The 230686-nt window shown below is 54.8% G+C and carries 210 protein-coding genes (1 of these 210 cut by a window edge); 133 read left to right on the top strand and 77 right to left on the bottom strand.

What is annotated here, in order from left to right; all coding sequences use genetic code 11:
* From GQE98_RS15045 to GQE98_RS15025, 5 genes are all read right to left on the bottom strand, one after another.
* Positions 1-279, bottom strand: partial view of a YHYH protein gene (locus tag GQE98_RS15045; RefSeq protein ID WP_161316535.1) — the 5' portion only. The gene continues 906 nt to the left of window position 1, outside the view; only the first 279 of its 1185 coding nucleotides appear in the window; its start codon is at positions 277-279; its stop codon lies off the left edge, out of view.
* Between the two features lie 114 nt (positions 280-393).
* Positions 394-1677 carry a chromate efflux transporter gene (gene chrA, locus GQE98_RS15040; RefSeq protein ID WP_161316534.1) on the bottom strand — a complete coding sequence of 428 codons (1284 nt, stop codon included), beginning with the start codon at positions 1675-1677 and terminating at the stop codon, positions 394-396.
* Positions 1678-1757: 80 nt separating this feature from the next.
* Positions 1758-2216, bottom strand: a complete 459-nt coding sequence (locus GQE98_RS15035; RefSeq protein WP_161316533.1) for an SRPBCC family protein — start codon at positions 2214-2216, stop codon at positions 1758-1760.
* A 14-nt stretch (positions 2217-2230) separates the two neighbouring features.
* Positions 2231-3385 carry an acyl-CoA dehydrogenase family protein gene (locus tag GQE98_RS15030; protein ID WP_161316532.1) on the bottom strand — a complete coding sequence of 385 codons (1155 nt, stop codon included), beginning with the start codon at positions 3383-3385 and terminating at the stop codon, positions 2231-2233.
* A 54-nt stretch (positions 3386-3439) separates the two neighbouring features.
* Positions 3440-3913: a GNAT family N-acetyltransferase gene (locus tag GQE98_RS15025; protein WP_161316531.1), complete on the bottom strand. Its 474-nt coding sequence runs from the start codon at positions 3911-3913 to the stop codon at positions 3440-3442.
* A 193-nt stretch (positions 3914-4106) separates the two neighbouring features.
* Between GQE98_RS15025 and GQE98_RS15020 the strand changes: the two genes are divergently transcribed.
* The 4 genes from GQE98_RS15020 (at position 4107) to GQE98_RS15005 (ending at position 9710) form a co-directional block, all read left to right on the top strand.
* Positions 4107-5111, top strand: a complete 1005-nt coding sequence (locus tag GQE98_RS15020; RefSeq protein ID WP_202526333.1) for a TRAP transporter substrate-binding protein — start codon at positions 4107-4109, stop codon at positions 5109-5111.
* Positions 5112-5185: 74 nt separating this feature from the next.
* Positions 5186-5866, top strand: a complete 681-nt coding sequence (locus tag GQE98_RS15015; protein ID WP_161316530.1) for a TRAP transporter small permease — start codon at positions 5186-5188, stop codon at positions 5864-5866.
* 3 nt (positions 5867-5869) lie between these two features.
* A complete protein-coding gene (locus GQE98_RS15010; RefSeq protein WP_161316529.1) occupies positions 5870-7243 on the top strand; it encodes a TRAP transporter large permease in 1374 nt (457 codons plus the stop codon).
* A gap of 202 nt (positions 7244-7445) precedes the next feature.
* Positions 7446-9710, top strand: coding sequence for an EAL domain-containing protein (locus tag GQE98_RS15005; RefSeq protein ID WP_161316528.1), 2265 nt, complete (start codon positions 7446-7448; stop codon positions 9708-9710).
* Here GQE98_RS15005 and GQE98_RS15000 read toward each other — a convergent pair.
* Together GQE98_RS15000 and GQE98_RS14995 are read right to left on the bottom strand one after the other, a co-directional pair.
* Positions 9702-11105, bottom strand: coding sequence for an FAD-binding oxidoreductase (locus GQE98_RS15000; RefSeq protein WP_161316527.1), 1404 nt, complete (start codon positions 11103-11105; stop codon positions 9702-9704). The two genes, GQE98_RS15005 and GQE98_RS15000, sit on opposite strands and share 9 nt — an antisense overlap.
* Positions 11102-12070, bottom strand: a complete 969-nt coding sequence (locus tag GQE98_RS14995) for an L-threonylcarbamoyladenylate synthase (RefSeq protein ID WP_161316526.1) — start codon at positions 12068-12070, stop codon at positions 11102-11104. Before GQE98_RS14995 ends, GQE98_RS15000 begins: the two co-directional genes overlap by 4 nt.
* 153 nt (positions 12071-12223) lie before the next feature.
* On the opposite strand from GQE98_RS14995, the gene GQE98_RS14990 reads away from it, so the two are divergent.
* The 4 genes from GQE98_RS14990 (at position 12224) to GQE98_RS14975 (ending at position 16886) form a co-directional block, all read left to right on the top strand.
* The gene (locus GQE98_RS14990; RefSeq protein WP_161316525.1) at positions 12224-14023 is read left to right on the top strand and encodes an acyl-CoA dehydrogenase; all 1800 of its coding nucleotides are present in this window, start codon (positions 12224-12226) and stop codon (positions 14021-14023) included.
* 97 nt (positions 14024-14120) lie between these two features.
* On the top strand, positions 14121-15179 hold the full coding sequence (locus GQE98_RS14985) for an MBL fold metallo-hydrolase (RefSeq protein ID WP_161316524.1): 1059 nt from the start codon (positions 14121-14123) through the stop codon (positions 15177-15179).
* A gap of 48 nt (positions 15180-15227) precedes the next feature.
* Positions 15228-16025 (top strand): enoyl-CoA hydratase/isomerase family protein, encoded by a 798-nt coding sequence (locus tag GQE98_RS14980; protein WP_161316523.1) that lies wholly within the window; start codon positions 15228-15230, stop codon positions 16023-16025.
* A 36-nt stretch (positions 16026-16061) separates the two neighbouring features.
* Complete coding sequence (locus tag GQE98_RS14975; protein WP_161316522.1) at positions 16062-16886, top strand: SDR family oxidoreductase; 825 nt, start codon at positions 16062-16064, stop codon at positions 16884-16886.
* Here GQE98_RS14975 and hemA read toward each other — a convergent pair whose 3' ends face one another.
* The 4 genes from hemA to pdxH all read right to left on the bottom strand — a co-directional run bounded on the left by hemA (position 16887) and on the right by pdxH (position 20800).
* Positions 16887-18101: a 5-aminolevulinate synthase gene (hemA, locus tag GQE98_RS14970; protein WP_161316521.1), complete on the bottom strand. Its 1215-nt coding sequence runs from the start codon at positions 18099-18101 to the stop codon at positions 16887-16889.
* A 155-nt stretch (positions 18102-18256) separates the two neighbouring features.
* Positions 18257-19141 (bottom strand): universal stress protein, encoded by an 885-nt coding sequence (locus GQE98_RS14965; protein WP_161316520.1) that lies wholly within the window; start codon positions 19139-19141, stop codon positions 18257-18259.
* An 80-nt stretch (positions 19142-19221) separates the two neighbouring features.
* Complete coding sequence (locus GQE98_RS14960; protein WP_202526332.1) at positions 19222-20154, bottom strand: cation diffusion facilitator family transporter; 933 nt, start codon at positions 20152-20154, stop codon at positions 19222-19224.
* 55 nt (positions 20155-20209) lie between these two features.
* Entirely contained in the window at positions 20210-20800 is a 591-nt protein-coding gene (gene pdxH / locus GQE98_RS14955; RefSeq protein WP_161316519.1) for a pyridoxamine 5'-phosphate oxidase, read from the bottom strand.
* Between the two features lie 244 nt (positions 20801-21044).
* Here pdxH and GQE98_RS14950 point away from each other — a divergent pair, with 244 nt between their 5' ends.
* The 6 genes from GQE98_RS14950 (at position 21045) to GQE98_RS14925 (ending at position 26646) form a co-directional block, all read left to right on the top strand.
* Positions 21045-21521: an RT0821/Lpp0805 family surface protein gene (locus GQE98_RS14950; protein WP_161316518.1), complete on the top strand. Its 477-nt coding sequence runs from the start codon at positions 21045-21047 to the stop codon at positions 21519-21521.
* Positions 21522-21584: 63 nt separating this feature from the next.
* Positions 21585-23030: a tetratricopeptide repeat protein gene (locus GQE98_RS14945; protein WP_161316517.1), complete on the top strand. Its 1446-nt coding sequence runs from the start codon at positions 21585-21587 to the stop codon at positions 23028-23030.
* 87 nt (positions 23031-23117) lie between these two features.
* Positions 23118-24014 carry a DnaJ C-terminal domain-containing protein gene (locus tag GQE98_RS14940; RefSeq protein ID WP_161316516.1) on the top strand — a complete coding sequence of 299 codons (897 nt, stop codon included), beginning with the start codon at positions 23118-23120 and terminating at the stop codon, positions 24012-24014.
* 103 nt (positions 24015-24117) lie between these two features.
* On the top strand, positions 24118-24927 hold the full coding sequence (fabI, locus tag GQE98_RS14935) for an enoyl-ACP reductase FabI (protein ID WP_161316515.1): 810 nt from the start codon (positions 24118-24120) through the stop codon (positions 24925-24927).
* A 25-nt stretch (positions 24928-24952) separates the two neighbouring features.
* Positions 24953-26026, top strand: a complete 1074-nt coding sequence (aroC, locus tag GQE98_RS14930) for a chorismate synthase (RefSeq protein WP_161316514.1) — start codon at positions 24953-24955, stop codon at positions 26024-26026.
* A 38-nt stretch (positions 26027-26064) separates the two neighbouring features.
* The gene (locus GQE98_RS14925; protein ID WP_161316513.1) at positions 26065-26646 is read left to right on the top strand and encodes a peroxidase-related enzyme; all 582 of its coding nucleotides are present in this window, start codon (positions 26065-26067) and stop codon (positions 26644-26646) included.
* On the opposite strand, the gene GQE98_RS14920 is transcribed toward GQE98_RS14925, so the two are convergent.
* Positions 26643-27536 carry a LysR family transcriptional regulator gene (locus tag GQE98_RS14920; RefSeq protein WP_161316512.1) on the bottom strand — a complete coding sequence of 298 codons (894 nt, stop codon included), beginning with the start codon at positions 27534-27536 and terminating at the stop codon, positions 26643-26645. The genes GQE98_RS14925 and GQE98_RS14920 overlap by 4 nt on opposite strands.
* Positions 27537-27639: 103 nt before the next feature.
* Between GQE98_RS14920 and GQE98_RS14915 the strand changes: the two genes are divergently transcribed.
* Positions 27640-28032 carry a DoxX family protein gene (locus tag GQE98_RS14915; protein ID WP_161316511.1) on the top strand — a complete coding sequence of 131 codons (393 nt, stop codon included), beginning with the start codon at positions 27640-27642 and terminating at the stop codon, positions 28030-28032.
* A gap of 4 nt (positions 28033-28036) precedes the next feature.
* Here GQE98_RS14915 and GQE98_RS14910 read toward each other — a convergent pair whose 3' ends face one another.
* The 3 genes from GQE98_RS14910 to GQE98_RS14900 all read right to left on the bottom strand — a co-directional run bounded on the left by GQE98_RS14910 (position 28037) and on the right by GQE98_RS14900 (position 31011).
* On the bottom strand, positions 28037-28801 hold the full coding sequence (locus tag GQE98_RS14910; RefSeq protein WP_202526331.1) for a thermonuclease family protein: 765 nt from the start codon (positions 28799-28801) through the stop codon (positions 28037-28039).
* A gap of 108 nt (positions 28802-28909) precedes the next feature.
* Positions 28910-29896 carry a tRNA dihydrouridine(20/20a) synthase DusA gene (gene dusA / locus GQE98_RS14905; RefSeq protein WP_161316510.1) on the bottom strand — a complete coding sequence of 329 codons (987 nt, stop codon included), beginning with the start codon at positions 29894-29896 and terminating at the stop codon, positions 28910-28912.
* Positions 29897-29991: 95 nt separating this feature from the next.
* On the bottom strand, positions 29992-31011 hold the full coding sequence (locus GQE98_RS14900; protein WP_161316509.1) for a methyltransferase: 1020 nt from the start codon (positions 31009-31011) through the stop codon (positions 29992-29994).
* 528 nt (positions 31012-31539) lie between these two features.
* Here GQE98_RS14900 and GQE98_RS14895 point away from each other — a divergent pair.
* Positions 31540-32430 carry a TauD/TfdA dioxygenase family protein gene (locus GQE98_RS14895; protein ID WP_161316508.1) on the top strand — a complete coding sequence of 297 codons (891 nt, stop codon included), beginning with the start codon at positions 31540-31542 and terminating at the stop codon, positions 32428-32430.
* Between the two features lie 56 nt (positions 32431-32486).
* On the opposite strand, the gene GQE98_RS14890 is transcribed toward GQE98_RS14895, so the two are convergent.
* A complete protein-coding gene (locus tag GQE98_RS14890; protein WP_161316507.1) occupies positions 32487-33338 on the bottom strand; it encodes a c-type cytochrome in 852 nt (283 codons plus the stop codon).
* A gap of 257 nt (positions 33339-33595) precedes the next feature.
* On the opposite strand from GQE98_RS14890, the gene GQE98_RS14885 reads away from it, so the two are divergent.
* The 3 genes from GQE98_RS14885 to GQE98_RS14875 all read left to right on the top strand — a co-directional run bounded on the left by GQE98_RS14885 (position 33596) and on the right by GQE98_RS14875 (position 34803).
* The gene (locus tag GQE98_RS14885; protein WP_161316506.1) at positions 33596-33937 is read left to right on the top strand and encodes a phasin family protein; all 342 of its coding nucleotides are present in this window, start codon (positions 33596-33598) and stop codon (positions 33935-33937) included.
* Positions 33938-34005: 68 nt separating this feature from the next.
* Positions 34006-34458: a host attachment protein gene (locus tag GQE98_RS14880; protein WP_161316505.1), complete on the top strand. Its 453-nt coding sequence runs from the start codon at positions 34006-34008 to the stop codon at positions 34456-34458.
* A 27-nt stretch (positions 34459-34485) separates the two neighbouring features.
* Positions 34486-34803 (top strand): hypothetical protein, encoded by a 318-nt coding sequence (locus GQE98_RS14875; protein WP_161316504.1) that lies wholly within the window; start codon positions 34486-34488, stop codon positions 34801-34803.
* A gap of 12 nt (positions 34804-34815) precedes the next feature.
* Here the strand turns inward: GQE98_RS14875 and GQE98_RS14870 are convergent, their stop codons facing one another.
* Complete coding sequence (locus GQE98_RS14870) at positions 34816-35691, bottom strand: L,D-transpeptidase family protein (RefSeq protein ID WP_161316503.1); 876 nt, start codon at positions 35689-35691, stop codon at positions 34816-34818.
* 254 nt (positions 35692-35945) lie between these two features.
* Here GQE98_RS14870 and metG point away from each other — a divergent pair, with 254 nt between their 5' ends.
* The 3 genes from metG to GQE98_RS14855 all read left to right on the top strand — a co-directional run bounded on the left by metG (position 35946) and on the right by GQE98_RS14855 (position 39042).
* A complete protein-coding gene (gene metG, locus GQE98_RS14865) occupies positions 35946-37637 on the top strand; it encodes a methionine--tRNA ligase (protein ID WP_161316502.1) in 1692 nt (563 codons plus the stop codon).
* Between the two features lie 124 nt (positions 37638-37761).
* The gene (locus GQE98_RS14860; protein ID WP_161316501.1) at positions 37762-38379 is read left to right on the top strand and encodes a TadE/TadG family type IV pilus assembly protein; all 618 of its coding nucleotides are present in this window, start codon (positions 37762-37764) and stop codon (positions 38377-38379) included.
* A gap of 33 nt (positions 38380-38412) precedes the next feature.
* Positions 38413-39042, top strand: coding sequence for a TadE/TadG family type IV pilus assembly protein (locus tag GQE98_RS14855; RefSeq protein WP_161316500.1), 630 nt, complete (start codon positions 38413-38415; stop codon positions 39040-39042).
* Positions 39043-39403: 361 nt separating this feature from the next.
* Here the strand turns inward: GQE98_RS14855 and GQE98_RS14850 are convergent, their stop codons facing one another.
* The gene (locus GQE98_RS14850) at positions 39404-41047 is read right to left on the bottom strand and encodes a TadE/TadG family type IV pilus assembly protein (protein ID WP_161316499.1); all 1644 of its coding nucleotides are present in this window, start codon (positions 41045-41047) and stop codon (positions 39404-39406) included.
* 496 nt (positions 41048-41543) lie between these two features.
* Between GQE98_RS14850 and GQE98_RS14845 the strand changes: the two genes are divergently transcribed.
* The 9 genes from GQE98_RS14845 (at position 41544) to GQE98_RS14805 (ending at position 50541) form a co-directional block, all read left to right on the top strand.
* Entirely contained in the window at positions 41544-41792 is a 249-nt protein-coding gene (locus GQE98_RS14845) for a Flp family type IVb pilin (RefSeq protein ID WP_161316498.1), read from the top strand.
* Positions 41793-41908: 116 nt separating this feature from the next.
* On the top strand, positions 41909-42127 hold the full coding sequence (locus GQE98_RS14840; RefSeq protein ID WP_161316497.1) for a Flp family type IVb pilin: 219 nt from the start codon (positions 41909-41911) through the stop codon (positions 42125-42127).
* 243 nt (positions 42128-42370) lie between these two features.
* The gene (gene cpaB / locus GQE98_RS14835; RefSeq protein ID WP_161316496.1) at positions 42371-43264 is read left to right on the top strand and encodes a Flp pilus assembly protein CpaB; all 894 of its coding nucleotides are present in this window, start codon (positions 42371-42373) and stop codon (positions 43262-43264) included.
* A 12-nt stretch (positions 43265-43276) separates the two neighbouring features.
* The gene (locus GQE98_RS14830; protein WP_161316495.1) at positions 43277-44701 is read left to right on the top strand and encodes a type II and III secretion system protein family protein; all 1425 of its coding nucleotides are present in this window, start codon (positions 43277-43279) and stop codon (positions 44699-44701) included.
* 5 nt (positions 44702-44706) lie between these two features.
* Positions 44707-45384: a CpaD family pilus assembly lipoprotein gene (locus GQE98_RS14825; RefSeq protein ID WP_161316494.1), complete on the top strand. Its 678-nt coding sequence runs from the start codon at positions 44707-44709 to the stop codon at positions 45382-45384.
* Positions 45385-45398: 14 nt separating this feature from the next.
* On the top strand, positions 45399-46640 hold the full coding sequence (locus GQE98_RS14820; protein ID WP_161316493.1) for a CpaE/TadZ family protein: 1242 nt from the start codon (positions 45399-45401) through the stop codon (positions 46638-46640).
* Positions 46637-48541: an ATPase, T2SS/T4P/T4SS family gene (locus GQE98_RS18480; protein ID WP_202526329.1), complete on the top strand. Its 1905-nt coding sequence runs from the start codon at positions 46637-46639 to the stop codon at positions 48539-48541. Before GQE98_RS14820 ends, GQE98_RS18480 begins: the two co-directional genes overlap by 4 nt.
* Entirely contained in the window at positions 48541-49548 is a 1008-nt protein-coding gene (locus GQE98_RS14810) for a type II secretion system F family protein (RefSeq protein WP_161316492.1), read from the top strand. The genes GQE98_RS18480 and GQE98_RS14810 overlap by 1 nt, the downstream gene beginning before the upstream one ends.
* A gap of 9 nt (positions 49549-49557) precedes the next feature.
* Complete coding sequence (locus tag GQE98_RS14805; RefSeq protein ID WP_161316491.1) at positions 49558-50541, top strand: type II secretion system F family protein; 984 nt, start codon at positions 49558-49560, stop codon at positions 50539-50541.
* 165 nt (positions 50542-50706) lie between these two features.
* Here GQE98_RS14805 and GQE98_RS14800 read toward each other — a convergent pair whose 3' ends face one another.
* Entirely contained in the window at positions 50707-52629 is a 1923-nt protein-coding gene (locus GQE98_RS14800; protein ID WP_161316490.1) for a tetratricopeptide repeat protein, read from the bottom strand.
* A gap of 147 nt (positions 52630-52776) precedes the next feature.
* Positions 52777-53151 carry a hypothetical protein gene (locus GQE98_RS14795; RefSeq protein ID WP_161316489.1) on the bottom strand — a complete coding sequence of 125 codons (375 nt, stop codon included), beginning with the start codon at positions 53149-53151 and terminating at the stop codon, positions 52777-52779.
* A gap of 195 nt (positions 53152-53346) precedes the next feature.
* Here GQE98_RS14795 and GQE98_RS14790 point away from each other — a divergent pair, with 195 nt between their 5' ends.
* The 8 genes from GQE98_RS14790 (at position 53347) to phoB (ending at position 61602) form a co-directional block, all read left to right on the top strand.
* Positions 53347-54093 (top strand): SIR2 family NAD-dependent protein deacylase, encoded by a 747-nt coding sequence (locus tag GQE98_RS14790; RefSeq protein ID WP_161316488.1) that lies wholly within the window; start codon positions 53347-53349, stop codon positions 54091-54093.
* A 68-nt stretch (positions 54094-54161) separates the two neighbouring features.
* On the top strand, positions 54162-55538 hold the full coding sequence (locus tag GQE98_RS14785) for an ATP-binding protein (RefSeq protein ID WP_161316487.1): 1377 nt from the start codon (positions 54162-54164) through the stop codon (positions 55536-55538).
* Positions 55539-55670: 132 nt separating this feature from the next.
* The gene (locus GQE98_RS14780) at positions 55671-56711 is read left to right on the top strand and encodes a substrate-binding domain-containing protein (protein ID WP_202526328.1); all 1041 of its coding nucleotides are present in this window, start codon (positions 55671-55673) and stop codon (positions 56709-56711) included.
* 85 nt (positions 56712-56796) lie between these two features.
* Positions 56797-58038: a phosphate ABC transporter permease subunit PstC gene (pstC, locus tag GQE98_RS14775; protein WP_161316486.1), complete on the top strand. Its 1242-nt coding sequence runs from the start codon at positions 56797-56799 to the stop codon at positions 58036-58038.
* Positions 58031-59338 carry a phosphate ABC transporter permease PstA gene (gene pstA, locus GQE98_RS14770; protein ID WP_161316485.1) on the top strand — a complete coding sequence of 436 codons (1308 nt, stop codon included), beginning with the start codon at positions 58031-58033 and terminating at the stop codon, positions 59336-59338. Before pstC ends, pstA begins: the two co-directional genes overlap by 8 nt.
* Before the next feature lie 6 nt (positions 59339-59344).
* On the top strand, positions 59345-60157 hold the full coding sequence (gene pstB / locus GQE98_RS14765) for a phosphate ABC transporter ATP-binding protein PstB (protein WP_161316484.1): 813 nt from the start codon (positions 59345-59347) through the stop codon (positions 60155-60157).
* A gap of 30 nt (positions 60158-60187) precedes the next feature.
* Positions 60188-60904 carry a phosphate signaling complex protein PhoU gene (gene phoU / locus GQE98_RS14760; protein ID WP_161316483.1) on the top strand — a complete coding sequence of 239 codons (717 nt, stop codon included), beginning with the start codon at positions 60188-60190 and terminating at the stop codon, positions 60902-60904.
* Positions 60905-60921: 17 nt separating this feature from the next.
* Positions 60922-61602: a phosphate regulon transcriptional regulator PhoB gene (phoB, locus tag GQE98_RS14755; RefSeq protein WP_161316482.1), complete on the top strand. Its 681-nt coding sequence runs from the start codon at positions 60922-60924 to the stop codon at positions 61600-61602.
* A gap of 50 nt (positions 61603-61652) precedes the next feature.
* On the opposite strand, the gene GQE98_RS14750 is transcribed toward phoB, so the two are convergent.
* Together GQE98_RS14750 and GQE98_RS14745 are read right to left on the bottom strand one after the other, a co-directional pair.
* On the bottom strand, positions 61653-62285 hold the full coding sequence (locus tag GQE98_RS14750) for an MlaC/ttg2D family ABC transporter substrate-binding protein (RefSeq protein ID WP_161316481.1): 633 nt from the start codon (positions 62283-62285) through the stop codon (positions 61653-61655).
* A 70-nt stretch (positions 62286-62355) separates the two neighbouring features.
* Complete coding sequence (locus GQE98_RS14745) at positions 62356-63153, bottom strand: MlaA family lipoprotein (RefSeq protein ID WP_161316480.1); 798 nt, start codon at positions 63151-63153, stop codon at positions 62356-62358.
* 316 nt (positions 63154-63469) lie between these two features.
* Between GQE98_RS14745 and GQE98_RS14740 the strand changes: the two genes are divergently transcribed.
* The 4 genes from GQE98_RS14740 to GQE98_RS14725 all read left to right on the top strand — a co-directional run bounded on the left by GQE98_RS14740 (position 63470) and on the right by GQE98_RS14725 (position 69631).
* Positions 63470-64429: a metalloregulator ArsR/SmtB family transcription factor gene (locus GQE98_RS14740; protein WP_161316479.1), complete on the top strand. Its 960-nt coding sequence runs from the start codon at positions 63470-63472 to the stop codon at positions 64427-64429.
* Positions 64426-65355, top strand: a complete 930-nt coding sequence (metF, locus tag GQE98_RS14735) for a methylenetetrahydrofolate reductase [NAD(P)H] (protein WP_161316478.1) — start codon at positions 64426-64428, stop codon at positions 65353-65355. The genes GQE98_RS14740 and metF overlap by 4 nt, the downstream gene beginning before the upstream one ends.
* Positions 65356-65382: 27 nt before the next feature.
* A complete protein-coding gene (gene metH, locus GQE98_RS14730) occupies positions 65383-69090 on the top strand; it encodes a methionine synthase (protein ID WP_161316477.1) in 3708 nt (1235 codons plus the stop codon).
* An 85-nt stretch (positions 69091-69175) separates the two neighbouring features.
* Positions 69176-69631, top strand: coding sequence for a YHS domain-containing (seleno)protein (locus GQE98_RS14725; RefSeq protein ID WP_161316476.1), 456 nt, complete (start codon positions 69176-69178; stop codon positions 69629-69631).
* Here GQE98_RS14725 and GQE98_RS14720 read toward each other — a convergent pair whose 3' ends face one another.
* A complete protein-coding gene (locus GQE98_RS14720; protein WP_202526327.1) occupies positions 69632-73246 on the bottom strand; it encodes a hydantoinase B/oxoprolinase family protein in 3615 nt (1204 codons plus the stop codon).
* A 174-nt stretch (positions 73247-73420) separates the two neighbouring features.
* On the opposite strand from GQE98_RS14720, the gene GQE98_RS14715 reads away from it, so the two are divergent.
* Together GQE98_RS14715 and rfbA are read left to right on the top strand one after the other, a co-directional pair.
* Positions 73421-75001 (top strand): tetratricopeptide repeat protein, encoded by a 1581-nt coding sequence (locus GQE98_RS14715; protein ID WP_161316475.1) that lies wholly within the window; start codon positions 73421-73423, stop codon positions 74999-75001.
* Positions 75002-75115: 114 nt separating this feature from the next.
* The gene (rfbA, locus tag GQE98_RS14710) at positions 75116-75985 is read left to right on the top strand and encodes a glucose-1-phosphate thymidylyltransferase RfbA (RefSeq protein ID WP_161316474.1); all 870 of its coding nucleotides are present in this window, start codon (positions 75116-75118) and stop codon (positions 75983-75985) included.
* A 3-nt stretch (positions 75986-75988) separates the two neighbouring features.
* On the opposite strand, the gene cysN is transcribed toward rfbA, so the two are convergent.
* Positions 75989-77887 carry a sulfate adenylyltransferase subunit CysN gene (cysN, locus tag GQE98_RS14705; protein ID WP_161316473.1) on the bottom strand — a complete coding sequence of 633 codons (1899 nt, stop codon included), beginning with the start codon at positions 77885-77887 and terminating at the stop codon, positions 75989-75991.
* On the bottom strand, positions 77887-78795 hold the full coding sequence (gene cysD / locus GQE98_RS14700) for a sulfate adenylyltransferase subunit CysD (RefSeq protein WP_161316472.1): 909 nt from the start codon (positions 78793-78795) through the stop codon (positions 77887-77889). Before cysD ends, cysN begins: the two co-directional genes overlap by 1 nt.
* 311 nt (positions 78796-79106) lie before the next feature.
* Here cysD and GQE98_RS14695 point away from each other — a divergent pair, with 311 nt between their 5' ends.
* From GQE98_RS14695 to GQE98_RS14655, 9 genes are all read left to right on the top strand, one after another.
* The gene (locus tag GQE98_RS14695) at positions 79107-79739 is read left to right on the top strand and encodes a paraquat-inducible protein A (protein ID WP_161316471.1); all 633 of its coding nucleotides are present in this window, start codon (positions 79107-79109) and stop codon (positions 79737-79739) included.
* Positions 79736-80371: a paraquat-inducible protein A gene (locus GQE98_RS14690; RefSeq protein WP_161316470.1), complete on the top strand. Its 636-nt coding sequence runs from the start codon at positions 79736-79738 to the stop codon at positions 80369-80371. The genes GQE98_RS14695 and GQE98_RS14690 overlap by 4 nt, the downstream gene beginning before the upstream one ends.
* A complete protein-coding gene (locus GQE98_RS14685; RefSeq protein ID WP_161316469.1) occupies positions 80361-82070 on the top strand; it encodes a PqiB family protein in 1710 nt (569 codons plus the stop codon). The genes GQE98_RS14690 and GQE98_RS14685 overlap by 11 nt, the downstream gene beginning before the upstream one ends.
* 4 nt (positions 82071-82074) lie before the next feature.
* Positions 82075-82713, top strand: a complete 639-nt coding sequence (locus GQE98_RS14680) for a PqiC family protein (protein WP_161316468.1) — start codon at positions 82075-82077, stop codon at positions 82711-82713.
* Positions 82710-84254, top strand: a complete 1545-nt coding sequence (locus GQE98_RS14675) for an alkaline phosphatase family protein (RefSeq protein WP_161316467.1) — start codon at positions 82710-82712, stop codon at positions 84252-84254. Before GQE98_RS14680 ends, GQE98_RS14675 begins: the two co-directional genes overlap by 4 nt.
* A 12-nt stretch (positions 84255-84266) precedes the next feature.
* Positions 84267-84917: a class II aldolase/adducin family protein gene (locus tag GQE98_RS14670; RefSeq protein WP_161316466.1), complete on the top strand. Its 651-nt coding sequence runs from the start codon at positions 84267-84269 to the stop codon at positions 84915-84917.
* Between the two features lies 1 nt (position 84918).
* A complete protein-coding gene (locus GQE98_RS14665) occupies positions 84919-85212 on the top strand; it encodes a putative quinol monooxygenase (RefSeq protein ID WP_161316465.1) in 294 nt (97 codons plus the stop codon).
* Positions 85213-85299: 87 nt separating this feature from the next.
* Positions 85300-85767, top strand: a complete 468-nt coding sequence (locus tag GQE98_RS14660) for a MaoC family dehydratase (RefSeq protein WP_161316464.1) — start codon at positions 85300-85302, stop codon at positions 85765-85767.
* 36 nt (positions 85768-85803) lie between these two features.
* Positions 85804-86721 carry an SDR family NAD(P)-dependent oxidoreductase gene (locus tag GQE98_RS14655; protein ID WP_161316463.1) on the top strand — a complete coding sequence of 306 codons (918 nt, stop codon included), beginning with the start codon at positions 85804-85806 and terminating at the stop codon, positions 86719-86721.
* Positions 86722-86730: 9 nt separating this feature from the next.
* On the opposite strand, the gene hutU is transcribed toward GQE98_RS14655, so the two are convergent.
* The 4 genes from hutU to hutI are packed head-to-tail and all read right to left on the bottom strand — an operon-like array spanning position 86731 to position 91984.
* Positions 86731-88404, bottom strand: a complete 1674-nt coding sequence (gene hutU, locus GQE98_RS14650) for a urocanate hydratase (protein ID WP_161316462.1) — start codon at positions 88402-88404, stop codon at positions 86731-86733.
* Between the two features lie 10 nt (positions 88405-88414).
* Entirely contained in the window at positions 88415-89224 is an 810-nt protein-coding gene (hutG, locus tag GQE98_RS14645; RefSeq protein WP_161316461.1) for an N-formylglutamate deformylase, read from the bottom strand.
* 1 nt (position 89225) lies between these two features.
* A complete protein-coding gene (hutH, locus tag GQE98_RS14640; RefSeq protein WP_161316460.1) occupies positions 89226-90773 on the bottom strand; it encodes a histidine ammonia-lyase in 1548 nt (515 codons plus the stop codon).
* Positions 90770-91984, bottom strand: coding sequence for an imidazolonepropionase (gene hutI / locus GQE98_RS14635; RefSeq protein ID WP_161316459.1), 1215 nt, complete (start codon positions 91982-91984; stop codon positions 90770-90772). The genes hutH and hutI overlap by 4 nt, the downstream gene beginning before the upstream one ends.
* Positions 91985-92043: 59 nt before the next feature.
* Here hutI and GQE98_RS14630 point away from each other — a divergent pair, with 59 nt between their 5' ends.
* Together GQE98_RS14630 and hutC are read left to right on the top strand one after the other, a co-directional pair.
* On the top strand, positions 92044-93414 hold the full coding sequence (locus GQE98_RS14630) for a formimidoylglutamate deiminase (protein WP_161316458.1): 1371 nt from the start codon (positions 92044-92046) through the stop codon (positions 93412-93414).
* Positions 93415-93428: 14 nt separating this feature from the next.
* Positions 93429-94163: a histidine utilization transcriptional repressor HutC gene (gene hutC, locus GQE98_RS14625; protein WP_161316457.1), complete on the top strand. Its 735-nt coding sequence runs from the start codon at positions 93429-93431 to the stop codon at positions 94161-94163.
* On the opposite strand, the gene GQE98_RS14620 is transcribed toward hutC, so the two are convergent.
* A complete protein-coding gene (locus GQE98_RS14620) occupies positions 94160-95698 on the bottom strand; it encodes a trimethylamine methyltransferase family protein (RefSeq protein ID WP_161316456.1) in 1539 nt (512 codons plus the stop codon). The genes hutC and GQE98_RS14620 overlap by 4 nt on opposite strands.
* A gap of 278 nt (positions 95699-95976) precedes the next feature.
* Between GQE98_RS14620 and GQE98_RS14615 the strand changes: the two genes are divergently transcribed.
* The 8 genes from GQE98_RS14615 to GQE98_RS14580 all read left to right on the top strand — a co-directional run bounded on the left by GQE98_RS14615 (position 95977) and on the right by GQE98_RS14580 (position 104833).
* Positions 95977-98415: a GcvT family protein gene (locus tag GQE98_RS14615; protein WP_161316455.1), complete on the top strand. Its 2439-nt coding sequence runs from the start codon at positions 95977-95979 to the stop codon at positions 98413-98415.
* A 143-nt stretch (positions 98416-98558) separates the two neighbouring features.
* Positions 98559-99245, top strand: a complete 687-nt coding sequence (locus tag GQE98_RS14610) for a corrinoid protein (RefSeq protein WP_161316454.1) — start codon at positions 98559-98561, stop codon at positions 99243-99245.
* A 23-nt stretch (positions 99246-99268) separates the two neighbouring features.
* The gene (locus tag GQE98_RS14605; RefSeq protein ID WP_161316453.1) at positions 99269-99868 is read left to right on the top strand and encodes a DUF1638 domain-containing protein; all 600 of its coding nucleotides are present in this window, start codon (positions 99269-99271) and stop codon (positions 99866-99868) included.
* 4 nt (positions 99869-99872) lie between these two features.
* Positions 99873-100175 (top strand): virulence factor, encoded by a 303-nt coding sequence (locus GQE98_RS14600; protein WP_161316452.1) that lies wholly within the window; start codon positions 99873-99875, stop codon positions 100173-100175.
* On the top strand, positions 100175-100708 hold the full coding sequence (locus GQE98_RS14595; RefSeq protein ID WP_161316451.1) for a methylenetetrahydrofolate reductase C-terminal domain-containing protein: 534 nt from the start codon (positions 100175-100177) through the stop codon (positions 100706-100708). Before GQE98_RS14600 ends, GQE98_RS14595 begins: the two co-directional genes overlap by 1 nt.
* Position 100709: 1 nt before the next feature.
* Positions 100710-101801 (top strand): methylenetetrahydrofolate reductase, encoded by a 1092-nt coding sequence (locus GQE98_RS14590; RefSeq protein WP_161316450.1) that lies wholly within the window; start codon positions 100710-100712, stop codon positions 101799-101801.
* 91 nt (positions 101802-101892) lie between these two features.
* Positions 101893-102795: a methyltetrahydrofolate cobalamin methyltransferase gene (locus tag GQE98_RS14585; protein ID WP_161316449.1), complete on the top strand. Its 903-nt coding sequence runs from the start codon at positions 101893-101895 to the stop codon at positions 102793-102795.
* Positions 102788-104833: an ASKHA domain-containing protein gene (locus GQE98_RS14580; RefSeq protein ID WP_161316448.1), complete on the top strand. Its 2046-nt coding sequence runs from the start codon at positions 102788-102790 to the stop codon at positions 104831-104833. The genes GQE98_RS14585 and GQE98_RS14580 overlap by 8 nt, the downstream gene beginning before the upstream one ends.
* On the opposite strand, the gene GQE98_RS14575 is transcribed toward GQE98_RS14580, so the two are convergent.
* Positions 104830-105801: a GlxA family transcriptional regulator gene (locus tag GQE98_RS14575; RefSeq protein WP_161316447.1), complete on the bottom strand. Its 972-nt coding sequence runs from the start codon at positions 105799-105801 to the stop codon at positions 104830-104832. The genes GQE98_RS14580 and GQE98_RS14575 overlap by 4 nt on opposite strands.
* A gap of 134 nt (positions 105802-105935) precedes the next feature.
* Positions 105936-107630 (bottom strand): formate--tetrahydrofolate ligase, encoded by a 1695-nt coding sequence (locus tag GQE98_RS14570; RefSeq protein WP_202526326.1) that lies wholly within the window; start codon positions 107628-107630, stop codon positions 105936-105938.
* A 238-nt stretch (positions 107631-107868) separates the two neighbouring features.
* Between GQE98_RS14570 and GQE98_RS14565 the strand changes: the two genes are divergently transcribed.
* From GQE98_RS14565 to GQE98_RS14540, 6 genes are all read left to right on the top strand, one after another.
* The gene (locus GQE98_RS14565; RefSeq protein WP_161316446.1) at positions 107869-109119 is read left to right on the top strand and encodes a sarcosine oxidase subunit beta family protein; all 1251 of its coding nucleotides are present in this window, start codon (positions 107869-107871) and stop codon (positions 109117-109119) included.
* An 11-nt stretch (positions 109120-109130) separates the two neighbouring features.
* On the top strand, positions 109131-109430 hold the full coding sequence (locus GQE98_RS18475) for a sarcosine oxidase subunit delta family protein (RefSeq protein ID WP_161316445.1): 300 nt from the start codon (positions 109131-109133) through the stop codon (positions 109428-109430).
* On the top strand, positions 109427-112444 hold the full coding sequence (locus GQE98_RS14555) for a sarcosine oxidase subunit alpha (RefSeq protein ID WP_161316444.1): 3018 nt from the start codon (positions 109427-109429) through the stop codon (positions 112442-112444). The genes GQE98_RS18475 and GQE98_RS14555 overlap by 4 nt, the downstream gene beginning before the upstream one ends.
* Positions 112437-113006 carry a sarcosine oxidase subunit gamma gene (locus GQE98_RS14550; protein WP_161316443.1) on the top strand — a complete coding sequence of 190 codons (570 nt, stop codon included), beginning with the start codon at positions 112437-112439 and terminating at the stop codon, positions 113004-113006. The genes GQE98_RS14555 and GQE98_RS14550 overlap by 8 nt, the downstream gene beginning before the upstream one ends.
* Positions 113007-113120: 114 nt before the next feature.
* Complete coding sequence (hisN, locus tag GQE98_RS14545) at positions 113121-113927, top strand: histidinol-phosphatase (protein ID WP_214646503.1); 807 nt, start codon at positions 113121-113123, stop codon at positions 113925-113927.
* A 38-nt stretch (positions 113928-113965) separates the two neighbouring features.
* On the top strand, positions 113966-115333 hold the full coding sequence (locus GQE98_RS14540) for a glutamine synthetase family protein (protein WP_161316441.1): 1368 nt from the start codon (positions 113966-113968) through the stop codon (positions 115331-115333).
* Here the strand turns inward: GQE98_RS14540 and GQE98_RS14535 are convergent.
* Positions 115326-115826, bottom strand: coding sequence for a GNAT family N-acetyltransferase (locus tag GQE98_RS14535; protein ID WP_161316440.1), 501 nt, complete (start codon positions 115824-115826; stop codon positions 115326-115328). The genes GQE98_RS14540 and GQE98_RS14535 overlap by 8 nt on opposite strands.
* A gap of 38 nt (positions 115827-115864) precedes the next feature.
* On the opposite strand from GQE98_RS14535, the gene pdxR reads away from it, so the two are divergent.
* The 3 genes from pdxR (at position 115865) to GQE98_RS14520 (ending at position 119164) form a co-directional block, all read left to right on the top strand.
* Positions 115865-117310, top strand: a complete 1446-nt coding sequence (gene pdxR / locus GQE98_RS14530; protein ID WP_202526325.1) for a MocR-like pyridoxine biosynthesis transcription factor PdxR — start codon at positions 115865-115867, stop codon at positions 117308-117310.
* Positions 117311-117431: 121 nt separating this feature from the next.
* Positions 117432-118286 carry a TauD/TfdA dioxygenase family protein gene (locus GQE98_RS14525; protein WP_161316439.1) on the top strand — a complete coding sequence of 285 codons (855 nt, stop codon included), beginning with the start codon at positions 117432-117434 and terminating at the stop codon, positions 118284-118286.
* Between the two features lie 14 nt (positions 118287-118300).
* Complete coding sequence (locus GQE98_RS14520) at positions 118301-119164, top strand: type 1 glutamine amidotransferase (protein ID WP_161316438.1); 864 nt, start codon at positions 118301-118303, stop codon at positions 119162-119164.
* 20 nt (positions 119165-119184) lie between these two features.
* Here the strand turns inward: GQE98_RS14520 and GQE98_RS14515 are convergent, their stop codons facing one another.
* Positions 119185-119937 carry a DeoR/GlpR family DNA-binding transcription regulator gene (locus GQE98_RS14515; protein ID WP_161316437.1) on the bottom strand — a complete coding sequence of 251 codons (753 nt, stop codon included), beginning with the start codon at positions 119935-119937 and terminating at the stop codon, positions 119185-119187.
* Between the two features lie 210 nt (positions 119938-120147).
* Here GQE98_RS14515 and GQE98_RS14510 point away from each other — a divergent pair, with 210 nt between their 5' ends.
* The 3 genes from GQE98_RS14510 to GQE98_RS14500 all read left to right on the top strand — a co-directional run bounded on the left by GQE98_RS14510 (position 120148) and on the right by GQE98_RS14500 (position 124492).
* Positions 120148-121539, top strand: a complete 1392-nt coding sequence (locus GQE98_RS14510; RefSeq protein WP_161316436.1) for an aldehyde dehydrogenase family protein — start codon at positions 120148-120150, stop codon at positions 121537-121539.
* Between the two features lie 10 nt (positions 121540-121549).
* Positions 121550-122731 (top strand): iron-containing alcohol dehydrogenase, encoded by a 1182-nt coding sequence (locus GQE98_RS14505; protein WP_161316435.1) that lies wholly within the window; start codon positions 121550-121552, stop codon positions 122729-122731.
* Positions 122732-122866: 135 nt separating this feature from the next.
* On the top strand, positions 122867-124492 hold the full coding sequence (locus GQE98_RS14500; protein ID WP_161316434.1) for a Na/Pi cotransporter family protein: 1626 nt from the start codon (positions 122867-122869) through the stop codon (positions 124490-124492).
* Positions 124493-124498: 6 nt separating this feature from the next.
* Here the strand turns inward: GQE98_RS14500 and GQE98_RS14495 are convergent, their stop codons facing one another.
* The 6 genes from GQE98_RS14495 to GQE98_RS14470 form a co-directional block, all read right to left on the bottom strand.
* Positions 124499-125254, bottom strand: a complete 756-nt coding sequence (locus GQE98_RS14495) for a glycerophosphoryl diester phosphodiesterase (protein ID WP_161316433.1) — start codon at positions 125252-125254, stop codon at positions 124499-124501.
* Complete coding sequence (ung, locus tag GQE98_RS14490; protein ID WP_161316432.1) at positions 125251-125937, bottom strand: uracil-DNA glycosylase; 687 nt, start codon at positions 125935-125937, stop codon at positions 125251-125253. Before ung ends, GQE98_RS14495 begins: the two co-directional genes overlap by 4 nt.
* 127 nt (positions 125938-126064) lie before the next feature.
* Positions 126065-127039 (bottom strand): ABC transporter permease subunit, encoded by a 975-nt coding sequence (locus GQE98_RS14485; protein ID WP_161316431.1) that lies wholly within the window; start codon positions 127037-127039, stop codon positions 126065-126067.
* Positions 127029-127889 (bottom strand): branched-chain amino acid ABC transporter permease, encoded by an 861-nt coding sequence (locus GQE98_RS14480; RefSeq protein WP_161316430.1) that lies wholly within the window; start codon positions 127887-127889, stop codon positions 127029-127031. Before GQE98_RS14480 ends, GQE98_RS14485 begins: the two co-directional genes overlap by 11 nt.
* 12 nt (positions 127890-127901) lie before the next feature.
* Entirely contained in the window at positions 127902-128603 is a 702-nt protein-coding gene (locus GQE98_RS14475; protein WP_161316429.1) for an ABC transporter ATP-binding protein, read from the bottom strand.
* Positions 128596-129315, bottom strand: a complete 720-nt coding sequence (locus GQE98_RS14470) for an ABC transporter ATP-binding protein (protein ID WP_161316428.1) — start codon at positions 129313-129315, stop codon at positions 128596-128598. Before GQE98_RS14470 ends, GQE98_RS14475 begins: the two co-directional genes overlap by 8 nt.
* Before the next feature lie 248 nt (positions 129316-129563).
* Here GQE98_RS14470 and GQE98_RS14465 point away from each other — a divergent pair, with 248 nt between their 5' ends.
* From GQE98_RS14465 to GQE98_RS14455, 3 genes are read left to right on the top strand one after another with little or no spacing between them, the layout of a single operon-like run.
* Entirely contained in the window at positions 129564-130733 is a 1170-nt protein-coding gene (locus GQE98_RS14465) for a substrate-binding protein (RefSeq protein WP_161317333.1), read from the top strand.
* A 13-nt stretch (positions 130734-130746) separates the two neighbouring features.
* The gene (locus GQE98_RS14460) at positions 130747-131484 is read left to right on the top strand and encodes an isochorismatase family protein (RefSeq protein ID WP_161316427.1); all 738 of its coding nucleotides are present in this window, start codon (positions 130747-130749) and stop codon (positions 131482-131484) included.
* A 36-nt stretch (positions 131485-131520) separates the two neighbouring features.
* The gene (locus GQE98_RS14455; RefSeq protein ID WP_161316426.1) at positions 131521-132309 is read left to right on the top strand and encodes an alpha/beta fold hydrolase; all 789 of its coding nucleotides are present in this window, start codon (positions 131521-131523) and stop codon (positions 132307-132309) included.
* Here the strand turns inward: GQE98_RS14455 and fghA are convergent.
* Together fghA and GQE98_RS14445 are read right to left on the bottom strand one after the other, a co-directional pair.
* The gene (gene fghA, locus GQE98_RS14450) at positions 132306-133145 is read right to left on the bottom strand and encodes an S-formylglutathione hydrolase (protein WP_161316425.1); all 840 of its coding nucleotides are present in this window, start codon (positions 133143-133145) and stop codon (positions 132306-132308) included. The genes GQE98_RS14455 and fghA overlap by 4 nt on opposite strands.
* A gap of 11 nt (positions 133146-133156) precedes the next feature.
* Positions 133157-134266: an S-(hydroxymethyl)glutathione dehydrogenase/class III alcohol dehydrogenase gene (locus GQE98_RS14445; protein WP_161316424.1), complete on the bottom strand. Its 1110-nt coding sequence runs from the start codon at positions 134264-134266 to the stop codon at positions 133157-133159.
* A 113-nt stretch (positions 134267-134379) separates the two neighbouring features.
* On the opposite strand from GQE98_RS14445, the gene mtnA reads away from it, so the two are divergent.
* Positions 134380-135486, top strand: a complete 1107-nt coding sequence (gene mtnA / locus GQE98_RS14440) for an S-methyl-5-thioribose-1-phosphate isomerase (protein ID WP_161316423.1) — start codon at positions 134380-134382, stop codon at positions 135484-135486.
* On the opposite strand, the gene denD is transcribed toward mtnA, so the two are convergent.
* On the bottom strand, positions 135456-136457 hold the full coding sequence (gene denD, locus GQE98_RS14435) for a D-erythronate dehydrogenase (protein ID WP_161316422.1): 1002 nt from the start codon (positions 136455-136457) through the stop codon (positions 135456-135458). The two genes, mtnA and denD, sit on opposite strands and share 31 nt — an antisense overlap.
* Positions 136454-137509, bottom strand: a complete 1056-nt coding sequence (locus GQE98_RS14430) for a hypothetical protein (RefSeq protein WP_161316421.1) — start codon at positions 137507-137509, stop codon at positions 136454-136456. Before GQE98_RS14430 ends, denD begins: the two co-directional genes overlap by 4 nt.
* 168 nt (positions 137510-137677) lie before the next feature.
* Between GQE98_RS14430 and paaA the strand changes: the two genes are divergently transcribed.
* The 5 genes from paaA to paaE are packed head-to-tail and all read left to right on the top strand — an operon-like array spanning position 137678 to position 141277.
* Positions 137678-138640 (top strand): 1,2-phenylacetyl-CoA epoxidase subunit PaaA, encoded by a 963-nt coding sequence (gene paaA, locus GQE98_RS14425; RefSeq protein WP_161316420.1) that lies wholly within the window; start codon positions 137678-137680, stop codon positions 138638-138640.
* 13 nt (positions 138641-138653) lie between these two features.
* Positions 138654-138950, top strand: coding sequence for a 1,2-phenylacetyl-CoA epoxidase subunit PaaB (gene paaB / locus GQE98_RS14420; protein ID WP_161316419.1), 297 nt, complete (start codon positions 138654-138656; stop codon positions 138948-138950).
* 6 nt (positions 138951-138956) lie between these two features.
* Positions 138957-139715, top strand: a complete 759-nt coding sequence (gene paaC / locus GQE98_RS14415) for a 1,2-phenylacetyl-CoA epoxidase subunit PaaC (RefSeq protein WP_161316418.1) — start codon at positions 138957-138959, stop codon at positions 139713-139715.
* Positions 139709-140197 (top strand): 1,2-phenylacetyl-CoA epoxidase subunit PaaD, encoded by a 489-nt coding sequence (paaD, locus tag GQE98_RS14410; protein ID WP_161316417.1) that lies wholly within the window; start codon positions 139709-139711, stop codon positions 140195-140197. The genes paaC and paaD overlap by 7 nt, the downstream gene beginning before the upstream one ends.
* A gap of 9 nt (positions 140198-140206) precedes the next feature.
* Positions 140207-141277 carry a 1,2-phenylacetyl-CoA epoxidase subunit PaaE gene (gene paaE, locus GQE98_RS14405; RefSeq protein ID WP_161316416.1) on the top strand — a complete coding sequence of 357 codons (1071 nt, stop codon included), beginning with the start codon at positions 140207-140209 and terminating at the stop codon, positions 141275-141277.
* 3 nt (positions 141278-141280) lie between these two features.
* Here the strand turns inward: paaE and GQE98_RS14400 are convergent, their stop codons facing one another.
* The 4 genes from GQE98_RS14400 to GQE98_RS14385 all read right to left on the bottom strand — a co-directional run bounded on the left by GQE98_RS14400 (position 141281) and on the right by GQE98_RS14385 (position 147035).
* Positions 141281-141616 (bottom strand): hypothetical protein, encoded by a 336-nt coding sequence (locus tag GQE98_RS14400; protein WP_161316415.1) that lies wholly within the window; start codon positions 141614-141616, stop codon positions 141281-141283.
* 89 nt (positions 141617-141705) lie between these two features.
* Positions 141706-143256, bottom strand: a complete 1551-nt coding sequence (locus GQE98_RS14395; RefSeq protein WP_246157357.1) for a trimethylamine methyltransferase family protein — start codon at positions 143254-143256, stop codon at positions 141706-141708.
* A gap of 26 nt (positions 143257-143282) precedes the next feature.
* Positions 143283-145700: a GcvT family protein gene (locus GQE98_RS14390; RefSeq protein ID WP_161316413.1), complete on the bottom strand. Its 2418-nt coding sequence runs from the start codon at positions 145698-145700 to the stop codon at positions 143283-143285.
* A 30-nt stretch (positions 145701-145730) separates the two neighbouring features.
* Positions 145731-147035, bottom strand: a complete 1305-nt coding sequence (locus tag GQE98_RS14385) for an NAD(P)/FAD-dependent oxidoreductase (protein ID WP_161316412.1) — start codon at positions 147033-147035, stop codon at positions 145731-145733.
* A gap of 315 nt (positions 147036-147350) precedes the next feature.
* On the opposite strand from GQE98_RS14385, the gene GQE98_RS14380 reads away from it, so the two are divergent.
* On the top strand, positions 147351-148265 hold the full coding sequence (locus GQE98_RS14380; protein WP_161316411.1) for a glucosaminidase domain-containing protein: 915 nt from the start codon (positions 147351-147353) through the stop codon (positions 148263-148265).
* Between the two features lie 11 nt (positions 148266-148276).
* On the opposite strand, the gene GQE98_RS14375 is transcribed toward GQE98_RS14380, so the two are convergent.
* A complete protein-coding gene (locus tag GQE98_RS14375; RefSeq protein ID WP_161316410.1) occupies positions 148277-149509 on the bottom strand; it encodes a glycosyltransferase family protein in 1233 nt (410 codons plus the stop codon).
* A gap of 612 nt (positions 149510-150121) precedes the next feature.
* Between GQE98_RS14375 and GQE98_RS14370 the strand changes: the two genes are divergently transcribed.
* The 13 genes from GQE98_RS14370 (at position 150122) to GQE98_RS14310 (ending at position 161510) form a co-directional block, all read left to right on the top strand.
* Positions 150122-150310 (top strand): Flp family type IVb pilin, encoded by a 189-nt coding sequence (locus GQE98_RS14370; protein ID WP_161316409.1) that lies wholly within the window; start codon positions 150122-150124, stop codon positions 150308-150310.
* Positions 150311-150371: 61 nt separating this feature from the next.
* A complete protein-coding gene (locus GQE98_RS14365) occupies positions 150372-150869 on the top strand; it encodes an A24 family peptidase (protein ID WP_202526324.1) in 498 nt (165 codons plus the stop codon).
* 9 nt (positions 150870-150878) lie between these two features.
* Positions 150879-151736, top strand: coding sequence for a Flp pilus assembly protein CpaB (gene cpaB / locus GQE98_RS14360; RefSeq protein WP_161316407.1), 858 nt, complete (start codon positions 150879-150881; stop codon positions 151734-151736).
* Between the two features lie 9 nt (positions 151737-151745).
* Positions 151746-153149 carry a type II and III secretion system protein family protein gene (locus GQE98_RS14355; RefSeq protein ID WP_161316406.1) on the top strand — a complete coding sequence of 468 codons (1404 nt, stop codon included), beginning with the start codon at positions 151746-151748 and terminating at the stop codon, positions 153147-153149.
* Between the two features lie 20 nt (positions 153150-153169).
* On the top strand, positions 153170-153799 hold the full coding sequence (locus GQE98_RS14350) for a CpaD family pilus assembly lipoprotein (RefSeq protein WP_161316405.1): 630 nt from the start codon (positions 153170-153172) through the stop codon (positions 153797-153799).
* A gap of 15 nt (positions 153800-153814) precedes the next feature.
* On the top strand, positions 153815-155032 hold the full coding sequence (locus GQE98_RS14345; RefSeq protein WP_161316404.1) for a CpaE/TadZ family protein: 1218 nt from the start codon (positions 153815-153817) through the stop codon (positions 155030-155032).
* Between the two features lies 1 nt (position 155033).
* Positions 155034-156386, top strand: coding sequence for a TadA family conjugal transfer-associated ATPase (locus tag GQE98_RS14340; protein WP_202526323.1), 1353 nt, complete (start codon positions 155034-155036; stop codon positions 156384-156386).
* Positions 156365-157342, top strand: a complete 978-nt coding sequence (locus tag GQE98_RS14335; protein WP_161316403.1) for a type II secretion system F family protein — start codon at positions 156365-156367, stop codon at positions 157340-157342. The genes GQE98_RS14340 and GQE98_RS14335 overlap by 22 nt, the downstream gene beginning before the upstream one ends.
* Complete coding sequence (locus GQE98_RS14330; RefSeq protein ID WP_161316402.1) at positions 157339-158316, top strand: type II secretion system F family protein; 978 nt, start codon at positions 157339-157341, stop codon at positions 158314-158316. Before GQE98_RS14335 ends, GQE98_RS14330 begins: the two co-directional genes overlap by 4 nt.
* A 4-nt stretch (positions 158317-158320) precedes the next feature.
* The gene (locus GQE98_RS14325; protein ID WP_161316401.1) at positions 158321-159142 is read left to right on the top strand and encodes a tetratricopeptide repeat protein; all 822 of its coding nucleotides are present in this window, start codon (positions 158321-158323) and stop codon (positions 159140-159142) included.
* Positions 159139-159633: a TadE/TadG family type IV pilus assembly protein gene (locus GQE98_RS14320; protein ID WP_161316400.1), complete on the top strand. Its 495-nt coding sequence runs from the start codon at positions 159139-159141 to the stop codon at positions 159631-159633. Before GQE98_RS14325 ends, GQE98_RS14320 begins: the two co-directional genes overlap by 4 nt.
* Positions 159623-160183, top strand: coding sequence for a TadE/TadG family type IV pilus assembly protein (locus GQE98_RS14315; RefSeq protein ID WP_161316399.1), 561 nt, complete (start codon positions 159623-159625; stop codon positions 160181-160183). Before GQE98_RS14320 ends, GQE98_RS14315 begins: the two co-directional genes overlap by 11 nt.
* Before the next feature lie 13 nt (positions 160184-160196).
* The gene (locus tag GQE98_RS14310; RefSeq protein ID WP_161316398.1) at positions 160197-161510 is read left to right on the top strand and encodes a TadE/TadG family type IV pilus assembly protein; all 1314 of its coding nucleotides are present in this window, start codon (positions 160197-160199) and stop codon (positions 161508-161510) included.
* A gap of 23 nt (positions 161511-161533) precedes the next feature.
* Here the strand turns inward: GQE98_RS14310 and GQE98_RS14305 are convergent, their stop codons facing one another.
* From GQE98_RS14305 to GQE98_RS14290, 4 genes are all read right to left on the bottom strand, one after another.
* Positions 161534-162433, bottom strand: coding sequence for a DUF1853 family protein (locus tag GQE98_RS14305; RefSeq protein ID WP_161316397.1), 900 nt, complete (start codon positions 162431-162433; stop codon positions 161534-161536).
* On the bottom strand, positions 162433-163263 hold the full coding sequence (locus tag GQE98_RS14300; RefSeq protein WP_161316396.1) for a sulfite exporter TauE/SafE family protein: 831 nt from the start codon (positions 163261-163263) through the stop codon (positions 162433-162435). Before GQE98_RS14300 ends, GQE98_RS14305 begins: the two co-directional genes overlap by 1 nt.
* A gap of 61 nt (positions 163264-163324) precedes the next feature.
* Positions 163325-164776 (bottom strand): VWA domain-containing protein, encoded by a 1452-nt coding sequence (locus GQE98_RS14295; protein WP_161316395.1) that lies wholly within the window; start codon positions 164774-164776, stop codon positions 163325-163327.
* Positions 164776-165714, bottom strand: a complete 939-nt coding sequence (locus tag GQE98_RS14290) for an AAA family ATPase (protein ID WP_425501140.1) — start codon at positions 165712-165714, stop codon at positions 164776-164778. Before GQE98_RS14290 ends, GQE98_RS14295 begins: the two co-directional genes overlap by 1 nt.
* A gap of 200 nt (positions 165715-165914) precedes the next feature.
* Here GQE98_RS14290 and alaS point away from each other — a divergent pair, with 200 nt between their 5' ends.
* A complete protein-coding gene (alaS, locus tag GQE98_RS14285; protein ID WP_161316393.1) occupies positions 165915-168596 on the top strand; it encodes an alanine--tRNA ligase in 2682 nt (893 codons plus the stop codon).
* Positions 168597-168901: 305 nt separating this feature from the next.
* Complete coding sequence (gene htpX / locus GQE98_RS14280; RefSeq protein ID WP_161316392.1) at positions 168902-169888, top strand: zinc metalloprotease HtpX; 987 nt, start codon at positions 168902-168904, stop codon at positions 169886-169888.
* Here the strand turns inward: htpX and GQE98_RS14275 are convergent, their stop codons facing one another.
* The gene (locus GQE98_RS14275) at positions 169889-170521 is read right to left on the bottom strand and encodes a TetR/AcrR family transcriptional regulator (protein ID WP_161316391.1); all 633 of its coding nucleotides are present in this window, start codon (positions 170519-170521) and stop codon (positions 169889-169891) included.
* A gap of 135 nt (positions 170522-170656) precedes the next feature.
* On the opposite strand from GQE98_RS14275, the gene GQE98_RS14270 reads away from it, so the two are divergent.
* From GQE98_RS14270 to GQE98_RS14260, 3 genes are read left to right on the top strand one after another with little or no spacing between them, the layout of a single operon-like run.
* The gene (locus GQE98_RS14270; protein WP_161316390.1) at positions 170657-172516 is read left to right on the top strand and encodes an AMP-binding protein; all 1860 of its coding nucleotides are present in this window, start codon (positions 170657-170659) and stop codon (positions 172514-172516) included.
* 16 nt (positions 172517-172532) lie between these two features.
* The gene (locus GQE98_RS14265; RefSeq protein WP_161316389.1) at positions 172533-173567 is read left to right on the top strand and encodes an NADP-dependent oxidoreductase; all 1035 of its coding nucleotides are present in this window, start codon (positions 172533-172535) and stop codon (positions 173565-173567) included.
* A gap of 48 nt (positions 173568-173615) precedes the next feature.
* The gene (locus GQE98_RS14260; RefSeq protein WP_161316388.1) at positions 173616-175700 is read left to right on the top strand and encodes a 3-hydroxyacyl-CoA dehydrogenase NAD-binding domain-containing protein; all 2085 of its coding nucleotides are present in this window, start codon (positions 173616-173618) and stop codon (positions 175698-175700) included.
* A 51-nt stretch (positions 175701-175751) separates the two neighbouring features.
* Here GQE98_RS14260 and GQE98_RS14255 read toward each other — a convergent pair whose 3' ends face one another.
* The 14 genes from GQE98_RS14255 to GQE98_RS14190 form a co-directional block, all read right to left on the bottom strand.
* The gene (locus GQE98_RS14255; RefSeq protein WP_161316387.1) at positions 175752-177209 is read right to left on the bottom strand and encodes a DHA2 family efflux MFS transporter permease subunit; all 1458 of its coding nucleotides are present in this window, start codon (positions 177207-177209) and stop codon (positions 175752-175754) included.
* Between the two features lies 1 nt (position 177210).
* A complete protein-coding gene (locus tag GQE98_RS14250; RefSeq protein WP_161316386.1) occupies positions 177211-178335 on the bottom strand; it encodes a CaiB/BaiF CoA transferase family protein in 1125 nt (374 codons plus the stop codon).
* A gap of 83 nt (positions 178336-178418) precedes the next feature.
* A complete protein-coding gene (locus tag GQE98_RS14245; RefSeq protein WP_161316385.1) occupies positions 178419-179087 on the bottom strand; it encodes a DNA-3-methyladenine glycosylase I in 669 nt (222 codons plus the stop codon).
* A gap of 66 nt (positions 179088-179153) precedes the next feature.
* Positions 179154-181421: a xanthine dehydrogenase family protein molybdopterin-binding subunit gene (locus GQE98_RS14240; RefSeq protein ID WP_161316384.1), complete on the bottom strand. Its 2268-nt coding sequence runs from the start codon at positions 181419-181421 to the stop codon at positions 179154-179156.
* A gap of 1 nt (position 181422) precedes the next feature.
* Entirely contained in the window at positions 181423-181881 is a 459-nt protein-coding gene (locus GQE98_RS14235; protein ID WP_161316383.1) for a (2Fe-2S)-binding protein, read from the bottom strand.
* Between the two features lie 133 nt (positions 181882-182014).
* Entirely contained in the window at positions 182015-183820 is a 1806-nt protein-coding gene (gene recQ, locus GQE98_RS14230) for a DNA helicase RecQ (protein WP_161316382.1), read from the bottom strand.
* A gap of 59 nt (positions 183821-183879) precedes the next feature.
* Positions 183880-184170: a transposase gene (locus GQE98_RS14225; RefSeq protein ID WP_161316381.1), complete on the bottom strand. Its 291-nt coding sequence runs from the start codon at positions 184168-184170 to the stop codon at positions 183880-183882.
* Positions 184171-184280: 110 nt separating this feature from the next.
* Positions 184281-184613 (bottom strand): RebB family R body protein, encoded by a 333-nt coding sequence (locus GQE98_RS14220; RefSeq protein ID WP_161316380.1) that lies wholly within the window; start codon positions 184611-184613, stop codon positions 184281-184283.
* A 56-nt stretch (positions 184614-184669) separates the two neighbouring features.
* Positions 184670-185068: a RebB family R body protein gene (locus GQE98_RS14215; protein WP_161316379.1), complete on the bottom strand. Its 399-nt coding sequence runs from the start codon at positions 185066-185068 to the stop codon at positions 184670-184672.
* A 122-nt stretch (positions 185069-185190) separates the two neighbouring features.
* Positions 185191-185547, bottom strand: coding sequence for a RebB family R body protein (locus tag GQE98_RS14210; RefSeq protein ID WP_161316378.1), 357 nt, complete (start codon positions 185545-185547; stop codon positions 185191-185193).
* A 41-nt stretch (positions 185548-185588) separates the two neighbouring features.
* Complete coding sequence (locus tag GQE98_RS14205; protein ID WP_161316377.1) at positions 185589-185909, bottom strand: RebB family R body protein; 321 nt, start codon at positions 185907-185909, stop codon at positions 185589-185591.
* A 49-nt stretch (positions 185910-185958) separates the two neighbouring features.
* On the bottom strand, positions 185959-186312 hold the full coding sequence (locus GQE98_RS14200; RefSeq protein ID WP_161316376.1) for a RebB family R body protein: 354 nt from the start codon (positions 186310-186312) through the stop codon (positions 185959-185961).
* 473 nt (positions 186313-186785) lie between these two features.
* Complete coding sequence (locus GQE98_RS14195; RefSeq protein WP_161316375.1) at positions 186786-187232, bottom strand: RebB family R body protein; 447 nt, start codon at positions 187230-187232, stop codon at positions 186786-186788.
* An 84-nt stretch (positions 187233-187316) separates the two neighbouring features.
* Positions 187317-187757 (bottom strand): RebB family R body protein, encoded by a 441-nt coding sequence (locus GQE98_RS14190; protein WP_161316374.1) that lies wholly within the window; start codon positions 187755-187757, stop codon positions 187317-187319.
* Positions 187758-188048: 291 nt separating this feature from the next.
* Between GQE98_RS14190 and GQE98_RS14185 the strand changes: the two genes are divergently transcribed.
* The 4 genes from GQE98_RS14185 to GQE98_RS14170 all read left to right on the top strand — a co-directional run bounded on the left by GQE98_RS14185 (position 188049) and on the right by GQE98_RS14170 (position 193575).
* The gene (locus GQE98_RS14185; protein ID WP_343044222.1) at positions 188049-188750 is read left to right on the top strand and encodes an RNA polymerase sigma factor; all 702 of its coding nucleotides are present in this window, start codon (positions 188049-188051) and stop codon (positions 188748-188750) included.
* 128 nt (positions 188751-188878) lie between these two features.
* Positions 188879-191872, top strand: a complete 2994-nt coding sequence (locus GQE98_RS14180; protein ID WP_161316372.1) for a molybdopterin oxidoreductase family protein — start codon at positions 188879-188881, stop codon at positions 191870-191872.
* The gene (locus GQE98_RS14175) at positions 191869-192612 is read left to right on the top strand and encodes a 4Fe-4S dicluster domain-containing protein (protein WP_161316371.1); all 744 of its coding nucleotides are present in this window, start codon (positions 191869-191871) and stop codon (positions 192610-192612) included. The genes GQE98_RS14180 and GQE98_RS14175 overlap by 4 nt, the downstream gene beginning before the upstream one ends.
* 12 nt (positions 192613-192624) lie before the next feature.
* Positions 192625-193575: a dimethyl sulfoxide reductase anchor subunit family protein gene (locus GQE98_RS14170; protein WP_161316370.1), complete on the top strand. Its 951-nt coding sequence runs from the start codon at positions 192625-192627 to the stop codon at positions 193573-193575.
* 51 nt (positions 193576-193626) lie between these two features.
* Here GQE98_RS14170 and GQE98_RS14165 read toward each other — a convergent pair whose 3' ends face one another.
* Both GQE98_RS14165 and GQE98_RS14160 read right to left on the bottom strand, forming a co-directional pair.
* A complete protein-coding gene (locus tag GQE98_RS14165; protein ID WP_161316369.1) occupies positions 193627-195006 on the bottom strand; it encodes a DEAD/DEAH box helicase in 1380 nt (459 codons plus the stop codon).
* 13 nt (positions 195007-195019) lie between these two features.
* Complete coding sequence (locus tag GQE98_RS14160; RefSeq protein WP_161316368.1) at positions 195020-195250, bottom strand: hypothetical protein; 231 nt, start codon at positions 195248-195250, stop codon at positions 195020-195022.
* A gap of 174 nt (positions 195251-195424) precedes the next feature.
* Between GQE98_RS14160 and GQE98_RS14155 the strand changes: the two genes are divergently transcribed.
* Positions 195425-196240, top strand: coding sequence for a mechanosensitive ion channel family protein (locus GQE98_RS14155; RefSeq protein ID WP_161316367.1), 816 nt, complete (start codon positions 195425-195427; stop codon positions 196238-196240).
* A gap of 49 nt (positions 196241-196289) precedes the next feature.
* On the opposite strand, the gene GQE98_RS14150 is transcribed toward GQE98_RS14155, so the two are convergent.
* Together GQE98_RS14150 and GQE98_RS14145 are read right to left on the bottom strand one after the other, a co-directional pair.
* Entirely contained in the window at positions 196290-196730 is a 441-nt protein-coding gene (locus GQE98_RS14150; RefSeq protein WP_161316366.1) for a potassium channel family protein, read from the bottom strand.
* Between the two features lie 110 nt (positions 196731-196840).
* Positions 196841-197665: an NAD(P)-dependent oxidoreductase gene (locus tag GQE98_RS14145; protein WP_161316365.1), complete on the bottom strand. Its 825-nt coding sequence runs from the start codon at positions 197663-197665 to the stop codon at positions 196841-196843.
* 192 nt (positions 197666-197857) lie between these two features.
* Here GQE98_RS14145 and GQE98_RS14140 point away from each other — a divergent pair, with 192 nt between their 5' ends.
* From GQE98_RS14140 to GQE98_RS14130, 3 genes are all read left to right on the top strand, one after another.
* On the top strand, positions 197858-199885 hold the full coding sequence (locus GQE98_RS14140) for a molybdopterin-containing oxidoreductase family protein (protein WP_161316364.1): 2028 nt from the start codon (positions 197858-197860) through the stop codon (positions 199883-199885).
* A gap of 17 nt (positions 199886-199902) precedes the next feature.
* Positions 199903-200343, top strand: a complete 441-nt coding sequence (locus GQE98_RS14135) for a GFA family protein (protein ID WP_161316363.1) — start codon at positions 199903-199905, stop codon at positions 200341-200343.
* 65 nt (positions 200344-200408) lie between these two features.
* Positions 200409-201683, top strand: coding sequence for a glycerate kinase type-2 family protein (locus GQE98_RS14130; RefSeq protein ID WP_161316362.1), 1275 nt, complete (start codon positions 200409-200411; stop codon positions 201681-201683).
* Here GQE98_RS14130 and GQE98_RS14125 read toward each other — a convergent pair whose 3' ends face one another.
* The gene (locus GQE98_RS14125; RefSeq protein ID WP_161316361.1) at positions 201684-202259 is read right to left on the bottom strand and encodes a helix-turn-helix domain-containing protein; all 576 of its coding nucleotides are present in this window, start codon (positions 202257-202259) and stop codon (positions 201684-201686) included.
* Between the two features lie 89 nt (positions 202260-202348).
* Here GQE98_RS14125 and tdh point away from each other — a divergent pair, with 89 nt between their 5' ends.
* The 10 genes from tdh (at position 202349) to GQE98_RS18315 (ending at position 215605) form a co-directional block, all read left to right on the top strand.
* Positions 202349-203407: an L-threonine 3-dehydrogenase gene (tdh, locus tag GQE98_RS14120; protein WP_161316360.1), complete on the top strand. Its 1059-nt coding sequence runs from the start codon at positions 202349-202351 to the stop codon at positions 203405-203407.
* Positions 203404-204594, top strand: coding sequence for a glycine C-acetyltransferase (locus tag GQE98_RS14115; RefSeq protein WP_161316359.1), 1191 nt, complete (start codon positions 203404-203406; stop codon positions 204592-204594). Before tdh ends, GQE98_RS14115 begins: the two co-directional genes overlap by 4 nt.
* Before the next feature lie 106 nt (positions 204595-204700).
* Entirely contained in the window at positions 204701-206368 is a 1668-nt protein-coding gene (betA, locus tag GQE98_RS14110) for a choline dehydrogenase (protein ID WP_161316358.1), read from the top strand.
* Between the two features lie 34 nt (positions 206369-206402).
* Entirely contained in the window at positions 206403-207869 is a 1467-nt protein-coding gene (gene betB, locus GQE98_RS14105; protein ID WP_161316357.1) for a betaine-aldehyde dehydrogenase, read from the top strand.
* Between the two features lie 87 nt (positions 207870-207956).
* Complete coding sequence (locus GQE98_RS14100; protein WP_161316356.1) at positions 207957-208859, top strand: DMT family transporter; 903 nt, start codon at positions 207957-207959, stop codon at positions 208857-208859.
* A gap of 114 nt (positions 208860-208973) precedes the next feature.
* The gene (gene argE, locus GQE98_RS14095; protein ID WP_202526321.1) at positions 208974-210134 is read left to right on the top strand and encodes an acetylornithine deacetylase; all 1161 of its coding nucleotides are present in this window, start codon (positions 208974-208976) and stop codon (positions 210132-210134) included.
* 142 nt (positions 210135-210276) lie between these two features.
* Positions 210277-211872, top strand: coding sequence for an ABC transporter substrate-binding protein (locus GQE98_RS14090; RefSeq protein WP_161316355.1), 1596 nt, complete (start codon positions 210277-210279; stop codon positions 211870-211872).
* Between the two features lie 76 nt (positions 211873-211948).
* Entirely contained in the window at positions 211949-212923 is a 975-nt protein-coding gene (locus GQE98_RS14085) for an ABC transporter permease (RefSeq protein ID WP_161316354.1), read from the top strand.
* A gap of 9 nt (positions 212924-212932) precedes the next feature.
* Positions 212933-213868: an ABC transporter permease gene (locus GQE98_RS14080; RefSeq protein WP_161316353.1), complete on the top strand. Its 936-nt coding sequence runs from the start codon at positions 212933-212935 to the stop codon at positions 213866-213868.
* A 9-nt stretch (positions 213869-213877) separates the two neighbouring features.
* Positions 213878-215605, top strand: a complete 1728-nt coding sequence (locus tag GQE98_RS18315; RefSeq protein WP_161316352.1) for a dipeptide ABC transporter ATP-binding protein — start codon at positions 213878-213880, stop codon at positions 215603-215605.
* Positions 215606-215625: 20 nt separating this feature from the next.
* Here GQE98_RS18315 and GQE98_RS14070 read toward each other — a convergent pair whose 3' ends face one another.
* Both GQE98_RS14070 and GQE98_RS14065 read right to left on the bottom strand, forming a co-directional pair.
* Positions 215626-216090, bottom strand: a complete 465-nt coding sequence (locus GQE98_RS14070) for a GNAT family N-acetyltransferase (protein WP_161316351.1) — start codon at positions 216088-216090, stop codon at positions 215626-215628.
* The gene (locus GQE98_RS14065; RefSeq protein WP_161316350.1) at positions 216090-217175 is read right to left on the bottom strand and encodes a M14 family metallopeptidase; all 1086 of its coding nucleotides are present in this window, start codon (positions 217173-217175) and stop codon (positions 216090-216092) included. Before GQE98_RS14065 ends, GQE98_RS14070 begins: the two co-directional genes overlap by 1 nt.
* A 101-nt stretch (positions 217176-217276) precedes the next feature.
* Between GQE98_RS14065 and GQE98_RS14060 the strand changes: the two genes are divergently transcribed.
* A complete protein-coding gene (locus GQE98_RS14060) occupies positions 217277-218287 on the top strand; it encodes a glutathione S-transferase family protein (RefSeq protein ID WP_161316349.1) in 1011 nt (336 codons plus the stop codon).
* A 295-nt stretch (positions 218288-218582) separates the two neighbouring features.
* Positions 218583-219218, top strand: coding sequence for a CGNR zinc finger domain-containing protein (locus tag GQE98_RS18310; RefSeq protein WP_161316348.1), 636 nt, complete (start codon positions 218583-218585; stop codon positions 219216-219218).
* Between the two features lie 12 nt (positions 219219-219230).
* Here GQE98_RS18310 and GQE98_RS14050 read toward each other — a convergent pair whose 3' ends face one another.
* Both GQE98_RS14050 and GQE98_RS14045 read right to left on the bottom strand, forming a co-directional pair.
* Positions 219231-220745: a malonate--CoA ligase gene (locus GQE98_RS14050; protein WP_161316347.1), complete on the bottom strand. Its 1515-nt coding sequence runs from the start codon at positions 220743-220745 to the stop codon at positions 219231-219233.
* Positions 220746-220765: 20 nt separating this feature from the next.
* Entirely contained in the window at positions 220766-221434 is a 669-nt protein-coding gene (locus GQE98_RS14045; RefSeq protein WP_161316346.1) for a GntR family transcriptional regulator, read from the bottom strand.
* A gap of 198 nt (positions 221435-221632) precedes the next feature.
* Here GQE98_RS14045 and dctP point away from each other — a divergent pair, with 198 nt between their 5' ends.
* The 9 genes from dctP to GQE98_RS14000 all read left to right on the top strand — a co-directional run bounded on the left by dctP (position 221633) and on the right by GQE98_RS14000 (position 230490).
* A complete protein-coding gene (dctP, locus tag GQE98_RS14040) occupies positions 221633-222640 on the top strand; it encodes a TRAP transporter substrate-binding protein DctP (RefSeq protein ID WP_161317327.1) in 1008 nt (335 codons plus the stop codon).
* Between the two features lie 70 nt (positions 222641-222710).
* Complete coding sequence (locus GQE98_RS14035) at positions 222711-223235, top strand: TRAP transporter small permease subunit (protein WP_161316345.1); 525 nt, start codon at positions 222711-222713, stop codon at positions 223233-223235.
* A 3-nt stretch (positions 223236-223238) separates the two neighbouring features.
* Positions 223239-224546, top strand: coding sequence for a TRAP transporter large permease (locus GQE98_RS14030; RefSeq protein ID WP_161316344.1), 1308 nt, complete (start codon positions 223239-223241; stop codon positions 224544-224546).
* 9 nt (positions 224547-224555) lie between these two features.
* Positions 224556-225878: a malonyl-CoA decarboxylase gene (locus GQE98_RS14025; protein ID WP_161316343.1), complete on the top strand. Its 1323-nt coding sequence runs from the start codon at positions 224556-224558 to the stop codon at positions 225876-225878.
* A 148-nt stretch (positions 225879-226026) separates the two neighbouring features.
* Positions 226027-226947, top strand: a complete 921-nt coding sequence (locus GQE98_RS14020) for an SDR family oxidoreductase (protein WP_202526319.1) — start codon at positions 226027-226029, stop codon at positions 226945-226947.
* Between the two features lie 11 nt (positions 226948-226958).
* Positions 226959-227816, top strand: coding sequence for a MaoC/PaaZ C-terminal domain-containing protein (locus GQE98_RS14015; protein WP_161316342.1), 858 nt, complete (start codon positions 226959-226961; stop codon positions 227814-227816).
* Positions 227817-227918: 102 nt separating this feature from the next.
* On the top strand, positions 227919-228593 hold the full coding sequence (locus GQE98_RS14010; protein ID WP_161316341.1) for a nitroreductase: 675 nt from the start codon (positions 227919-227921) through the stop codon (positions 228591-228593).
* 56 nt (positions 228594-228649) lie between these two features.
* Positions 228650-229324: a nitroreductase family protein gene (locus GQE98_RS14005; protein ID WP_161316340.1), complete on the top strand. Its 675-nt coding sequence runs from the start codon at positions 228650-228652 to the stop codon at positions 229322-229324.
* Between the two features lie 8 nt (positions 229325-229332).
* The gene (locus GQE98_RS14000; RefSeq protein WP_161316339.1) at positions 229333-230490 is read left to right on the top strand and encodes an acyl-CoA dehydrogenase family protein; all 1158 of its coding nucleotides are present in this window, start codon (positions 229333-229335) and stop codon (positions 230488-230490) included.
* Positions 230491-230686 lie beyond the last annotated feature (196 nt).

The raw sequence follows: 230686 nt of genomic DNA, 5'->3' as shown, positions 1-230686 counted from the left end.
ACCCGCATTTTCGCCCGTCCATTCCCAGATTCCGCCTTCTTCATCGATAGTTGCGGGGCAAAAAGGGCCGATTTCGAGATCGTCCGGCAGATAACTGACAACCAACCTCGTGCATTGGGCAGCGCTGCCATCGGTAAGGGTGCAGTCAACGATCTGTGCCGGTTCGACAAGAGCGGATTTGGTTACACCCTCGGAAAGTCCGTGGGCAAAGGCAATTTGAGGCGCGAAAACAAGTGCGAGTGACCCAAGAGAAAGGGCCTGTCTGATGAATGATTTCATTGGCGAGTTATCCAATCGGATGGGGAATTGTGAATAGATTGTGTGGTAATTTAATTACCTGTCCTACAAACGAACAGGCGGATCAATTCCGTCGCATTCTGTGAAAGAAATATCTCATGCCATATAATCGAGGAGGAAACCGCCGACGGCGCAGACCAGCAGGACCGGGGTGATCGACCAATGGCGGTAGAGCAGCAGCACGGCGGCAATCGCGGCGAGGATCAGCACCTTCCCATCGAACGTCTCAAGGGTCGGCTGCCAGAGCGTGATCGGGCCGAGTTCCTCTTTCGTCACCTCGGTGAAGAAGACATGCAGCGCGAACCAGATGGAGAGGTTGAGGATGACGCCCACGACCGCCGCCGTTATGCCGTTCAGCGCGCGCTCCAACCGCGGCTGATGAGAGATCCAGTCGATGTAGGGCGCGCCGGTAAAGATCCAGAGGAAGCAGGGGACAAAGGTTACCCAGAGGGTGAGCGCCGCACCCGCGAGCCCCAGCAGGAAGCCGCCCTCATAAAAGGCAGCGAGGAAGCCGACGAATTCCGTCACGAGAATAAGCGGGCCGGGCGTCGTTTCCGCAAGGCCGAGGCCGTCCATCATCTCGCCCGCACTCAGCCAGCCGAACTGGTTGACCACATCCTGCGCCATATAGGCGAGCACCGCATAGGCGCCGCCGAAGGTCACCACCGCGAGCTTGGAGAAGAACAGCGCAATCTCGGTCAGGATCGGCACACCCGCAAAGGCGCCGATCAGCAATACCGGTAGCCACCAGACAACCAGCCAGAATCCGATCCAGAGAGAGGTTTTTAACAGGGACCGGCCGGCGGGCAGGGGCATCGCCTCCCGAGGCTGCGTGTCGCCTTTCCGGAAAAAGCCGTAAAGCGCGGAAAGCAGGACAATCAGCGGAAACGGCAGTTCAAGGAAGAATATCCCGATAAAGGCAAGCGCGCCGATGACCCAGGGTGTTACCCCTTTCAACGCTCGTTTCGCAACCTTCAGCAATGCCTCAATCACGATGATGACCACCGCGGCCTTGATCCCGAGGAAGAGGCTGCTGACCAGCGGCACTGATCCATAGAAGGCGTAGATACTGCCAAGGACGAGGATGACGGCAGCGCCCGGCAGGACGAACAGCAAGCCCGCGATCAGCCCGCCGAGGATCCCGTGAAGACGCCATCCGGAATAGGTCGCGAGCTGCATCGCCTCCGGCCCGGGCAGCAACATGCAGAAGCTAAGCGCGTTAAGGAACTGTTTCTCGCTCAACCAGCCTTTTTCCTCAACCAGCACCCGGTGCATCAGGGCAATCTGCGCCGCTGGCCCGCCGAACGACAGGAGGCCAATCCGGCCAAAGGCTGAGAAAAGCTCGTTTCCGTCCGGTTTATGGGTCGCCTTACTATTCATGAAAGAAAAGCCCGGTTGCTGCGCCTATGAAAAGTCATCACAGATAGACGCAACAGCCGGGACGACTGTCAATCGGAAAATTATGAAGCTTTCGCGATGCGGGCCTCGACATTCTTCTTGATATTAGCGAGTGCGATATCGGCTTCCTTGTTCAGCCGGTTGATCTGGTCCTGGGTTGGCGGTTTCGGCCGGGCCGGGTTGATCATGGTACGGGTGAAGCGGACCTGATCCCCTTCCTCCTTAACGTCATAGCGGACAATGATCGTCCCGATAAAGTCTGTCTGGGTTTCCCCGACCCAAAGGTGAGGCGGTTCACACTCGGTCACCACCCAGTTTAGCTGTGCCGGGCCACTTCTCGTGTGCCATTCCTCGACAAAGGTGTCGTCCTTGCGCAAGGGGCGATCAGGACTGTCGATCTTGTGCGAGGCCGCGAGCCATTCGGGCCAGCTGTTGGGGTTGCAGACATAGTCAAGAACGTTCCCCGCAGGAGCGCTGATTAAGATACTATGGCTACGCTTGAAGGAGTGTGTTTCGACCATTGAGAATTTCCTTTTTACTTATTCTTCTTATTTTTACTGAAAAGGGCACGGGCGATCCGTTCATTCTGGATTTCGGTCGTGCCATCGACATAGTTGGCGATGCGCGCGCAGGCAATCTGCCGACCGATCGAATAGGCGCGTTTGAGCCCCGCCGCGCCCATCACCTGCATGCAGCGAGAGAGCTGTTCATCAGCCATTCTGGCAGCATATTTCTTGGCATGGGCGGCGGGTAACTCGGCGTTTGTGCCATTCTCTACCGCGAGAACGGCGCGATAGGCGAGAAGGCGCGCGGCCTCCACCTCCGTCTGGGCATCGGCAAGCCGCCAGCGGAGCCCCTGGAAGTCGGCGATATGGCCCCCAAAGGCGGCCCGCTCGCTCGCATGGCTGGCCGCGAGATCAATTGCCGCCTCGGTCATGCCGCAGCACATGGTGGCGACATAGGTTCGTGCGGCATTAACACTGTTCATTGCTGCCTTGAAGCCATCCCCCGGCGCGCTCATCATCCGGTTATCGGGCACGAAATGATCCTTGAGGGCAAAGCCGCCGGTGCCGATGGTATGGCCGCCCATAATCTCGAATGGCGGCACGCGCGTCACGCCATCCTCCCGCGCGTCGATAAGGAAGCCCGCCACACCGCGCCAGCCCGCCGCCGGATCCGTCTGCGCATAAAGGAACATCAGGTTCGCATGGGCTGCATTGGTGATCCAGGCTTTTTCCCCGTTGATAACCCAGCCGCCCTCGACTTTTTTCGCAACCGTTGTAATCGCGGCAAAATCGCTACCCGCGTCCGGTTCGGACAGCGCCGTGCAGCCGATAGCCTCCCCGGCCAGCATTTCGGGCAGATATTTCTTGGCGATTTCTTCGGGTGCGTCGCGGGCGATTTTGCCGGCCAGTCCCATATGATTGATCAGGGAGAAGGAAAAGGCGAAGCAGTCTCGTGCGACCTCCTCGGCGATCCGGGCTTTCAGGCGAAAGCGGCCGCCAAAGCCACCAAGATGTTCCGGCACCTCTAGCCCTGCGAGCCCGGCAAGGGATGCCGCCTGCAATGTCTCGATCGGCTGGCGGCGCTCATCCTCCCATTTTTGCGCATTTGGCGCGACCTCGCTTTGGGCAAAGTCAACCGCGCGGGCAAGCATGCCTTCTTCGAGGGCTGTGAGAGGTAAATCCATGGTAACTTCCCGTTCTTATTATTGATTTTTCTCACTATAGCGGAGTAAGCGCGATCAGTTAAGCTTCTTTTTCATACGAAAGTTCGTTAAGGGTACGCCATGCCGTACAGGGTGTTGTTCCGCGATGACCTCCCAACCCTGCCGTGCCAAAAAGGGACGGGCGAGGAGGCTGGCATCGCTGTCGAGAGCCGTTATCCCGGAGGTCCGCGCATAGGCTTCCAATACCTCATAGAGCCGCGCGGCGACCCCCTTGCCAATCCAGTCGGGGTGGACAAACGCCAAATCCAGATAGCCGTTCGGGCACAGGCTCATGAAGCCGATTGTCTTTCCTCCGGCTTCCGCAATCCAGGTGGCGGCATCAGCGAGACGCTTCTGCCAGTCCTCGGGAGTCGGGATCTCCGGGGCCCAGGCGTCGCGTTGTTCCTTTGTGTAATGGCTGGCCGCTCCGCGGTGAATACTCTTGAAAAAGAGCTGTGCGGTGGATGCAATATCTTCTGTCGCAAATTTTCGAATGGTTATCTCACTCATTCCGCCTTCCTCGATCTGGCGTTGCCCAGACGCTGGATTGTCGCGTCAGAATGCAAATTAGGTCCGCTAAGTTTCTGTTGCAAATAATAAAAATTAGTGGAAAATACTAGAGAAGGACTATAATGGCCTTCAAGACGCTGTTAAGGCGCAATTAGCTTAATGATATTCATATTTTCGGGAGGAATAGATAATTATGCGTAAAGCATTAATGGTTGCGGCTGCGACAGCCGTGTTGATGGCCTCCGGTTCCGCAGCCTATGCGGCCTGTGAACCGGGTGAAATTGTTATCAAGTTCAGTCATGTGACGAACACTGACAAGCATCCCAAGGGAATTGCCGGTAGCCTTCTTCAACAACGGGTAAATGACGAGATGCAAGGCAAGGCCTGCATGGAAGTTTATCCAAACTCAACCCTTTATAATGACGACAAGGTGTTGGAAGCATTGCTGAACGGCGATGTCCAGCTTGCCGCGCCGTCACTTTCCAAGTTCGAGCAATTCACCAAGCAGTTCCGTATCTTCGACCTGCCGTTCATGTTCAAGGACATTAACGCGGTGGATGCCTTCCAGAATTCTGACACCGGTCAGGCGATGAAGGAAAGCATGACCAAGCGCGGACTTTTGGGCCTTGCCTTCTGGCATAACGGCATGAAGCAGTTCTCGGCCAGCAAGCCGCTGGTGTCGCCAACCGATGCGAAGGGTCTCAAGTTCCGGGTGCAGTCTTCTGACGTGCTGGTCGCGCAGATGGATGCCTTGGGTGCGAACCCCCAGAAAATGGCCTTCTCCGAAGTTTATGGGGCCCTGCAGCAGGGAACCGTGGACGGACAGGAAAACACCTGGTCGAATATCTATGGCCAGAAATTCTTTGAGGTTCAGGATGGTACAACTGAAACCAACCACGGCGTGATCGACTATCTTCTCGTCACCTCTACCGAGTTCTGGGAAGGCCTGCCGGATGATGTCCGCACTCAGCTCAGGACCATCATTGATGAAGTGACAGAGACCCGGAATGCGGAATCCACCAAGGTCAATGAGGAAGCCAAGCAGGCGATCATTACCGCCGGTGGCGTTGTCCGCTCCCTGACACCGGAACAGCGGCAGGAATGGGTTGAAGCGATGAAGCCCGTCTGGAGCCAGTTCGAGGCTGATGTTGGTGCCGACAATATCGCCGAGGCGCAGAAGTTCAATATGACCAACTAGGTTGGTAGTCCGCTGGCGCGGTGTAGGGAGCCGCGCCAGCCTCTATTTACATAGCGGCTAAGGGAAGGGGAGCCATGTCGGGACACACTCCACAGAGAGCGCGAACCGTTGTTGATACGCTCGAAGAGACGTTGCTCGCCATTACGCTGGGTCTGATGACCCTGGTCACTTTCGCCAATGTGGTGGCCCGTTATGTCTTCAATTCCAATATCCTCTGGGGGCTGGAAGTTACCTCAATCCTGTTCGCGTGGCTTGTTCTTCTGGGCATCAGCTATTGCGTCAAGATGACGGCACATCTGGGCGTCGATGCCGTGGTCAATCTTCTCCCGGCGAGAGCGCGAAAGATCTGCACCCTGATCGCTGTCGTGCTTTGTATTACTTACGCCTTCCTCCTGCTGAAGGGGGGATGGGATTTCTGGGCCAACTTCGCTAACCTGCCGGCCACCACCGGGCGCTGGTTCCCGACCGGATTTCAGGAAAAGTTCCTCGCCAAGGGCTGGTATGAAACCAATGATGTCTTCATGCCCGAAATATTTCAGTTCATGGCCGACTGGTTCAATGATGGGGAGCGGTATGAGAAAATTCCCCGCCTGATCCCCTATGTCATGCTGCCCCTTGGCATGGGGCTGCTGCTGTTTCGTTTTTTGCAGGCCGGGTGGGCTGTCTATTCGGGTAAACAGGGCCTGCTGATTGTCAGTCATGAGGCCGAGGACGCAGTCGAGGAAGCCGCTGCCAAAGCGAGCCAGGAGAAATAGTCGATGGAAATAGCCCTGCTTTTCGCCATTATCATTGTTCTTCTGGTTCTTGGCGTTCCCATCGCCATTGCGCTGGGGTTGACCTCAATTGTTTTTCTGTTGTCCGCATCGGACAGTTCGCTTGCCTCCGTCGCCCAGACATTTTATGAGGCCATGGCCGGGCATTACACCCTGCTGGCGATCCCGTTCTTTATTCTCGCCTCCAGCTTTATGTCCACGGGCGGCGTTGCGAAGCGCATTATCCGCTTCTCGATCGCCATTGTCGGACATTTCAGTGGCGGGCTGGCCATTGCCGGAGTGTTCGCCTGCATGATGTTCGCCGCACTCTCGGGTTCCAGCCCCGCGACGGTGGTTGCCATCGGCTCCATCGTGATCGCCGGGATGACGCAGGTTGGCTACAAGAAGGAATTCGCGGCCGGGATTATCTGTAATGCGGGAACACTGGGGATCCTCATCCCGCCCTCCATCGTGATGGTTGTCTATGCCGCGGCGACGGATGTGTCGGTCGGGCGCATGTTCCTTGCTGGTGTGATCCCCGGGCTGCTTGCGGGATTCATGTTGATGGTCGGCATTTATGTTACCGCGAAATACAAGGGGTTACCGAAGGGCGTCTGGCGGGGTTGGAGAGAGGTCTTTTCTGCCGCGCGTGACGCGGGGTGGGGGCTGTTCCTGATCGTGATTATCCTTGGCGGCATCTATGGCGGTGTCTTTACACCAACGGAAGCAGCGGCGGTGGCGTCAGTTTATGCCTTCCTGATCGCCAATTTCATCTATTGTGACATGGGCCCGCTGCATCGGGAGGGGCAGGACTCGATCCCCCTTTGGCGCAAACCCCAGGCGCTGATCACCGTGTTCTTTCACAAGGATACACGCGACACCCTGTTCGAGGCGGGCAAGCTCACCGTTACCCTGATGTTCATCATCGCCAACGCGTTGATCCTGAAGCATGTGCTGACGGACGAGCAGATCCCGCAGCAGATTGCCGGTGCGATGCTGGATGCGGGTTTTAACTGGTGGGTGTTCCTGATCATCGTCAATGTGATCCTGCTGGTTGGTGGCCAGTTCATGGAGCCGTCGGGCCTCATCGTGATTGTTGCGCCGCTGGTCTTCCCGATCGCGATGGAGCTTGGGATCAACCCCATTCATCTCGGGATCATCATGGTGGTGAATATGGAAATCGGGATGATCACCCCGCCGGTCGGGCTGAACCTCTTTGTCACCTCGGGGATTGCGGGGATGCCGATTATGCGGGTCGTCAAGGCGGCCTTGCCCTGGCTCGGAATCCTGTTCGTGTTCCTGATCATGGTGACCTATATCCCGTTCCTCTCTACTTGGTTGCCGACAACCTTCATGGGGCCTGAACTCGTCATAAAATAGGGTTGGCTAACCCCCGATCCGGACTATCTTGCGACCCTGATAAAGGATTTAACGCCCTCTCCGGTTGTGTGGATAACTCCCAAATCCCCCAAGATATAGGAGGTTAGACCGTTTTTTTGCCAAGTTTGTCGAAACTGTTTGCGAATTTTTTCGATTTGACTCACTATGTCCGCCACTGGAGATAGTAAGCGTAAATATCGGTATGATAATTCAATCAGTTGAAAATCCGATGCCGGCGCTGTCGGTAGCAAGAAATGCCCGCCAGATAAACCAGGCGACGGCAAGGAAAGTACTGCTTGTCTCCATAAGCATTCCTAAAAATGATAATTCCTATGGCTCCCTCGATAATTTTGTGTTCGGCCCTGTGCCGGTGGTTTTCCTGATTGCGGAAACGGCGTTAGCGGCAAGAAAGATGTTGGAGGAACATCCCGATATTGCAGTGCTGATTCTTGACGTTTCCGGTGAGAAGGGGGAGAGCGGCCTTGCCCTGGTGCGCCATATGCGCGAAGAGCAGCACAACAAGGCCCTGCGGGTGGTCCTGCTGGGAGAGTCGGTAACGCCGGATGAAACACAGAACCTGTTTCTTGAGTATGACGTCAGCGACTACCGCGATGTTTCCGTAATCAACATGCCCAAGCTGTTCACCAGCCTGACCATTGCCCTGCAATCCTATGAGCGGCTGATCTCTGAAGAGGACAGCAAGAAGTCCCTGCAGACCATTTTGGACATCACCAAAGAGCTGTATGATGTCCGCTCGGTTGAGGATTTCTGCCTGACCATCCTGACACAGCTTCAGGTCATCTGCAAAAATGTGGAAGATTGCTTTTTCGCCATTCCCAACGAACACTCAGGCGAACTTTCCGTTACGGCAGGCAAGGGCCGCTATGTGACGGCAAACAAGCAGCGGGTGTCGGATATCGTCAGCGAAGAATTGTTTGAGATGATCCTTGGCGCCTCTGTTCGCCGGGAAAACATATTTAACCTGAACGAGAGTATTCTCTGTATCTGCCGGGACGACAAGCTGAAGGGGGTTGTTGTGCTGGAAAACAGGATGCCGCTCACTTTCCTGGAAATGCGGCAGATAGAGCTGATTTGCGCCAATATCACGCTCGGCCTTGAAAATGCCGATATGTTTGAGGAGATCAAGCGGCTCGCCTTTAACGACAGCCTGACTGGCCTTGACAGCCGGGCGAAGTTCCGCACCGAAGTGCAGGCCCATATCGAACAGGTCGCCAAGCCGGACAAGCATCGTTTCGTGGTGGTTCAGTTCACGCTGGAGCATCTGCCTGAGCTCAATATAGCGCTTGGTCATGACGCCGGAGACGAGTTGTTGCAGTTTGTTTCCGAACAGTTGGTGGTTATTTTTCCCGGCGCGGTGTCAATTGCGCGGACATCGGGGAACGGATTTGGCCTGTGCCTGCCGTATACGCGCAACACGGACCTGCGGCAGATCCCGAAAACCATTTACAGCCTGTTCGAGTCTGGAACGACAAACCGGGATAATATGCCGCATATCAGCCCGCGGATCGGCCTCGCGCTCTATCCGGGAGATGCCGATAACGCGACATCGCTCTGGCGTAATACGAATATTGCGCTCGCTAATCTCAAGGTGCAGAACGGCTCCTACTTCTGTTTTTATAACAACACCATCGCCAATGATATTAACGCCCGGGTTGAGATGAATAATGCGCTCAAGGCGGGGATTGGCCGTAAGGACCTGTCGCTCAACTATCAACCGCAAATCGACCTGCAGAGTGGTGGGGTCATCGGGGTGGAAGCCCTGATCCGCTGGCAACGGGAAGACGGGCATTTCGTTTCACCGGATGAATTTATTCCCGTCGCGGAAAGTTCCGGCCTGATTGCGCCGATCAGTGAATGGGTTTTGTATGAGGCCTGTCACCAGCGAAAAGCATGGCTGGATCAGGGGCCGGAAGATTTTCGGGTCGCGGTCAACTTGTCCCTCTCGATTTTCAAGAATGATGATTTTGTCGAGCTGATCAAGAAGACGCTGGCGGACACCGGCTGTCGGCCGGGTCTTCTGGAACTTGAGGTCACCGAGGGTGTGATCATGGAAAACCCGGAACAGACCTTGCAGAATTTCCGCGAGCTGCGCGAACTTGGCGTCAGCTTCGCCATTGATGATTTCGGCACAGGTTATTCCAGCTTAAGCTATCTGCGCCAGCTTCCTGTCTCGGCGCTCAAGATCGACAAAGCCTTTATCGATGGCCTTTCGGAAAATGACGATGATGCAGCGATCGCCCGAACGGTTATCTCGCTCGGACGGAGCCTCGGGATGAAGGTGCTGGCGGAAGGGGTTGAGACCATGGCGCAGGTGGAATTTCTCTGGTCCGCCCAATGCCATATGGCGCAGGGCTTCCACTTCTCACGACCGGTTGCGGCGGAAAAGGTATTGCCCTTTATCCGCGATACAGGCCGCTCTGGCTTCGCTCAGACAAGCCTATTTTAACAGTTTTCCGGGGTTCATGATCCCGTCGGGGTCGAACGCCTTCTTGATCCGCCGCATCAGGTCAATCTCGATTGCCGGCTTGTAATGCACAAGGTCGTCCGCCTTGAGCCGCCCTATGCCATGCTCGGCACTGATCGAGCCACGCATGCTGACCGCAATATCATGGACGGCGCGGCTTACCTCCTCCCAGTGGGAGAGATATTCCTCGCGGCCCATATCCTCGGGCTGCATTGGATTGTAATGCACATTGCCATCGCCGATATGCCCGAAGACGACAGTGCGGAACGTCGGGATAATCTTGCCGACGGCGACATCGGCCTCGCGGATGAAATCGGCAAAGCGCGAAACGGGAACGGAGATATCATGCTTGATGCTGCCGCCCTCGGGCTTCTGCGCGGCCGAGATTTCCTCGCGCAGGCGCCACAGATGCTGCTGCTGTGCCTCGCTCGCAGGCACTACCGCATCCAGCACAATTTCTTTCTCGAAGGCCGCCTCGAGAATGCTCTCCATCAGCTCCTTCAGCTCCGGTGTTGCGCTGGAAGAAAGCTCGACCAGAATATGCCAGTCATAGCGCGCGGGCATCGGGTCGGTGAAATCCGGCACATGCCGCATCACCATATCGACGCAGTAGCGGGAGATCAGCTCGATCGCCGTCACCTGATCGCCGCTCATCGCACGGGCAAGGCTCAGGAACTCAATTGCCGCCTCAACAGACGGCACGGCGGCGAGCGCCACCTGCTGATACTTCGGTTTGGGATACATCTTTACAACTGCGCCAGTGACAATCCCGAGGGTACCTTCCGCGCCGATGAAAAGTTGCTTGATGTCGTATCCGGTGTTGTCTTTACGCAGGCCCGTGAGGCCGTCCCAGATCTGGCCATCGGGGAGCACAACCTCAAGGCCGAGCACCTGCTCGCGGGTATTGCCATAATGGAGCACCTGCACGCCGCCCGCGTTGGTGGAGATGTTGCCGCCGATCTGGCAGCTTCCTTCGGATCCGATGCGGAGCGGGAAGATAAAGCCGTTCTCTTCCGCGGTCGTCTGCAGATTAGCGAGAATGCAGCCCGCATCAACGGTAAGCGTGCCGTTCAGCCGGTCAATCTCGCGCACGCTGTTCATCCGCGCGACGGAAAGGATAATCTCGTCCCCGCCGGTGAACGGGATGGAACCACCGACGAGGCTGGTGTTCCCGGCCTGCGGGACCAGCGGGGTTTTTGTCTCGGCGCAGAGTTTCACGACGGCGGCGACTTCCTCCGTTGTCTTCGGTTGCACCACAGCGCGGGCACGGCCAACGAACTTGTCGCGCCACTCGACGACGAAGCCCTGCATATCGGATTCATCGGTGATGACATGTTTTTCGCCGACGATGGCTTTCATTTTTTCTATGATTGTCATGTGCCTACCGCTTCCTTATTTTCTTTTGGGGCTGCTGCACGGCGCAGCCGGTCATTGATGGCGACGCCGAGACCAATCTCCGGGATCGGGCCGACAGCGATCCTCTCAAACTTCATCTCGTCGAGGAAATGCAGTGCCGAGAAGAGAAGCGCCGTTGCCTCGGTCAGGTCGCCGTTTACACTCAAATTCACATCGGCAATGGTATCATAGTCTCGCCCGAAGGCGAGATAGGCTTCGCCGGGTTCTTTCGTTGTCGCATTGAGCCGCACCGTCGCGTTGGGTGCATAGTGGCTGAGCAGCATTCCCGGGCTCGGCGTGGTGCCGTCGGCGTCATGGGTGAGGACCGGACCGACGGCTGATTCCAGTGCTTCGCGGGTGATGCCGCCAGGCCGGAGGAGCACAGGCTTGCCGGCCTCGGAAAAACCCACCACCGTGCTTTCCACTCCAACAGGGCAGGGCCCGCCATCGAGTACGCCTGCGATTTTACCTTCAAGTCCGTCAATGACATGCTGCGCCTTGGTCGGGCTGATCCCGCCGGACGGGTTAGCACTCGGCGCGGCGAGGGGACGGTCGCAGGCATGCAGGAACTCAAGCGCGAGTTTATGCCCCGGCACGCGGATCGCCAATGTTTCTAACCCCGCGCTCGCGAGCCGGGAGACGGGACAGTTTTCCACGCGCGGCAAGACGAGGGTGAGGGCGCCCGGCCAAAAGCTGGCGGCGAGCCGTTCCGCCACGTCGTTAAACGTGACATACTCCTTCGCTTTCGCGAGGGAGGGGACATGGATAATCAGCGGGTTAAAGCTCGGCCGGCCCTTGGCTTCATATATCGAGGCGACCGCGTGATCATTCGTTGCATCCGCCCCCAGGCCATAGACTGTTTCCGTTGCGAAGGCGACAAGGCGGCCCGCGCGGATATTCTCCGCGGCCTCTTGCAAGTCTTCCTTGTCCGTTTTAAATATTCTCATTACTTGTCAGTTTCTGTTTTTTGCTGGCGGGAGTTTACCCGATTGCGTCTCTCCGTCGATAGGCTTTCCCATGCGTGAAAGTCTTTTTTCTCATCGCGGGATATGTCATAACATCCTAAAGGTAAGAATAACCATTTTATAAGAGGTATCTCCATGGCTGAATATAGCGCCCCCCTCAAAGATATGCGCTTTGTTCTGGATAATATTGCCGATCTTGCATCCCTGTCCAAACTGGACGGTTATGAGCATGCGGAATCGGATGTTGTGGATGCGGTTCTGGAAGAGGCTGGAAAGTTTGCTTCCAATGCCCTCTCGCCGCTGAATAAGTCGGGCGATATGCAGGGCTCTCATGTCAAGGATGGGGTGGTGACAACGCCGGATGGCTGGGTTGATGCTTATGCCGGGTTTGTCGAAGGGGGCTGGAACGGGATTTCCGCCCCGGAGGAATATGATGGCGGCGGACTGCCGAGCGCAGTCGCTCTGGCGACGGTTGAAATGTGGAATTCCGCCAACCTCGGCTTTGCGCTTTGCCCGTTGCTCACACAGGGCGCGATCGAGAGCATCATTGCCCATGGCACGAAGGAACAGCAGGATAAATACCTCAAAAAGCTGGTGAGTGGGGAATGGGCGGCGACCATGAACCTGACTGAATCCCAGGCCGGATCGGACGTTGGCGCGCTGCGTAGCAAGGCGGAACCGGCAGAAGACGGTAGCTGGCGGATTTCGGGGCAGAAAATCTTCATCACCTATGGCGACCATGAGATGAGCGAGAATATCATTCATCTGGTGCTGGCCCGGACGCCCGGTGCGCCTGCCGGAACGCGCGGTATCTCGCTCTTTATCGTGCCGAAATATCTCGTCAATGACGATGGCACGCTTGGGGAGCGGAACGACCTTAAATGCGTCTCTCTGGAAGAGAAAATCGGCATTCATGCAAGCCCGACGGCGGTGATGTCCTACGGCGATAACGGTAATTGCGTCGGTTATCTTCTTGGAGCGGAGAACAAGGGCATGGCCTGCATGTTCACGATGATGAACAGTGCCCGCCTCGGTGTGGGAACGCAGGGTCTCGCGATCGCCGAGCGCGCCTATCAGCAGGCGGTTGAGTATGCCCGCGATCGCAAGCAGGGGCAGGCCCCCGGCATGCCAAAAGGCGAAATGACCCCGATTATCCATCATGCGGATGTACGTCGGATGCTGATGACCATGCGCGCGAATATCGAGGCTATGCGCTGCCTGATTTATCTGAACGGTGCCTGTCTTGACCGGGCGCATCATGGCCCGGATGAGGACGCACGGACGAAAGCCATGGGGATGGCCGAACTCTTGACGCCGCTCTCAAAAGGCTGGTGCACCGATCTTGGGGTGGAGATGGCCTCCCTCGCGGTGCAGGTGCATGGCGGCATGGGCTTTATCGAGGAAACCGGTGTCGGGCAATATTATCGCGACGCCCGCATCCTGCCGATTTATGAGGGGACGAACGGCATTCAGGCGCTCGATCTGGTGGGCCGCAAGCTCGGCCTGCAGGGCGGGGAGCCGGTGAAGAACATGTTCGCTGATATGCAGGAGACGGTAAAGGCGCTCGCCGAGGCGGGGGACGAGATGACGGCGATGTCGATGCAGCTCAATCTCGCGGTTACGGCGCTGAAGGAGGCAACTGACTGGCTCTATGGCAATGCACCGAATGATCCGCACGCGGCGCCAGCCGGGGCAACGCCCTATCTTCGTATGTTCGCGACCACCGTTGGGGCGCATCTTCTGGGTCGCTCGGCCTTGAAAGCGCGGGCGATGCTGAATGACGGAGCGACCGATACGGACTTCCTGAAATCGAAGATCGTCACCGCCCGCTTTTTCATGGGCCAGATCCTGCCGACGGCGACCGCGCTGCTTGGGCCGGTCACTGCAGGTGCGGACACCCTGTTTGCGATTGACGAGGAATTGCTCTCGGCTTAAGCGGGTGGGCGATTTGACACTAACGTTTACGTAAACATAAAATAGAATAACAAGAGCGGCAGGCGTCCCGCCCAGCCGCCATTAGAACGAGTACTGTATGACGTATAACGAAATAACCTATCCCTTCGACACTCGCCCCGGTGATGGCGAGGTTCTGGAAGTCAGCGAGGGGATTCTCTGGGTGCGCATGCCGATCCCGATCCCCGGCCTCGATTATATCAACCTCTACCTGATCGAGGATGAGGATGGCTGGACCATGGTGGATTCCGGCCTCAATACCGGCGAGATCCGTGACCATTGGCGTAATATTTATGAGAAATATCTCAAAGGCAAGCCGATCACCCGAATGCTTTGCACCCATTTTCATCCCGATCATATGGGACAGGCGGGCTGGGTCACCTATAAATGGAAGATTCCGCTGACCATGACTTTTGGCGAATGGACCTTTGGCCGCATGCTCTATCTGGAGGCGCAGGAGGAAACGCCGGACTATGTGATCGATTTCTATCGATCTGTGGGATTCAGCGAGGCGATGCTGGAAAAGGTCCGCGATCGCGGCTTTAACAACTTCCGCCAGGCCATGTCACAGGTGCCCATGGGCTTCAACCGGATCGAGGATGGCGACAGTATCACGATTGGCAAGCGCGACTGGCAGGTGATTGTCGGCACGGGTCATTCACCCGAGCATGCCTGCCTCTATTCCGCATCGGATGGAATCCTGATTTCCGGTGACCAGGTGCTGCCGCGGATCACGCCGCATATCGGCGTTTATCCGGCAGAACCGTTCGCCAATCCCTTGAAGAAATTCATGGACTCCATTGAAATATTTAAACAATTGCCGAGAGATACTCTGGTTCTGCCGGCCCATAATGATGTATTTTACGGCCTGCATAACCAGCTTGATTTCTATCAATCACACCATGAAGATAGGCTTAACCGGTTAATTCTGGCTTGCGATACGCCGCAGTCGGCGATGGACCTGTTGCCTGTACTGTTTGACAGGGAGCTGAATGAGAAAGACAAGGGGTTGGGCATTGCCGAAGGGCTGGCCCATTGCCATTATCTTGTCGTTAAAGGCAAGTTGGAGCGTGTGATCGGAGAGGATGGCATCTGGAAGTTCCAGAAAAGCGGCGCGCGCTATAAGGCCGTCGCCTGAAGAATGAAAACTTAGGCAAATAACAAAAACAATAAAGGAAACAAGGATATGACAAAAGATCTTCTGATTGAAATGAAAGACGGTATTGCGACGATTACCCTGAACCGGCCGGAAGCACGCAACGCCCTGTCGATGGAAATGCGTTCAGCTTTGTATGACGCCTTTGTCGATATGGAGAATGATGACAGCGTTCGCTGTATTATCCTGCGCGGCGAAGGGGAGCATTTCCAGGCTGGCGGTGATGTGAAATCCTTCAATGAATATGCGAAGATGGACCCGGAAGAGCGCCGTAAAGTATTTGAAAAGCGTATCCATACCCTGCATCCGACGATTTTCACGATGACACGGATGCCAAAGCCGATTATCGCCAGCGTGCGCGGCGGTGCGGCGGGTTTCGGCCTGTCGCTAATGATGGCCTGCGATATGGTGATTGCCTCGGAAGATGCCTTTGTCACGCTCGCCTATATCGGGATCGGCACAACGCCGGATGGCTCTGGCTCCTACATGCTGCCCCGGATTGTCGGGCTGAAGAAGGCAATGGAAATTGCCATGCTCGGCGACCGGATCAAGGCGGCAGAGGCCAAGGATCTCGGCCTCATCAATTTTGTGGTTCCGACTGAGGAATTAGGAGCGGAAACGGCAAAGCTTGCCAAACGGCTTGCCAATGGCCCGACAGTGGCTCTCGGCCGGACGAAGCAGTTGCTTAATGCCTCACTCGGGAATAGTCTGGAAGAACAGCTCTCGCTCGAGGCGCAAGGCTTTGCCTACTGTGCGTCCAGCAATGATTGGGTCGAGGGCGTAACAGCCTTTAAAGAGAAGCGGAAGCCCGATTATAAAGGCAACTAACGGGCTCCGGTTCTGAAGCAGAACAGGGAGACGGTTATGGCGGATCTGAAGGGAAAAACACTTTTCATCACGGGAGCAAGTCGGGGCATCGGTCTTGCCATCGGCAAGCGTGCCGCCGCCGATGGCGCAAATGTTGTCATCGCCGCCAAAACCGCCGAACCCCATGCAAAGCTGAAAGGCACTATCTTTTCCGCCGCCACCGAGATCGAGGAGGCGGGCGGGAAGGCGCTCCCTCTCGTTGTCGATGTACGCGACGAGGAGGGGGTCGATACAGCGATAAAGAAGGCGGTAGATACCTTCGGCGGGATTGATATTCTCGTCAATAATGCGTCCGCCATCAGCCTGACAGGGACATTGGAAACCCCGATGAAGCGCTATGACCTGATGCATCAGGTTAATATCCGTGGGACTTTCCTCTGTTCCCAGAAGGCGATCCCTCATCTTAAAAGAGCTGAAAACCCGCATGTACTGAACCTGTCCCCGCCGCTTAATTTCGAGGCGCACTGGTTCTCGCCCCATGTTGCCTACAGCATGGCAAAATATGGCATGAGTCTCTGTGTCCTTGGGATGGCGGAAGAGTTCAGGAAGGCGGGCATTGCCTTTAACGCACTTTGGCCCCGCACGGCGGTTGCAACGGCGGCGATGGATTTAATCGGCGGGCCGGATGTGCGCACCAAATGCCGCAAGGATACGATCATGGCCGATGCGGCGCATTTCATCCTGACCAAACCATCCCGCGACTTCACCGGGAATTTCTGTATCGATGATGAGATACTGAAAGAAGCCGGGGTTACGGATTTTGCGCAGTATCGCTTCGAGGGGGTGGAGGAGAAAGACCTTCTCCCCGACTTTTTTGTCTGATCAGGCGGCCTGACGCAAGTCCAGTCGGCTCCAGACGTTCTTTAATGCACTGACAAGCTCGGCCATCATGGCATCGTCATGAAACGGCGACGGTGTGATGCGCAGGCGTTCCTGTCCGCGCGCAACCGTGGGGTAGTTGATCGGCTGGATATAGAGGCCGTAGTCATCGAGCAGCATATCGCTCGCCTGCTTGCACAGCTCCGCATCATAAACCATCAGAGGCACAATATGGGTAACGGAGGGAAGGACAGGCAGGCCCGCCTCGGTCAGCAGGCTTTTCAGGGTGGCCGCACGTTCCTGATGCTGGTCACGCTCGACCTGGCTTGATTTCAGGTGACGGACGCTCGCCAGTGCCCCGGCGGACATCACCGGTGACAGGGTCGTCGTGAAGATGAAGCCCGACGCATAGGAACGGATGGCATCGACAATATTCTTGCTCGCGGTGATAAAGCCGCCAACCACGCCAAAGGCCTTGCCAAGGGTTCCCTCGATAATATCGATGCGATGCATCAACCCCTCGCGCTCCGCGACACCGCCGCCACAGGGGCCATAGAGGCCAACCGCATGCACTTCGTCAAGATAGGTCATGGCGTTGTATTTATCGGCGAGATCACAGAATTCCTTGATCGGGGAGATATCCCCATCCATGGAATAGACCGATTCAAAGGCGATGACCTTCGGACGGCTCGGATCGATGGTCTTCAACTTGTCTTCCAGATCCTGCACATCGTTGTGACGGAATATCCGCTTCTCACAGCCCGAATGACGCACGCCGTCGATCATGGAGGCATGGTTGAGTTCATCGGAGAGGATCACGCATCCGGGCAGCAGCTTGCCGAGGGTGGAGAGGGTCGCATCATTGGAGACAAAGCCGGAGGTGAACACGAGTGCTGACTCTTTCCCGTGCAGGTCGGCCAGCTCCCGTTCCAGCTCGCAGATCAGGCGGGTATTGCCGGAGATATTCCGCGTTCCGCCAGCACCGGCGCCGAATTGGTCCGTTGCGTCCTTGATGGCCTTGAGCACATCCGGATGCTGGCCCATGCCGAGATAATCATTGGAACACCAGATGGTGATATCCTGTGTGGTGCCGTCGTCGAGAAAGCGGGTCGCCCGGGGGAAGTCTCCGGCATGACGGCCGAGTTCGGTAAAGACGCGATAGCGTTTTTCGTTTTTCAGAGCGGCTATTGCCTGCTCGAATATGCTCTCGTAATCCATCTTCCGACCTCAAGCTGTATTGGTACCAATCAAATTGCGAGTTACTAATTACAGTTTTCGACCGTTCCGTGACAAGGGACAAATGGTCGCAATACGACGGTGATCGCGGCCATGTGATCAGTGTTGATCCTGTCTCTCTCTCAACCAATCACTCTCTAGTGGGCCATCAGGACCGGAATGGGGCAGTTATTCAGCACTTCCTCGGTCACGGCGCCAAAGAAAAGGCGGCGCAGGCGGCTGCGGGTATAGGCACCCATCACCAGAAGGTCGGCATTGCATTTACCGGCTGCAGAAAGTATCGATTCGGCCGTTGACTTGCCGTTAGACCCGGTAATCTCGCAGCGGTCCGCATGCACTCCGTACATGGTCAGATAACGTTGCACTGCTTCAGGATGGATATCCTCGTCCAGGTCATCGACGGCGGAAATCAGCATGACTTTTTCAGCAGTCTGTAAAAGTGGCAGGGAGTAGGAGAGGGCGCGGGCCGATTCCACCGATCCGTTCCAGGCAAAGGCAACCCGTTTGCCGACATCCTTCGGCAGGGCCTTGTCCAGCAACAGGACGGGACGCCCCGTTTCGCGCAGCGCCGCATTGATCAGCAGTGAGTTGTTGATCTGTTCCTCACCTTCCTGTTTGCAGATCACAATCAGGTCGAACAAACGGCCGTAACTATGTAATGTATCTTCACTATTTCCCTGTTTTTCGACGAAGCGGGTGGACGCACCATCGCCAGATGGCCGGTCCATGATATCATGTATGACCGGCACTCCCATGCGGCCTGAAATATCCTTGAACAGCTCTCTCGCACGCTGTCGTCGCTCTTCCCCGTCCTTCTCCGCCATCTCGATCACGCTCTCGATCATGGTCGACGTCATCCCTTCGCCAACAAAGGCGGCGGCCGACCGTGGGTCGATCTTGATATGAAGGGTGTTGACGTGGGCACCGAAACGAATGGCGAGATTGAACGCACTTTCGAGCGCCTTGGCATCGCTGTCGTTTTTCGCACCGGAAACTGGGACAAGTATATTTTTAAAATGCATTGAATACCTCAGCCTGTGAAGATTCACTTAAATGTAACACTAAGACCCTAAATCATAAAGGGTTTTGTAGGTAAGGGCCTTTAATTCAACGTCTCCGGGACGTCATTAACACGGATAGGGTCCTGGTGGACAATGGCTTCTGACTCAGGATATTCAGCCATCAGGCGGGCCTCGACGGCGTCCGAAATGGTGTGCGCGTCATGCAGGCTGATGCCGCCATCCATATCAATATGCATCTGTATGAATACCTGCTGACCGGAGCGGCGGGTGCGCAGGTCATGAATGCCAAGCACACCGGGCTGTTGCAGGACGATAGTCTTGATATTTTCCCGCTCCTCATCGCCAAGCTCCTCATCCATCAGGTCGGCAAAGGAGGTGCGAATGATTTTCCAGGCGCTGACCAACAGGATCAGGGCGATCAAGATGCCGAACAGGCCATCGGCAAAACGGAGGTGGAAGAAGGTGTCCAGGATCAGAGCTAAAATCACGCCGCCATTGATCAGTACGTCGCCGACATAATGCAGGGAATCGGCGGAAATTGCCACGGAGTTCGTCTTGCGGATCACATTTCGCTGATAGAGGACGAGAACGAGGGTCAGCACGATGGAGACCACCATGACGATGATTCCGACATCCCCCGCATAAACTGTTTTCGGGTTGATCAGGCGTTCCCCGGCCTGAAACAGGAGGAAGACGGCCGATCCGGTAATGATCGCTGATTGAAAGAGCCCGGCCAGAGCCTCCGCCTTGCCATGGCCGAAACGGTGATCTCGGTCAGCAGGAACAAGAGACTGGCGTACCGCGATAAGATTGATGGCGGAGGCACCGAGATCGAGCATGGAATCGACCAGTGTTGAGAGCATCGCGACCGAATTGGTGGCGAAATAGGCATAGCTCTTGATCGCGATCAGGAGAAGCGCGATACCGACCGCGGCATAGGTTGCCTTTTTCATCAGCCGCCCATTCTCGGCATCACCATTTTGCACGAATACTTTGTCCGAGTCTGCGGTCACAGTGGGTTACGTCCTATGTTTGCCTGTTTGATGCACGAAGCGCCATTCATCGATATTACGGGAAAAGGACACTTTCTGTCCAACCTTCGGGGCCTTTTTCGTAACGCCGCCGTTCATGCAGCCGGAACGGGCGGTCGCGCCAGAATTCGATACGCTCCGGTATTATCCGAAACCCGGACCAGTAATCGGGTCGCGGTATGGCCCCGATGGCATATTTTGCAGCATATTTCGCAACTTCCGCCTCCAGCGTAAAGCGCCCCTCCATCGGGCGGGACTGTTGGCTGGCCCAGGCGCCGATACGGCTATCGCGCGGCCGGCTGTCGAAATAGGCGTCGGCCTCGGCATCTGTCACCTTTTCGACGGTTCCCTGAACACGGATGCTGCGGCGCAGGGATTTCCAGTGAAAACACAGCCCGGCGCGCGGGTTGGCGAGCAATTCTCGGCCCTTCTGGCTGCCGAAATTCGTGTAGAAGACGAATCCGCGATCATCCACCCCCTTGAGGAGGACCATGCGAACCGACGGGTAGCCTTCCGCGTCGGCAGTTGCCAGCGCCATGGCGGTCGGGTCGTTGGGCTCGCTTTTCTCGGCTTCCGCCATCCATTCCTGAAACTCTGTCAGGAGGTCGCTAAAGTTTTTCACAGTCATTTTTGGATGCTCGTTATGTTACTGTATGCCACTGCATTGCCGCAATTTATCGCCAAACTTAATGCGCCGCGACGGAATTGTCGACCGGCGACGTTTAAAGTAAGATAGGTCTATCCGAAAGCATTTGAAATTAATTGTGATGGGCCTATTGGTATAAAAGTGCGTCCTAACCCTATATAGTAGGGAAGGGAATATTCTGACATGTTGTCAGGTGAGAATTTACACGATGACAAGGATTTTAAAAATGCAGAAATCAAAACTACTTTTGGTTACGGCAATGACGGCAGTGCTTACACTGGCGGGCTGCGCGAGCCAGAACGCGCCCAAAACAACAGGTGGCGCTGTTATCGGCGGTATCGGCGGTGCGCTGCTGGGGTCCATGTTTGGTAAAGGCACGGGCCAGCTTGTCGCCGTTGGCGTTGGTACGCTTGCCGGTGCGATGATCGGTAGTGAGGTCGGTAAAACTCTTGACGCCGCGGATCGCGCGCAGATTGACCGGGCCGAGAAGCAGGCGACAACCGCGCCGATGGGCCAGACGATTGCCTGGAATAATCCGCAGAGTGGAAATTCTGGCACAATTACGCCGGTACGCGATGGTAATCATATGGATGGCCGTTATTGCCGGGAATTCCAGCAAACGATTGAAGTTGGCGGGAAGCTTGAAAAAGGTTATGGAACTGCCTGTCGGCAGCCTGATGGTTCCTGGCAGATTATGAAATAAGGGGTGGAAGGCGGCCCGCGTCTTCGCGAAATCAACTTGGACCGGGCCGAACAACGTTATTCAATGAGACGAATTGAGCTATTCACGGTTGCCCTGTCGGCGGCGGTGCTTGTCACACTTTGGACAAGCCCGACTGTCCGGGCGGATTTTAATGACGGCGTCACGGCCTATGAAGCCGGGGACTATACGGCCGCGTTCAATGAATGGCTGCCGCTGGCAAAGAATAATGACCCGGCGGCAATGCGCAACATCGGCCATATGTACCGGCGCGGTCTTGGTGTCGCACAGGATTTCCCCAAGGCAATGACTTGGTACAAACGCGCGGCAACAATCGGTTTCGACCGGGCACAAGCAAATGTCGCGGGGATGTATCTGGCGGGGGAAGGGGTGGAAAAGGACTATGCCCAGGCCGCCAACTGGTTCGCTCGCGCGGCACAGCAGGGCCATGTTGTCTCCCAGTATAATTTGGCCCTTCTGCTGGAAAACGGGCTCGGTGTTGAGAAGAATGAGGAAAGGGCCCTCGGCTGGTTTGCCCTCGCGGCCAAGGCCGGGCATCCCGGGGCGCAGAAAAAAGCGGCGGAACTGGCCCTTATTATCAAAAACCAGCCCGTTGAGACGGCGAGTGAGGATTCTGGCGGACCGCTTCCTCAATCCACTGACGGTGAGAAGGCTGAGGCAGAGGCGAAGACTCAACAGGCCGAACCGGTCGCACTGGCTCAGAGTAGCGTCGTCGCAGCCCCCCAAGACGAGCCGAGCGATACCATAACCGTTGTGCAGGTCCCGAACAAAGCACAAGCTCCAGAGAAAGCAGAGGCGCCAGAGAAAGTAGAGGCAACGCCACCTGCTGGCACGTCATCAAAAACCGTTCAGAAAGCAGGGTTTTATGAGGCTCTTCGCTCCCTGGTCAGGAAACAGCAGGAAGGAGAGACTGCAGCAGCAACGGCGTCAACTGTTACCACCACCGACCCGGCAGTTAAAGAGGCCCTATCCGCACCATTGGTAGCCGAGGTTTCGCCAGCGGCAACAGAAAAAGCACAAGACTCCGCACCGGGTAAAGCACCAAAACCACAGACACAAACAGTCGCTGCGCCAAAGCCGGCCTTGAAGCCTGAAGTGGCGGCCGTGCCGATTGAACCGGTCAAGGTTGCGGCCATACCCGCCCCAACAATACCAAAAGCGGAACCCGTGATCACCGCCGCGGCGCTTGCCGGAACGGGTCTCAGCGCTGCGGAGAAGCTGGAAATGGCGGATCTGGCCTATACACTCAAGCAGTATCAGCAATCGCTCAGTATCTGGGCGCAATTGGCCGCGGAGGGGAATGCAGAGGCCCAGTATCGCCTTGGCTCCCTGTTTAATGCCGGCATGGCCGTTCCGGTGGACCGGGTGCGGGCCTATTATTGGTGGGAAAAGGCCAGAAACAATGGCTCCAGTGAGGCGGCGGTCGCGCTTGCCAGTCTGGAAAATTCCTTGACGCATCTCGAAAAAAGGCAGATTGATCGGGCGAATTAGTTAAATTCTAAGAGAAAAGTTTTATATACTGGTTTCGATGGGATTTATTGAAGTAAGGGACGTTTTGTGCGTCCAGCATGGCAACGGATGAAAAATTTATACAGTATTCTTGGTATCTCAAAAGGTGCAAGCCAGCAGGAAATCAAATCCGCTTATCGCAAGCTGGCCAAGAAACACCACCCGGACGCGAACCCGGGCGACATCAAGGTTGAAGAAAAATTCAAGGAAATTTCCGCCGCCTATCAAATTCTGGGCGATGAAAAATTGCGCGCACGCTATGACCGCGGCGAAATCGATGAATCGGGCCAGGAAAAAATGGCCGGATTCCATGGGCAGCGGGGGTCCTCCTCCGCGGGGTTCGGCGGTGGCGGCGCGGAAGATATTTTCTCCGAGATTTTCGGTAATTTTCGCGGTGGCGGTTTTCGCGGCCGTGTGCCCGAAAAGGGGCGCGACCGGAAATTCGCGATCGAGATCGACTTTATGGAAGCGGCCCTCGGTGGCAAACGGCGCCTGACCATGGGCGACGGCGGCCGGACGCTTGACGTGGCCATTCCTGCCGGGGTGACCGACGGACAGCAGATCCGCCTGCGCGGGCAGGGTGAGCCCGGGACCGCTGGCGGTCCGGCCGGAGACATCATGATCAATGTCACGGTCAAGCCGCACAGCTTCTTTCGCCGTGACGGAATGAATGTCCTGATCGAGCTTCCCATCAGTTTGCCCGAGGCGGTGCTGGGGGCGACGGTCAAGGTGCCGACGGTGGATGGCACGGTTAACCTCAAAGTCCCGCCCGGATCGAATACGGGGACCAAGCTACGCCTGAAAGGCAAGGGCATCGCGGGCCCGAAGGGTGGCGCGCGCGGGGACCAGATGGTCAGTCTGAAAGTCGTTTTGCCTGACGAGCAGGATAAAGAACTTCAGGATTGGGTGACGAAATGGGCAGAAAAGCACGCCTATGACGCTCGCTCCAAATTGAAGTCGAAATAGTCGTATATACCGCGCCGGGGCATAAGTCTTTTGACTGCCTCACACAAGCGCTATAAAAAAGATAGAACAATTAGATTTCGTTTAATGTAGTTAGGGGGCGCGTATGACGCAGCACAAGGGTTTGATGGCTGGTAAGAGGGGCCTCATTATGGGGGTGGCCAATAATCATTCGCTGGCGTGGGGTATTGCTCAAGCGCTGCATGAGCATGGCGCAGAAATCGCGTTCACCTATCAGGGCGAAGCGCTTGGAAAACGTGTGGTTCCACTCGCGGAAAGCGTAGGGTCTGATACGGTGCTCGAATGTGACGTGACCGATGATGCCTCCATGGATGCCGTTTTTGCCGCGCTGAAAGAAAAATGGGGCAAGATTGATTTTTTCGTCCATGCCATTGGTTTTTCCGACAAGACCCAGCTGCGGGGCAATTTTTCCGACACGACGCGCGATAACTTCAACATGACAATGGAGATTTCCTGCTTTTCCTTCATTGCGCTGGCCAAGCGCGCTGCGGAATTGATGACCGATGGCGGCAGCATGGTGACACTGACCTATTACGGGGCGGAGCGGGTGATCCCGCATTATAACGTCATGGGCGTTGCCAAGGCCGGACTTGAGGCGGCAACCCGCTATCTCGCTGTCGAAATGGGCAAGAATAATATCCGCGTAAATGCGCTATCCGCAGGGCCGATCAAGACTCTCGCGGCGAGCGGAATCGGCGATTTCCGCTATATCCTGAAATGGAACGAATATAACTCACCGCTCAAACGCAATGTCACCATCGATGATGTCGGCGGATCTGCACTGTATCTCCTGAGCGATCTTGGCGCAGGTGTTTCCGGGGAAACCCATCATGTGGACGCGGGGTATCATGTTGTCGGCATGAAGGCGGAAGACGCCCCAGACATCACCAAGTAAGCAAGTTTTTCAGGCGGAAGTCCTTATGTCTCACAATAGTTTCGGTCATCTTTTTCGGGTGACAACCTGGGGGGAAAGCCATGGCCCGGCGCTTGGCTGTGTCATTGATGGCTGTCCGCCGTTGATCGAGGTCACGCCCGAGGAATTGCAGGTCTGGATGGACCGGCGCAAGCCCGGCCAGTCGCGCTTCACGACCCAGCGGAAGGAGCCCGACTCGGTAAAAATCCTCTCCGGCGTGTTTGAGGGAAAGACCACCGGCACGCCGATCAGCCTGATGATCGAGAATGTCGATCAGCGCTCCAAGGATTACGGGGATATCAAGGACAAGTTCCGCCCCGGTCATGCGGATTATACCTACCAGACCAAATACGGCATTCGCGATTATCGTGGTGGCGGCCGCTCCAGCGCGCGCGAGACAGCGGCGCGGGTCGCGGCGGGCGGTATTGCGCGGAAAGTCCTCGGCGACTCCGTCAAGATCAAGGGCTATCTCACCCAGATCGGCGACAGGGTGATCGACCGAACTCGCGCGGATTTTTCCGAGATTGACAACAACCCCTTCTGGTCGCCCGATCCTGGCATTGTCGAGGAATGGACGGTCTATCTTGATGCGATCCGCAAGGCCGGATCCTCTGTCGGGGCGGTGATCGAGGTTGTGGCCTCGGGTGTGCCTGCCGGGCTTGGTGCCCCGATCTATGGTAAACTCGATTCCGATCTTGCCATGGCGATGATGACAATCAATGCGGTCAAGGGTGTCGAGATTGGTGACGGATTCTCCGCCGCCGCGCTCACCGGGGAGACCAATGCCGATGAAATGCGCAGCGGTAATGAAGGCTTCCCGCGGTTTTCAAGCAATCACGCGGGCGGTATTCTGGGCGGTATCTCAACGGGACAGGACATTGTTGTGCGTTTCGCGGTGAAGCCGACCTCCTCTATCCTCAAGCCGCGCGATACCATTGATATTAACGGCAACGAGACGGAAATCCAGACCAAGGGCCGTCATGACCCGTGCGTTGGTATTCGCGGTGTGCCGGTTGGGGAGGCGATGATGGCCTGCGTTCTCGCCGATCATCTCTTGCGTCACCGGGGCCAGAACGGCTAAACCCAATATCAACAAGAAAATTTTAAGGAGATTTCCTCATGTCCCAGCCTAAATATGTTCATGCCCTGAAAGATGTTCCGGTTCCGGCCCGTGAGGAACTGGATGAAGGGACGCAAAAATATTTCGCGGTATGCGATGAAAAGCTCGGTATGGTGCCGAATGTGCTCGCGGCTTACAGCTTCGATAACGCAAAACTTCGCGCCTTTTCGGACATGTATGGGGAATTGATGCTGGGTGAGTCCGGCCTGACCAAGCTGGAGCGGGAGATGATTGCGGTCGCGGTTTCCTCGGTCAATCAGTGCTTTTACTGCCTGACCGCTCATGGCGCAGCAGTGCGGGAGCTTTCGGGCGACCCGATCCTCGGTGAGTTGATGGTGATGAACTACCGCGCGGCGGAACTGCCCGCGAAGCAGCGCGCCATGCTTGATTTCGCCTATAAGCTGACCAAGACGCCGAACGAGATGGAGGAAAGCGACCGGCAGGCGCTGCGCGATGCCGGCTGGACCGATCGCGATATCTGGGATATCTCGGCAACGGTGTCCTTCTTCAACATGAGCAACCGCATGGCCATGGCCATCGACATGATGCCGAACGAGGCCTATCACTCACAGGCACGCTAGGGCCTGTTTTCGGCCGGGACCTTTCGGAACAGATCGGCGAGAAGCTTGCCCGCCGGGCCGAGTTTTTCCGGCGCCGGGATAACGAGGCTGAGCGGTATCAGCGCCTCCAGGTTGTCGCGCGTGTTAATGCGGCAGAGTTCACCTCTTTCAATATCCTCAAGCAACAGATGCGCGGGCAACCAGCAAAAGCCGATACCGGAAAGCAGGATGTCCCGCGCCTCGTAAAAGCCGCTGACGGTCCAGCGCTGCTCCGATTTCAACCACCCGATTGTGACCGGTAATTCTGATTTGGTTCCGTCGCTGATGACAATCTGCAAATGTCGCTGCAACTCGCCCGTCTCGATGGGGGTGTTCTGCGTCATCAAGGGATGACCCTGTCCGGCAAAGGGGGTGAGGGGCACACGCATCAACGGGGTGCCAAGGAAGCCTGACGGCACGATCGGGCTGACGACCATGTCTGCCGCTGCATTTCGGATCGCCTCCACCGCGCCGTTGAGAAAGACATTTTCGATCTTGAGGCGAGTCCCGTGACCCTTCGCGTGAAACTGTGAGAGCACTGCCATCAACTGGCTTTTCGGGTAAATGCCTTCAACGGCAACTGTAATTTCAGTTTCCCACCCTTGCTGTGCTGTCTCGGCGAGCCGTTCAAGATTTACGGCATCCTCGATCAGCTGTTGAGACCGCCGCCGCATCACCTCGCCGATGGGGGTAAGCCGGACCTGCTTGCCCTCGACGGTGACAAGCTGGACACCAAGCTGGTCCTGCAGTTTCTGCACAGCGTGATGGAGCGAGGAATGGCTGCGGTTCAGCTTCTCCGCCGCCTGTAGATAGCCTCCATGGTCGATGACGGCGTTAAAAATTTGCCATTGGGTCAGTGTCGTGGTTAACATGTCTATTATTTAGACAGTAAATGCCGAAATTAATCAATTTATATCCTATGAATTGAACATATATTCTGCACATTGTTCCTGATTGATGGTGGAGTTGAAGTCGATGTTAGAGAAACTGAACCCTTTATTTGACCTTGCGGGTCGTATATTTATCGCGATCCTGTTTGTACCGGCAGGTTTCAGCAAGATTACCGGCTATAGCGGCACGGCCGGCTATATGGAATCCATGGGCGTTCCGGGCATTCTGCTCCCGATCGCTATTCTGTTGGAGCTGGGCGGCGGCCTTGCCATTCTCGCCGGGTGGCAGACACGGATCGTGGCCTTTCTGCTTGCGGGTTTCACCTTGGTGTCTGGACTGCTCTTTCATCTCCAGCCGGATGATCAGATGCAGATGATCATGTTCATGAAGAATGTCGCCATCACGGGTGGCCTGCTGTTTCTCGTTGCTAATGGCGCCGGGGCGTTCAGTGTCGATCGCCGGCTAAAGAAGGCGTAAAAACCTAATCATAGCGGGGGCTGCGCCACCCTGCAGCGAGAGCTTCAAGCTCTGTGCAGAACCAGCGCTCCCCCCGATTTTCATTAACCCGCGTTGCGCTGTAGTCGCGGCTGCCCGGCAGGTGATATATCCTGCCGTTCGCGCTGATATTGCCCTTGATGTTGCAGTTTATGTGTTCCGCGGATGCCTGGCGCTGATCCTGCCGCCAGGCCCAGGGCATCCGGAAGTTCCCCTGCCAGAGGCCAAGACGGGCCGATTTGGCTTTCTCTTCATCGGGCATGTATTCCATAGAGTACTGGCGATAGGCGACGGCCCAGCCCGATCGCACCATTTCCGCATTGATATCGCGATCCTGCAGGTAGCAGGTGGCTATCAGGCGGTCATATTTATCCTTATCCTTGCCCTCGCAACGGAGCATTTGCGACCCGACGAGGTTTTTAAGGTAATCTTCGGCTTCAGTGCCGCATGCGTAGGCTTCTGTGTGTCCATCAAGGCAGGTTTGGCCCGACTCCGGTGCATCGATCCCGTTTAACCTGATTTTCTCACCCGCCAACCGGATCGTATCTCCATCAACCACATAGGCGAGGCCGTTCAGCTCTCCGGTATCGGATGAGTTCTTATGAAGGAAGGAGATATCCGGCATTACGCCGATTGCCGTTCCTGCGATCAGGCTGATGACGCCAACCAATGCAAAGGGCACAAGATAGCCTTTCCGCCTGGTGTTGCGCTGCCAGGGCGAGGGACGCTTCATTTTGAGTATGACGGACAAGCCGGGCTCCTTGTGAACGGAATTTTTCCAATTCAATCAATCATGGAGCGTAAAAATTAAGATTTCGTAATCTTCCGCGTTGTGCGGAAGGCCAATAATGGCTTTTTTTTAGCGGGTCTTGGACGCTGCCTCGGTCAGGATGTCGATGTCGGCGCCTTTCTTATGGGCGTTCTCCGAGATATGGCGGCGCCAGGCGCGGGCGCCGGGTCGGCCCTGAAACAGGCCGAGCATATGGCGCGTGATCGAGTTGAGCGGTACACCCGCCGCCATTTCTCGCGCGACATAGGGGAGCATCTGCTCGATTACCTCGCGCCGTTCCGGGCTTTCATCATCGGCGCCGTAATAGCGCCGGTCGATTTCGGCAAGAAAATAGGGGTTCTGGTAGGCTTCGCGCCCGATCATCACGCCATCCACCTGCTGAAGATGGGCCTCAATCTCCTCATGGCTTGAAATCCCGCCATTGATGATGATCTCCAGCTCCGGCATTTCCTGCTTCAGGCGGTAGACGCGCTCATAATCGAGCGGCGGAATAGTGCGGTTCTCCTTGGGGCTTAAGCCCGTAAGCCAGGCTTTTCGCGCATGAATGATAAAGGTAGAGACGCCTGTCTCCGCCACCCGCTCGATAAAGCTTTTGAAGTAATCATAGCTGTCGAGATCGTCGATGCCGATACGCGTCTTGACCGTGACGGGGAGGGAGGTTGCCCCCTGCATCGCCGCGACGCAATCCGCCACCGTCTCCGGCTCTCCCATCAGGCAGGCGCCGAAGCGGCCGTTCTGCACCCGGTCGGACGGACAGCCGACATTGAGATTGATCTCCTGATAGCCATAGCCTTCCGCTATGCCTGCGCAGCGGGCGAGGGCGTCCGGCTCACTCCCGCCGAGCTGGAGCGCAAGCGGCTGCTCCGCCGGATCAAAGCGCAGGAACCGGTCCGCATCCCCATGGATGATCGCCCCCGTCGTCACCATCTCCGTATAGAGAAGGGCGCGGCTAGAAATGAGGCGCAGGAAATACCGGTCATGCCGGTCCGTCCAGTCCATCATCGGGGCGATACTTATGGTGCGGTTCAGTTTTGTCACAGGGGCCTCAGTGTTCATTTCCGGTTTAGATATAGGGATATGAACCTAAAACCAAAGAAAAACTGAATATTCATTCCTGAATTTTCCGAGTGACCGTTCCGCCCGGACGCTCTCTAATCCGGTTTGCGGGCGTGAACCAGGTGTGTCATGCCGGGGATTGTCTGTTCATCCTGGATGTCGACAAAACCAACCTTCTCCATCTCCGCTTTCAACCAACCGGCCGTGACGGAGCGAGCTTCCGGCGTAAAGGCCATATGTTGCAACTGCCACAGTGCGGCCATCACGGGGCCTGTCCGGTCATCCTCGACCATGAAATCATGAACGAGAATTTTTCCGCCCGGCGCCAGGCAATCAAAGGCGTATTTCACGAGCCGCGGGACTTCACTTCCCGGAATGCCGCTAAACAGGTAGGACATCAATATGGCGTCCTGCTCGGTCGGCCATTCAACGGTCAGCGCGTTGGAGGGGATGTAGCGAACGCGGTTGGTCATCTCCGCCTCGGTAATAAACCGCCAGCCAATCTCACTTACATTCGGGAAATCGATAATGGTCGAGTTAAGTTCCGGGTTGGCCTCCAGCAGGCGAATGGTCATGGCACCTGTGCCGCCGCCGACATCAAGCAGAGACTTTGCGCCGGAGAGGTCAACAGTGCGGGCGATTGTCAGCCCCGGGCCAAGGGATCCGGCATGCTGCGCGTTACTGTAGAGGGCGGCCTGTTCAGGGTCTGACATCCAGTGCTGATAGGAGTCAACAGCATCCGAGTTAAGGGAGCCATCCAGAACCTCGTTCAACTGTCCGAGGAACGGATACATCTGCTGATCAATCTGGTAGCGGAGGTAATCCCCGAACTCATATTTCGAGGTGCGGGACAGAAAAGCCTCGGCACCCGCTGAATTCGAATAGAGGTTGTCGTCCTGTTCGACCAGGCCGACCCCGTTCAGCGCGGTCATGAGTGTGACGATGCGGTTGATTGGAACGTCCACTGCCTTGGACAGTTCCTGGCATGTCTTGGGCCCGGAGGCGAGCTGTGTAAAAACATCAAGGTGCAGTCCGGCGAACATCGCCTTCGATGCCATGAACCCAAAGGCGATTGTTGAGACTTCTTCTGCAGTTTCTACTGGTTTTACAGACATCTAGGCTACTTTCTCCTGCTAATCTTTCGTTGCGAACCGACGTATTGACGAAGCTTTCCTATCGTTTCCGAGCTGAACCAACGGGCACACGTGTCCCTTTCCAGAGGCCCGAAGGAATCTGGCGGCATGGATAATTAATTTACCCAAACATTCAGCAAGTTATGTCAAATCAATGACAGCGGGCTTGGGGATTTAGACTCCGGGCCATGCGGCCAGAGACTCGCCCTATGAAGTGTCGAGTGTTAAGTCGACAAGAAATTGAATGTTTTCAAATATCGCCCTTATCCTATAGACACGACCTGATTTGTCAAATGACAGACATATTAAAGATCGGGCATCTGAAGCCCGGCACAAGCAGGCATAGAATACGCCTCATCACATCAAATTATTCATTTTCTATAATGACTTGGGTGATTCACAGATTTGGGCGTGCCCTGTGTTTCCCCGTGCTCCGTTCACAAAGAGGGGTTGCTCGATGGCGTCAACTGAGGCTAGAATTATAAAAACACAATAAGGGGAGAGAATAAGATGGGACAAACCCTTCAATCCGCTACCGGCTTCAGTGTTGAACCTCTGGACAGGTCCTTTGGCGCTCTGGTGCGGGAGATTGATCTTCGGGAACTGGATAGCGCGACATTCGACGATCTGTATCAGACCTGGCTTGCTCACGGCCTCCTTATTTTTCCGGGACAAAACCTCACCAAGCGCGAGCAGGTCACCTTTGCCCGTCGGTTCGGCGATTTAGTGGAAGAACTGAAGGCGGTGGAGATCAGCAACGTCAAGCCGGATGGCAGCCTGCGGGATGCGCCTGACGATGACATGATGAAGATCATCCGCGGCAATATGTACTGGCACCAGGACAGCACCTATATGCCCGTACAGGCGAAAGGCGCCGTGTTCAGCGCTCATGTCGTGCCCAACCGTCAGGGCGATACGGCCTTTGCCGATATGCGCGACGCCTATGATGCGCTGGATGACGCGACGAAGGCGCAGATCAACTCCCTCTCGGCCTATCATTCCCTCGAATACAGCCAGCGGGCTGTGGGGGAGGAGACGAAAAAGGAAGACAGCGAATATTTCGGCTATGGCATGAATGTGGCCGACGTGCCGCTTCGCCCGCTGGTCAAGACGCACCCCGAAACGGGGCGCAAGGCGCTGGCCGTCGGGCGTCATGCCTATGGCATTCCGGGCCTGTCAGAAGCGGAATCGGAGGAGCTGATCGCGCGGCTCAACAATTTTGCCGTGGCCGACGAGCGGCGGATTTATCAGCATCGCTGGACGGCGGGGGACGTCGTTCTGTGGGATAACCGCTGCCTGATGCACAAGGCCTGTGAATGGGACTTTTCGGAGCCTCGCATCATGCTGCATTCGCGCATTGCCGGCGACCCGGCAAGTGAACAGGCGCTCGCGGCACAATAACGCCGCCGCACCTGCCCGGCGGTGATGCCGGGCAGGCTTTTTCCAGTGGCCGCCCGTTATTCCGGGCTCGGTTTTGGCTCCAGCTGCCGGAGGTAGGCGATCAGCGCGGCCATGTCCTCATCGGAGATATTGGCGTAGTAATAGACGCCCATCGGCGGCAGCAGGCGTGAGCCGTCGGGCCGGACGCCGGTGCGGATAACCTTTTCTAGGTCGGCGTCGTTGTAGTGGGCGATGCCATCCTCATGCGGCGTGATGTTGGCGGAAATCGACACGCCCCAGGGTCCGGGGAAGGACATGCCCCCGACGCCAAGCTGGTGTTCGATATCCGGTTTCCCGTTGACCAGCGGGCTGTGGCACTCGATGCAGTGCCCGGCCGGTCCGGCGAGATAGGCGCCATAGGCGACGATGTCATCGCGTGGCACATCTGGCACCTGTGTGACCGGCGGCCCGTAGGAAGGCGGCAGCGGGATCTCGTAGGTCGATTTCTCGACGACATTCTTTATGGGTTTCACCTGCCGGAGATAGGCGACGATCGCCTTGACGTCGGTGTCGGACATATTGCGGTAAAGCTCGATCGGCATGGGCGGGCCGATAATCGTGCCGTCGGGGCGCTTGCCCTCACGAATGGCGGCGATGATCTGCTCATCCGTCCAGTTTCCGATCCCGGTTTCCTTGTCCTGGGTGATGTTGGGCGCGAAGGCCTTGAAGAAACCCGGCTCGTCAACCAGGAACTGGCCGGCCAGTTCCATGCCCGCTGCCGGGCCGGTCGGCGTTTGCGGCGTATGACAGTTGCCACAGGCAACGATACTTTTCATCAAGTAGGTGCCCCGCTCCAGCGGGGTCTCGGCAGACATTGCCTGGGACTGCATGGCTGCAGCCAGGGCAAAGGCAATAACCAGCTTTTTCATGTGCGTATCCTGAAAAGGAGAGTTGACGTATCTTTCCTAACTTTTTAGCCCCGAATCCGCAGATTCTCGCGTGAATTATCTTAGAAATTACTAATATATGCAATGGGATTCATAAGGATGGCGGTGTGAAAGTCGTCACATCTCTGAAATAGACGGCTGCGTGATTGATCTCCCATTCTTTTGACCTAAATCAAAGCAACTGGTCGCGTAGTTATTTATGGTTAATAAACTGAAATGACAGCTTTAGGAGGCAGCTCATGACCGAAAAATCCGAAAAATCCACGAGTTGGGGAGAACTTCAGGCTTTAGGTGTTCCATTCGATGTCGAGGCCATGGCCGGGATGAACCAGAAATTCTACAAGCTGATGATGACCTGCAATGAGGAGCTCATGACCTTTGGCCGCAACCGGCTGAAACAGGACATGGACATGCCGCAGAAACTGGCAAGTTGCAAAACCCCGCAGGAGATGATGGATGTCTGTCTTGCCTTCTACCAGACCGCGTTCAAGCAGTATTCGGATGAGGCTGGGGAGTTAACGAAGATTTGCTCTGACATGTCTGCGGAGGCACAGGAAATCTATAAGCTGCCCGGCGATTAAGCTGTGCTTGAGAGGCTGGCGGGAGGCTGGTGATACGGTTGTGTTAAAATAATCAGGGAGAGGGTAAAATGCCCTTTGGGAAGAATAGGGAATGGATTCTGCTCGCCGATAAAGCCCATGCAAAGATTTACGCGCGCAACGGGATCAATGGTCCGTTGACGCAGGTTCTGGATAAGTCGCATCCTGCCGCCCAGGGCAAGCAGAGCGAAGAAGGCGCATCGCGCCCTGGGCGCGGTCAGAAATCGACGGTTGCCGCGCGCTACGCTTATGAGGATCATGCGGATTTCCCGGAACAGGAAAGCGCCCTGTTTTTGCGGGAAATTGCTGCTGAGGTAAACGAAGCCGTTACTCGTGATATTATAGATAAACTCATTCTGGTGGCCTTGCCCAAGACAATGGCCCGTCTCAAATCGGATATGACCGATGCGGCGCGGGCAAAAATTGAGGAGGAATGGCCCAAGAATCTGATCGGTGTCGCTGAAATCAGTCTGGCGGATCGATTAAGTGCCTTTAAATCATAGAAAAGGAGTGAGATGATGAGACAACTTATGACATCTGTAACCACTGTTCCGTTGCGTGCTATTCTTATTGGCGGCATGTGCCTCGGGATTACCGCCTGCGCTTCGGATATGTCTGCTACCGACAGTATGGGAATTGAAGCCGCCAAGATGGACGCGGCACAGGCCAAGGCGGATGCAGCCAAGTCGCTGATGGTCATGGAAGAGTTGAAAGCCATGAATGCGAAAACCATGCAGGCCAGCAATGAGGCCGCAGCAGCAGCGAGATCTGCGAAAGAATCTGCGGACCGGGCTGCCCGGATCGCGGCAGAACTCGAAGCGATGCATAGCAAGCACCTGCGTAAATAATCGACCGGGATATTACTCGGCGATTTTTTCGGGTAAACCACGCCTTTCCTGAATGATGCGGTCAAATGCGGCCCAGTCAATTCGGGAAAGGCCGTGGGCTTCGGCCTTGGCAACGGCAGTGCGCTGTATCTCGGAGAGGTCGGCCGGGCTGGGGTCGAATTTTCCAGTCAATTCGATCTGGTCGGCTTGCGGGCCGGTTGGATGTGCCTCAAGATAAACCGCCTTGCCGTCCCATCCGACCTTGAGCGGTTCGTCAATCAGGGTGACGGGCATGCCAACCTTGGCAAGATTGAACACTTCCTCGATTGCCTTGTCATAGAGGCGGACACAGCCACTGCTGACCCGGCGTCCAACTCCGGGTTCTTTGTTGGTGCCATGGAGGACATATCCGTCCCAGCCGATGCGCACCGCGTACTTGCCCAGAGGATTATTGGGGCCGGGTGGTACGGCCGCGGGCAGGTCTGGATCAAGTTCGCGCATTCTCCGGGTTGGCCGCCATGTCGGGTTTTCACGCAGTTCCGTTACCGTCATTGCCCCAACGGGCGTGCGACGCCCTTCACGGCCAATCCCGATGGGCCAGGAGCGGATTTCACCTTCCGTCTTTCCCTTGTAGTAGAGCCGCATATCTCCAATATTGACGGTGAAGCCCGGCTGTAGGTTGCGGGGGAGGATATGCCGGTCGGGGATCAGCAGTTTTTCGTTTGGCTTGACATCCCAAGGATCGGTTGCCGGATTAACACTGCGGAGCTCGACATAGCCGATACCAGACGCCACGGCAATGCTGGAGAGGGTGCGCAGCTTCTCCGCGGTATAGATTTTCTCAGTCCCGATTATCTCCTCTGCCTGGGCCGCTGTCCAGGTGAGAAGGGTGACCGCAACCGCCGCCAAGCTGTTCGTCCAACTAATGCTTCCCTTTTTGCGATTGCCGTGTATCACGATGGCCCGTTACCTTTCCGCGATGAAGCGGTTTCAGTCGTAATCCGCCTGATTCAGCGGTCATGGAGCGTCCTCATCTATCAGGATAGGCGCTTTCGGGCCTTTTTCAAACAGATATCAATGTTTACTTTGCTCCGCTATGTAACTTCCTGTAAAAGAGCGCAAGCAAGATCAAGTCCAAGAATAATGAGGAAGTAGCTGCCAAGATGACCCGTCACCTTATTACCTCCGCCTTACCTTATATCAATGGTGTCAAGCATTTGGGAAACCTGATCGGGTCGATGTTGCCCTCAGACCTGTATGCCCGATATTTGCGTGCGCGCGGTGAAGAGGTGCTGTTTATCTGCGCCACAGACGAACATGGCACGCCTGCCGAGTTGGCCGCCCGTGAAAAAGGGCAGGATGTTGCGGAATTCTGCGCTGAACAGCATCAGGTGCAGGCCGATCTCGGCGCCGCCTTCGATCTTTCGTTTGATTATTTCGGCCGGTCTTCCTCACCGCAGAACAAGGAACTGACCCAGCATTTCGGCAAGAAGCTGCTCGAGAATGGCTTTATCGACGAACGGATTACCCGCCAGGTTTACTCCATCGATGACGGTCGTTTCCTGCCGGACCGCTATGTGGAGGGAAACTGTCCCCATTGCGGCTATGACAAGGCGCGCGGCGATCAATGTGAAAACTGTACCCGGTTGCTCGATCCGACAGACCTGTTGGAGCCCCGTTCCGCAGTATCGGGCAGCACAAATCTTGAAGTACGCGAGAGCAAGCATCTCTTTTTGTTACAGTCCAAACTGGCCGATGAAATCCGTGTCTGGGTCAACCGGCATCAGGATTGGCCGGTGCTGGTTTCCTCCATCGCGCTCAAATGGCTGGACGAGGGGCTTCATGACCGCGGCATTACCCGCGACCTGAAATGGGGCGTGCCCGTGGATCGGCCGGGGCTGGAAGACAAGGTCTATTACGTCTGGTTCGATGCGCCGATCGAGTATATCGCGGCGACCAAGGAATGGGCGGATGAGGATCCGGATAACCGCGACTGGAAATCCTGGTGGTATGAGGCCGACGACGTGCGCTATGTGCAGGTGATGGCCAAGGATAATGTGCCGTTCCATACGGTCACTTTCCCGGGAACCATCCTCGGCAGTCGCGAGCCCTGGAAAATGGTTGATTATATCAAGGGATTCAACTGGTTAAATTATTATGGTGGAAAATTCTCGACCAGCCAGAAGCGCGGCATTTTCATGTCTGACGCGGTCGAGCTCCTGCCGTCCGATTACTGGCGTTATTATCTGCTCGCCAATGCACCTGAAACCTCGGATGCCAGCTTCACCTGGGACGGGTTTTCCGGAACGGTGAACAAGGATCTTGCGGATATTCTCGGTAACTTTGTGAACCGGACGCTGAAATTCTGCTCTTCCAAGTTCGGCGATCAATTGCCCGAGGGCGGCGAGCCGGGCGAGGCCGAGGCGGCGCTTGCCAAGGCGCTGACAGAACGGCTGGACGCCTACAATACCCATATGGGGGAGTTGCAGATCCGTAAGGCGATGCAGGAACTGCGTGCGATATGGGCGCTCGGCAATGAGTATCTGACCGAAGTGGCCCCCTGGACGGCCTTCAAGACCGATCCGGAGGCGGCGGCCCAGTCGTTGCGCATTGCCATCAACCTGGTTCGCATTTTTGCCGTTTTAAGTGCACCGGTTATCCCGAATGCCGCCGCGAAAATGGCCAACTGTCTCGGTCTTACCCTTGCGCCCGATGAATGGATTGAGGGGGATATGATGCAGGAATTGCAAACCCTCAAGGCTGGTCATGGCTTCGACATTCCCGAGGTGCTCTTCCGCAAGATTTCCGATGATGAAATCGCGACCTGGGAAGCACGCTTTGGCGGGCAAGAGTAGGGACGTCACCACCCGCCGGCTTTTACCCTTGCGCGAATTATCCCGAATTTAACCCTAGTTCTTAACGGGGCCTTAACGCCTTTTCGATACTCTTTTACTTATTTTGTAAAAGGATCGTTTGGCGATGACGGTAGGCAAACTTCTAAAACGCAGGATCCTGAACGCGTTTGCGCAGGATACCCTCGGCGCGACGGCAGTTGAACTGGCCATGATCGCGCCTGTGCTGATCCTTCTGCTGTTCGGTATTATCGAGCTCAGCATGGCGATGTTCATCAATACGGTGGTTGAAGGCAGTCTTAAGGATGCCTCCCGTCTTGGCTTGACCGGACAGATACAGGACGGGTCCAGCAATACCCAGGCCCTTGTCGATATGCTTAACGAGGCGTCTCTCGGATTGCTCGGTCTCACGACCGACGATGTGACAACGCTTGTTTATGAAAATTTTTCCTATGTCGGGCAGGGCGAGGAATATACGGACCTGAACGATGATGGAACCTGGACGCCAGGGCCTTATACCCATAGTGACGGGACGGTCTATCCCGATGGCGAGCCGTGGGTCGAAGTGAATGGCAACGGCATTTATGACGAGGATTTCGGCGTTGCCGGGCTTGGCGCTCAGGGTGATATCGTTCTTTATACCGTTGAATATAACTGGAATTTCCTCAGTGGTCAGGTCATCCCGGTCCTGAGTGGCCTTATTCCCATGCGTGCGTCTGTCGTGGTTCGTAACGAGCCTTATTAAGGTATTGCCTGTTAAGGGCTGATCGAGGTTGAAATGAGCCGTTTACTTAAATCTATCGGATATCGATTTTGTGGTTTTGTTGGTGGTTTTATCCGCAATCATCGCGGTGTCGCCATGGCGGAATTCGCCCTGATGCTACCGGTTCTGATGCTGCTGGCCGCCGGCAGTTTTGAGGTGGCGCGCTATGCGCTGATGACGCAGAAGCTGGACCGCATTGCCGCGACGCTCTCGGATTTGATCGCCCGTTCCAGTATTGAAAATATTACAGAAACTGAAATCTCCAACATTATCGACTCCGCGCTTTATATGGCGCAGCCCTTCGACATCAGCACCGGTAACATGATCATCCTGACATCGGTTCAGGGCCGGGCAGGGCAAGCGCCGGAAATATTAAGCCAGCGTGTTTCCGGTGCAGTGGATGGGGTTAGCAGTAACATCGGAAATGGGATTGGCGGAGATGCAACGCTTCCTGCGGCTTTCCCGGATGCCGGATCGGGAGAAACCCTCTCGGACGGCGAGACACTCATCATTGCCGAGGTTTATTTCGACTACGAACCTTACCTGACAGGCGATATAGGCTTTTTCGGTGATATGCTGTTGCGCGCACATGCCTATTTCCGCCCACGCTTTACCGACACGATTACCTTCCCTTCGGCGTCCTGAGAGGCGGTTTAACCGCTGCCCCTTACGCACGCGGATCCAGTCACCAGCCAAGGCCATCCCACGGGGTGGCCTTTTTTACATGCAGGTGGTCTGCTTAACGGCAAACAGAGCGATTTGCTGAAGTATGATGGAGTATTAACCTGTCCGCGTGAGCGTGGCAGGAGCATTCCATGTGAGAGAGAAGGCGGCTGGCGATGCTTTCCAGGTCTTTACCGCTTGGGTTTCTGGCCGCATATCCCTTGGGGGCAAGGCTCTTATCCTCCGGGGGAATGAGCAAGCGACTGGAAGGCCTGACAGCAGGAGCACAAAAAAAGAGCGGTAGGATTAACCACCGCTCGTTGTTGTTGGACTGCGCACCGTCTTATTTCGAGATGCGCAGGTTGCTGAGTTCCTCACCGATGGTGTTGAAGTTGTCTGCGAGCTCTTCCGCGGAGGTGGCGACGAAGGCATGTTTGGGTGATGTTGCACAGTCCCGCATCATGCTCGAGTTTCCGTCGACGAGCAGTACGGTATAAACAATGATCCCGGCATTCTTCATGGCCGTACAGTTAGCAAGAACCTTGTCATCGACTATATCAGGGTAGTTTGAATAGCCGCTGCCGCTGAGCGCAGCCTGTCTGAGGAAACCACGATAATCATACTTGTTTGTCGTCGGGTTTGTGTCAAAGAGTTCTGATCTCGCATAGGCATGATAAATATCATAGGCGCTGCTGTTTGTACCGAGGGTGTTGAGGCCATCGGTCATCAGGACAACAACCTTGTCCATAAATTCTTCGCCGTAATCGAGCGGCAGGGCTGAGTATCCGGTCGGCAGATTTAGGGTAGACGATCCTTGCCACTCACCGCGCCATCTTGGAGAGATCACGCGCCAACCCCAAACCATGCCCAGGTTAATGGCCGTACCGCCATCCGCATCCATCGAGTCTATATGAGATTTTATTGTATCTTTTTCAGCGGTCAGTGGCAGAACCATACTCTCAGGGCAGTATCTATTGGGGCCGGTACTGGAAGTAACAGAATAGTAATTACCCTTTTTGGACTGGTATTTTTTCCAGTCATTGTTCGTTTCTGTATCGCCGCCACTGTTGTCGCCATGGAAATCATTGTCCGAATCCCGGAAATAATCATTCCAGAAATAAGGAACAAAATCGTTGTTCGGCGGATTGTCGGAAATGTCTTCAGTGCCTCCAAGGAGGTGATCGCGCATCTCAACACACCCTTCCCACCCATAGACGGTATCATTGACACCATCACCGGTCACATCACGGCCGAGGGACGTATTAGACGAATCCGCGGTGAAGATGCTTGTCGAATTATTGGTCAGGTTCGTCTTATAAGTGTTTTTAAGCCAGTCAATATTCTGCGGTCCGACATTCACGGCCATTGTATAGGGTACGATTCCAACCCAGAGCTTATCTTTCGTCTGGTCGTTGCCGTAGAGAATATCCACGAGATTTTTTGACGCGGATTTAAGTTCATCCAGGCGCGTACTGCTTCCAAGGCTTGAACCCATTGACCCGGTGTTATCCAGAACCAGAACAAGTTCCATGCCGCGGTTGTCGCGTTTGATTTCTGTGACGGCACCGACGGCGAGTGACGGTTGGCCCAGAACATTCATAAAGGTAGTCCCCATGTCCGCCCGGATATTCAGGGAGATATTTTCCCGCGTTGAATCCCAGGTGACTGTTTCTGAATTCATGGTAATCGGGTCGGTACCCATGAAGCCGGAGGGGAAATTGGCATCGAAGTATTTTTGGGCATCGGCATATATCTCTGCGTCTGTTGGGGCAAAGATATTCCGGCCCACCGCAAGCCCGGCCGCATCAAGTGCGGTTGACAGCTTTGATTTAAGAACATAGGCGCGCCCCAGATCAATGGAGAGGCCAATTGCCCCAAAAATGGGAATTGCCAGAAATGCAATGATTACGGCGGATACGCCACGATTATCTCTATTAAATCGTGTGATGATCCGGCGTAGCGAACCGAATGTAAACTTCTTGTTCATGCTGACACCATGCAATCAAAATAAATTTTCCTGCATACAGGATCAGGTAAAAAAATTAAGAATTTATTAATATCAAGAGGTGGATTCAGTAAAATCGTACTAATTATATTAAATAATGACGAATATGTATGTTTTGTTATGTTTATTTTTTTGTTATTGAAATAAAAAGGTAAATTCAAACTAAATAAATGAATAAATTTAAGTAATTTAACAAAATATCTATTATTAGGTAAAATTTTTACCTTTTATTCACTATCTTTACTCCTAAAAAAAGATAACCCTTTAACTATTGATTAATGAATTACGGTTTAAATGGCATCCAAGGCGCGAGGCAAGACGAACTTGGGAAGCGCTTTAACTTTAAGGGGCTTTTCAGGTTGCGGGTTCAACGCGGGCTAAAAAGTCTGGATACCAAAGGGTCTTAAAAACCCGGCGGGACTAAAACCAAGTTTTGTTAAGTGTCAGGACGAAGGTCCTGAATTTTAGGAGACTCAAAATGATTAAAGTAATCCGTTCTTTTGTAACAGACGAGTCTGGTGCTACGGCTATTGAATATGGCCTGATCGCTGCCCTCGTCGCTCTGGTAGGTGTTGTTGCTTTTACAGCACTCGGTGATACGATCGTCGGTGCATTCGACGATATCGCAGAAGCTCTCTGTGAAGGTACTGGTGGTACTTATACTGCTTCTAATACTACAACTGGTGTCGCCGGTTCTTGTGGTGAAGCCGCTTCTGGTGGTAGCTAATATAACTATCTGGTTGAGGACGCTGATTGATCAGCGTCCTCTCCATTTCGGCTCTCATATGTATTACATGCCGTATATCCAGGATTGATATTGCTTATATAGATCTGGAGGTTGCTATGGTTGATTTTATGAAGTCATTTATTGAAGACGAAACCGGTGCAACAGCCATTGAATACGGACTGATTGCCGCCCTCGTTTCGATTGCCGCAGTTGTTGCCTTCGGTTCAACGGGCGAAACTATACTAGAAGCTTTTTCTGGCATTACAGAAGATTTCTGCGTCGCGATTGGCGGAGATTACTCTCTTTCTGAAGATGGAACCGATAGCTGTTCCTGATCCGCTGCGAACTTCTCCCCCGTAGCGAGACCTGCTTTCGCAGCTTAGGTGTCATGATGGCACTTCCCACCCAAATATCTCAAATTTTATACAGTTTTTACGCGCATTTTCGACCAGTTTTAAGGTCGTATTCCGCGACAATATCTTCGAAATTATAGCCCGTAATTCGCCATAAATTTAACCGGAAATTAATGTCTTCATGTGTAGGGTGGTTCATATTTGAAACCTTATGGAATTAACACCATGGCGCGAAAATTAATACTGATCGTTTTTGCATTGCTCATTACCGGATCGACTGTGTGGTTTGTGCGTAGCTGGGCGGACCAGCGAACGCCCGTCACCGAAACGGCCACAGTAGAGGCCCAGCCAGTACAGCATAATATTAGAATTCTCGTTGCGGCGACAGACCTTCCGGCCGGTACTTTGGTGCAGGAACAACATCTGAAATGGCAGGCATGGCCTGAAGACGATGATGTTAAAGATCTTTATGTTGTCGAAAAGGTTGGAGAATTGAGCGATTTTATCGGGACAGTTGTTCGTCAGGGGGTCATTGCCGGTGAACCGATTACCGATTCCCGCATGGTGAAGCCGGGGCAAAGCGGCTTTCTCGCCGCGGTCCTTAATCCCGGCAAGCGCGCTGTTTCTATTCCCGTTGATATGACATCAGGTATTGCCGGTTTCGTCTTTCCGGGTGACCGGGTCGACGTCATTCTCACTCATTCGATTGTCAAGGAATCGGAAATGGAGGGCGAGACGAGCGGTGCCCGACGGGCCAGTGAAACCATCCTGACCGATGTTCGGGTGGTGGCCATGGACCAGTCAACCAATGATCAGAACCAGGAAGCAGCGGTTCGCCGCGTTGCCACATTGGAAGTTTCACCAAAGGGCGCGGAAATTGTTGCCGTCGCCAGGGAGCTGGGGGGGCTGTCCCTGTCTCTTCGCGCTCTCGCACGCGTAGAGGATGAAGCGAAAAGCAAGGATGGTCAGGTCGCCTTCAAGGCCGAACGCGGCCGGGGTCATACCTGGGACAACGAGGCAAGCCGTCTGATAACCGGCGGATCCCCCCGGATGGGTATTCCGACAACAGTCATCAATGTCGTACGCGCTGGCGAAGCCAAGCAGAAATTGTTCGACTAAGGAGTAATTTCGATGCTGACAAGACTATTGCAACCGTTTGCCGCAATTGCGCTGGGATTGGTATTAGCGCTAGGCGCTCCGACGCAGATCCATGCCGCGCAGGTTATTAATTCCAAGGGTGACATTCTTTCCCTGACCTTGAATTCGGGGAAACTTGTTCAACTGGATAAGCCTGCAACCTCGGTATTTGTTGGTAACCCTGAACTTGCTGATGTGCAGGTCCAGTCGCCGACAATTATCTATGTTTTCGGAAAAGGAACGGGCAGCACCAATCTTTTTGCGCTTGATGCTCAGGGTCGGGTATTACTCAATTCGCCAATTTCTATTACTCATGACGTAACGTCATTGAATGATGCGCTTCAGGGTGTGAGCCCCAATGGCGGCCTGGCGGCACGTTCAACTCCCACCGGCATTATGTTGACCGGTCGTGTGAAATCTGCGGCGCAAGCTGAGGATGCCCGGCGATTGGCGGAACTTTATCTTGGTGGAGGTACAGTATTTAACCGGATTGAAGTAGCCGGCGCCATGCAGGTTAACCTGCGGGTGCGGATTGCGGAGGTTTCCCGTTCGATAACGAAGCAATTTGGCGTAAACTGGGAAGTCTTTGGTCGTATCGGTGATGCCTTCCTCGGGTTTGCCACGCCAACCGATATCGTCGGTAGCGGGGCATCGGGAGTCACCCGGCTTGGCTCCGGTACGAACTACGCTTCCGGTTATTCCAGTAAAAATTTCGATATGCTGAATGTGATTGATGCGCTCGATGAAGAAGGGCTGCTCACTATTCTGGCTGAACCGAACTTGACGGCGTTATCCGGTGAAACTGCGAAGTTTCTCGCTGGTGGTGAATTTCCCATCCCGGTTCCCCAGGAAGATGGCGCAGTTACCGTTGAATATAAGCCCTTTGGTGTTTCGCTTGAATTCAAGCCAATTATTGTTGATGACAACCTGATCAATCTACAGGTCAAACCAGAAGTCAGCCAGCTTTCCTCCTCCTCTGCTATTAATGTCGGCGGCTCCTTTATTCAGTCGATTTTGACCCGTCGGGCAGAAACTACCGTAGAACTGTCAAGCGGGCAGAGCTTTGCTATCGGTGGGCTGCTCAGCAGTGACGGGGATAATAATATTTCCAAAACGCCGTTTCTTGGCGACATTCCGATTTTGGGCGCGCTTTTCCGCTCATCTTCCTTCCAGCGGAACGAGACGGAATTGCTGATCATCGTCACGCCGTATCTTGTTAAACCAAGCAATTCGCGGATTGCAGAGCCGACAGACGGTTACATTCCGCCGAATGATAATGATCTTTATGTGGATGGTAAAAACTTCCGGCCGACTCTGGGCGAGAATGCACCAGAAAAGGATGGCCGCGATGCTGCCGCTGCCGCTGCCCCCACAAAAGATATTAAGCTTGCTGGCCCTGCTGGCTTTATCCTGGAGTAGACCTGATGCAACAGAAACTAGTTAGAAAATCGAAGATGCTGGTCGGCCTGGCAGGACTGCTTTTATTAACCGCATCCTGCACATCGCCGGAAGGGTTGGTGGGTGCCAATGGTGAAACGGCCAGCCCGGAAAAAGCAAAGCTGGAAAAGAAAATCACGGTGAGCGAATTAACGCCGACCATCATCGTTGGTTTCGAGGCCGGTCGGTCTGGTCTTGCGGACATTGAAAAAGGCAAGCTGCTCGGTTTTATTGATGCCCAGCAAATTGAATTTGGCGAGACAGTCGAGGTCGAGCTGCCATCTTTCGAAGGTAATAGTGGCCTGAACGAACAGCGCTTTGCCGAAGTTGCCCATTTTCTACAAGTTCAGGGTTTCTCTGTTGCGCCGCGTGCAACCAGGGAAAACGCCGCTAATTCTCTGCGGGTCTATTTTGTAAAGTATGTCGCGACCGTCGATCCGAACTGCCAGAAGGGTTGGTACAAGCCAAAAGGGCTTGGCCATGAGAATCTCCCGCTTCCCTATATGGGATGTGCAAATGCGGAGGCTCTGGCGGGTATGATCGCCAATCCGAAGGACCTTGTGAACCCGGCAACGAACGATTCGGCAATAGGCGAACGGGCCGCGAAAGCAATTGAACAATATCGGAAGGGTTCGGCTGGTTCTGCAAGCGGTTCCAGCCAGTAAGGGAGTCACAGGAAATGGCTAAATCATCATCTTTAAGTACACTTTTCGGCAATTCGGTTTGCGAAGAGTACATGGGCTTTCTTGAGGATGAAAAGTCCCTGGAAGTCAATCGCGAGGTTTGCGCCGCTCTTGAGTATTCGGATGATGCCACCCTCGATGGCGGTATCACGGCGGCGCTGGGCCGGATTGAACCTGGAAATTCCCCGAAAGTAGTGCTGGCAGATATAACCGAGAGTGTTGATCCTGATGGCGATATCACCCGCTTGGTTCGTAAAATGGGGGCGGACAATACGCTGATTGTCCTCGGCACATCCAATGAGGTGAGTGAGTTCCGCAAAATGATAGCGCTGGGCGCGAAGGACTATCTGGTCAAGCCCCTAACCGCGGAAGTTCTGAAGGACGCGATTGAAAATATCGGACGGCAGTCACAGGCGCTCAATGCGGCCCAGAGCGGCAAGCTGACTGTTGTTGTCGGCGTGCGCGGTGGCGTCGGAGCGACAACAATTGCGACTAATCTCGCCTGGATCATGGCGAATGAAGAAAAGCTGCCGACGGCCCTGATGGACCTGGACCTGCATTTCGGCACAACGACGCTCTCTCTTGATATCGAAACGGGTGGCGGTTTTCGGGAAGCACTTGAAAATCCGCACCGTCTCGACAAACTGTTCCTCGACAGCGCCATTGTGAAGGATGGTAATCATCTCGCGGTTCTGGGAACTGAGGAACCGATCGATGAGCTTGTTGATGTCAGCGAGGAATCCATAGATGCGCTGATCGGAGAGATCAGCCAGGATTATAATCAGGTAATCGTCGATCTTCCGAGGCATCTCCTGCCCACACAGGGGGCTCTCCTGGCGTCAGCGGATACTGTCATCCTGGTATCAGATCAGTCGCTTGCGGGTATTCGGGATATCAACCGGATCACCCAGGCCATGACGACGCTGCAGACCAAGGGCCGCATTCTCAAGGTGGTCAGCCGGGTTGGATCTGAACGTTCAGCGCAGGTTTCAAAGGCAGATTTTGAACGCGGTCTGAACGAATCAGTTGATTATGTCATCCCGGAGGATGGGAAAACTTTAACCGTCTGCGCCAATGCGGGAAAGGCCGTCGGTGAGGTGTCGGTGAAGGCCCCAATTGCTAAGGTATTGCAGGAATTGGCGGCGGATGTTTCCGGATATGAAAAGCCGAAAAAGAAGGGGCTGTTTACCTTGGTCCCAGGCGGCAAGAAAAAGAAAGAAGTGGGACCTAAAGCGTGAGTTTATGGCGTTCATCTTCATCGGTCAGTAAAGGCAAGACCAAGTCCGTTGCACCAAGTGTAGCTGGACCGCAGGCGGCTGAGCTCGTGGCGAGGTTTGCGCCGGAGGTCTCTGAAAAGCTGCTGCCTGAAATCGATGTGAATGAAAACCGGTCTGTTGTTGCGCAGATGGTAAAGGCCTATCTGCGTGAAGCCATGAAGAGTGCCAAGGTCGACCTGAACGTTCTTGAACAACGGACCCTTGTTAATGATCTTACTCAGTCCCTGTGGGCTGAGCTTGAAAAGAAAAAGAAATCTGTTCCCGCCGAACCGATTGTGGAACCTGCTACGCCGGTAAGTCATGAGGCTGCCACGGTTGAGGTAAAAGATACCGGTGAAAGCCCGGCCTATACACAAATTGTCGAAGAGGGCGTGACAGTCTTCGGGGCGGACCCGGAAGCTCCGGTCGAGGTAAAAGTCGATTTTGAGCACACGGAGGATATGGGGAGTAAATCGTCCGGCGACCGCCGCGCCGAGGACGAAATAGTCGAACCGGTCGTCCCGCTTGCCAAATCTTTGGCAGAGGAAAGCGAGCCGGATCACAACGACAAGTCGGCCTCCCTCTTTAACGTCGATATGACGCCAGAAACCACGGGCAACAAGATGAACAAACATCTTGAGACCGTGAAGGAAGTGGTCCAGCCACTCTTGATGGAGCGCATCGATATCAGCGCGGCCGTGACCATGGACCGGCTTGACCTGGCGCGGGATATTTCTGACATCATCACCGATATCCTGATCGAGGAGCGCATTCAGCTCAACCAGCGGGAACAACGTGAACTAACCGAAAGCCTGATGCATGACATGCTCGGCCTCGGTCCGCTGGAGCCGCTGCTGGCGGATGAGACGATCACGGATATCATGGTCAACGGTCCCAAGCAGGTCTATATCGAGCAGAAGGGCAAGCTGGTGCTGTCCGATTGCCAGTTCCGTGACAATGCCCATGTCATGCAGGTCGCCGGGCGAATAGTGAGCCATGTCGGCCGCCGGGTTGATGAATCCAATCCACTTGTCGATGCACGCCTTGCAGACGGCAGTCGTGTGAATATCATCATTCCGCCGCTGGCGATTGACGGTCCTTCGATTTCCATTCGTAAATTTGCGAAACAGAAAATCACCCTTGATGTCATGGAACGACAGCAGAATCTTTCGCCCGCAGCAGCAACGGTCTTGCGGGTTGCTGGCCGGTCGCGGCTGAATATCCTGATTTCCGGTGGTACGGGCTCCGGTAAAACGACCATGTTGAACGCGATTTCGCAGCTGATCGATCCGGGTGAACGTATTGTCACTATTGAGGATGCGGCCGAGCTGCAAATGCAGCAGCCGCATGTGGTTCGCCTCGAAACCCGCTCCGCCAACCTTGAAGGGGGCGGCGAAATCTCAATGCGGGACCTTCTTAAAAATGCCCTGCGCATGCGCCCTGACCGGATTATCCTTGGCGAAATCCGCGGCAGTGAGGCCATTGATATGTTGCAGGCCATGAATACGGGCCATGACGGATCCCTCTCAACGATCCATGCCAACCGTCCGCGTGAAGCGCTGACCCGGCTGGAGAATATGGTCGGGATGTCGAGTGTCAATCTACCCGCGAAAGCCGTGCGTACCCAGATTGCGTCCGCCATTGACCTGATTGTCCAGATCAGCCGCATGCGCGACGGTGTCCGGCGCGTGACCTATATTTCCGAAGTGGTTGGCATGGAAGAGGACGTCATCACCATGCAGGACCTCTTCTGGTACGAATTCCACGGTGAAGACAAGGGTGGACGGTTGCTCGGTGAGTTCAAATCGACTGGTCTGCGGCCACATTTCGCACCACGGGCAGCTTATTTTGGCCTGGAGAAAATGCTTTTGGGAGTCATGTAATGTTTGAGTCTGCCGGATCGGGTGATCTGTTGACCATAATGTTTGTTGTTGGCGGGGCGACACTCCTCATTTCCTTGCTGTTGGTGTTCGCCTTCGCCGGCGGTGACAGCCATTCAAGTGAAATTAAGCGCCGCCTGAATGAAATTAGCCAGGGTCAGAAACCAACGGGTAAGGTAAAAGCGCGCAGCACGGCGCGGCGGGCCCAGGATACCAGCGGTATCAAGATCCTTGATAGCCTGATCCAGGCTCTCGTTCCCAAGCCGGAGCAATTGAAAATTCGGCTCGAGAAAACAGGCCTTAAAATTCCGATTTCCAGATATGCGACATTGACCGGTGTGCTGATCCTCGCGATCATTCTCGCGGGTCATTATGTTTATGGCATGTCGATGTTTCTGGCGACCCCCGTAGGTATTGCCAGTGGGCTGTTCCTGCCGCATTTCATTATTGGTTATTTGGGCAAGCGGCGGGTCAATAAATTCATGAAAACCTTTCCTGAAGCAATCGAGCTGCTTTGCCGGGGCTTGCGGGCGGGTCTTCCAATCAGCGAGGCCATTGTCACGGTTGGTAATGACGCGCCTGATCCCGTCGGCAAGGAATTCCGTAGCGTAGCTGATGCGATGCGGGTCGGCCAGAGCCTTGAAAGTGGTCTGTGGGACGTGGCCCGGCGGATCGATCTGCCGGATTTCAAGTTCCTGATTATCGCCATATCCATTCAGCGCGAAACGGGCGGTAACCTTGCCGAAACACTCGGCGGGCTTGCCAATACCCTGCGCAAACGGCGTCAGATCAAGCTGAAAATCAAGGCAATGTCGTCGGAAGCCCGGGCCAGCGCCTGGATTATTGGCTCCTTGCCCTTCATCATGTTTGGCATGTTGTGGCTGGCGAATGAGTCCTATGTGATGACGTTGCTTGAAGATCCGCGCGGGATGTACATGATCGGTGCCGGTCTCGGCATGATCGGATCCGGTGTTGGCGTGATGGCCAAGATGGTCCGCTTCGAGATTTAGGAGAGAGATATGGTCGATATCGTAACGCTGTTTCCTGATTGGCTCCGCTCTGAAAATATGCTGGCGCTGATTGCCGGTGTTGCCTCCTTCGCAGTTGTCCTGATGATGTGGAATGCGTTTCTTGTAAAGGACGCCTTACCGGGGCGGATCAAGAATCTTGATAAACGACGGACGAAACTGAAATCCGATATCGTCAATCATACAAAGCAACGCAGTAAGCTTGTCGTACGCGAAAACATGATGCATCGCGTCGTCAAGAAGCTGCAGCTGATGCGAGGTGAGCGTGCGAAGGTAATGGCCGCCAAGCTTGCGAAAGGCGGCTGGCGGTCGAAGGATGCCCTGGTGGCCTATTTGTTCGCCAAGATTTCCCTGCCACTCCTGTTCGCGGTGCTGACCGCCGCCTATCTACTTGGTACAGATATTGTGGACTGGTCGGTTCCTGTGCGTCTTCTGGCCGCAGGTTTTGCTGGTTTTGTCGGCTATCTTCTGCCCGATACCCTGCTCAAGAACCAGATTGCAAAGCGGTATGAGGCCATCCGTAAGTCGCTCCCTGACGCGCTTGACCTTCTGGTAATTTGTACGGAAGCAGGACTAAACCTCGACAGCGGCCTTGATCGGGTCTGCCGGGAAATTGCTAATTCCGCGCCTGAACTCTCGGATGAGATTGGCCTGACGTCTATTGAAATCGGCTTTCTGCCGGACCGTAAAATGGCGCTTGCAAATCTTTCTGCACGGGTGAATTTCCAGGCCATGAATACGCTGGTGAACACTTTGATCCAGACCGAGAAATACGGTACGCCGCTGGCAGTCGCCCTCAGGGTGCTGGCAGTTGAAATGCGAGATGAACGCCTGATGAAGGCAGAAGAGAAGGCGGCACGACTACCCGCCATTATGACGGTTCCGATGATCGTCTTCATCCTGCCGGCGCTCTTCATCGTCTTGATCGGTCCTGCGGTCCTGAAGGCCATTGATGCTTTCGGCGGCGCGGGCTGATCTCTCTCAGAGTATCGCGGGCCACGACTTGGTTAGATAAATATTCCGCCGGTGTCTGATGAGAATTCAGGCGCCGGCTTTTCTTTGTCCACCCACCGTAAACTGCCCATAAAAAACGGGCCCGTTAGTTAAGACGGGCCCGTTTGTTGTTGTCTGGGGAGGCTATCAGAGAGCGCTAAAGCCTTCTTCAAAGTCCGCCGTCATGTTGTTCGTGTCATCCGATATTACTGGCTTGGTGACGTCGCCGTCCTCCGCAATACGCTGGTTCGGCGCGAGGGTGGGGGCGCTATCTTCCTTCGTTGGGGCCTTCACCTTCGGAGTCATCGGGATAAAACAGTCAAAATTGCGGTCGCGCAGGCTGCCGCAAAGCTGCATCATTCGAACCTTGTCCGAGAACCCCCCAATTTTCAGGCGGTAAAACAGGCCACCCTTTTCCTCGCCGAGATCAATTTCCTGAATAATCGGGTCTATCTCGCCGAGCAGGTCAACATTCTGGGTCTGCACAATCTTCCAGCCTTTATCGGCGTCGGCCTTTTCCTTGTAGGAACCAATCTGGAGGAAGTAGTTACCGCCATCAGGGGTATAGGCCTTTAAATCGCCATTGGTGGACATATTGCCTGGTGTCAGCCCAACCTTCTCGATGGCAGTTACGTCGTCCGCAGAAACCTCCGCGATGACGGAGTCGGAGACTACGGGTTCACTTTTCTTGGAAACCAGCTCCGGCTTCGCATCGAGTGTCCATTCACGGGCCGGAACCTCCGCCTTGGCGACTGTTTCCGGCTTCTCAACGTCAACCGGCGCGATGGCTTCCTTCTTCACGAATGTGACAGGTTTTTCCGTCGGTGCATCCGGTTCCTTCTTAGTTAAGGTAACGGGCTTGTCTTCCGGTTCCACAACCTCTTTCTTGGTAATGACAACAGGCTTTTCTTCCAGTACCGGGGCCGATTTCTTGGTCACAACCACGGGCGTGATGTCCTTTACCGGCGCCGCTTTCTTGGTGGGTGTCTCAGACTGTGCGATCATCATTGGCGCAGTGGGCGCCGGGACGAGGCTTTTCGGATCTGCCTGAGCTGGCACAGGTTTACTGTTTGTCCTGGCGTTCGTACTCAACTGTTCATTTTCGAGACGCGCCACCAGAACATCCGGGTTTTCCGGCATACGGGGCATTGCGGATTCTTCGCGTGCCTCGGTGACTACCTTATCCTGGGAGGCTTTCATCAGCTTGATTTGATCGTCGAGCGAGGCGACCTGTTCGTCAGCCTTACTGTTCAGGGCGTCAAAATAAAGCGCGTTATTGCGAGCGTCTTCTTCTGAAAGATCCATACGTGAATACTTCATGGCCTCAGCGGATTTACCGGCGAGTCCATAGGCAAGCGCCATAGTCTGGCGATGTTTTGCCGTCGCGTTTGGATGTTGGGTGACAACCTTCAAAATAGCAATCGCCTGTTCAGTCTTGCCAGAAAGGGCAAGTGAAAGGGCGAGATTACTCTGGTAATTGAGGTTATCGGGGTCGGCCTTGATGGCCTGCTGATAATAGCTTTGCGCTTTTTCATGATCGCCCGCCTTATCAAGGGCGACAGCAAGACCGCCCAGCGATTTCGCGTTATCGCCATCGATTTCAAGGGATCTCATGAATGACTGGGAGGCCAGATAGGGCTTTTCCATCTGTAGATGGCTGAACCCGATACCGTGATAGGCAGCAATATTGTTGCCGTCAAAGGCAAGCACACGTTGATAAATGGAGATTGCCTCGTCTGCACGCCCTGTTTTTCGGAGGATTTTCCCAATTTCAAGGTACGGCGCAGCTTCTGTTGGCCGTTGCTTGGCAGCGGTTGCAAAAAGCCCGAGTGCCGTGGCAGAATCATTTTTCTGCCAGGCGCGATGGGCAACTCGCAACATCGCTTCATACGTCAGGCCCTCTGAGGAAGAGCTATTGCTCGGAGCCTTTGTCGCGATGATGGGGCGAGCCTCTGCCGGGTCTGCAGTGGCGGATTGATCGGCAATTGTGTTACATCCCGCAGCAACCAGACCGGTTGTGGCGAGAAGAACTGTCCGGAGACGGGCGGCAAATTGTATATTCTGCGGCACAGCTGAGGCCTCTCTTTAAAAGAAATAGAACAAATCCATGCTACAGCTTACGAACATCTTCCTTAAAAACGGTTAATGGTTTGGGAAAATTGTTCTAAAATTCAACAAAAACGAGGTGAAGGGATGTTTTCCGGAATTTTATGCGGCCTAGAGCCGCCGTCGCTTGATGGCGGGAGCCTCTGACGGAGCCGCAGATGGCCGGGATGCCGCCCCAAAACGGTTAACATCCACCGGCTGCTGCTGTGTTACGCTGACAGGGGCGGGGTAGTTGGGCGAGGAGGTCGCCTGCTGCGCTGCGGAAGGGCTCACAAAACGGTCAAACATGCCGGAACGGATTTGTTCTGGCAGGGCATCGAACAGGGCGACCGTGTTGGCGAGTCCAATTCCATTGACGAAATTGGCAATGGCGATGGTCAGCAGGCCTGTACGTACCGTGCTGGCGTCTATGCCCTGCTGGTTGCAACGGGCCAAGGCGTCTGAAAATTCCTTTGCGACAATATTGTTCATGTTTTCCCTACTCATGCTGTACTCCTGATGACGCGCATCCCATGGAAGCGGTGCCGTTTGACATGTACAGATAACGCTCCGCTCCGCGATTTGTGAATGCGTTGCGCTGAATTTCTGAATTTGGGTGATCCGCGCTTTATCCCTATAATGGGAAGATAGTCATGCGGCACCGGGGAAACGGACGCAACACCCTTGTTCAAGGAGAGAGGAATGTCAGCGGATCTCGAGGAATTTGCCGAGTTGATCGATAACAGCCAGTCTATCGTCATTTTTACCGGGGCGGGGATCAGCACCGAATCCGGAATTCCGGATTTTCGCAGCCCTGGCGGGCTTTGGGAGAAGAACCGCCCGATCGATTTTTCCGAGTTCCTGCAATCGGAAGAAGCCCGGCGCGAGAGTTGGCGTCGCAAGTTCGCGATGGAACCGGTTTTATCGAAAGCCAAGCCCAATAAGGGCCATATGGCGATCTCCTCACTCTATGAGAGAGGAAAAATCTCCGCCGTGATCACACAGAATATCGATGGATTGCATCAGGCGTCCGGCATTCGTGACGAGGATGTGATCGAGGTGCATGGCAATACCACCTATGCAAAATGCCTCGACTGCGGGGCACGCATGGAACTCGCGGAGGTGGAGGAAATCTTCTCAAAGGCTGAGACGCTGCCGACCTGCGGCAAATGCGAGGGGATCGTCAAAACAGCAACCATCTCCTTTGGTCAGTCGATGCCGGTGGAGGAAATGCGCCGGGCGTCCACTGCAGCCCGATCTTGCGATCTGTTACTGGCAATCGGGTCCTCTCTGGTTGTTTACCCGGCGGCAGATATTCCGTTAATGGCCAAGCAGGGTGGGGCGGAACTGGTTATTCTCAATCGGGAGGCCACACCGCTGGACGCGTATGCGGACCTGGTGCTTAATCGTGAAATAGGGGAAACACTCGCTTCTGTCACAAAACTGTAAAAGAACGCTTTCATAAGAAGGATAGAGATTTGTCTAATTTCCCGGCGTGACCGCAATGAGAATATAAAATGTATAACAGTAATAATTACTTATGGAAAATGGTGGTGTTCGTTTTCGCTATGGCGGCGCCTGTTTCCATCGTCACATTTTTTTTATATTCAGATGAGAACTTCGTTTTCAAAGAATATTTGTTGATTATTACAGCGGCGGTTCTGCCGGCCCTTATTCTCTATGCCCGGCTGGTGAGGGAGATGCAGGCAGTGGCTTTCAGGATGGAGCGCGCGGCGATTATGTCACCGCTTGAAGAGGACACGCGCGCAGGACTGCGGACCGGCTTGTTGCCCTTGGATAACTTGCTGCTGACTATGCAGCAGTACCGCCGTGTGTTGCAGCATATGCTGGGTGAAGCGCAGATGCGCCAGGATGAGGCGTCCTTATTGTTCGATATGTTGCCTGATCCGGTGCTGGTGCTCGGAAGCCGGCGCCGCATCCGTCGCTCCAACACGGCGGCGAACCGGTTCTTCAATGTGACGGAAATGGAAGGAGACCTGACCCGGTTTCTACGTCATCCGGCTCTGCTGAAGGCCGTTGATGCCGCCTATGAAGGCAAGGATCCGGATAGCCGGATCGAGTTTACCGTCACCGATGTTGTTCCCCGACATGTCGCGGCCTATATTGTTAACCTGAAAGATGAAAGCAGTGAGGGGCTTCGCCTGATTGTCACCTTGCATGACTTGACCGAGTCGCGCCGGATGCAGCAGATGCGGGTTGATTTTGTCGCCAACGCCAGCCATGAGCTCAGAACCCCGCTGGCGATCCTGATTGGGGCTCTGGAAACCCTGATGGGTCCGGCCCGCAACGATCTGGAGGCACATAAGCGGTTTTTCTCCATGATGCAGGCGCAATCCTTAAGAATGTCGCAGCTGATAGACGATCTTCTTTCCCTGTCGCATATCGAGATCAATGAGCACAGCCGCCCCTCCGACCGGGTTGATCTTGGTAAGGTGTTGCAGGGCGTGAACAGCCTGATCAAGGCGAAATCGACTGATATGGGCAAGACAATCGCGGTACAAATGCCGACGGATGAGGTGTTCGTAACCGGTGATTTCGATCAATTGACCCAGGTATTCACCAATTTGGTCGATAACGCCCTGAAATACAGCTTTGAGAAAAGCGAGATTCGGGTGGAGGTCGAGATCGGCGCGCGGGAAGCACGTGTTTCGGTCATTGATGAAGGGGAAGGTATCCCGGAGGAGCACCTCTCCCGCCTGACAGAGAGATTTTACCGGGTGGATAGCGATCGCAGCCGTAAACTCGGGGGGACGGGATTGGGCCTTGCCATCGTGAAACATATTGTGAGTCGCCATCGCGGCCATCTGGAGATCGACTCCGTGGTCGGAAAAGGGTCCACTTTTTCCGTTAGGTTGCCGTCGTCAGGCGCATAAACTGCAGAAATCAGCCACTTTTTCGCTGTAACATTACTGTCATGAAACTGTAGTAATTGTGTCTTCGACAAAGGGCATTGTCCCGCTCAACGACAGATAACGCTGTCGTATGCAATTAACGGAGAATTAAACGTGCTAAATAAAACTTTCGGTCTGGCAATCGCCGCAACGGTCGCCACTGTTGCCTTTTCAGGGCAGGCTATGGCTCGCGATCAGATCAGGATCGTCGGCTCTTCAACTGTTTTCCCGTTCTCAACCGCAGTTGCTGAAGCTTTTGGCAACACCGGTAATTTCAAAACACCGGTTGTTGAAAGCACCGGTTCTGGCGGGGGCTTGAAGCTCTTCTGTACAGGTGTGGATTTGAATACGCCTGACATCACAAACTCTTCACGTCGTATCAAGAGCTCAGAAGTTGAAACCTGTGCGAAAAACGGCGTTACCGATATCACTGAAGTTAAAGTCGGTTATGACGGCATCGTTCTTGCCAACTCCAAGGCTGTTGGTGCATTGAACCTGACCAAGAAGCAGATCTTTGCTGCTCTCGCCAAGCAGGTTCCGATTGACGGCAAGCTGGTTGATAACCCCTATCAGAAATGGAGCGACATTGATCCGTCTCTCCCGGACACAAAAATTGAAGTTCTCGGCCCGCCCCCAACCAGCGGAACGCGCGACGCGTTTGTTGAGCTGGGCATGGAAGGTGGCGCAAAAGGCTACGAAATGCTGAGCGCCCTGAGCAAATCAGACAAGAAGGCATTCCAGGCCGCAGCTCACGCTGTTCGTGAAGACGGTGCCTACATCGAAGCCGGTGAAAACGACAACCTGATCGTTCAGAAGCTTGAAGCAAACAAGGACGCCGTCGGCATCTTCGGTTTCAGCTTCCTCGACCAGAACTCTGACAAGTTGCAAGGTGCAATGGTTGGTGGTGTTGAGCCGACGTTTGAAAATATCGCAGATGGTCAGTATGGTATTTCCCGCTCACTTTTCTTCTATGTGAAAGACGCTCATGTCGGAAAAGTACCGGGCATCAAGGAATTCATTTCTGAATTCACCAGCGAAAAAGCCTTTGGCGAATTCGGTTACCTGACCGAGAAGGGCCTGATCCCGCTTTCCGAGGCTGAACGTGAAAAAGTTCGCACAGATGCTCTGGCTCTGGCGCCTCTGAAACTTATGTAATCTTATCCGAAGGAGGCGGGTGACATGTGTTGCCCGCCTTTTTCACCTTCCAAGCGTCCTTTTTACTAACGAAAAAGAAACCGTTATGAGCTTTTACCCTCTTGTGATCGTTCTTTTGCTGATGTCCGCGGCTGGATATTGGTTTGGCTCGAAAAAGGCGCTCCGTACTGTTCGCAAATCCTCAAATTTCCTGACGCCACGCCCGCATCAGTTTGGGCTTTACGTCGTGATCTGGTCTCTTGTGCCGCCCGTCATCCTCGGGGTGATCTGGGCCGTCCTTCAGACGACGCCACTTGAGACGGACACGGGTGCCATGCGCCAGATCGACCAGGTTGTTTTTCCGGTCATGCTGTTACTGGCCACCGGGGCGGGGCTTTACTTTTCGATTTTAAGAATTAATCCGGACCTTCGGGTGCGCAAGACGATCGAAGGGCTGGTCTATGTACTTCTGATTCTGGCCTCGATCATCTCTATTCTTACGACTCTCGGCATTGTCCTTTCGCTTTTATTCGAGACGATCCAGTTCTTCGGCAAGGTGCCGATGAGCGAGTTCTTCTTCGGGCTTAACTGGAGCCCGCAGACAGCCCTTCGCGCCGACCAGGTCGGATCAAGCGGGGCGTTCGGCTCAATTCCACTGTTCACCGGGACGTTGCTGATTACCTTTATCGCCATGTGCGTTGCCGTCCCCCTCGGCCTATTGAGCGCGGTCTATATGACCGAGTATGCGTCCAACAGGTTCCGCGCTGTCGTCAAGCCGTTGCTTGAAATTCTCGCGGGTATCCCGACGGTGGTCTATGGCTTCTTCGCCGCCCTGACGGTTGGCGTCTTCTTCCGCGATCTTGGGGATTCCCTCGGGATTGATGTCGTGTCCGAAAGTGCGCTTGCCGCCGGTGTGGTCATGGGAATGATGATTATTCCCTTCGTTTCCTCCTTGAGTGACGACATCATCATGGCCGTGCCGCAGAGTTTGCGCGACGGCTCTTATGGCCTCGGCGCGACGAAATCGGAAACGATCCGCAAAGTGATCCTGCCTGCGGCCCTGCCGGGAATTGTCGGCGCGGTTCTGCTGGCTGTCAGCCGGGCAATCGGGGAAACCATGATTGTGGTGATGGCCGCGGGTTTTGCCGCCAACCTGACGGCCAACCCGCTGGAAGCCGTTACAACAGTAACCGTGCAGATTGTCGGCCTGCTGGTGGGCGACCAGGAATTCGACAGTGCCAAGACACTGGCTGCCTTCGCGCTGGCCCTGGTGCTGTTCATCGTCACCTTATGTCTGAACGTCATCGCCCTGATGGTGGTTCGCAAATATCGGGAAGAATATGACTGATCAAGTGCAAGAAGCTGCCGGTAACGGCTGGCAATCAGAAAAGTTCATCAAGAACCTGGCAAAGCGCAAAAGAGCGGAACGCCGGTTCCGCCTGACAGGTCTGTTGGCGATCCTTACCGCCCTGACATTGCTGGGGATCCTGCTGTTCAGCATTGTCAGCAAGGGGCATAGCGCCTTCATACAGACAACGATCACGCTGGACATTACCTTTGCCGAGTCGGTTATCGACCCGAATGGCAACCGGGATGCGGCGGAACTTCGTGGCGCAAACTATGCCAAGCTGGTTCAGGATGCCCTGCGGGAGAAATTCCCCGACGTGAAGGGGCGCCGGGACCTTCGGAAGCTGTTCAGCCTCATCAGCAATGACGCGGATAGTGCGCTTCGTGAAATGGTGGAGAATGATCCCGACCTGATCGGCAAGACCGTTCCTGTTGCCCTTGTTGCGGGCGATGATGTGGATATGCTCAAAAAAGGATATATTGACCGGAGCCTTGCCGAAGACGATCGGCGGGTGAAGGATCAGGAACTGGCCTGGCTGGATGTGCTGGAAGCGGAAGGTGATATCGAGACACGGTTTAATTCCGGCTTCTTCACCAATGGCGACAGCCGGGAGCCAGAAAAGGCGGGTATTGCCGGTGCCATGGTGGGATCTTTTTACACGCTCATCGTGACCATGCTGATATCCTTCCCCATCGGTGTGATGACCGCGATTTACCTGGAGGAGTTTGCCACTAAGAACAAGCTCACCGACCTGATCGAGGTGAATATCAACAATCTGGCGGCGGTACCGTCAATTGTGTTTGGTCTTCTCGGGCTTGCGATTTTCCTGAACTTCGCGCATTTGCCGAGATCCGCCCCAATCGTTGGTGGACTGACGCTGGCCCTGATGACCTTGCCGACGATTATTATTGCTGCCCGCGCTGCCATCCGCGCTGTGCCGGACAGCATCCGTCAGGCCGCACTTGGCCTCGGTGCCTCAAACCAGCAGGCGGCATTCCATCATATCCTGCCGCTGTCCATGCCGGGCATTCTGACGGGAACGATTATTGGCCTGTCGCAGGCACTTGGCGAAACGGCACCGCTGCTGATGATTGGCATGGTCGCCTTTATCGCTGACATCCCGGGCGGTTTCAGCGATCCGGCAACCGTTATGCCGGTGCAGATTTTCCTCTGGGCGGATAGCCCTGAGCGGGCCTTTGTCGAAAAAACATCCGGTGCAATTATGGTATTGCTCGGGTTCCTTATCATTATGAACGCCTTTGCGATCGTTCTTCGCAAGAAGTTCGAACGTCGTTGGTAGAAGGAAATGAACGTGCTAACCCAAGCAGAAGCAAATGTGGAAAACGGGCCTGATACGGGCAACGGAGTGATTATCTCGACGCGGGATGTCAATGTGTATTACGGCGACAATCACGCCCTTCAGGGAGTGTCGCTGGATATCAACAAGCATCAGGTGACCTCCCTCATCGGTCCGTCCGGTTGTGGCAAGTCGACTTATTTACGGTGTCTCAACCGGATGAACGACACGGTGGACAGCTGCCGTGTCACCGGCGAGATCCTGCTCGATGGTGTGGATATCTATGGGCCGTCAGTGGACGAGGTTCTGTTGCGGGCGCGCGTCGGCATGGTGTTCCAGAAGCCGAACCCGTTTCCCAAGTCGATCTATGACAATGTTGCCTATGGCCCGCGGATTCACGGCCTTGCCGATAACAAGGACGATCTTGATGAAATGGTCCTGACCAGCCTGGAGAAAGCGGGCCTGATCAAGGAAGTGCAGGATCGCCTGCATTCCTCTGGCACGGGCCTTTCCGGCGGACAGCAGCAGCGTCTTTGTATTGCCCGTGCGCTGGCCGTACGACCGGATATTATTCTGATGGACGAGCCTTGTTCAGCCCTTGATCCAATTGCCACCGCAAAGGTCGAGGAACTGATTGATGAGCTCAAGGAAAACTATACCATCATTATCGTGACCCATTCGATGCAGCAGGCGGCGCGAATTTCCCAACGGACAGCGTTTTTCCATCTTGGGGAAATCGTCGAGACGGGCGATACCGAGAAATTGTTTACCAGCCCCTCCGATAAACGGACGCAGGGCTATATCACCGGCCGGTTCGGTTGATCACACAGTCAGGAACAGGAGAATTTCAACATGAATAGCGGTCATATCGTTAAGTCATTTGACGAAGAGCTTGAAGAGGTTCGCAACACCATCGTTGAGATGGGCGGACTTGCCGAAACCCAACTAGAAGCCGCTGTCCGCTCCCTAACAGAGCGGAATACGGAGCTCGCCCTCAAGACGATTGAGGGGGATAAGGCCGTTGATGAACTGGAACTTGCAATTGATAACATGTCTATCCGGTTGCTGGCGCTGAGAAACCCGGTTGCAGATGACCTGCGGCTGGTGATTTCCGCGCTTAAGATTGCGTCCCTGTTGGAACGGGTTGCCGATTATGCCGCGAATATCTCGAAGCGTGTGATCGCGCTGAATACGGCGCCCACGATTGCACCGATCTCCTCGATTCCGCGCATGGGCGAGATGGTCCGCCGGATGATCGATGACACCCTGAAAGCCTATACCAATGGCGATTCAGACCTGGCGTATGATGTCTGGAAACGGGATCAGGACGTGGACCAGCTTTACAACAGCATGTTCCGGGAACTGCTGACCTTCATGATGGAGGATCCGCGCAGCATCACAAGCTGTACGCATCTGATCTTCATGGCAAAGAATATAGAACGGATCGGCGATCATATGACCAATATCGCCGAGATCATCATCTATCAGGTGACCGGCGAGATGCCGAAGGAACCGCGCCCAAAGGGCGATAAGACAAGCGTCACAATGATAGACAATGAAACCCCTTGAGGTGTTAGTGTAATTCGATGAAGATACTTGTAGTTGAAGACGAGCCGGCCATGGTCGAGCTCTTGCGGTATAATCTTGAGAGCGAGGGGTTCGATGTTGCGTCTGCTCATGATGGCGATGAAGCGATGCTGGCGATTGAGGAAGAGCAGCCCGATATGCTCCTGCTCGACTGGATGCTGCCCAAGGTATCCGGGATAGAGATTTGTCGTCGTCTGCGCCGGGACCAGAAGCATAGCAACCTGCCGGTTATCATGATTACCGCGCGTGGTGAGGAAGCCGATCGGGTGAGGGGGCTTGATGTGGGGGCCGACGACTATGTGTCGAAACCCTTTTCCCCCGCCGAACTGATGGCCCGTATAAGGGCAGTTTTGCGGCGGCGCAATCCGGACGCGGGAAGCGAGACGCTGAGCGTTTCCGATGTGGTTGTCGATCTGGTTGCCTATAAGGTGAAACGCGGGGATCGCGAAATACGCCTGGGGCCGACGGAATTCAAGCTGCTCCGTTATTTCATGGAGAGGGCAGGGCGGGTCCTGACACGGGAGCAGCTTCTGGACGGTGTCTGGGGGCAGAATGTCTATGTTGAAGACCGAACAGTTGATGTGCATATCCGGCGCTTGCGCAAGGCCCTTAATGAAAAGGGAGAGCCCGACCTGGTCCGGACCGTGCGTGCCGTGGGCTATTGTTTCGAGAAGGCATAAAAATAGCCGCCCGTGTAATGACGGGCGGCTTTTCAATTCAAACGGTTAAATTACTTGTTTGATGCAGTCTTGATCTGCTCTTTCAGCTTGTTGATCAGGCCTTCGATCCCGACGCCGGGCTGACTGATCACGGATGAGAACTCAGAACGGTGGGTTTGCGCCATGCTGATCCCCTCGATAATAACATCGACGATTTTTTCGCCGTCGTTGGTTCTGCGAACACGCCAGTCAAGCTTTATGGGCGGGCCATTCGGCCGAACAATCACGGAATGAACCAGCGATTCCTTATCATTGAGTGAGGTCGCATCCTTGATATCAAGATTCTCACCGGTATAAGAGCCGATTTTCTCAGCGTAGCTGGCGACCATATAGTCCCGGAAAACCACCAGGAATTCGTTTTGCTCGGCTTCAGTGGCGCTGCGCCAATACTGACCGAGGACAAAGCGGCCAATGCGCTGCATGTCAAAGCTTGAATCCAGGAATTTTTCAAACTGATCCTGTTTCTGGCTGTCGCTCAAGGACTCATTTGAAAGTGTTGCAATAGCCTCATCGCCGATTTTCTTGACCATCGACAGGGCAGCCTGTTCCTTTGAGTCTTCGGCAAAGGCCGGCGACTGAAATAATCCGGTCATTGCCGAAACAGCGACCAGCATTCCAAGGAAAACTCTTCTTCTCGTAAACATTTACAATACCCCCGACGGGAATTACTTCCTAAACGGATTATAAAACTAGGAAAGAAAAAATTAAATGCTGCTAATTTCTCTTGACCGGATTGTCATCATCGTCAAAGGACATATCCGGCAATTGTGTCGAATTGCTGGCACCATTGAGAATCATGTTATTGCGGTTTTGCCGGTACAGGCTTCTGATCGCCGCATAGAAATCGATTGAGTTTTTCTCGATTTCATCAAGAGCTTCTATTGCACGAGATCTTTGGTCAATCCCGTTTACCGCCCAGCGAACAGCGCCGAAGTGCTCAATATCATTTTCTTTTGCCGCGTAATTGATCGGGTCCAGATAGTAATCGGCAACGCCACCAACGGCGGCACGGGTTGTTCTCGGTCCGAGGAGGGGAACGACGAGATAAGGTCCTTCCTGAACGCCCCAGACGGCTAATGTCTGGCCCATGTCTTCGGACGGTGTATTCAGCTTGGCGACATCAAACAGGCCGCCAACCCCCAGGAACGTATTGGTGAAAAAGGCGCCCATATTGTCGCCGGCGCCGTTCAGGTCGCCCTGCAGGACATTATTAATCAGGTAAATCGGCTGCGACAGGTTGGTCAGGAAATTGGACACGCTGTCGCGCACAGCCTCTGGCAAAACACCCCGGTACATTTCCGACACCGGTTTGACGAACAGCGCATCGAGTGCATAGTTCACATCAAAGAAGTAACGGTTCATCGGTTCCAGCGGATCATACACCTCGTCATACATTACCGCGACGGCTTTTCCGTCCTTCTGCTGCGGTGTCGCGCAACCAGTGACAGCGACAAGAAGCGCAAGAGCCGTTAATCCGGCTTTAAAGGAGGATGATTTTGAACGCAAACCCATTTTTATCTTTTCCAACTCAGTACCTATGTTCCGGAAACGAGGCCTAATGTATCCAGCAAGAGTTACTAAAGTCTTTAATCTTTTTATCAAATCCTGTTTAGGCGCATATTACGATATAACAAGTGGCTTAGACAGTGGTAAAACCTGCAGTTTTTGGTATCACATGGTTAAAACCTTGGCGAGTCACGGTTTTTTTACGTTAACAGAATCCTTCGATGGTGTGGCGAAAAAGTCGCTCATCGGGCAAATTTTTCCCTGTACAAAGATATAAGGATATGTTTATATCATTTAAATTAATGATTTTGTTGGGATTGATGTGGAAAACTTGCTTCAGGGATTGCGTGCTGCCGGGGAAGAGACCCGGCTCAGGTTGCTGGTTCTCTGCGGCCATTCAGAGTTAACCGTCAGTGAACTGACGCAGATTCTCGGGCAGAGCCAGCCCCGCGTCTCCCGCCATTTAAAACTACTGTGCGACGCCGGCCTCCTTGATCGTTATCAGGAAGGGAGCTGGGTTTATTATCGCCTGTCTGCAAAGAATAGTGCGTCCTTGCTGGCGCGCACCCTTGTTGACCTGGTGCCGGAGGCTGACCCCATCGTTTCCCGTGATCTCGACCGGCTGGAATCGGTCAAGAAGGCACGGACCGTAGCGGCAGAGGAATATTTCCGGGAAAATGCCGCCCACTGGAATGAGATTCGTTCCCTTCATGTGCCAGAGGAGGCCGTGGAAGAGGCCCTGCTGACACTGACGAATGGTCACAAGATAGTTGATTTTCTCGATATTGGCACCGGGACCGGCCGGATGCTGGAGTTGTTCGGGCCCAAGGTTACCCATGCGATTGGCGTCGACACGAGCCGGGAAATGCTCTCCTTCGCCCGCACCGCGATTGAGGATGCGGGTTTGCGTAATTGCCAGGTTCGCCTTGCGGATATGTATAACCTGCCATTCACCAACCAATCACAAGATGCCATTATCATTCATCAGGTGCTGCATTATATTGAGGATCCGGCTGTTGCGATCGGGGAGGCCGCACGTCTCTTGCGCAGCGGCGGCCTTCTGGCAATCGTAGATTTCGCGCCCCACAACCTAGAGAGCCTGCGCACGGAACATGCCCATCGCCATATGGGATTCGATGAGGAAAGTATCCTGAAATACTGTGCCGCGGCGGAGTTAGAGCCCAAAGATTTCAAGGTGCTGAAGGGTGACCCGCTTACCGTAAATATCTGGACGGCCGTTTCGGTAACCGCTGCCCAATCCAAAGGAACCATTGCATTATGATTATGTCAGGAATACCACACAATAGAGAGGTTTCCGGCAAATTGCTGGGCGCAAAAGCGAACAACCGCGTAGAGGTATCTTTCGAGTTTTTCCCGCCAACATCCGATGCGCTTGCGGAGAAACATTGGCAGGCATTGACCCGGCTTGCGCCGCTGAACCCGAAGTTCGTCTCAGTAACATATGGGGCTGGCGGCTCAACGCGGGAGCGGACCCACTCACTTGTCAGCCGTATCCGCCAGGAGACAGCGTTGGAACCGGCGGCACATCTGACCTGTGTTGGTGCGACCCGCGATGAGCTTGAGGAAGTTGCCGAGCAATATTGGTCGAGCGGTATACGACATCTGGTCGCCTTGCGCGGAGATCCGCCAGAAGGTTATGCCAGCTTTACGCCGCATCCAGGCGGATTTGCAGGCTCGGTCGAGTTGATCGAGTTCCTGAGGAAAAAGCATGATTTCGAGGTTTCCGTCGGCTGCTATCCGGAAATACATCCCGACGCCAAGTCCAGCCTTGCTGATATCGATTATCTCAAGCGCAAGATGGACGCGGGCGCGACCCGGGCAATCACGCAGTTCTTTTTTGATCCGGAAGTATATCTGCGATTTGTGGACAGGGCGCGGGCCCACGGTATCACGATACCAATTGTACCGGGCATCCTGCCGGTGACGAACTACTCGAAAATCCGTCAATTCAGCAGTCAGTGTGGCACCCAGGTGCCGGCGTGGCTGACCCATCTGTTCGAGGATCTGGATGAGGACCCGGCGACGCGCAACCTGGTTGCTGCCATGGTCGCGTCCGAGCAGTGCCTGCAACTCCAGAGGGCCGGTGTTACGGATTTCCATTTCTATACGCTGAACCGGGCGGATCTTGTCTATTCTGTCTGTCATACACTTGGGCTTCGGCCTGAACAAAGCACTGTAACTGCTTAAATTAATTTATTGAATAAAGGTCATTCCATGCAGAAGTCACCGGCATTTGCTGAACTAGAGGCTATTCTTGACAAGAGGATTATGGTTCTCGATGGCGCCATGGGCACGATGATCCAGGGATATCGCCTGACGGAGGAGGATTATCGCGGGGAGGCCTATGCGAATGTCAGTAATGACCTTAAAGGCAATAATGACCTTCTGACCCTGACCAAGCCGGAGGTGATCGAGAAGATTCATGATGATTTCCTGGCCGCGGGGTCGGATATTCTCGAGACCAATACCTTCAACTCCACCTCGATTGCGCAGGCGGATTACAAGCTTGAAAAGGCGGTCTATGAGCTGAACAGGCAGGGGGCGGCACTCGCCCGCAAGGTGGCTGACCGCTGGACGGAGAAAACACCCGACAAGCCGCGTTTTGTGGCTGGCGTTCTGGGGCCGACCAACCGGACGGCATCGATCTCGCCGGACGTGAATGATCCGGGCTATCGCAATGTTTCCTTTGATGAATTGGTCGAGGCCTATGATGAGGCGCTGCGCGGGCTGATCGATGGCGGGGCGCAGATCATCCTGATCGAGACCGTGTTTGACAGTCTCAACTGCAAGGCCGCCATTTATGCGGTGCTCAGCTATTTCGAGGAAACCGGCGTTCGCCACCCCGTTATGGTTTCCGGCACCATCACCGATGCGTCGGGACGGACTCTCTCGGGACAGACGGCGGAAGCTTTCTGGGCCTCCATGTCGCATGTGCGGCCAATCAGTATAGGATTCAATTGTGCTTTGGGAGCCAAGGACTTGCGGCCCCATGTTCAATCAGTTTCTCAGGTTGCGACCGCGCGGGTCAGCGTCCATCCGAACGCCGGGCTTCCCAATGAGCTGGGCGACTATGATGATACCCCGGCCTATATGGCCGAACAGCTGGGCGAGTTTGCGAAAAGCGGCCTTGTGAATATCGTTGGCGGGTGCTGCGGGACGCGTCCCGAACATATTGCGGCGATAACCGAGGCGGTTGACGGTGTTGCGCCGCGCAAGATCCCCGAACTGGAGCCCGTCTGCCGCTTGAGCGGGCTGGAACCGCTTTATCTGGACGATGTGGCCGGCTTTATCAATGTCGGGGAACGGACGAATGTCGCGGGTTCCGCCAAGTTCAAGAAGCTGGTGATGGAGGGGGACTACGACACTGCCCTCGATATTGCACGGGAACAGGTGATTAACGGGGCACAGATTGTCGATGTGAACATGGATGACGCCATGCTGGATGCCAAATCCGCCATGACGACCTTCCTCAACCTCATCGCTTCGGAGCCGGATATCAGCCGGGTGCCGATCATGATCGACAGCTCCAAATGGGAGGTGTTGCAGGCCGGGCTGAAAACCGTGCAGGGCAAGGGCGTTGTCAACTCCATCTCCCTGAAGGAGGGCGAGGAGGAGTTTATCGCCCATGCCCGGGAAATCCGCCGGTATGGCGCGGCGGCCGTGGTCATGGCCTTTGATGAGGACGGGCAGGCGGACAGCAAGGAACGGATGATCGAGATCTGCACACGGTCCTATAAGATTTTGACGGAAGTCGTTGATTTTCCTCCCGAAGATATCATTTTCGACCCGAACATCTTTCCCATTGCGACCGGTATTGATGAGCATCGCAATTTCTCCCGCGACTATATTGAGGCCACGCGAGAGCTGAAGGCCACGCTGCCCTATATCCAGATCAGCGGCGGCGTCAGCAACATGTCTTTCTCGCTCCGGGGCAACAACCCCATGCGCGAGGCGATGCATTCCGTCTTCCTCTATTATGCGATCCAGGCGGGGATGGATATGGGCATCGTGAACGCGGGCCAACTTGCCGTCTATTCAGATATCCCCGAAGACCTGCGCGATCGCATCGAGGATGTGGTTTTCAACAAGCGCGACGACGCGACGGAACGCCTGCTTGAGGTTGCGGAACAGGCCATTGGCCAGAAGCGGAGCAATGTCGTTGATCTTTCCTGGCGCGAAGGAACGGTCGGTGAACGGCTCACCCATGCGCTGGTAAAGGGAATCTCCGATTATATCATCGAGGATACGGAAGAGGCCCGCCTTCAGTTCCCGCGGCCCATCCAGGTGATCGAGGGGCCGTTGATGGACGGCATGAATGTGGTCGGTGACCTGTTCGGGTCGGGCAAGATGTTCCTGCCGCAGGTGGTGAAAAGCGCGCGCGTCATGAAGCAGGCGGTGGCCCATTTGTTGCCCTTTATCGAGGCAGAGAAGGACAAGAGCGGGGAATCCCAGACCAAGGGCAAGGTCCTGATGGCGACGGTCAAGGGCGATGTGCATGACATTGGCAAGAACATCGTTGGCGTCGTCCTGCAATGTAACAATTTTGAGGTGATCGACCTCGGCGTGATGGTGCCATACCCGAAAATTCTAGAGACGGCGATTGCGGAAAAGGTCGATATCATTGGTCTTTCCGGGCTGATCACGCCGTCGCTTGAGGAAATGGCGACAGTTGCGGCGGAAATGCAGCGTCAGGGATTTGAACTGCCGCTGCTAATCGGCGGGGCGACCACCTCGAAGGTGCATACGGCCCTCAAGATTGCGCCGCAATATGACGGGACGACAATCTATGTGACGGACGCGTCCCGCGCCGTCGGCATCGCCACCAAGCTGACCAGCAACGAGAATAACCAGGAGCTGCGCGACAGCATCAAGATCGAGTATGAACAGGTGCGGGAGAATTACCTGAAAAAATCCCGCCCCGATCAGCAATTTACGCTGGAGGAAGCACGCGCCAACGCCGTGCCAATCGACTGGTCGGAGTATCAGCCACCAGTGCCACCTTTTCCGGGCCTGAATGAGTTCCAGAACATCAACCTGGCGCGCTTGCGGGAGTATATCGACTGGTCGCCCTTCTTCCGGACGTGGGAGCTTGCGGGGCATTTCCCGAAAATCCTGAAAGATGAGGTTGTCGGGGAAACCGCAACCGAGCTTTATAACGATGCGACGGCCATGCTGGACAAGATCATTGAGGAGAAATGGCTGACCGCGAAGGCGGTTGTCGGGCTGTTCCCGGCGGCACGGGATGGGGATGACGTGATCGTCTATACGGATGACAGTCGGACTGAGGAAAAACATCGCTTCCACTTCCTGCGGCAACAGATGATGCGGAAAAACGGGCGCGCCAACCACAGCCTCGCGGATTATATTGCGCCGGTGGAAAGCGGCCTGAAGGACTATATTGGCGCCTTTGCCGTGACAGCGGGTCTCGGTATTGAAGCAAAACTTGAGGAATTCAAGAGAACCCATGATGATTACAGCAGTATTATGCTGAAGGCACTTGCGGATCGGCTGGCCGAGGCCATGGCAGAATATATCCATCAGCAGACGCGCAAGGAGCTCTGGGCCTATGCCCGTGACGAGCAACTCGGCAACGAAGAACTGATCCGCGAAAGCTATCAGGGCATACGCCCGGCACCCGGCTATCCGGCCTGCCCGGAACATTCGGAAAAGCGCGGGCTGTTCGATCTGCTGGAGGCAGAAAAGCGGGTCGGTATTGAGCTTACCGAGAGTTTCGCCATGATGCCGGCATCGTCGGTGTCGGGGCTGTATTTCTCCCACCCGGAGGCCCGTTATTTCGGGATCGGCAATGTCGGCCGCGATCAGGTGGAGGATTATGCGAAGCGCAAGGATATTTCCCCTGATGCGGCGGAGCGGCTGCTTGCGTCCAATCTCGCCTATGAGCGGGTTCGCCGGGCGAGCTAAGCGCCCTAAGCAGATGACGCAAAATTGATTTTCCGGTGATCGGTGCCGCGGCGATAATGCGGTCGGTCACAGACGGAGGGATATTATGCGTGGGTTTATCGCCGCAATCACACTGCTGCTTGCTCTTACAGGGGCAGGCACGGCCGTTGCCTTTGAGGAAGTGAACAAGAGTTTTCTCGGCGGACTTGCCGTCGATGGCCATGACAGCACGGCCTATTTCACGAAATCGGGCCCCGCGGAAGGGGAGGATGAGTACAGCGTCGACTACAAGGGCGCGACCTGGCGCTTTGTCGACGCGAAAAGCCGTGACCTGTTCGCCGCCGATCCGGAAAGCTATGCCCCGCAGTATGGCGGCTATTGCTCCAACCAGATGAGCCTTGGCAATTTATCGGACGTTGATCCCGGCGTCTGGCTGATCTATGACGGCAAGCTCTATCTCTTCGGGCATGATGCAGGCCGCATCCGCTGGCAAAACACGGGGATTGCCGAGCGGATCAGGGACGCAGATCAAAACTGGCAGAAATATCTCGCCAGTAAATAGTTACTTCCCGTAACCACCCCCGCTTGGCGTCTGGATAACGAAAATATCGTTCGCCGCCATCTCGGTCTTGTCGCGGCCTTCAAGATACTCGATATCGCCGTTTGTGCGGATCACCCACTGGTTACCGACCTCGCCATCTTCGCCGCCTTTCAAGCCAAAGGGCGGGACAACGCGGTGACTGGAGAGAAGCGCCGCCGACATCGGCTCATGAAAGCGGATTTTGCGAAGCGTCCCGTCGCCGCCCTTGAACACACCTTTTCCGCCGGAGCCCCGCCGGATCTCGAAACTCTCCAGCGTAACGGGGAAACGCCATTCCAGAACCTCGGGATCGGTCAGGCGGGAGTTGGTCATATGGGTATGAACGGCACTAGTACCGTCGAACTCAGGGCCCGCGCCTGAGCCGCCGCAGATCGTCTCGTAATACTGGTAGGTCGCGTTGCCGAAGGTGAAGTTGTTCATGGTGCCCTGCGCCGCCGCCATCACACCCAGAGCGCCGAACAGGCAGTCGGTGATGCATTGCGAGGTTTCGACATTGCCCGCGACCACGGCCGCCGGATATTCCGGTGAGAGCATGGATTTTTCCGGCACGATAATTTCCAATGGTTTCAGGCAACCGGCGTTGAGCGGAATGTCACTCTCGACGAGGCAGCGGAACACATAGAGCACCGCCGCCGTGGTCACGGCCCTGGGCGCGTTGTAGTTGGTCGGGTGCTGACCACTGGTACCGGTGAAATCAATTCGGGCTGTGCGGGCCTCCTTATTGATCGAGATTTTAACCTTGATCTCATAGCCATCATCCATCGGGTAGGTGAAGGACCCGTCCTTCAGGACATCCAGCACGCGGCGCACGGATTCCTCGGCATTGTTCTGCACATGTCCCATATAGGCATGGACAACCTCAAGAGAGAAATGATCGACCATCTTGCGCAGTTCCTGAATGCCTTTTTCGCAAGCCGCGATCTGCGCCTTCAAATCGGCCATGTTCTGGTCCGTGTTGCGGGAGGGGTATTTGCCCGATTTCAGGATGTCGACGATTTCCGTCTCACACAGCCGGCCACCATCGACCAGCATGACGTTATCGAGGATGACGCCTTCTTCCTCAACCGTGCGGCTGTCTGGCGGCATGGAGCCCGGCGTAATTCCGCCGATATCCGCATGATGACCCCGGCTCGCGACGTAAAAGAGGACATCAGTCCCCTCAAGATCAAACACCGGCGTGATCACGGTAACATCGGGCAGATGCGTTCCGCCGTTATAGGGGGCGTTCAGGACATAGACATCGCCCGCCTTCATCGTTGCTTTATGCTTGGCAATGACCGCCTTGATACTCTCGGACATGGAGCCCAGATGCACCGGCATATGCGGGGCGTTGGCGATCAGGTCACCGTTAAGGTCAAACACCGCACAAGAGAAATCGAGCCGTTCCTTGATATTCACGGAATAGGCGGTTTTCTCCAGCACCGTGCCCATCTGCTCGGCCACATTCATGAAGAGATTATTGAAAATCTCCAGCATCACCGGATCAACCGCGGTTCCGATTGCCATTTCTCGCTTGAGTTCCTCGGTTCGCGTCAGGACAAGATGGCCATAATCCGTCAACTCTGCCTGCCATCCCGGCTCAATCACATTTGTGCCGGTTTTCTCGACGATAACAGCCGGGCCGTCGATCTTCGCGCCGGAGGGCAAGATGTCGCGATCGTAAAACGGGCAACTCTGCCAGCCATCCCCAATATAGATTTCCTGCCGGGCGAGGGGGGTAATACCCGTCTCTCCGCTAGGGCAAAGCGGATCGTCGATCTTGTCACCGACACCCACCACTTCAACGGCGGCGGCCTCAACGATCATTGCCTTTTCAGGTGTGGTGAAGCCAAATCGCTGCCGATGTGCCGCTTCAAACGCAGCGACAATGGTATCAAGCGGACCGTGATCGACGATCATCGTAGAATCGGAGCCCTGATACTTGATATGGAGTTTGCGTTCAATGACGATCCGTGCCTCTTCAACACCTTGCGCCCGCATTTCCGTATGGCCTTCCGTCGCGAGGGTGTCCAGCGTTGCTGCGATACTGGAAAGCGCGGCTTCCTCCAGCGTCACTTCCATTGCCTTTTCCTTTAAAACGCGAAGATCCGCGAGGCCCATGCCAAAAGCGGACAGAACGCCAGCGTAGGGGTGCAGCATGATCTTCTTCATGCCGAGGCTGTCGGCGACAAGGCAAGCATGCTGCCCGCCTGCGCCACCGAAGGAGGTGAGTACATACTCGGACACATCATAGCCGCGCTGGACGGAGATTTTCTTGATGGCGTTGGCCATATTCTCGACAGCGATGAAAAGGAACCCACGCGCCACTTCTTCCGGGCTGCGGTTGTCGCCGGCGGCAGTGTTGATATCCGCTGCAAGTGCGGCGAATTTTTCGCGGACCGTCTCCACATCGAGGGCTTCATCGGCATTGGGACCGAAAACCTTGGGGAAGAAGTCCGGCGCGAGCTTGCCGAGCATCACGTTACAGTCTGTAACGGTTAGCGGGCCACCCTTGCGGTAACAGGCTGGCCCCGGATTGGCCCCGGCGCTATCCGGTCCCACTTTGTATCGCGCCCCGTCGAAATGCAGGATCGAGCCTCCGCCCGCCGCCACCGTATTGATCAGCATCATTGGCGCCCGCATTCGCACGCCCGCAACCTCGGTCTCGAAGGTGCGCTCATACTCCCCGCCATAATGGGAGACGTCGGTGGAGGTGCCGCCCATATCAAAGCCGATGACCTTGTCAAACCCGGCCATGGCGCTGGTCTGGACCATACCGACCACCCCGCCCGCCGGGCCGGAGAGAATGGCATCCTTGCCTTGAAAGAAATGCGCATCTGTCAGCCCGCCGTTGGACTGCATGAACATCAGGCGCGTATCGCCAAGTTCTGACGCGACCCGATCAACGTAACGGCGCAGGATAGGGGAAAGATAGGCGTCAACAACCGTGGTGTCACCTCTGCTGACCAGTTTCATCAGGGGGCTGGTTTCATGGCTGGTGGAGATTTGAGTGTAGCCGATCTCCTTGGCGATTTTCGCGACCTGTTGTTCATGTTCAGGAAAGCGATAGCCATGCATGAAGACAATGGCGCAGGCCCGAAGTCCAGCATCATAGGCCTCTTGCAGGTTCTTTCGTGCGGTCTCGGTATCGAGAGTGCGGATCACCTTTCCGGTCGCGCCGATCCTCTCCGTCACTTCGATTACGCGCTCATACAGCATTTCCGGCAGTTCAATATGCAACGCAAACAGCCTGGGGCGTGTCTGGTACCCGATACGGAGGCTATCGCGAAACCCCTCTGTGGTGATTAGCACCAGCGGTTCGCCTTTCCGTTCCAGAAGGGCATTGGTGGCCACCGTCGTGCCCATCTTCACGGCCTCTATCTGCGCCGCCGGGATATCATCATCTTTGTCGAGGCCGAGCAGGTCGCGAATGCCCTGAAGTGCCGCGTCCTCATATTGTTCGGGGTTTTCACTGAGGAGCTTATGGGTGACGATACTGCCATCCGGCTTACGCGCAACAAGATCGGTGAAGGTGCCTCCGCGATCAACCCAGAACTGCCATTCCTTCGTCGCCGATTCATCCATTATCTCTGTCATGTTTTCTCTCAACTGAAGCCGTAAAGGTCCTGATTCGCGCCACCGGATACTCCAAATTCTTATCATCTGGCATGGACGCAGGTAAAGCCGTATTGCCGAAAGTTTTCGCCCCTTTCACGAAATCGCGGCGCCAGACGTTTTTGAGCCATCAGAATATCAGGAGAGCGGCTCAAGATGACGGTAGATGAAAATAGTGAAAATTATGTACCCCTGTCTCGATCACCAGTCTGGGACTTGATGCGAAGCTACTATGAAATACTTGGCGTTGAGGCCTGGGCGCCGGGCAGGGTTCCCAACTATGTGACAACAAACCCGTTCATTGGGCGTGCCTATGCCAATGTTCTTCGCGGCTTTCTCGATGATTTTGGTCAGGGTGGCAGGGCCCAGGAGAGGCAGGAGCCTCATTATATTCTGGAACTGGGAGCAGGGCCGGGTTGCTTTTCCTATGGCTTCCTGCGCCATTTCTTCTCACCGGAGGAACAGTCAGTCGCGCGGAAGCGAAATGTCGTCTATGTGATGACCGATGTTTGCGAGATGAATATCGCGTTCTGGCGGCAGCATCCGCAGTTGAAACCGTTTGTCGATCAGGGGGTTCTGGATTTCGCCTATTTTGATGTTCTGAAGGATGACCCGATCCGCCTGTTGGTCTCAAAACGGAAGATTAAGCCAGGATCCCTGTCGAACCCGCTTTCAGTGATTGCGAATTATGTCATCGATAGCTTGCCGCATGATTTCTACGCTGTCCGGGATAACAGGCTCTTCGAGCGGCAGGTCTGTCACCGCATCGAAACAGACAGCGATGAAATCGCAGAAATTATCCAATCCACCCGGTTTGACTATCGCGAACAGCCAACAGAGACGAATATATACGAAAACAAGGACTGGAATAGCATCCTTGAAAAATACCGGCGAATGAAGGGGGAGTGGAACTTCTCCCTTCCTGTCGGCGGCTTCCAGATGATTGATCGACTGGAAAAGCTGACAACAGGTCCGATGTTTCTATTGTCTGGGGATTTCGGGGTGACTGACCTTCTCGCTCTTTCTGAGTTGCCGCCGCGAAAGGTTCCAACAAACGGCACTTTCAACCTGCCTGTCAATTATCACGCGACTTCGCAGTATGTTGAGCGCAAGAAAGGGCAGTTTATAACTTCAGGGCATGCAAAATCTTCGCTGGAAATGGCAGGGATTCTGATGAATAAGGGGCGGAGGAAGGCGAAGCATCTCCAACATCAGTTCAATAGTCATATTCGCACCGCAGGGCCGGACGAATTCTTCATGCTGAAAAAAATTGCCGAAGAGAATTTTGGCAATCACAGCCTGCCGCAAATTCTCGCGCTTCTTCGCTTGAGCTACGGCGATTTCAAGGTTTTTCGTGGCTGCGCAGAGGCCCTTGCAAAGGCACTGCCCATGGCAGGCGCGCATCAGAAACAGTCGGTAGTTGAGGCGTTGAAGTTAGTGGATGAAGCCTATTTCAGGTGCGACTCTATCCCAGAGCCGACGATCCTGATCCTCCGCCTGATGTCGGAGGCAGGCACGGCAGACGACGCGCTGGAAATCATTGAGCGCAACCGGCAGTTTCTTGAGTCGACCCCGGAAGGGCTGCTGCTGGTCGCTGAGGTTTTGTGCCGGGCTGGTCGGGTCAGTGAAGCGCTCGATCCGTTGAAATATCTTTTGCGGCGGGAGCCGGGCAACCGTGAAGCGCAGCTTCTGTTCGAACGGATCGCCGAGGAAGCAGAAAAGAATCTCCGGGTATAAGATATAAGAATATTTAACCTAAACACGAAATCAGGTAAGAAAATTTAAACCCAATGACGTTACTGATATGCTATTGCTACAATAATCAAACTAATGACATTGAGACGGGACCCTATGGCGCATAAAGGTATTATTCTCGCGGGCGGAACAGGCAGCCGGCTGCATCCATTGACACTTGGCGTCAGCAAGCAGCTGATGCCAATCTATGACAAGCCGATGATATACTACCCATTGGCGACCCTGATGCTGGCAGATATTCGGGATATCCTGATTATAACCACGCCGGAGGAACAGGATGTGTTCATACGCGTGTTGGGCGATGGTGCCAGATGGGGCTTGAATATTTCTTATGCGGCGCAGCCGTCGCCGGACGGACTGGCGCAGGCGTTCATCATCGGGGCGGATCATATCGGGGATGATCATTCCGCGCTGATTCTCGGCGATAACATCTTTTACGCCAACCGGTTCAGCCAGCTCTTGCAAAGCGCCAAGGCGCGGGAAACCGGCGCGACCATTTTCGGCTATCATGTTTCCGACCCGACAGCCTATGGCGTCGCTGAATTTGATGAGACAGGTAAAGTCATCGGGGTCGAGGAAAAGCCGAAAAAGCCGAAATCGAATTTTGCGATCACCGGGCTCTATTTCTATGACAATCAGGTGATTGATTTTGCAAAACACCTGAAACCGAGCGCCCGCGGAGAGCTGGAAATTACTGACCTTAACCGGCTTTATCTCGATCAGGACGAACTCAGCATGGAGGTTCTGGGCCGCGGCAGTGCCTGGCTCGATACCGGGACGCACGATAACCTATTGGAAGCGTCTCATTTCGTGCAGACAATCGAGAAGCGGCAGGGACTTAAAATCGCCTGCCCAGAGGAAATCGCTTATCAGAAAAAGTTCATCACCGCAGACGAGCTTGCAACCCTCGCCGAACCGCTCAAGAAGAGTGGCTATGGCGAGTATCTGCTTAATCTTTTGAAATAGGTCTTAAATCAATTTCCGTCGCTCAAGTATTTCGATGATCTGATCGGCGGCGTCTTCCGGACTGATCCGGCCGCCGTCAATGACGATCTCCGCATTTTCCGGGCGTTCATAATCAGATGAGATTCCGGTGAAATTCTTGATTTCCCCGGCGCGTGCCTTCTTGTAGAGGCCCTTGATATCCCGCGCCTCACATATCTCCAGCGGGGTATCGACGAAGACTTCGAGAAACTCTCCGTCCTCCAGCAGGCCGCGCGCCATCTGCCGCTCGCTTCGGAAGGGGGAGATAAAGGAGACAAGGGTGATCAGCCCTGCATCGACCATCAGCTTCGACGTCTCACCGACACGGCGGATATTCTCCACCCGGTCCGCATCGGTGAAGCCGAGATCCTTGTTCAGCCCATGACGCACGTTATCGCCATCGAGCAGATAGGTATGTTTGTTCATCGCATGGAGCTTTTTCTCGACCAAATTGGCAATAGTCGATTTGCCGGAACCGGAAAGCCCGGTAAACCAGAGGACCGAAGCCTTTTGCCCCTTCTGTTCAGCGCGAGCATCTTTATGGATATCCACCGACTGCCAATGGATATTTTCCGCCCGGCGCAGCGCAAAATCGATCATTCCTGCCGCCACTGTCGCATTGGTGAAGCGGTCGATCAGGATGAAGGAACCGGTCGCCGGTATCTCCGAATAGGGATCGAAGGAAATCGCCTTGTCGAGCGCTAGGTTACACACGGCGATATCGTTGAGCTCCAGCTTCTTGGACGCCATATGCTCCATGGTGTTGACATTGACGGTGTATTTCAGGTCGCTGATTCTTGCAGCAGTTGTTCCCGTTCCGAGCTTGAGGAGGTAAGTCCGGCTCGGCAGCATGGGCTCGCTGCTCATCCAGACGATCTTTGCCTCGAACTGGTCAGCAGTTGACGGCCGATCTTTCGTCGCGCAAAGGATATCGCCGCGGCTGATGTCAATCTCGTCCTCAAGGGTGAGGGTGACGGCCTGGCCGGCAATGGCCTCGTCGAGATCACCATCGAATGTCACGATGCGGGCAACCCGGCTGCTCCGGCCTGACGCGGGCTCGACGATTTCATCCCCGACACTGACCGTGCCGCTGGCGATGGTGCCGGAGAAGCCCCTGAAATCGAGGTTTGGTCGATTGACCCATTGCACGGGCATGCGGAACGGGCGGGAGAGATCCTCCGCGCCAATCTCGACATTTTCCAGATAATCGAGCACGCTGGAGCCGTTATGCCAAGGCATGGCCTTGCTCGCACCGATCATGTTGTCGCCTTTCAGCGCAGAGACGGGGATCGGGATGATTTCCTCAAAGTCGAGTTGTTCCGCAAATGTGTGATAGTCGCTGCGGATTTTCTCAAATACGGCCTCGTCATAGTCGACAAGATCCATCTTGTTGACGGCCAGCACGACTTTCTTGATACCCAGCAGGTTAACCAGATAGCTGTGCCGCATGGTCTGGATCAGGACTCCTTTTCGCGCGTCGATCAGGATAACGGCCAGATCTGCGGAGGAGGCGCCAGTCACCATGTTGCGGGTATATTGCTCATGCCCCGGGGTGTCGGCGACAATGAACTTGCGCTTGTCGGTCGCGAAGAAGCGATAGGCGACATCGATGGTGATGCCCTGTTCGCGCTCGGCCTGCAGGCCATCGAGTAGGAGGGCATAGTCAATCTCGCCATTCTGCGTACCGACGCGCTTGCTCTCGGCGGTCAAGGTGGCGAGCTGATCCTCGAACAACAGCTTTGAATCCCAGAGCAGGCGGCCGATAAAGGTGCTCTTGCCGTCATCCACGCTGCCACAGGTGATAAAGCGGAGGAGGTTCTTCTGTTCCTGTGTCTTGAGATAGACGTCGATTTCCGCCGTGACCGTATCGGTTCTCTGGTCCATCAGAAATACCCCTCTTGCTTCTTCTTCTCCATCGATCCGGCCTGATCCTTGTCAATCAGGCGGCCTTGTCGCTCCGATGTGCGGGCGACGAGCATTTCCTGGATAATCTCCGGCAGGGTCGAGGCGGTCGATTCAATCGCGCCGGTCAGCGGATAGCAGCCGAGGGTGCGGAACCGGACAGATTTCATCATCGGCGTTTCGCCGTCATTGAGCGGCATCCGGTCGTCATCGACCATGATCAGCATGCCTTCGCGCTCCACGACCGGGCGCTCCGCCGCATAATAGAGCGGCACGATGGGGATATTCTCCATATAGATATATTGCCAGATATCGAGCTCGGTCCAGTTAGAGAGCGGAAAGGCGCGGATGCTCTCCCCCTTGCGGACCCGTCCGTTATAGAGGTTCCAAAGCTCGGGGCGCTGGTTTTTCGGGTCCCAGCGATGCGCCTCGTTGCGGAAGGAGAAAACCCGCTCTTTCGCGCGACTTGCTTCCTCATCCCGGCGCGCGCCGCCAAAGGCTGCATCGAACTTGTATTGATTGAGCGCCTGTTTCAGAGCCTCCGTCTTCATCACGTCGGTATGCAGGGCCGAGCCATGGGTGAAGGGCCCAACGCCCTGCTTAACGCCATCAGGGTTGATATGCACCAGCAGCTCAAGGCCGTAGTCCTTCACGATGGTATCGCGGAAATGGATCATTTCCCGGAACTTCCAGGTGGTATCCACATGCAGAAGCGGGAAGGGGACAGGAGAGGGATAAAAGGCTTTCCGCGCAAGATGCAGCAGCACGGCTGAATCCTTGCCGATGGAATAAAGCATCACCGGTTTTTCAAATTCCGCGACGACCTCCCGGAAGATATGAATGCTTTCCGCCTCCAACTGGCGTAAATGGGTCAACCGCGATGTGCTCATAAGTCTGTCTCTTGTTCCAGTATCCGGGCGCTCCTGCACCGTTATGCACAAGGGCTTATATAATATCGGTTGTTCTCACAAGAAGAAACAATCCTATTTAACGACAAATAAATGTGAAATAATGCATTTTGCATAAAAATATCGTTTAAATGCCAAGATAGGGAACCACCCCGTCCATTACAATAGGGTTCCGCCCACGCTCATGGTCTTCGGCTGAATACTAATGGGGGAAATTTCACAATGAAAATCAATTGAATGCGGCACCTTTGCGGACTATTGTCTGAGGCGCAATCGACGGATGAAAGTAACGTATGGCCTTTGACAAGGATTTTAATTACACCGAGGACTTCAGAGCTTGCCCGGAATGCGACCTTATTCATTCGGTCCCACGGATCAAGGAGGGGGAACAAGGTCGGTGTATCCGCTGTGGCGCCTTACTTTTTGTTCGTCATAAAAACAGTCTCGATCGATCCCTGGCCTTCGCCCTGACCGGCCTGATGTTCTTTATTCTGGCTAATGTGTTCCCGCTGCTTACCTTTGAGATGGAAGGTCAGGCGGAGTCGAACCGGCTGATCGATGGCGCGATTGCTTTCTGGAAGGCGGGGTATTGGGAGCTCGGGATTGTCGTTTTTATCTCCAGCGTGGTCGCGCCCTCTGCTGTCCTGCTTGTCCTGATTACCCTGCTGCTGCCGATGCGATTGAACCGTTCACCCTATAGCCCGCAGATGCAGATTCGGCTTCTGGCACATCTTAAACCCTGGGCCATGTCAGAGATATTTATTCTCGGTATCATCGTTGCCTTCGTCAAATTGCAGGATTTTGCTGATGTCAGCGTCGGCCTGTCGCTATTTGCCTTTGTCCTGATGGTGGCGGCGACAGTGATGGCCTATATGACACTGGATGAGGAGGCCCTCTGGTCCCGGCTGAAGGAGATCCGCGCATGACCGCGCCCGTCACCGCAAAATCGATCGGTGCTGTCTCCTGCCATGTTTGCGGACTGCTGGTGTCGAACCGTTTTATCGCGGAACATTCGCCCGAATGCCCGCGTTGCGAAGCGGCTCTCCATAGTCGCAAGAGTAACAGCCTGAGCCGAACCTGGGCGCTCCTGATCGCAGCGGGAATCCTCTATGTTCCGGCCAATGTCTATCCGGTACTGACATTGATCTCCTTTGGCAAGTCAACGACCAACACGATCATGGGGGGCGTGCTTGAATTGGCGCAGTCGGGACAGATGGTAATTGCGGTGATTGTTTTTATTGCCAGTGTCTTTGTGCCCATTTTCAAAATCCTTGCTTTACTTTTTCTGGTAGTATCGGTGCAATTGGGCATGAAAGTACGGCGGCGGAAGCGGGCGTTACTGTATCGCTTTACGGAGTTTATTGGCCGCTGGTCGATGATTGATATTTTTATGATTTCAATCCTGATCGCGCTGGTAAAGTTACAGGCGCTGGCGACAGTGACGGCAGGGCCGGGCGCGATTGCCTTCGCCGCCGTCGTGATTATTACGATGTTCGCGGCGATGACCTTTGATCCGCGTTTGATTTGGGATGACGAGAGGGACGATAATGACGGATGATAGCGGTCAGAAACTACCAGATGCGAAGGTGCGCCGTGGCTACGTGAGCATGATGAGCATCTGGATCGTTCCGGCAATCGCGCTTGCCGTGGCCGCCTATCTGATATTTCAGGCGCTCGCGGAACGGGGTTCTGAAATATCCATCAAATTTGACAACGCAGAAGGCATGGTGCCCGGCAAGACACAACTTAAATACAAGGATGTAAGCATAGGGACGCTGAGCCGGATTGACATTCTCGACGATGACGAGGGGGTGTCGATGGTGATCGATGTAAACCGCGAGGCGGAAAAGTACCTGACAGAAAATGCACAATTCTGGATCGTTGCGCCGGCCATCGGGTTTCAGGGAATTACCGGTCTTCAAACCCTTCTTTCCGGCTCTTTTATCGAGATTGATCCGGGTAAGGGCGGTGACCGGCAAACTGAGTTCAATGGCCTGAATACACCGCCTGTGATTACGTCTGATGCCAAGGGAACAGAATATGTCCTTTCGACGGAGAAGCTGAGTAATATCAACCGCGGAACGCCGGTCATTTACAAGGGCCTCCAGGTTGGCAGCGTGCTTGGTTATCGCCTGGCGGAGGATAAGCAAGCCATTGAAGTCTATGCCTTTGTAAAGGCACCCTATGACGAACTGGTGCTGGAGGGGACGAATTTCTGGAACGCTGGCGGTATCAATGTTTCCGTTTCCACCTCTGGCGTTGAAGTGGGAGCGGATTCTGTGCAGGCCCTGATCGCCGGCGCGATTGAATTCGGGACTGACGAGCTTTACCAGGGTACCTTCAAGGCGGAAAGCCGCCACCCGTTCAAGCTCTATGATAATAAACAGGCCAAAAACGATGCTCGCTTTACTGAAAAGGTCGTTTATGTCCTTTATTTCGATGGATCTGTCAGCGGCCTCGCAGTTGGCGCCAGTGTTGAGTTCAAGGGGATCAAGGTTGGCAATGTCCGCGAAATCAGTCTGGAAATCGACGAGGCAAAGCAGAAGTACTACATCCCGGTACTGATCGAAATCGAACCTCAAAGAATCAAGCTGACGGATGATGGCAAGAAAATCCTTTCGGCTCTGGAGAGGCGCGAGTTGCGCCAGAAAATCATCAAGGACCTGATCGCGCGCGGCCTGAAGGCGAAGCTGAAAAATGCAAATTTCCTGACAGGGCAGCTTATCGTCGATCTCGACCTAGTACCAGACCGCGAAGCAGTCTATGTCGCCTCCAACAGGCGCTATCCTGAAATTCCGACAGTCCCGGCGGATCTGGATGAAATTACCAGCTCGGTGACACAGCTGATGTCAAAACTCGGCAAGCTGCCGATTGAGCGCCTCGGCAATAGCCTGACCAATACGGTGGAGGGGTTGGACAAGCTGGTAAATTCGGGTGAATTGCAGCAAACCATCGAAGAATATCGCAAGCTGGCGGTCTCTGTCCGGGTGGTGGCGGAAAATATCGATACCAAGACCCTTCCGAATATCGGCAAGACAATCGACGGTGTAAGGGAGGCTATTACAAAAATCGATGCGACGCTGGCCTCGGCCGAGACCATGTTCACCTCTGTCAATGACCTGATTGCCGATGGCTCGCCCTTCAAATATGATCTGATGAATATGTTGCAGGAACTGGCAGCGGCCAGCCGGGCCGTACGCAGCCTTGCAGATTTCCTGGAACGTAACCCGAGTTCCCTGATCAGTGGAAAGAGATAAGTAAATGTCCCTATTTCGTCTGCGCCCGTTGGGGCGGAACCTCGCTATCCTCTTGCTTGTTGCTCTTCCTGTTGCCGCCTGTGGCGGTTTGCCGGGCTCAGCGCCAACTAATTTTTATATCCTCAAGACGATGGCGGAATTACAGGCGCAGGGCACCCCGGTCGCTGTGGCTGATGGGGTCACCGTGGGCGTTGGTCCGATAAAGATCCCGGGCTATGCGGACCGGCCGCAGATTGTGACGTTCGGTAGTGGGGCCGAAATTAATGTGTCCGACTTCGATCACTGGGCCGAACCTTTGAGCGATGCCATTAAGCGGGTACTGACCAGCAACGTCGCTAACTTGATCGGGGAGGAGAGCGTCTTCTCCTATCCGGCTGATTTTCGCCCTGATAAACAGTCCCTTCAAGTTGCAGTGAATGTCATCGATATCACCGAGACGGGAACGGGTGTCGCCCGCCTTTCCGTGCGCTGGCATGTGAAGGCGCTTTATGACAACAAGGTTCTCTCGCGCCATGCGAAAGTTTATGAAGCACCGGCTGTTGTCGGCGATTACAACAGCTACGCCAAGGCGTTAAGTCTGCTCTTGGCGGAATTCTCGCAAGATATCGCTTCCTCCCTTAACGGAACAAACCTCTCCTCATGACAAAAGCGAACGTTCTTTTCGTCACTCTGGATCAGTGGCGCGCCGATCACCTTGGCGCGACCGGCAATTCGACCATACAGACGCCAAACCTGGATGCGCTGGTGGGCGAGGGCGTTACCTTCCTCAATCACTATACCTGTATTGCGCCCTGCGGCCCGTCGCGGACGACGTTTCTCACCGGCATGTACCCGAGTAATCATCGCTCCATCCGGAATGGCACGCCACTTAATCACAGCCTGACAAACATCGCGCTGGAAGTGCGAAAAGGGGGATACGACCCGACCCTCTGGGGTTATACAGATACGACGCCGGACCCCCGCCTACTGGGGGAGGATCATGAGGCGTTTTTGACCTATGAAGGGGTCATGCCGGGCTTTACGGTAGGCCAGCAGCTGCCTGCCAACAGTATTCCCTGGCTCGAGTATCTGGCGGCGAAGGGCTATGAGATACCGGGGCCGGGTTATGCGATCTATTATCCTGATCCGGCGTATAAACTGCCACCGGGCCGCCATTCCTTATCAGCGCCAAGCCGGTTCAAGGCGGAGGATAGCGAGACACACTGGCTCGCGGACAAACTGATCGACGGGCTGGAGAAAGACCTTGACACGCCCTTTTTTCATCATCTGGCTTTTCTCCGGCCGCATCCGCCCTTTATCTCGCCACCGGAATATCATGATCTCTATGACCCGGCGGAGATGGCGAAGCCGGTTCAGGCGGGAACACGTTACGAGATGCGAAACCTGCATCCCGCCATCGCCCTGATGTATGAGGCAATCCCTCAGGATGCCTTTTTCATGGAGGGGGACGGGCACGCCGTGGATCTCGATGATGCCGCGACGGCGCAGATCCGCGCAACCTATCAGGCCCTCATCACCGAGGCGGATCATAATCTCGGCCGCATTATTGCAACATTGAAGGAGCAGGGGCGCTATGACGAGACGATGATTGTTGTCACTTCCGATCATGGGGAGCAACTCGGCGATCATTATCTATGGGGAAAAATCGGTTTTTATGACGAGAGTTTCCATATCCCGCTGATTATCAAGCCGCCGAAAAGCTGGGATGTTGCCTGCGGGCGGCAGGTAAGCGACTTTACGGAGTCCGTCGACCTGATGCCGACGATTCTGGACGGGCTCGAATTGCCGATCCCGCGCCAGTGCGATGGCCATTCCCTGATGCCGTTCCTACGGGGGGAGACGCCTGCGAACTGGCGCCGGGCCGTCCATTGGCTCTATGATTTCCGCGATCCGGTCAGCGGGATGCCGGAAAAAATGCTCAACCTCACGTCCTCGGAATGCAATCTTCTCGTTCATCGGGATGCGGAGTTCAAGTATGTGCATTTCGCGTCGCTGCCACCGCTGCTGTTCGATATGAAGAACGACCCGGACGAGACCAGGAACCTCGCGGAGGATCCGGACTATCAGGGCGTCGTGCTCGATTGCGTGCAGGAGCTCCTTTCCTGGCGGATGCGCTATGAATATGGGGAGCTGGTGAACCTGAGCGCGTCGGATAACGGCCTCGTTGGTCATCGGCTTTATTGATCGGCGGGCAGTATGGATAACCTTGCGGAGCGGAAAGAACTGATTGCTACGGTGCGGCAGATGAATGCGCTTGGCATCAATCAGGGAACCTCCGGCAATGCCAGCGTCCGCATTGCTGGAGGCTATCTGATCACGCCATCCGGCATGGCCTATGACGATCTGAAGCCCGACGATATCGTCGAGATGTCCTTTGACGGTAAGGCAAGTGGGTCCCGCAAGCCGTCGAGTGAATGGCGCTTTCATCAGGACCTCCTGAAAGCCCGGTCGGACTTCGGCGCGGTGGTGCATACCCATGGCAAGGCCGTCATGGCTCTCGCCTGTCAACGGATGGAACTCCCGCCCTTTCATTACATGATCGCGGTGGCGGGCGGAAATACCATACGCTGCGCCGACTATGCGACGTTCGGTACGCAGGAACTTTCCGACAATGCATTGAAGGCGATTAAGGGGCGCAAGGCCTGCCTGCTCGCCAATCATGGGCTTTTGGCCGGAGAGGCAAACCTCGCGCGAGCGTTGTCGCTCGCTGTTGAGGTAGAGACACTCTGCGACACCTACTGGCGCATTCTCCAGATTGGGGAGCCTCAACTGTTGACGGATGAGGAAATGGAAGATGTAAAAGAACAATTTAAAAAAGGGTACGGTATGCCACAGGGAGGAAAGTAAAATGGCCAGCAGATTGGCGATAACAGCGCGATTTGATGTAATACCCGGTCAGGAGGCGGCCTTTATGAAGGAAATGAGGAAGCAGGCGGAGAACTCCCTCAGTCTGGAGCCTGAATGCCATTATTTCGATATTTGTGTCGATGTGGATAATCCAGGCCGTATCCTGCTTTATGAGCTGTATGGAGACGAAGCCGCCTTTGAGGAGCATCTCGCCTCCCGCCATTTTGCCGAGTTTATCAAGACGGTCACACCGATGATTTCAAGCAAGACGATTGAGCGCTGGAACCGGGCATAAAATTGACGACTGCCCGATAGGGACTATCGTTCAGAGCCAAAATTCGCTAGAAAAATTATCTGAAACTGATTTGGAAGGAAAACAATAATGAAAATGACACTATCCAAAACCGATTTTCTTAATTCTGTCGGCACTGTTTATGGACCCGGGGAATGGTTCAAGATCGATCAGGACCGCATCAATAAATTCGCCGAGGCAACGGATGATTTCCAGTTCATCCATGTGGATCCGGAACGGGCTGCCGCGGAAACGCCTTTCGGTTCAACCATCGCCCACGGCTTCCTGACCCTCTCTATGCTGGCCGGGCTGGTTCCGAAAATTCAGCCCAAAATCGAGAATGTCCGTATGGGCATCAACTACGGCATTGATAAGCTGCGCTTCCTGCAACCGGTCAAGGTGGATAGCGAAATCCGCGCCTCCGCCAAGATCCTCAGCATTGAAGAAAAGCGTCCCGGTCAATATCTTACGAAAACCGAGGTGACGATCGAAATCAAGGGATCTGACAAACCAGCCCTGATCGTTGAATGGCTTGGCATGTCCTTTGTTGACGAATAAGAAGTTTACGTAAAATCAGAACGTTAAGGAGAGAAGATGAGTATTCGGTTTGATGACAGGGTGGCTATTGTCACCGGTGCCGGAAACGGGCTTGGCAAAAGCCATGCGTTGCAGCTTGCAGCGCGTGGTGCCAAGGTGGTTGTCAATGATCTTGGCGGCTCCGTCGATGGTAGCGGTGGGTCGTCCGATGCGGCGAAGGCTGTTGTGGCCGAAATTGAGGCCGCAGGCGGCGAGGCGATTGCCAACGGCGCCAATGTCACGGACATGGCGCAGGTCGAGGCCATGGTGGCCGAAACCATGGAGAAATGGGGGCGCGTCGATATTCTGGTGAATAACGCCGGTGTGTTGCGCGATAAATCCTTCTCCAACGTCGAACTGAATGACTTTTCCTTCGTTCTGGATGTGCATCTGATGGGCTCGGTCAACTGCTCGAAAGCTGTCTGGGGCATCATGCGGGAGCAGAATTATGGCCGTATTGCCATGACGACCTCTTCCAGCGGTCTATATGGTAACTTTGGCCAGACCAACTATGGCGCGGCCAAGATGGGCGTGATTGGCCTGATGAACACGCTGGTGATCGAGGGGGCGAAGTACGGTATCAAGGTCAATGCGCTGTCGCCTTGCGCCGCGACCCGCATGACCGAGGATATCATCCCTGAAAATCTTCTGGAACTGCTGACGCCGGAATCCGTCACCCCGGCACTTCTCTACATTGTCTCTGACGACAGTCCCAACCGCACGATCATCACTGCGGGCGCGGGTACCTATGCGCGTACCATCGTTTATGAGACAGGTGGAAAATGGCTGCCGGAGGAAGACCGGACACCGGAGAAGATTGCCGAAAACTGGGCGGAAATTGCCGATGCGGCTACGCAGGAAGAATATACCAGCGGCAATGACCAGACGACGAATATGCTGACCAAGGCCGCCAACGGCCTCGGCATCAAGATCTAGCGGTCAGGCCTATCCGTTCTTCAGGAACGGGAGATTGAGGTCATTCTCCCTCGCGCATTCTATGGCCTCCTCATAACCGGCGTCGGCGTGGCGCATCACGCCCGTCGCCGGATCATTGAAGAGAACGCGGGCGATCCGTTCGTCCGCCTCTTTGGTGCCATCACAAACAATTACCATACCGGCATGCTGGGAAAAGCCCATCCCAACACCGCCGCCGTGATGCAGGCTGACCCATGTCGCGCCGCTCGCCGTGTTGAGTAAGGCATTTAAGAGCGGCCAGTCAGAAACCGCGTCCGACCCGTCCTTCATCCCCTCCGTTTCCCGATTGGGGCTGGCGACCGATCCACTGTCCAGATGATCGCGGCCAATGACAATAGGGGCGGAAAGCTCGCCCGAGCGCACCATTTCATTAAAGGCGAGGCCGAGACGATGGCGCTGCCCCAAGCCCACCCAGCATATGCGCGACGGCAGGCCCTGAAACTTGATGCGCTCCTTCGCCATGTCGAGCCAGTTATGAAGATGCGCATCATCGGGAAGCAGCTCCTTCACCTTGGCGTCGGTCTTGAAGATATCTTCCGGATCGCCGGAAAGTGCCGCCCAGCGGAAGGGTCCAATCCCGCGGCAGAAGAGAGGGCGGATATAGGCGGGAACAAAGCCCGGGAAATTGAAGGCGCTGTCGACCCCTTCCTCCAGCGCGACCTGACGGATGTTGTTGCCGTAATCAACAGTCGGGATTCCGCGCTCCTGGAATTCCAGCATCGCCCGCACCTGCACCGCCATGGATTTGCGCGCCGCAATCTCGACGGACTTGGGATCATTTTCCCGCATCTGCTCCCACTGGGCGAGGGTCCAGCCCTGCGGCAGGTAGCCATTGACCGGATCATGGGCAGAGGTCTGGTCGGTCACGAGGTCAGGCAGCATCTCGCCTTCCAGAATTTCCGGGAAGATATCTGCGGCATTGCCGAGAAGCCCAACGGAGACAGGTTTCCCGCGTTCATTGGCATCACGGATGATGGCAAGAGCCTCGGGCAGGCTCACGGCTTTTTCATCGAGATAGCCTGAACGCAGCCGGAAATCGATACTGCTCGGCCGGCATTCCACGGCAAGCATGGAGGCACCCGCCATAGTCGCGGCCAGAGGCTGTGCGCCACCCATGCCGCCAAGGCCACCGGTCAGGATCCATTTGCCGGACATGTCGCCGCCGAAATGCTGTCGCCCGGCTTCGGCAAAGGTCTCATAGGTGCCCTGCACGATGCCCTGACTGCCGATATAGATCCAGGACCCCGCCGTCATCTGGCCATACATCATCAGGCCTTTTTTATCGAGCTCGTTAAAATGGTCCCAGTTGGCCCAATGTGGCACGAGGTTGGAATTGGCAATCAGGACGCGGGGTGCATTCTCATGGGTCTTGAAGATGCCGACGGCCTTGCCCGACTGGACAAGCAGAGTTTCGTCCGTGTTGAGATCGCGTAAAGACCGTTGTATCTGGTCAAAGCAGTCCCAGTTGCGCGCCGCACGGCCAATCCCGCCGTAAACCACCAGCTCCGCCGGATTTTCCGCGACATCCGGATCGAGATTGTTCATCAGCATACGGAGCGGGGCCTCGGTCAGCCAGCTCTTGCAGGAAAGTTCCGGGCCCGTTGGGGCCTTAATCACACGGCTGTTGTCACGTCTGTTCGTCATGGGTCCATCCTTATTTGGCTATGCGGTTCCGCCCGTAATCGAGCAGGCTATCCAATATCTTTCTCAAGGTCGGCTGAAGTGCCGCCGCCTTCTCTTGCAGGTAGGCGAAGGGGGGCTCTTCCTGCATGTAGTCGGCTTGCGTGAGCTCCATTTGCAGCGCCTGAACATTCTCTGCGGGGCTGCCGTAATGGCGCGTGATATAACCGCCCTTGAACCGCCCGTTGAGCGCGTGGCTATAGGGGGACGCGGCAGCGATATTTTCAACTGTATCGGTGAGAGCCGTATCCGCTGCGCTGCCATCCCCAGTGCCGATATTCAGGGTGGGCAGACGTCCGTCAAAGAAGCGTGGGATGACGGAGCGGATGGAATGACAGTCATAGAGCAGCACATAGCCATGTTGCGCCTTGATCCGCTCGATCTCCTCCGTCAGTGCGTCATGATAGGGCTGCCAGAAGACACCGCGCCGGATCTCGATCTCCTCCTCGTCCGGCTCCAATCCGTCTAGATACAGCTTCGAGTCATCAAAAAGCGTGGTCGGGCAGAGTTCCGTGACGCTCTGACCCGGATAGAGGGAAACGCCCTTCGGGTCGCGGTTGAGGTCGATCACATAACGCGAAAACCGCGCCGTTAAAACTGTGGCATCCATCTCTTCCGCCATCGGTTTATAGAGCCGGTCGATATGCCAGTCCGTATCGGGCAGGGTCTTTGCGGCCTCCGTCAGGCGACGTTCGATGGATACGGGAACGTCGAGCCCGGCATGCGGCTGGCTGAGGAGGAGAGGGGACGACCCTCGTGTTAATGTAAATACTTCGCCTTGCATGCTAACTCTCCAATGTATCAGGAAGAAAGTCGGCGAACTCGGTCGCGAGTGCGCCGCTCAGCACGAGCTTTTTCGCAGCCTCGATATCCGGCGCGAAAAAACGATCTTCCACATAGGGTTCGACAATTTTGCGGATTGCCGCATGAAGTTTTTCCAGTGGGGCGGAGGTTTTAAGGGGTGCGCGAAGCTCTATCCCCTGTGTCGCGGCCAGCAATTCAATCCCGACAATGGCCGCCGTATTCTCTGCCATACGCAGGAGCCGCCGCGCGCCATGTGTCGCCATGCTGACATGATCCTCCTGATTGGCGGAGGTCGGGATGCTGTCAACAGAGGCGGGATAGGCCTGCTGCTTGTTCTCGCTGGCGAGTGAGGCGGCTGTCACATGGGCAATCATGAAGCCCGAATTGATCCCGGCGCTGGTGACCAGAAAGGCCGGCAGGCCGCTGATCGAAGTATCGACGAGCATGGCGATGCGCCGTTCGGACATGGAGCCAATTTCGGCGATGGCGAGTGCAAGATTATCGGCAACGAGTGCCACCGGCTCGGCGTGGAAATTTCCGCCGGAGATGACCTCGCCGGTTTCGACAAAGACCAGCGGATTGTCGGAAACGGAGTTCGCCTCGATGATGAGGACCTTTGCCGCATGGCGCATCTGATCGAGACAGGCGCCCATCACCTGCGGTTGGCAGCGCAGGCAATAGGGATCCTGCACCTTCTCGCAGTCCTCATGGGATTTGCGGATTTCACTCCCCTCGATCAGGGCGCGATAGCTCGCCGCCATCTCCATTTGCCCGATCTGGCCGCGTGCTGCGTGAATTCTTGTATCGAACGGCGCATCGGTCCCTTGCGCCGCATCCAGGGAGAGGCTGCCCGCGAGTGTTGCCGCAGCGAGAAGCTTTTCCGTTTCAAACAGGCCCGCAAGGGCAAGCGCGGTGGAGACCTGCGTCCCGTTCAGAAGCGCCAGCCCTTCCTTGGGGCCGAGGGTGAGCGGCGTAATCATCAGGGCTTTCAATGTGGCGTCGGCAGGCACAACCTCCCCGTCGAAGCGCACATTCCCGATTCCCATCAGGGCTGCGGTCATATGGGCGAGGGGGGCAAGGTCGCCGGACGCCCCGACAGAGCCTTTCGCCGGAATACAGGGATAGATTTTATACTCCAGAAAAGTCATCAGGGCATCGATCACCGACATGCGAACACCGGAAAAGCCGCGCGCGAGGCTGGCCGCCTTCATCGCCATGATAAGGCGGACGATATTGTCATTCAGCAGTGGGCCCACTCCGGTGGAATGAGACAGGACGAGGTTTTTCTGCAAGGCCTCCAGCTTGTCCTGCGGAATAATCTCCTGTGCGAGGCGGCCGAATCCGGTGTTGATACCGTAGACCGTGCGGTCGTCCTCGACGATTTTTTGGACGGCCGCGGCGCCCGCATCCACTACATCACGGCAGGCGGGGTCCAGGGTGAGCTTGCGCTCCCCCTCATAAATCAGGCGTAGTTCATCCAAGGTGAGATGCCCCGGAGAAAGAATAATGTTTGTCGAGTGGATATTCATTTATGACCTCCAAAATACCGGGAATGGAGCGGGTTCGCGCCAATCGCTTGTGTGAGTTCTGAAGGATGCTCGATATCCCAGATGGCGAGATCAGCTTGTTTACCGATCTCCAGCGTGCCGATTTTATCCGAAAGACCAAGCGCCCTGGCGGCATTGCGCGTGAAACCGGCGAGGGATTCCTCCGGAGTCATTCGGAATAGCACCGCCGCCATATTCATCATTAACTGAGGGTTCGTCGTTGGCGAGGAGCCGGGATTGCAGTCGGTGGCAAGCGCCAAGGGCACATTATATTTCCGAAATAGCTCTATTGGTGGCTTTTGCGTCTCGCGGAGGTAATAAAAGGCACCGGGAAGGATCACCGCAACAGTGCCCGCCTTTGCCATCTCCTTCACGCCCCTCTCGTCGATATATTCCAGATGATCGGCAGACAGGGCCTTGAAATGGGCGGCCAGTTCGGCGCCGCGCTGGTTACTGAGCTGTTCCGCATGGAGCTTGATAGGGATATTCAGCTTGTCGGCGGCCTTGAAAAGCTGTCGCACCTGGTCTTCAGAGAAGGCGATCTTCTCGCAAAAGGCATCGATGGCATCTACGAGCCCGAGCGCGTGGATGGTCGGCAGCATTTCGTGGATGACCTTAGCCATATAGCCATCACTGTCGCCCGCAAATTCCGGCGGCAGCGCATGGGCGCCGAGAAAGGTTTTAACGACCCGGACCGGATTGATCTCACCCAGATGCTTGGCGGCCTCCAGCATTTTGACTTCGTTTTCGAGATCGAGGCCGTAGCCCGACTTGATCTCGACCGTCGTCACGCCTGCGGCCATCATCGCCTCAAGACGGATCTGGCTTTCGGCGGCGAGATCGCTCTCGCTGGCCTCTCGTGTTGCCTTGACCGTGGAAAGAATGCCGCCGCCTTTCGCGGCGATTTCCTCATAGGTCGCGCCATTGAGGCTCATCTCGAATTCCTGTGCACGATTTCCGGCATAGACAAGATGGGTGTGGCAGTCAATGAGGCCCGGCGTCATCCAGCGGCCTTCGATGTCAATCACCTCTCTTGCCTCCGGCGCGCCGCTTTCCGCAAGGCCCATCCAGCTGATCTTTTCCCCAGATATGGCGAGGGAGTCGGCATCAATCGCGCCGTAAGGTTCATCCCCTTTTGTCATAGTGGCAAGATGTGCGTTGATGAATAGTCTGTCGCAAACCGCTTTCGCCATTTCTCCCCTGCCTTTATTTTAAATTTGTATATACAAATTATTATGATAAGATTTATCTTATGATCAAGCATTTTTTTGACGAAATACTGACTCCCAACGGGTGGCGGCAAAATCAGCTCCTTGATATTGCCGAAAACGGGGAAATTCTGGCAGCGAGGGATGGGGCCGCGCATGAGGCGGATATTGTCCACCACGGATTCGCCGTGCCGGGCATGGCCAATGTGCATTCCCACGCCTTTCAACGTGCCATGGCAGGTCTTGCGGAGATGGCGGGGCCATCGGCAGACAGTTTCTGGAGCTGGCGTCAGGTTATGTATCGCTTTCTGAGCGCAATTACCCCGGATCAGCTGGAAGCGATTGCGTCACAGCTTTATCTTGAAATGCTGAAGTCGGGGTTTACCTCGGTCGGGGAGTTTCACTATCTCCATCATGACAGGGACGGTGCGGCCTATGCCGATCCCTCGGAAATGAGTGGCCGGATAATTGCCGCGGCCAAAGAAACGGGAATTGGCCTTACCCTCCTGCCTGTGCTTTATCGCTATGGTGGCTTTGGCGGGGAGCCTCCGCAGGAACATCAGCGCCGTTTCATTATGGAGGGAGAGAATTTTCTCAACCTTGTTGAGCGGCTGCAGGAGGCCTGCAAATCGGAGCCATCTTGCATTGTGGGTGTCGCGCCGCATTCGCTCCGGGCGGTTGATCCGACCTTGCTGCGTGATCTTATTGCGCAGGTGCCGGCGGATATGCCCTGTCATATCCATATCGCAGAGCAACAGAAGGAGGTGGCCGATTGCGTTGAGTGGTCGGGCCTGCGGCCGGTAGACTGGCTGTTTGAGAATGTGGCGGTTGATGAGCGCTGGTGCCTTGTTCATGCGACTCATATCAAGGAATCCGGCCGAAAGTCTATCGCGCAATCTGGCGCGGTGGTGGGGCTCTGCCCGATCACCGAGGCTAATCTCGGCGATGGGGTTTTCCCGGCGAGCGTTTTCCTGAAGGATGGCGGACGCATTGCCCTTGGCTCGGACAGCAACATCTATATCTCCCTCGCCGAGGAGGTGCGGATGCTGGAGTATGGTCAGCGACTCACGCATGAATCGCGAAATGTCCTTGGGAACGAGACAAACTCGACCGGTATGCAGATTTATTCAAAGGCATTCCTGGGCGGGCATCAGGCGCTTGGCCGACCTGGCGAACCGGGTCTGCAGGTTGGCAGCCGGGCAAATTTTGTTGTGCTTGATAAAAATCATCCGGCACTGATCGGAAAATCGGCCCGGAAAATTCTCGATAGCTGGCTGTTCGCGGGCGATAACACTGTGGTAAAGGATGTCGCGGTCGACGGTAAACTGGTGATCCGGGACCGTCACCATTTGGAGGAGGAGGCCATCACCCATCGGTTCCGCCGGGTGATGAAGGAACTGGCAGCCGGGTACTGATATTTGGACTAGGAATGAACAATATAAACGACCTCAGAATACAAAAACCCGGCCCGCTCTATCAGCAGATCAAGGACCTGATTCTCCGCAAGATCGGGAGCGGGGAATGGTGCGCAGGTGATCGCATCCCAACCGAGCATGCGCTGGTGGCTGAGCTTGATGCCTCTCGAATGACGATCAACCGGGCGCTGCGGGAACTGACGCAGGAAGGGGTTCTTGCACGTCGGCAGGGCTCCGGCACCTTTGTCGCGCCGAGCAAGCTTGAATCCGGCCTTCTGGAAATCCGCAATATAGCGGCGGAAATTGCCGACCGCGGCGGGGAGCATAGCGCGGAACTCCTGAGCCTGAAAGAAATTGCCGTGCCGATTGAGTTAAGGGAATCGATGGCCGGGCAGGGGGATCGTCTCTATCACTGCCTGATGTTGCATTCGGAAAATGGCCTACCGGTGGAACTGGAGGAACGCTATGTCAATCCATGTCTTGTGCCGGCCTTTATCGATCAGGATTTCACGGGCGAGACTCCAAGCGGCTTCCTGATCCGCACCATGCCATATAGCCATGCCGATCATCGCATTAGCGCCGATATCCCGACGACCGAGCAAAAGCGTCTGCTTCGCCTGAAAGAGGGGGAGCCGGTCCTCACGCTGGAGCGGCACACCTACGCCGGAGACGAGATGATCACCACGGTGCGCCTGTATCATCCGGGCAGCCGTTTCGCCTTTGGCGGGACCTTTACCGCCGACCGCTAGACATTTGAATCCGCGAAGGATGCCTTTCGCTTCGCCATGAACTCCTGCAGGGCGTCATCAATACCCTGATCCAGGGCGGGCGCCTGATAATCAGCGAGCATCTGCTTCCAGATGGCGTTGGCCCGCGTGGCCGTGTCCTTGGAGCCGTCCGCCTGCCATTGCTCGACCGAGTTGTTGTCGGCGGTACGGGACCGGTAGAAGGCATCCTCGAAATTTGCCTGCGTATGGGCACAACCAAGGAAATGGCCACCGGGCCCAACCTCACGCACCGCATCCATGGCCTGACCGTTCTCACTGACATCAATGCCGCGGGCCAACACTTCCATCATTGCGCATTGATCGATATCCATGACGAATTTCTCATAGGATGAACAGAGCCCGCCCTCGAGCCAGCCCGCCGCATGGAGCGAGAAATTCACGCCCGATAGAAGCGTCATCAGCAGCGTTTGCGCGCTTTCATAGGCGGCCTGCGCGTCCGGCAGCTTTGACGCCGTGAAGGATCCACCGGAACGGAACGGCAGGTTCAAGCGGCGCGAAAGTTCTGCCGCGCCGTTGAGGACGAGACTGCTTTCCGGAGTGCCGAAAGTCGGCGCGCCTGACTGCATGGAGATGGAACTCACAAAGGTGCCGAAGATGACGGGCGTACCCGGCTTGATAATCTGCGTAAGGGCGCAACCGGCCATGGCTTCGGCCAGAAGCTGCGAGAGGGTGCCGGCTCCTGAAACCGGGCTCATGGCGCCCGAGAGGATAAAGGGAGAGACGACGCAGGCCTGATTATTCGCCGCATAGGTCTTGAGCGCGCCCAGCATGGTCGCATCATAGGTCATGGGGGAGTTGGCATTGATCAGGTTCAGCATCACGCAGTTGTTTTGCACGAACTCCTCCCCGAAGACGAGGGAGGCCATATCCACGCTGTCCTGTGCCCGTTCTGGTGCGGTGACGGAGCCCATGAAGGGCTTGTCGGAATATTTGATATGGCTGTATACCATGTCGAAATGCCGCTTGTTGACGGGCAGGTCGACCGGCTCGCAGACGGTTCCGCCGGAATGATGCATGGCGGGTGCCATATAGGCGAGCTTCACGAAATTTTCGAAATCCTTGATCGTGCCATAGCGGCGACCCTTGTCGAGATCATGCACGAAGGGCGGGCCATAGACTGGTGCCAGTACCGTATTATTGCCGCCGATCTGGACATTGTTCGCGGGATTTCTCGCATATTGGGTGAACTCGGCCGGCGCGGTTTTCAAAAGCTGCTGGCAGAGGCCTTTCGGGAAATGCACCCGTTCACCCTGCACATCCGCCCCGACAGATTTCCAGAGCGCGAGCGATTCCGGATCCTCCCGGAATTCAAGGCCGATTTCTTCCAGGATCGTGTCGGCATTTGCCTCTATAATCTCGAGCGCCTCGTCACTCACCAGATTGGTGACAGGTATATTCCGCGTAATATAGGGGATATGGCGACTTTGGTTGACTGCCCTTGCCTCACGGCGGGCATCGCGCCCTCTCCGATTGCTGCGACCTTCTCTTGCACTCATGATTTCCTCCAGCTTGTCTCACCAGACAGAAGCGCGTCTTTCATGAAATTAAATCGGATATCCGCGCGCGGACTAGCCAGTGGGCGTCTTTTTCCGAATTTCTCTGGCGAATATAGAACAGTCGCCGAAAGGGACGACAGGACGGCTTGTCGGGCATGACGGCTAAGGAACAGGGAGCGTCGGAGACCCGTTAGCGATTTAAAAGCGCAATCGCCACGGTGGACGGAGGGAAAATCTATGCCTCTCGGGCATGCTGCAGGGCAAAGGGGACGGACAAAATGAAATCACATGCGCGGGTAGTTGTCATTGGCGGCGGCGTTGTCGGGGTCAGCACGCTTTACCATCTGACCAAGAAGGGGTGGTCAGATGTGGTCCTGCTGGAACGGACGGAACTCACCGCCGGATCAACCTGGCATGCGGCGGGGCTTCTCCCGCTCTTCAATATGAGCTATGCCGTCGGGCAAATTCATAAATACAGTGTTGACCTCTATAAAAGGCTGGAGGCCGAGACCGGACAGAATGTCAGCTTCCATGTGACCGGGAACCTCCGTCTTGCGACCAACAAGGAGCGCATGGATGAATATCTCAAATACTGCGGCACCGCGAACACCATTGGCGTGCCGTATGAGATCATTACGCCGAAACAGGTGAAGGAGCTCTGGCCGCTTTCTGATACCGATGGTCTGGTTGGGGCGCTCTATCATCCCGATGACGGCCATATCGCGCCGGTGGATGTGACCAACGCCATGGCGATCGGCGCGCGGAACGGTGGGGCGGAGATCAACCGCCATACAGAGGTCCTCTCCATTGAGCAGCAGAAGAACGGCGAATGGCTGGTCCGCACCAACAAGGGCGACATCACCGCCGAGCATGTGGTCAGTTGCACCGGCAACTACGCCCGCCAGACGCTCTCCATGGTCGGGCTCGATATTCCGGTTATCCCCGTGGAGCATCAATATATTGTCACCGACGAAGTGCCGGAACTGATCGAGCGCAAGAAGGCCGGCCTGCCGGAAATGGCCGTCCTGCGGGAGAGTGACGCGTCTTATTACCTGCGGGAAGAACGGCAGGGATACATTCTTGGTCCGTATGAGAAGGGTGCGCCCGCCTGTTTTGTGGATGGGGTGCCGGAAAGCTTCGGGCAGGATCTTTTCCCCGGCGATCTCGAACGGCTCATGCCTCATGTGGAGGCGGCGATCAAGCGCGTGCCGACCTTTGCCGATGCGGGGATCAAGGATATTGTCAACGGACCCATTGCCTATACCCCCGACGGCAGCCCGATGATTGGCCCGGCCTGGGGCCTCAAGAATTTCTGGATTAATGAGGGGCATAGCTTCGGCGTGACGGCGGCGGGCGGCTCCGGCTGGCAGCTTGCCGAATGGATCACCGAAGGCGAGCCCGGTATCGACATGATGGATGTCGACCCGCGCCGCTTCGGTGCCTATGCCACCAAGCCCTATACCAAGATCAAGAATGAGGAATGTTATGAGCATGTCTTCGTAATTCATTATCCCGATGAGGAGCGTGGGGCCGGTCGGCCACTCAAGATGAGCCCCTGTCATGACCGCATGGCGGCCCGTGGGGCGGTGTTCGGCCAGCGCTATGGCTGGGAACGGCCTAACTGGTTTGCGCCAGAAGGGGTGGAGCCGAAGGATCAATGGAGCTTCCGCCGTTCCAACTATTTCGAGCATGTGGGTAATGAAGTGAAGAATATGCGAACAAACGCCGGACTAATCGATATCACCAGCTTCTCGAAATTCGAGGTGACGGGACCGGGAGCGGAGGCCTATCTCGACCGGCTTGTCTGTCGCAAGCTGCCGAAAGGCGTCGGGCGTATTAACCTCTCCCACGCGCTGAACAAGCGGGGCGGTATTCGCTCTGAATTCACCATCATGCGCGACGGGCCGGAAGCGTTCTATCTGGTCAGTTCCGGGGCGGCGGAACGATTTGATCATGATTATCTGCTGAAGCATCTGCCGGATGACGGTTCGGTCCGCCTCGATAACGTCACAACGGCGCATGGGGTGCTGGTGCTGGCGGGGCCGAAATCCCGCGATATCCTCCGCAAAATCACCGATGCCGACCTTTCCAACAATGGCTTTAAATGGCTGACCGGACAGCATATCACCGTCGGTCTGGCGCCTTGCCGGGCCCTTCGCGTTAATTTTGTCGGCGACCTCGGCTGGGAGCTGCATCACCCGATCGAGTACCAGAACCATATCTATGACGCGATTGTGGAGGCGGGGGAGGAATTCGGCCTCGGCATGTGCGGCATGCGCGCCATGGACAGCCTGCGCATGGAAAAGAACTATCGTATGTGGGGGCAGGACCTGACCCGTGAATATTCCGTGTTTGAGGCCGGTCTGGAACGCTTCGTCCATCTCGATAAGGGTGATTTCATTGGCCGGGACGCGTTGATCAGGCAGAAGGAGGAGGGCGTGCCCCAATCCTTTGTCTGCCTTGAGGTGGACGGAATCACGGATGCGGATCCGCTCGGGAACGAGCCGCTTTACGATATAAGCGGAAATATTGTTGGCCGGGCAACGGCGGGGGCCTATGGCCACTGGGTCGGAAAAAGTCTCGCGCAAGGGTATATCAAGGCCGGGATGGAGGCTATTGGCACCAAGTTGGAGATTGAAATCCTGGGGACGCGCTATCCCGCGACCGTCATTGAGGAATCGGTCTTTGACCCTGAAAATGAACGGTTGAGGGCCTGAAATTTGGAGGCTTTGTTCCAATTTCGACAAAAGTGTCGCAGGAAAATTATTCCATGTCTGCGCGGGAATAGTTTTGCGCGGCGGCTTATATGACACTTTTTGGATAGAGCAGAATGCGTTTTTATTAGTCTGTGGAGATTTCGATGGAAGATGATGATATTGACCTCTCGGCCCTGGATGACGGGGAACTCGTCGAACAGATGCATGATGATTTGTATGACGGACTGGCGGATGAGATTTGCGAGGGGGTGAACATCCTTCTGGAACGCGGTTGGGAACCCTACAGGGTCCTGACGGAGGCTCTGGTTGAAGGGATGCGCATTGTCGGCATTGATTTCCGGGACGGTATCCTGTTCGTGCCCGAAGTGCTGTTGGCCGCCAACTCGATGAAGGCGGGTATGGCGATCCTGAAACCGCTGCTCGCTGAAACCGGCGCGCCAAAGGCCGGGAAGATGGTCATTGGCACCGTCAAGGGCGATATCCATGACATCGGCAAGAACCTTGTCATCATGATGATGGAAGGGGCAGGCTTCGAGGTGGTGGATCTCGGCATCAACAATCCGGTCGAGAAATATCTTGAGGCGCTGGAGGAACATAAGCCCGACATCATCGGTATGTCGGCGCTGCTGACCACCACCATGCCCTATATGAAGGTCGTGATCGACACGATGAAGGAAAAGGGCATCCGCGACGATTATATCGTCATGGTGGGTGGCGCCCCGCTGAATGAGGAATTTGCCGAAAGCGTCGGGGCCGATGCCTATGGCCGGGATGCGGCCATGACTGTGGAGATTGCGCAGAAAATGGTCGCCGAACGCCGCGCGGCCTGACGCCATGACCGGAGGAGCGTGATATGACAGCTGCGCCGGGGAAAACGCTTTTAATCGCCTGCGGCGCACTGGCAGAGGAATGCTTCGCCGTGATCCGGGCAAATGGCTGGGATCATATGGAAGTAACCTGCCTGCCGGCCAAGCTGCATAACCGGCCCGCCCTGATCCCCGAGGCGATGCGGAAAAAAATTCATGAAAATCGCGACCAGTTCGACCAGATTCTCGCTCTCTATGGCGATTGTGGAACGGGCGGCGGGCTGGACAAGGTGCTGGAAGAGGAAGGCGTTGAGCGGATTGCGGGCGCTCATTGCTACGAATTCTACACCGGTGCGGCGGCGTTTGCGGCAATTGCCGATGCGGAACCCGCCACCTTTTATCTAACGGACTTTCTCGCCCGGCATTTCGATAGGCTGATTATCGAGGGGCTCGGCATTGACAAGCACCCGGAGCTGTTGCCGCTTTATTTTGGCAATTATGAAAAGCTGCTCTACCTGTCCCAGATCGAAAATGCGGAACTGCAGGATAAGGCGCGAGCCGCGGCGGAGCGACTCTTCCTTGACTATGAATACAGGTTTACGGGGCTTTCCGGCCTGGGGGACTTCCTGAAACAGAAGGCGGGGTAGGGCGATGGCGCAACTTTCCATTCTGTATTGGCGCGATATCCCGTCCCAGGTCGTGGTCAAACAGGGGCGACAGAACGCCAAGATCCTGCTTTCCAGCCGGTTTCAGGAGGCAATCGATATGGCTGCCATGCGCGACAAGTCCCATGACAGCGACGCGTATCTGGAAGGATGGCGCAAGGGCGACCCCGAAAGTGTTGACGGCGATCTTCAATCATTGGCGGAGGCATGCGCTACCTCCCTTGAGGCGGCTTATGATGACGCGGCTCTCCGGGCGCTGGTCGTCTCCGGCGGCCGGAAGGAGGGCTGATGCCGAAATCCGCCTACCAGCCCGCAAGCCGCAGTCCTGTTACCCGCTCCCGCGCCTTCTATTCGGTGCGGCTCTGGTCCGTGCGCCATTCCCGCGGGCTGGAGCGAATCTACAAGCTTCTGGCGGGCGTTTTTCTGAAACTGCACCCGTTCTGGAAATTCGTTGGTTACAAGCGCGCGGAAAAGCCGGTGGTGCTGATAGAGAAGACGGTGAAGAGCTTTCTTTTTGACTGCCGGATGTGCGGGCAATGCGTGCTCAGCGATACCGGCATGTCCTGCCCGATGAACTGTCCGAAATCCCTGCGCAACGGTCCGTGCGGCGGGGTGCGGGCGAACGGCAATTGCGAGGTGGAGCCGGATATGCCCTGCGTCTGGGTTCAGGCCTGGAAGGGCAGCCGGAATATGAGTGCGGGAGATAACATCCTGCATGTCCAGCCACCGGTCGATCATTCCTGGCGCGGGTCCTCCGCCTGGCTTCGGGCAACTGCCCAGTCCGCAGAAGAGAAGGATGCGCAGAAGGCGGAGGCCGTTTGACATGAGTACGCCTGCGCCCCACGACATAAGCTCACCCTTGCCGCCGCTACCGGGACATACCTCCCGCGGGCGGCTGGAAAGGGTGCTGCGCGCCGGGGAATTTGCTGTCACGGCCGAGCTTAACCCGCCGGACAGCGCGGATCCTAACGAGGTATTTGACCGCGGCGCAGTTTTTGACGGCTGGGTCGACGGGATTAATGCGACCGACGGATCTGGCGCCAACTGTCATATGTCCTCGGTCGGGATTTGCGCGCTGCTGACCCGTGTCGGCTATTCCCCGATCATGCAGATTTCCTGCCGCGACCATAACCGCATCGCCATTCAGGGAAATGTGCTGGGCGCGGCGGCGATGGGAGTGAATAACATCCTCTGCCTGACCGGGGACGGGGTGCAGGCCGGGGACCAACCGGGGGCGAAGCCGGTCTTTGATCTGGATTGCATGTCGCTGCTTCGGACCATTCGCTTGATGCGAGATGAGGGACGGTTCCTGTCCGGGCGCAAGATCACCTCGCCGCCGCAGGTATTTCTGGGCGCGGCGATCAATCCCTTCGCGCCACCCTACGACTTTCGGCCCTTGCGCCTTGCGAAAAAGATCGAGGCCGGGGCGCAGTTCGTGCAGTCCCAATATTGCTTCGATATCCCGATGCTGGAACGCTATATGATGCAGGTGCGCGATCTGGGCCTTGATGAGCAATGCTATATCCTGATCGGGGTTGGACCACTCGCCTCCGCGCGGGCTGCGAAATGGATCCGCAGCAATGTGCCGGGCATCCATATTCCCGATGCGATTATCGACCGGCTGGAAGGTGCGGAGGACCAGAAGCTGGAAGGCAAGAAAATCTGCATCGAGATGCTCCAGCAGGTACGGGAGATGAAGGGCGTCTCCGGCGCCCATGTCATGGCCTACCGACAGGAGGAACTGGTCGCCGAGATCGTCCATGAATCCGGCATTTTAAAGGGGCGCCGTCCCTGGACACGTGAAAACAACCCCGATTACGAGGCGGTCGCCGAAGCCATTGAAACCGTCAAGGACCAGTCAGAGCATCCCATTGATCCGGAGGAGGCGGTCGCTGCCGCTTTTGAGGAACACTAAGTCGGTCCTGAACAAGAGAATAAGCGGTTCTGCCGTTTAATGAAAAAGAGTGACAATCGGCGAAAGCCCCGTTCAGTGAAGGTATGGCAGCATGACGGATACCCTTATTTCCTCAGCAACCCGGGAAGTTATCATAGGGTTTGAACGCCCTTTCGTGATTATCGGGGAACGCATCAACCCGACCGGTCGCAAGCTCCTTGCCGAGGAAATGAAGAATGGGGACTATAGCCGCGTGGAATCGGATGCGTTGGCACAGGTCGCCGCCGGGGCCCAAATGCTCGATGTGAATGCGGGCATCCCACTCGCTGATGAGCCACGCATTCTGGCGGAGGCGATCCAGCTCGTGCAGAGCCTGACGGATGTCCCTCTCTCCATTGACAGTTCCATTGTTGCCGCGCTTGAGGCGGGCCTTTCCGTGTATCAGGGTAAGCCACTTGTGAACTCCGTTACCGGGGAAGAAGATCGGCTGGAAACAGTTCTTCCGCTGGTCAAGAAATATGGCGCGGCGGTCGTCGCCATCTCCAATGATGAAACCGGTATTTCAGAGGACCCGAACGTGCGCTTTGCGGTCGCCAAGAAGATTGTCGAGCGGGCACAGGATTACGGCATTCCGGCCTCCGATGTCGTGGTTGACCCACTGGTAATGCCCGTTGGCGCGCTCAACGATGCGGGGCGGCAGGTGATGTCGCTCGTCCGGCGCCTGCGGGAGGAACTTAAGGTCAATACGACCTGCGGTGCATCAAACTTCAGTTTTGGCCTGCCCAACCGCCATGGCATGAATGCGGCGTTTCTTTCCATGGCTATCGGCGCCGGCATGACGTCCGCCATTACCAACCCGCTGCATGAGCCGGAAATGGCCGCCATCAAGGGCGCGAATGTGGTCATGGGGCATGATCCGAACTGCGTCAACTGGATCAAGACGTTCCGCGAACCCGCCGCAGAAGGTAGTGATGAGGCCCGCCGCGCGGGCCGGCGACGGAGGCGAAATGCCTAACGGAACGCTGGGAAAACAGAAAACCCATTTGATCGCCTTCATGCCCTCGGGCAAGCGCGGGCGTTTTCCCCATGGCACACCCGTTTTGGAGGCTGCGCGCCTTCTCGGTGTCGATATTGACAGTGTCTGCGGTGGCCGGGGTATTTGCGGCCGTTGTCAGGTGGATATGACCGTTGGCCGGTTCTCCAAGCATGGGGTGACCAGCCGGGAAAATTCCCTCTCTCCCATTAACGAGGTTGAGCAGAAATATGACGGCCGCCGCAAGCTGAAGAAGGGACGCCGCCTCAGTTGTCAGGCACAGTTGCTGGGTGACGCGGTCATCGATGTGCCTGCCACCAGCCAGGTGCATAAGCAGGTCGTGGTGAAGCAGGCCGATGATCGCAAGATCGAGATGGACCCGGCCATCCGGCTGCATTTCGTGCAGGTGCTGGAGCCGGATATGCATAACCCGACCGGCGATTTCGAGCGGCTCTGCGCGGCGCTCAAGCAGCAATGGGATCTCGATGACCTGGAATGCGACATCCGCACCTTGCAATCTCTTCAAAAAAACCTGCGGAAGGGGAACTGGAACGTCACCGTTGCTGTGCATCGTGGGACACGGATTACGAAAATCTGGCCCGGCTTCAATAGTCAGGCCTATGGCATTGCCGTCGATGTTGGCTCAACCACTATCGCGATGCATCTTTGTGATCTCTCCACCGGGGCGGTGATCGCCTCGGCGGGGATGATGAACCCGCAAATACGCTATGGCGAGGATCTGATGAGCCGGGTGTCCTATGTGATGATGAACCCGGGCGGGGAACTCCTGCTGACTGAGGCCGTGCGAGGCGGTATCAATGACCTGATTGCGGAAGTGACCAAACAGGCGAAGGTCGATCCGGATGATATCCTGAATGCCGTTTTTGTTGGCAACCCGATCATGCATCATCTCCTTCTGGGGATTGACCCGACAGAGCTTGGCGGTGCGCCATTCGCCCTTGCCACCAACACCGGCATGATCGTCTGGGCGAGTGAAGTCGGCATGATCTCCAACCCCGATTGCCGCGCCTATTTCCTGCCCTGTATCGCGGGGCATGTGGGGGCGGATACGGCGGCGGTGATCCTTTCCGAGGCGCCCTACCTGCAGGAGCAGATGACCCTGATCATTGATGTTGGCACCAATGCGGAGATTGTTCTTGGCAATAACGAGCGATTGCTCGCAGCCTCATCCCCGACCGGACCGGCATTCGAGGGGGCGCAGATTTCCTGTGGGCAACGGGCAGCGGCCGGGGCGATTGAGCGGGTGCGCATTGATCCGGTGACGCTAGAACCTCGGTTCAAGGTGATCGGCTCAGACCTCTGGTCGAATGAGGAAGGATTTGAGGAGGCGACAAACAAGATCGGTGTTACCGGCATCTGCGGCTCCGGCATCATCGAGGTGATCGCCGAGATGTATCTTTCCGGCATCCTGAGTTCCGATGGCGTGATCGATGGTACCATGGCTGCGCGAAGCCCGCGAATTGTCGCCGATGGGCGCACATTCTCCTACGTCATCCGCGAAGGCGAGAATGAGATCAAGATTTACCAGACGGACGTTCGGGCAATTCAGCTCGCAAAAGCGGCACTCTATGCGGGCGCAAAACTGTTAATGGATAAACTCGGCCTCGAAAAAGTGGAACGTATCCAGCTCACAGGCGCGTTCGGCAGCCATATTGACACGAAATATGCCATGGTGCTCGGTATGATTCCCGACTGCGATCTGCAGGAGGTTCAGGCGGTAGGTAATGCAGCGGGTATCGGGGCGCGGATTGCGCTCCTCAACAATTCGGCACGCGACGAGATTGAAAATTTGGTGAAAACGGTCGAGAAGATTGAGACAGCCGTGGAGCCGATGTTCCAGCAATATTTTGTCGACGCAATGGCCATCCCGCACAAAACAGCTCCAAGCACCGAGCTTGCCAAGGTGGTCACATTACCGGCGCCAAAAGTCCTGTCAGATAGAGGCGCGGAGGGTGGTCGTCGCCGGCGTCGCCGGGAGCGGACGGCAGTCGCAGACTAGTGGCGGATGCGCCGCTCATCGCTTGGGGTGCGGCCGAAATGCTCTCGATGGCATTTGGAGAAATGCGAGGCCGACACGAAACCGCAGGCAAGGGCGACCTCGATAATCGGCAGGCTGGTCTGGGTTAAGAGATACCGCGCCCGGTCAAGCCTGAGTCCGAGGTAGTAGCGCGTCGGCGAGAAATCGAGGTACTTCTGGAAAAGCCTTTCGAGTTGTCGTGTGGAGAGACCTACTGTTATCGCCAAATCGCTACAGCTCAAGGGTTCTTCCAGATTATCTTCCATGCAGGCAATGGCGGCGAGCAACTTCGGGTGGGAAATGCCGAGGCGGGCACGCAGCTCCATTCTCTGGCGTTCCGTTCCCTCCCGGATACGATGATAGATCAGCTGGTCGGCGACGCTGAGTGCCAGTTCCTGGCTGGTTTCCTTCGCAATCAGGCTCAGCATCATGTCAAGCGAGGCCGTGCCACCTGCGCAAGTGTAGCGGTTGCGATCGATTTCAAAAAGTTCAGAAGTGATGTCGAGATCGGGAAAGTCCTCGATAAAGCCGGACAGATTCTCCCAATGGATGGTGCAACGATAGCCCTTTAAAAGGCCCGCCTTGGCGAGCACATGCGGGCCAGTGCAAATAGCCCCGAGGCTGGACCCGTGGGAGGAGAGCCGCCGAAGCGTCGCAATGATCTGCGGCTCGGTATGTTTGTGGATATTGACACCGCCACAGGTGAATACGGTTGGCAGTGCCGGCATGTCAGCGATGCTTCCCTGAACCGAGAATTCTATCCCGGCGGAACTGACAGCAGGTTTGCCATCAATGGAAAAGCATTCCCAGCTATATAACGTTTCGTTACTGAGGCGATTGGCGAGCCGAAGCGGCTCAACGGCCGAGATGAAGGCAAGGGATGAAAATTCCGGCAGCAGGCAGAAGCCAATTCTGTGCTTTGCGCCTGTGTCATTTGTCTTACTGTCCAAATCCGCGACTTCCAGCAAAATTTACCATCAGTATCTAAACGCTAATTCAGTTTCTGGAAAAGACAAACATTTTTTGATGTATTCAAACAAAAAGCCTGCGCACTCAACGCCTCCGCCAAAATTATAAAGGCGGGTCAGAAGAGGCCGACGATGTCGCCATTTTCATTCACATTGATGGAATTGGCAGCGGGAACGCGTGGGAGGCCCGGCATTTGCATAATATTACCGCAGACGGCCACCACGAATTCCGCCCCACCGGAGATACGGACCTCGCGGATCGGGACAACATGATTGCTGGGCGCGCCCTTCAGGTTCGGATCGGTGGAAAAACTGTATTGCGTCTTGGCGATACAGACAGGGTAATGGCCAAAACCGCCGTCTTGCAAATCCTTGAACTGGTCGCGGACTTTCTTATCGGCAATGATCCCTTGCGCGCCATACAGGGTCTGGGCAACGGTGCGCACCTTGTCCCAGAGTGGCAGAGAATCTTCATAAAGCGGGGCGTAATTGCCGCCGTTTTGTTCCAGTTTATCGACGACGGCGCGTGCAAGATCTTCCGCGCCAGCACCGCCGTTGCCCCAGTGATCGGACTCAATCGCCTCCACGCCAAGTTCAGCGCAAATCTGGCGGACCTCATCGACTTCTCTCTCGGTATCAGCGGAGAATTTATTGATGGCGACAATCACGGGCAGGCCGAACTTCTTCAAATTCTCGACATGGCGGGAGAGATTCTCCATGCCATCGGTAACTGCCTTGACGTTCTCTTTGCCAAGATCCTCTTTCGCGACACCACCGTGCATTTTCAGGGCCCGGATCGTGGCCACCACGACGGCGATTTCGGGCTTTAACCCCGCCTTGCGGCATTTTATGTCGAGGAATTTCTCAGCGCCCAAATCTGCGCCGAAGCCGGCCTCCGTCACTACATAATCGGCGAGTTTGAGGGCGGTCTTCGTGGCCAGTACAGAATTGCAGCCATGGGCGATATTGGCGAAAGGGCCACCATGAATAAAGGCGGGATTGTTTTCCAGTGTCTGGACGAGATTGGGCTGGAACGCGTCCTTTAGAAGCACGGTCATCGCCCCATGGGCGTTGAGGTCTTTGGCGAACACCGGTTTTTTTGCGCGGGTGTAACCGACGATGATATTGCCGAGGCGGCGTTTCAAGTCTTCAAGATCGGTGGCGAGACAGAAAATCGCCATCACCTCGGAGGCGACGGTGATATCGAAATGATCCTCGCGGGGGAAGCCGTCAGCGATACCACCCAAACTGTTGACGATATTGCGGAGCGCCCGGTCGTTCATGTCGACGACCCGCCGCCAGATAATCCGTCGTTCATCCAGATCAAGCTCGTTGCCCCAGTAGATATGGTTGTCGACCATCGCCGCGAGCAGGTTGTTGGCGACGCCGATCGCATGAAAATCGCCGGTGAAATGAAGGTTAATATCGGTCATTGGCACGACCTGCGCATATCCGCCGCCCGCCGCACCGCCCTTCATCCCGAAGCAGGGGCCAAGGGAGGGTTCGCGCAGGCAGATTATAGCCTTTTTGCCAATACGGTTAAGTCCATCCCCCAGTCCTACAGTTGTTGTGGTCTTGCCTTCGCCGGCCGGAGTTGGCGTCATCGCCGTGACGAGGATAAGCTTGCCGTCAGGCTTTTCCTGCAGGGTCTTGATATAGTCGAGGGAGAGTTTTGCCTTGTAATGGCCATAGGGCACCAGATTATCGGCATCTACCCCAAGACTGTCTTGCGCCACCTCGGCAATCCGCTTCATGGAGGCGGCTTGTGCAATCTCGATATCGCTTTTCGGGTTTTTATGCTGGTTCGTCATGATGCTTTCTTCTCCCCCTAAAAAGCCGGCAACCATTGTTTTATAACCTGTTCTCGTCACAGTGGCGATACAACCATCAAGGGGCTATTCATAAAACGACATTTACTCTTCAACAAGCGGAACGTTCAATAGTGAAAATGCTGATGTCGCTAATATTTTAGTAAATGACCGTTTGCGACAGATAGTTCAGTTGCTAAGATGGCAAGGTCCCGTTGATGCCGACTGAGCGAGGTTTTTTATGGTGAAATATTCGATCTTCACGATCGCGCGCAACGCGCTTACCGGCCATAAAGACTGGCCGAAGCAGTGGCGCAGCCCGGAGCCGAAGCCGGAATACGACGTGATCATCATCGGCGGGGGCGGTCATGGCCTTGCCACCGCCTATTACCTCGCGAAGGAACATGGGATCACCAATGTCGCCGTGCTGGAAAAAGGCTGGCTCGGTGGCGGGAATACAGCACGTAACACGACTATTGTCCGTTCCAACTATCTCTGGGATGAAAGCGCCGCGATCTACGAGAAATCGCTCCAGCTCTGGGAAGGGCTGTCGCAGGATATCAACTATAACGTTATGCTGAGCCAGCGCGGCGTGCTTAATCTCGCCCATAGCCTCGGCGATGTCCGTGAGGGCGTGCGGCGGGTCAATGCAAACCGTCTCAATGGCGTCGATGCGGAATGGCTGGACGCAGAGGGGGTTAAGGACTTCTGCCCGATCATCAACATCTCTAAATCAGCGCGTCACCCAGTTCTTGGCGCAACCCTGCAGCGGCGTGGGGGCGTTGCCCGCCACGACAGTGTCGCCTGGGGATTTGCGCGTGCAGCGGACGCGCTCGGTGTTGATATTATCCAGAACTGCGAAGTGACGGGCATCAAGCGTAAAGACGGCAAGGTCACAGGCGTGGAGACAACACGCGGGGATATTTCAGCGAAGAAAATTGGCGTCGTAGCGGCGGGACACAGTTCGGTCATCGCGGAAATGGCGGGTATCCGTTTACCAGTCGATAGCCATCCGCTCCAGGCGCTCGTCTCCGAGCCGATCAAGCCAGTGATTGACTGCGTGGTGATGTCGGGCGCGGTACATGTTTATGTCAGCCAGTCAGACAAGGGGGAACTGGTTATGGGGGCAGGCATAGATAGCTATAATTCCTATGCCCAGCGGGGCAGCTTTCATGTGATCGAGCATCAGCTTGGTGCCTGTCTTGAACTCTTCCCGATTTTCAGCCGGGTGCGCATGATGCGGACATGGGGAGGCATCGTCGATACCTGCCCCGATGCGTCGCCGATCCTGTCCGGCACCTCCGTGGAAGGGCTCTATTTTAACTGCGGCTGGGGCACTGGCGGGTTCAAGGCAACGCCGGGCTCTGGCTGGTGCTTCGCCCATACGCTCGCAAAAGACGAGCCGCATCCGCTCAACGCGCCGTTCAGCCTCTCGCGGTTTGAAAGTGGCGCGCTCATCGATGAACATGGCGCCGCTGGCGTCGCCCATTAGGAGGGGACAAGATGCTTAATATCGACTGCCCCTGGTGCGGCAAACGGCACGAAACAGAATTCCGCTACGGCGGAGAGGCGCATATCGCCCGTCCAGAGGATCCTGCCAAACTCGAAGATACGGAATGGGCGGAGTTTCTTTTCATGCGGACCAATACGAAAGGCTACTTCGCCGAACGATGGCTGCACAGCCATGGTTGTCGTCGCTGGTTCAACGTGTTCCGCAACACGGTCACTCATGAGATAGTTGGCTCCTACAAGATGGGCGAGAAACCACCCAAACTGCCGAAATCCGCAGGAGGTACGAAATGACGCAAGCCTTTCGGACCACCTCAGGCGGGCGTATCGACCGCAAGAAGGCAATAAATTTCACCTTCAACGGCCAAAGCTACATCGGCTATGAGGGCGACACGCTTGCTTCGGCCCTGCTGGCGAACGGTGTGCATCTTCTGGGGCGGAGTTTCAAGTACCACCGGCCGCGCGGCATTGTCGCCGCCGGGGCAGAAGAGCCGAACTCCATGGTCCAGCTGGGGGAGGGGGCGACAACCGAGCCCAATATCCGCGCAACACAGATTTCACTTTACGAGGGTCTCAAAGCCTCCAGCGTCAATGTCTGGCCGAATTTGGAGCTTGATATCAGCGCGATCAATGGTCTCTTTGCCAAGATCATGACAGCGGGATTTTATAACAAGACCTTCATGTGGCCGCGCTCCATGTGGATGAAGCTGTATGAACCGGTCATCCGTCGCGCTGCGGGTTGGGGCAAGGCGCCCGCAATGGGTGATCCCGACATCTATGATCATATGCATCTTCATGTGGAGGTGATGGTGGTTGGTGGCGGTCCGGCGGGCCTGATGGCGGCGATGGCGGCGGGGCGTGCGGGGGCTCGGGTCCTGCTGGTTGATGAACAGAACGAATTCGGCGGGAGCCTACTCTCCAGAAAACGCCAGATTGGCGGCAAGGATGAGACAGCCTGGATTGCCGACATGGTCGCGGAGCTGGAGGCCATGCCCGATGTCACCTTGCTGCGTCGGTCAACGGCCTTCGGTTATTACGATCATAACTATCTCTGCGTACTGGAACAGAAGACGGACCACCTTCCCGCAGCAGAACGAAAGGGTAAGGTACGACAGCGGGTTTGGCATATTCGCGCGGGACAAGTCGTGCTCGCCACCGGGGCTCATGAACGGCCGCTGGTATTTGCCGATAACGACAGTCCGGGAATCATGCTGGCGGGGTCTGTGCAGACTTACGTCAATCGCTATGGCGTCCTTCCGGGCAAGAAGATGGTTTTGTTCACAAATAATGATACGGCTTATGAGGCGGCGATTGACCTGCAGGCGGCGGGCGGCGATGTCGTTGCGATAATCGATTGTCGAACGGAACCAACCGGGGAGTTGGTCGATGCGGCTCGCGCTCTCGATATCGAGATACTGGCGGGGCATGCAATCACCGGGACCAGTGGCGGCAAAAGGGTGAGTAGCGTCGAGGTTCGCAAAATTCAGAAGGGGGCAAAGGTTTATACGACCATAGAGCGCAATATCGATTGCGATCTTGTCGCCATGTCCGGTGGATGGAGCCCGGTTGTCCATCTTTTCAGCCAGTCACAGGGCCAGCTGGAATATGATGAGGAAAAAGTCTGTTTCCTGCCCGGAAAGTCCCGGCAGGCGCAACAGGTGGCTGGCGCACTCGCCGGTCAGTTCTCTGTAAAAGAATGTCTTGCGGGCGGATACAAGGCGGGGGCGGATGCGGCGCGCGCGACTGGTTTCACCCCGAAGCGCAAGCCCGCAGCTCCAGAAATTGATGAACCTGCAGTTGGCAGCGTTGAGCCGTACTGGATCGTCCCAAGCTCACGCCCAGTTGGGGAGGGGATGGCGAAACATTTTGTCGATTTGCAAAATGACACCACAGCGGCGGATATCGAGCTAGCGGTGCGCGAAGGCTTCGAGTCCGTTGAGCATATCAAACGCTATACCTTGACGGGATTCGGGACGGATCAGGGAAAAACATCGAATATCAACGCACTGGCCATTCTTTCCGGAATCCTCGACAAACCAATCCCCAAGGTCGGCACGACGACGTTCCGTCCGCCCTATACGCCGGTCTCCTATGGCGCGCTGGCCGGGCGCAACCTTGGCGACTGGTCCGACCCGGTCCGCGTGACCAGCATCCATGACTGGCATGTGAAAAATGGCGCCCTGTTCGAAAATGTCGGGCAATGGAAACGCCCCTGGTATTTCCCAAAGCAGGGTGAGACGATGCAGGAAGCACTAAACCGGGAATGTCTTGCCGTCAGGAATAGTGTCGGGGTCCTCGATGCCTCAACCCTCGGCAAGATCGATATTCGCGGGCCCGATGCGGCGGAGTTCCTGAACCGCATTTATACCAACGCCTGGGCTAAACTCGGGATCGGACGGGTGCGCTACGGCCTGATGTGTCATGAGGACGGCATGGTCTTTGATGATGGCACCACGGCGCGGCTGGCGGAGGATCGTTTCCTGATGACGACGACCACAGGCGGGGCGGCAGGTGTTCTCGACTGGCTGGAGGAATATCTGCAAACCGAATGGCCGGAGCTTAAAGTTTACTGTACCTCGGTCACCGAGCAATGGGCGACTGTCTCCATTACCGGGCCGAAGGCAGGCGCAGTGCTTGAAAAGCTCGCGCCGGAGATGGACCTGTCCCACGAGAACTTCCCGTTCCTTTCGTTCAAGGAAGGAGAGGTTGCCGGGATCAATGCCCGCATCTTCCGCATCAGTTTTACCGGCGAACTGACCTATGAGATCAATGTGCCCTGGACCTGCGGCCTTGCGCTGTGGAAAGCCGTGATGGCGGCGGGCGCGGAATTTGATATCACCCCTTACGGCACGGAAAGCATGCATATCCTGCGGGCCGAAAAAGGTTTCATCATTGTCGGGCAGGAAACCGACGGTACCACCACGCCACAAGATCTTGGCATGGACTGGATTGTCTCCAAGAAAAAGCCCGACTTTATTGGTAAACGGTCCTTCACGCGGAGTGATACGGCCCGCCCGGATCGTAAGCAGTTGGTCGGGCTCCTGACCGAAACTCCAGACGACGTATTACCCGAAGGATCTCAGCTTGTTTTTGATCCGAATGTACCGAAGCCTATTCCGATGGCGGGGCATGTGACGTCGAGTTATTACAGCGCGGCGCTTGGCCGGTCGATCGCACTCGCACTCGTCAAGGGTGGACATGGACGTAAGGGACAGAAGATTTTTGCTCCGCTGGATAAACGGACCGTGACGGCCGAGATTGTCGACCCGGTCTTTTATGACAAGGAAGGGGATCGTTTAAATGGCTGAGACAGAATTCTGGATCACCCCCGCTGCCGCAATTGCGAGTGCCTTTCCCGACGGCTTGACGGAACTTTCCCCGCGCGCACAGGTAAATTTACGCGGGGACGCGGAGGATGCGTCCTTCATGACGGCAGTGAAGACCGCAACCGGTATCGACTTGCCGGAAACGCCCAACAAAGCTGCGACAGGGAAAGAATTTAAGGCGCTTTGGCTCTCCCCGGATGAATGGCTGTTGGTCGGTGAGGGGGAGGCGGCAACGCTTGTCCAGAACCTTGAAGGCGCTCTCAAAGGGCAGCATTTTGCTGTTAATAACTTGAGCGCCAATCGCACGATTTTTGAGTTATCTGGCCCACATTGTCACCATGCGCTGATGAAAAGTTCCGAGGTGGATTTTCATCCGCGTGTTTTTGCGCCCGGTGATTGTCTTCAGACCCTGATAGCCAAGGCACAGGCTATCGTTGAACAGGTGGAAGAGGACAGGTTTCACATTTATGTCCGTAGTTCCTTCAGTCGCTATGTCGGGGCCTGGCTGGCGGAGGCACTGGCCGAGTATCGTCTGGCCGATTGACCGGTTTTTATGGATTTTGTTGGTTAACCCTGAAAAGTTGCGGAAAAATGTGGAGTTGCATCGTCACTGCTGCTATGTAGGATTAACCTGAACCCACTGGCGCCTCGTGAGGACATGTCCAAAACAAATTTAATGACAGCCCCTGTCGAAGGTGAGCTCGCCGATCTGGCGAATTTTACCTGCTCGTTGGCCGCGACCGCCGCTTCGGTCACCCGGTCTTATTTCCGTAAACCCATAGATGTTATCCAGAAACTCGATAATTCCCCGGTGACTATTGCCGATAGGGAATGCGAGACCCGTCTTCGGGAGATGATTACGGAGCGTTATCCGGAGCACGGTATTCTTGGCGAAGAACATGGATTTGACGGCGCAGAGCTGTCGGAAATCTGGGTGGTTGATCCGATCGACGGTACCAAGAGTTTTATCTCGGGCTTGCCGCTCTATGGGACGCTGATCGCCTATGCGCGGGACCAGGATGTGCAAATCGGCGCAATCTCCATGCCAGAGCTTGAAGAATTCTGGGTCGGGGTTAAGGGAAAAGGCTGTTTTTTCAACGGTGTGCCTTGCCGGACCAGCGATTGTAAATCGCTGGAAGATGCTATCCTGATGACGACTTCAGTCGAGTATTTCTCACCTGAGAACCGGGCAAATTTTAACAAGTTGAGCGAGAAAACCCGCATCCGTCGCTATGGGGGGGATTGCTATATCTATGCAATGGTGGCCTCCGGCTGGGCCGATCTGGCAATAGAGACCGGCTTGCAGTCCTATGATTATATGGCGCTCGTCCCGGTTATCGAAGAGGCTGGCGGGGTTATCACTGACTGGTCAGGGAACCGGCCTGATCTGAATTCAAACGGCACAATAATCGCAGCAGCAACCAAGGAACTTCATCAACAGGCACTTAGCTTTCTGGGCGGTTAGCCTAAACTGGTAATTGGCGTATCAAGAAGGAAGAATTAATGGACGCGCGTTTCGTTAAGACAGTAACTGATGCCCGTAGTATCATAGAGGATCGCGACCTTAGTTTCGTGAAGGTTGGCATCTTTGATATCGATGGTGTTCTGCGCGGCAAGTACCTGAGCAAAGATAAATTCTTCAGCATTCTTGAAAGTGGTTTTGGTTTCTGTGACGTGGTTCTGGGCTGGGACGTGAATGACCAGCTTTATGATACGGATAGTTATACCGGCTGGTCGAACGGCTATGCTGATGCCATGGTAAAGCCTGTTATCGATAGTTGTCGGGAACTCCCGATGGAAGATAACATGTTGTTTTTCCTTCTGGAGTTTGAGGATCGAGCGGCTCATGTATGCCCCCGGCAGACCCTGAAGCGGGTTATCAAGCGGGCAGAGGGTATGGGAATAAAGGCAACCGCCGCCTGTGAATTTGAGTTTTTCCTCTTTAACGAGACACCGGATTCGGTGCGCGAGAAGAACTACACTGATCTCAATACTTTCACGCCGGGTAATTTCGGCTATTCGTTCCTCCGCGCTTCTGTCGAGCATAATTTCTATGAGCAGCTTCTCGCCCTCTGCGAGGAAATGGATATGCCGATCGAAGGATTGCACACGGAAACCGGTCCTGGGGTGCTGGAGGCGGCGATTGTCTATGATGAGGCGCTGAAAGCTGCTGACAAGGGTGCGCTGTTCAAGACCTTCACCAAAATACTCGCGCAGAAAAATGATCTGATGGCGACCTTCATGGCAAAATGGTCAAAGGACGTTCCCGGCCAGAGCGGCCATATCCATCTTTCGCTTCAGGGCAAGGATGGAGAAGGGCTCTTCTTCGATGAGAGTAAAGAAGGAAATTTCAGCGACACAATGCGGTATTTTATCGGCGGTCAGCAGAAGCTGATGCCGGAACTCCTTGCCATGATTGCCCCGACGATCAATAGCTATACACGAATGATACCCGGTTTCTGGGCGCCGACGGAAGCAAGCTGGGGCATCGATAATCGAACTACCGCGCTTCGGGCAATTCCCGGGTCCAGCAAATCGCAACGTGTTGAATACCGGATCGCCGCTGCTGATATAAATCCGCATATTGCCATTGCCGCCGCGCTTGGTTCCGGCCTTTGGGGGATCGAAAACAAGATCGAGCCGACGGCGGGGGTTGTCGGCAACGCCTATGACCAGGAATTCCCCGATGAACTCACGTTGCCCAAAACATTGTGGGACGCGGCCCAGGCACTAAAAAAATCGACGGCGGCGCGGGATCTTTTTGGTGATGCGTTCGTCGATCATTACGTCGTTACCCGTGAATGGGAAGAACGGGAGTTCCGCAAAGCCATTACCGACTGGGAAATGCAACGCTATTTCGAGATTATTTGATCGGTCTTAATGGCAGGTTCAGGAGGGGAAGTTCACGGGAAACCTCAACCTCTGACCGGCACCACCCGATCTGCCTTGCGCCCATTTTCCGGTAAAAGCCAGTGGCATTCGGATCGGCTTCAATCCGCAGGTGTTTATAGCCTAGGCGCACTGCCTTTTCCGACGCGTCCCTGATAAGAGCCCGCCCGTATCCTTTCCCCATGGCGAGGGGGGAGACATAAAGCAGTTGCAATTCCGCTTCCTCCAGATCAAAAGAAGCGAGATAAAATCCGGCAATGCTGCCATCATCTTCCACCACGCCGCTCTGCCAGTCTTCAATCATCCACGGCTTCACGGTAAGGGCGGCTTCACAGCCTTTCATGAAGTCATCGGAATACCCCCAAAAAGCCTTCGATGTCAGCGCAACTTCTGTCATCGCCGGACAATCTTTTTCCGCGGCGGGTCTAATCTTCGGCGGTGACAACATCTCGAAAATATTCCTATCATGGGCCATGGCAATATTTTATCTTCCTTTATCCGGGGTTCGGCAAGGTGCTTTTTACTATTGATCGGGAATTACAAAAACCGGTTCAGAATCAATTGCGAGAACAGATTATTGCGGCCCTGATGAATGGCCAGATCGCTGCGGGTGAAAAAATGCCGTCCAGTCGGCAGCTCGCGAAGGATCTCGGGATTTCGCGAACGACCGTGATGATCGTTTATGACAAGCTGGTTGAGGGAAGTTTTCTGATTGCCTTGCCTCGGTCCGGCTATCGCGTCAGTGATATCGCCGCAAAAATAGAGACGCCGCAGTTGAGGGACTCGGGCGGCGCAAATGGGAGCAAGGTGGATTGGGAAAATTGGCTTGATGGTCGTCTCGGTACGCAAAGAAACGTCGTCAAGCCCCTGAATTGGCAGGACTATCCCTATCCCTTCGTTTATGGACAACCGGATGCCAGCCTGTTTCCCCTGCCGGCCTGGCGTGAATGCTCCCGTCAGGCAATGAGCCGGCTCGTCATGCGGGATTGGGCGAATGATGCCGTGATGGCGGACGACCCCGAATTGATCAGTGAGATTCGCTCAAAGCTACTGCCAAAGCGCGGGATTTATGCTGAAAAGAATGAAATTCTGATTACCCTCGGTGCACAGAATGCGCTCTATCTCATCGCGGCCCTGCTGATGCGGGAAGGTGTAACTGTTGGGGTCGAGAATCCGGGGTATCCGGACGCGCGCAATATCTTCGACCGACGCGGTGTATCGCTCCTGCCACTTGATGTTGATGGTGACGGGGTCGTGATCGATGAGAAGGTTGCGACATCAGATATTCTCTATATCACGCCCAGTCATCAGTGCCCGACAACGGTGACCTTGTCACCAGAGCGGCGCAAGGCAATTCTCGCGTCTGCGGCGGAAAATAACTCCCTCCTGATCGAGGATGATTTCGAGAGCGATACCAACTATAGAGGGGAATCTGTTCCTGCCCTCAAATCGGAGGATGATGAAGGGCGGATCATCTATGTCGGCAGTCTCTCCAAATCCATGTTTCCGGGCCTTCGGCTCGGCTATATTGTCGCGCCGGAACGCCTGATAAGAGAATTGCGGGCCCTTCGGCGCTTGATGCTTCGTCATGTGCCCAGCAATAATCAGCGGACGACGGCCCTTTTCATTGCGCAAGGGTATCATCTCTCCTACATCCACAAGCTTCACAAGGCTTATGGTGAGCGCTGGCACCGCATGGAGGCGGCGCTGGCAGCCCATATGCCCGGCATGACGACGGCTCCGCGTTTTGGCGGCACCAGCTTCTGGATCAAGGGGCCAGAGGGACTTAACTCAGAAAAACTGGCGGCCCGGGCCCTCGATCAGGGAGTGGTGCTGGAACCGGGCGCCGTTCATTTCATGGCGCCGGAAGCAGGCCTGCGGCACTTCCGTCTGGGTTTCTCCTCCATCGCGACTGACCGAATAGAGGAGGGAATCAAACGGCTTGCCGCCCTAATGTAGGGCTGATCCGCTGTCAATCTGGTAGATATGAATGGGTAAAACTGGTACTATGATCTTGGCAAGGAATGACTTACCTAATTTCTATCGACATATTCAACAAATCCGGAAAACGGGGGTTGCCATGGGTCATAATACAATTGAAGTTCAACCACTTACGTCCTGTATTGGCGCGGAGATAGCTGGTGTAGATCTATCAAAAACCCTTTCTGACGAGCAATTTCAGGATGTTCATGATGCGCTTGTCGATAATCATGTTGTTTTCTTTCGCAATCAGGAGATCACGCCGGAGGGCCAGCTTGAATTTGCCCGTCGTTTTGGCACCCCGGAAGTGCATCCCATCGTCGAAGGCTCGAACGCCCACCCTGAACTGATTGAGGTTCTGAAACCGGCGGGTGAGGGCGCGTCCTTCGGGACAGGCTGGCACACGGACAACACATTCTTCGAAAAGCCGACAATTATTACCATGCTCTACGGGATTGATATCCCGCCAGTTGGCGGTGATACGCTTTGGGCCAGCATGGAGGCGGCCTATGACGCTCTCTCCGATGGCATGAAGGAGCTTCTGGATGGTCTGGTTGCCGTGCATTCGGCGAGTGTGGCCTTCGATCCGCGTCACACGCGCGATAAATATGAAGGCAAGCATAGCCTTAAGTATAAATATTCTGAGGCAGTGGAAGTGGAAGTCGAGCATCCGCTGATCCGGACCCATGAAATTTCCGGCCGCAAGAGCATTTTCGTCAACCCGATGTTCACCCTTCGCATCAAGGGCATGACGGATGCGGAAAGCGCGCCGCTGCTGAAATATCTTTATGAGTTCTCGACCAAGCCCGAATTTTTTTGCCGCTTCCGCTGGCAGGAGAAATCCGTCGCCATGTGGGATAACCGCTGCACCCAGCATTATGCGATGAATGACTATGTTCAATATCGGCGGTTTATGCGCCGGGTCACCATTGGCGGCGATACGCGCCCTGTATAAGGATAAGTCTGAAAATGGTGGGCAAAACGGCGCGATTTCTTGTACTTGACGGCTATCCGGAGGATCATCGCGGTCCCTTGGCCGACAATGGCGGAACACTTGCGGGTGATCTCTATGCGCAAATGCTGAAAGAGTGCGAGTCTGGATGCGAGGTGGACATCGTTTTTCCGGCGGATGCAGATTGCAGGCTTCCTTCCGGCACTGCTCTTGATGGCTATCACGGAATCTGCTGGACGGGATCGAGCCTGACCATTCATGATGAGGCGGACCCGCGCGTGACCCGCCAGATCGCGTTCGCCAAGGCGGCTTATGAAGCGCAGGTTCCCATGTTCGGAAGCTGCTGGGCGGCGCAGATGGCGGTAACAGCTGCGGGCGGCAAATGCGCAAAGAATCCCAAAGGGCGGGAGTTTGGCCTTGCCCGCAAGATAAGTCTGAATGACGCGGGACGGGCCCATCCGATGTTTGCTGGCAAAAAATTGGTGTTTGATGGTTTTACCAGTCATGAGGATGAAGTCTCGGAGCTGCCCGAGGGGGCCGTCTTGCTTGCCGGAAATGATTTCACCCGTGTGCAGGCGGTTGACGTGACCCATAAGGGCGGCAGTTTCTGGGCGGTGCAATATCATCCGGAGTATGACTTCAACGAGGTGGCGAGCCTCTGCCGCTGGCGCCGTGAGGGGCTGACAAAGCAGGGAAATTTTGCGTCGCTGGAGGATGCGGACCGGTTTATCTCCAAGATGCAGGCGTTACATGAACATCCGGCCGCCAGCCACCTGAGATGGCAGCTTGGCGTGGATGACGATGTGTTGACAGACAGCATCAAGCAGCAGGAAGTTCGCAACTGGATTAAAGTAAAAATTCATCCCCGCCTGAACGATTAGGAATACAGTCTGGTAAAATTTCAGGCAATCAGGATTCGGTCGCGACCAATTTTGTCAATAATGCTCTGCGGGGGCAGTTGATCGGTCAGGAGAAGGTCAACAGCGCCAAAATCGCATACCTTGACTACTCCTGGTCGATTGAATTTTGTATGATCGGCAACGACGATAACACTGGCGGTCTGAGGCAGGATCGCCCGCTTGAACTCAGCCTCGCCAAGATCACAATCCAGAAACCCCTGTTCGGCACTAATCGCGGCAATCGAGAGTATGACCCGTTCCGTTGCGAATTGTTTGGCAAAGTTCACCGCCGTCGGTCCATAGGCCGCGCTATCGTCCGCCCGGAGTTCACCGCCCGCCATATATACCTTGTTATTATTGCGGGCGCAAAGATCGCGCGCGACTTCTGTCGAGTTGGTGACCACCGTCAAATTTCGGTGCGAACTCAGTGCTTTCGCCACGTAGCAGGACGTGCTGCCATTATCAATCAGCAGGGTTTCTCCGTCGAGGATGAGAGAGGCGGCAAGTTCCGCAATTCGTTTCTTGACCGGGCGTTGAACCTCAAGGCGACGTAAAAACGGTGCTTCAAGTGCAGTGTTGGGGAGCATCACGCCGCCGTGGATTTTTTCCACGGCACCGAATTTCGCCATTTCCTTGATGTCGCGGCGAATCGTTTCATCCGAAACCCCTAACTTCTTCGCTAGATCGATTATCCCGCAGGATTTTTCAACCTGTAGCATGTTCATAATGGCGAGTTGTCGTTTCGTCTGTTTCATCTTGCCACCCCTCCTGAACAACCAATAGAAGACTTTTCATAGGAAAAGTAGCATCTTTTGGAGATAATTACAGCAAATTGTGGAAGTCCACATTCTTGGCCCTTTCAGGCCACAAAAATACTTACACAAATCATGTTTTAGCAAAAAAATCAGGTTAGAATTTTTTTGAATAATGATAGACATATCAATCGCCTAGATTGGAGAATATAGATGTCGGAAAGTTTAAAAACGTTCAGCCCGGTGGATGGTAGTCTCTATGTAGAGCGAGCCTATACGCCCCTATCGACGATTGATGATATGCTTGATGCCGCGCAGGCGGCCCAGCGGGAATGGCGCCTGGTGCCGATTGCGGAACGAGCGGCGTTGCTTCAAAAATGCGTTGATCGTTTTGTTTCCAAGAAAGATGTGATTGTTGAGGAACTCGCCTGGCAGATGGGCCGACCGGTCAAATTCGGCGCAGGTGAGGTAGGTGGCTTTGAGGAACGCTCTCGCCATATGATCTCAATTGCCGAGAAAGCGCTGCAAACCGTTGAGGTTCCCGAAAAAGAAGGCTTTACACGCTATATCAAGCGAGAGCCTGTTGGCGTGGTCTTTACCATTGCGCCCTGGAATTTCCCTTATATGACGGCGGTGAATTCCATTGTTCCGGCGTTGATGGCGGGTAATGCCGTTATCCTGAAGCATGCCACGCAGACTCATCTCTGCGGGGAGCGGATGGTCGAAGCCTTTGTCGAGGCAGGCTTACCCAAAGATCTATTCCAGGTCGTTGTCGCCAGTCACCAGACCGCTGCGTCTATCATTCAATCCGACAAGGTAAACTTTGTCTGTTTTACGGGCTCCGTCCCGGCGGGTAAAGCCATTGAAGAGGCCGCCGTCGGGCATTTCATTGGTGTCGGGCTGGAACTTGGCGGCAAGGATCCGGCGTATGTCCGCGCCGATGCCGATGTGTCCTATGCCGCGGAAAATCTTGTTGATGGCGCAATGTTCAATTCTGGTCAGTCCTGCTGCGGGATTGAGAGGATTTATGTCCATGCTGACGTTTATGATGACTTCGTTGCAAAGTTTGTTGATGTGGTGAAGGAGTATAAGCTCGGCTCCCCGGTTGATCCGGAGACAACACTTGGCCCGTTGGTCAATGCGAAGGCCGCGGACTTTGTGCGCGGGCAGGTAGCTGATGCGGTGAAGGCAGGGGCTAAATCTCTGATTGACCCGAAACTTTTCCCGGAAGACAAGCCGGGTACGCCTTATCTCGCCCCGGATGTGGTTGTCGATGTTGATCACAGCATGCGGATCATGACCGAGGAGAGCTTTGGCCCGGTTGTGGGTATCATGAAAGTTGCCTCCGATGAGGAAGCGATCCGCCTGATGAATGATAGTGAGTTCGGCCTCACCGCGTCCGTCTGGACAAATGACGAAGAGGCGGCGATCCGCATTGGCGATCAGGTCGCGACCGGTACGTGGTTTATGAACCGTTGCGATTATCTTGATCCGGCGCTTGCCTGGACGGGTGTGAAAAATTCGGGGCGCGGCTGTACCTTGTCGTCGGTGGGCTATGAAAGCCTGACGCGGCCAAAATCATATCATTTACGGACTAAAATTTAAGGGGTTATAGATGGCAACTGACGCGAGCGCCCTCATAGGGAACTGGAACTACCCGACTGCCATGCGGTTCGGAATTGGTCGACTGCGGGAACTTGGGGAAACCTGCAAGGAAGTGGGGATGAAGAACCCGCTTCTGGTAACGGATCCGGGCCTTGCGGCGCTTCCGATGATTCAGGAAGCCATGGACTCCTGCAAAGAGGCGGGTATCGGCTGCGGCCTTTACAGTAATATCAAGGCAAATCCGGTTGGGGAAAATGTCGATGAGGGTGTCGCGATCTATAAAGCTGGTGGTCATGATGGCGTAATTGCCTTCGGCGGCGGGTCCGGGATTGACGCGGCCAAGGCCGTTGCAGTGATGGCCAATCAAACGGAAACTGTGTTCGGCTATCTTGAAGGTGGCCGTGATTGGGAAGATATTCCAGCAGGCGACGTGCCGCCAATCATTGCAATCCCGACCACATCAGGTACCGGTTCCGAGGTGGGGCGTGCCTCCATCATCACCGATGAGGCAAATCATGTGAAGCGGATCGTCTTCAATCCGAAGATGATGCCCGCCGTCGTGATTGCAGATCCGGCGCTGACCGTGGGCTTGCCCAAAATGATAACCGCTGCGACGGGTATTGATGCGCTGTCGCATAATCTGGAGGCGTTCTGTTCGCCGCATTTTCATCCGATGGCGGAAGGAATTGCCATTGAAGGCATTCGCTTGGTGAAGGAATATCTGCCAACAGCGACGTTTGAAGGGGATAACCTTATCGCCCGCAGCCAAATGATGATTGCTTCCTCCATGGGCGCAACGGCGTTTCAGCGTGGTCTCGGTGGAATGCATGCGCTCGCTCACCCTCTGGGAGCGCTTTACGATGCGCATCACGGCATGCTGAACGCGATCCTGATGCCTTATGTGTTGATTCGGAACCGCGATGTGATTAAGGATCGAATGGTGCGGTTGTCCGCCTATCTTGGACTTGCCAATCCATCCTTTGACTCATTCCTGGCCTGGGTTCTCGCGATCCGTAAGGAACTGGAAATCCCGAATGATTTGTCAGCCCTGAATATCGACACGGCAAAGGCGGAGCTTGTCGGTCGGATGGCTGTTGAGGACCCTTCGGCGGGTGGTAATCCTATTTCACTCACATCAGAGGAGTATGCGCGTCTGTTTGAAAAGGCAGTAACTGGTGATTTGAACGCATAGTGATCGTCCTCCCTGGTAAACTCTGTGGGACTTTTGCAGGAAAATGTTGATTTTCTTGGGTTTATGCATGCAATTAGACTGAGTAAGTTTTTTTAATAAATCCGGTGGTGCTCACCGGGCAAAGGGGCAAGCGTTTTGGACGGAACAATTGTTCTTATCAATCTGTTGGGCGGCGTGGCCCTTCTCCTGTGGGGCCTCAGAATGGTCAGTACGGGAGTTGTGCGCGCTTTTGGCCGTGAACTTGGCCTTTTTCTGAAATTCTGTCTCAAGAATCGTATTCGGGCCTTCTTTGGAGGGCTGACGGTGACAATGCTGCTGCAAAGCAGTACAGCAACGGCGTTGTTGACGGCATCCTTTGCCGGACGGGGCCTGCTGCCGGCGACAGCGGCCATTGCCATCATTCTTGGGGCGGATGTCGGAACGACCCTTGTCGCTCAGGTGCTTAGCCTTGATCTTTCGATGCTTGCGCCGGTGTTGCTGTTTATCGGATATGTTCGCCATGCCACGGCAATTTCCACAAGATCGAAGAATTTGGGGCGCATAATGCTGGGTCTGGGCATCATGTTGAGCGCCCTTAAAATGCTGTCTCTCGCATCGGAACCAATCCGCGATTCCTCTGTGTCGCAGTTTGTGTTGAGCTCACTGTCCGGAGAGCCTGTGCTTGTGGTCCTGATTGCGGCCATTATCACCCTAATTGCGCATTCCTCCCTGGCGACGGTTCTTTTCGCGCTGTCGTTGTCGTTGAGCGGTCATTTCCCGATTGATGTTGCCTATGCGATTGTTCTTGGTGCCAACCTTGGCGGTGCCGTACCGCCGATAATGGCAACACTCAAGGCGGAAAAAGCCGCGCGCCGGGCCCCTCTTGCCAATCTTATCTGTCGCCTGATTATTGTTATTTCGATCATTCCCTTTATAGGGTTGCTTGAGCCGCAGCTTTCCGCCTTCGAGGCTGACCATGCGCGTCAAATCGTGAATTTCCATACCTTGATCAATCTCGCCTGTGCCTTGGTTTTCCTGCCCTTTGTGGGTCCCCTTGGCCGGTTGACGGAGCGTCTGCTCCCCGAGGATGCGGAAGAAGACGTCAATATGCCGCAACCGCAATATCTTGATAAGGCCGCCCTGGAAAGCCCACAACTCGCCATGGCGAACTCGGTGCGCGAGACCTTGAGGATGGGAGATGTGCTCGAAAAGATGTGCCGGTCTCTCCGTCAAACCTTCGGCGGGAAAGAGACACATCTTTTCCGGAAAATCCGGGAAGACAACGCGATTATCAAGGAGTTTGATGGGGCAATCAAAACTTACCTGACGCAGCTTGGCCGGGAGTCACTGGATGAGCAGGATGAAAAACGTTGTACCGAAATCCTGAATTTCACCACAGCCATCGACCATATCAGCAATATCGTCGTGATGAATATGCTGGAGCTTGTGGAGACGGTTCACAAAAACCAGATTGCTCTTTCTGATGAGGATTTGCAGGACGAATTGCGCCTGCTTGATATGGTTCTGGATAATTTGCGCATGTCGTTCAGTGTGATGATGACGGGTAATGCGGTTTCGGCCAGTAACCTGATCCAGCGCAAGCAGATATTCCGCGAAGCGGAAAGGAAGGCGGTTAATGATCATTTGCGGCGCCTCAGAAATGATCAGATGCTTGACCAGGAAGCAAGTGCTATTCACCTGAGCCTGCTCAGTGACATGCGGCGGATCAACTCGGTCCTGTCGTCGAATGCCTATCTAGTCGCCGGTCAGAAAGAACAGTAATCCGCGCTATTGCCCGAGTTTGGAGAATATCCGGTCGGGAAAGTCGGTAATGACCGCATCCACCCCCCAGTCGAGCAGCTTCTTGGCTTCTTCCGGATCGTTCACAGTATAGACAAGCACGCGATATCCCGCGCTCTTGATGGCATCGACATGATCTTTTGTCACATAATGCCGTTCGCAGTGAAGGGAGGCGCAGTCATATTCCGCCATCCGACGTTCCCAATCGGGCGGAATGGCAGAAGTAAGGTAACCAAGCGGGACATCAGGAAGATACCGCCTTACCTCAATCAGGCATTCCACCGCGAAGGAAGAAATCAGCAGCGGCAGTGCATCTGGCCAGCAATCGAGAAGTTCCTTCGCGACCTGCTTTGTGGTCGGGATCTGCCAGCCAGCTGTGGGCTTGATCTCAAGATTAAGACCAAGGCCAAGTTCCTGCACAAGACCGACCGCTTCTTTCAAGGTCGGAATTCGCTCGCCTTCAAATTCAGGCGCGAACCAGCTTCCGGCGTCAAGGGCGCGGACATCCTCAAGCGATTTGAGCAGGATAGGCCCTGTGCCGTTAGTGCATCGGCGTACATCACTGTCATGCTGGATCACGGCGACGGAATCGCGTGTTATCGTAACGTCAATTTCAACGAAGGAGGTTGTTATCTCAGCCGCCTTGCGTAGGGCGGCCAGTGTGTTTTCCGGCGCATGGCCGCTGGCGCCGCGATGGCCGATGATTTTCGGCATTTGGCTAAAAACTGCGTCTGCTTGTATCATACCAATTCTCCTGCTGACCAGTCGATCGGTGCCTGTCCAGTGCGTTGAAGATAATCATTCGCCATTGAAAAATGGCCGTTGCCGATGAAGCCGCGATGGGCGGAGAGTGGAGACGGATGCGGGCTTTGCAGCACGAGATGCTTCTTCCGGTCAATAAATCGACCCTTTTTCTGTGCATAATTGCCCCAGAGCATGAAGACGAGATTGTCGCGCTTCTCATTCAGCGCCGCGATGGCAGCGTCAGTAAACCGTTCCCAGCCCTTGCCCTGATGCGCTCCGGCGGTCGCCTTTTCCACGGTAAGAACGGCATTCAACAGCAGAACCCCTTGATCAGCCCAATGTTCCAGATTGCCGTGGCTTGGAGTAGGGATATTGAGGTCTCGATTCAATTCTTGATAGATGTTCCGTAACGATGGCGGAGTGGGGACACCGGGTAGAACGGAAAAGCTGAGGCCATGCGCCTGACCCGGCCCGTGGTAGGGGTCCTGCCCCAGAATAACCAGCTTGACCTTATTGAAAGGCGTATGATCAAGTGCCGCGAAAATATTGTCGCCTGGCGGATAAATGATTTTCCCAGCCGCCTTCTCGGACGATAGAAACTGCCGCAAATCATGCATATAGGGCTTGTCGAACTCCGGCCTTAGTTGCTCGAGCCAGCTTTTTTCCAGCTTAATGTCGCTCAAACCTGCCCCTCTTAAAGTCGGTGGAAAGGGTTCATGTCAATCCCTCGGAGAATTCTTCACCTTTTCTATTATGATTCTGTTTTATTGCAAATTAATTATGCTCGACATTATTTGATTTGAGCGTGTTTTACCCAGAGCGTTTACCTTTCCCCTTTGTAAGCCATTCAAGGGGTGTCGCAAGAAGTCCTTTGGGAAGCAGGACAACACTTACCATAAAGGTGAGCCCGAGAATCAGGATCCAGTAATTGCCAAATATTTCGGAAAGCCAGCTTTCCGCCGTTCGGGTCAGAATAGCACCAAGAAATGCCGCGAGCAGCATTTCCTTGCCACCGATAGCGACCCAGATCAGCACCTCTGTCGAGAGGGTGAAGCCGATCAGAGTCGGCGAGGCGAATCCATCCAGTGTGACGAAGATGGCGCCCGCCAGTCCGGCAATAGCAGCGCTCAACGCGAAAACGGAAAGCCGGATGCTGAGGACGCTGTATCCAAGTGACGAAAGCCGGTCGGGATGGGTGCGACTGGCTGTGAGCTTGAGGCCATAGGCGGATTTGAGAAGCAGGGAGGTTCCAAAATAAACAACGGTGACAACGCCAAGGACAGCATAGAAAGTCGGTAGGCGATCCCAAAGCTCAAAGCTTGCGCCGAAGAAGGTGAGCTTGATTGGCGGGACATTGAGCAGGCCGTTGTAGCCGCCAAGCGCGTACCAGTTATTCATCAGCCGTTCCAGCACCAGTGTGATGGCGAGCGTGATAATGGCGAGATAGGCGCCGCTAATCCCCCGGCCGGCAAATAGAAAATAGCCCAGCGCAAGGGCAAAAAGCGCTGCCCCCGCCATCGCGGCGAGCAGGCCGATATAGCTGCTGGTAAGGTCAGGCAGGATCATTCCCTTGGTCAGAACCGCCATGATATAGCCGCCGATCCCGAAAAACATTGCCTGCCCAAAACACAGGATGCCGCCATATCCCCAAACAAGTGACAAGGAAATGGCGAGGAGCCCATAGACGAGATAGGCCGTGAGTTGACCTGTCCAGTAACTCCCAATGACGAGCGGTGAGGCAGCAAGGGCCGCAAAGATCAGAAGAGCAACCAGGTTATTTCGCACGGCGCCCTCCCATGATGCCCTCTGGTTTCAGGCGTATAATCAGAATTGCAATGACATAGACCGTGATCATCGCCGCGACAGGAGATATCCAGACGGCGAGCAGGTTGTTGACGCCGCCGACAACAGCGCCGCCCACCAATACCCCGGCGAGCGGCCCGGCGCCCCCAACAAGGATTGAGAGGAACCCTGGCACCAGATACCCGAGCCCCATTTGTGGATCGACGCTGATTATCGGGGCGACGAGGGCGCCAGCAAGACCCGCAAGCGCAGTGCCGATTACAAAACTCCAGCGGTACATGCGCCGGGTATCGATCCCGAGGGTCGCCGCGGTTGCGGGCCGCGCAATGACGGCACGGGCCATCAGGCCAAAATCCGTCCGGGTGAAGAGCCAGAAGGTGGCACCAATAAGAAGGACCGATGACGCCATCAGGATCAGTCGGTAGAGCGGATAGCTGAACGCCCCGATTTCGAGACTGCCATCGACGGGCAGGGTGACACTTTGCGATTCCGGACCAAAGGTCAGCACCACAAGCTGTTTAAGGGCAATGGAAAGGCCCCAGGTCGCCAGAATGGTATCGAGTGGCCGGAGATAGATATGGCGGATCAAGGCTGCCTCAATCAGGAGGCCCAAAAACCCAACAATGACAGGGGCAAGGAGTATTCCAGCCCAGAAGGGAAGGCCAACGTCTTGCAAGGCCACCATCACATAAGCGCCGATCATGAACAGCTCGCCATGGGCCATATTGATTACCCCCATCATGCCGAAAACGATCATCAGGCCGAGCGCGACCAGTACCAGAATCAGGATGTAAGAGGAAACATCAAGGATTATCGGGAAAAGTTCATTCATAGCATTAACTTTCTATACCGATAGGTAGCGATGCAGAAGACTGTCATCCTGGCGAAGTGCCGCAATATCACATCGTTCCTGTATCGCACCATTTTCCATGAAGAATACTTCTTCTGCGAGGGTCCGGACCATATCCACATTCTGCTCCACGATGAGAATGCCAAGCCCGGTTTCACGGGCGATGCGGCGAAGCTGTAGGCCAATTTCATGGACAATGCTGGGCTGAATTCCCTCTGTCGGCTCATCAAGCAGGAGCATGCTTGGTTTTCCGATCAGCGCCCGCGCGATGGCGAGAATTTGCTGCTGTCCACCGGAAAAGGTTCCGGCCCGCTGTTCCGATCGTTCTTTCAGGATCGGAAACCAGTCATAAATCTTTTCAAGTGGCAGAACGGCACCGGTGTTGTGTCCTAGCTGGCTTAAATGAAGGTTTTCGGCGACGGTGAAGTCTGAAAATATCTCCCGGCCCTGAGGCACATACCCCAAACCCGCGCGGGAAATAAGATGGGTCGGTTGCTTTTCGATGGGCGCGCCATTGAAAATGATTTGCCCCGATCTTGCCTTGATCAACCCCATGATGGTTTTTAGCAAGGTTGTTTTCCCCATGCCATTTCGACCCATCAGTGCCGTGACCTGACCGGGGTCGATCCGGCAGGAAATATCATGGAGTACCATTGCCTCCCCATAGCCCGCGGAAAGTTTATGTATATCAAGCATTGGCCATGGCCTCCGTTTGGCCAAAGTAAAGGGCCTTTACTTCGTCATCATTCCGAATTTCCGTAAAATTCCCTGACTTTAAGATCTGCCCTTTTGACATAACATGAAGCGGGCAGGCGAGATGCTCGATAAAGCCCATATCATGTTCAATGACCAGAACCGTCATGCCTCGCTCCCGGTTGATGCGGGTGATCAGGTCCGCGGTTGCGCGTGTTTCCGCGCCTGTCATACCGGCTGTTGGTTCATCCAGCAGGATCAGGGATGGCGCCTGCGCCAGAAGCATACCAATCTCAAGCCATTGTTTTTGGCCATGCGCCAATTCTCCCGCGAGCATATCCGGATCTTTGGTAAGGTTTATTTGAGCGAGGATTTCCGCGATTATTTCCTGCTGGCTCTTGTTTTTCGCGGCAACAATCAGATTTTCTCGAACCGTCAATTCCTCGAATATAGCCGGAACCTGGAATTTGCGGCCGATACCAAGGCGGGCGATCTTATGTGGTGGCCAGCGGGTAATGTTCTGGCCCTTAAATCTTATTTCTCCGCTATCCGGTGTCAGCACGCCGGTTATCAGGTTAAAGAGGGTCGATTTTCCGCATCCGTTCGGGCCGACCAGCGCGTTCAGGCTCCCTTCCGCTATGTCGAGTGTAAAGTTATCGGTGGCGCGAAGGCCATCGAAATTCTTAACCAGGGATCTTAATTCCAGAAAAGCCATGCAGAGCCAGCCGATTCATTCCAGTTTATACGTACACCAATAAATCAAGAACGTGCACATACAAAGTTTTAGTATGTGTACCGTTGAATTTCAGGATTTTTCGCCAAAATCCGGTCAATATGTCGTTGTATAATGGTAATTAATTGATTCTTTTACAGTAACTGGCATAACCATGCACAATTCAATTTAACAAACAACTGTTTTATGTGCCGAAACATTGGTATTTCTTAGTTAGTGAGGATAATGCGATGATTGATATTTCCAGACGTAATTTTATGGGTGCCGTGGGGGCCACAGTGGCGGCTTCAACTTTCGGAATGCCCGCTATTGCCGCCGGCAAGACCATCAAGATTGGCGCAGTGCAGCCATTCTCCGGCGGTCTGGAATTGTTTGGAAATCAGGCCAAAATGGGCCTTGATCTCGCTGTTTCGGAAATTAACGCAGGCGGCGGTATTCTCGGTCATCAGGTCGAAATGCTGTATGAGGACGGTAAGACAGACCCGAAAACCTCCGTTGAGAAGGCCAAAAAGCTGATCGAGCGGGATGAGGTGTTGGCTATTTCAGGCCCGATTACATCCGCCGGCCGGGATGCGATGGCCGCCACGATGGAGCGGGGCAAGACGCCGCTGCTCTACGCAACCAACTATGAAGGCGGCATCTGCAACCGCTATCTCTTCTCCTTCAACACCGTCCCGAACCAGGATACAGCCCCACTTATTCCTTATCTCAAGGAAGAGGGGGTTGGCGACAGCTATTACATGTTCGGGGCAGATTACGTTTGGCCGCGGAACATGTTCAAAACCGCAAAAGCCATTATCGGCGACATCGGCGGCTCAACCGTTGGCGAGGAATATACGCCATTCGGCGTCAAGGATTTCTCCTCCATCATTCGCAAGATTGCGGATTCGGGTGCAAAAGTTCTTCTGTTCGCGCTTCCCGGGGCCGATGGCATCACCTTTATCAAGCAGGCAGAAGAATTCGGCCTGACCAAGAATGTGACAATAGCCTTCCTTGGCTTTGCGGAAACCTATCTCGGCGCATTTGGCCCGGGCAAGGGTGAGGGGATGTACGCTGGCGTACCTTTCGTTGCGAGTTCACCGGAGCCGGGCGTGCAGGATTTTGTCGCCAAGATCCGTAAAGAAAATGGCGACGATGCGGTTGTTTCCTTCTATGTGATGACCCATTATAATTCCCTGATTGCCCTCAAGGGCGGCCTTGAAAAAGCCGGCAAGGTAGATAGGGAGGCCCTGATCGATGGCATGGCCGGGTTGTCATTTGAAATTCCGACGGGCTCTGCGATGATTACAAAGGAAGATCATCACACGGCCATGAATATGTATATTGCCAAGACGGAAAACGGCACGTTGAATGTGGCGAAAAAACTTGGTGTTATCGACCCTGCACCGCAGTGCGGATAAGTTAGGAGATACCATGACGACCCGAGACCTTACAGATGATCTGGCAGCGGCCATGCCGCTTGCCTTTACCGAATTCGATCCTGCTGCTGAAGGGCGGAAGGTCGGTCTGGTGATTGTGGATGAGGTGAACGGGTTTGCAACCGTCGGGGCTGGCGCACTTGCGCCACCAGCGCCGAATGAACAGGTCTCGACAATGGTATCGGAGACAGTCAGCCTTGCCCGGCATTTCACGGGGCAGGGCTGGCCGATCCTCGCTTTCCTAGATACCCATGTGCCGGGAAAGCCCGAACCGCCCTATCCGCCGCATTGCGAGGCAGGGACCGGCGAAGAGGAGCTGGTGCCGGAACTTAAATGGCTGGAAGAGGATGCCAATACGACGCTGGTCCGTAAGGACTGTATCAATGGCTTTATCGGCGCGACACGCAAAGACGGCAGCAATGCAGTGGCCGATTGGGTAGCGGAAAATGGCATTACCGACCTGCTTGTCGTCGGGATTTGCACCGATATCTGCGTGATGGATTTTGTCCTCACCAGTTTAAGCGCGCGCAACCACGATATGATGCCGGGGCTCAAGGATATCTATGTCTATGACAAGGGTTGCTCCACCTATGATTTGCCGCGAAGCGTCGCGGAAGAGATCGGCTATGGAGCGGCGGCGGCCCACCCGCAGGACGTAACCCATTATATGGGCCTTTATTTTATGGCGAGCCGCGGCGCGCAGCTTGTCAACAAGGTAGTTTTTCCGACATAATGATTCCACCCGTCAAATAATAACAAGGGAGGGATCATGACAATCACGGCAAACGGAATAGACTTTGAAACCAGCTTTGAAGGGCCGGAGGGCGCGCCAGTCGTCACGATGAGCCATTCGCTTTGCTGCGATCTCACCGCCTGGGACGAACTAGCCGAGGATCTCAAAAAGGATTATCGCGTGCTTCGCTATTCACTGCGGGGGCATGGGAAAAGCGCCCCTGTAAAGGGGCCTTATGACTTCAAGATGCTGGCGGAAGACGTGGCGGCGATACAGGATGCCTATGGGGTGGCGGAAAGTCATTTCGTTGGTCTTTCCATCGGTGGCATGATTGCGCAGGAATTTGCGCTTCGCTATCCGGAACGAACCACAAGCCTGGTGATTTCAAGCTCCCTTTGTGCGCTGCCGGACGGCGCCGCCGCGCTTTGGCCGGAACGTATTCGTCTGGCCTCGGAAGAAGGGCTGGAAGCGACGGTCGAGCCGACCATGTCCCGCTGGTTCGTGGAAGGATCGCTCGATAACCGGCCGGAACTGGGCGAACGTGTACGTAAGATGATCGTCGATACTTCTATCGATGGATATGTCGGCTGCTGCCATGCCATTGCGGGGATCGACCTTAAAGACCGCATCCCGGCCATCAAGAAAAAGACGCTTGTCATCGTCGGGCGGGAAGATATGGGCACGCCGCTCAGCTCATCAGAATTGATCCACCGGCAGATTGAAGGATCAAATCTGGTGGTGATCGACAATGCCGCGCATCAACTCGCCATCGACAAGCCCGAAGAGTTCAACCGAAACGTCCGGGCGCATCTCGCGTCTGTCTAGCTTTTTTGCAGGATCGACACGTGATGGCGGATATGATCCTCCATAAACGTCTGGATGAAGTAGTAGCTGTGATCGTAACCGTCATGCAGGCGGCAGGTGAGGGGCTGTCCCGCTTCCTTGCAGGCTGCCTCAAAAATCTCCGGTTTTAGCTGCTCTTCCAGGAACTGGTCGGCCTTGCCCTGATCGATCAGGATATGACTCGTCCGGTGGCCGTTTTTGACAAGCTCCGACGCGTCATAGTCCACCCAACTCGCCTTGTCCGTTCCGAGATAGCCGGTGAAGGCTTTCTCCCCCCAGGGGCACTGCATGGGAGAGGAAATCGGCGCAAAGGCGGAGACGGATTTATAGATGTCCGGATTTTTAAGCGCGATGGTCAGCGCCCCATGACCGCCCATGGAATGGCCGAAAATGCCCGTCTTGTCGGGGTCGGTATTGAACTTTTCATTGATCAGCAAGCGAAGCTCGTCCCGGATATAGCTGTACATCCGGTAACTGTCGGCCCAGGGCTCCTTCACCGCATCGAGGTAAAATCCGGCCCCGGTCCCGAAGTCCCAGTCATCCTCCTCTCTGGGGAGGCCCACACCACGCGGACTGGTGTCCGGCATGACAAGCATTATACCGAACTCCGACGCCAGCCGTTGTGCACCCGCCTTGATAGTCGCGGTCTCCTCGGTGCAGGTAAGCCCGGCAAGGTAAAAGAGGACCGGAACCTTCATACCACGCGCTTGCGCAGGCTGATAAACGGCGAAGCGCATGGTTGTCCCGGTAACGGAGGAAAGATGCGAATAGAAACCTTGCGTGCCGCCGAAGCAAGCCTGTTCTGAAATAATTTCCATGGTCTTTCTGTTTAGAATGTCACGACACTGCGGATGGACTTACCTTCATGCATCAGGTCAAAGCCTTCGTTGATTTTCTCGACGGGCATGACATGGGTGATGAGGTCATCGATATTGATCTTGCCATCCATATACCAGTCGACAATTTTCGGGACGTCCGTGCGGCCTTTCGCGCCGCCGAAGGCTGTGCCTTTCCAGACGCGTCCGGTCACCAACTGAAACGGCCGCGTGGAGATTTCCTGCCCCGCACCCGCGACGCCGATGATGATGCTCTCGCCCCAGCCCTTATGGCAGCATTCGAGTGCCTGCCGCATGACATTGACGTTGCCGATACATTCGAAGGAGTAATCCGCACCACCCTTTGTCAGATCGACAAGATAGGGAACGAGATCGCCCTCAACCTCATTGGGGTTGACGAAATGGGTCATGCCAAACTTCTCACCCAGGTCCTTGCGGGCCGGATTGAGGTCAACACCGACGATCATGTCCGCTCCGGCAAGCCGCGCGCCCTGAATTACATTGAGGCCAATACCGCCAAGGCCGAAGACAACCACGTTGTCGCCGGGCTTTACCTTCGCCGTATTGATGACCGCACCGATACCGGTGGTCACACCGCAGCCGATGTAGCAGACCTTGTCGAACGGGGCATCCTCCCGGATTTTGGCAAGGGCAATTTCCGGCACGACCGTGTAGTTGGCAAAGGTGGAGCAGCCCATGTAATGGAATACCTTCTCGCCATTGATCTTGAACCGGCTGGATCCATCCGGCATCAGGCCCTGACCCTGCGTTTCGCGGATCGCCTGGCAGAGGTTGGTCTTGCCACTGGTGCAGTAATCACACTGGCGGCATTCCGGGGTATAGAGCGGAATGACGTGATCGCCTTTTTTCAGGGACGTGACGCCCGGCCCCACATCGACAACAACGCCCGCGCCTTCATGGCCGAGAATAGCGGGAAAGATTCCTTCTGGATCTTCGCCGGACAATGTAAACGCGTCGGTATGGCAGAGGCCACTCGCCTTGATCTCGACCAGGACCTCGCCCTCGCGCGGGCCGTCGAGAGTGACTGTTTCGATGGTAAGGGGGGCTCCGGCTTTATGAGCAACCGCTGCTTTAACGTCCATTGTTCGTTTCCTTGATACTACGTCTATTGTTGATCCAGAGTTTGCAGATTTGGGCTGTCGAAGCAAGGCTTTTCCGGTTAAACTTCGTGCGTATTTTGAGGCGGGAGCAGTGCATGAAAATTGACGGAACATCTTATCGTAGTATATGGCTGAATGACGATGGCTGGTCGGTCAATATCATCGATCAGACCCGGCTTCCCCATGAGTTCCATGTCGAGCGATTGACAACCGTTGATCAGGCGGCCCATGCGATCAAGGCGATGCTGGTGCGGGGCGCGCCACTTATTGGTGCGACGGCGGCTTATGGTGTGTGTCTTGGCCTCAGGGCCGATGCCGGGGATGTCGCCTTCAACAAAATGTGCGAGGCATTAATCGCGACCCGGCCGACCGCGGTTAATCTCCGATGGGCGATCCGCGCGATGCAGGATTTGATCCTTCCGCTGCCGGAAAGCGAACGGGTCTCGGCGGCCTATGAGAAGGCGACGCAAATCTGCGATGAGGATGTCGCGATCAACAGCGCCATTGGCGATCATGGTCTTGGCGTGATCGAAGCGATCTGGGAAAAAAAGGGCAAGGTGGGCCCCCTTAATATCCTCACTCATTGCAATGCGGGCTGGCTTGCGACAGTGGATTGGGGCACCGCGCTCTCTCCCATCTACAAGGCGCATGACGCGGGAATACCGGTGCATGTCTGGGTCGATGAAACACGGCCGCGTAATCAGGGGGCGCATCTCACCTGCTGGGAGCTTGGTAAACATGGCGTTGAACATACTCTCATTGTGGATAATGTCGGCGGACATCTGATGCAGCATGGGCAGGTCGATCTTTGTATCACCGGCACGGACCGGACGACAGCGGCGGGCGATGTCTGCAACAAAATCGGCACCTATCTCAAGGCGCTCGCGGCGAAGGACAACAATGTGCCCTTTTATGTCGCACTGCCGGGGCCGACAATTGACTGGGAAATTGATGACGGGGTGAAAGATATCCCGATCGAAATCCGTGATAGTCATGAGGTGGACTATATTCAGGGGAAGGATAGCGCAGGGCAGGTGAGTGAGGTGCGGATATTGCCCGAAGAAAGCTCGTCCGCCAACTATGCCTTTGATGTGACCCCGGCGTGCCTGGTGACGGGTCTGATTACTGAACGCGGTGTCGCCGACGCGTCAAAAGAAGGGCTCGCGCGGCTCTACGACCGGCTCGAATATAAGGCGAGCTGATCCTCGAGATCTTCCTCGATAAAGGCGCGGACCATATCATCGAGATTGTCGTCCTTCTCAAAACCAAGGCTTTCGGCGCGGGCGGAATGTGTCGCGCGGGGCCAGCCATCGACAATCTTCTGGATCGCGGGATCCGGCTGCCAGAGGATTTTTCCAAGCTGCCGGTTGCCCTTGTGCCGCTCCACTGCCGCTGCCATTTCGCCCGCCGTGATCGATATCCCGGGGAGGAGGAGGGAGCGGGTGGGGCCGAAGGCTTCTGCGGGAAGGTCATGGGCATGGATCAGGGCCTCAATAATCTTGTCGGGTGACATGCAGGCCATCGGCGTCGTTTCGCTTACCGGGCAGACGGCATCCCGCCCACAGAGCGGCTCACGGATGATGGAACTCGCCCAGGTGGACGCCGCCTTGTTCGGCAGGCCAGTGCGCACGGAAATGGTCGGCAGACGGAGTGACCGCCCGTCGATATAGCCTTTTCGGCTATAGTCCTGCACCAGCAACTCTCCCATAACCTTCGCGGTTCCGTAAGAGGTTTGCGGGACCTGCGCGGTCTCATCCGTCACCACATCGGGGAGGCCGCCGCCATAGGTGGCGATGGAACTGGTGAACAGAAGTTTGGGCGCATGGGGGAGGGCGCGCGCCGCCTCCAGCACATGGCGGGTTCCGTCGAGATTGATGCGAAAGCCGAGATCGAAATCCTCCTCGGCCTGCGCGCTCACCACCGCGGCGAGATGAAAAATGCTCGCCGTGTCCTTATCGATCAGGCTGTTGATCTCTCCGGCATCGGAGATATCGCCGGAGATATAGCGAACCCGGTCATCCTTGATATCTATCTCAGGCGCGATATCGAAAAGAACAAGTTCAGTGATCTCCTGCTGCGCCCCTTTCGGTCCGGCGAGGTTCCCGCGTCTGAGCAGTGCTTTTGCAAGTCGTTTGCCGAGAAATCCGGCACCGCCTGTAATGACAATCTTCATCCGTGTTTCCTCATCCGTATGCGCCATTCAAAACAGTCATCACCATAATCCTGACGTTGTAATACTTCCAGCACAAGATAGCGGTTATGAACGGCGAGGGCGCCTTGCCAGAGTTGGTTCCAGCTATCGAAGACGCTGGTTGGATGTGGGCCTGTGCCGCGCATCAGGCGCCAGCCTTTTTGACGAACGATGAATGCGTCGCCGTCTTTTTCTATCTCCACCTCATCATCGTGGCCGTCGATCATCCCGGCGAGATAGCGGGCGAAGCCTTCGATGCTGTCGCCGGTAATCCCAAGGCTGTCGGCAGTGCTGCGATAGAATTGTTTGCCGATCAGCTGTGCGGTCATGCCGCCAAGGGCATTGGCTTCCATCGGGCCGAAGATATCAGCAAGGATAATCAGGCTGTTCTTGGCATATTCCATGGAATAGTTGCGGTTGGCTTTCTGGAGCCGTTCCTCTGGCCAGGTAGACGTGTCCAGCGTTGGCGTGGTGGACGGGTCAAACGGAGGTGCAATCTCACCCGGAGCGAACTGCAATCTTTCCTCCGGCGCGAGGTCATGATCGAACATTTTAAAGTATCCGGCCATGCCATATTGTCCGTCCATATCCTGTGAGGTGCAAACGAAACCGAGGCGGGGGTTTTTGAGGCTCACCCCGTTCTGCGCATACCAACCCTTCAGGTAACCATGATTTACTTCTAGCGGGATACCGCAGATGGCCGCGCCATCATATATCCAGCGAGGGTGACAGAAATGGACCCAGGCCTTGTCATCGCTTTCATACATATATTCCACAGGCACGCCGCCGACGCCGTTCGATAGATAATGATACTGCGCACAGGCGACCGCGTCGGGGAGATCACTCAGGCCCAGCTTTTCAAAACTTGAGAGAAACTTCTCATGATGCTGGCGGCGGAAAACATGGAACGTGAGGTCACCCGCCGCCGCATGGCCCTTGCGGAGCGCAAGGGTCAGGAGCAATCCGGTGAAATAGGCGTGATAGAGGGAGGCGACAGCCGAGTATCTGTCTTGTTTTGTTGAAGTTTTCAGCATGAATTTGATCCCAATGCGGTATGTGTTTTTATTTTTATTATGAAAGGCGAGTATACATCGACCCGCATATTTCGCCAGTCCAGTGTACCTGTTTAAAACGATACAAATATAATTGAAAAAATATCTAATATGTATCATAATAAGGACGTTCTATTTTGGGAGAGGTAGATGGGTGTAGTTGATCGAGAGTTTGAAAAACTCGAAGCGGCATTTCAGGCAAAGGTGGAGGCCGAACAGCGGATCGAGCCGAAAGACTGGATGCCGGAGAAATACCGCCAGACCCTGATCCGCCAGATGTCCCAGCATGCGCATTCGGAAGTGGTCGGGATGCTACCCGAGGGCAACTGGCTGACCCGCGCGCCGAGCCTGAAGCGCAAGGCGATCCTGATGGCGAAAATCCAGGACGAAGGCGGGCATGGCCTCTATCTCTATAGTGCGACGGAAACCCTTGGCATTTCCCGCGACCAGATGTTTGATCAACTTCATAGCGGCAAGGCGAAATATTCCTCCATTTTCAATTACCCGACCCTTAACTGGGCGGATATTGGCGCGATTGGCTGGCTGGTCGACGGGGCGGCCATTACGAACCAGATTGCACTCTGCCGCTGCTCCTACGGCCCGTATGCGCGAGCGATGATCCGCATCTGCAAGGAGGAGAGCTTCCATCAGCGGCAGGGCTACGAGATCATGATGACTATGGCGCAGGGAACGGAGGAACAGCGGGACATGGCGCAGGACGCCTTGAACCGCTGGTGGTGGCCAACTTTAATGATGTTCGGCCCGAATGATTCCAATTCCGCTCATTCTGCCCAGTCAATGCAATGGAAGATCAAGCGCCAGTCGAATGACGAGCTGCGGCAGAAATTTGTCGATGCGACGGTGCCGCAGGCGGAGTTTTTGAATTTGCGCATTCCGGATGACCAGCTCAAATGGAATGAGGACAGAGGACATTACGACTTTGGGGAAATCGACTGGGAGGAATTCCGCAATGTCGTGAAGGGCAACGGACTGTGCAATCGGGAGCGGTTGCAGGCCCGTGTGGACGCCCATGAGGGGGGACGCTGGGTGCGCGAGGCTGCGCTTGCCCATGCCCGGAAACAAGAGGCCCGCAAAGCGGCGGCCGCGGCGTAAGGAGAGAGAATGTATGAGCAAGAACAATAAAGGCGAACTGCCGCTCTATGAGGTCTTTATCCGAAGCAAGAACGGCCTCGATCACAAGCATGTGGGCAGCCTGCATGCGGCGGATGCGGAAATGGCACTGATGGCGGCGCGCGATGTCTATACGCGGCGCGGCGAAGGAGTCAGCATCTGGGTCGTGAAATCGACAGACATCGTCGCGTCCTCCCCGGAGGATCGGGGCAGTTTCTATGACCCGGCTGACGACAAGCTCTACCGCCATCCGACCTTTTTCGAGCTTCCCGATGAAGTCGGCCATTTGTGAGGCAGGATGACTGACAAAGACATGCTTTTTGATTATCTTCTGCGCCTTGGGGACAACAGCCTGATCCTCGGTCAGCGGCTCGCGGAATGGTGCGGCCATGCGCCGATGCTGGAGGAAGATCTCGCGCTCACCAATATCGGCCTCGATCTGCTGGGGCAGGCGCGGATGTTCCTTTCCTACGCCGGGGAGGTCGAGGGGAATGGACGGGACGAGGACCGGCTCGCCTATTTCCGGGATACGAAAGACTGGCGCAATCTCCTGCTACTGGAACAGCCCAATGGCGATTTTGCGATGACCATGGCTCGGCAGTTCTTCTTCGATAGCTTCCAGTATCTTCAGTTTGAGGCCCTCTCGAATTCTACGGATGAACGTCTGGCCGGGATTGCCGCCAAATCCCTGAAAGAGACGACATATCATCGCCGCCACAGCACGGACTGGATCATCCGCCTTGGTGACGGAACAGACGAAAGCCATGAAAGGATGCAGCGCGCGATTGAGGCGCTCTGGGGCTATCTCCCTGAAATGTTCGACATGGACGCGGTGGACGAGGCGATGGTTGTGGACGGGATCGGCGCGGATGTGGCAGCGCTTCGCCCTGAATGGGATGAGTATGTCAACGGTGTGCTGACCGAGGCAACCTTGACCCGCCCGGAAGATAGCTGGTCGGTCCGCGGGAGTCGGGAGGGCAAGCATTCTGAGCATCTGGGTTATATCCTCGCCGAGATGCAGTTTTTGCCGCGCGCCTATCCGGATGCGAAATGGTAGCCCTCGCCACATATAATCAGATCGAGAATATCCTCGCCCTTGTGAAGGATCCGGAAATCCCGGTGCTGAGTATCGCCGATCTCGGCATTATCCGCCGGATTGAGACGGGAGAGGACGGCCATCCCATCATCGCGATCACGCCCACCTATTCGGGCTGTCCGGCGACAGAGGTGATCGAGGCGGATATCGCGAGCATGCTGAAACTCCACGGCATTACCGATTTCGAGATCAGAATGGAAATCTCCCCCGCCTGGACGACGGACTGGATCACAGCGGAAGGGCGGCGAAAGCTCGCGGAGTATGGCGTCGCCCCGCCGGCTAACAAGGGAAAGGCGGCTCTTCTAGGGCAGGAGGAGATTGCCTGCCCGCAATGCCACTCTAAACGGACCGAGCTGGTGAGCGAGTTTGGCTCCACGGCCTGTAAGGCGCAGTATCGCTGCCTCGATTGTCTGGAACCCTTCGATTACTTCAAATGTGTGTAGGCCGTATCAATGACGATTATCCATCCTCTCAAAATCAAGGATGTGGTGCAGGAGACAAAGGACGCGATTTCAATCTCTTTCGATGTGCCGGAGGATTTGAAGGAGGCCTACCGTTTCACGCAAGGGCAGCATCTGACCCTGAAAGAAGTTCTGGATGGGGAGGAAGTGCGTCGTTCCTACTCGATTTGCAGCGCCGTGGGGGAACCTGAATTACGTATCGCCGTGAAAAAGATTGCCGGAGGAAAATATTCGAACTACGCCAATGAAAATTTCCGTCCGGGCAAAGTGATCGACGTGATGGAACCGCAGGGGCGTTTCTTCACGCCGCTTTCGGCGGAGAATGCCAAACATTATCTCGCCATCGCGGCGGGCAGCGGCATCACCCCCATCCTGTCGATTATCAAGACGATCCTGAAAACAGAGCCTGCCTCCCGTGTGACGCTTGTCTATGGCAACCGGAGTGTTTCCGGCATCATCTTTCTGGAGGCGCTTGAGGATCTGAAGAATATCTATCCTGATCGCTTCAATATCATGCATATCCTCAGCCGGGAGCATCAGGATGTGGAGCTGTTCAACGGCCGGATCGATGCGGAAAAATGCGCCGCTCTGTTCGAGAGTGTGATTGATGTTGCGTCACTGGATGAGGCGTTCCTATGCGGACCGGAGGAGATGATCCATGCCGCCGAAGCGGCCCTTCAGGCCAGAGGAATGGACAAGTCTCATATCCATTTTGAGCTGTTCATCACGGAAGCTGCGAAAATGGCGGAGATCCAGACGCCGCAAATGGAGGAAGCAGGGCCGTTGCGTCAGGTCGGGATTATCCTGAACGGCCGCCGGTCGGATGTTGAAGTGACGGAAGAGGGGAATTCCATTCTTGAGGCTGGGCTCGATCAGGGTCTTGATCTGCCCTATGCCTGCAAGGGCGGGGTGTGTTCCACCTGCCGCGCCAAGGTCATCAGTGGTGAGGTGCGCATGGACACCAACTACGCGCTGGAAGATGATGACGTGGCGGACGGCTTCGTCCTGACCTGTCAGTCACACCCGCTAACAGACGATGTGGTGGTCGATTACGACGCGTGAGGATCAGAAATTTTTGACGCCCGGCACGCGGCATTCATAGGTCGTGTAGGTCTGCAGCGGGATGCAGGCCGCGCTGACGCTGACGACGAGGTTGCCCTTGCAATCGGTGAAGGAAACCCAGCCTTCGACACGATCAATACGCCCGCCGCCGACACCGTTGCTGTCATAGATATTGACTATCTCTGTGCTCTCGATTCGCTCCGGCGGCAGGGAGAGCTTGGCGATTTCATTCTTAATTTCCGTTTGGCAGCGTGCACTTGTGAGATCGGCCGCGGCCAGGGGAACAACTGAGAAATTGACGAGGCAGAAACTGATCAACAGAAGGAATGGACGGCGCATCAGGATAACTCCGGAAAAGGATCTTTCCTTAAAGCTATGTTGTCTTAGCGGTGAAACAATGTCGACGACGTAAAATACTCGTGTAGTCGTCAGAAGTCTGTCTTGACGCCGCCTTCCGCAATACGCTTGTCGATAAACTCATTGAGCTCCTCCAGCCGGGCCGGATCATGAGGGGGCTCTTCATACTCCGCGAGAATGGATTTATAGATGGTATTGGCGCGTTTCATTGCGTCCGGCGAGCCGGCCTCGACCCAGCTCTCGAAATTCCGCCAGTCAGACAGGATCGGGGTGTAGAAGGCGGTTTCATACCGTTCCTGTGTATGCTGGGTGCCGAAGAAATGTCCGCCATGCCCGGCCTCCCGCATGGCATCGAGGGCAAGTGAGTCCGGCGAGGTGTCGATGGGTTTCATCATCTCGATCATCATCTGGATCATTTCCACATCCATGATGACTTTCTCGAAACTCGCGCTCAGGCCACCTTCCAGCCAGCCGGTGGAATGCTTGACGAAATTCGCCCCGCCAAGGACCAGCGACCAGAGCGACATTTCCGATTCATAGGCCGCCTGTGCATCCGGCGCGTTTGAGGCATTTACGTTGGACGACCGGTAGGGAATATTATAACGCCGGATAAGCTGCCCGCTGGCGATGGTCGCCTTGGCATATTCCGGTGTGCCGAACGCGGGTGCGCCGGACTTCATGTCCACATTGGAGGTAAAGCTGCCATAGACGACCGGGGCGCCGGGCCGCACGGTCTGGGCGAGGCTCATTCCGGCGAGGGCTTCAGCATTCTGCTGGGCGAGTGCACCCGCGAGCGTCACCGGGGCCATTGCGCCGGATAAGGTAAAGGGCGTCAGCATCACAACCTGCCCATGGGCCGCCATCTCGATAATTCCCTCAAGCATGGGGGAATCCAGCATCAGGGGGGAGTTGGAATTGATGATGGTGAACAGGCTCGGCTGGGTCAGCATTTCCTCCATCGAAATGCCACGCATGATCCGCGCCATCTCGATCCCGTCGAGGTTTCGCTGCCGACCGAGGGAATAGATATAGGGCACCTTTTCCGTCAGCGTCGCAAAATCCCGCCCGCATTCCAGATGCCGGATAGAGGCGTGGATGTCTACCGGCTCCACTGGATAGCCGCCGCTGGTCCCAAGGATATTGAGGCTCTGGGTCAGTTTCAGGAAATTTCGGAAATCCACCCGGTTGCCGGTCCGCCGTCCGCCATCCATATCCATCGCGTTGGGCGTGCTCGCCACCATGGAGAATACGAGATTCTGTCCGCCAATGGCGAGGTCGCATTCGGGGTTGGGGGCATGCAGGGTGAATTCGGATGGTGCGTGCGACATTGCCTCCATGATGAAGCCGCGATCGAAATAGACGATCTGGGTATCCTCATCGACCTTCTGCCCGGCTTTTTTCAGGATTTCCCGCGCCCTTGGCAAACGGACCATGATGCCGATATTTTCAAGGATCTCCATGGAGGCGTTATGGATATCCTCGATCTGGTCTTCGGACAGAAGCTCGGTGGGCTTGAACGTGTTGACGACTTTCTGGCGGGGGAGCTGGGTGAAGCTTGCCTTGACCCGGTGGCCGCGCCGGGATCGCCGACCGGGAGAGCGTTCATTTCCTGCCGTCATCATTATCTCCTTTCAATAGAGCGGGACGTTTATCCCCGCATCCGTTCCGCCGTCGGGTCGAGCAGCGGCTCGAGCACCATTTTCGCGGGCCGCATTTCTCCCAGTATCTCGATCTCGAACTCGCCGCCTTCCTCGATCATGTCAGGCGGGGTAAACCCAATGGCGACGGATTTCCCGACATAATGGGCATAGCCGCCGGAAGTGACGAAGCCGACAACCTTGCCGTCCTTCCAAATCGGCTCATCCCCATGGACATCTGCATCCAGCGCGTCGACAACAAAGGTGGACAGCTTGCGTTTGACGCCCTCCGCCTTTTTTTTCAGCACAGCGGCCTTGCCGATGAAATCCGCAGGCTTGTTATAGGCGACGAAGCGATCGAGGCCGGTTTCCTCTGCCGTGTAGTCGGGCTTGAACTCCCGCATCCAGGAGCCGAAGGATTTTTCAAGGCGCAAACTCATCATCGCGCGCATCCCGAACGGCGTCAGGCCAAATTCCTTGCCGGCTTCGGCCAGCACTTCATAGAGGCCGATCTGTTCATCGGCAGGGACATAGATTTCATAGCCGAGATCGCCGGTATAGGTGACCCGCTGGACAATGGCATCGGACAGTCCAACGCCCATGCGTTTCACCGCCATAAAGGGAAAGGCCGCTGTCGAGACATCCTCATAGGTTACCTTGGCGAGTAAATCACGCGCCCGCGGGCCAGCAATCTGGAACCCGATGCGTTTGAGGCTGACATTCTCGATCTCGACGCCTGTCTCCGGCAAATGATCCCAGAACCAGCGAAGATGATAGCCTTGCGCCCCGAAGGAGGCGGTGAGCTGGAACTCTTCTTCGCCCAGCCTTGCGATGGTAAAGTCGCCGATCAGGCGTCCTTTCGGGCTCAGCATCGGGCTCAGGCTCATCCGGCCGACCTTGGGCACGCGTCCCGCCATGATCATATCGATCCACTCCGCCGCCTTGTGGCCCATCACCTTGTATTTGCCGAAGTTGTGTATTTCCGTGATTCCGACCTTTTCGCGCACGGCCCGGCACTCTGTGCCAACCGCGTCAAAGGCATTGGACCGGCGGAAGGAAGGTGTCTCCAGTAGCGGCTCTCCCTCCGGCGCGAAATAGTTGACCGCCTCCATCCCGTAGGCCTGCCCGAAGACGGCACGCTGATCTTTCCAGATCGAATAGGCGGGTGTTGTCTGGAAGGGACGCGCAGCGGGCAGTTCCTCATTGGGGTAGGAGATACTGAAGCGGCGCTGGTAATTCTCGGTGACCTTCTTGCGCGCGTAGGGACGGGAGCAGTAGTCGCCATAACGCGCTACATCCATGGCGAAGACGTCACGGCTTGGTTCGCCCTCGATCATCCATTCGGCGAGGGTGAGGCCGACGCCGCCGCCCTGACTGAATCCTGCCATCACCGCACAGGCGGACCAGTAGTTCTTGAGCCCCGGTATCGGTCCGACCAGCGGGTTGCCATCCGGCGCGAAGGTGAAGGGGCCATTGATCACGTTCTTGACGCCTGCCGTGCCGAGGACCGGGAAGCGATTGAAGGCGAATTCCATGCTGTCCTCGATACGGTCGAGCTTGTTGGGGAGCAGTTCATGGCCGAAATCAAGCGGTGTGCCATTCACGCCCCATGGATCGCAGTCCTGTTCGTAAAAGCCAATGCAGAGACCGCGCCCTTCCTGCCGGAGATAGCTTTCGCCCTCGGGGTCCATGACATGGGGATGCTCTCGCCCGAGCTCATAGATCTCGGGAATATCTTCGGTGATCAGATATTGGTGCTCCATCGGGTGCAGCGGGAGGAAGATGCCGACCATCTCGCCCAGTTCCCGCGCCCAGAGTCCGCCCGCATTGACCACATATTCGGCGTTGATCGTGCCGTCCTTGGTGACGACCTGCCAGCTTCCGTCTGGTTGCGGGTTCAGTTCCAGAACGGGATTGCGAAGATAAATCTCGGCGCCGAGCTTGCGCGCGCACATGGCATAGGCGTGGGTGGTGCCGGAGGGATCGAGATGACCGTCGAGCGGATCATAGAGGCCGCCGATCACGCCCTCGACATTGGTAATGGGGGAGAGTTCCTTGATCTCCGCCGGCCCGATGATATGGGTATCAAGCCCCATATAACGATGCTTTGCCCGCTCGGTCTTCAGGTAATCCATACGGTCCGGTGTGCCCGCAAGCGTAATACCGCCGACATGATGCAGGCCGCAAGACTGTCCGGAAAGTTCCTCCAGCTCCTTGTAAAGCTTGATGGTATAGCCTTGCAGGGCGGCGATATTGGTATCGGAATTGATGGTATGAAAACCACCTGCCGCATGCCAGGTGGAGCCGGAGGTCAGCTCCGACCGCTCGATCAGCGCGATATCGGTCCAGCCGAGCTTGGCCAGGTGATAGAGGACGGAACAGCCGACAACGCCCCCTCCGATGACGGCTACCTTGACATGGGATTTCATGTTTTTGCTCCCCCGTATTTGTTCTATCTTCTATCCAAGGACGGTAAAGCTGCTGTCCTTGCTGACCTCCCGGTTGCGCGAAAATGTCCCCATGGAAAGATCGTAATCGATATTTTCAAGATGGAAATGAACCGGATCGGCGTCATGATCGCGGCCCGCCTCGCATTCGCGGATCAGTTTCTCCATCATCCGCCCGGCAACCGGCGCGTTCTTGAACTGGTTGCCGCTGGTCCCGATGGCGAGGTAATAACCATCGAGACTGGTCTTGTCATAGATCGGTACCCAGTCCCTGGTCACGTCATAGAGCGCGACAACGCCCTTTGTCTTCCGTGGTATGCCCAACGCAGGAAATCTCTGGGCAAGGCGCAAAACCTGCGCGTTCCACTGCTCGGTAAAATCCTCGTTGAAATTATCCGGATCGACCCATTCCTGCGTATCGCATTTCGGGTCCTCCGATCCGATCAGGATATGATTGCCAAGTTCGGGCCGGCAATAGACCCCGACGTCACTGTCGGAAAGCACGACTCCGTCGGACTCAAAATCGAACCCGTCGGGAGAGGGGACATGCGCCACCTCATGCCGAAGCGCGCGGGTGGTCATTTTCATATCCTCCAGCACCCCGGCCATTTCATTGACCTTCCCCGAATGCGGTCCGGCAACGTTGACAACAACGGGCGCGTCAATCTCGGTGCCGTCTTTCAATGTAACCCCGGTGACGCGGCCGCCCGACTGACGGATCGTGGTGACTTCGGCGTTGAATTTGAAGGTTGCACCATGGGCTTCTGCCGCGCGCTGGGCGTTATGGGCGGCAAGCTGCGGATCGCTGACATAGCCGCCGCGCGGGAAAAAGACGCCTCCCGGCACTGTCTCATCCGTCGGTTCCCCGAAGGTGGGGTCTTCCGGTCGTTTTACCGGTGCAAACTGATGAGTGTCGATAATCGGCAGTTTTTCGCGCATCTGCTCCGGCGTCAGATGTTCATAGGGGCAGCCAATCTTGTCCATCAGGGTACAGATTTTCTGCATATAGTCGTTATGCGGTGTCTTCACGATCAATGCGCCCGTATCGTGGTACTTGATCAGGCCTTTCTCATCCTCAACGCCGATATAGTCGGCCCAGTTCTTCCAGTAGAACCACCCCTCATAGGCAAGGGCGCAGGTATCCAGCGCGGAATAATAGGTGCGGATGATCGCGCAGGAGGCAGATGTTGAGCCGAAGCCGGAAGCGGGCAGGCGGTCGATCGACAACACCTTGCGGCCCGCCTTGGAAAGTTCATAGGCAATGCAGGCCCCGATAACCCCGGCACCGATGATCACGGCATCATATTTGTCGCTCATTGGCTGTCTCTCCCTAACCGCATGTTCGGTGAACTTCTTAAATATTTCACCTGAGGAAGATCGCTTGCAAGTGGAAACTGCCCAATCGCCATACATTAGTACGAAAAAACGAAAGTCATGTCGTTCTCAATAAAAAGCGGGTCGGCGGGGTATAAATTATTCCCACCGCGGATCGTTGTATTAAGCCGATATTTGTGGGGTTTTCTGTTTTCAGGGGAGAGTCGCGGAGAGAATAATACAGAACAGGTTCCCGACAGGCGCAAATTCATGGCATAGTATTCTCATTCAACCGGAGAGTTTGGGGAGCGTCATAGAATGAACAACAGAAAATTGATCAAAGGGCTTGCTGGCGGGGCTGTCGTCGGCACTCTCCTGTTGGGGACCATATTACCGCTTCACGCGGAAACAATCACTATGCAGAACTTCGATGAGTTCTCCCGTTTCTTTGAGGGCAAGGGTTATTCGATAGCGAAATGGAAAGAGGGAACGCAGCCTGTTCCGCCCTACGTTATCCTTGATATCCCGGAGGAGTGGCGCAAGAAAGTGGCCCCTGAATTACCGGTCGCGGAGAAAAAGCGCACCTTTCTCCGGCTCTCCATTCCGCTTGCCTTCGTTGCCAACCACGCCCTCCGCGAGGACAGGAAACATCTGAAGACTCTGGAGGAGGATCACGCCGCTGGCAAGGCGCTATCGAAAGCCGATGAAAAATGGCTTCTGGAGCAGGCCGATAACTATGGTCTTGGGGGGCGCGATATTGATGAAAGTTTCTGGCACGAGCTCAAGCATCGGGTGGATATCGTTCCGCCATCCCTGATTGTCGCGCAAATGGTGGATGAGAGCGGCTGGGGTACGTCGCGCTTTGCGACCGAGGGAAATGCCTTATTTGGACAATGGAGCTACAAGGGTGGCATCAAGCCAAAGGAGCAGCGCAAAAGCAAAGGCAACTACAGCGTTGAAGCCTTTAAGACGCCGCTCGCCTCGGTACAGGCCTATATGCTCAATCTCAATTCCCATGATGCCTATGCGGATTTTCGAAAAGCCCGGGCGACCCTTCGCGCACAAGAGCAGACAGTTACTGGTCCCGATTTGGTGGGCACCTTGATCAGATACTCCGAAAGGGGGGAAGCCTACGTCAAGAATATCGAGGCGATCATGACCCACAATGACTTGTCGCCACTAGATGCAGCCAGAATTGCGGATGAGAAAATAATGTATGTGACGCTGAAATAACGACCCAAGGATCAATCAGAAGCGATAGCCTGACCTGCGGACATGGCCGCCCGTCTTTTATCAACAGCCTTGAAGCGCAGTCGCACAAGCCGGTTCAGGTTTGGCAAGCCGTCCAATAGGCCTGGAATCACGACTTCCGAAGGCTTCTTTTGTTGGGATAAGTGACGGAGCGCCGTCAACATTGTGTCACTTGCCCGTTCGTCATCGTCAACCAGAACACCAATGAGACCGGCTTCTGCGGCTCGGGTTGCGCGGATATACTGCTCCAGGCGCGGCACCGTTCTCGGGATGATGAGCGCTCGCTTGTTCATGGAAAGGACTTCGCAGAAAGTATTGTAGCCGCCCATGGCAACAACCGCGGTTGCCTCCTTCATCAGGCTTTCCATATGGCTATCGAAGGTAACAGCCCGCACGCGCGGCAACTGCTGTATGCGGTCGCGAAAGCTTGCGCGTGTATCTGGCGGCATAAAAGGGCCCAGAACAAACAGGGCATTCAAGGGAGGTTGCCGGTTTCCTTCATAGGCGCGGAGGACCCAATCCGTCAGGACATCGCCATCGCCGCCGCCGCCGACCGTCACCAGTACGTAGGGTTCGGTCATTTCCTCCAGGATGGCGGGTCCTGATATTGCGGGTGCCGTACGTTGCAGATAGCCGGTATAGGTGATTTTCCGTTTAACGTTTGCCGGGATTTCGAGGCCTATGAGCGGGTTGTAAATCTGCTTGACGCCGAAAATCCAGATATCATCGTAAAGATTTTCCAGGGCCGGAAGGACATTCTTGCGTTCCCACTCTGGTGCCAGCAGGGCCGGATCATCCAGAACATCGCGAAGCCCCAGCACAAGACGGGTGCCGGTGGCCTTCAGCATTTCGAGTGTCTCCGTCACCTCGCCTTTCAGGCCATAGGGTTCCTTGTCGACAATGAAGATGTCCGGATCGAATGTCTCCGCCGTATGTTTGATAATGGAGGCCCGCATGGCTAGCGTTTGTTCGGTGTTGATATGCAGGCTGAGCGAGGTGTACTCCCCGTTGCGTAACTTGATAATGCCCGGGATGCGGACGAAGTCGACGCGGGCCTTGAAATCGAAGCTGCCGATTATCGGGGATCCGGAAAGGATGAGGACTGACATGTTCTGGTTTTGCTCAACCAGCGAGTTGGCCATCACCATGCACCGCCTTAAATGGCCAAGGCCAAATGAGTCGTGGCTATAGATCAAGATGCGTCTTGCACTTTCGATCTTGTTCATGTCGGCCTCCGCTTGTTCCGCCCCGCATATACGAGCTTATGCCTGATAGTTCAACTTTATATCTTCGGTCAGTTACATTTACACGAAGAATAGAGTCTTTGGGAACACCGGGACCAGGGCAGGGAGTGCAAATAAGATACAATATGACGCCGTGCAGGAACGGCAATGATTCTTAGAATCTAGTATTGCGAGAGAGAAATATCAAAAAATATGCAATTATAAAGTGCGTAAATAATATATTAAAACACGCTAATGTATTTTAAACGAGTATTAACCATAATTAAATACACCATTAACTATAAATTAGGGATAATTATACTGACATCACTATTAATTCTATTAATACTAAAATTAGTCGAAAATTGAAATTAATGAACAGAAATAGGGGATTATAGTGACTCTATCTATAAGTAGTGATCATAGTTTCCTTTTGTTGCGTAATTAGTGAAGATCCAAAGTTAGAACCATGTTGGCCGGCGATGTTTTGATTGCCTGTTCCATAAAGAATGATGTTCTTGTGGATCCAATTTGGTTCAATAACAATCATTAAGGGTGTTGTGCCTGCAAGGCGGGATTCATGCCCCATAATTAGCTGATGTGAAGGAGAACAAAATGAAAAAGAGTCTAACCAAACTTTTCCGGGATGAAAGCGGCGTTACGGCTGTTGAATATGCGTTAATGGCGGCCGCAGCGGCAGCCGTGGTCGGTGTTGCGGGGACCGCTTTTTATACCAAGCTTCAAACTGCCTTTAATGACATAGACATTACCGGATCGGGAAGCAGTGGCGGCAGTTCGAACTGAATAATATTACATCACATTACCTCCCGGCCGGGATTTCCCGCGTCGGGAGGGGTTGGGCATCATGACTCCTGCTTATCCCATTTTGGCAATTTTGCTGCTGTGGCTGGCTGCATATACCGACTTGACGCGTCGCGTAATACGCAACTGGATTTCATTGGCGCTTGTGCTGCTTTTTGTTCTCTATGCCTCTTTCTCGGTTCATTCAATCGATATTGTTGGTCATGTGATCTGGGCGGGCATGTTGTTCATTGTGCTGGCAACGGGCTTTTCCTTCGGTAAGGTCGGCGGTGGCGATGTCAAGTTGGCAACGGCAGTCATGCTTTGGGTGGGGCCGGTTTCGGGATTTGATTTCTTAGTAATAACAGGGATTTGCGGCGGAATTCTTGCTCTGGCTATCGTGATTCCGATCTTTCGGATGATATGGGAATGGGCGTTTTCCCCGTTTCAGAAATACACTTCTGTATCAGTAGAAAGCGCCGATTTGTCTGTCCCATATGGTGTTGCTATTGCGATGGGTGGCACAGTGGCGCTCTTTGGCAGCTTTATTTCGGGCAACTAGGGGGAAAGGATGAGAAGTTTTATTTTTATACTCCTCGCAGCCCTGTTCTTGGGGTCCGCTGCCTACCTGGGTAATCAATATCTGTTTGATCGCGATAAGAATATTGGCTTTCCACCAACTTTACCCAAAAGCGCGGCGGACATTTGGGCTCTGCGGCTGGTGACTGACGTTAGCAAGGGCGCCATCCTGGATAAATCAATGGTGGAGTGGGGTCTTATTCCTTCCGATCGGGACGGCGCACCTTTTCTCAAAATGGAACAAATGGATCTGACAAACTGGCAGGGCGCGGTTTTTACGAGATCCCTGAAAAAGGATGTTTTCCTTAAAGACACCCATTTTATCCGACCTTACGAAAACGGTTATCACAAGGCGCTACTCGGGGAGGGAATGCGTGTGCGACCGGTGACTATTGAAAATCTGGATGATTTCGAAGGTTTACTCCCAGGCGATTATGTCGACCTTATTCTCACCTATGTCACACCGCCCCATGCGGTAAGGTCCGGGGAAACGGTTGTCAGAACCATTCTTGAAAAAAACCGTGTCATTGCCTTGGAGGCGGATGGCGGGAAAAGCGCCACAGGCGGGAAATCAACAGCAAAACCGCTGTCACTGGCACTTTCGCCAGAAGACGTTGAACTTGTCTCCATGGCGGAGGCCGTCGGCGAATTACGTATTGCCCTTCATGGGGGAGCGGTCTCTGGAAAAACTGAGAAAACCACCAAAAAAGCAGAGATTTCGGCAAGTGACCTTTTCCCGAATTTGAAACCTGCTCCCGCGGTTCTCGGGCAGACGCGCGCGCGCGATATACGAATAATGCGTGGCGGGGAGACATCGGTTGTTACCCTGACTCCCCCGGTCGGAAAGTAGGGCGCCATCATGAGAGTTAGTTTCCAGACAATCGGTTATATCCTGTTAATGCTGTTTGTTCTCTTTCTGCTATCCCCGCCCGCGGGTTACGCGCGCGCCATTGAGAATAACGCGCATCTGTCGCTTGACGTCAATCAGGGACAGCTCTTTCCGCTCAGTGTTCCCGTCACCGAGGTTCTGGTGACTAATCCTGAAATCGCTGATATTCAGGTTACGGCCTCCAACGGGCTGTTTGTTTTTGGCAAGACCCCCGGCCGGACCCATGTCATGGCACTGGGGGAGGGTGGCGCGGTTTTATTTGACCAATCTATCACGGTCACACGCGACCTAGTGACGCTGTTGCAGCTTCTAGAAGAACAGTTTCCCGGCAGTAATCTCGCTGTCAAGTCCACTCCAGGCCGCATTTTACTCACCGGTCTCGCGCGCACAGCTGTCCAGGCAGAGCAAATTGTCTCCGTAGTGCAAGGGTTTTTGGGCGAGGGGGAGGAAATTATCAACCGCATGGAGATGTTGGCACCTTCACAGGTAAATATCCGGGTCCGCATCGTTGAGATGAACAGGGAGGCAACCAAAAACCTCGGCATTAACTGGGATATACTATTGAATCCGGGTTCGCTTGCCATTGGGTTAATCACCAACCGTTGGCCTTCCCTGATTGGGGGGCAGTTGATACCGGGGTCGTCAAGTACTGGTTTAGGCGGGAGCGGGTTGTTTGGGTATCAGGGAAGCCAAGGCTCGGCCTCGGTTGTCATCGATGCGTTGGCGGAGGAAAAGCTTCTAACCATTCTGGCGGAACCCAATTTAACATCACGTTCCGGGGAAACCGCGAGTTTCTTCGCCGGGGGGGAGTTTCCGATACCCGTTTCCGCGACGGACGATCAGGTCACGATCGAATTCAAGAAATTCGGGGTTATTCTTGATATCACGCCAACCGTGCTCTCCGATAAGCGGATCAGTATCCATATTCGTCCTGAAGTGAGTGAAATTTCCGAGGCCGGGGCCGTTGTCGTGAATAACTTTCGAATACCGGGCATAGCCGTTCGCCGGACAGAGGCGACAATTGAGCTTGCCAGTGGACAGAGTTTCGCCGTTGCCGGCCTGCTGCAGAACCAGACGCGCAACCTGGTCAATGAAGTCCCATGGCTTGCGGACCTCGCGATATTGGGACCGCTGTTCCGATCCAGCCGTTATCAGAATATGGAGACGGAACTCGTGATTATTGCGACAGCAAATATCGTCGCGCCGCGTGACAATGCCGTATTCGCAAGCCCGACAGAAAACTACCGGCCGACGGACCTGGAAGAAAAAATGATGACAGGAAAGCTGGCTCTGCCAACGCTTGCGCCTGAGATTCCGCAGGGTAAAGGGCAAGATGGTCTCACCCTGAAAGGCCCGGCAGGATATATCTATTGAAGAAAAGGAATTCTGCGACAATGCAAAATTTATCGAAAGGCGGGCTCCTTCTCCTCTGTGGCATTTTGCTTTTAACGGGTTGCAGTGGCTCAGAGATGTCAAGAATTCTTCCTCAAAATCTTGCGAAAACCGAATTGCAAAGTCAAAGTTATCATCTGTCCTTTTATAGCAACGGTCCAGATGGATTCTTAAGGGCACAAAACGGCCAAGGTCTGTCAAGCTTCCTTCAGAAACTTACATTGGACCCGCCCGGATATGTGAAGTTTCAGCCAGTGGGGAATAGTCTAACGGAGCGGGATATTGTGACTCTCCTTGAGCAATCGGGCCTGCATCGGCGGAGCGCCGTGGACATTATGCCCGGTACCCTTGCAACAACAAAAGGGCGTGTTCTCGATGTTGTTGTGACTTATTACAGTTACACCCTTGGTAATTGCGGCGCCCATCTCGATCAACGGCTGCTGGATCATACCGCAATGACGTCGCCGGGATTTGGCTGTGCCGTGAACCGGAACCGGATGATGAGCCTCGTCAATCCGGGTAGCACGCAGAATAGAAATTATCTCGCACCGCCGCTTGCCCGGTCGGAGGTTAAGGCCGTGACGACTTACCAACGACTTGCACCGGTGCCATTTCCACCTGCTAATCAATAAGCCGGATCACAAATAATGCCTGTACGCAATTCCCTTGAAATTGTCACTTTCCCGAATGCCGAAAAGAGTGCCGGGGCCGCCGCCTACGTTGCGGACAAGGAGACAGAGAAACAGCTGAAAGACCTCTTGCCGAAATGGGGCTACTCGAATAGTCAAATTCGTCGTGGTTCCCTTCCAGAGGCTATCCGGGACTACACCGATAAAGCCATGCCGACAGTGCTGATTGTCGATATCTCCAAGGTGGCGCTACCCCTCTCAGATTTGCAGGCCCTTGCCGATATTTGTCCACCGCAGGTTAATGTGGTGGTGCTCGGCACACGGGATAACGTCGGGCTGTACCGGGACCTGATGGAAATTGGCGTGACCGACTATCTGGTCAAGCCGGTACCGAGTGATTTGCTTTATCGTGCGGTTGCCCGGGCAAGTGGCCAGATCGCCGCGCGCAACGCGGAGCCACGGGTTGGCAAGTCCGTCGCCGTATATGGTGTAAGGGGCGGGGTAGGCGCGACAACCACCGCATTGAATACGGGATGGCTGCTTGCCAATCACCATAACCGTCAGGTGATGCTCGCCGATCTTAACCTGACCTGCGGTACGCTTGCCCTGGAATTAGGACTTGAACCCACTTCCGGCCTTGCAGAACTGCTGACGGATCCTGACCGGATTGATAATGTTTTCGTTGATCGGGCGACACTGGAAGCAGAAGAGAAGCTGAAACTGCTCGCGTCAGAAACAGAGATTGATGCAGCTCATACCTACGACGGCGCCGCAGTTGCGCGGTTGATGCAGCATCTTCGCAGTCGTTATCACTTCATTATTCATGACATTGACCGGTCCGCACCGGCAACGGCGATGACGGTGCTTAAAAATGCCGATGTGCGATTGCTGGTGATGGATACAAGCCTGGCGGCGGTGCGGGATGCCGCACGAATACTAAAATTCCTGAAATCGGAAGCGGAAGAGAAGAAGACCCTCCTCGTCCTTAATCGGTCGCGGGCCCGTTCGGGTGTGGAACTGCCAATTGAAAAGATCACCCAGTTTGTCGACCATCAGATTGATATCACTATTCCATTCGATAAGAAAAAGCTCGCTGTCGCCAGCATGAATGCCGAACCGGTCGCGCGGGCGAAAGTTCCGATCACCGATGCCTATTTGAAATTGGCTTCGGAACTTATCGGTCAGCGGGAAAAACCGGCCCGGTCGAACTGGCTCTCGGGACTGAGAGGAGGCTGAGATGTTTGGCCGCAAAAGTGAAAGCGAGGCGCGGGGCGGGCTCGCGGAAACAGAGGAGGGGTTTCTCGGCCAAGCCCCCTCGCAGTCGCGTGAATTCGATATCGCTCCTGAGTTGGTGGAACGGGTCAGAAAGCAGTTTTTTAACAGGATTGATCCGACTGCCGCCTCAAACATGCCGCCGGAACAACTTTCCTTGCGCATTACCGACGCCGTCTCGAAAATTGTCGATGCGGAAAAGCTCCAGGTTAATTGGATGGAGCAAAGCGCCATCGCGCGCGAGTTGTTCGACGATATTGTGGGCATCGGTCCTATCGAGACTCTGCTGTCAGACCCGAAGGTTACGGATATTCTCGTTAACGGTCCGAACACTGTGTATGTCGAACGTGGCGGCCGTCTGGAACTAACAGGTTATAAATTTCGTGATGATAATCATGTGTTGGAGGTTGCGCGGCGTATTGCGGCCTCTATCGGCCGGCGGGTAGATGAAGCAAACCCCATGGTGGATGCACGTCTTAAGGATGGTAGCCGCGTCAATGTTATTGCACCTCCTCTTTCTGTATATGGCACCATCATATCGATCCGGAAGTTCTCCAAGGATTTTATGGGCCTGAACGGGCTTTGTCAGGGCGGCTCCTTTTCCGAAGCTATGCTTCGCTTTCTAGAAATTGCCGCCCGTTGTCGGCTGAATATACTGGTTTCCGGCGGGACAGGATCGGGCAAGACAACATTGTTGAACGCTCTCTCTGGTCTGGTCGACGAGAATGAGCGGATCGTCACGATTGAGGATGCGGCGGAAATCGCCTTGCAGCGCCCGCATGTGGTTAGTCTGGAGACACGCCAAAGGAATACGGAAGGAACTGGGGAGGTCTCGCAGCGGGATCTTTTGCGTAACAGCCTTCGGATGCGGCCCGACCGGATTATCATCGGGGAGGTACGCGGCGCGGAAGTTTACGACATGCTTCAGGCAATGAACACGGGTCATGACGGCTCCATGTCGACAATCCACGCCAATAGTGCGCGCGATGCGTTGTTGCGCCTTGAAAACCTGATGCTCTCCAGTCTTGTGAACTACCAGAGTCGCGGCGCCCGCCAGCAGATAGCAAGCGCACTTGATCTTGTCATTCATGTGGAACGGGGGGCTACCGGGCAACGTTTCATCCGGGAAATATCCGAGATTGTCTCTTTGGAGGGGGATGTTATCACCAGCCAGACCTTGTTTGAATATGCGGGAGAAACAATCGGCGATAAGGACGGTGGAAATGCCTTTCGATATACTGGCAGTCGTCCCCATTTTGAAGCCAAGATAGCTAAATTCGGATTACTGGAAGAACTATGCACGGTGCTTCGCCCATGAATCCGGATTTGATAGCAATTGTTTCCGCGGACTGGTCACGGGAAATCGTCTTTACCGTTTTTCTGGCAAGTGGCCTTATTCTGTTATTCATGATTTTTCGTAAGGCGGGAGAAGGGGCGCGACAGCAGGCGGCGCGCCTTGCCGGACTTAGGGCGGGTCAGGCACAGGAAGAGACCCAATCTCTCACTGCCCTGCCGGAGTTTGCTCCGCTTTATCGGGAAGACAATCACCCCGATAGATGGCGACAGAAGCTGAAAGGCCGGGTCCTGCTTCTTCTCATAATGATCCTGATCTGCATTGTCCTTCTTCTGTTTGCCATTAGGGAGTATCCTTTCCATACCCTGATAATTGCCGGGGGCGGGGTTAGTCTTGTTGGAGGGTATTTTGCCCTTCGCCATTACCAGAACAAAACGCGCCGTAAACGTTTGGTTGAACAACTACCGGAGGCAATTGACATCATCGTTCGCGGCGCCCGCGTCGGTATGTCCCTGCAGGAGAATTTCCAGGTTATCGCACGTGAAATGCCGGATCCGGTCGGCAGCCAGTTTCGTATTCTGGCCGAGAAACTCACCATTGGAATTGATCTCGAGGCGGCACTCTTCTCTGCTGTTGACGAGATCGGCGTGAAGGAACTGCAGTTCATGGCGACAACCTTGATCCTGCAACGGCAGACAGGGGGGCAATATGCGGAAGTCCTTGAGAATCTCGCAAGGGTGCTTCGCGATCGCCGCGCACAATATCTTAAGGCCAGGGCACTGACCTCTGAAGCGCGTGTGTCAGCGCGGATTGTCACTGTCGTAACGGGAGTGGTCCTGACGATCCTCGCGCTGACCAATAAGGCGCAGTTTGAGTTCCTGTTCGTTGATCCACTCGGCCATGACCTGCTGATATATTCAGGTGTTTGTATTTTCATTGGTTTCTTCGCCATCTCCCGCCTGCTGAGGTCGTTGCAATGAGTGGAATTTGGATTGAATCAAGGGAGGAGGCTATTACTCTCAGCATTATTGCGATTTTCCTTTGTCTTTCGTTTGGTTTTTATATCAAAGCCTTGCGCGCCAAGAAGTCCGAGCGCATCGACTCGCGGCTCCGTCAATTTGCCCCGGAAACTTCCGCAACAGTTGAGAAATCCGGACAACTTCCGAAGATTGCGCTGGAACGGGAGGAGGTGGAAACCTCCGCGACCCCAAAAAGACTCTGGCGACTTGCGTTCGGGCATGGCGGGACGGGAAAGCAGCGTCTCAATCGGCGTTTTATCCGGGCCGGGATCGACCCCAGACGGGGGCGGAGCCAGTTTCTACTCGCACGGTTTATCTTTTCTATTCTTTCCGCCTTAAGTGCAGGGTTTCTTCTCCACTCCCAGGTACCTCTGGCAAATAATTATGTTGCTTCGGTTTTCATCATTTTCGCGGTCGGTGTTGGGGGAAGTTTTCTACCTTTTGTATTGCTGAACTATCATATCCGGCAACGGCAGAGACGGATTGAGCGGGCAATGCCGGACATGATTGATCTACTGATCCTCTGCGTTGAGGCTGGATTGACCCTTGAAGTAGCGCTCGCCCGAGCCGTTGAGGGGTTGGAGCCTTTCTCGCCGGATGTGGCAGCGGAAATGAAAATTACCCTGAGCGAGCTGAGGATACTGCCCGATAAATCGATGGCGTTGACAAACCTTGAGACGCGCACCGCCTCGCCGAGCCTGAAATATCTCGTCCTCTCCCTGCGTCAATCAGAACGCTACGGCACATCGATCACCGGTGCCTTGAAATCGGTAGCGATGGAAAATCGAAAGCACGCAATATTAGAGTTGGAGAATAATGCGGCGCGGATGCCGGCGCTGCTGAGTATCCCCCTCATCCTTTTTATATTACCGCCCGTTGTCGTGCTATCCGCAGGTCCCGGATTTGTGCTGATGATGCGGGCAATCGGAGGTTGACGTCATGTTGGTACGCTTATTTGTCTTATTAATAACGGCGCTATTGGCGGGGGGCTGTGCCCTGCCGGGCAAGGGGCTGGAAGGGCAGGCCCTTTTTCAGGATGAGGCCGCGCGGGAGAGGGCACTTAAAATTGCCGATGTTTCGGTGAATTCCGGAAATTTTCTGGCGGCCATAGATATATATCAGAAGCTTCTTTCCAAGAATAAGGTAGATGAAACCGTCCTTTTCGCCCTGGGGTCAACATATTTGAAGGCTGGCGCGCCGCAGGAGGCAGTGACGGTATTTGAAAACCTGGAATCAGTCGCACCAAATAATATTCGGCCCCATCTCGGTCTCGGTCGTGCTCATCTCTTCCTGTATCGACCGGAGGTGGCGGCACTTTATTTTTTGAAGGCCATAGAATTGGAGCCGGAGAATACCGAGGTTTTAAGTGGTCTTGCCATTGCTGAAGATATGTCGGGAAATCATCTAAAAGCGCGTAAGCTTTATTCCGCGGCCCTTGTTATTGCGCCGGATGATCTCAGTATCAGGAACAACGTCGCCCTATCCTATCTAATGGAAGGAAAATATGAGGCGGCGGTCAATTCCCTGTCGGAGCTGGCCTTTACGCCGCAATCAACACCCCAGATCCGCCAGAATCTGGCCATGGCCTATGGGCTTGCGGGGGATGAGACGGCAGCGGCGAGAATTGCCCGCCTTGATCTCGATCCTGAAACCACGAACAACAATCTAAAATTCTACAACATGATCCGACGAATGAAGGATCGGGATTTGCTCAGGCGATTCCTGCTCGGCCCCAGGCTGGATAGTACGGGGGAGACATGAGCGCGATTGCACCTGGTTTTCGAAAGATTGTTTCGGATTGCCGCGGGTCACTTCCCGTTGAGTTCGCGATTATCCTGCCCCTTGTCTTTGCGCTGGTATTCGGTGTGATTGATGTCAGCCGTGTCCTGCTGGCCCGCAGTTTACTTGATCATCTCGCGGTGTCGCTCTCCGATGAGGTCAAGTTCAGGGCGCCGGAGACAGTGCGCTCCGGTCTCACGGAAGAGGCGCTTCAGGTAAAACTTTCTACTCTTGCTCCTGATCTGGTGGGTGGATTGATTGATGTCACCCGCCTTGGCGTGTCGGTTCGCCATTATGCCAGCCTTGCAGATTTTGTGAGCGGAAATGTATTGTTGGAGGAGGGGCGCCCTGGTGCGCTAACCGCCTATCATCTTGACTATGCAGTTACCTTAATAACTCCGTTTATGAACTATCTCTATAGTTCAGAAGAGGTGACGAAGAGCGCCGTCGTGGTTGTTAAGAATGGCCTTTGACGACAAAATCAATCACGTCATCAAGGACTGTCGCGGCAGCGTGATGGTGGAAGTGGCGTTGTTCGTACCGGCGATCATGTTCCTGCTGCTGGCGGGTGTTACCTTAACGCATGTAGTTCAGCTTGACCGAACGACGGACCGTATCGCCGCCGTTCTTGCTGATGAGTTCTCGCAGAAAACATCCCTTTCCGAGAATGATTTCGATACGGCCCTGATGGCGACCACGACCATGATCGGGACAGAAGGGTTCGAGGTGGCGTCCGGCATCACCATAAAAGCGATAGAGCTGCATCCCGTCACCGGTATGACAACGCTCTGGAGCCGGTACCGCACGGATGGAGGGAGAGATTGTTCGGGCGCAGATCCCGCTTTTACAGCGCCGGAGGGGCAAATGATGGGGGCGGGTATTCTCTATCTGATACAGGTTGATCTTTGCACCACACCGGGTGATGGCTTCTTCCTGTCAAGCGTGATCAGCGTTCTGGATTTTTCCATACATGCCCGTGCGGTTGCGACTGGTCGAGGGCCGGCCCTTCGTCGCCTGCAATAGAGGTTGCAAACGAATGCTGAAAAAATTTCACAACTTCCACAAAGCAGAGGACGGCACAGCGTTATTGATATTTTCAATGGCACTTTTTATCGTCATTGGCGGAATCGCTTTTACGATTGATGTTTCACGTTTTTTTGCGGCGAAAGCGCGCCTTGGCAATGCAACCGAGATGGCGGCTGTCGCGGTGGCACAGAACTTACATTTTCTAGAGACTTCAGTCCTTGATCAATTGGCGACCGATGTTGTCTCGGTGAACTATCGACGTACGAGCCTGCACGCTTATTCCGGTGATACTGTTGTCCCGCTGTCGGTTAATCTTGCCACGAATATTGAGACTGGCGAAGTAACGCTAAGGACTCGCGCGGAAGTTTCGACAACTTTGTTAAGGGCATTGAATTTTCTTGAAAATGTAACGGTGGCGGTGGAAATTAACGCAGTTCAGGAACAGCCGGAAGCGGAAGTCGTGCTGGTTCTTGAGGCCTCCAACGCCATGGCCGCGTCCGGTGCGCTTGCCGAGGTAAAGTCTGCGGCGCGTGACTTTATCGTGACGCTTTCGGCCAAGGCTACACAAGGTAATGGCATTAAATGGGGCCTCGTACCCTTCGGAAATGCCATGGTGAATATTGCGCCGTATCAGGATTGGGTGGATGGAGGTGTCTGGCCTCTGAATATTCCACCGGAGGGGCCCGGTACGACAGAATGGACCGGAGATTTGGCAGAGGATCGCTGGTGCGTGGCGCCTCGCGCCGGGGCGGCGGGGGAAGATGACACGCCCCCTGGAACAACCAGTTTTCCGCTAGTCCTTGCACTTCATTCGGAAATTAACGCGGGAACCGGGCTGCCGCACTACAGCAATATCACATCAACAGATTGCCGGCCCGAGCGAATAAGGGGCCTTACGGGTAGCCTTCCGATTTCCACGGCAGTTGCGTCTCTCGCGGGGAATGGCGGCACTGCCTATGGGCGCGGAATGATCTGGGCGGAGCGGGCGTTATCGCCCCTTTGGCAAGGGATATGGAGCAGCGATACCACTTTGCCGGCAGGATATGACGACGAGACGATCAAGAAAATAGCTATCCTCGTCGTTGGTTCCAGCGCCGCAGAGGTCGGGGAGGATTCGCGGCTCATAAATAGTTGTACGCGAATGAAACAAAATGACATCACCCTTTATGTGATTGGTTATCTGGCGCCCGCGACCACCTCCGCACTTTTACAAACTTGCGCCACCACAGTAGGGCATTATTTTCATGTGACGGATGTAAGTAACCTGCAGTCTACTTTTTTTTCTATTGCTAAATTCTTGACCCGGGTCCGCTTTGCCGGCTAGCCCGGCTAGCCCGGCTAGCCCGGCTAGCCCGGCCAGCCTTCGGGAACGATAAACAGGCGGGGACCTTGAGGGGACAGGATGTTGTCTCCGTCATCGCGCATCAGCTGGACGAGATAGGGCATACGCCGTTGGCTGAACGCGTGGTCAACAGCTTCAAAAAGCGCCGCCTTGTTACCCTTTAATGCTTCCTCGCCGTAAAAATAGGGCGTCAACCATCGTTTTTTATCAAGGATCAGGAAATGATCAAAGTCGGGCAAGGATGTATCCATATTATGGGACCTGTCCTGCCACGCGCCGGTAAGGCTATCCTTTGAGACGCGGTATGGCGGAATGGAGGTCTCATTATCGCCAGTTCGCGGATAGAACAGACAACCCTTCACCCAAGGGGAGGAGATGATATCTTTCAGGCCGCGCTCAGCAAGCGCGATGACGGTTTCTTGTTGGATAGGTAGTTGCAGCTGGTGATCATAAAGCCGGTCCAGTTTCCTCTTCAGCGTATCCTTGAGCATGGGGCCAACAAAATCAGCCTCATTTTCAGTTGACCCAATATTGAGGTAAAACTTGATCGAAAGCTCCCAATGATAGGCTTGTCCCTCATAAAGAAAGGCAAGGTCAATTTCGCCGAGGCTGCGCTTCTCCCTGAAAATCGGGATGTTACTCGTAACCAAACTGATAGAGGGCAGGTTGGTAAGCCAGAAAATGACTAACTGCTCGAAATACCGGCCCAGATTAAGGCGGGACGTCGCCGCAAGATGCGCGAGTAAAGGCTCCGGGTCAGCCTTCAGGCGCGCAAGCAAGGCTTCTGTTTCAGCATGCTGGCCAAGTTTTGGGACCGGCGCGTCTTTCAGCAGAAAGGGAGACCTAATAACCCATTCCAGGTCCCGGAGGGCGAATGGTTTTCTGTCCTGCCGCGCCGCTGCCATTATCCGTACAGGCTATAGAACATGCGGGCTGAGGTCAGGAAGAGGAAAAAGGCGAAGGCTTTCTTGAGGACATCCGCGTTAATCTGATGCGCGATTTTTGCACCAAGCGGCGCAAAAAGGGTCGACATGGGAAAGATTAGTAGAAAGCCCAGAATATTTACATATCCGATGTTTCCGGGAGGCAAGTTTGTCGCATCAAGTCCGGAAATCAGGAAGCCAATGGTGCCGGGCACGGCAATAATCAACCCGATGGCGGCGGCGGTCCCAACGGCTTTTCGGATTGGATAGTTGAACAGGGTGAGAATGGGTACTGTAAAGGTACCACCGCCAATTCCCATCATCGCCGAAAAGCCGCCGATAAAAAGGGCGATAAGCTGTTTGAACGGCGTTTTCGGCAGACTTTCGGAGATATGTATATTATCGGGGCGAAAGGCCATGTTCGCGGCCACGACAAGGGCGAGCGTCGCAAATACAAGGGTGAGCAGATTGCTGTTGGCATAGGCGGCAACGATCGTCCCCAGTATGACCCCGATAAAGATCACCGGTCCCCAGCTTTTAAGAAGGTCCGTATCAATCGCACCCTTTTTAAAATGGGACCGGGCGGAGGAGATGGAGGTCGGGATAATGGTGGCGAGTGATGTGCCGATGGCGATATGGATCCTGACCGCATCATCTACGCCAAAAAACGGCAGGATATTGTAAAGGACCGGAACAATGACGATGCCGCCACCAACCCCGAGAAGTCCGGCGAGAACACCGCCAACCATACCAGTGCCTATAAGTGCCGCGATCAGGCCGATCAAAAGCGGCAGGGAAACATCAGCGAACATTCAGTTCAAACTCCATCTTGTCGAAATAAAATAACCGTTTTTTGGGGGGTAAAACCTTACCTCAATCGCTTTTTAGCAGATCGCGGAGAATAAGTTCCAATTTATTGAGGGAATTACAGGTTTCTGCCTTGGTGCAGTAAGGGGCGATCTTGAGCATTTCCGAATCCCCGGAACCCCAGATCGACTTCCGCTCCGGATTGAGCCAGATCACTCGCTTCGCCCGGAGCTTGATTTCCTTTAATATATCGACGCGCGGATCCGCGTCGTTGGAGCGACCATCACCAAGAAAGATAACGGTTGTCCGATTGTCGATATCGTCAAGGCAAAGCTCCTTGAAGTCTTCAAGCGCTCGTCCATAATCGGTGGATCGGCCGCCAAATTTTTCAATGGCGTAGGGAATCGCATCCTCTGGTCCCATGCGGTCAAATTCGTCCGTGATCTCCCCAAGGTCGCCGGAAAACGCGAAGGAACGGACCTTGGGCAGCACCTCATTCAGGCTGTAGAGGAAAAGCAGCAGAAACCGTGCGACTGCGGCAACGGAACCAGACACGTCACAAACCGCCAGAACTTTAGGCCGGTCCTTGTGTTTCTGTTTCCAGTGGGTTTCAAACAGGATACCGTCATAGGCCACATTGCGTCGCATGGTTTTGCGAATATCGAGATGTCCCCGGTTCTTCACCTTTCGCACGCGTGAGTTCATATCGGTCAGTCGTTTTGCCATGCGTCGAACCATATCGCGCATATGCTTGAAATCCCGCTGTTCTATATTGGACAGGCTGACGTTCTTCAGAATATCCTGGCGGAATTGTTTCCCTTTGCCGCTGCTGGTCAACGCGAGCTGGCGTTCCACCATATCCCGCACAGAATCGAAGAGAAGCTCAAGTCGGCCTGAGAGCTGATCTGCCCCCGCTTCATCGCCCTCCTTGTTGCGGCGGGAGATCTCCCGGTTAGCTTCATCCAGGCCCATCTCCTCCAAAATGCGGCGAGTATAAAGCCCTCGTTGGGTCATGAGGACGATATTGCGAAGGTTTGCTGCGCTCGCCGCCGCCGTCATGGCCATTGTGAGCTCCGTCCGGTCATTGCGCTCAAGCATGTCGATGAGGGAGTCTGTCGAGGCTCCCTGACTTTGTTCTCCTGAAAATCCGCCGCCACCTTCACCGCCGCCCGAAGCCGGATTAGGGATGCTCGAATCGTCATTCGCCGCCAAATTTTCAGACGAATCTCCAGCTTTTTCAGGGCCTTCCTGATTATTATCCGCATCCTCAGCGATCTCACCATCCGGGTTGAGGTCCGGATTGATCTGGAAACTGAAAAATTCATCGAAGCAACGTTCGAAACTTTCCTGTTCCTCGATCGTTTTCGCCATCACCTGCGCAAGCGCGGTTTTCAGCAGCGTACGATCACTATAGCCGAAGAGGCGTACCGTCTCGGCGGCGTCGACACTTTCACTGATCGATACCGGCACATCCGAGTAACGGAGCATTTCAACAAAATCAGCGAGAGCCTTGTCCATTAGTATCTTTCATTCCTCGCCGCCGCGATGAATTTTGGAACTTCGCTATGCATATTGTCGATGTCTTCTTCAAATTTCAGCAGCATGTTGAGTGTATTGCGGACGAGATCCACTTCGAGCTTGTCCGCATGGAGCAGCATTAATGTCCGCGCCCAGTCGATGGTCTCGCTGACCGCTGGAAGTTTTTTGAGGTCCTGCGTGCGCAGCTGCTGCACGAAGGAAACAAGCTGGTTGCGTAAATTTTCTTCCAGTTCCGGTACCCGCGTCTGGATAATCCGTCGTTCCAGCGACGCATCAGGGAAGGGGATATAGAGATGCAGGCACCGGCGTTTCAGCGCGTCGCTCATTTCCCGGCTGTTGTTACTGGTCAGGAAGACGAGCGGCTTGGTTTTCGCCTTGATCGTTCCAATCTCGGGTACGGTTATCTGGTAATCAGAGAGGATTTCCAGCAAATAGGCCTCGAACTCATGGTCCGACTTGTCGATCTCGTCAATCAGCAGGACAGTTTTTACTTCCGATTTCAGCGCCTGCAGGAGGGGACGGGCTTCCAGAAAACTCTCGGAGTAAAAGTTGTCACCAAACTGGTGCAGTTTTTCCATGGATTGCTCCAGCCCGACCGCATCTTCCAGCAGATCACCGAGTTTTTCCTTCAGGATCTGGGTATAGAGAAGCTGCTTGCCGTATTTCCATTCATAGAGCGCTTTGGATTCATCCAGCCCCTCATAGCATTGCAGTCGGATCAGGGGCGCCGCCAGAATTTCGGAGGCGGCCTTGGCCAGTTCCGTTTTGCCGACGCCAGGCGGACCCTCAACAAGGATGGGTTTATCCAGCTTCTGCGATAAATAGATGGATGTGGCGATATGGCGATCGCAGATATAACCTGCCGTTTCAAATCCCTCTTTGATCAGGTCGATGGCGGTTGCTGGGTCTTTATCAATGAATGTCACGTATCGGTTCCATGTTATTATTATTGTTCACTGGTTAAAAAAGATTACCTATTCCATAGCAGGCTCGTCCGCGCTTTGCTAGGGCAATCCAACTGGACAGCAGGCCCGCAGCGCGGTAATACTGCCGCCAAACAGCATTATATGTGGCATAGACGTGACAGTCCCTTGTGTAGGTGAACGGAATTGGCAAAATGAGTACGACAAAAGAAATACGCAGCTCCTTTCTGGATTATTTCGCCAAGAATGGGCATGAAAAAGTGGACAGCTCCCCGCTGGTGCCGCGGAACGATCCCACCTTGCTATTCACCAACGCAGGCATGGTACAGTTCAAGAATGTTTTCACCGGTCAGGAAAAACGGCCCTATAACCGGGCGGTGACAACGCAGAAATGTGTCCGCGCTGGCGGCAAGCATAATGACCTGGAGAATGTCGGCTATACCGCTCGCCATCACACTTTTTTCGAGATGCTGGGGAATTTCTCCTTTGGAGACTATTTCAAGGATCAGGCGATTGAGCTGGCCTGGAACCTCCTGACCAAGGAGTTCGGCCTGCCGGAGGAAAAATTGCTGGTCACTGTCTATCATGACGATGACGAGGCGGCGGACCACTGGAAAAAGATTGCGGGCCTTTCAGACGACAGGATTATCCGCATCGCGACCTCCGATAACTTCTGGTCCATGGGCGATACGGGCCCTTGCGGTCCCTGTTCCGAGATTTTCTTTGATCATGGGGAAGGGATTCCCGGCGGACCGCCCGGCAGCCCGGACGAGGATGGCGACCGCTTTATCGAGATATGGAACCTCGTTTTCATGCAGTTCGAGCAACTGGCTGGCGGTGCACGCGAAAATCTGCCGCGCCCGTCTATTGATACCGGCATGGGGCTGGAACGCGTAACGGCCGTCCTGCAGGGCAAGCATGATAATTATGACATCGACTTGATGCGCCATATTATTGAGGCGTCGGCCGATGTCTCCGGCATCGCGGTGGATGGGGAATTCAAGGTTTCCCACCGGGTGATCGCCGATCATTTGCGCTCCTCCTCCTTCCTTGTCGCCGATGGCGTACTGCCCTCGAACGAGGGGCGGGGCTATGTCCTCCGCCGGATCATGCGCCGCGCCATGCGTCATGCCCATATGCTGGGGGCGAAGGAGCCGATGGTTCACAAGCTGGTGCCGACATTGGTCGATGAAATGGGCGATGCCTTCCCAGAACTCGCCCGCGCCCAGTCACTGATTGAAGAAACCCTGAAGTTGGAGGAAACCCGCTTCAAGGAGACGCTTGACCGCGGTTTGAAACTGCTCGGCGATGCGACGGAGAAGCTGGGCGGCAGTGATCCGCTTCCCGGTGATGTGGCGTTCAAGCTCTATGATACCTTTGGTTTCCCGCTCGACCTGACAAAAGACATCTTGCGCGGACAGAACCGCCAGCTGGATGAGGCCGGGTTTGATGCCGCCATGAAAAAGCAGAAAGAGGCCGCACGCGCCGCCTGGTCCGGCTCCGGTGAGGCCGCGACGGATACGCTATGGTTTGACCTGCATGAAAAGGTCGGCGCAACAGAGTTTCTGGGCTACCAGACCGAAACCGCCGAAGGCAAGGTTCAGGCCATCATCAAGGATGGCAAGGAAATTGACAAAGCCGCGCAGGGCGATGAGATCATGGTTGTTCTCAACCAGACGTCTTTCTATGGCGAAAGTGGCGGTCAGGAAGGCGATCATGGCATGCTGAAATCTGCTGATGGCTTCGCCATGGTGGTGAAAGATACCCAGAAGAAGCAGGACCTCTTTATCCATATCGGCCAGATCGCCAAGGGCGAACTGAAGGTTGAGGATGTGGTGGAGACTCATGTCGATCACCGCCGCCGGAACCGACTGCGCGCGCATCATTCGGCAACCCATTTGCTACATGAAGCGCTGCGCCAGACGCTGGGTGATCATGTGACGCAGAAAGGCTCCCTTGTTGCGGAGGATCGGCTGCGGTTCGATTTTGCCCATCAAAAGCCGATGAGTGATGCCGAACTTGCCGAGGTGGAGAAGTCCGTGAATGACCGAATTCGTTTGAATGCGGATGTTGATGTGCATCTCACCACCCCGGAAGAAGCGATCAAGGCGGGTGCCATGGCCCTCTTTGGCGAGAAATATGGCGATGAAGTCCGCGTGGTCTCCATGGGTGGGCTGGATGAGAATAAAGGTGCCGGGAAAAATTACTCAACGGAGCTGTGTGGTGGCACTCATGTCGGCCGTACCGGCGATATCGGCTTTTTGAAAGTCATCAGCGAAGGCGGTCTTGCTGCCGGTGTCCGCCGGATTGAGGCGGTGGCCGGAGAGGCTGCGCTTGATTATATCAACGACCGGGAGAGAATCCTGGCCGAGGCGGCCGCGACACTCAAGATTTCACCGAATGAACTTGGCAATCGAATTCAGGGGCTTCTGGAAGAGCGGAAAAAGTTGGAACGCGAGCTCGCAGATACCCGCAAGAAACTGGTTAGCGGCGGCGGTGGTGCAGCAGAGGCACCCGAGAAAGTCGGCGATATCTCGCTGATGGCCCGTCTTTTGAGCGATGTACCGCCGAAAGATTTGAAGCCCATGGCGGACGAGATCAAGAAGCAGCTGAAGAGCGGCGTTATCGTCCTGATCAGCAATAATGAGGGCAAGGCCTCCATTGTTGTCAGTGTGACCGGTGATTTGACGAGTAAAATTAATGCGGTGGATCTGGTCCGCGCAGGTTCCGAGGCGCTAGGCGGCAAGGGCGGTGGTGGTCGTCCTGATATGGCACAAGCCGGTGGCCCGGATGGCTCAAAAGGTGAGGAGGCCGTTATGGCCATCAAGAACCTGATCGCAAAGCTGACTTCCGGCGAGGTCTTGGCTGGACAGTAATTTCGTCATGAAGCCGGCAGGTCTGCTCACCTGCCGGCGCTTACGCTACTGGTTAATCGACTGTGCCGTCCCGATCCAATCGGGGTCGTATTGGCAGGGTCGGCGTATATTTACATTGACGTTGTCGGTCGCTAGCTAATTTCCAGAAAATCGGTGAATGGGTATTTGGCGGTATATTCCGGCGATATAGCGGCAATTATCAGATAATTTCATGACCGCGGAATTTTTCGCCGCTGCTTGTATTTTGAGGCTTCTCCAATACATATAAAAGGCGTCTGCAAAGGTAAGCCTGCTGGGTGAGGGACATGAATTATTTCAAGACCGGATTACTGATTGCTGCCATTACTGCGTTGTTTTTGGCTGTCGGATTTATGATCGGCGGTACAACGGGTATGCTGATCGCCTTTGCTGTTGCGATTGTGATGAACGGCTTCGCCTATTGGAACTCGGACAAGATGGTCCTCAAGATGTACGGCGCGCGGCAGGTCAGCCGGAGTGACGCGCCGGGTCTCTATCGGATGGTGGAGGACCTGGCGGCGCGGGCGGAACTTCCCATGCCGAAAGTCTTTATCATGGAGAATCCGCAGCCAAATGCCTTTGCAACAGGCCGCAACCCGGATAACGCCGCTGTTGCCGTGACCACCGGCCTCATGCGTATTTTGAATGAACAGGAGACAGCGGGTGTCATCGCCCATGAACTGGCGCATATCAAGAACCGTGATACCCTGACCATGACAGTAACGGCAACGATCGCCGGTGCGATCAGTATGCTTGCCAATTTCGCGCTTTTCTTCGGCGGTAGCCGCGATAACCGGGGTGGTATCATCGGCACTCTCGCCATAATGATTCTGGCGCCACTTGGCGCGATGCTGGTGCAGATGGCGATTAGCAGGACCCGAGAGTATTCCGCCGATCAAACGGGGGCAGAGATCTGCGGCAATCCAAAATGGTTGGCAAGTGCGTTGCAAAAGCTTGAAAGCACGGCGCGCGGGATCGAAAATGTTCCGGCAGAGAAGAATCCTGCCTCAGCTAGTCTATTTATCGTCAATCCCCTGCATGGACATCGGGCGGACAACCTTTTCTCGACCCATCCATCGACAGCCAATCGTGTGGCCCGGTTGGTGGAGCTTGCCAAGTCAATTGGTTCGGTGCGAAATCATCCGGCCCGCACGGAACGGAATGACCGCTATTCTCATGAGGGGATGTTCAGGAAAAAAGGCCCGCGCGGCACCACTCCCTATACCGATGAACCGCCCAATCGTCCCCGCCCCAAGAAGGGCCCTTGGGGCTGATTATTTCAGGTTTTTCGGTGATTTAACGAGCGCCCTCGTCAGGAAGCGGCTCAAATGGTCGACATATTCCTGCCGGCTCTGTCCCTTGCGATAAGCCATCGGGGCGGAGAACTGGATCAAGCCCATCATGGCATGGCCGATCAGGTCCGGATCAATGTCCTCATACAATTCCCCGTTCAGTTTGGCATTCTTCAACTGTGCGATAAAGCCCGACGCAAACTTGCTGCGAACTTCCTTCGATGTTGAGTCCGTCGGGTCGAAAACCTTGGTGTCAACGAGGGCCGAACGGAGCAAGCCGGGATTCTGCTCGGCAAATTCCTGAATGGACGTCAGGCTGTAGCGTATATATTCCTCAAAGCTGTCGACCTTTGGTATGCGCGCGTGAACATAAGAGTGCAAATCTTCCTGTGCCCCACTCGCGAAAGCGAGAAAAATTTCCCGCTTGTCCGCATAATGACTGTAGAAAGTTCCATGCGCAACGTCGGCGGCCTTGGCGATATCCTGTGGTCGTGTTTCGTGATATCCCTTGCTGACGAAGAGCTTACGGGCAGCCGCTAATAATCGGTTGCGCTTTTCTTCCTTGCGTTTGCTGGCCCTGTCTGACGCCACCGTGACGGGTGTTGAATGATTCATCCGCGTCCCACCTTTTTATTTTTATGTTTTTTCGCGTCTATTGCTGGCAATTATTACAACAATTTGTCAGTATTCTTATAATAACAGTCCGATACGTAAAATAGAACAAAAAAATAAGCTGAGGTTGTTCCCCATATGTCAACAAATATTCAATTTCGGCCATTAAACCGGCCGACTCCCGATATTTCGGTCGCCCAAAATGACGATGGAAGCTGGATTGTCAATAGTAATATCTCGTTAGGCGAGTATTTAACCAATATTGGGGGATATTATCGTCGGGCGGCGGAGCAATTCCCGGATCGACCCTATCTGGTGAAATGCCAGCCGGAAGGAGATTGGCCGGAACTTACATATAAACGGCTGATTGAGCAGGCGGACCAGGTTAGCAGCTATCTGCTTGCCAATGGATATGGCCCGGAAAAATCCGTTATGATCCTCTCCGGAAACAGTTTTTCCCATGCGATCCTGAAAGTGGCGGCGCTGCAGGTCGGCGTGCCGATAACGGCCTGCTCTCCGTCCTATTCCTTGATGGGGTCTGATTATGCACGGCTGCAATATGCAGTGGAACTGACTGAGCCGGGAATGATTTTTGCAGAAGACGGGGATGACTTCTCCGATGCGTTGAATTCTCTTGATCTCTCCAATATTGAGTTGGTGACCGTGACGGGAGCCTCTCATGGTGGCAAGAGAGTCGCCGATATGCTGGGGTCCACCGACAGTCAGGCAGTAGAAGATGCCTATAATGCGGTGGTTGGTGAGACACTCGCCATGATTCTCTTTACCTCAGGGTCTACCGGCATGCCCAAGGCAGTGCCAAACACGCAGAAAATGCTCTGCGCCGCGCAGAAGACCCTTGAGTTGATAGGCGAGCCAGTGGACCCTGAAAATGACCCAACTCGCGTGCTCGACTGGCTGCCCTGGCATCACACCTATGGGGGGACGGTTAATTTCTTCGGTATCGCCAGAAGTTGTGGCACGCTCTACATGGATGATGGAAAGCCGGTTCCAGCACTTTTCGGGCGAACCATCGCTAATTTGAAGATTGTCTCGCCCACGCGTTTTAGTACCGTTCCGGCGGCCTACAGCTTCCTCGCGGACCAGTTAGAGGAGGATGAGGAACTCGGTCGCGCCTTTTTCAAGAACCTCAAGTTATGCCAGTACGGGGGTGCAGCGCTTTCCCAGGAAATGTTTGAGCGGATGCAGAAACTCGCCATCAAATACACGGGCATGCGTATTCCCTTCGGCACAGGCTGGGGGGCAACGGAAACGACTGGGACCGGCACGGCGGTTCACTGGAATGCCGAGAAAGTTGGGCTGATCGGCCTGCCAACACCCGGCATTACGGTAAAAATCCTACCGGTTGGAGAAAAACTCGAGATCCGTCTCAAGGGACCGAATGTCCATGGGGGTTATTACAAGCGTCCGGACCTGACGGCGCAGTTTTTTGATGAAGAGGGGTTTTACTGCATCGGGGATGCGGTGAAATGGGTCGATCCGGATCGACCGGACGCCGGCATGATCTTTGACGGTCGCGTCGCGGAGGACTTCAAGCTTTCCAACGGCACCTGGGTCAGCACTGGCTCCTTGCGCCTTTCGCTAATCGATGCGCTTGACCCACTCGCTCGTGATGTGGTGATTGCGGGCCATGACCGGGAGGAAATCGGGATCATGATCCTCCTGACAGAATCCATGCAAAGGCAATATTCGGGACAGGAGGGGGCGTTGTCGGCGGATGGCGAAAAGTTTATGGCGCCAAAGCTGATTGAGGCTGTTCAGGAGAAGCTCAGCCGCTATAATCAGAACAACTCGTCACCTAGTAGACGGGTGGGCAGGGCGCTGATCATGGCAGCCCCACTCTCCGTCGATAAGAATGAGATAACAGATAAACAATATATCAACCAGGGAGCCGTTCTTTCCAATCGAGCCGAACTTGTCACCCGCCTGTTTGCCGACGCGCAAGAAGTCGGTGTCATTAACCTCAATAATAACAATTAGATGAAAGGCATTCACAATGTCAGCAATGAATAAGCAAATACTGCTTAAATCCCGTCCCAACGGGGAGCCGACCGCCGCCAATTTTGATTTAGTAGAGACACCGGTGCCGACGCCGGGCGCGGGCCAGTTTCTTGTCAAAGTCATCTATATGTCCCTTGATCCGTATATGCGCGGCCGGATGGGTGCGGAGAAAAGCTATGCCGCGACCGCGGATCTTGGCGCGCCAATGGTTGGCGGCGGCGTCGGTGTGGTCGAGGAATCGAATAATGATCAATTCAAGGTCGGCGATTATGTAATGTGCGGGACCGGCTGGCAGAGCTATTGCCTGTCTGATGGAACCGGCGTGATGAAGCTCGACCCCAAGCAAGCGCCGATCTCGACCGGTGTTGGTGTTCTTGGAATGCCGGGGCTGACCGCCTATTACGGGCTTCTCGAAATCGGCAAGCCGAAGGCCGGGGAGACGGTTGTTGTCGCCGCGGCGTCTGGCGCCGTTGGTAGTGTTGTTGGCCAGATCGCCAAGATCAAGGGTTGCCGCGCCGTTGGTATTGCGGGATCACCCGATAAATGCGCCTTTGTCGTGGAGGAACTCGGTTTCGATGTCTGCCTTAACTACAAGGATGCAGATTTCCCGGAACAGCTCGCGAAGGCCTGCCCGGATGGGATCGATGTGTATTTCGAGAATGTCGGCGGTAAGGTTTTCGAGGCGGTTCTGCCACTGTTTAATGATGATGCCCGCATGCCGCTTTGTGGCCTGATTTCGCAGTATAATATGACGGAACTGCCGAAAGGCACAAACATGCTGCCTGCCCTGATGCGCGCGATGCTGACCCACCGTATTCTGATACAGGGTTTTATTATTTCTTATCATTTCAACCATTTGCCCGCATTCCTTAAAGATGTGAGCGGCTGGATTAAGAGCGGCCAGCTTAAATATCGCGAGGATATTGTCGAGGGAATCGAGAATGCGCCGGAGGCCTTTATGGGTCTGTTGAAAGGCAAGAATTTCGGAAAGTTGCTGGTACGTGTTGCCGATGACCCGACAAGAAACTAAAAGAGACAGATACAGTCAATAAAGACCCTAAAGGAAGGAAAAAAGAAAATGACTGCCATCACTGATTTTGTCAGTTACGAGGCGCATGGAACCGTTGGTGTCATTACCGTGGATAGTCCACCGGTTAATGCCTTGAGCCAAGGCGTACGCGCCGGTATCCAGGGCGGGATAGAGGCGGCAGTGGCCGATGATTCCGTCACTGCAATCGTTCTGGCCTGTGCCGGGCGGACTTTTATCGCCGGTGCGGATATTACGGAATTCGGCAAACCACCGAAAGCGCCAGCGCTGAACGATGTAATTGCCACCATGGAAAGTGCCACCAAGCCAGTTGTCGCCGCTATTCACGGCACAGCTCTCGGCGGTGGTCTGGAAACAGCACTTGGCTGTCATTACCGTGTTGCGGTTGCCTCCGCCAAGGTTGGCCTGCCGGAAGTGAAACTCGGTATCCTACCGGGTGCCGGCGGGACGCAGCGCCTGCCGCGCGTTGTCGGTGTGCAAAAGGCGCTTGAATTCATTACCTCCGGTGTGCATGTACCGGCACCCCAGGCTTTTGAAGCCGGGCTTATCGATGAACTGATCGAAGGTGACCTGACCGAAGGCGCCATCGCTTTTGCCAAAAAGGTCGCTGCCGAAGGGCGGCCGCTCGTGAAAATCAGCGAGCAGAACGACAAGCTGGAAGAAGCTAAGAAAAACCCGGCAATATTTGATGAATTCCGCAAAAAGAATGCGCGGAAGTTCCGTGGCTTTGAAGCGCCGGAAAACTGCATCAAGGCCATCGAGGGCGCGGTTAACCTCCCGTTCCCAGAGGGGCTGAAACGCGAACGCGAATTGTTCTCTGAATTGTTAGCCGGAGAGCAGGCGAAAGCGCAGCAGTATTTCTTCTTCTCCGAACGGCTTGCCAACAAGATCCCGGATGTTCCGAAAGACACGCCACTGATTGATATCAAGACTGCGGGTATCGTCGGCGCCGGCACCATGGGCGGCGGTATCGCCATGAATTTCCTGCAGGCGGGTATTCCAGTGACAATCGTGGAAACGTCGCAGGAAGCGCTCGACAAGGGGCTCAGCGTTATCAAGGGGAATTATTCCGCGACAGTCTCCAAGGGTCGCCTGACGCAGGAGAAGATGGACAAGTATATGTCCCTGTTGACCGGTTCGACCAATCTTGAGGATCTGAAGGACGCCGATATCGTCATTGAGGCCATCTTCGAGAATATGGACGTGAAGAAAGAGGTTTTCGGCAAGCTTGATAAAATCTGTAAGCAGGGCGCAATCCTTGCGACGAACACATCAACGCTTGATGTCGATGAAATTGGTGAAGCCACGAGCCGGCCAGAATATGTCATTGGCCTGCATTTCTTCTCACCGGCAAATGTGATGCGGTTGCTGGAGGAAGTCCGGACCAAGAAAACCAGCCCTACCGTTATGGCGACCTGTATGGCGCTTGCCAAGAAAATCGGCAAGGTTCCGGCCATGGTAGGCGTTTGCGATGGCTTTGTCGGCAACCGAATGCTCGCCAAGCGCGGTGATCAGGCGGCGCAGCTAATCCTTGAAGGAGCGAAACTGGAAGATGTAGACCGCGTTCTCTATGACTTCGGCTTCCCGATGGGACCGTTTGCGATGTCGGATCTTGCCGGTAATGACGTCGGCTGGCGTATTCGTCAGGGCAGGGGCGTGACCAGCCCGGTTGCGGATGCGATCTGTGAGCTCGGCCGCTTTGGACAGAAGACGGGCGATGGCTACTACCACTATGAAAAGGGTAGTCGCACACCGCAACCTGATCCGATCGTCGAGGAAATTATCGTCAAGGCGGCCCGTGATGCCGGGATCAACCGTCGGGAAGTTTCAGATGAGGAAATTCTCAAGCGCTGTATTTATCCGATGATCAATGAAGCGGCGAAAATCCTGGAGGAGGGCATTGCGACCCGCGCCAGCGATATCGATGTGATCTGGGTCTATGGCTATGGCTGGCCGATTTACCGTGGTGGGCCAATGCGCTATGCGGACCATATTGGCCTTGAGAATATCTATAACGATATGCTCAAGTTCAAGGCGGAGCATGGGGACGAATGGACGCCGGCACCGCTCCTTGAGAGGCTGGTCAAGGAAGGCAAGGGCTTCAAGGATCTCTAAGCCGGATAAGCAATTGATGAAGAAAGCCCCGCATTGTCGCGGGGCTTTTTTTTATTGTTTGGCGTGGCGCGCGAGATAGATGACGGGAATCAGGGCAAAGGCGAAGACGACACCGGACACCATGAAGCAGTCATGGAAGGTGAGGGTCATCATCTCGACCGTTTGCTCAACAGTTAGAGCCTCACCGCCGTTTGCTGCCATGATCTCGGCCCCGTAATGGGCGGAGCGGGCGGTGATCAGCACGGCGATGATATTGACCCCGATGGTGCCGCCAAGCATGCGGCAGAAATTGAGTGCGCCGGAGGCCTGCGGTACTTGTGGCCCGGCGACACTCGAGAGCGATAAGGTGCTGTTGGCGGGCAGGATCAGGCCAAGCGCCGCGCGCCCGATGACAACCCAGCCGGCAATCATCCAGAAGCCACTTGCCTTATCAGCGAGGGTAAGGGCGTAGATCGAGATCACGAACAGGATGATGCCGGTGAAGAGAAGCCTGTGCGCAGGCAGGCGATCCACCAGCCGTCCGGCAATTGGCGAGACGATGGCAAGCGCGAGGCCCCCCGGTAGCAGCAGTAATCCGGCGTCCGTCGCATCACTTAATTGCACTGTCCGGGCGAAAAGCGGCAGCATATAAATGGTGGAGAACATGCCGGCACTGGTAATGGCGCCAACGATGACGGTTGAAGTAAATTTGAGATTACGGAACATGTCGAGGCGCAGAAGCGGCGACTTGCTGCGGCGTTCCCGGCGGAAAAACAGGATAAAGCTGATCAGCGAAATGACGAGATAAACGATGACCTGCGGATCTTCCATCGGGTAAAACTGGCTGTTGGACAGCCCGGTCAGCAAGGTACCGACAGTGAGGCCAATAAGGCAGAAGCTGATGATATTGAACCGGCTTGATTGCTGATTGTCATCCCGGTCGGGAAGGAAAATCCATCCCGCGATGGCCGCAAAGAGCGAGAGCGGCAGCGCCGCCGTAAAGGTATAATGCCAGTCGAATACATCGGTGATGACGCCGCCAATGGTTGGCCCGACAGCGGGCCCGAGAACAACCACCATGCTGAAGGTACCAATGGCCGAACCGCGCTTGTTTTCGGGGAAGAGCATAAAGACCAGCGCCATGGAAAGTGGCTGGATAATCCCGGCGCCTGCGCCCTGCAGAATGCGCGCGAAGATCAGCAGGTTAAACGCCGGGGCGAACTGGCCGATCATGCAGCCGGTGAAGAATAGGGTTGAGGCAAATAGAAAAGTTTTTCGCGCCCCAAAATTCTGCAACAGCCAAGCGGAGGTTAGCATGCAGACAGCGTTAGCGCAGAGAAAACCGGTCGACATCCACTGGGCCGAGGCCTGCGTCACGCTATAGTCGGCCATGATGTTGGTAAGCGCCACATTGATCATGGTCGAGGAAAAAATACTCGCCAACAGACCGAATATCACGGCGAGAACTGCGAACCACTTAAAACTGGCGCCGTATTTTTGTTCCAGCAGCTCTAGCCGTTTGCTCGACATGTCAGGCCGAAAACTCGTCGCGGATTTTCTGGTTATGCTCTCCAAGGGAAGGAATGGAACCGTATTTCCCTGTTTCGCCGGTGAGATGGACAGGCGAGGCAATGAGGTTTACGGGGCCTGCACCACTTTCAACTACAGTCCGTTCAAGCTGCGGATGATCTGAGAGATCAGCAACGCTGTTCAATGCGCCAAAGGCGATGCGGCCTTTCTGCAGTCGCTCGATCACCTCTGTTCGTGGCAATTGCCCGAAAATCTTGTCGATCTCGGCATTGAGGGCAGGGCGATTGGCGACGCGCTGTTCATTGGTGGCAAAGCGGGGATCGTCGGCAAGGGTGGGGTTTTGCAGGCCATGCTCGCAAAGATTTTGCCATTCCGTCTGGTTCTGGATGGAAATGACGACCGGACCGCCTTCCGCTGTCTCATAGGCTTCATAGGGCGCGATGGACGGATGGGAGAGTCCGCCGCGTCCCGGCGCTTTACCGCCATATTCCTGATGCAGCAGCGGAACCGTCATCCAGTCGGCCATGCCGGCGAACAGGGTTGATTTGACGGCGCGGCCCCGGCCGGTCCGGTCACGTTCATAAAGGGCTTCCAGCACGCCGACAAGGCCATGCATTCCGGCCGCGATATCGCATACCGAAACGCCGACACGGCCGGGCCCTTCTGGAGAGCCGGTGACCATGGCCAGGCCAGTCTCGCTCTGGACCAGCATGTCATAGGCCTTCATCTTGGCATACGGCCCGTCTTCTCCATAACCAGAGATATCGACGGTGATCAGGCGTGGATTGCGCGCCTGCAGCGTCTCGCAGTCAAGCCCATAACGCCCGACAACGCCCGGTGCGAGGTTCTGGATAAAGACATCCGCCTTGTCGATCATGCTTTTCAGAAGCGCGAGATCCTCGTCCTTCTTGATGTCGATCTGAACCGATTCCTTGCCCCGGTTGAGCCAGACGAAATAGGCGCTTTCGCCATTCACGACCGTATCATAGTTGCGGGCGAAATCCCCCTCTGGCCGTTCGACCTTGATAACACGTGCGCCGGCATCGGCAAGGCGGCAGGAGAGATAAGGGGCGGCAACTGCCTGTTCGAGAGAGATGACGAGAATACCGTCGAGAGGGCCGGACATATTAATCTTCTTCTTAATCTTGATTTGCGACTTTCTTATCTATGCCCCGCCTTGGAGATTTAATCAATAGGGGCAGCACATACCTAACCCGTCCAAATGGCGAGGGTCCGGCTGATATGGGCGTAGGGTGCTCCGCTTTCCTCATGCCAGCGGTTGAAAGCCTCCTGTACTGCGGCGCGGTCCTTCTTGGACGTGAGCTTGCCACTGCCCACGCCGAGTTGATTGAGTGCCGACACCACATCCGGCGTCATGATAAAGCCGTCCTTGCCCATCATTCTTACGAAATAGGGGCCCGAATTGCCACCAAGTTGTTTGAAGCGGGACTTGATGTCTTCATAAAGCCCGGTGATATCATCCAGCGGCCAGTCGGCGAGATAGTTACCTATAGATCCATATTCCTTTTCAAGCGCGACAAGGGCGAGTGCATTGTGATGGGTTGCCCTGATTTTTCCGAGATGGCGAATAATCGCCGTGTTATCCATCAACGCGGCAATATCATCCTCGCTCATGAAGGCGACCTTTGCCGGCTCAAAGTCGTGAAAAGCCTTCTCAAACGCGGGCCATTTAGTCCGGACCATCGTTTGGTTCAGGCCGGAGGAGAAGATGCGAAAACTCATGGCCGAGAAATACACTGCGGAGGGCGTATTGCGAATGTCCGCGTCGGATTTAAGCTCGGGCATCCGCGCGGCAAGCGCCTTTACACCACCGGCATTTTCTTCCGCGGTTGCGCGGATTTCTTCATATGAGATCATGGCGTCAATCATCCAATCCGTATAATCCTGTCCTTAAGGCAGAATACCGTCAGATGTCCTTTGCCGCTATGCTATAAATCCGGAGCGGGAAACAGGCAGTTCACGGATGCGTTCTCCCGACGCGGCGAAAATGGCGTTGGTCAGCGCGGGGGCGATAGGCGGTGTGCCGGGCTCGCCAACACCACCGAGCATCCGGCCGCTCGGTGCAAGATGAACCTCAATTTCCGGGCAGTTGGCAAGGCGGATCATTTCATAACCGGGGAAGTTGCTGTTGAGGACGGCGCCATCCTCAATCTCAATCTCTCCGAAGAGTGCTGCTGTGAGCCCGAAAATTATGCCGCTTTCCATTTGCGCCTTCACCGTATCGGGATTGACGACCGTGCCGCAATCAATGACGCAATAGACCTTATCTATCGTGATCTCCCGGTTATCGTTCAAGGTAATCTCAACGACCTGCCCGACAATGGAGGAGAAGGATTCATGCAGGGCCACGCCGCGTGCCCGGCCCTGGCCGAGCGGTGCAGACCAGTTGCTTACCTTCGCAAGCTGTTTCAACACATTAGTGAAATCCTGATGGTTCTCGAGATGGGCGAGGCGAAAATCGATAGGATCCGATTGCGCGGCATAGGCCATTTCATCCATGAAGGATTCAGTAAAAAAACCGTTGAAGGAGTGGCCGACGCTGCGCCAGAAACCAACCTCAATCGGCAATTTCACGGGGACATGTTCAACGATACGGTTGGCAAATTCATACGGGATATCCGCGGCACCCTCGCTTGTGGTGTTATCGGGCATATCCATTGTCGCCCAGGGGAGCAACCGCGCGGTGAAGGAGCCAGAGGTTGACTGGCTAACGATCCGGTTGGCCCAACTCGTTATCCTGCCATCCGGCCCGATGGCGCCCTCAAAACGGCTGACCGCCGCGGGGCGGAAGATGTCATGCTGGATATCATTTTCACGGGTCCAGAGGAGCTTGACCGGCTGGTTTTTCATTTCCTTGGCAATAGACACCGCCATGACAACCAGATCAATCTCTGATCTCCGACCGAAGCCCCCTCCCAGAAATGGCGTGTGTACAATGACATTCTCTGCCGGAACGTCGGCGATTTTCTCGGCGAACCACTTAATCAGGGTCGGGGCCTGGTTCGGCATCCAGATTTCAACGCCGTTCTCCGTCACCTTGGCCGTGCAGTTCATTGGCTCCATGCAGGCATGAGCAAGGTAAGGGACTTTGTATATTGCCTGTACAGGGGATTGTGCTTCATCTAATTCCCTGCGTGCCTCACCCGTTTCGGCGTAAACGCGCGCATCCTCACTCTTGAGGTTCTCTTCCAGAATGGCTAAAATACTTGCCGAGGAATATTCTTTTGCCGGACCATCATGGAAAGTTGCGGGGAGGGCCTCGACAGCCGTCTTGGCACGCCAGAAGCTGTTGGCGATGACCGCAACGCCGTTTTCGAAGGGCACGACTTTAAGGACACCCGGCATATCCTTGACCGCCGCTGCGTCATGATTTGCGAGAGTGCCCCCGAGGACTGGCGAGAGTTTTACTGCGGCATGGACCATCCCCTCAAGCTCTATATCAACGCCAAATTCAGCGGTTCCGTCGACTTTGGACGGAATGTCAAGGCGAGGCTGGGGCGTGCCGATAAGGGTGAATTCACTGCTTTTTTTCAGGACAGGATCTCGGGGAGGGGCCTCGGATGCGGCGAGTGCGATAAACTCCCCGAAGCGACCATTTTTACCAGTTCCTGTGTGGCTGATGATGCCGCTGTTTACCTTACATTCCGCCATGGGAACGTCCCATGTTCTGGCGGCGGCGGAGATAAGCATGGCTTTTGCGGTCGCCCCGGCCTGGCGCATAGGCATCCAGGCGTCGCGGACGGAGGTGCTGCCGCCAGTGGCCTGAACACCAAGGAAGCGGCCGATCTTGGTCATTCCCCAGGCGCCGATTGTGTCTTCCCCGTCATGATACCCGTCGGAGAAGGGGAGACTATCCTTCAGCATCGTGATATTGGCATATATGTCGGCGACCGGGGCCTGCTCCACCGTGACCTCTTCGAAATTTGCGTCCATTTCCTCGGCAACCAGCATGGCGAGTGCGGTGTATACGCCCTGACCCATTTCTGATCGGGGAATGGCAACAGTAACCAAGCCGTATTTGTCTACCTTTACCCAGGCATTCAGCGCTATTTCACCATCATCTGTCGTCGCGGAAAGGGCTGTGTTATCTGCTTCTCCATTGCGAAGGAACCCATAACCAACCGCGAGGCCACCACCAACCAAGGCACCGGCAACGAGAAACTTACGTCGGGAGAGGTTAAATCTGTTCATGTCAGTTTTCCCTCTTTAGCGCCGCGGCCCGCTTGATGGCTCTTTTAATTCGTGGATAGGTGCCACAGCGGCAAATATTCGTGATGCTTGTCTCAATTTCCTCATCGTTCGGGTTCGGGTTTTCCGCAAGCAGGGCAGAGACGGCCATGATCATGCCTGACTGGCAATATCCGCATTGCGGGACCTGTTCCTGGATCCAGGCTTGTTGAACCGGGCTGAGCGACCCGCCGCCGATGCCTTCAATTGTCGTGATCTGGGTGCCTACAGCCTCGGACACCGGATAGCTGCAGGATCGCACTGCCTCGCCATCAAGATGGACAGTACAGGCGCCACATGCCGCAATACCACAGCCGAATTTAGTGCCTTTCAGGCCAACGGTGTCCCGCAAGACCCAAAGAAGAGGGGTATCCTCCTCCACATCCACATCAAAGGGTTTTCCGTTGATATCAAGTCGCAGCATTTTCCCGCTCGCAGTCTATCAAGAGTAAATTGTCCCAGTTTGTTATATAGGGTGGTTTTTGTCAGTTCGGTAACGATAATTACTTATGTCCCGGCCGAGGGATCAGAGAAGGGCGCTGCGTAATGGGCAGGGATCAGGAGAAGTTTTCCTCAATCGCCCTTAGGAAAGCCGGGCCGTATTTCTCCTGCTTGCTCCGGCCGACGCCTTGAAGCTCCCCAAATGCTGATAAAGATTGTGGTTTAAGCTGTGCCATCTCGATCAGGGTTTTGTCGTGAAAAATCACATAGGGAGGAACGTTTTGCTCCTTCGCCAGGTTGAGCCGAACGGATTTAAGGTAATTAAAGAGTACCTCTTCCTGCTCATTCCCGAAATTGCGCGACGGGCCGGAAGTCGACTTTTCCTTCCGATGCCGGACCGGATTTTTCTTCAATTCCAGCTTGGTCTCTCCTTTAAGGACAGACCGGCAGTTCTCGTTGAGGGAGAGGCTACCATAGCCTTCGGTATCGATATTGAGGAGGCCAAGGGCCAACAACTGCCGCAGAATGGATTGCCAGTCGGCGCGAGAAAAGCCTTTTCCCACAGTATAGGTGCTGAGGCGATCATGGCCGAACTTCTTGATTTTGTCGGTATCGGCACCGAGCAGGATATCAATGATATGGCCTGCGCCAAACATCTCGCCGCTACGGTAGATACAGGAAAGGGCCATCTGTGCCGCCTCGGTTGCATCGAAAAGCGCCGGTGGCTCAAGGCAGTTGTCGCAGTTACCGCAGGCTTCCTGTGGGGTTTCGCCAAAATACTCGAGAAGAAGGCGACGTCGGCAGAGAGCGCTTTCGCAAAATTGCAGTAGGGATTCCAGCTTCCCGCGGTCAAGTTTCTGTTGTTGCAGGGTCTTGTCCGGATTCTGCATCAGGGATTTCAGCTTGGCCACATCCTGAAGCCCATAGGCGAGCCAGGCGTTGGCGGGCAGGCCGTCGCGTCCGGCGCGGCCGGTTTCCTGATAGTAGCTTTCCATGTTTTTCGGAAGATCCAGATGAGCAACGAAGCGCACATCCGGCTTATCTATCCCCATGCCAAAGGCAATGGTGGCGACAATGATAACCGCATCGTCTTTCAGGAACCGCGCCTGTGTTTCTCGCCGAACCTCCGGATCGAGGCCGGCATGATAGGGAAGGGCGATACGGCCTGTCGCAGCAATCTTTTTGGCGACCTGTTCAACTTTCCGTCGCGACATACAATAGACGATGCCGGCATCTGCGCCATGTTCCGCACCGATAAAGGAGAGAAGCTGAGACACACCGTTTGTTTTGGCCGTGAGGCGGTAGCGGATGTTCGGTCGGTCAAATCCGGCGCGGAAGATCTTTCCATAAGACAGGCCCAGCCGCTCGATAATATCCTTTTCCGTTGGCGCATCAGCGGTCGCGGTAAGTGCGAGGCGGGGCACATTTGGAAATGTCTCGGCCAATATCTCAAGGCGCAGGTATTCCGGGCGGAAATCATGCCCCCATTGGGAAACACAATGCGCCTCATCAATGGCGAAAAGCGAAATGTCACACCGCTTCAGCATATCGATAAATCCGCCTGAGAAAAGCCTCTCCGGTGCGATATAGAGAAGCTTGAGTTCGCCGTTTAAAAGGGCGGTTCGGACGGTCGCCTGCTCTTCCATGGAATGGGAGGAATTCAACGCAGCGGCGGCAACGCCAAGCTGTTGCAGTGCCTCAACCTGGTTTTGCATCAAGGCGATCAGCGGTGAGATGACAATTGCGGTTCCGTCCATGCAAAGCGCAGGTATCTGATAGCAGAGGGATTTTCCACCTCCGGTCGGCATCAGAACAAGGGCGTCCCGCTTGGCAATGATATGGTCAATAATCTGGGATTGCTCCCCGCGAAAGGCGGGATAACCAAAAACAGTGGAAAGAATTTTTGACGGGTTACGCGACATACCCCTTTATACAGCGATCCGCCCCACGATCAATGATCGAATGTCAGGGCAGTACACCGTTAATCGCGTTCCTCTGGCGTGATCCAGCCGCACTGCTTGAGCTGTTCCTTTAACGCCTGGATTTCAAGCGCTGCCTCGGCCAGCAGATGTTTGAGGCGTCGGTTCTCTTCATCAACCTTTTTCAGGCGATTAATCTCCTCCACACCGGTTTGTTCGGCACGTTTTTTCCAGCGGTATATCGTCGCCTTGGAAATATTGTGTTGCTTTGCCGCGTCTTCGACCGTCTGGCCTTCAGAGAGGTCATGAAGGATCAATTTGATCTCCTGCTGAGAATAGTATTTGCGTTCCATGAGACTGAACGTCCTTACATTAATGTTTCTATCTTGCCATTATGCCTCGCTTTTTCTGGCTCGGTATCTCGCCTTCAACTTCCGGCATTCCTACAGCCTCTATCCGTCTCCTATTGCTGTTTGCCGAGTTCATTGACGACAGCCTGGAGAGCTGCGAGGTTTTCCGGGATCGCGCTACCCGCGATCAGCTCTTGCGATGCTTTGGCGGCCGCGGCCGGGTCCGAGTTCAGGAGCTGCTTGGACGCTGCGATGGTAATGGCGTTATGAATGGAATAGCTGTGCTGTTGCTGGGAAATGACATTCTGTAGCGCCAGCCCGATTGTATGGGCCATTTGCTGATACAGTATGCCCATGGCCTCTGCGGGAGCATCCCCGAGAACGCTTAAATTTGTTTGTGCGATAGATCCTGTGATCTGGCTGTTTACATATGACTCTGACGTCATTGCCGCTCTCCTGCTCGTCTACTGGAAATTCCGGATTTTACGGGGGTATCTGGGCCTTATGTTTTCGGCGGTGTTTGCAGCGGGGCGGAGGGCGCCTTGGGCGGCATCCTATCCGCATGATGGCTGTGCCCGGCGCCATAGCCAGGCTCCGTCGCCACTAGATGCAGGTTACTTGATAATAATCCAGTCGTGCTGCGTGCAGCCGAGACGGCGGAAAGGGCTAAGAGAGAATTCAGGTTTTGCGCCGTGGAGGCGAGGCTGAGGCTGTACATGTTCTGCTGGTTCGAGACGGCGTTCTGGATTGACATGCCGACGGCCTGGGCATTGGTCTGGTATAAGGTCCCCAAGGATTGTGCGGGGGCAAGACCAATATTCATTGTGTTTGACTGGGTGATAGCATCTGTAATCTGGCTGTTCACCGATTTGACATGTTCCGATTTTCTGTGCGCTGTCATGGGATGATCCTGTCGTCAAAGTTGTCGGTGGGCCGAATATTGCGCCGATCCGGAAGAAAACAGGCCGGCGGCGCAATATTCGAAAAACCCTTGAGAAGGGCTGGCTTCTCAAGCTGTCGGGATTAAGTGTTAAATCTCGGGGCGTTGGGATTATTATTCTTGAAACTGGACAAGGCCCCTTTCAGGGAGGCCATTGTTTCCGCCACCGGATTTCCGCTTAAAATTTCCTGGGTCGCTTTACTCTCGGCCGCAACGTCCAGGGTATAAAGCATGGTTACGGCACCGGTTACAACCGCGGAATCGATGGAATTCTTATGCTGCTGATTGGCTACCATGTTCTGCATGGACATACCCGTTGACTGGGCCATCATCTGATACAGCATGCCCATTGATTCTGCGGGTGCATCGCCCAGAACCTTTACGTTCGTTTGTGTGACAGCATCCGTAATCTGGCTGTTCATCCAAGTGTTGTCCGCCATTATCTATCTCCTTTAGGTTTTGAATTGTAAGAAACTTCAAATCAGAATGCGCTTGTGGCAGCCTGAAGTGAGGAGAGGGCCTCGGCGACCGGATTACCCCCGAGAATCTCGGATGTTGCTTTCGCATCTGCTGCGGTCGACATCGCGTACAGGACATTCGTACCCTGCGTCGTGATGGCAAGATCGACTGAGTTGGCGCCCTGCTGGTTCGAAATAGCATTCTGCATACTGGCGCCAACGACCTGGGCAAAGACCTGATAGGCATTCGCCATAGCGATCGCGGGCGCATCCCCCAATATGCTAACATTGGCTTGGGTAACGGAGTCGGTTATCTGGGCATTGACTGGTGTATCCCCTGGCATGGGTCATTCTCCTTTAAAAATCAGGTGTATAGTCCTGTTAAGTGGATTGTTAGGTTTCTGTTTTCTGTTCAGATTGCGCTTTCTTCAATTCAACAATGATAGCCTGAAGCGCCGAGACTATTTCTGCGTTAACGTTGCCAGACAGGATCTCCTGTGAGGCCTTAGCTTCAACGGAGGCGTCCATGCTAAAAAGCATTGCGATCCCCTGACTGACGATGGCGTTGTCGATGGTGTTCATGCTCTGCTGGTTCGCAACTGCGTTTTGCATGGAAACACCGACGGATTGCGCCATTAGCTGGTAAACTGTTCCCATCGACTGGGCGGGCGCACCGCCGATCACAGTCAGGTTGGATTGTGTGATGGCATCGGTAATCTGACTGTTGACGGGTATGTCGTTTGCCATTGATTAATCCTCTTTCGTTCCTGTCAGTGTCGAGTGAAAGGATGTTTCCTCTTTCATTGTGCTGAAGACGACGGCCTGTGAGAAAATGTGACGCGGGGATGAGATTTTCTTCTCCCATTTGCGAAATCTCTCAATTGTCGTGCGACAGGTTGAACCGCCGGACAATATGTCTAGAAAGCTTTTGAGGAACCTGATCTTTATATTCAGATAGTAATGAGAATCCCGGAATTTGGCGGGTTGCGAGGATAGTAACGACGTATTTCGATGAACACTATTTTCTACAATAGTCGCGAGAAAATGGTTCAACAGGATGAATGGCAAGAGCCTAAAGTATAGAAATATCGGAAATCTTATGATCGATGCCGAAAGGCAGCAGGCGTACTGGCAGGGCATACCTGTCAAGACAACTAACCCATAAAAACCAGCCGCCCGGTATGCCGGCAGGGCGTTCAATGCCCTGCCGGATAACGGTATTATCCGCCCATTTGTTTGACGATCTTCTCCATCGCAACTGCTGTTGCCGCGACCGCATCGGCGGTGATGCCGGCGATTTCCTGACTTGTTTGGGAGGCAAGCGCTGATCCCCCTGCACTGGTTACCGCATTCAGGCTGGTTACTGCCGCCTGGGTTTGGGCATTCAGGGCCTGGGTAATTGCGGCGGTTTGCGCGTTATAGGATTCACCGATAGTTGCTTTTTGTGCGGAAATAGAAACTGCTTCCGCATTTTTAAGGGCGGTGAGGGCAGCGGCGCCGGCGTTGGTGACGCTGTTCATCATGTTTGAATTTGCCGTCGCATTTTCAAGCGCGAGGCCAGAAGAATGGGCAGCGAATTGATAGAGAAGACCCATTGCAAATTGTGCGGAGTCCTCGATTTTTGCCGGTGTGGTGCCGGAATTTCCCCCGGGGGTAGTAGAAGCCATGATAGATATCCAGTATGTATAATTTTAAAAAATAATTTCAGGAAGAATGCGTACTTAAAGTTGTAAAAAATATAATTAGACGATTTATGTTGCTGTTGTATCCGTAGCGGCGGAGTCGTCAGACATTTCTGTCGTACCGGACGCGGGTGTTGTCGTATCATCCTTATTCTTTGTTTTAGATTGAGCAGGACTTTCGTCAGCAGGTGAGGTGGGTTCACCCGTCGGGTTGGTGGTGAGGATTAAAAGTTTTTGCAAATAATTCAGACGCTCATTGGGAGTCATTTTCTCAATCTGGTCCGCCATACCATTTCGAAGAAGACCGGTGGCCCCGGCAGCTGCGGCGGCAGCACCCAGAATATTCAGGTGCTGCTGGTTGCTCACAGCGTTATGCGCCATCATTCCGGTAGCATGAGACAAATTCAGGTACATTGCTGCCATTGATTTGGATGTAGAGCTTCCTATTAATATTTCATTAGTTGATAAGATCGAATTTAATATTTGATCATCTGTATTTGAATTTCCCATTATTATATTCCTGTCATAAAAAACCTAATATAATTAAGTAAATAAATATTAATAAATAAATTTCAAATTTAAATATTAATAATAATTCATATGTGTGAATTAAATAGTAAAAACTATTTAAAATTTACTTTACTTCATACACTCGTATATAATATATAAAAAATAAGAATTACACTTTAAAAGTGAAAAATCGCCCCCAAATGAAATGAGAGAAAGCGGGTGGCATAAAAAGAATGGTCACCCTTAGTTCAGTTTTGTTTTCCATTAATTCAAATCTTCTAGGGGGTCGCTGTGAATCCGCTCAGGCAAGAAACTATACCCAAAACCCAACTTTCCAACTCAGATTCCCCCACCAGGTCCAGCCTGTCTTTATCCGTTACAACGCTACAAACAGAAATTCCCGCGTTAGATCCCGCCATTGATGCTGGCTCCGAAAATCCTTTGGTTGATGAAAAAAATAGTGCCTGCCTTGAAGATTTCTGGTCCGCGTGGCACTCTCATAGGGAGTATTTAATAAGGCTTAGCATGATTTGGATGAATGTAAGCGCGGAGGATGCGGAAGATGCCTTTAGCGACGCTACAATCCGGGCCTATGAGAAGTATGCGGCCCATGCGTCCCAGATCAGCAATGAGAGAGCCTGGTTTGCCCGTTTACTTCATAACATCTGTATCGATAAACATCGTGCCAATAAACGTCTGCGAAATCTCTATGACAAGGTGAAGGAAGTTAATTCTGTTGATATGGCGGCATTTGATATTCGGTATCAGACACCGGAAGGCAACTTGTTGAATTCAGAACTTAGTCGGCGATTACGGGCAGCCATTGAAAATCTTCCCGATCGGTTAAAGGCGCCGGTTATTCTCCGCCTGGTTCAAGGGGAAGAGTATGACGATATTGCGCAAGCGCTTGGTATTACAAATGATAATGTCCGTAAAAGGGTACAGCAGGGCCGGAGCCTCCTGCGTGATAGTCTTAAAAGCCTCAAGGAGTAACTGATCCGGGGTTGGGGGAATAGAATATTTTTTATTCCCTATCGACAGGCACTGGGAAAATCGGGTAACGATATTGTTGAGTACTTTCGGCTGTACGCCGTTCTCAAGTAGCTGGGGAGCTATTTTCAATGACAGAAGGTATCGTTCTGCGTGACGACCGCGCGGACACTTCGCCCATTGTATCGGACGAGGTAAAATACACGACTTGCTATATGTGCGCCTGCCGTTGCGGGATAAAAGTGCATCTCAAAGACAACAAGATCCGCTATATTGAGGGGAACCCGGATCACCCGGTCAATAAAGGCGTTCTCTGCGCCAAGGGTTCTGCCGGGATCATGCAGCAGAATTCCCCGGCAAAACTTCAAAAGCCGCTCCTCCGTGTGGGCGAGCGGGGCGAGGGAAAATTCAAGGAAATCGAATGGGAAGAGGCGCTTGACCTTGCGGCGGGCTGGCTCAAGGATGTGCGCGCGGATGATCCATCGAAGCTCGCCTTCTTTACCGGCCGTGATCAGTCCCAGAGCTTTACCGGCTGGTGGGCAAAGCAGTATGGCACCCGTAATTTTGCCGCCCACGGCGGGTTCTGTTCCGTCAATATGGCAGCGGCAGGTCTTTACAGCATTGGCGGGTCTTTTTGGGAGTTTGGCGAGCCGGACTGGGACCTGACGAAATATTTCCTGATGTTCGGCGTGGCGGAGGATCATGACTCCAACCCCATCAAGATCGGTCTTGGTAAGCTGAAAACACGTGAGGATGCGAAATTCGTGTCCGTCAATCCGGTCCGGAGCGGTTATTCCGCCATCGCCGATGAATGGGTCGGCATCACACCCGGCACTGATGGCCTGTTCGTCATGGCGATTATTCATGAGCTGCTCCGTGCAGAGAAAATCGACTGGGAGTATCTGAAGCGCTATACAAATGCATCATGGCTGGTCATTCAGGCAGAGGGCGAGGCGGATAACGGTCTTTTTGCACGGGATGCGACCGGCACGGCCCTGATTGCGACCCCGTCGGGCAAGCTGCTTCCGAACAGTGACCGGAAAGCCGATCCGGCGCTCGTCGGGACCTATACGCTTCCCTCCGGACAGACGGCGGTTCCCGCGTTTCAGTTGATGGCGGCGCGGTATCTGGATGAGAAGTATTCTCCCGACGCTGTCGCGGAAAAAACAGGGATCAAGGCGGCGACCATCCGGCGGATTGCGGCAGAGATAGCCGAAGTCGCCTTCGAGCAGGAGATCGAGCTCGATATCCCCTGGACAGACTGGGCTGGCCGGCGCCAGGAGAAAATGATCGGACGCCCGGTCTCCATGCATGCGATGCGCGGGATATCGGCGCATTCCAACGGCTTTCACACCTGCCGCGCCATTCACCTATTACAGATGATCCTGGGTTCGATTGATGTGCCCGGCGGTTTCCGGCACAAGCCTCCGTATCCGAAACCCTGTCCGCCGGGCCCGACCCCCGCAGGAAAGGAAACCCAGGCGAATACGCCGCTTGACGGTATGCCGCTCGGTTTTCCGAAGGGCCCCGCGGATTTGCTGGTGGATGACGCGGGGAACCCCAAACGGATAGACAAAGCCTATAGCTGGGAATATCCGCTTTCGGCCCATGGCCTGATGCATAGTGTGATCCATAATGCCTGGGCGGGCGATCCGCAGGAAATCGATGTCCTGTTCATGTATATGGCCAATATGGGCTGGAACAGCTCGATGAATGTGCCGGACACGATCCGCTACCTTACGGATAAGAAGCCGGATGGCAGTTATAAAATTCCGAAAATCATTTATTCCGATGCCTATTCGTCTGAAACTGTGGCTTACGCCGACCTGGTGCTGCCGGATACGACCTATCTGGAACGCTGGGACTGTATTTCGCTGCTGGATCGGCCGATTTCCTCGGCCCATGGGGCGGCGGATGCCATTCGACAGCCTGTTGTGACCCTTGATCGTGATGTCCGGCCGTTTCAGGACGTCCTGCTGGAACTCGGCGTCATGCTGGAACTTCCCGGCATAGCAGCGGAAGACGGATCAGCGCTTTATCCCGGTGGCTATGCGGAATATATGGTCCGTCATGAACGCACGCCTGATACCGGACCACTGGGGGGCTGGCGCGGTGAAGACGGAACGGGGCAGGGACGCGGAGCGCCCAACATGAAGCAGCTGGACGCCTATATCGCTAATGGCTGTTTCTGGGAGAAGAAATTCACGCCAGAACAGTCCTATTACAAGTTCGCCAACAAATCCTATCTGGAGGAGGCCGTCCATATGGGCTGGCTTGCCATGCCGGGACAGGTGATGATGGAAATTTATTCTGAAACACTGCAGAAATTCCGTCTTGCGGCTCAAGGCTTTGGCGATCTGCAACCGCCCGATCATTTGCGCCCGCGTATTGATACCTTCTTCGATCCGATGCCGATCTGGTATTCCGCGCTTGAGGAAGAAGGTCTCCCGCAGGAGGAGTTCCCGCTTCATGCCGTAACTCAGCGGCCCATGCATATGTACCACAGCTGGGGCGGCCAGAATGCCTGGCTTCGTCAGATAACGGCGCGCAACCCATTGTTTATACATGCGGAGACCGCGAAGGCGAAAGGCATCGCGGATGGCGACTGGCTCTGGGTAACCTCGCCCCATGGCAGGGTGAAGGCGCAGGCAAAGCTGATGCAGGGGGTCAACCCGCATACAGTCTGGACCTGGAACGCGATTGGCAAGCGCAAAGGCGCCTGGAACTTGAAGGATGACGCGCCAGAGGCCACAAAGGGCTTTTTGCTGAACCATATTATTTCCCAACTGCTACCCGCGCGGGAGGATGGTTATCGTTACTCCAACTCCGATCCGGTGACGGGGCAGGCAGCCTGGTATGACCTGCGTGTAAAAGTCGAGAAATGCGCGGCGGATGAATATGGGGAAACAGAGCCGATGCTCGACCCGCAGGATCATTTCGGCCTTCCAGAACCGACAGAGCTATTACGATACGGTGCAGATCTCAAGGGCGAGGCGAGTGATCTAGAGCCCGTGCCTATGAAGGACTGGATCGGCAACCGAGAGGAAAATGCCGGGCAGAAAAGTGGTATCAAACCCGGACACGGCAATCAGCTTGCCGACGAAGCTGGGAAGGAAAAAGAATGACCTCACTTCCAATAAATCCGCCGAAAAAGAAACTCGGCCTTGTTATCGATCTTGATATCTGCGTCGGCTGTCATGCTTGCGCCGTGAACTGCAAGGAATGGAACTCCGGCGGGCATTCTGCCCCGATGACCGATACGGAACCTTATGGCGCGGACCCGACAGGGGTCTGGTTCAACCGTATCCATAGTTTTGAAGTGGAGAATGAGGAAACCGGCGGTCGGACGGTCCATTTCCCGAAAAGCTGCCTGCATTGCGACGATGCGCCCTGCGTCACCGTTTGCCCAACGGGTGCGTCCTACAAGCGCGAAGAGGACGGCATCGTGCTTGTCAATGCGGATCATTGCATCGGCTGCAAGCTCTGTTCCTGGGCCTGCCCCTATGGCGCGCGAGAGTATGACGAGGATGCGGGTGTGATGAAGAAATGCACCCTTTGTGTCGATAAAATCTATAATCCGAACCTGCCCGAGGAATCCCGCGTTCCAGCCTGTGTGTCGACCTGTCCCGCGGGTGCCCGCTCCTTCGGGGATTTGGGCGATCCTGAGTCGGATGTCAGCAAGCTGGTCGCCAAACGTGGCGGTTATGACCTGATGCCGGAGCAGGAATGTAAGCCCACCAATAAGTATCTGCCGCCGCGGCCCAAGAAGCTGGGCGAAGACAGACCGGTGCCTGAGCTTACACCGGTCGCCGACAGCTCCGCTGGCGTTATTGCCCGCTGGGTCGACAAGTTTCTTTCCGCGTAAACAGAGGCCACGATGCATCCGGCAAAATCAGTTATTTTCTTCACCACAGCATCCGGCGCGGGATATGGGCTTTTAGCCCTGCTGATCGCGGGCAATATTCTGGGGATAATGCCAGTGGACTTCTGGCTGGCATTCACCGGCTATGCGGTAAGCTATGTGCTGATCACCGGCGGGCTTCTCTCGTCCACCTTTCATTTGGGTCATCCAGAGAGGGCCTGGCGCGCCCTGACTCAATGGCGGTCTTCCTGGCTCAGCCGGGAAGGGGTGATGGCTATCCTGACCTTCATTCCCACGGGGCTCTATGCGCTTCATCAACTCTTTTTTGCCGACATCCTGCAAGGCTTGATGGGAATAGTCGGTGTTGTTGGCATAATTTCCTGTGTCATTACAGTTTATTGCACGGCGATGATCTATGCGAGCCTGAAGCCCATTCATGCCTGGTCGAACGGCTATGTTCCGGCGGGGTATCTTCTCCTCGCCCTGATGAGTGGACTAGTCCTTCTCAACGGCCTGCTGGCGGTATGGGGAGGGACGGTTGCGCTGTTGCAGTTGGTGACGCTGTTGATCCTCGGTCTGGGGGTTGCATGGAAGGTTGCCTACTGGCGGTTTCTGGATAGCAGCCAAAGTATTTCTACGCCCGAAAGTGCAACAGGGCTTGGGGAGTTTGGCTCGGTAAAACTGTTTGAGGCGCCGCATACCGAAGCGAACTATCTGATGAAGGAAATGGGCTTCAAGATTGCCCGGAAACATGCGGCCAAACTTCGGCTGATTACCGTTGTGGCGGCTTTTGCCCTGCCGTTCTTCCTGATCCTGATCAGCCTGATGATGGGGGGCGTCCTGTCCTTGATCGCGGTCATTTTGGCAGTTTTGGCCTCGGTCGTCGGGATTGTTGCGGAACGCTGGCTCTTTTTTGCGGAAGCCCGGCACACAGTCGGCCTCTATTACGGTGCGTCCCGCGCATAAAAAAAAGGCCGGATAAAACCGGCCTTTCCTTATTCTTATTGCCACTGACTATCAGCCAGCGCGTTTAAATTTCTGCTGGCGAGCATTTGTACGTTTATTCGCCGCATTTGCAGACGAATTTCCGGGTTTGCCAGACTTAAATCCCGGTTTGCCTTTATTCTTACTGACGGTATTCTTCGGGCGTTTGCGAAATGGTTTAACATCGCCCGTTGGTAGTTTGTCACGCCTGGCGCCCGCAGGAGGTCCATTTCGCCGCGAACGATGCTTCTTCTGTTCGGGTTTGGCCGTTGGTGCGGGGAAGGGATGATCTTCATCGATACGTACCTTTTGCTTGATGGTTTGTTCAATATTTCTCAGCAGGTTGCGCTCACGCGGCTCGCAGATTGAAATAGCGATACCGGTTGCCCCGGCGCGTCCTGTCCGGCCGACGCGATGGATATAGTTCTCGGCTTCCATCGGCAGGTCATAATTGATGACATGGGTAATGCCATTGATGTCAATCCCACGCGCGGCGACATCCGTAGCCACCAGGATTGAAAAGCGACCGTTCTTGAAAGAGCGAAGCGTACGTTCACGGGCGCGCTGATGGAGGTCGCCATGAATAGCCGCAGTTTTGATGCCCTCGACCTCTGCCTCGATTTCCTCGGCGAGCTTGTCTGCGGTTGCCTTGGTGCGAACGAAGACAATGGCCCGCTCCTTATCGCCCAGGCCAAGAAGGTGCATCAGCAGGTCTTTCTTGTCATGCCCGCGCACCATAAGGACCGAATGGTCGATGGTCTCGGCAACAGCGGTCTTGCGCTGTACCTCGACGAATTCGGGATCCGTCAGGAGTTTTTCAGAAAGGCGCTTGATGCCGGCACTCATGGTCGCCGAGAACATCACTGTCTGATGCTCTTCAGGTAACTTTTCCGCAATGAAATTGACGTCATCGATAAACCCCATGTCCATCATGCGGTCCGCTTCATCAAGGATAAGTGTCTCCACGTTATCCAACTGCACGGTGCCGCGTTTCATATGGTCCATCATGCGGCCCGGTGTCGCGATGAGGATATCAACACCGCGCGAAAGCTGCTGTAGCTGCGGGCCATAAGGCGCGCCGCCATAAACAACTGTGTGAAAGAGTTTCATGCCGCGCGTAAAGACGCGGATACAGAGCCCGATCTGGTGGGCAAGTTCCCGTGTTGGCGCAAGGATAACGGCTGTTGGCCGGTTCGGTTTCGGCTTGCGGCGCTCATGCTGAAGGCGCTGCAGAAGTGGGAGCACAAACGCGGCTGTCTTGCCACCGCCGGTTTCGGCAATGCCCATCAGGTCGCGCCCTTCCATGAGAGCCGGAATGCTCTGCATCTGGATTTGCGTTGGTGTGGTAAAACCCTGTTTGTCGATGGCACGCAAAAGCGGCCCAACCAGGTTGAGCTCGGTAAACTCGGTCATAGAATATAAGTCCTCAAAAAAACAAAATCGTCGTCGCCGCTTGGTGCAGGGCAACATAAAGGCCAAAAAAGGTGAGAACCGTGCCTCCTTGACCTACGTGCGTGTCCCCTGTAGGAGAGGCCCTCGCTGTCAGCAACGCATTTGCGCTGTGGAAATACTGTTCATATACCTGATGATTGGTTTCAACGGCATTTTCACCGTCAGCACCAGATGCCAATGTAAAAAAACATTGTGCGTTGCTCATATGCGCAGATTTGCCCTTAATGTCAAGAATATATAAGGGCTATAGTTAATTGCGCGGAAATCGAAAATGTCCTTGATTTCCAGCTTTTATTGACGTTAACAGTCACTTACTATGAACGCAGACTAAATGAAGAAATCGCCATGGCCTAAAGTCTTGGCGACAAAAGGGGTATTTATGGATTTACAAGAAATAACGGACGAACTTGTCCTTATAGTCACGCAATATGGACTCGACGTGATCGGCGCGTTGGTGATCTTGCTGATCGGCTATATCGTGTCGAAGCGGGTGCCGACTATGTTAACGAACATAATGAACAAGCGCGGCATCGATCCAACGGTGAGCGGTTTCCTGGGTAGCTTGACACGCTTTGTTATCCTTGCGATCACCCTGCTTCTGGTGCTGGCGCAGTTTGGGGTTCAGACGGCAAGCCTGATCGCGGTTCTGGGTGCGGCAGGCCTTGCCATCGGTCTTGCACTACAGGGCACGCTTAGCAATGTCGCGGGCGGCGTGATGTTGCTGATCTTCCGGCCAATGAAAGTGGGCCAGTATGTTGAAGTTGCCGGTCATGGCGGCACGGTCAAGTCCATCAGCCTGTTTACGACCGAATTGGCGACACCGGATAATGTACAGGTCATCATTCCCAATGGCTCGGTCTGGGGCAGTGCGATCCGGAATATCAGCTTTCATCCCACGCGGCGGATGGATCTGGTCATGGGTATTGCCTATGAGGATGATATCGACAAAGCGCGCGACATCATGCTCCGGTTGATCGAGGCAGACGAACGGTCTCATAAAGATCCTGCGCCTCTGGTCGAGATTGCGGAATTGGCCGACAGCTCGGTTAATTTTACCGTACGTGTCTGGTGCGATAGCGGAAATTATTTCCCGCTCAAATTCGCGTTAACCAAGGCGATCAAGCAGGCGTTTGACAAGGAAGGAATTTCTATTCCTTATCCACAACGCGATGTTCACCTGATCAAGCAGGACTGAACAGAGCTAGAGATAACTAAGCCGCTCCGAGACATCGGGGCGGCTTTTTTTATCCCTGGTAATGATCCATGCCATATTTCTTCCAGAAGAAGGCTCGGGCGTTGACAAGGAAGGCTGTACTCCAGCCGAACAGGATAATGCCACTCACGGCCTGAAGGGACGACGTCAGGTTCCATTTTTCGCTAAGCACAATGTCGCCATAGCCAAGTGTGGTATATGTGACAGTGGAGAAATAGATGGCCTCGCTCAACCCGTTGAGCTCGCCACTGAAAAAATAGAAGAATCCCCAGAGCCAAGCCTCAATGGTATGGGCCGCAAATAGGCCAATGACCACAACAATCATGATGACGATATGCCCATATACCGGCATACGCCGGTCCCATTTCGGGCCAATATTTTTCAGGCGACGGAGTAACAGCTCCAGACAGATCGCGTGATTGACCACACATAAGATTATGAGAGCCGTCCCGATAACAAGCTGGATGAACATATGGCTTTCTCCCGTAGCAGTTTATTGTTTGGAATTCATTTTTCCAATCTCGATATACTCATACATGTGTTCCGCCCGTCTTTCTGTCGTCGTGGGTCGAGAACGGCGCGTCACTCCTCCGGGAGGTTGCGAAGCTCCGCGATCACGCTTCTGGCGAACTCATTGATCCGGAGTTCCGGGAAATCTGCCATTGTATCTATCAGGGCAGTGACGTCCTTTTCCAGGATGCCGATGGTGTTGACGAGGGAATAGCCTTCCTTTGCCCAGCTGATTTTATCGAGATTATCCCCGAACCATGTTGCGCCGGAACTGCTACTGGCGACTTCCAGCAGGCGGTTCCGGGGAAAGTCGAGCGCATCGGCGGCTTTCAATATTTCCCGCACGGCAACAACGGAACTTGCCGCCAGCATGTTGTTGAGCACCTTGCACATCATTCCTTGTCCCAGGGTGCCGAGGTGGTTGATCTCGCTTCCCATGGCCTTGAAGGCGGGCATCAACCGTGCAATGACATCCTTGTCGCCGCCCAGCATAAAAGTCAGGGTGCCATCGATGGCGCTAAAGGGCGCACCGGACATCGGCGCATCTATCAGCGTTGTTTCCTGCGGGAGGGACTTGCGAAGGCGGAAGACCATCTTCGGTGACAGGGTCGAGCTGACAACGAATATTTCGGGATATGCGGCGCCTGTAAAGAGGCCTTTATTCCCAAAACAGAGTTCCTTTGTCTGGGTCCAGTCACGAACAACCGAGAAGATGATCGGGCAGGTCGCGGCGAGTGTAGATGCATCCTCCAGCATGTGATCGGAAAAATCTCCAAATGCTGACTTGGGTCGGACATCATAGCCAAAAACATCATAGCCCGATTTATGCAGGTTTTTGGCCATCGGCAGGCCCATTATACCGCAGCCCGCCACGCCGATTGTGGGTAGTGTCGCCATTGCATGCCCCCAACAGTTTTCAAAATTATACCCCCATCCGAAAGGAACGTCACCACATTCTAATATATAAGCTTGTGAATAAACCCCCATATTGGACCCTTTGAATCATGCTAATTGGCCCTTTTTTTCAAACCAGTTCCAGATCATGATACATGTACCAAATACCGTGATTTTTGCGATGAGGATGAAACCATGTCTGTTGAACTCGCCAGTGTATGCCCGCTTGACTGTCCTGATACCTGTAGCTTCACCGTGTCGGTAGAGGAGGGCAAGGTCGCGAAGGTGCGTGGCTCCAAGGCCAATCCGCTGACCAATGGCGTCGTCTGCAACAAGGTCGCGCGCTACTATCCGGAATTTGTCCATGGCAAGAACCGGCTGACCTACCCGATGAAGCGTGTCGGCCCTAAAGGCGGGGAGGACTTTGAGAGGATTTCGTGGGAAGAGGCGTTCGACACGATTTATGAACGCTTTACCGCTATTATTCAGGAGCATGGGCCACAGGCGATTGTTCCCTATAACTATGCCGGGCCACATGGCTTGCTGGCGATGGGGTCCATGGATTTGCGCTTTTTCTATCGTCTGGGGGCGTCAATCCTGTTCCGGCGCGCCATGTGCGGCGGCGTCAAGTCGGAGGCGTTCAAGGGCACCTTTGGCCTTGCCGGGGCCATGCAGCCCGAGCAATGCGCAAAATCGAAGCTGATTGTCGTATGGGGAAACAACGTAACCTACTGCAACCTGCATCTGGCACCGATTATCAAGAAGGCAAAGGCAGAGGGCGCGAAGCTTGTCGTGATCGATCCAAAACGGATTAAGATCGCGGAGCAGGCGGATATGTATCTTCCAGTTCGGCCGGGCATGGACCTGATCCTCGCCTGGGCTATCGCGGTGGAACTTGAACGCATTGGCGGATTTGACCAGGCCTTTATCGACCAGCATGTCGAGGGTGCAGAGGAGTTTATGACCGAGGCCCTCAAATACAGCATTGAGCAATCGGCGGAACTTTGCGGGGTGTCTGAAGAGGATATCCGCGCCTTTGCCAAGCTTTATAAGGAGACGGCCCCCGCCGCGATCTCCGTCGGCAACGGGATCGAGCGGAACCGCAATGGCGGCAACGGTATCCGAGCAATTTTCGCGCTACCGGCGCTTGCCGGGAAATTTGGCGTGGCCGGTGGCGGTATCGTTGGTGGGGCAGGCAACCTGTTCCCGAAAACAATCGACAAGCTGCAGCGGCCGGACCTGATCCCGGAGGGGACCCGCACCCTCAATATCATCGATATCGGGCGACATCTGGCAGAGGATGATCTCGATATCCCGCTGAAGGGCGTGTTTATCTACAACCACAATCCGGTGGTCGTCTCTCCGGACCAGAATCTCACGAAGAAGGGCCTCTCGCGGGAGGATGTTTTCACGGTTGGCTGCGATGTCGCCATGACCGACAGCATGAAATATTGCGATATCATCCTGCCGGCCGCGACCCATTTCGAGCATGATGATATCTTCTGCGCCTATGGCCAGCCTTATCTGCAACGGGCGGAACCGGTGATTGCTCCGGTCGGGGAATCGCTCCCCAATACGGAGATTTTCCGCCGTCTAGCCGCCCGCTTCGGCTTTAACGAGGAGATATTCAAGGCGACGGACAAGGAACTCATTGACGATGCCATTGACAACAATGATCCGCGCCTCAAAGGCTATCGCCCAAGCGAAATTCCGGTTGGGACCGCCCTCTCCATGGAGCGGAACGGGGAAGACACGATCCTGTTCAAGAACGCCCTGCCGGCAACGCCCAGCGGCAGGATTGAGCTGAAATCAGGTTATCTCCGCGACACCTTCGGGGAGGAGATTCCGACCTATCACCCGGTGGAGGATAGTTTTCCGCTCTCTCTCGTCACGCCATCATCTAATAAGATGATTACCTCGACCTTTGGCGGTGTGAAGGCAAATGACGATGTGCCGGAATTGGAAATACATCCGGAGGATGCCGCGGCACGCGGGCTTAAAGATGGCATGCAGGTCAAAGTCTATAACAGGTTAGGCGAAGTTTACCTGCCACTAAAAATCAGTGATAATGTCCGCCCCGGTGTGCTCTATTCTCCTAAAGGATCCTGGTTCAAGACAACGACGAATAACCAGACGGTTTCGGCGCTTGCCCCGACATTCAAGGCGGACCTCTCCGAAGGTGCCTGCTTTAATGACTGCCGGGTCGAGGTTGTGGCCGCTTGACTTCATTGGGAGGAAACATGAGTGACAAGAGTGAAAAGAACCTTCGGGCAAAAGGAGGCTGCCTTTGCGGCGGGATTCGTTTCGAGATTTACCAGTCGTTACGGCCTGTCGACGTGTGTCATTGCAAGCAATGTCGTCAGACGGCGGGTTACCTTAATGGCTTTACCGTCTGTCTGCCGGAGAATCTCGTTTTCACCCGCGATGAAACGCTGACTTGGTATGAGAGCTCGGAGGAAGCGAAGCGCGGATTTTGTAATAAATGTGGCTCCAGTATTTTCTGGACCTATAAATCCGGTGGAAACATGGGTATTTCCCCAGCTTCTCTGGATGAGCCAACCGGTCTCAAGACGGCGATGCATGTTTTTACGGAGTTCGCGGGCGATTATTATGAGATTACCGATGACCTGCCCCGGCGTTCCGGGGCGCGCCTTCCTGAGGATGCAGTAGAGCCGGGTTGAAATATCTCTGGTCATTTGGCCCCGTTTTCCGTTAAGAAACAGACAGTTCAACGGATGGGGGATAAATGGTTCAGGACACTCAAATTTTTCTGACGGAGCTATTCGAGGTGGCTGTTGCCGCCGCGGATCCGCGCGAGACCCTTGTCCGGCATCTGCCTCCCGTGCCGAAGGGCCGCGCGGTCGTTATCGGGGCGGGCAAGGCCGCGGCCTCCATGGCGAAAGCGGTGGAAGACAATTGGCCGGGCCCGCTTGAGGGCCTCGTCATCACCCGCTATGAGCATGGCCTGCCGCTTGAAAGAATAAAGGTGGTGGAGGCGGGGCATCCGGTCCCCGATGCGGAAGGGGCGCGGGCCGCCGATGATATCCTCGGCCTGCTTGAGGGTTTGACAGAAGATGATCTCGTGCTCTGCCTTATTTCCGGTGGCGGCTCGTCACTTCTCGCAAAACCCGGTGAGGGCATCACGCTGGAGGAAAAGAAAGCCGTCACCAAGGCGCTTCTGGCTTCCGGTGCGAATATTACCGAGATGAACACCCTGCGCAAGCATCTCTCCGCCATCAAGGGCGGTCGGCTGGCCGTTGCGGCCTATCCGGCCAAGGTCGTTACCCTGATGATTTCCGATGTACCGGGCGATGATCCGGCGGTGATTGCCTCGGGCCCGACAGTGCCGGACATGACAACATCGGCAGATGCGCGCGCTGTCCTTGAAAAATACGGGATCGATATTCCGTCGTCCATAGACACCTTTCTCAACAGCTCTGCCTCAGAAACGCCGGAACCGGATCATCCGGCATTTGCAAAGGCGCAATCGATCATGATTGCCACGCCGCAGGAGTCGTTGCAGGCCGCCGCCGCCCTTGCTGCGTCAAAAGGCATCACGCCGGTCATCCTCGGCGACAGTATCGAGGGGGAGGCGCGGGATGTTGCCGCCGTTATGGCCGCCATTGCCCGGCAGGTCAAATTTCATGACCAGCCAGCCGCCAAACCCTGTGTGCTGATTTCGGGTGGGGAGACCACGGTTACGGTCAAAAGTGAAGAGGGTGCGACAGGGCGGGGCGGGCGAAACGCGGAGTTCCTGCTTGCTCTCGCAGATCATCTCGACGGGCTGGCAGGGGTTTATGCTCTGGCCTGTGATACGGACGGCATCGACGGAACCGAGGATAATGCCGGGGCGATTATCACGCCGGATACTCTGGAACGAGCAAGTAAAGCAGGACTAAGCGCGAAGGAATACCTCGCCCGGCATGACAGCTACAGCCTGTTTGACGGGCTGGGTGACCTCATCAAGACGGGGCCGACAAGGACTAATGTGAATGACTTCCGGGCGATCCTGGTCTTGTAGCTAAATCTGCTTGCCCATCAGCACGACGAGGAGCGCACGGGCTTCCTCTGCGCCGGTGTTGGCAATCTCATGCGGTTGATCGGCGGCATAACGTGCTGTCTCGCCGGCATAGACCCGTTCCGTCTCAATACCCGCCTTAACAGTAAGTTCTCCGCTGAAGACCGTCAGATGCTCTGTTGTCCGGGCGGTGTGGGGATTTGACGTCATTTTGCCGCCCGGCTTGATCGCCACTTCATACCATTCCATATCGTTAACAAGGCTGGCTGGTCCGAGAACCTTCAGGCTGTAATGACCCTTCGCGTCATTGAGGACGGGGATCGAGGCACCATTTACGACGGTCAGGCTATGGGTCGGGTCATCGCCGCGCACAATATCGTCAATGGTTACGCCCAGTGCCTCGGCGAGCCGCCAGACAGTTGCAAGGGTGGGGTTGGTCTCGTTACGCTCGATCTGAGACAGCATGGACTTCGACACACCGCAGACTGCCGCGAGCTGGTCGAGAGTGAGATGTTTCTCTTTGCGCAGGCGGTTAACAGTGGCACCGACGGCAGGAGGATTATTTAATGGTTCTGACATTTTTCCAATTGACAGGATTTAAATCCGATATATTTTACTAAATACAGTATAACGGATTTTTATCCAATTGCTAGAAAAATAGGTGTCCCATGTTCACAATAGCCAAAACCGAAGCCGCCCGCGGAATCTGGTCCGCGTTTAAGGAGCCCCTGACTGCACCGGCGCGCGGTATGGTCATGGTGGACGTGATTGCCGCAGGAATCTGTGGCACCGACTATCATATCTATAGCTGGGATAGCTGGTCGGCCGGGCGGATCAAGACGCCGATGACCATCGGTCATGAATTCGTCGGGCGGATCAGCGCAATTGGCGAGGGCGTCACGGGTTACGAGATTGGTGACCGGGTATCCGCCGAATGCCATATTTCCTGCGGGGAATGTCATTACTGCCGCACGGGCAATGCCCATATCTGCGAGAAAACGAGCATTCTTGGTGTGGATCGCCCCGGTGCCTTCGCGGAGCAAGTGGAAGTGCCGGCAAGTAATCTCTGGCGCGTGCCGGAGGCCATTCCTGATAAACACGCGGCTGTTTTTGATCCGGTGGGGAACGCCATGCATATGGTCTCGACCGCCAAGGTAACGGCGAAAAATGTCCTTGTCGTCGGAGGGGGCGCTATTGGCCTGTTTGCGGCGGCGATTGCCAAGGCCCATGGTGCGCGCACCGTTGCTTTGCAGGAACCGAACCAGGCCCGCGCGGCCATTGCCAGAAGCCTCGATCTTGATCTTGTCGTCAACCCGCGCGATCCAGATTGCGCTGCGCAAATTCTCAACCTCACCGACGGTCACGGGCCGGAAGTGGTTCTCGAGGTGAGCGGAAATGCGGTCGCCCTGAATGCCGCACTTGATATTGCCGCACCGGGCGCGACATTTGCGCTTCTGGGTATCCCGAGTGGGCCGGTTGAGCTTGACCTCGGCGCGAAGGTGGTGATGAAGGGGGTCAGCCTGCTCGGCATCACCGGACGCCGGATGTATGAAACCTGGTATCAGGTCGAGGCATTCATGCTTAAAAATCCTGACCTGATGGAGAAGGTAATCACCCATGTGCTGCCGGCGACGGATTTTCAGCACGGGTTTGAGTTGATGGACGAAGGCGCCTGCGGCAAGATCGTCCTGGATTTCCAGCAGATTGACCAGAGGTTGCCGATATGAGCAATGCATTACTATTACGGTTGACGGAAGACCTGTTCGCCGCCGACAAGGCCGGAACCTACAAGCGCCTGAAAACCATTGAAGGCCCGATCGGCGACCGGATCCAGCTCGCGGGGAAGGGGGAGGTGACACTTCTTTCCTCCAACGATTATCTCGGGTTTGCGAACCATCCAGAGATAGTCGAGGCGGCGCGCGCGGCCCTCCTCAAATATGGGGCGAGCACGGCGTCCGTTCGTTTTATTTGCGGCACGCAGGATGTTCATGAGGCCTTGGAGGCCGATCTGGCGCGTTTTCACGGGACCGAGGCGGCGCTGACCTATTCTTCCTGTTGGGCGGCGAATACGGGGCTGTTTAATGCCATTTGCGGGGCGGGCGATGTTGTCCTCTCCGATGAGCTTAATCACGCGAGCCTGATTGACGGTATTCGTGCGACCGCAAAGGATGTCGTACGTGGTGTCTATAAGCATAGTGATATGGCCGACCTGGAAGCGAAGCTTAAACAACATGCCGACGCGCCCTCGCGGATGATTGTCACCGATGGGGTTTTCTCGATGGAGGGGGATATCGCCCCGCTCGATCAGATCGTCGCCTTGGCCGAAAAATACGATGCGCTGATTGTGCTGGATGACTCCCATGGTCTCGGCGTCATGGGCAAGACGGGTCATGGCACGGCGGAACATTTTGGGGTGATGGATAAGATCGATATCTTTACCGGAACCCTCGGCAAGGCGCTCGGCGCAGGCACCGGGGGGTTCGTCGCGGGTCCAAAGGCGGTCACTGAGACATTGATCCAGAAATCCCGCCCGCATCTCTTTTCGAACGCACTGCCCGCAAGCGTCGCCGCGGCGGGGAGCAAGTCGCTGGAGCTTTTGGAGGCTCATCCCGAGCGGGTGCAGTCCTTGCAGGAAAAGGCGGCAAAATTCCGGGTACTGCTGAAAGAGCTGGACCTCGATCCGCTGGAAGGCGACAGTGCGGTTGTGCCCGTTATCGTCGGTGAGACGGCCACGGCCATCCGCCTCGCGGGTGAGCTTTTGGATAAGGGCATCTTTGTCACCGGGTTTGGCTTTCCAGTGGTGCCGGAGGGGGAGGCGCGACTGCGCTTTCAGGTCTCCTACGCCCATACAGAAGCGGAGCTGGAGGAGGCCGGGCGTGCGCTCGCCACCCTACTGTTGGCTTCTGCCAAATAATTCCAATGGCGAGGTTGTCTTAGTCAGTGTCGCCCTTTAAACAGGGAAGCGGATTGGAGCCCCTTATACTCGGCTCCTTGAAACGTTAGGGGACTGATACAGGCTGATGACGGAACAACAGGCATTTGATTATGTGATTATCGGCGCAGGCTCCGCCGGGTCGGTGCTCGCCAATCGCCTCAGTGAAAACCCCGAAATCTCCGTCCTTCTGCTGGAAGCGGGCGGCGCCGGCCCCTGGTGGGACTGGCGCATTCATATGCCTTCGGCCCTCAGCTATCCGATGCATTCCCCCTCGCTCGCCTGGCAATATTACACCGAACCGCAGGAACATCTGAATGGGCGGAAAATCTACTGGCCGCGGGGCAAGGTGCTTGGCGGTTCCTCGGCCATCAACGGCATGTGCTATGTGCGCGGTAACGCGCTCGACTATGACGGCTGGGCCGCTGACCCGGGTCTCAAGGAATGGTCCTATGCCTATTGCCTGCCGTATTTCAGGAAAGCCGAGACCTATGACCGGGGAGAGGATCAGTACCGCGGTGGCAACGGGCCGCTTCATGTTTCCGTCGGGCCGTGCGAAAATCCCCTATACCACGCCTGGTTAGAAGCCGGGCAGCAGGCGGGCTATCCCTTCACCGATGATATGAACGGCTTTCAGCAGGAAGGCGTCGGCCGCATGGACATGACCGTGCATCAGGGCACGCGATGGAGCACCGCGCTTGCCTATCTCCAGCCAGCAATGGACCGGCAAAACCTGACGATCCTGACCGGCGCCAATACCCGCCGCATCCTGTTCGAGAAAACCTGTGCGACCGGCGTTGAATATCAGCGCGGTGGAATCCTGCATCAGGTGACGGCGGTGCGGGAAGTGATCTCGGCGACGGGGTCCATCAATTCACCGCACCTGCTGATGATTTCCGGCATTGGCCCGGCGGATGACCTTAAAAAACACGACCTGCCGATCGTTGCAGACCTTCCTGGTGTCGGGCAGAATTTGCAGGATCATCTGGAGCTTTATGTGCAGCAGGAATGCACGCAACCGATCACCCTCTACAAGGTGATGTCGCCGATTGCGAAACTGAAGGTCGGGCTGGAATGGATGTTGCTTAAAAAGGGCCTTGGCGCGACCAACCATTTTGAGGCGGGCGGCTTTATCCGAAGCGAGGCAGGGGTCGAGCACCCGAACCTGCAATATCACTTCCTGCCCATGGCTGTGCGCTATGATGGCGGCAACCCGACCGATCGGCACGGCTATCAGGCGCATGTCGGACCCATGCGCTCGACCAGCCGGGGATATATGTCACTCAGGAGTGGGAATATCGATGATGCGCCGATCCTTCAGCCAAATTACTGCGAAACGGAACAGGATCGCCGGGAACTACGCGATGGCGTCAAGCTGACGCGAGAGATTTTCGCGCAGGCCGGCTTCGATCCCTATCGCGGCAAGGAGCTTGCGCCGGGGCCAGAGGTCAAGACGGACGACGAAATCGACGCCTTTGTGCGCGAGACGGTGGAAACTGCCTATCACCCGAGCTGCACCTGCAAGATGGGGAGTGATGACATGGCCGTTGTCGATGGGGAGGGCAAAGTTCATGGCATTGATAATTTACGGGTTGTGGACAGTTCCATCATGCCGCAGATCACCAGCGGAAACCTGAACGCGCCAACCATCATGATCGCGGAGAAAATTGCCGACCGGATCAAGGCCGTAAAACCCCTGCCACCGAGTGATGCACCCGTCTATCATGCCGCAGACTGGCAGAGCAACCAACGCTGAGACATTGAACAGAAATCTTACTTAAGGAAGATTGATGAGCAGACCGAAAAAACTACCGCTTTATATTGACGGAAGACCACAGAAGGCAATTTCCGGCAAGAGTTTTGGCAATTTTAATCCAGCGACGGGCGCAAAGCTTTCGGAAGTCGAGCAGGCAGGCCGTCGCGATGTCGAGAAGGCCGTGCAGGCCGCGCGAAAAGGGTTCCAGGAATGGTCCGCCCTGCCCGGAATCGAGCGGGGGCGTGTCCTAAAGAAAGCCGCGAGTATCCTCCGCGAACGGCGCATGGAACTGGCCGAGATTGAGGTTAGGGATGCCGGTAAGCCAATTGCGGAAACGCCAGAGGCGGATATTGATAGCGGCGCGGATGCCTTTGAATTCTTTGGCGGGATCGCTGCCGATATTAAGGGATCGCATCATGATCTGGGATCAGACGCCTTTGCTTACACGCGCCGTGAGCCGCTCGGTATCTGTGCCGGGATTGGCGCGTGGAACTACCCGATGCAGATTGCCTGCTGGAAGACAGCGCCCGCGCTTGCCGCCGGAAATGCGATGATCTTCAAGCCATCCGAGCAGACACCGACCAATGCGGTCAAGCTCGCCGAAATCCTGACCGAGGCAGGGCTGCCAAAAGGTGTTTTCAATGTCCTGCACGGCAGGGGAGAGACCGGGCAATTTATTGCGACCCATCCGGATATCGACAAAATCTCTTTTACCGGTTCGGTGCCGACGGGTCGCAAGGTGCTGGCCGATGCGGCGGCGTCGGTCAAGCATGTCACCATGGAACTCGGCGGGAAGTCGCCGCTGATCGTGTTTGAGGATAGCCAGATCCATAATGCCGTCTCGGCCGCGATGAACGCGAATTTCTATACGCAGGGTGAAATCTGCTCCAACGGGACGCGGGTCTATGTGCATGAGGATATTCATGACGCCTTTGTCGCGATCCTGAAGAGTCGAGCCGAGGCGATGGTCATCGGCGATCCGATGGATCAGGGCACCCATGTTGGTCCACTGATCAATGCGGATCATTTCGAGAAAGTGATGGAATATGTCCGCCTCGGGATTGAGGAGGGAGCACATCTGGTCAGCGGCGGTGAGAAGATCGCTGTCGAGGGATGTGAGAAAGGGAGCTTCATGTCACCCGCCATCTTTACCGCCTGTCAGGATGATATGCGCATCTGCCGGGAGGAGATTTTTGGCCCTGTCATGTCGATCATGAGCTTTCGCGATGAAGAGGAAGTGGTCAACCGCGCCAATGATACGGAATTCGGCCTCGCCGCCGGGGTTTTTACGCAAAATCTCGCTCGCGCACATCGGGTGGTGGGGAAGCTGCGCGCCGGTACCTGCTGGATCAATAATTATAACCTGACGCCCGTCGGCGTTCCCTTTGGCGGCTATAAACAATCGGGCATTGGACGGGAGAATGCGGCTGTCGCGCTTGATCATTTCACACAGCTTAAATCCGTCTATGTGGAGCTTGGCGACGTCGAATGCGGGTATTGACATAGCTGCCATACCATTTCAACTCATTGACAGCATTCCATTTTCGCGCAAAATTCGGGGCCCCTTACTTTAGTTGAGTATCCTCCCATGGAAGCCTGGATCCCCATTACCATTTTTGCGGCCTTCTTTCAGAATGTCCGGACCGCGTTGCAAAAATCCCTGAAAGGGCGTCTCAGTACGGGTGGGGCGACCTATGTGCGCTTTCTTTACGGGGCCCCATTTGCGCTTCTCTATATTCTGGCCATTGACCATTTCACAGAATTGCCCGTTCCGACACCGAATGGGGAATTCGCGTTATTTATTAGCATAGGGGGGCTTACGCAGATCCTTGCAACCGGATTGCTGGTCGCGCTCTTTAGCCTGAAAAACTTCGCCGTCGGTACGACATACTCTAAAACAGAAACCGTACAGGCCGCGATTTTCGGGATTGTGATCCTCGGCGAGCATGTGGGAATGGGCGCGAGCCTTGCCATTGCCGTCAGCTTTATCGGCATTCTGCTGATCTCCATGTCCTCTAGCGCCTTTACCTTCCACGATTTTTTCTCTGGATGGACGAGCAAGGCAGCCGGATTTGGGTTACTCTCCGGTGCATTTTTCGGCATTTCTGCTGTTTGCTATCGTGCAGCGGCGCTATCGCTCGGCGGGGAGGGAGCGATGATGCCGGCTGCTTTTACACTGGTCTGTGTGCTCTTTTTCCAGACCCTTGTGATGACAGTCTATCTGCCAATCCGGGAACCGGGACAACTGATGACAGTTGTCCGGAACTGGCGGGTGGCAATTTGGGTTGGCCTTACCGGTATGCTGGGCTCGGTAGGTTGGTTCACGGCCATGACCCTGCAAAATGCCGCTTATGTCCGCGCTCTAGGCCAGGTCGAACTGGTTTTTACCTTTATCGCGTCCTATTTCTTTTTCAAGGAAAGAACCAACCGGATTGAGGCTGCAGGTATTTTATTGATCGTTTTCGGTATCCTGCTTTTGTTGTTAGACTGACCGTCATAAAAGCTTCACTTTTTTGTCAAATATGCCTGTTTACGCCTTTCGTTCTACAATTTCATCGGTTAAGCTGCCAAAATATGTTGAAATCAAACAATTGAGAGGTGGCCATTGGGAACGACTTATTCTGCCCGTGAAATGATTGAAAAACTCGTTTCTTTCGACACGGTGTCACGCAATTCCAATCTGAACCTGATTGATTTCGTTTCCGACTACCTGGAGGGTCACGGCATAACAGCCACCCGGGTTTTCAATGAAGATAAAAGCAAGGCTAATCTCTACGCGACTGTTGGCCCCGTAAAAGAAGGCGGCGTTGTCCTTTCCGGTCATACGGATGTGGTTCCGGTGGAAGGACAGCCTTGGGATACTGATCCTTTCACCGTTGTCGAGAAAGACGGCCGGCTTTATGGGCGCGGCACGTCAGACATGAAAAGCTTTTCCGCAATTGCGTTGTCGAAGGTGCCGGAGATGCTTGAGAAGGGTTTGTCCGTCCCGATCCATTTCGCGCTCTCCTATGATGAGGAAATCGGCTGCGTCGGTGCGCCGGACATGATTGACGAGATTGCCGCCAACCTGCCGGCGCCGCGTGCGGTTATCGTTGGAGAGCCGACGATGATGGACATTGTCTCGGCGCATAAGGGCATTCTCACACTGAAAACGACGGTAACAGGGCGGGAAGCGCATTCTAGTCTTGTTGAAGATGGCGTCAGCGCCGTGATGGTCGGGGCTGACCTGATCCACTTTATTTCCGGAATGATGGCGGAGAACAAGGCTCGCAGTTCTGCCGACAGTCCTTTTTCACCGCCCTACAGCACATTGACCTGCGGTGTGGTTCATGGCGGGACCGCGGGTAATATTATCGCCCGCGAATGCAGCTTCCTTTGGGATATTCGGTATATTCCAGAGGATGACCCGATGAATTCTGTGAACCGTTTTAACGCTTATTGTGAGACGGAAGTCCTGCCCGAATTGCGCAAGATAGCGCCGGAGTCCAGCATCGTCACCGAGATATCATCGACTGTTCCGGCACTCAGGCCTGAGGATAATGGTGAGGCGGAAATGCTGTGCCGGGCCATCACCGGCAAGAATACGGCAAATGCCGTTTCTTATGCCGCCGAAGCGGGGCAGTTCCAGCAGGCAGGTTTTTCAACCGTTATTTGTGGTCCCGGCTCTATTGGTGTCGCGCACCAACCCAATGAATATATCGATATCAGTCAGGTCAAGGCTGCAGAGGATTTCATATCGAAACTCATTGATCGGCTTGTTATATGACGAATTTCAAATGCAATGGACAGGGGTTGCGCTATTCGCTAATCTCAGTGTCAGCATCCGTGGCGAAAAGGATCGCATACACGGTGAAAACGCTCTGTATGAGCGGCTATTAAAGACTAGGTAGCAAAATTAGGGAGTTATCATGAAACTAAGGACAGGACTATTTGCTGCAGTTGCGGCTGTCGCCCTCGCGGCGACGTCACCGGTGCAGGCAAAAACCTTTAAATTTGCGTTTCAGGGAGATTTAAGCTCTCTTGATCCGCATTCACTGAATGAATCCTTCTTGCTGGGCACGCTCGGCAATGTTTATGAAGGACTCGCGCTTTATGATCCAAATATGCAAATCGTTCCGGGTCTTGCTGAATCCTGGAAGATTCTGACCCCGACGACTTGGGAATTCAAGTTGCGCAAGGGCGTTAAATTCCATGGAGGACAGGATTTCACAGCGGATGACGTGATTTTCTCCTGGGAGCGGGCCGGTCGCGATGGGTCGGACCAGAAAGTCCGCAACAGCATGATCAAGAGCATCACCAAGGTGGATGATCACACGATTGTCATGGAAACGCCAGCACCGAACCCGATTTTGGTTCAGGATCTGCCGTACCTGTTCATTATGGACAAGGAATGGTCGGAAGAGCATGGCACAACCTCCTCGACAAGTGCGGCCGGTGATAATGCCGGCAACTATGCCAACCTGCATGCCAACGGCACGGGCCCCTTCAAGATCAAAAGTCATGAAGCAGACATAAAATCGGTCCTGGTGCGGAACGAGAATTACTGGAAAGACATTCCGACAAATGTCAGCGAAGTTATCTTCACCCCGATTAAGGAAGCTCCGACACGTGTTGCTGCCCTGATCTCCGGTGAGCTCGATATGGTATATCCGGTACCGGTGCAGGACTGGGAACGTCTGGATAATGCTAAAGGTGTAAAGGCCCTGACAGGCCCGGAAGCACGGACAATCTTCATCGGCTTCGACCAGGGCCGCGATGAGCTGCTTTACTCCAACATCAAGGGCAAGAACCCGTTCAAGGACCAGCGTGTCCGGGCTGCATTTGTTCATGCCATCAATCTTGATGCCATCAAGGAAAAAATCATGCGCGGCGCGGCAACGCCGACCGGTCTGTTGGCGGCACCGCAAGTCAACGGATTTGTTGAATCTTTGAATTCTCCATATGCGTATGATCCGGAAAAGTCCAAGGCATTGCTCGCCGAAGCCGGATATCCTGATGGGTTCGAAGTGACACTTGATTGCCCAAACAACCGGTATGTCAATGATGAGAAGATTTGTCAGGCCGTGACGTCAATGCTGGCGAAAGTTGGTGTAAAGGTCGATCTCCTGGCCCAGCCGAAATCGAAATATTTCGGTAAGGTTCTCGCGACCAGCGGTTATGACACCAGTTTTTATCTTCTTGGCTGGACTCCGGGTTCCATGGACGCGGAAAATGTTCTTTCCTCTCTGATCGTCTGCCAGAATGCAGACGCCAAGAAAGGCATGTTCAATCTTGGTAATTACTGTAACCCGAAGGTGGATGAACTCACCGCGGCGATCGGTAGTGAAACCGACCAGGCAAAACGCAATGCAATGATTGCGGAAGCCTTCAAGATTGTTAAGGATGACGTTGGTTATATGCCCATTCACCAGCAGCCTCTTTCCTGGGGTGTGAGTGACCGGGTTACGGTTAATCAGCGTGCTGATAATGGTCTCGATTATCGCTATGTCGTGATCAACGAATAAAACGGTTTACGGGGGTCCCTCATATCAATTATAGGGGACCCCCATTTTTCTTTTAGACCTTTAACCGCGATATAATATGATTTCATTTATTTTTAAGCGGCTCGTACAATCAGTCATCGTTATGTTGACCGTCGCGTTGATCGCTTTTTCCATGTTTCGATTTATTGGGGATCCCATCAATAATATGGTGGGGCAGGATACCAGTCAGGCGGACCGTGCGGCCCTTACCGAACAATTGGGGTTAAATGATCCCTTTCTTGTACAGTTTGGTCGTTTCGCGCTGAATGCGGCCGAGGGGAATTTCGGTATTTCCTATAAATATCGGCAACCCGTCAGCAGTCTTATCCTGGAACGGCTATCCGCCACATTAGAGCTTTCGCTTGTCGCAGCCATTCTCACGCTAGTTGTCGGTATTCCCTTGGGGGTCTACACGGCGCTTAAGGGAAAGGGGCTGCTTTCAAAGGGGATAATGACGTTATCCCTTATTGGCGTGTCCCTGCCGACCTTCCTTATTGGTATTCTTCTGATTTTGTTTTTCGGGGTGATGTTACGGTGGTTGCCGACCTTCGGGCGCGGTGACGTGGTGGCCCTGGGCTGGTGGACAACAGGCTTTTTGACACTTTCCGGTATCAAGTCTCTTATTCTTCCGTCAATTACGCTGGCGCTCTTTCAGATGACCCTTATCATGCGCCTCGTACGGGCTGAAATGCTGGAAGTGTTGCGCACCGATTTCATCAAGTTTGCGCGGGCTCGCGGCCTGCCTGACCGGTCAGTGCATTTCAAGCATGCGCTGAAAAACACGCTTGTGCCGGTGATCACCATTACCGGGTTGCAACTCGGCGCGCTGATCGCTTTTGCGATTATTACCGAAAGTGTCTTTCAATGGCCAGGTATGGGCCTGTTATTTATTCAGGCGATTTCGGATGTGGATATACCGATTATGGCGGCCTATCTGGTTCTGATCGCGTTTTTCTTTGTTGTAATCAATATGATAGTAGATATTCTTTATTATGCAGTCGATCCGCGTTTGCGGGCAGATAGTTCGGTGTAGGGGATGGCGATGGAACAGGTAACACCCGCCACGAAGACCCGGCTTCAGCGATTTTTTGGCAGCGATGTCTGGTACAGCTTTATGCGAAGCCCAGTTGCCATTATATCCGCAATTGTAACCATTGGTATGATCCTGGCCGCTATATTTGCGCCCTGGATCGCGCCCAACAATCCCTTCGATCTCGCGTCTATCAGTATTATGGACGGGAACTTGCCACCAGCTTGGGAGTCAGCCGGAGATAGCCGGTTCCTGCTCGGCACCGATGACCAGGGCAGGGGTGTTTTGTCGACCATTCTCTATGGTGCCCGTATTTCACTGATCGTTGGCTTTTTCTCGGTGATCTTCTCAATGGTAGTTGGCATCGCTCTTGGCCTGATAAGTGGGTATGCGGGCGGCCGCACAGATGCTCTCATCATGCGGATCGCGGATATCCAGCTGTCCTTTCCGGCAATCCTGATCGCCCTCCTCGTCGACGGTGTGGCGCGCGGGGTTTTGCCGTCGGAACTGCATACGGATATTTCCATTTATGTGTTGATTTTCGCCATCGGTATTTCCGGCTGGGTGCAATACGCGCGGACGGTGCGCGGTTCGACGCTGGTGGAGAAAAACAAGGAATATGTGCAGGCCGCCCGCGTTATCGGTATTCGGCCCCTGACGATCCTGCGCCGCCATATCCTTCCCAACGTGATGGGGCCGGTAATGGTGATTGCGACCATTCATCTTGCCATCGCGATTATTACTGAGGCGACGCTCTCCTTCCTTGGGGTGGGTGTTCCGCCGACGACGCCATCGCTTGGCACATTGATCCGGATCGGTAATGAATATCTCTTTTCTGGCGATTGGTGGATCACGATATTCCCAGGCATCACTCTTGTGGTGCTGGTGCTTGCTGTAAACCTGTTGGGCGACTGGATGCGCGACGCCCTTAATCCAAAGTTGCGCTAGGACGGTATCATGGACTTACTCAATATCAATAATCTGCGTATCGAGTTTCCGAGCCGTCATGGCACGGTTGTCGCCGTTGATGATGTCAGCCTGTCCGTGCAGCCGGGCGAGGTTCTGGGCGTCGTCGGGGAATCCGGCGCAGGCAAGTCAACCATTGGCAATGCGGTGATTGGTCTGCTGGAACCGCCGGGAGAGATGACGGCGGGACATGTGCTCCTGAAATCGGAGCAGATCGATACCCTGAACCCGGAAGCCAAGCGGAAAATTCGTGGCCGTCGCATCGGCATGATTTTCCAGGACCCGCTTACCTCTCTTGATCCGTTGCAAACGATTGAGCAGCAGCTTGTGGAGACCATTGATCTTCATCTCAAGCTTGGCGAGAAGAAGTCGCAGGAACGGGCCGTTGATCTCCTTCGGCAGGTTGGTATTCCGGATCCGGAGAACCGGATCAAGAACTATCCGCACCAGTTTTCCGGCGGTATGCGCCAGCGGGTTGTCATCGCGCTTGCGCTCTGTGCAGAGCCGGAAGTAATCATCGCCGATGAGCCGACGACCGCTCTAGATGTGTCGATACAGGCACAGATTCTTGAGCTTATGCGCCGCCTCTGCAAGGACAAGCAGGTTGGCATGATCATCATTACCCATGATATGGGCGTGATTGCGGACATTACGGATCGCGTTGCGGTGATGTATCGCGGCAAGGTGGTGGAAGAGGGAACAACAGCGAAAATTCTTGGCGATCCTGATCATCCCTACACACAAAGCCTGATCAGTGCGGTCCCGCGCCCGGATATCCGCCTAAGGCGGTTTCCCATGGTGAATTACATCGAGGCAGAGGGTGAGCGGTCGCGGAATATCGACCTTTCCACCCACTGGCTTGGGCGCCACCGGGATTTCGAGGCGGTGGATGGACCGCTTCTCAGCCTGAAAGACCTGGTAATGACTTTCGTTACCAAGCCAGCCTTTTTCAAACGTAATAGAAGTACCTTCAACGCGGTGGATGGTGTCTCTTTTGATATCAACGAGGGCGAGGTTTTCGGTCTTGTGGGCGAGAGCGGAAGCGGAAAATCAACGGTCGCACGGATGGTGTGCAGCCTTTATAAGCCGGCGGCCGGAGAGGTGAATTTCTCTGGCACCGATCTCACCAAAATCAGGTCTGAGAATGAACGGGACTTTTTCCGCCGTCAGATGCAGATGATTTTTCAGGATCCGTTCTCCTCTCTCAATGGGCGGATGCGGGTAATGGACATCATCGCGGAACCGATCCGCTTTCACCAACTCGCGTCCTCTAATCAGGAGGTGGAGCAAATCGTCAACGACCTCCTAGATCATGTCGGTCTTGGGGCGCAGGCGTCCGTCCGGTTTCCGCATGAATTTTCCGGCGGTCAGCGCCAGCGTATCTCTATCGCCCGGGCGCTTGCAACACGGCCACGGTTCCTGATCTGTGATGAGCCAACATCGGCGCTTGATGTCTCCATTCAGGCACAAATCCTCAACCTTCTCAAGGATTTGCAGGAAGAATTAGGTCTAACCATGCTGTTTATCAGCCATGACCTGCCTGTCATTCGCCAGATGTGTGACAGGGTCGGGGTGATGAAGCAGGGGAAGCTCTTAGAAGTCTCCGCGACCGAGGATCTTTTTGAGAAACCGACAGCGGCCTACACGCGCGAACTCCTGGACCTGATGCCCCGCCTAGATAAGCTGTCGCATGAAGGACTGGAAGTTGAGGGAGCCTAACGCGTTGTTTCAGGCAATGATCACAGATCGATTGTCATGAAAACGCTGTTCGGATCCAACACATATCCGGCGAAGGGCGGGCATACCGAGAAACCAAACTGTTTATATAGCAGGCGCGCCGGTTCAAAGCCGGGTTGTGATCCCGTCTCAAGGAAGAGTTGCTGATATCCCCTCTCGCGCGCCGTTGTCATCACGTAGCGCAGGAGGGCGGCAGCAATCCCTTTTCCCCGGTGCGCGGCAGCGGTATGCATGGATTTTATTTCGCCGGCAGTGTTATTCAGTTCCTTCAATGCACCACAACCGACCAGTTCACCCGCCATTTCCGCCCGCCAAAAGGTGATATCTGGTCCACGCAGTCCTTCGAGGTCGAGGGCGTGCACACTTTCCGGAGGGGAGAGGGAGCGCATCAGCGTCAAATGAGCGTCGAGAAGCGCGATGATTTCATTTGAGCGAACATCATCGCGCGTAATGAAAAGTGCCGGCATCAGTTCTCTTTTTCCAGCCCATTCAAGGCCATTTTGACAACAGAAGTGCCGCGTTCCCAGATCATGTTTTTCCAGTCATCCGCATCACAATAAAAGGCGTCGCGGACCTGCTTCTTGATCGACTTGCCCTGCTCAGAATCCAGATCACCCTTGAGATATAGCCAGTTATCAGCCCGAAGGGCGTTCAATACTTCCAGTACCGGGATGGTCCCATACTCGATAGCAACGCAGGTATGACTGGCGTTCGGAGCACTTTCGCAGACCCCGCTGTCAATTGTGCCCCGAACAATGGCCGAGCTTGATGTGCCGGCTTCAGGAGAGGTGACGTCGTCGCCATACCAGTTAAGGGCGCGCGGCAACCCTGCGGGATTACCCACATAGATGAGCTCCCCATGGCCGTAAGGGCCAAGGCCGGTATGAAAATCGAGAAGCGCAAGATGGCGCGCGTTACCCGCATGTTTTTTCACCACGGCGCGGAGTGTCTTGTTGGTCCAGGATGGTTCAAAGCCGCCGAAAAAGAGGCCATCCGCGTGAATATGCTGCCCGCCTGTAACGGCGGCCTGATAGGTCGCGATGCCCTTCTTTTCGATATACTCCTGAATGGCGGCATCCGCAGCAGCGCGGGCCGGGCCGTCCCAATCATCGGGAACGAGATAGGGGTGAACCTCCGCATATTCGGGATTCTCCGGCAGTCCGTCCGCGAAATTCAGGAAGTTGCGGTTGAGGTCGATATTATCCTCATTGACGCGCCGGATATGGGAAAAGCCATAGGGGTTTATGGCATGGATCAGGACCACAGCCGTATCCTCCGGCAATTCCTTGAACATTTCGGTCTTCAACATCCCGGCCTGTACACCGGACCCGCAGAAACCCTCTCCGCCATGGGTCGCGGAGGAAATGATCAGGACCTTGGAGGCATCTTCGGGGCCAATCCTCGCGACATCCATATAGAGATCTTCACCCTCTGCGCCTTTCGCCCGGTCATTGAGATGATTTTCTACCTGCAAACCGGAATCCATGCAGGATTCCAGAAATCTGGTGCGGGCCTCTGAGTAGGTGGCGGAGAAAAAATCCGGTATATTCATATCGACAAGCTTCCCTTTTGATCATTTCAATTGTTATAACAAACATAAGGGCCGTCGCGCGACATTTTGAGGGGCGGAAAGACCAATAAAAAGGAAATAATATGTCGGATCAACAGTATGTCCTCTTCGGGTCGGAATATTCCCCTTTCTCCGTCAAGGTCCGGTCCTATTTTCGCTACAAAAATATCCCGCACGAATGGCGACCGCGCACTATCGATACGATGGCGGAGTTTAAGAAATATGCCAAGCTGCCACTGATTCCACTCGTCCTTGGCCCGGACGAGACGGTCTGGCAGGATTCCACCCCGATTATTGAGACGTTTGAAGAAAAATATACCGACCCTGCACTCCAGCCTCCCTCAGAAACGCTCGCCTTTCTCTCCTGCCTGATTGAGGATTATGGGGATGAATGGGTCAACAAGCCGATGTTTCATTATCGTTGGTGGCGCTCTGAGGATCAGGAGGCAGTCAGCAACGGTCTTGCACAGGCTAACAACCCCAGGGGCGACCGCGAAGCGCTTGATCAACTCGCCGACTCAATTCGCACCCGCATGGTGCCGCGGCTTCGTTTCGTCGGATCGAACGAGAAAACCAAGGATGTGATCGAGGCGTCTCTCGATAGCCTGCTGACTTTGTTGGGGGCGCATCTGAAATCACGGAAATACCTGTTTGGGGGCCGGCCGGCGCTTGCAGATTTTGGGTTATTTGCGCAAATATACGGCTGTCTGCAACAGCCCACCACGGCGGCTATCCTGCAACAGGGTTTTCCCGAAATTACGGACTGGATTGACCGGATGCTGGACCCGGTCGGGGGCGGAAACTGGGAAGACTGGCCAACCCTTGCGCCAACACTGGAGCCATTGATCAGGGCGCAGATCGGGGATATCTATTTACCCTGGAGTTTGGCGAATGAGGCCGCTGTCCAGGCCGGGGAGGAGGCATTTTCCCTTCAATTGATGCAACAGGATTTTGGCCAGCAAACTGTTAAATATGCGGCTAAATCGCTTCAGGCTCTCAGATCGAGGCTCGCGGTAATAGAGGATCGGCAGGAACTTGAGAAGATTTTACGTGATTGTCGTTGTTTGCAACCGTTGCTTACGCCTTCTTCATAGAAATATATTGTCTGAACACATTTTTGCCGGATTTTTACAATAAGGTTACCGCTATAGGCATGGCATTTTCATAAGTAAAAATGATAGATATTTTGACTGCATCATTTTTTTTGTTGCCTCACTTTAATTGAGAAAAATATAATTAAAATAATATCTTGATTATTTTTGTTAATTTTCTACTTTAGCACCTTATTTTGGCCTAGTTAACTATTGACGACAGATAAACTAGTATACTATCAAATATTGGTATATTATTTTTTTGTTACAGAATTTGAGGAAGTGACGGGGATTTTTTGTGGCACGGATTGACGCTCTTATAAAATCTGGAGTTGTAAATAAGGAGGGTTTTTATACCCTTGGAGGACGGCTCGCCATTGATTTTGCCAATAGTTACAAGCGGGTCGGGCGTGAGAAGGAGGGCCTCAGTAATTTTGATGATTTACTGATTTTCATGAAATCCCACTCTTTATTGCATGAAGACGAAGCTTCCGACCTGCATATGTTTCATTTTCAAAATCCGGGTCGGTGTGAAAAGGTCGTCGATACGCTTGTTGAACTGCGCAATTCTTTCCGGAATGTCCTGATGGAGGTTGAGCAGGGATGGCCTGTCAGTCTCGACTTTCTAGAGGATATCAATGGTCGTTTGGCGGGCTTTAAAAGCTATCATAAGGTCATCCCCTCTGCGGAGGGCATGGAACTGAGAACGATTATCGATGAAAACGGCCCGGAAAAGTTGATGTTTCCAATCATCCATGACATTGCGGACTACCTCACCTCAGAGCATATTGAAAAAACGCGCGCCTGCGCCAGTGATGATTGCGATCTTTATTTCGTCAACCAGTCGCGCAACGGCCGGCGCCGCTGGTGCTCCATGTCTACCTGCGGCAACCGGGCCAAGGTCAATGCCTATCTGAAGCGCCAGGAGGCGTAGTTTTCCGCGAAGTTACTGCCCGGCTGCGGCGCGATCGCGAAGCTGGTTTTTCTGAACTTTCCCCATGGTATTGCGCGGCAGGCTGTCGACAATAAAGACCTGTTTCGGGACTTTGAAATTGGCCAGTTTTTCCTTGATATAGGCGATAACATCCTGCTCGGTCAGCTTCTGGGCGCTATCGTCCGGCACAACGAAGGCGACCACGGCCTCGCCGAAATCCGGATGCGGGCGACCGACGACGGCACTTTCCTCGACCCCCGGCATCTCGTCAATAAAACTCTCAATCTCCTTCGGATAGACGTTGTAACCGCCAGAGATAATCAGATCCTTCGACCGGCCAACGATACGGTAATAGCCATCTTCGCCTTTTTGGGTCATATCGCCAGTGATAAAGTATCCATCCGCACGGAACTCCGCGGCCGTCTTTTCTGGCATCCGCCAGTACCCCTTAAAGACATTCGGGCCCTTGATTTCAAGAATACCGATATCGCCGTCTTTCACGACATTTCCATCGTCATCGGTAATACGCACCTCGTTATCCAGCGGGAAGCCGACAGTGCCTGCCTTGCGCTCTCCCTCATAGGGGTTGGAGGTGATCATGCCCGCTTCGGTCATGCCGTATCGTTCCAGAATAGCATGGCCTGTCCGGTCCCTGAAGGCATTGAACGTTTCCGTCAGGAGCGGGGCAGAGCCCGCCGTAAAGAGGCGCATGTTGCGGCAAACGTCTTTGGTAAAGCCGGGTTCATTCAAAAGGCGGACATATAGGGTCGGTACCCCCATGAAGACAGTCGACTTCGGCAGGTTTTCCAGAACCTGGGCGGGGTCGAATTTTTTAAGGAAGATTATCTTGGCCCCGCTCAGAAGGGCGCAATGCAGGGCAACGAAAAGCCCATGCACATGAAAAATCGGTAGAGAATGAAGCAGGACATCCGTTGATTGGAATTGCCAGTAGTTTTTCAGGGTCTTGCCGTTGGAGCCGAGATTCTCATGGGTCAGCATGGCACCTTTCGACCGGCCCGTCGTTCCCGAGGTATAGAGGATTGCCGCGAGGTCGTCGCCGGTGCGCTCTATGGTTTCGAAATTATTGGAATGCGCCGTGGCCTCCTCCATCAGGCTGCCATTGCCTGTTGCGTCGAGCGTGAATACCTTTTTCCCGCCTGCCTTGCTGGTAATTGCGCTAATCTCGGTCAGGTCGGCGGGGGCGCAGACAACAATTGCCGGTTCGGAATCGGTAATGAAATATTCAATCTCCGCCGATTTATACGCTGTATTCAGCGGCAGGTAGGCAAGGCCCGCCCGAAGGCAGGCGAGGTAGAGAATAACGGCCTCGACCGATTTCTCGACCTGAACGGCAACCCGGTCTCCAGGTACGGCACCGGTTTGCGTCAGAAGATTGGCAATGCGCGCCGCGCCATCGGAAATATCCTTGAAGCTATAGGACCTGATGTCTGGCCCTTCAAACGCGATTTCATCCATATTTGCAGGAAACCGGTTTTCAAACAGGCTGTAGAGATTTTTGTTGGTCATGGTCACTCGTTCAATTGGTATCAGGCAGAGGCCTGCAGGTAATGGGAGGGAAGTGTGGCAAGAAAATCGGTGAACCGCTCGCCCTGTATGGCGACGTGATTGCGCGTCAGCTTCTCTGCAAGAGCGGCATCACCATCAATGACAGCTTTGACTAACGCGCCATGTTCGTTTGAGGAGGCGAGAATACGGCCCGGTATACGCACCTGTAGCCGGCGGTGAGGGGACAGGCGCCGCCTCAACTCGCATACCTGCTTTTCCAAAAAGCTATTATGGCTGGCTTTATAGAGTAAGTCATGAAGTCGCAGATTAAGGACGTAATATTCATCAAAATTTTCAGTGCCCGATAAGGCATGACAGTCGACATGGGCGGCGCGTAACGCTTCCTTTTCAGCCGGGGTAATCCGTCGCGCAGCCAGACGGGCACAAAGCGCCTCCAGATCAGCCATTACCTCGAACATATTCATCAGGTCTTGCACGGATATGGCGGCGACAATCGCACCACGGCGCGGCCTGATCTCAACAAGGCCGGAGGTGGATAACCGGTTCAACGCCTCCCGTATCGGGGTGCGGGAAACGCCGAATTTTTCGGCGAGGACCGTTTCATCCAGTCGTGTGCCGGGCGTCAACTTGCCGGTCACGATGTCCTGTTCAAGCACAGGAAGGATTTCATTTGCACGAGAGGTCGCCATATAAACTGTCCATTTTTTGATTAAAGGGAATGTATCACTTTACGTCCCTGCATGAAATGATTTTTTGTATACAAGAATTTGATTCTCACATACACTACCTGAAAGCAAGTCAGATTTACGTTTGGTTCTTGCTGGAGGTAAGACTTAAAAATTGGGGCGAAAACCGCCCTGCATAAGGGGAGATGTAATATGAAAATGATGTCAAAAGGATTGATGAGTGCGTCTGTCGCGGTTGCGATGACAATGGGCGTGGGAGCCCTTACGGCGATGCCGGCTGCGGCTGAAACATTGAAGGCGTCTCATCAGTGGCCGGGCGGCAAGGGTGATGTGCGCGATGAAATGGTCCAGATTATCGCAAAAGAAGTCGGCAAGGCGGACGTGGGGCTGGATATCAAGGTTTATCCGGGCCAGAGCCTGTACAAGGCGAAAGAACAATGGGGAGCGATGACCAAGGGTCAGCTTGATATTTCGGCCTTCCCGCTGTCCTATGCCGCCGGCCGCCACCCTGAATTCGACGCGACATTGATGCCGGGCCTGGTCAAGAACCATGATCACGCGAAACGCTTGAACACCTCGCCATTCATGGATGATATCAAGAAGATCATTAATGATGCCGGCGTAGTCGTGTTGGCTGATGCCTGGCTTGCGGGCGGCTTTGCGTCCAAGCAGAACTGCATTCTGGAGCCCGACTCAATTAAGGGTCAGGTAACTCGCGCAGCCGGTAAGGCGTTTGAGCAGATGCTGGTGGGTGCCGGGGCGTCTATTGCCTCCATGCCGAGCTCGGAAGTTTATAACGGTATGCAGACTGGCGTTCTCGATGCGGCGAATACAAGCTCCGGCAGCTTTGTTTCCTACCGTCTGTATGAGCAGGTGAAATGCCTGACCGCGCCCGGCGAAAATGCGCTCTGGTTCATGTATGAGCCGATCCTGATGTCGCAGAAAAGCTTTGATAAGCTGAACAAGGAACAGCAGGATGCACTGATGGCCGCTGGTAAGGTTGCCGAGGATTATTTCTTTGATGCCGCCAAGGGCCTCGATGACAAGCTGGTCGAAGTCTATAAGGATGCCGGTGTCGAGGTTGTCTCCATGTCGGCGGAGCAGGCAGAAGCATGGCGTGCGATTGCCAATGAAACCTCTTACAAGAGTTTCTCTGAAAATGTCAAAGGCGGCGATGTGCTGATCAAGAAAGCACTCGCAGTCGAGTAATTTCCATGTGAACTCCCGGTCGCCTTCTGAAAGCGCCGGGAGTCTTTTTTTGACGCTCAAGGGGAAACGAATGTCTTCTTTCCTGAAAATCGTTGACGCCCTTTCAAAGGTGTTCGGCGTGGCGGCGGCGCTCCTTGTCACCTCCGCGATTTTTGTCGTCTGCCAGATGGTTGTCCTGCGCTATTTCCTGAATGCCTCGACAATCTGGCAAACTGAGTATGTCACTTACGTCATCGTGGCGGCGACCTTTTTGGGGGCGCCTTATGTCCTGCTGACGAAGGGGCATGTAAATGTCGACCTTCTCCCGCATTATTTGGCACCGGGACCGAAGAAGCTGATGGCGATCTTCGCGTCCATGATTGCGCTCGTATTTTGCGCTATTCTGGCGTGGCAGGCCTATCTGCTGTTAGCCGAGGCGATAGAAGGTGGCTGGGTGACGGATACGGTCTGGGAGCTGCCGCTCTGGATACCCTATCTTCCCATGGCCTTCGGCATGGCGCTTCTGTGCCTTCAGTATGTTGCGGAAATTCTGGCGATTGCCTTTGATTATCGCGATCCTGTTCTCGCGACAGACCCTAGTATAGAGAGGGACTAGACAATGGATCCTCTTATCATTGGTATTCTGGCGGCAATCGCCGTTGTTGCACTTCTGGCGACGGGCATCCCGGTCGCTTTTGGTCTCGGCTTTGTGTCCTTCCTGTTTCTCATCCTGTTCGAGGGGTTTGACAGTCTCAGCGTGGTGGCGGAGACCTTCTTCGCCGGGATTGGCGAGTTTACGCTGGTTTCCATCCCGATGTTTATCGTGATGGGCGCAGCGGTTGCCTCTTCCCCGGCGGGCAAGGATCTGTTCGAGGCCTTGGATCGCTGGTTGACGCGCGTCCCGGGCGGCCTGATCATTTCCAATATCGGGGCCTGTTCAGTCTTTGCTGCACTCAGCGGATCGTCTCCCGCGACCTGCGCGGCCATCGGCAAGATGGGTATCCCCGAGATGCAGAAGCGGGGCTATCCTGACAGCCTTGCTACCGGCTCTATCGCAGCGGGCGGCACCCTCGGTATCCTGATTCCGCCTTCGGTGACGATGATTGTCTACGGGATTGCGACGGAAACCTCCATCGGGCGATTGTTTCTCGCGGGTGTATTGCCTGGCTTGATGCTGACAACGCTGTTCATGATCTGGGCGATTTTTTATGCCTGGCGCAGCGGTTATGATTTCCGGGATAAGATCGGGTCTTTCTCCTGGCGGCAGAAATTTGAAATCCTGCCGCGGGTGTTGCCGTTTCTTGCTATTGTTGTTGGAATTCTGTTCGTCCTTTATGGCGGTGTCGCAACTCCGTCTGAGGCGGCGGGCGTCGGGGCATTTTTCTGCCTGTTTCTAGTTGCGGTGATCTACAAGATCATACAGCCGAAGAAAATCTGGGAAATTCTCAGCAGTTCCACCCGCGAAAGCGTTATGATCCTGATGATCATCGGGGCGTCCGCCTTGTTTGCCTATACCCTGTCCAGCCTGTTTATCACCCAGTCGGTGGCCGAATATATCGCCGCGCTCGAAGTCAATAAATGGGTGTTGATGGGCATGATCAACGTGTTCCTGCTTGTCGCTGGATTCTTTTTACCGCCTGTCGCCGTCATTGTCATGACGGCGCCAATATTGCTCCCTATTATTATCAATGCGGGTTTCGATCCCTACTGGTTTGCGGTTGTGTTGACCATAAATATGGAAATAGGGTTGATCACACCACCGGTGGGTTTAAATCTGTATGTTATAAATGGAATTGCACCGGGAATCTCCCTCCCAACAATATTGAGAGGGGCCTTGCCGTTTATGCTGTGCATGATTGTCGGTATAATTCTGCTGTGCTTCTTCCCGGAAATCGCGACATGGTTACCGGAAAAAATAATGGGATAGAAAATTAATATGGCGCCAACTTTCGTTTCTCAGTTCTTTAACTCCATAGCTGATACTGGGCGTGAACTACTCGATTTGAAGGGGGGCAAGAAACGCGGGCATGGCATTAAGGAGCTTTGCCGCGATCTGCTGACCCAGAAGGGGGAGGCGTCGGGGATGGCGCTTGCACGGGACGCGGTTGGAGCCTGGAATGCTCTGAAGGAGGAAGATAAACTCGATTTCCTGCATTTCCTCAATGAGGAAATGGCTCCGGACCAGAAAAAGATCCAGGCCGCAGTGGAGGCTTATCATAAGGAGGGGAGTGCGGAAAATTATGCCGCTCTCAGTACTGCAATTGAGGCGCCGCGCCAGGAATTGATGCGGCGGATCAATTTCGCGCCGGGCGGCACGGCAGCAATTGTCGCCATGCGGAAATTCCTGGTCGGGCAGTTGAAGGCAAACCCAGAGCTCAAAGCCGTCGATGGTGATTTGCAGCATCTGCTTAGTTCCTGGTTCAACCGCGGCTTTCTGTCGCTACAACGGATCGACTGGCGTACGCCGGCGGTTGTGCTTGAAAAGCTTATTGAATATGAAGCGGTGCATGAAATTGAAGGCTGGGACGACCTGCGGCGCCGGCTCGACAAGGACCGTCGCTGCTTTGCCTTTTTCCACCCGGCACTGCCCGATGAGCCCTTGATCTTCGTTGAGGTAGCTCTTGTGAAGGGGCTTGCTTCGGCAATACCGCCGCTTCTGTCGCAGGAGACGGAGCGGGGCGATCCAACCAAGGCGGATACGGCCATTTTCTATTCCATCAGTAACTGTCAGGATGGGTTGAAGGGAATCAGTTTCGGTAACTTCCTGATTAAGCAGGTGGTGGCTGAACTCTCTGCGGAACTGCCCAATCTCAAGCATTTTGCTACTCTCTCGCCGATTCCCGGTTTCATGAGATGGTTGACCGGTGTGAAAGGGGCCGCCGCGGGTATGCATTTTAGGGAAATAAACGCGGTGCGAAAGGCAATTGCCGAGCCAGAATGGCTGAATTCACCTGAAACGGTGGAAGCGGTGCAAGAGCCTCTGGAAAAACTCTGTGCCCATTATCTTATCAACGAGAAGCGGGGCGCGCACCCCCTCGATCCGGTGACACGGTTTCACCTTGGCAATGGCGCACGGCTGGAACAGCTTAACTGGATGGGGGACAGTTCCCCCAATGGCTTGGCGCAGTCGGCAGGGTTACTTGTGAACTATTATTATAGCCTTAAGGATATTGAGAAAAACCACGAGGCCTATGCGAACGAGCAAAAAGTCGTTGCCTCCTCTGCGCTGCAATCCCTCGCCAAGAATGGCAAAAAATAAGGCGTTCCTGCGCTGATTTATATTGATCTCCATGCCTTAGACATTTTTTTGTCGACGGCATGGGGGCTATGCTTATAATCTCCGAAACGGATCCGTGATTGAACCGGACGGGTCCTTAAAGAATAACAAAAAACAAAAAGGAAAAGAAATGTCGGATCAGAATATGCTTGCAGGTAAAGTAGTCGTTGTGACGGGCGCGGGCCGGGGGGTCGGCCGGGGTATTGCCATTATGTGTGCATCCCAGGGCGCAAAGGTCGTGGTTAATGACCTTGGCGGTACCGAGCAGGGCGACGGCGCGGATCAAATCCCGGCCATGGAAGTGGTAAAAACCATCACTGACGCAGGCGGAGAAGCCATCGCCAACTTCGGCAATGTTGCAAGCCCCGATGACGCCGGCCAGATGATCGAGGATGCGCGCAAGGAATTCGGTAGCATTGATTGCGTTGTTAACAATGCCGGCATTCTGCGCGACGTGATCTTCCATAAGATGAGCGAGGCGGAATGGGATGCGGTTATCGCCGTCCATCTGAAAGGTAGCTTTAACGTTGCCCGTGCCGCGGCCCCATATTTCCGGGAACAGCAGAGCGGGTCCATGGTTCATATGACCTCAACCTCCGGCCTGATTGGTAACTTTGGGCAGGCAAACTATGCCGCCGCGAAGCTTGGTATTGTTGGGTTGTCGCGCTCCATCGCGCTTGATATGTCCCGCTTTAATGTGCGGTCGAACTGCATTTCTCCATTCGCATGGTCGCGCCTGATTGGCACTATCCCTCAGGGCACGGATGCGGAACGTGAACGCGTTGCCAAGATCCAGCAGATGACACCGGAGAAAATTGCGCCGCTTGCCGTATATCTTCTTTCTGATCAGGCTTCTGATGTTACAGGCCAGATTTTCGTCGTCCGCAATAACGAGATTTGCCTGATGAGCCAGCCGCGCCCGATCCGCAATCTGCAGACCTCCGATGGATGGACGCCCGAGACAGTGGCGGCTCGCTTTGGTCCCGCCGTTAAATCATCGCTTGTGCCGCTGGAACGTTCCGGTGACGTTTTCTCCTGGGATCCGGTCTAAGGAGCAACGGCATGACAATCGATTATGACAAGCTCATAAACTGGAAGTTTGAGGATATCGAGCAGACTTACACGTCAAAGGACACCATCCTTTACGCGCTCGGTGTCGGTCTTTCCATGGACCCACTCGATATGGACCAGCTCCGCTTCACCTATGAAGAGGATTTGCTGGCCCTGCCGACGATGGCAGTGGTACTCGCCTATCCCGGTTTCTTCCTGAAACAACCTGAGTTCGGCGTTGACTGGGTGAAGGTGCTGCATGGGGAGCAGGGGATCGAGATTCATAAGCCTCTACCCGCCGAAGGCACGGTCGTCGGTACAACGAAAATTACCGAGATCATCGACAAGGGGGAGGGCAAGGGCGCGCTCATGTACTCCACCCGCGAAGTGCGGGAGAAATCAAGCGGTGACTTGCTTGCGACACTCTCGTCTACGACCTTCTGCCGCGGTGACGGCGGGTTCGGCGGTCCGAAGGTGGAGGCGCCGAAGCCGCATGAATTGCCCGACCGGGCTCCCGATAGCGTGGTTGAACTGCCGACCCTGCCACAGGCAGCATTGATCTATCGCCTGAGTGGGGACTTCAATCCGCTGCATGCCGATCCGCGCGTGGCGACAAATGCGGGCTTCAAGGCGCCGATCCTGCATGGGCTTGGCACATTGGGTGTGGCGGGCCATGCGCTCGTCAAGCAGGCTTGCGGTTATGATCCGGCGAAGCTGAAAGCCCTTCGGCTGCGGTTTTCCTCCCCGGTTTACCCGGGCGAGACAATCGTCACCGAGATGTGGCATGACGGGGATGTAACGTCCTTCCGCTGCCGGGTGAAGGAACGGGATATCGTCGTTCTGAACAATGGCTATGCGAAGATTGCCTGATCGCACGATACCGCGCTAGAAAACGGCAGAATCTATATTAATGATTCTGCCGTTCCCTAATTTTGCGTTAAAAAGTCATACAAGAATGAAGGACATGAACTAATGGATGTTGAAGAAGCAATCCAGTCCCGCCGATCTATCCGCGCCTTTACGGACCAACCTGTTCCGAAGGAAATCATTGACCGAATCCTGAGACTGTCCCAGCGGGCACCGAGTGGTACCAACACGCAGCCCTGGCATACCTACGTCTGCACGGGTGCCGTCCGTGACGCGATTTCTCGCGATGTGCTGGAAATGGTCGATAAAGGCCAGGCGAAAAGGTATGAAGAGCTGGATTATTATCCTGCTAAATGGAAGGACGTTCACCGTGATCGCCGGCGTGGTGTCGGTTGGGGGCTTTACGGCCTGCTGGGTATTGAAAAAGGCGACAGGGAAAGAACTGCGAAACAATCAAAGCGTAATTTCACCTTCTTCGATGCGCCGGTGGGACTGTTTTTTACGGTCGATTCCTATCTACTTCGCGGTAGTTGGAGCGATACGGGCCTTTATATGCAGACCGTCATGCTCGCAGCGCGGGGGGAGGGGCTGCATACCTGTCCGCAGGCTGCCTGGATCAACTATCCGGAACCTATCCACAAGCATCTGAATATCCCGGATGATCAGGTTCTGGTGTCTGGTATGGCCATGGGTTATGAGGATAAAACGGCGATCGAGAATACGTTGGTGAGCGAACGCGAGGACGTAGCAAATGTTGTACACTACGTCGGGTTCGACTGAGAGTGCCGCGACGACCGGGATATATCCCGGTGTTCATAGAAGACAGGAGCAAGTTTGTGAGAGTATCAGAGGCGATAAAATCGCGGATGACCATCCGTCAGTTCCTGGACAAGCCGGTTCCGGAAGAGACAATCCGCGAGATCATTGAGACCGCGAAACGGGCCCCATCGGGTGGCAACCTGCAGCCCTGGACCGTCCATGTTCTTGTCGGGAAACCGCTGAAGGCACTGATCGAGGATATCGAGGCAAAAGTCCAAAAGGGCGAGACGGAAGATCCGGAGTATAATGTCTACCCGCCGGAACTCGTCGATCCCTACAAGACGCGACGGCGCGTGGTCGGGCAGCAGCTCTATGACCTGATTGGTGTGCCGCGCTCGGATACACCGGGCAAGCTCAAGCAACTGGCGCGCAATTACCGATTCTTTGATGCGCCGGTCGGGATATTTTTCGTTCTCCATCGGCAGATGGAAATCGGGCAATATGCGGATGTCGGTATGTTTATGGAGAATATCATGCTGCTGGCGCGGGAATACGGCCTAGATACCTGTCCGCAGGAAGCCTGGGCCCGCTGGCCGGAGACCTTGAAGAAACATCTCTCGCTTGCCGATCACGAAATGCTCTTTTGTGGCATGGCGCTTGGCTACAAGGATGAGAGTGCCGTAATTAACGAACTCGTCTCGGAGCGCGAGGAATTCGAAAATTTTGTCACCCTCCATGGGTTTGAGGAGTAAAGATCGCTATGAGTGATGAGGATATCATTGGTCAGGTTCGTGAAACGGTTCGCCAGCTTTGCGGCGGCTTTCCCGGCAGTTACTGGCGGGAAAAGGATCGGGAGCGCGCCTATCCCACGGAATTCGTCGAGGCCCTGACCGAGGCGGGGTTGCTTGCGTCTCTCATTCCGGAGGAATATGGCGGGGCCGGACTTCCTCTCAGCGTGGCGTCCGCTATCCTGGAAGAGATTCACAGCAATGGCTGTAACGGCGCGGCCTGTCATGCGCAGATGTATACCATGGGGACGCTGCTCCGCCATGGCTCTGAGGAACAGAGGAAAAAATACCTTCCCGGCATTGCAACCGGGGAGTTACGTCTGCAGGCTTTCGGTGTAACCGAGCCCACGGCCGGAACCGATACCACCAGTATCGCGACCACGGCCGTCCGCGATGGCGATGAATATGTGGTGAATGGCCAGAAAGTCTGGACGAGCCGCGCGGAATATTCGGACCTGATGATCCTGCTCGCCCGCACAACGGCGAAAGACAAGGTTGCCAAACGCGCAGACGGGCTCTCCGTCTTTATTGTCGATATGCGCGAGGTGGTGGGCAACGGCATGACTATTCGCCCGATCCGCACCATGATCAATCATGCAACCACGGAAGTCTTCTTCGATAACATGCGTATTCCCGCATCCGCCCTGATCGGGGAGGAGGGGAAGGGATTTCGCTATATCCTGACTGGCATGAACGCGGAGCGGATCTTGATTGCCTCTGAATGTATCGGGGATGGTGACTGGTTTATCAAGACGGCGTCCGACTATGCGCGGGAGCGTTCCGTCTTCGGACGGCCCATTGGGCAGAATCAGGGTATCCAGTTCCCGATTGCCCGCGCTCATGCCGAAACCCGTGCGGCCGCCTTGATGGTGAAAGAGGCCTGCCGGCTTTATGACGCGGGGAAACCCTGTGGCGCCGAGGCCAATATGGCGAAGATGCTTGCCTCGGAAGCGTCCTGGGCCGCGGGGGAAGCCTGTATTCAAACCCATGGCGGCTTTGGCTTTGCCGAGGAGTATGACGTTGAACGTAAATTCCGGGAAACCCGGCTTTATCAGATCGCACCAATTTCAACGAACCTGATTCTGTCTTTTATCGCGGAGCATGAATTGGAGTTGCCGCGATCCTACTAGGGTTTCTACTTCTGCGCATCAATGATACGCCTCGGTGAGATTTGAACAAAACCGGGGTCCTTTTTTGGGGGCTTTGTGTGCGTCTTCCTACAAGATATTGAAAAGGTCAAAAAAGATTCAAATTAGTCGTTGACGTGGTTGGATGATGGTCCTATAAACCGCGTCACGCCGACGGGGCGGGTCTGGTTTGAGGGTT

It is taken from the genome of Sneathiella litorea (assembly GCF_009882915.1).
GTDB classification, from domain to species: domain Bacteria; phylum Pseudomonadota; class Alphaproteobacteria; order Sneathiellales; family Sneathiellaceae; genus Sneathiella; species Sneathiella litorea.
Note: the sequence above shows the minus strand (reverse complement) of the source record. Positions and strands in the feature narration are given on the sequence as shown.

Bases quoted from the DNA above. Each gene is read 5' to 3' on its own strand.
- chrA (WP_161316534.1), bottom strand. From the start codon at position 1,677: ATGAATAGTAAGGCGACCCATAAACCGGACGGAAACGAGCTTTTCTCA.
- GQE98_RS15035 (WP_161316533.1), bottom strand. From the start codon at position 2,216: ATGGTCGAAACACACTCCTTCAAGCGTAGCCATAGTATCTTAATCAGC.
- GQE98_RS15030 (WP_161316532.1), bottom strand. From the start codon at position 3,385: ATGGATTTACCTCTCACAGCCCTCGAAGAAGGCATGCTTGCCCGCGCG.
- GQE98_RS15025 (WP_161316531.1), bottom strand. From the start codon at position 3,913: ATGAGTGAGATAACCATTCGAAAATTTGCGACAGAAGATATTGCATCC.
- GQE98_RS15020 (WP_202526333.1), top strand. From the start codon at position 4,107: ATGCGTAAAGCATTAATGGTTGCGGCTGCGACAGCCGTGTTGATGGCC.
- GQE98_RS15015 (WP_161316530.1), top strand. From the start codon at position 5,186: ATGTCGGGACACACTCCACAGAGAGCGCGAACCGTTGTTGATACGCTC.
- GQE98_RS15010 (WP_161316529.1), top strand. From the start codon at position 5,870: ATGGAAATAGCCCTGCTTTTCGCCATTATCATTGTTCTTCTGGTTCTT.
- GQE98_RS15005 (WP_161316528.1), top strand. From the start codon at position 7,446: ATGATAATTCAATCAGTTGAAAATCCGATGCCGGCGCTGTCGGTAGCA.
- GQE98_RS15000 (WP_161316527.1), bottom strand. From the start codon at position 11,105: ATGACAATCATAGAAAAAATGAAAGCCATCGTCGGCGAAAAACATGTC.
- GQE98_RS14995 (WP_161316526.1), bottom strand. From the start codon at position 12,070: ATGAGAATATTTAAAACGGACAAGGAAGACTTGCAAGAGGCCGCGGAG.
- GQE98_RS14990 (WP_161316525.1), top strand. From the start codon at position 12,224: ATGGCTGAATATAGCGCCCCCCTCAAAGATATGCGCTTTGTTCTGGAT.
- GQE98_RS14985 (WP_161316524.1), top strand. From the start codon at position 14,121: ATGACGTATAACGAAATAACCTATCCCTTCGACACTCGCCCCGGTGAT.
- GQE98_RS14980 (WP_161316523.1), top strand. From the start codon at position 15,228: ATGACAAAAGATCTTCTGATTGAAATGAAAGACGGTATTGCGACGATT.
- GQE98_RS14975 (WP_161316522.1), top strand. From the start codon at position 16,062: ATGGCGGATCTGAAGGGAAAAACACTTTTCATCACGGGAGCAAGTCGG.
- hemA (WP_161316521.1), bottom strand. From the start codon at position 18,101: ATGGATTACGAGAGCATATTCGAGCAGGCAATAGCCGCTCTGAAAAAC.
- GQE98_RS14965 (WP_161316520.1), bottom strand. From the start codon at position 19,141: ATGCATTTTAAAAATATACTTGTCCCAGTTTCCGGTGCGAAAAACGAC.
- pdxH (WP_161316519.1), bottom strand. From the start codon at position 20,800: ATGACTGTGAAAAACTTTAGCGACCTCCTGACAGAGTTTCAGGAATGG.
- GQE98_RS14950 (WP_161316518.1), top strand. From the start codon at position 21,045: ATGCAGAAATCAAAACTACTTTTGGTTACGGCAATGACGGCAGTGCTT.
- GQE98_RS14945 (WP_161316517.1), top strand. From the start codon at position 21,585: ATGAGACGAATTGAGCTATTCACGGTTGCCCTGTCGGCGGCGGTGCTT.
- GQE98_RS14940 (WP_161316516.1), top strand. From the start codon at position 23,118: ATGAAAAATTTATACAGTATTCTTGGTATCTCAAAAGGTGCAAGCCAG.
- fabI (WP_161316515.1), top strand. From the start codon at position 24,118: ATGACGCAGCACAAGGGTTTGATGGCTGGTAAGAGGGGCCTCATTATG.
- aroC (WP_161316514.1), top strand. From the start codon at position 24,953: ATGTCTCACAATAGTTTCGGTCATCTTTTTCGGGTGACAACCTGGGGG.
- GQE98_RS14925 (WP_161316513.1), top strand. From the start codon at position 26,065: ATGTCCCAGCCTAAATATGTTCATGCCCTGAAAGATGTTCCGGTTCCG.
- GQE98_RS14920 (WP_161316512.1), bottom strand. From the start codon at position 27,536: ATGTTAACCACGACACTGACCCAATGGCAAATTTTTAACGCCGTCATC.
- GQE98_RS14915 (WP_161316511.1), top strand. From the start codon at position 27,640: ATGTTAGAGAAACTGAACCCTTTATTTGACCTTGCGGGTCGTATATTT.
- dusA (WP_161316510.1), bottom strand. From the start codon at position 29,896: ATGAACACTGAGGCCCCTGTGACAAAACTGAACCGCACCATAAGTATC.
- GQE98_RS14900 (WP_161316509.1), bottom strand. From the start codon at position 31,011: ATGTCTGTAAAACCAGTAGAAACTGCAGAAGAAGTCTCAACAATCGCC.
- GQE98_RS14895 (WP_161316508.1), top strand. From the start codon at position 31,540: ATGGGACAAACCCTTCAATCCGCTACCGGCTTCAGTGTTGAACCTCTG.
- GQE98_RS14890 (WP_161316507.1), bottom strand. From the start codon at position 33,338: ATGAAAAAGCTGGTTATTGCCTTTGCCCTGGCTGCAGCCATGCAGTCC.
- GQE98_RS14885 (WP_161316506.1), top strand. From the start codon at position 33,596: ATGACCGAAAAATCCGAAAAATCCACGAGTTGGGGAGAACTTCAGGCT.
- GQE98_RS14880 (WP_161316505.1), top strand. From the start codon at position 34,006: ATGCCCTTTGGGAAGAATAGGGAATGGATTCTGCTCGCCGATAAAGCC.
- GQE98_RS14875 (WP_161316504.1), top strand. From the start codon at position 34,486: ATGACATCTGTAACCACTGTTCCGTTGCGTGCTATTCTTATTGGCGGC.
- metG (WP_161316502.1), top strand. From the start codon at position 35,946: ATGACCCGTCACCTTATTACCTCCGCCTTACCTTATATCAATGGTGTC.
- GQE98_RS14860 (WP_161316501.1), top strand. From the start codon at position 37,762: ATGACGGTAGGCAAACTTCTAAAACGCAGGATCCTGAACGCGTTTGCG.
- GQE98_RS14855 (WP_161316500.1), top strand. From the start codon at position 38,413: ATGAGCCGTTTACTTAAATCTATCGGATATCGATTTTGTGGTTTTGTT.
- GQE98_RS14850 (WP_161316499.1), bottom strand. From the start codon at position 41,047: ATGAACAAGAAGTTTACATTCGGTTCGCTACGCCGGATCATCACACGA.
- GQE98_RS14845 (WP_161316498.1), top strand. From the start codon at position 41,544: ATGATTAAAGTAATCCGTTCTTTTGTAACAGACGAGTCTGGTGCTACG.
- GQE98_RS14840 (WP_161316497.1), top strand. From the start codon at position 41,909: ATGGTTGATTTTATGAAGTCATTTATTGAAGACGAAACCGGTGCAACA.
- cpaB (WP_161316496.1), top strand. From the start codon at position 42,371: ATGGCGCGAAAATTAATACTGATCGTTTTTGCATTGCTCATTACCGGA.
- GQE98_RS14830 (WP_161316495.1), top strand. From the start codon at position 43,277: ATGCTGACAAGACTATTGCAACCGTTTGCCGCAATTGCGCTGGGATTG.
- GQE98_RS14825 (WP_161316494.1), top strand. From the start codon at position 44,707: ATGCAACAGAAACTAGTTAGAAAATCGAAGATGCTGGTCGGCCTGGCA.
- GQE98_RS14820 (WP_161316493.1), top strand. From the start codon at position 45,399: ATGGCTAAATCATCATCTTTAAGTACACTTTTCGGCAATTCGGTTTGC.
- GQE98_RS14810 (WP_161316492.1), top strand. From the start codon at position 48,541: ATGTTTGAGTCTGCCGGATCGGGTGATCTGTTGACCATAATGTTTGTT.
- GQE98_RS14805 (WP_161316491.1), top strand. From the start codon at position 49,558: ATGGTCGATATCGTAACGCTGTTTCCTGATTGGCTCCGCTCTGAAAAT.
- GQE98_RS14795 (WP_161316489.1), bottom strand. From the start codon at position 53,151: ATGAGTAGGGAAAACATGAACAATATTGTCGCAAAGGAATTTTCAGAC.
- GQE98_RS14790 (WP_161316488.1), top strand. From the start codon at position 53,347: ATGTCAGCGGATCTCGAGGAATTTGCCGAGTTGATCGATAACAGCCAG.
- GQE98_RS14785 (WP_161316487.1), top strand. From the start codon at position 54,162: ATGTATAACAGTAATAATTACTTATGGAAAATGGTGGTGTTCGTTTTC.
- pstC (WP_161316486.1), top strand. From the start codon at position 56,797: ATGAGCTTTTACCCTCTTGTGATCGTTCTTTTGCTGATGTCCGCGGCT.
- pstA (WP_161316485.1), top strand. From the start codon at position 58,031: ATGACTGATCAAGTGCAAGAAGCTGCCGGTAACGGCTGGCAATCAGAA.
- pstB (WP_161316484.1), top strand. From the start codon at position 59,345: ATGAACGTGCTAACCCAAGCAGAAGCAAATGTGGAAAACGGGCCTGAT.
- phoU (WP_161316483.1), top strand. From the start codon at position 60,188: ATGAATAGCGGTCATATCGTTAAGTCATTTGACGAAGAGCTTGAAGAG.
- phoB (WP_161316482.1), top strand. From the start codon at position 60,922: ATGAAGATACTTGTAGTTGAAGACGAGCCGGCCATGGTCGAGCTCTTG.
- GQE98_RS14750 (WP_161316481.1), bottom strand. From the start codon at position 62,285: ATGTTTACGAGAAGAAGAGTTTTCCTTGGAATGCTGGTCGCTGTTTCG.
- GQE98_RS14745 (WP_161316480.1), bottom strand. From the start codon at position 63,153: ATGGGTTTGCGTTCAAAATCATCCTCCTTTAAAGCCGGATTAACGGCT.
- metF (WP_161316478.1), top strand. From the start codon at position 64,426: ATGATTATGTCAGGAATACCACACAATAGAGAGGTTTCCGGCAAATTG.
- metH (WP_161316477.1), top strand. From the start codon at position 65,383: ATGCAGAAGTCACCGGCATTTGCTGAACTAGAGGCTATTCTTGACAAG.
- GQE98_RS14725 (WP_161316476.1), top strand. From the start codon at position 69,176: ATGCGTGGGTTTATCGCCGCAATCACACTGCTGCTTGCTCTTACAGGG.
- GQE98_RS14720 (WP_202526327.1), bottom strand. From the start codon at position 73,246: ATGACAGAGATAATGGATGAATCGGCGACGAAGGAATGGCAGTTCTGG.
- GQE98_RS14715 (WP_161316475.1), top strand. From the start codon at position 73,421: ATGACGGTAGATGAAAATAGTGAAAATTATGTACCCCTGTCTCGATCA.
- rfbA (WP_161316474.1), top strand. From the start codon at position 75,116: ATGGCGCATAAAGGTATTATTCTCGCGGGCGGAACAGGCAGCCGGCTG.
- cysN (WP_161316473.1), bottom strand. From the start codon at position 77,887: ATGGACCAGAGAACCGATACGGTCACGGCGGAAATCGACGTCTATCTC.
- cysD (WP_161316472.1), bottom strand. From the start codon at position 78,795: ATGAGCACATCGCGGTTGACCCATTTACGCCAGTTGGAGGCGGAAAGC.
- GQE98_RS14695 (WP_161316471.1), top strand. From the start codon at position 79,107: ATGGCCTTTGACAAGGATTTTAATTACACCGAGGACTTCAGAGCTTGC.
- GQE98_RS14690 (WP_161316470.1), top strand. From the start codon at position 79,736: ATGACCGCGCCCGTCACCGCAAAATCGATCGGTGCTGTCTCCTGCCAT.
- GQE98_RS14685 (WP_161316469.1), top strand. From the start codon at position 80,361: ATGACGGATGATAGCGGTCAGAAACTACCAGATGCGAAGGTGCGCCGT.
- GQE98_RS14680 (WP_161316468.1), top strand. From the start codon at position 82,075: ATGTCCCTATTTCGTCTGCGCCCGTTGGGGCGGAACCTCGCTATCCTC.
- GQE98_RS14675 (WP_161316467.1), top strand. From the start codon at position 82,710: ATGACAAAAGCGAACGTTCTTTTCGTCACTCTGGATCAGTGGCGCGCC.
- GQE98_RS14670 (WP_161316466.1), top strand. From the start codon at position 84,267: ATGGATAACCTTGCGGAGCGGAAAGAACTGATTGCTACGGTGCGGCAG.
- GQE98_RS14665 (WP_161316465.1), top strand. From the start codon at position 84,919: ATGGCCAGCAGATTGGCGATAACAGCGCGATTTGATGTAATACCCGGT.
- GQE98_RS14660 (WP_161316464.1), top strand. From the start codon at position 85,300: ATGAAAATGACACTATCCAAAACCGATTTTCTTAATTCTGTCGGCACT.
- GQE98_RS14655 (WP_161316463.1), top strand. From the start codon at position 85,804: ATGAGTATTCGGTTTGATGACAGGGTGGCTATTGTCACCGGTGCCGGA.
- hutU (WP_161316462.1), bottom strand. From the start codon at position 88,404: ATGACGAACAGACGTGACAACAGCCGTGTGATTAAGGCCCCAACGGGC.
- hutG (WP_161316461.1), bottom strand. From the start codon at position 89,224: ATGCAAGGCGAAGTATTTACATTAACACGAGGGTCGTCCCCTCTCCTC.
- hutH (WP_161316460.1), bottom strand. From the start codon at position 90,773: ATGAATATCCACTCGACAAACATTATTCTTTCTCCGGGGCATCTCACC.
- hutI (WP_161316459.1), bottom strand. From the start codon at position 91,984: ATGGCGAAAGCGGTTTGCGACAGACTATTCATCAACGCACATCTTGCC.
- GQE98_RS14630 (WP_161316458.1), top strand. From the start codon at position 92,044: ATGATCAAGCATTTTTTTGACGAAATACTGACTCCCAACGGGTGGCGG.
- hutC (WP_161316457.1), top strand. From the start codon at position 93,429: ATGAACAATATAAACGACCTCAGAATACAAAAACCCGGCCCGCTCTAT.
- GQE98_RS14620 (WP_161316456.1), bottom strand. From the start codon at position 95,698: ATGAGTGCAAGAGAAGGTCGCAGCAATCGGAGAGGGCGCGATGCCCGC.
- GQE98_RS14615 (WP_161316455.1), top strand. From the start codon at position 95,977: ATGAAATCACATGCGCGGGTAGTTGTCATTGGCGGCGGCGTTGTCGGG.
- GQE98_RS14610 (WP_161316454.1), top strand. From the start codon at position 98,559: ATGGAAGATGATGATATTGACCTCTCGGCCCTGGATGACGGGGAACTC.
- GQE98_RS14605 (WP_161316453.1), top strand. From the start codon at position 99,269: ATGACAGCTGCGCCGGGGAAAACGCTTTTAATCGCCTGCGGCGCACTG.
- GQE98_RS14600 (WP_161316452.1), top strand. From the start codon at position 99,873: ATGGCGCAACTTTCCATTCTGTATTGGCGCGATATCCCGTCCCAGGTC.
- GQE98_RS14595 (WP_161316451.1), top strand. From the start codon at position 100,175: ATGCCGAAATCCGCCTACCAGCCCGCAAGCCGCAGTCCTGTTACCCGC.
- GQE98_RS14590 (WP_161316450.1), top strand. From the start codon at position 100,710: ATGAGTACGCCTGCGCCCCACGACATAAGCTCACCCTTGCCGCCGCTA.
- GQE98_RS14585 (WP_161316449.1), top strand. From the start codon at position 101,893: ATGACGGATACCCTTATTTCCTCAGCAACCCGGGAAGTTATCATAGGG.
- GQE98_RS14580 (WP_161316448.1), top strand. From the start codon at position 102,788: ATGCCTAACGGAACGCTGGGAAAACAGAAAACCCATTTGATCGCCTTC.
- GQE98_RS14570 (WP_202526326.1), bottom strand. From the start codon at position 107,630: ATGACGAACCAGCATAAAAACCCGAAAAGCGATATCGAGATTGCACAA.
- GQE98_RS14565 (WP_161316446.1), top strand. From the start codon at position 107,869: ATGGTGAAATATTCGATCTTCACGATCGCGCGCAACGCGCTTACCGGC.
- GQE98_RS18475 (WP_161316445.1), top strand. From the start codon at position 109,131: ATGCTTAATATCGACTGCCCCTGGTGCGGCAAACGGCACGAAACAGAA.
- GQE98_RS14555 (WP_161316444.1), top strand. From the start codon at position 109,427: ATGACGCAAGCCTTTCGGACCACCTCAGGCGGGCGTATCGACCGCAAG.
- GQE98_RS14550 (WP_161316443.1), top strand. From the start codon at position 112,437: ATGGCTGAGACAGAATTCTGGATCACCCCCGCTGCCGCAATTGCGAGT.
- hisN (WP_214646503.1), top strand. From the start codon at position 113,121: ATGTCCAAAACAAATTTAATGACAGCCCCTGTCGAAGGTGAGCTCGCC.
- GQE98_RS14540 (WP_161316441.1), top strand. From the start codon at position 113,966: ATGGACGCGCGTTTCGTTAAGACAGTAACTGATGCCCGTAGTATCATA.
- GQE98_RS14535 (WP_161316440.1), bottom strand. From the start codon at position 115,826: ATGGCCCATGATAGGAATATTTTCGAGATGTTGTCACCGCCGAAGATT.
- GQE98_RS14525 (WP_161316439.1), top strand. From the start codon at position 117,432: ATGGGTCATAATACAATTGAAGTTCAACCACTTACGTCCTGTATTGGC.
- GQE98_RS14520 (WP_161316438.1), top strand. From the start codon at position 118,301: ATGGTGGGCAAAACGGCGCGATTTCTTGTACTTGACGGCTATCCGGAG.
- GQE98_RS14515 (WP_161316437.1), bottom strand. From the start codon at position 119,937: ATGAAACAGACGAAACGACAACTCGCCATTATGAACATGCTACAGGTT.
- GQE98_RS14510 (WP_161316436.1), top strand. From the start codon at position 120,148: ATGTCGGAAAGTTTAAAAACGTTCAGCCCGGTGGATGGTAGTCTCTAT.
- GQE98_RS14505 (WP_161316435.1), top strand. From the start codon at position 121,550: ATGGCAACTGACGCGAGCGCCCTCATAGGGAACTGGAACTACCCGACT.
- GQE98_RS14495 (WP_161316433.1), bottom strand. From the start codon at position 125,254: ATGATACAAGCAGACGCAGTTTTTAGCCAAATGCCGAAAATCATCGGC.
- GQE98_RS14480 (WP_161316430.1), bottom strand. From the start codon at position 127,889: ATGAATGAACTTTTCCCGATAATCCTTGATGTTTCCTCTTACATCCTG.
- GQE98_RS14475 (WP_161316429.1), bottom strand. From the start codon at position 128,603: ATGCTTGATATACATAAACTTTCCGCGGGCTATGGGGAGGCAATGGTA.
- GQE98_RS14470 (WP_161316428.1), bottom strand. From the start codon at position 129,315: ATGGCTTTTCTGGAATTAAGATCCCTGGTTAAGAATTTCGATGGCCTT.
- GQE98_RS14465 (WP_161317333.1), top strand. From the start codon at position 129,564: ATGATTGATATTTCCAGACGTAATTTTATGGGTGCCGTGGGGGCCACA.
- GQE98_RS14460 (WP_161316427.1), top strand. From the start codon at position 130,747: ATGACGACCCGAGACCTTACAGATGATCTGGCAGCGGCCATGCCGCTT.
- GQE98_RS14455 (WP_161316426.1), top strand. From the start codon at position 131,521: ATGACAATCACGGCAAACGGAATAGACTTTGAAACCAGCTTTGAAGGG.
- fghA (WP_161316425.1), bottom strand. From the start codon at position 133,145: ATGGAAATTATTTCAGAACAGGCTTGCTTCGGCGGCACGCAAGGTTTC.
- GQE98_RS14445 (WP_161316424.1), bottom strand. From the start codon at position 134,266: ATGGACGTTAAAGCAGCGGTTGCTCATAAAGCCGGAGCCCCCCTTACC.
- mtnA (WP_161316423.1), top strand. From the start codon at position 134,380: ATGAAAATTGACGGAACATCTTATCGTAGTATATGGCTGAATGACGAT.
- denD (WP_161316422.1), bottom strand. From the start codon at position 136,457: ATGAAGATTGTCATTACAGGCGGTGCCGGATTTCTCGGCAAACGACTT.
- GQE98_RS14430 (WP_161316421.1), bottom strand. From the start codon at position 137,509: ATGCTGAAAACTTCAACAAAACAAGACAGATACTCGGCTGTCGCCTCC.
- paaA (WP_161316420.1), top strand. From the start codon at position 137,678: ATGGGTGTAGTTGATCGAGAGTTTGAAAAACTCGAAGCGGCATTTCAG.
- paaB (WP_161316419.1), top strand. From the start codon at position 138,654: ATGAGCAAGAACAATAAAGGCGAACTGCCGCTCTATGAGGTCTTTATC.
- paaC (WP_161316418.1), top strand. From the start codon at position 138,957: ATGACTGACAAAGACATGCTTTTTGATTATCTTCTGCGCCTTGGGGAC.
- paaD (WP_161316417.1), top strand. From the start codon at position 139,709: ATGGTAGCCCTCGCCACATATAATCAGATCGAGAATATCCTCGCCCTT.
- paaE (WP_161316416.1), top strand. From the start codon at position 140,207: ATGACGATTATCCATCCTCTCAAAATCAAGGATGTGGTGCAGGAGACA.
- GQE98_RS14400 (WP_161316415.1), bottom strand. From the start codon at position 141,616: ATGCGCCGTCCATTCCTTCTGTTGATCAGTTTCTGCCTCGTCAATTTC.
- GQE98_RS14395 (WP_246157357.1), bottom strand. From the start codon at position 143,256: ATGATGACGGCAGGAAATGAACGCTCTCCCGGTCGGCGATCCCGGCGC.
- GQE98_RS14390 (WP_161316413.1), bottom strand. From the start codon at position 145,700: ATGAAATCCCATGTCAAGGTAGCCGTCATCGGAGGGGGCGTTGTCGGC.
- GQE98_RS14385 (WP_161316412.1), bottom strand. From the start codon at position 147,035: ATGAGCGACAAATATGATGCCGTGATCATCGGTGCCGGGGTTATCGGG.
- GQE98_RS14380 (WP_161316411.1), top strand. From the start codon at position 147,351: ATGAACAACAGAAAATTGATCAAAGGGCTTGCTGGCGGGGCTGTCGTC.
- GQE98_RS14375 (WP_161316410.1), bottom strand. From the start codon at position 149,509: ATGAACAAGATCGAAAGTGCAAGACGCATCTTGATCTATAGCCACGAC.
- GQE98_RS14370 (WP_161316409.1), top strand. From the start codon at position 150,122: ATGAAAAAGAGTCTAACCAAACTTTTCCGGGATGAAAGCGGCGTTACG.
- GQE98_RS14365 (WP_202526324.1), top strand. From the start codon at position 150,372: ATGACTCCTGCTTATCCCATTTTGGCAATTTTGCTGCTGTGGCTGGCT.
- cpaB (WP_161316407.1), top strand. From the start codon at position 150,879: ATGAGAAGTTTTATTTTTATACTCCTCGCAGCCCTGTTCTTGGGGTCC.
- GQE98_RS14355 (WP_161316406.1), top strand. From the start codon at position 151,746: ATGAGAGTTAGTTTCCAGACAATCGGTTATATCCTGTTAATGCTGTTT.
- GQE98_RS14350 (WP_161316405.1), top strand. From the start codon at position 153,170: ATGCAAAATTTATCGAAAGGCGGGCTCCTTCTCCTCTGTGGCATTTTG.
- GQE98_RS14345 (WP_161316404.1), top strand. From the start codon at position 153,815: ATGCCTGTACGCAATTCCCTTGAAATTGTCACTTTCCCGAATGCCGAA.
- GQE98_RS14340 (WP_202526323.1), top strand. From the start codon at position 155,034: ATGTTTGGCCGCAAAAGTGAAAGCGAGGCGCGGGGCGGGCTCGCGGAA.
- GQE98_RS14335 (WP_161316403.1), top strand. From the start codon at position 156,365: ATGCACGGTGCTTCGCCCATGAATCCGGATTTGATAGCAATTGTTTCC.
- GQE98_RS14330 (WP_161316402.1), top strand. From the start codon at position 157,339: ATGAGTGGAATTTGGATTGAATCAAGGGAGGAGGCTATTACTCTCAGC.
- GQE98_RS14325 (WP_161316401.1), top strand. From the start codon at position 158,321: ATGTTGGTACGCTTATTTGTCTTATTAATAACGGCGCTATTGGCGGGG.
- GQE98_RS14320 (WP_161316400.1), top strand. From the start codon at position 159,139: ATGAGCGCGATTGCACCTGGTTTTCGAAAGATTGTTTCGGATTGCCGC.
- GQE98_RS14315 (WP_161316399.1), top strand. From the start codon at position 159,623: ATGGCCTTTGACGACAAAATCAATCACGTCATCAAGGACTGTCGCGGC.
- GQE98_RS14310 (WP_161316398.1), top strand. From the start codon at position 160,197: ATGCTGAAAAAATTTCACAACTTCCACAAAGCAGAGGACGGCACAGCG.
- GQE98_RS14305 (WP_161316397.1), bottom strand. From the start codon at position 162,433: ATGGCAGCGGCGCGGCAGGACAGAAAACCATTCGCCCTCCGGGACCTG.
- GQE98_RS14300 (WP_161316396.1), bottom strand. From the start codon at position 163,263: ATGTTCGCTGATGTTTCCCTGCCGCTTTTGATCGGCCTGATCGCGGCA.
- GQE98_RS14295 (WP_161316395.1), bottom strand. From the start codon at position 164,776: ATGGACAAGGCTCTCGCTGATTTTGTTGAAATGCTCCGTTACTCGGAT.
- alaS (WP_161316393.1), top strand. From the start codon at position 165,915: ATGAGTACGACAAAAGAAATACGCAGCTCCTTTCTGGATTATTTCGCC.
- htpX (WP_161316392.1), top strand. From the start codon at position 168,902: ATGAATTATTTCAAGACCGGATTACTGATTGCTGCCATTACTGCGTTG.
- GQE98_RS14275 (WP_161316391.1), bottom strand. From the start codon at position 170,521: ATGAATCATTCAACACCCGTCACGGTGGCGTCAGACAGGGCCAGCAAA.
- GQE98_RS14270 (WP_161316390.1), top strand. From the start codon at position 170,657: ATGTCAACAAATATTCAATTTCGGCCATTAAACCGGCCGACTCCCGAT.
- GQE98_RS14265 (WP_161316389.1), top strand. From the start codon at position 172,533: ATGTCAGCAATGAATAAGCAAATACTGCTTAAATCCCGTCCCAACGGG.
- GQE98_RS14260 (WP_161316388.1), top strand. From the start codon at position 173,616: ATGACTGCCATCACTGATTTTGTCAGTTACGAGGCGCATGGAACCGTT.
- GQE98_RS14255 (WP_161316387.1), bottom strand. From the start codon at position 177,209: ATGTCGAGCAAACGGCTAGAGCTGCTGGAACAAAAATACGGCGCCAGT.
- GQE98_RS14250 (WP_161316386.1), bottom strand. From the start codon at position 178,335: ATGTCCGGCCCTCTCGACGGTATTCTCGTCATCTCTCTCGAACAGGCA.
- GQE98_RS14245 (WP_161316385.1), bottom strand. From the start codon at position 179,087: ATGATCTCATATGAAGAAATCCGCGCAACCGCGGAAGAAAATGCCGGT.
- GQE98_RS14240 (WP_161316384.1), bottom strand. From the start codon at position 181,421: ATGAACAGATTTAACCTCTCCCGACGTAAGTTTCTCGTTGCCGGTGCC.
- GQE98_RS14235 (WP_161316383.1), bottom strand. From the start codon at position 181,881: ATGCTGCGACTTGATATCAACGGAAAACCCTTTGATGTGGATGTGGAG.
- recQ (WP_161316382.1), bottom strand. From the start codon at position 183,820: ATGTCGCGTAACCCGTCAAAAATTCTTTCCACTGTTTTTGGTTATCCC.
- GQE98_RS14225 (WP_161316381.1), bottom strand. From the start codon at position 184,170: ATGGAACGCAAATACTATTCTCAGCAGGAGATCAAATTGATCCTTCAT.
- GQE98_RS14220 (WP_161316380.1), bottom strand. From the start codon at position 184,613: ATGACGTCAGAGTCATATGTAAACAGCCAGATCACAGGATCTATCGCA.
- GQE98_RS14215 (WP_161316379.1), bottom strand. From the start codon at position 185,068: ATGACAGCGCACAGAAAATCGGAACATGTCAAATCGGTGAACAGCCAG.
- GQE98_RS14210 (WP_161316378.1), bottom strand. From the start codon at position 185,547: ATGGCGGACAACACTTGGATGAACAGCCAGATTACGGATGCTGTCACA.
- GQE98_RS14205 (WP_161316377.1), bottom strand. From the start codon at position 185,909: ATGCCAGGGGATACACCAGTCAATGCCCAGATAACCGACTCCGTTACC.
- GQE98_RS14200 (WP_161316376.1), bottom strand. From the start codon at position 186,312: ATGGCAAACGACATACCCGTCAACAGTCAGATTACCGATGCCATCACA.
- GQE98_RS14195 (WP_161316375.1), bottom strand. From the start codon at position 187,232: ATGGCTTCTACTACCCCCGGGGGAAATTCCGGCACCACACCGGCAAAA.
- GQE98_RS14190 (WP_161316374.1), bottom strand. From the start codon at position 187,757: ATGGGAAATTCAAATACAGATGATCAAATATTAAATTCGATCTTATCA.
- GQE98_RS14180 (WP_161316372.1), top strand. From the start codon at position 188,879: ATGACAGAAGGTATCGTTCTGCGTGACGACCGCGCGGACACTTCGCCC.
- GQE98_RS14175 (WP_161316371.1), top strand. From the start codon at position 191,869: ATGACCTCACTTCCAATAAATCCGCCGAAAAAGAAACTCGGCCTTGTT.
- GQE98_RS14170 (WP_161316370.1), top strand. From the start codon at position 192,625: ATGCATCCGGCAAAATCAGTTATTTTCTTCACCACAGCATCCGGCGCG.
- GQE98_RS14165 (WP_161316369.1), bottom strand. From the start codon at position 195,006: ATGACCGAGTTTACCGAGCTCAACCTGGTTGGGCCGCTTTTGCGTGCC.
- GQE98_RS14160 (WP_161316368.1), bottom strand. From the start codon at position 195,250: ATGAGCAACGCACAATGTTTTTTTACATTGGCATCTGGTGCTGACGGT.
- GQE98_RS14155 (WP_161316367.1), top strand. From the start codon at position 195,425: ATGGATTTACAAGAAATAACGGACGAACTTGTCCTTATAGTCACGCAA.
- GQE98_RS14150 (WP_161316366.1), bottom strand. From the start codon at position 196,730: ATGTTCATCCAGCTTGTTATCGGGACGGCTCTCATAATCTTATGTGTG.
- GQE98_RS14145 (WP_161316365.1), bottom strand. From the start codon at position 197,665: ATGGCGACACTACCCACAATCGGCGTGGCGGGCTGCGGTATAATGGGC.
- GQE98_RS14140 (WP_161316364.1), top strand. From the start codon at position 197,858: ATGTCTGTTGAACTCGCCAGTGTATGCCCGCTTGACTGTCCTGATACC.
- GQE98_RS14135 (WP_161316363.1), top strand. From the start codon at position 199,903: ATGAGTGACAAGAGTGAAAAGAACCTTCGGGCAAAAGGAGGCTGCCTT.
- GQE98_RS14130 (WP_161316362.1), top strand. From the start codon at position 200,409: ATGGTTCAGGACACTCAAATTTTTCTGACGGAGCTATTCGAGGTGGCT.
- GQE98_RS14125 (WP_161316361.1), bottom strand. From the start codon at position 202,259: ATGTCAGAACCATTAAATAATCCTCCTGCCGTCGGTGCCACTGTTAAC.
- tdh (WP_161316360.1), top strand. From the start codon at position 202,349: ATGTTCACAATAGCCAAAACCGAAGCCGCCCGCGGAATCTGGTCCGCG.
- GQE98_RS14115 (WP_161316359.1), top strand. From the start codon at position 203,404: ATGAGCAATGCATTACTATTACGGTTGACGGAAGACCTGTTCGCCGCC.
- betA (WP_161316358.1), top strand. From the start codon at position 204,701: ATGACGGAACAACAGGCATTTGATTATGTGATTATCGGCGCAGGCTCC.
- betB (WP_161316357.1), top strand. From the start codon at position 206,403: ATGAGCAGACCGAAAAAACTACCGCTTTATATTGACGGAAGACCACAG.
- GQE98_RS14100 (WP_161316356.1), top strand. From the start codon at position 207,957: ATGGAAGCCTGGATCCCCATTACCATTTTTGCGGCCTTCTTTCAGAAT.
- GQE98_RS14090 (WP_161316355.1), top strand. From the start codon at position 210,277: ATGAAACTAAGGACAGGACTATTTGCTGCAGTTGCGGCTGTCGCCCTC.
- GQE98_RS14085 (WP_161316354.1), top strand. From the start codon at position 211,949: ATGATTTCATTTATTTTTAAGCGGCTCGTACAATCAGTCATCGTTATG.
- GQE98_RS14080 (WP_161316353.1), top strand. From the start codon at position 212,933: ATGGAACAGGTAACACCCGCCACGAAGACCCGGCTTCAGCGATTTTTT.
- GQE98_RS18315 (WP_161316352.1), top strand. From the start codon at position 213,878: ATGGACTTACTCAATATCAATAATCTGCGTATCGAGTTTCCGAGCCGT.
- GQE98_RS14070 (WP_161316351.1), bottom strand. From the start codon at position 216,090: ATGCCGGCACTTTTCATTACGCGCGATGATGTTCGCTCAAATGAAATC.
- GQE98_RS14065 (WP_161316350.1), bottom strand. From the start codon at position 217,175: ATGAATATACCGGATTTTTTCTCCGCCACCTACTCAGAGGCCCGCACC.
- GQE98_RS14060 (WP_161316349.1), top strand. From the start codon at position 217,277: ATGTCGGATCAACAGTATGTCCTCTTCGGGTCGGAATATTCCCCTTTC.
- GQE98_RS14050 (WP_161316347.1), bottom strand. From the start codon at position 220,745: ATGACCAACAAAAATCTCTACAGCCTGTTTGAAAACCGGTTTCCTGCA.
- GQE98_RS14045 (WP_161316346.1), bottom strand. From the start codon at position 221,434: ATGGCGACCTCTCGTGCAAATGAAATCCTTCCTGTGCTTGAACAGGAC.
- dctP (WP_161317327.1), top strand. From the start codon at position 221,633: ATGTCAAAAGGATTGATGAGTGCGTCTGTCGCGGTTGCGATGACAATG.
- GQE98_RS14035 (WP_161316345.1), top strand. From the start codon at position 222,711: ATGTCTTCTTTCCTGAAAATCGTTGACGCCCTTTCAAAGGTGTTCGGC.
- GQE98_RS14030 (WP_161316344.1), top strand. From the start codon at position 223,239: ATGGATCCTCTTATCATTGGTATTCTGGCGGCAATCGCCGTTGTTGCA.
- GQE98_RS14025 (WP_161316343.1), top strand. From the start codon at position 224,556: ATGGCGCCAACTTTCGTTTCTCAGTTCTTTAACTCCATAGCTGATACT.
- GQE98_RS14020 (WP_202526319.1), top strand. From the start codon at position 226,027: ATGTCGGATCAGAATATGCTTGCAGGTAAAGTAGTCGTTGTGACGGGC.
- GQE98_RS14015 (WP_161316342.1), top strand. From the start codon at position 226,959: ATGACAATCGATTATGACAAGCTCATAAACTGGAAGTTTGAGGATATC.
- GQE98_RS14010 (WP_161316341.1), top strand. From the start codon at position 227,919: ATGGATGTTGAAGAAGCAATCCAGTCCCGCCGATCTATCCGCGCCTTT.
- GQE98_RS14000 (WP_161316339.1), top strand. From the start codon at position 229,333: ATGAGTGATGAGGATATCATTGGTCAGGTTCGTGAAACGGTTCGCCAG.